Source organism: Larkinella fluvii (assembly GCF_051857545.1).
In the GTDB taxonomy this organism is placed as follows: domain Bacteria; phylum Bacteroidota; class Bacteroidia; order Cytophagales; family Spirosomataceae; genus Larkinella.
The window spans coordinates 288,358-518,396 of sequence record NZ_JBPZHB010000008.1 but is presented as its reverse complement, the minus strand read 5'-3'; the positions used below and the strand labels follow the sequence as shown (position 1 = coordinate 518,396).

Annotated in this window: 207 protein-coding genes and 1 tRNA gene; 117 read left to right on the top strand and 91 right to left on the bottom strand. The window is 53.1% G+C overall.

The window, feature by feature from the left end:
* Positions 1-314: 314 nt before the first annotated feature.
* The 3 genes from ACS5NO_RS23270 to ubiE form a co-directional block, all read right to left on the bottom strand.
* Positions 315-389, bottom strand: a tRNA-Val gene (locus ACS5NO_RS23270).
* Positions 390-563: 174 nt separating this feature from the next.
* The gene (gene porT, locus ACS5NO_RS23265) at positions 564-1,304 is read right to left on the bottom strand and encodes a type IX secretion/gliding motility protein PorT/SprT (protein ID WP_439417350.1); all 741 of its coding nucleotides are present in this window, start codon (positions 1,302-1,304) and stop codon (positions 564-566) included.
* Positions 1,250-1,975, bottom strand: coding sequence for a bifunctional demethylmenaquinone methyltransferase/2-methoxy-6-polyprenyl-1,4-benzoquinol methylase UbiE (ubiE, locus tag ACS5NO_RS23260; RefSeq protein WP_114408177.1), 726 nt, complete (start codon positions 1,973-1,975; stop codon positions 1,250-1,252). Before ubiE ends, porT begins: the two co-directional genes overlap by 55 nt.
* 317 nt (positions 1,976-2,292) lie before the next feature.
* On the opposite strand from ubiE, the gene ACS5NO_RS23255 reads away from it, so the two are divergent.
* From ACS5NO_RS23255 to ACS5NO_RS23240, 4 genes are all read left to right on the top strand, one after another.
* Positions 2,293-3,591, top strand: coding sequence for a Gfo/Idh/MocA family protein (locus tag ACS5NO_RS23255; RefSeq protein ID WP_439417349.1), 1,299 nt, complete (start codon positions 2,293-2,295; stop codon positions 3,589-3,591).
* A gap of 65 nt (positions 3,592-3,656) precedes the next feature.
* A complete protein-coding gene (locus ACS5NO_RS23250; RefSeq protein ID WP_439417348.1) occupies positions 3,657-4,760 on the top strand; it encodes an LBF_2804 family protein in 1,104 nt (367 codons plus the stop codon).
* Between the two features lie 31 nt (positions 4,761-4,791).
* Entirely contained in the window at positions 4,792-5,775 is a 984-nt protein-coding gene (locus ACS5NO_RS23245; protein WP_439417347.1) for a nucleoside hydrolase, read from the top strand.
* Between the two features lie 142 nt (positions 5,776-5,917).
* Positions 5,918-6,244, top strand: coding sequence for a hypothetical protein (locus ACS5NO_RS23240; RefSeq protein WP_150878761.1), 327 nt, complete (start codon positions 5,918-5,920; stop codon positions 6,242-6,244).
* A 79-nt stretch (positions 6,245-6,323) separates the two neighbouring features.
* Here ACS5NO_RS23240 and ACS5NO_RS23235 read toward each other — a convergent pair whose 3' ends face one another.
* From ACS5NO_RS23235 to mutY, 5 genes are all read right to left on the bottom strand, one after another.
* Positions 6,324-7,880 carry a M20/M25/M40 family metallo-hydrolase gene (locus tag ACS5NO_RS23235; RefSeq protein WP_439417346.1) on the bottom strand — a complete coding sequence of 519 codons (1,557 nt, stop codon included), beginning with the start codon at positions 7,878-7,880 and terminating at the stop codon, positions 6,324-6,326.
* A 232-nt stretch (positions 7,881-8,112) separates the two neighbouring features.
* Positions 8,113-9,465, bottom strand: a complete 1,353-nt coding sequence (locus ACS5NO_RS23230; protein ID WP_439417345.1) for a PrsW family glutamic-type intramembrane protease — start codon at positions 9,463-9,465, stop codon at positions 8,113-8,115.
* Positions 9,466-9,492: 27 nt separating this feature from the next.
* Positions 9,493-10,821, bottom strand: a complete 1,329-nt coding sequence (gldE, locus tag ACS5NO_RS23225; protein ID WP_439417344.1) for a gliding motility-associated protein GldE — start codon at positions 10,819-10,821, stop codon at positions 9,493-9,495.
* A gap of 32 nt (positions 10,822-10,853) precedes the next feature.
* Positions 10,854-11,396 (bottom strand): single-stranded DNA-binding protein, encoded by a 543-nt coding sequence (locus tag ACS5NO_RS23220; RefSeq protein ID WP_439417343.1) that lies wholly within the window; start codon positions 11,394-11,396, stop codon positions 10,854-10,856.
* Between the two features lie 51 nt (positions 11,397-11,447).
* Positions 11,448-12,536, bottom strand: a complete 1,089-nt coding sequence (mutY, locus tag ACS5NO_RS23215; protein WP_439417342.1) for an A/G-specific adenine glycosylase — start codon at positions 12,534-12,536, stop codon at positions 11,448-11,450.
* Positions 12,537-12,678: 142 nt separating this feature from the next.
* On the opposite strand from mutY, the gene ACS5NO_RS23210 reads away from it, so the two are divergent.
* Together ACS5NO_RS23210 and ACS5NO_RS23205 are read left to right on the top strand one after the other, a co-directional pair.
* A complete protein-coding gene (locus ACS5NO_RS23210) occupies positions 12,679-12,984 on the top strand; it encodes an HU family DNA-binding protein (RefSeq protein WP_114408168.1) in 306 nt (101 codons plus the stop codon).
* A gap of 80 nt (positions 12,985-13,064) precedes the next feature.
* Positions 13,065-13,907 (top strand): tetratricopeptide repeat protein, encoded by an 843-nt coding sequence (locus tag ACS5NO_RS23205; protein ID WP_439417341.1) that lies wholly within the window; start codon positions 13,065-13,067, stop codon positions 13,905-13,907.
* Between the two features lie 110 nt (positions 13,908-14,017).
* Here the strand turns inward: ACS5NO_RS23205 and ACS5NO_RS23200 are convergent, their stop codons facing one another.
* Positions 14,018-14,146, bottom strand: a complete 129-nt coding sequence (locus tag ACS5NO_RS23200) for a hypothetical protein (protein WP_439417355.1) — start codon at positions 14,144-14,146, stop codon at positions 14,018-14,020.
* A gap of 161 nt (positions 14,147-14,307) precedes the next feature.
* On the opposite strand from ACS5NO_RS23200, the gene ACS5NO_RS23195 reads away from it, so the two are divergent.
* Both ACS5NO_RS23195 and ACS5NO_RS23190 read left to right on the top strand, forming a co-directional pair.
* Positions 14,308-15,870: an Rne/Rng family ribonuclease gene (locus ACS5NO_RS23195; protein ID WP_114408166.1), complete on the top strand. Its 1,563-nt coding sequence runs from the start codon at positions 14,308-14,310 to the stop codon at positions 15,868-15,870.
* Positions 15,871-15,992: 122 nt separating this feature from the next.
* Positions 15,993-16,703: a TVP38/TMEM64 family protein gene (locus ACS5NO_RS23190; RefSeq protein ID WP_439417340.1), complete on the top strand. Its 711-nt coding sequence runs from the start codon at positions 15,993-15,995 to the stop codon at positions 16,701-16,703.
* A gap of 23 nt (positions 16,704-16,726) precedes the next feature.
* On the opposite strand, the gene ACS5NO_RS23185 is transcribed toward ACS5NO_RS23190, so the two are convergent.
* From ACS5NO_RS23185 to ACS5NO_RS23175, 3 genes are all read right to left on the bottom strand, one after another.
* Positions 16,727-17,788, bottom strand: coding sequence for an NAD-dependent epimerase/dehydratase family protein (locus ACS5NO_RS23185; protein ID WP_421827045.1), 1,062 nt, complete (start codon positions 17,786-17,788; stop codon positions 16,727-16,729).
* Between the two features lie 12 nt (positions 17,789-17,800).
* The gene (locus tag ACS5NO_RS23180; RefSeq protein WP_138990998.1) at positions 17,801-19,744 is read right to left on the bottom strand and encodes a KUP/HAK/KT family potassium transporter; all 1,944 of its coding nucleotides are present in this window, start codon (positions 19,742-19,744) and stop codon (positions 17,801-17,803) included.
* Positions 19,745-19,821: 77 nt separating this feature from the next.
* A complete protein-coding gene (locus tag ACS5NO_RS23175) occupies positions 19,822-21,162 on the bottom strand; it encodes an Nramp family divalent metal transporter (protein WP_439417339.1) in 1,341 nt (446 codons plus the stop codon).
* Between the two features lie 214 nt (positions 21,163-21,376).
* Here ACS5NO_RS23175 and ACS5NO_RS23170 point away from each other — a divergent pair, with 214 nt between their 5' ends.
* The 16 genes from ACS5NO_RS23170 (at position 21,377) to ACS5NO_RS23095 (ending at position 39,088) form a co-directional block, all read left to right on the top strand.
* Positions 21,377-22,030, top strand: a complete 654-nt coding sequence (locus tag ACS5NO_RS23170; RefSeq protein ID WP_439417338.1) for a metal-dependent transcriptional regulator — start codon at positions 21,377-21,379, stop codon at positions 22,028-22,030.
* Positions 22,031-22,061: 31 nt separating this feature from the next.
* Positions 22,062-23,138 (top strand): LptF/LptG family permease, encoded by a 1,077-nt coding sequence (locus tag ACS5NO_RS23165; RefSeq protein WP_439417337.1) that lies wholly within the window; start codon positions 22,062-22,064, stop codon positions 23,136-23,138.
* A gap of 3 nt (positions 23,139-23,141) precedes the next feature.
* Positions 23,142-24,050 (top strand): DMT family transporter, encoded by a 909-nt coding sequence (locus tag ACS5NO_RS23160; RefSeq protein WP_439417336.1) that lies wholly within the window; start codon positions 23,142-23,144, stop codon positions 24,048-24,050.
* 51 nt (positions 24,051-24,101) lie between these two features.
* Positions 24,102-25,574 (top strand): DUF6056 family protein, encoded by a 1,473-nt coding sequence (locus ACS5NO_RS23155; RefSeq protein WP_439417335.1) that lies wholly within the window; start codon positions 24,102-24,104, stop codon positions 25,572-25,574.
* 288 nt (positions 25,575-25,862) lie between these two features.
* The gene (locus tag ACS5NO_RS23150; protein WP_439417334.1) at positions 25,863-27,290 is read left to right on the top strand and encodes a DUF6056 family protein; all 1,428 of its coding nucleotides are present in this window, start codon (positions 25,863-25,865) and stop codon (positions 27,288-27,290) included.
* A gap of 173 nt (positions 27,291-27,463) precedes the next feature.
* On the top strand, positions 27,464-28,339 hold the full coding sequence (locus ACS5NO_RS23145) for a glycosyltransferase (protein WP_229312258.1): 876 nt from the start codon (positions 27,464-27,466) through the stop codon (positions 28,337-28,339).
* A gap of 92 nt (positions 28,340-28,431) precedes the next feature.
* Positions 28,432-30,165: a hypothetical protein gene (locus ACS5NO_RS23140; RefSeq protein ID WP_439417333.1), complete on the top strand. Its 1,734-nt coding sequence runs from the start codon at positions 28,432-28,434 to the stop codon at positions 30,163-30,165.
* A 49-nt stretch (positions 30,166-30,214) separates the two neighbouring features.
* A complete protein-coding gene (locus ACS5NO_RS23135; RefSeq protein ID WP_138991007.1) occupies positions 30,215-31,162 on the top strand; it encodes a glycosyltransferase family 2 protein in 948 nt (315 codons plus the stop codon).
* Between the two features lie 119 nt (positions 31,163-31,281).
* Complete coding sequence (locus ACS5NO_RS23130) at positions 31,282-32,781, top strand: MBOAT family O-acyltransferase (protein WP_439417332.1); 1,500 nt, start codon at positions 31,282-31,284, stop codon at positions 32,779-32,781.
* 616 nt (positions 32,782-33,397) lie between these two features.
* On the top strand, positions 33,398-34,798 hold the full coding sequence (locus ACS5NO_RS23125) for a GDSL-type esterase/lipase family protein (protein WP_439417331.1): 1,401 nt from the start codon (positions 33,398-33,400) through the stop codon (positions 34,796-34,798).
* Between the two features lie 307 nt (positions 34,799-35,105).
* The gene (locus tag ACS5NO_RS23120) at positions 35,106-36,014 is read left to right on the top strand and encodes a sugar phosphate isomerase/epimerase family protein (RefSeq protein WP_439417330.1); all 909 of its coding nucleotides are present in this window, start codon (positions 35,106-35,108) and stop codon (positions 36,012-36,014) included.
* Between the two features lie 62 nt (positions 36,015-36,076).
* Positions 36,077-36,661 carry a Crp/Fnr family transcriptional regulator gene (locus ACS5NO_RS23115; RefSeq protein ID WP_439417329.1) on the top strand — a complete coding sequence of 195 codons (585 nt, stop codon included), beginning with the start codon at positions 36,077-36,079 and terminating at the stop codon, positions 36,659-36,661.
* 110 nt (positions 36,662-36,771) lie between these two features.
* Positions 36,772-37,128, top strand: a complete 357-nt coding sequence (locus ACS5NO_RS23110) for a bleomycin resistance protein (RefSeq protein ID WP_439417328.1) — start codon at positions 36,772-36,774, stop codon at positions 37,126-37,128.
* A gap of 34 nt (positions 37,129-37,162) precedes the next feature.
* A complete protein-coding gene (locus tag ACS5NO_RS23105) occupies positions 37,163-37,840 on the top strand; it encodes a hypothetical protein (RefSeq protein WP_439417327.1) in 678 nt (225 codons plus the stop codon).
* A gap of 29 nt (positions 37,841-37,869) precedes the next feature.
* The gene (locus tag ACS5NO_RS23100; protein ID WP_439417326.1) at positions 37,870-38,232 is read left to right on the top strand and encodes a VOC family protein; all 363 of its coding nucleotides are present in this window, start codon (positions 37,870-37,872) and stop codon (positions 38,230-38,232) included.
* 88 nt (positions 38,233-38,320) lie between these two features.
* A complete protein-coding gene (locus ACS5NO_RS23095) occupies positions 38,321-39,088 on the top strand; it encodes a Nif3-like dinuclear metal center hexameric protein (protein WP_439417325.1) in 768 nt (255 codons plus the stop codon).
* A gap of 6 nt (positions 39,089-39,094) precedes the next feature.
* Here the strand turns inward: ACS5NO_RS23095 and ACS5NO_RS23090 are convergent, their stop codons facing one another.
* From ACS5NO_RS23090 to ACS5NO_RS23045, 10 genes are all read right to left on the bottom strand, one after another.
* Positions 39,095-39,697, bottom strand: a complete 603-nt coding sequence (locus ACS5NO_RS23090; RefSeq protein WP_439417324.1) for a DapH/DapD/GlmU-related protein — start codon at positions 39,695-39,697, stop codon at positions 39,095-39,097.
* Positions 39,698-39,740: 43 nt separating this feature from the next.
* On the bottom strand, positions 39,741-40,136 hold the full coding sequence (locus tag ACS5NO_RS23085; RefSeq protein WP_439417323.1) for a (R)-mandelonitrile lyase: 396 nt from the start codon (positions 40,134-40,136) through the stop codon (positions 39,741-39,743).
* A gap of 196 nt (positions 40,137-40,332) precedes the next feature.
* Positions 40,333-42,567 (bottom strand): xanthine dehydrogenase family protein molybdopterin-binding subunit, encoded by a 2,235-nt coding sequence (locus ACS5NO_RS23080; RefSeq protein WP_439417322.1) that lies wholly within the window; start codon positions 42,565-42,567, stop codon positions 40,333-40,335.
* A gap of 2 nt (positions 42,568-42,569) precedes the next feature.
* Positions 42,570-43,604, bottom strand: a complete 1,035-nt coding sequence (locus ACS5NO_RS23075) for an FAD binding domain-containing protein (protein ID WP_439417321.1) — start codon at positions 43,602-43,604, stop codon at positions 42,570-42,572.
* Complete coding sequence (locus tag ACS5NO_RS23070) at positions 43,601-44,236, bottom strand: (2Fe-2S)-binding protein (RefSeq protein WP_439417320.1); 636 nt, start codon at positions 44,234-44,236, stop codon at positions 43,601-43,603. The genes ACS5NO_RS23075 and ACS5NO_RS23070 overlap by 4 nt, the downstream gene beginning before the upstream one ends.
* Before the next feature lie 63 nt (positions 44,237-44,299).
* Positions 44,300-44,731, bottom strand: coding sequence for a cyclophilin-like fold protein (locus ACS5NO_RS23065; RefSeq protein WP_439417319.1), 432 nt, complete (start codon positions 44,729-44,731; stop codon positions 44,300-44,302).
* 55 nt (positions 44,732-44,786) lie between these two features.
* Complete coding sequence (locus ACS5NO_RS23060; protein ID WP_439417318.1) at positions 44,787-45,290, bottom strand: cupin domain-containing protein; 504 nt, start codon at positions 45,288-45,290, stop codon at positions 44,787-44,789.
* A gap of 209 nt (positions 45,291-45,499) precedes the next feature.
* Positions 45,500-46,378, bottom strand: a complete 879-nt coding sequence (locus ACS5NO_RS23055) for a helix-turn-helix domain-containing protein (protein ID WP_439417317.1) — start codon at positions 46,376-46,378, stop codon at positions 45,500-45,502.
* Positions 46,379-46,469: 91 nt separating this feature from the next.
* Entirely contained in the window at positions 46,470-48,464 is a 1,995-nt protein-coding gene (locus ACS5NO_RS23050; RefSeq protein WP_439417354.1) for a glycoside hydrolase family 3 protein, read from the bottom strand.
* Between the two features lie 202 nt (positions 48,465-48,666).
* Positions 48,667-49,575 (bottom strand): LysR family transcriptional regulator, encoded by a 909-nt coding sequence (locus ACS5NO_RS23045; protein WP_439417316.1) that lies wholly within the window; start codon positions 49,573-49,575, stop codon positions 48,667-48,669.
* Between the two features lie 153 nt (positions 49,576-49,728).
* Between ACS5NO_RS23045 and ACS5NO_RS23040 the strand changes: the two genes are divergently transcribed.
* On the top strand, positions 49,729-51,390 hold the full coding sequence (locus ACS5NO_RS23040) for a carboxylesterase/lipase family protein (protein WP_439417315.1): 1,662 nt from the start codon (positions 49,729-49,731) through the stop codon (positions 51,388-51,390).
* 308 nt (positions 51,391-51,698) lie between these two features.
* Here the strand turns inward: ACS5NO_RS23040 and ACS5NO_RS23035 are convergent, their stop codons facing one another.
* Positions 51,699-52,673: an AAA family ATPase gene (locus ACS5NO_RS23035; protein WP_114408135.1), complete on the bottom strand. Its 975-nt coding sequence runs from the start codon at positions 52,671-52,673 to the stop codon at positions 51,699-51,701.
* 120 nt (positions 52,674-52,793) lie between these two features.
* Entirely contained in the window at positions 52,794-53,639 is an 846-nt protein-coding gene (gene prmC, locus ACS5NO_RS23030; protein WP_439417314.1) for a peptide chain release factor N(5)-glutamine methyltransferase, read from the bottom strand.
* A gap of 121 nt (positions 53,640-53,760) precedes the next feature.
* On the opposite strand from prmC, the gene ribD reads away from it, so the two are divergent.
* Positions 53,761-54,897, top strand: coding sequence for a bifunctional diaminohydroxyphosphoribosylaminopyrimidine deaminase/5-amino-6-(5-phosphoribosylamino)uracil reductase RibD (gene ribD, locus ACS5NO_RS23025; RefSeq protein ID WP_439417313.1), 1,137 nt, complete (start codon positions 53,761-53,763; stop codon positions 54,895-54,897).
* Positions 54,898-54,903: 6 nt separating this feature from the next.
* Here the strand turns inward: ribD and ACS5NO_RS23020 are convergent, their stop codons facing one another.
* The 6 genes from ACS5NO_RS23020 to ACS5NO_RS22995 form a co-directional block, all read right to left on the bottom strand.
* Positions 54,904-57,168 carry an NADP-dependent malic enzyme gene (locus tag ACS5NO_RS23020; protein WP_439417312.1) on the bottom strand — a complete coding sequence of 755 codons (2,265 nt, stop codon included), beginning with the start codon at positions 57,166-57,168 and terminating at the stop codon, positions 54,904-54,906.
* Between the two features lie 59 nt (positions 57,169-57,227).
* The gene (locus ACS5NO_RS23015; RefSeq protein WP_439417311.1) at positions 57,228-59,120 is read right to left on the bottom strand and encodes a malate synthase; all 1,893 of its coding nucleotides are present in this window, start codon (positions 59,118-59,120) and stop codon (positions 57,228-57,230) included.
* Positions 59,121-59,290: 170 nt separating this feature from the next.
* A complete protein-coding gene (locus tag ACS5NO_RS23010; RefSeq protein ID WP_439417310.1) occupies positions 59,291-59,881 on the bottom strand; it encodes a LutC/YkgG family protein in 591 nt (196 codons plus the stop codon).
* Positions 59,882-59,914: 33 nt separating this feature from the next.
* Positions 59,915-61,309 (bottom strand): lactate utilization protein B, encoded by a 1,395-nt coding sequence (locus ACS5NO_RS23005; RefSeq protein WP_439417309.1) that lies wholly within the window; start codon positions 61,307-61,309, stop codon positions 59,915-59,917.
* Positions 61,309-62,046 carry a (Fe-S)-binding protein gene (locus ACS5NO_RS23000; RefSeq protein ID WP_439417308.1) on the bottom strand — a complete coding sequence of 246 codons (738 nt, stop codon included), beginning with the start codon at positions 62,044-62,046 and terminating at the stop codon, positions 61,309-61,311. Before ACS5NO_RS23000 ends, ACS5NO_RS23005 begins: the two co-directional genes overlap by 1 nt.
* A gap of 119 nt (positions 62,047-62,165) precedes the next feature.
* Positions 62,166-62,945 carry a metallophosphoesterase family protein gene (locus ACS5NO_RS22995; protein WP_439417307.1) on the bottom strand — a complete coding sequence of 260 codons (780 nt, stop codon included), beginning with the start codon at positions 62,943-62,945 and terminating at the stop codon, positions 62,166-62,168.
* A 189-nt stretch (positions 62,946-63,134) separates the two neighbouring features.
* On the opposite strand from ACS5NO_RS22995, the gene ACS5NO_RS22990 reads away from it, so the two are divergent.
* Positions 63,135-64,907, top strand: a complete 1,773-nt coding sequence (locus ACS5NO_RS22990) for an L-lactate permease (RefSeq protein WP_439417306.1) — start codon at positions 63,135-63,137, stop codon at positions 64,905-64,907.
* Here the strand turns inward: ACS5NO_RS22990 and ACS5NO_RS22985 are convergent.
* From ACS5NO_RS22985 to ACS5NO_RS22965, 5 genes are all read right to left on the bottom strand, one after another.
* The gene (locus tag ACS5NO_RS22985; protein ID WP_439417305.1) at positions 64,881-65,279 is read right to left on the bottom strand and encodes a type II toxin-antitoxin system VapC family toxin; all 399 of its coding nucleotides are present in this window, start codon (positions 65,277-65,279) and stop codon (positions 64,881-64,883) included. The genes ACS5NO_RS22990 and ACS5NO_RS22985 overlap by 27 nt on opposite strands.
* Complete coding sequence (locus tag ACS5NO_RS22980) at positions 65,269-65,490, bottom strand: hypothetical protein (protein ID WP_439417304.1); 222 nt, start codon at positions 65,488-65,490, stop codon at positions 65,269-65,271. The genes ACS5NO_RS22985 and ACS5NO_RS22980 overlap by 11 nt, the downstream gene beginning before the upstream one ends.
* A gap of 105 nt (positions 65,491-65,595) precedes the next feature.
* Positions 65,596-66,744: an N-acetylglucosamine-6-phosphate deacetylase gene (gene nagA, locus ACS5NO_RS22975; protein WP_439417303.1), complete on the bottom strand. Its 1,149-nt coding sequence runs from the start codon at positions 66,742-66,744 to the stop codon at positions 65,596-65,598.
* A gap of 55 nt (positions 66,745-66,799) precedes the next feature.
* On the bottom strand, positions 66,800-67,552 hold the full coding sequence (locus ACS5NO_RS22970; RefSeq protein ID WP_439417302.1) for a shikimate dehydrogenase family protein: 753 nt from the start codon (positions 67,550-67,552) through the stop codon (positions 66,800-66,802).
* Between the two features lie 63 nt (positions 67,553-67,615).
* A complete protein-coding gene (locus tag ACS5NO_RS22965; RefSeq protein ID WP_133299901.1) occupies positions 67,616-68,164 on the bottom strand; it encodes a hypothetical protein in 549 nt (182 codons plus the stop codon).
* A gap of 159 nt (positions 68,165-68,323) precedes the next feature.
* On the opposite strand from ACS5NO_RS22965, the gene ACS5NO_RS22960 reads away from it, so the two are divergent.
* From ACS5NO_RS22960 to ACS5NO_RS22895, 14 genes are all read left to right on the top strand, one after another.
* A complete protein-coding gene (locus ACS5NO_RS22960) occupies positions 68,324-69,538 on the top strand; it encodes a GlmU family protein (RefSeq protein WP_439417301.1) in 1,215 nt (404 codons plus the stop codon).
* 50 nt (positions 69,539-69,588) lie between these two features.
* Positions 69,589-70,734, top strand: coding sequence for a DNA polymerase III subunit (locus ACS5NO_RS22955; RefSeq protein ID WP_439417300.1), 1,146 nt, complete (start codon positions 69,589-69,591; stop codon positions 70,732-70,734).
* Positions 70,731-71,207 carry an ATP-dependent zinc protease family protein gene (locus tag ACS5NO_RS22950; RefSeq protein ID WP_439417299.1) on the top strand — a complete coding sequence of 159 codons (477 nt, stop codon included), beginning with the start codon at positions 70,731-70,733 and terminating at the stop codon, positions 71,205-71,207. The genes ACS5NO_RS22955 and ACS5NO_RS22950 overlap by 4 nt, the downstream gene beginning before the upstream one ends.
* A 68-nt stretch (positions 71,208-71,275) precedes the next feature.
* Complete coding sequence (rimK, locus tag ACS5NO_RS22945; protein WP_439417298.1) at positions 71,276-72,178, top strand: 30S ribosomal protein S6--L-glutamate ligase; 903 nt, start codon at positions 71,276-71,278, stop codon at positions 72,176-72,178.
* A gap of 140 nt (positions 72,179-72,318) precedes the next feature.
* A complete protein-coding gene (gene hemC, locus ACS5NO_RS22940; protein ID WP_439417297.1) occupies positions 72,319-73,242 on the top strand; it encodes a hydroxymethylbilane synthase in 924 nt (307 codons plus the stop codon).
* Positions 73,243-73,275: 33 nt separating this feature from the next.
* Positions 73,276-73,722: a GNAT family N-acetyltransferase gene (locus tag ACS5NO_RS22935; protein WP_439417296.1), complete on the top strand. Its 447-nt coding sequence runs from the start codon at positions 73,276-73,278 to the stop codon at positions 73,720-73,722.
* 50 nt (positions 73,723-73,772) lie between these two features.
* The gene (locus ACS5NO_RS22930; protein ID WP_439417295.1) at positions 73,773-74,486 is read left to right on the top strand and encodes a peptidylprolyl isomerase; all 714 of its coding nucleotides are present in this window, start codon (positions 73,773-73,775) and stop codon (positions 74,484-74,486) included.
* A 9-nt stretch (positions 74,487-74,495) separates the two neighbouring features.
* Positions 74,496-75,395 carry an SDR family oxidoreductase gene (locus ACS5NO_RS22925; protein ID WP_439417294.1) on the top strand — a complete coding sequence of 300 codons (900 nt, stop codon included), beginning with the start codon at positions 74,496-74,498 and terminating at the stop codon, positions 75,393-75,395.
* A 119-nt stretch (positions 75,396-75,514) separates the two neighbouring features.
* A complete protein-coding gene (locus tag ACS5NO_RS22920) occupies positions 75,515-75,949 on the top strand; it encodes a hypothetical protein (protein WP_421826993.1) in 435 nt (144 codons plus the stop codon).
* Between the two features lie 94 nt (positions 75,950-76,043).
* Complete coding sequence (locus tag ACS5NO_RS22915; RefSeq protein ID WP_439417293.1) at positions 76,044-77,297, top strand: glycosyltransferase 87 family protein; 1,254 nt, start codon at positions 76,044-76,046, stop codon at positions 77,295-77,297.
* Between the two features lie 135 nt (positions 77,298-77,432).
* Entirely contained in the window at positions 77,433-80,591 is a 3,159-nt protein-coding gene (locus ACS5NO_RS22910) for a PVC-type heme-binding CxxCH protein (protein ID WP_439417292.1), read from the top strand.
* A 144-nt stretch (positions 80,592-80,735) separates the two neighbouring features.
* Positions 80,736-81,539, top strand: coding sequence for a 3-keto-disaccharide hydrolase (locus tag ACS5NO_RS22905; protein ID WP_439417291.1), 804 nt, complete (start codon positions 80,736-80,738; stop codon positions 81,537-81,539).
* Between the two features lie 28 nt (positions 81,540-81,567).
* Complete coding sequence (locus tag ACS5NO_RS22900; protein WP_439417290.1) at positions 81,568-82,650, top strand: Gfo/Idh/MocA family protein; 1,083 nt, start codon at positions 81,568-81,570, stop codon at positions 82,648-82,650.
* Positions 82,651-82,797: 147 nt separating this feature from the next.
* Positions 82,798-83,790 carry a 3-hydroxyacyl-CoA dehydrogenase family protein gene (locus tag ACS5NO_RS22895; RefSeq protein WP_439417289.1) on the top strand — a complete coding sequence of 331 codons (993 nt, stop codon included), beginning with the start codon at positions 82,798-82,800 and terminating at the stop codon, positions 83,788-83,790.
* 416 nt (positions 83,791-84,206) lie between these two features.
* On the opposite strand, the gene ACS5NO_RS22890 is transcribed toward ACS5NO_RS22895, so the two are convergent.
* From ACS5NO_RS22890 to ACS5NO_RS22880, 3 genes are all read right to left on the bottom strand, one after another.
* Positions 84,207-84,665, bottom strand: a complete 459-nt coding sequence (locus ACS5NO_RS22890) for an HMG-box domain-containing protein (protein ID WP_439417288.1) — start codon at positions 84,663-84,665, stop codon at positions 84,207-84,209.
* A gap of 327 nt (positions 84,666-84,992) precedes the next feature.
* Positions 84,993-85,301, bottom strand: coding sequence for a hypothetical protein (locus tag ACS5NO_RS22885; protein WP_439417287.1), 309 nt, complete (start codon positions 85,299-85,301; stop codon positions 84,993-84,995).
* Positions 85,302-85,312: 11 nt separating this feature from the next.
* Positions 85,313-85,963 (bottom strand): RNA polymerase sigma factor, encoded by a 651-nt coding sequence (locus ACS5NO_RS22880; RefSeq protein WP_439417286.1) that lies wholly within the window; start codon positions 85,961-85,963, stop codon positions 85,313-85,315.
* Between the two features lie 431 nt (positions 85,964-86,394).
* Here ACS5NO_RS22880 and ACS5NO_RS22875 point away from each other — a divergent pair, with 431 nt between their 5' ends.
* The 8 genes from ACS5NO_RS22875 (at position 86,395) to ACS5NO_RS22840 (ending at position 94,905) form a co-directional block, all read left to right on the top strand.
* Complete coding sequence (locus tag ACS5NO_RS22875) at positions 86,395-86,985, top strand: gluconate 2-dehydrogenase subunit 3 family protein (protein ID WP_229312255.1); 591 nt, start codon at positions 86,395-86,397, stop codon at positions 86,983-86,985.
* A gap of 109 nt (positions 86,986-87,094) precedes the next feature.
* Positions 87,095-88,813 (top strand): GMC oxidoreductase, encoded by a 1,719-nt coding sequence (locus ACS5NO_RS22870; protein ID WP_114408106.1) that lies wholly within the window; start codon positions 87,095-87,097, stop codon positions 88,811-88,813.
* Between the two features lie 184 nt (positions 88,814-88,997).
* Complete coding sequence (locus ACS5NO_RS22865) at positions 88,998-90,260, top strand: Ig-like domain-containing protein (RefSeq protein WP_439417285.1); 1,263 nt, start codon at positions 88,998-89,000, stop codon at positions 90,258-90,260.
* A gap of 75 nt (positions 90,261-90,335) precedes the next feature.
* Positions 90,336-90,887, top strand: coding sequence for an RNA polymerase sigma factor (locus tag ACS5NO_RS22860; RefSeq protein WP_439417284.1), 552 nt, complete (start codon positions 90,336-90,338; stop codon positions 90,885-90,887).
* Positions 90,874-92,253, top strand: coding sequence for a hypothetical protein (locus ACS5NO_RS22855; RefSeq protein ID WP_439417283.1), 1,380 nt, complete (start codon positions 90,874-90,876; stop codon positions 92,251-92,253). Before ACS5NO_RS22860 ends, ACS5NO_RS22855 begins: the two co-directional genes overlap by 14 nt.
* Before the next feature lie 124 nt (positions 92,254-92,377).
* Complete coding sequence (locus tag ACS5NO_RS22850; protein WP_439417282.1) at positions 92,378-92,938, top strand: hypothetical protein; 561 nt, start codon at positions 92,378-92,380, stop codon at positions 92,936-92,938.
* Between the two features lie 69 nt (positions 92,939-93,007).
* Positions 93,008-93,283, top strand: coding sequence for a hypothetical protein (locus ACS5NO_RS22845; RefSeq protein ID WP_439417281.1), 276 nt, complete (start codon positions 93,008-93,010; stop codon positions 93,281-93,283).
* Positions 93,284-93,627: 344 nt separating this feature from the next.
* The gene (locus ACS5NO_RS22840; protein WP_439417280.1) at positions 93,628-94,905 is read left to right on the top strand and encodes an alpha/beta hydrolase family protein; all 1,278 of its coding nucleotides are present in this window, start codon (positions 93,628-93,630) and stop codon (positions 94,903-94,905) included.
* A gap of 64 nt (positions 94,906-94,969) precedes the next feature.
* Here the strand turns inward: ACS5NO_RS22840 and ACS5NO_RS22835 are convergent, their stop codons facing one another.
* Positions 94,970-96,061: an alkene reductase gene (locus tag ACS5NO_RS22835; protein WP_439417279.1), complete on the bottom strand. Its 1,092-nt coding sequence runs from the start codon at positions 96,059-96,061 to the stop codon at positions 94,970-94,972.
* Between the two features lie 73 nt (positions 96,062-96,134).
* Complete coding sequence (locus ACS5NO_RS22830) at positions 96,135-96,404, bottom strand: ArsR/SmtB family transcription factor (RefSeq protein ID WP_114408859.1); 270 nt, start codon at positions 96,402-96,404, stop codon at positions 96,135-96,137.
* Positions 96,405-96,603: 199 nt separating this feature from the next.
* Between ACS5NO_RS22830 and ACS5NO_RS22825 the strand changes: the two genes are divergently transcribed.
* The gene (locus ACS5NO_RS22825; RefSeq protein ID WP_439417278.1) at positions 96,604-97,758 is read left to right on the top strand and encodes an ATP-binding protein; all 1,155 of its coding nucleotides are present in this window, start codon (positions 96,604-96,606) and stop codon (positions 97,756-97,758) included.
* Positions 97,759-97,875: 117 nt separating this feature from the next.
* On the opposite strand, the gene ACS5NO_RS22820 is transcribed toward ACS5NO_RS22825, so the two are convergent.
* Positions 97,876-99,057: an LA_2272 family surface repeat-containing protein gene (locus ACS5NO_RS22820; protein WP_439417277.1), complete on the bottom strand. Its 1,182-nt coding sequence runs from the start codon at positions 99,055-99,057 to the stop codon at positions 97,876-97,878.
* 297 nt (positions 99,058-99,354) lie between these two features.
* On the opposite strand from ACS5NO_RS22820, the gene ACS5NO_RS22815 reads away from it, so the two are divergent.
* The 4 genes from ACS5NO_RS22815 to ACS5NO_RS22800 all read left to right on the top strand — a co-directional run bounded on the left by ACS5NO_RS22815 (position 99,355) and on the right by ACS5NO_RS22800 (position 101,829).
* On the top strand, positions 99,355-100,317 hold the full coding sequence (locus ACS5NO_RS22815; protein ID WP_439417276.1) for a helix-turn-helix transcriptional regulator: 963 nt from the start codon (positions 99,355-99,357) through the stop codon (positions 100,315-100,317).
* A 76-nt stretch (positions 100,318-100,393) separates the two neighbouring features.
* A complete protein-coding gene (locus ACS5NO_RS22810; protein WP_439417275.1) occupies positions 100,394-100,852 on the top strand; it encodes a GyrI-like domain-containing protein in 459 nt (152 codons plus the stop codon).
* Between the two features lie 12 nt (positions 100,853-100,864).
* Positions 100,865-101,245 (top strand): VOC family protein, encoded by a 381-nt coding sequence (locus ACS5NO_RS22805; RefSeq protein WP_439417274.1) that lies wholly within the window; start codon positions 100,865-100,867, stop codon positions 101,243-101,245.
* Positions 101,246-101,448: 203 nt separating this feature from the next.
* A complete protein-coding gene (locus tag ACS5NO_RS22800) occupies positions 101,449-101,829 on the top strand; it encodes a hypothetical protein (RefSeq protein WP_439417273.1) in 381 nt (126 codons plus the stop codon).
* Between the two features lie 3 nt (positions 101,830-101,832).
* Here the strand turns inward: ACS5NO_RS22800 and ACS5NO_RS22795 are convergent, their stop codons facing one another.
* Positions 101,833-102,333, bottom strand: coding sequence for an NUDIX domain-containing protein (locus ACS5NO_RS22795; RefSeq protein ID WP_439417272.1), 501 nt, complete (start codon positions 102,331-102,333; stop codon positions 101,833-101,835).
* A 92-nt stretch (positions 102,334-102,425) separates the two neighbouring features.
* On the opposite strand from ACS5NO_RS22795, the gene ruvX reads away from it, so the two are divergent.
* The 5 genes from ruvX to ahcY all read left to right on the top strand — a co-directional run bounded on the left by ruvX (position 102,426) and on the right by ahcY (position 107,013).
* Positions 102,426-102,839 (top strand): Holliday junction resolvase RuvX, encoded by a 414-nt coding sequence (ruvX, locus tag ACS5NO_RS22790; protein WP_439417271.1) that lies wholly within the window; start codon positions 102,426-102,428, stop codon positions 102,837-102,839.
* Positions 102,839-103,411 (top strand): peptide deformylase, encoded by a 573-nt coding sequence (def, locus tag ACS5NO_RS22785; protein ID WP_138991061.1) that lies wholly within the window; start codon positions 102,839-102,841, stop codon positions 103,409-103,411. The genes ruvX and def overlap by 1 nt, the downstream gene beginning before the upstream one ends.
* Positions 103,412-103,416: 5 nt before the next feature.
* Positions 103,417-104,190, top strand: coding sequence for an amidohydrolase (locus ACS5NO_RS22780; protein ID WP_439417270.1), 774 nt, complete (start codon positions 103,417-103,419; stop codon positions 104,188-104,190).
* A 165-nt stretch (positions 104,191-104,355) separates the two neighbouring features.
* A complete protein-coding gene (locus ACS5NO_RS22775) occupies positions 104,356-105,573 on the top strand; it encodes a pyridoxal phosphate-dependent aminotransferase (protein WP_138991063.1) in 1,218 nt (405 codons plus the stop codon).
* 123 nt (positions 105,574-105,696) lie between these two features.
* Complete coding sequence (ahcY, locus tag ACS5NO_RS22770) at positions 105,697-107,013, top strand: adenosylhomocysteinase (RefSeq protein ID WP_439417269.1); 1,317 nt, start codon at positions 105,697-105,699, stop codon at positions 107,011-107,013.
* Between the two features lie 268 nt (positions 107,014-107,281).
* On the opposite strand, the gene ACS5NO_RS22765 is transcribed toward ahcY, so the two are convergent.
* The 7 genes from ACS5NO_RS22765 to ccoS form a co-directional block, all read right to left on the bottom strand.
* Positions 107,282-107,971 (bottom strand): sulfite exporter TauE/SafE family protein, encoded by a 690-nt coding sequence (locus ACS5NO_RS22765; protein WP_439417268.1) that lies wholly within the window; start codon positions 107,969-107,971, stop codon positions 107,282-107,284.
* Position 107,972: 1 nt separating this feature from the next.
* On the bottom strand, positions 107,973-108,398 hold the full coding sequence (locus tag ACS5NO_RS22760; RefSeq protein WP_439417267.1) for a FixH family protein: 426 nt from the start codon (positions 108,396-108,398) through the stop codon (positions 107,973-107,975).
* A 108-nt stretch (positions 108,399-108,506) separates the two neighbouring features.
* Positions 108,507-109,976 (bottom strand): cytochrome c oxidase accessory protein CcoG, encoded by a 1,470-nt coding sequence (ccoG, locus tag ACS5NO_RS22755; RefSeq protein ID WP_439417266.1) that lies wholly within the window; start codon positions 109,974-109,976, stop codon positions 108,507-108,509.
* Between the two features lie 12 nt (positions 109,977-109,988).
* Positions 109,989-110,831 carry a cbb3-type cytochrome c oxidase N-terminal domain-containing protein gene (locus ACS5NO_RS22750; protein ID WP_439417265.1) on the bottom strand — a complete coding sequence of 281 codons (843 nt, stop codon included), beginning with the start codon at positions 110,829-110,831 and terminating at the stop codon, positions 109,989-109,991.
* Between the two features lie 16 nt (positions 110,832-110,847).
* Positions 110,848-111,018, bottom strand: a complete 171-nt coding sequence (locus tag ACS5NO_RS22745; RefSeq protein WP_191908692.1) for a hypothetical protein — start codon at positions 111,016-111,018, stop codon at positions 110,848-110,850.
* A gap of 100 nt (positions 111,019-111,118) precedes the next feature.
* On the bottom strand, positions 111,119-113,317 hold the full coding sequence (gene ccoN, locus ACS5NO_RS22740; RefSeq protein WP_439417264.1) for a cytochrome-c oxidase, cbb3-type subunit I: 2,199 nt from the start codon (positions 113,315-113,317) through the stop codon (positions 111,119-111,121).
* 15 nt (positions 113,318-113,332) lie between these two features.
* On the bottom strand, positions 113,333-113,509 hold the full coding sequence (ccoS, locus tag ACS5NO_RS22735; RefSeq protein WP_150874439.1) for a cbb3-type cytochrome oxidase assembly protein CcoS: 177 nt from the start codon (positions 113,507-113,509) through the stop codon (positions 113,333-113,335).
* A 196-nt stretch (positions 113,510-113,705) separates the two neighbouring features.
* Here ccoS and ACS5NO_RS22730 point away from each other — a divergent pair, with 196 nt between their 5' ends.
* A complete protein-coding gene (locus ACS5NO_RS22730; RefSeq protein ID WP_439417263.1) occupies positions 113,706-114,455 on the top strand; it encodes an acyl-CoA desaturase in 750 nt (249 codons plus the stop codon).
* A 70-nt stretch (positions 114,456-114,525) separates the two neighbouring features.
* On the opposite strand, the gene ACS5NO_RS22725 is transcribed toward ACS5NO_RS22730, so the two are convergent.
* The 3 genes from ACS5NO_RS22725 to ACS5NO_RS22715 all read right to left on the bottom strand — a co-directional run bounded on the left by ACS5NO_RS22725 (position 114,526) and on the right by ACS5NO_RS22715 (position 117,695).
* On the bottom strand, positions 114,526-114,849 hold the full coding sequence (locus ACS5NO_RS22725) for a type II toxin-antitoxin system PemK/MazF family toxin (protein ID WP_439417353.1): 324 nt from the start codon (positions 114,847-114,849) through the stop codon (positions 114,526-114,528).
* On the bottom strand, positions 114,843-115,100 hold the full coding sequence (locus ACS5NO_RS22720; RefSeq protein ID WP_439417262.1) for an AbrB/MazE/SpoVT family DNA-binding domain-containing protein: 258 nt from the start codon (positions 115,098-115,100) through the stop codon (positions 114,843-114,845). The genes ACS5NO_RS22725 and ACS5NO_RS22720 overlap by 7 nt, the downstream gene beginning before the upstream one ends.
* Positions 115,101-115,229: 129 nt before the next feature.
* Complete coding sequence (locus ACS5NO_RS22715; RefSeq protein WP_439417261.1) at positions 115,230-117,695, bottom strand: heavy metal translocating P-type ATPase; 2,466 nt, start codon at positions 117,693-117,695, stop codon at positions 115,230-115,232.
* A gap of 132 nt (positions 117,696-117,827) precedes the next feature.
* On the opposite strand from ACS5NO_RS22715, the gene hemN reads away from it, so the two are divergent.
* Positions 117,828-119,189: an oxygen-independent coproporphyrinogen III oxidase gene (gene hemN / locus ACS5NO_RS22710; protein WP_439417260.1), complete on the top strand. Its 1,362-nt coding sequence runs from the start codon at positions 117,828-117,830 to the stop codon at positions 119,187-119,189.
* Between the two features lie 387 nt (positions 119,190-119,576).
* On the opposite strand, the gene ACS5NO_RS22705 is transcribed toward hemN, so the two are convergent.
* From ACS5NO_RS22705 to ACS5NO_RS22690, 4 genes are all read right to left on the bottom strand, one after another.
* On the bottom strand, positions 119,577-120,107 hold the full coding sequence (locus tag ACS5NO_RS22705; protein WP_439417259.1) for a hypothetical protein: 531 nt from the start codon (positions 120,105-120,107) through the stop codon (positions 119,577-119,579).
* An 18-nt stretch (positions 120,108-120,125) separates the two neighbouring features.
* Entirely contained in the window at positions 120,126-120,818 is a 693-nt protein-coding gene (locus tag ACS5NO_RS22700; protein WP_439417258.1) for a hypothetical protein, read from the bottom strand.
* A gap of 96 nt (positions 120,819-120,914) precedes the next feature.
* Entirely contained in the window at positions 120,915-121,364 is a 450-nt protein-coding gene (locus ACS5NO_RS22695) for a pyridoxamine 5'-phosphate oxidase family protein (protein ID WP_439417257.1), read from the bottom strand.
* 5 nt (positions 121,365-121,369) lie between these two features.
* Entirely contained in the window at positions 121,370-122,494 is a 1,125-nt protein-coding gene (locus ACS5NO_RS22690; protein ID WP_439417256.1) for a L,D-transpeptidase family protein, read from the bottom strand.
* A 211-nt stretch (positions 122,495-122,705) separates the two neighbouring features.
* Between ACS5NO_RS22690 and ACS5NO_RS22685 the strand changes: the two genes are divergently transcribed.
* From ACS5NO_RS22685 to ACS5NO_RS22655, 7 genes are all read left to right on the top strand, one after another.
* Positions 122,706-122,951, top strand: a complete 246-nt coding sequence (locus ACS5NO_RS22685; protein WP_439417255.1) for a hypothetical protein — start codon at positions 122,706-122,708, stop codon at positions 122,949-122,951.
* Between the two features lie 51 nt (positions 122,952-123,002).
* Positions 123,003-123,821 carry a universal stress protein gene (locus tag ACS5NO_RS22680; RefSeq protein WP_439417254.1) on the top strand — a complete coding sequence of 273 codons (819 nt, stop codon included), beginning with the start codon at positions 123,003-123,005 and terminating at the stop codon, positions 123,819-123,821.
* A 99-nt stretch (positions 123,822-123,920) separates the two neighbouring features.
* Positions 123,921-124,796 carry a universal stress protein gene (locus ACS5NO_RS22675; RefSeq protein WP_439417253.1) on the top strand — a complete coding sequence of 292 codons (876 nt, stop codon included), beginning with the start codon at positions 123,921-123,923 and terminating at the stop codon, positions 124,794-124,796.
* A 336-nt stretch (positions 124,797-125,132) separates the two neighbouring features.
* Positions 125,133-125,747, top strand: coding sequence for an RNA polymerase sigma factor (locus ACS5NO_RS22670; protein WP_439417252.1), 615 nt, complete (start codon positions 125,133-125,135; stop codon positions 125,745-125,747).
* A 91-nt stretch (positions 125,748-125,838) separates the two neighbouring features.
* Positions 125,839-126,927: a FecR family protein gene (locus ACS5NO_RS22665; RefSeq protein ID WP_439417251.1), complete on the top strand. Its 1,089-nt coding sequence runs from the start codon at positions 125,839-125,841 to the stop codon at positions 126,925-126,927.
* A gap of 371 nt (positions 126,928-127,298) precedes the next feature.
* Positions 127,299-130,763 carry a SusC/RagA family TonB-linked outer membrane protein gene (locus ACS5NO_RS22660; protein ID WP_439417250.1) on the top strand — a complete coding sequence of 1,155 codons (3,465 nt, stop codon included), beginning with the start codon at positions 127,299-127,301 and terminating at the stop codon, positions 130,761-130,763.
* A gap of 12 nt (positions 130,764-130,775) precedes the next feature.
* The gene (locus ACS5NO_RS22655) at positions 130,776-132,449 is read left to right on the top strand and encodes a SusD/RagB family nutrient-binding outer membrane lipoprotein (RefSeq protein ID WP_439417249.1); all 1,674 of its coding nucleotides are present in this window, start codon (positions 130,776-130,778) and stop codon (positions 132,447-132,449) included.
* A gap of 219 nt (positions 132,450-132,668) precedes the next feature.
* On the opposite strand, the gene ppsA is transcribed toward ACS5NO_RS22655, so the two are convergent.
* A complete protein-coding gene (gene ppsA / locus ACS5NO_RS22650) occupies positions 132,669-135,065 on the bottom strand; it encodes a phosphoenolpyruvate synthase (RefSeq protein WP_439417248.1) in 2,397 nt (798 codons plus the stop codon).
* A gap of 382 nt (positions 135,066-135,447) precedes the next feature.
* Between ppsA and ACS5NO_RS22645 the strand changes: the two genes are divergently transcribed.
* The 4 genes from ACS5NO_RS22645 (at position 135,448) to ACS5NO_RS22630 (ending at position 139,295) form a co-directional block, all read left to right on the top strand.
* Positions 135,448-136,554: a hybrid sensor histidine kinase/response regulator gene (locus ACS5NO_RS22645; protein ID WP_439417247.1), complete on the top strand. Its 1,107-nt coding sequence runs from the start codon at positions 135,448-135,450 to the stop codon at positions 136,552-136,554.
* A gap of 96 nt (positions 136,555-136,650) precedes the next feature.
* A complete protein-coding gene (locus tag ACS5NO_RS22640; protein ID WP_439417246.1) occupies positions 136,651-137,478 on the top strand; it encodes a universal stress protein in 828 nt (275 codons plus the stop codon).
* A 24-nt stretch (positions 137,479-137,502) separates the two neighbouring features.
* Entirely contained in the window at positions 137,503-138,258 is a 756-nt protein-coding gene (locus ACS5NO_RS22635; protein WP_439417245.1) for an SDR family NAD(P)-dependent oxidoreductase, read from the top strand.
* 92 nt (positions 138,259-138,350) lie between these two features.
* Positions 138,351-139,295: a 1-phosphofructokinase family hexose kinase gene (locus tag ACS5NO_RS22630; RefSeq protein ID WP_439417244.1), complete on the top strand. Its 945-nt coding sequence runs from the start codon at positions 138,351-138,353 to the stop codon at positions 139,293-139,295.
* On the opposite strand, the gene ACS5NO_RS22625 is transcribed toward ACS5NO_RS22630, so the two are convergent.
* Entirely contained in the window at positions 139,296-140,111 is an 816-nt protein-coding gene (locus ACS5NO_RS22625; protein WP_439417243.1) for a CPBP family glutamic-type intramembrane protease, read from the bottom strand.
* 204 nt (positions 140,112-140,315) lie between these two features.
* Between ACS5NO_RS22625 and ACS5NO_RS22620 the strand changes: the two genes are divergently transcribed.
* Genes ACS5NO_RS22620 through ACS5NO_RS22610 form a run of 3 tightly spaced genes read left to right on the top strand, consistent with a single transcriptional unit; the run spans position 140,316 to position 143,478 of the window.
* Positions 140,316-142,028 (top strand): Ig-like domain-containing protein, encoded by a 1,713-nt coding sequence (locus ACS5NO_RS22620; RefSeq protein ID WP_439417242.1) that lies wholly within the window; start codon positions 140,316-140,318, stop codon positions 142,026-142,028.
* Positions 142,029-142,043: 15 nt separating this feature from the next.
* Positions 142,044-143,180 carry a DUF6544 family protein gene (locus tag ACS5NO_RS22615; protein ID WP_439417241.1) on the top strand — a complete coding sequence of 379 codons (1,137 nt, stop codon included), beginning with the start codon at positions 142,044-142,046 and terminating at the stop codon, positions 143,178-143,180.
* A gap of 40 nt (positions 143,181-143,220) precedes the next feature.
* Positions 143,221-143,478, top strand: a complete 258-nt coding sequence (locus ACS5NO_RS22610) for a hypothetical protein (RefSeq protein ID WP_439417240.1) — start codon at positions 143,221-143,223, stop codon at positions 143,476-143,478.
* 10 nt (positions 143,479-143,488) lie between these two features.
* On the opposite strand, the gene ACS5NO_RS22605 is transcribed toward ACS5NO_RS22610, so the two are convergent.
* Positions 143,489-143,878 carry a YbbN family protein gene (locus ACS5NO_RS22605; RefSeq protein ID WP_439417239.1) on the bottom strand — a complete coding sequence of 130 codons (390 nt, stop codon included), beginning with the start codon at positions 143,876-143,878 and terminating at the stop codon, positions 143,489-143,491.
* Positions 143,879-144,128: 250 nt separating this feature from the next.
* Between ACS5NO_RS22605 and ACS5NO_RS22600 the strand changes: the two genes are divergently transcribed.
* Together ACS5NO_RS22600 and ACS5NO_RS22595 are read left to right on the top strand one after the other, a co-directional pair.
* Complete coding sequence (locus ACS5NO_RS22600; RefSeq protein WP_439417238.1) at positions 144,129-145,745, top strand: sensor histidine kinase; 1,617 nt, start codon at positions 144,129-144,131, stop codon at positions 145,743-145,745.
* Entirely contained in the window at positions 145,723-146,769 is a 1,047-nt protein-coding gene (locus ACS5NO_RS22595; RefSeq protein WP_439417237.1) for a response regulator, read from the top strand. Before ACS5NO_RS22600 ends, ACS5NO_RS22595 begins: the two co-directional genes overlap by 23 nt.
* Positions 146,770-147,147: 378 nt before the next feature.
* Here ACS5NO_RS22595 and ACS5NO_RS22590 read toward each other — a convergent pair whose 3' ends face one another.
* Positions 147,148-147,792: a DUF3267 domain-containing protein gene (locus ACS5NO_RS22590; protein ID WP_439417236.1), complete on the bottom strand. Its 645-nt coding sequence runs from the start codon at positions 147,790-147,792 to the stop codon at positions 147,148-147,150.
* A 139-nt stretch (positions 147,793-147,931) separates the two neighbouring features.
* Between ACS5NO_RS22590 and ACS5NO_RS22585 the strand changes: the two genes are divergently transcribed.
* The 10 genes from ACS5NO_RS22585 (at position 147,932) to ACS5NO_RS22540 (ending at position 157,251) form a co-directional block, all read left to right on the top strand.
* Positions 147,932-149,614: a M1 family metallopeptidase gene (locus tag ACS5NO_RS22585; RefSeq protein WP_439417235.1), complete on the top strand. Its 1,683-nt coding sequence runs from the start codon at positions 147,932-147,934 to the stop codon at positions 149,612-149,614.
* A gap of 4 nt (positions 149,615-149,618) precedes the next feature.
* On the top strand, positions 149,619-150,383 hold the full coding sequence (locus ACS5NO_RS22580; protein ID WP_439417234.1) for a 5'-nucleotidase C-terminal domain-containing protein: 765 nt from the start codon (positions 149,619-149,621) through the stop codon (positions 150,381-150,383).
* Positions 150,361-151,284, top strand: coding sequence for a bifunctional metallophosphatase/5'-nucleotidase (locus tag ACS5NO_RS22575; RefSeq protein ID WP_439417233.1), 924 nt, complete (start codon positions 150,361-150,363; stop codon positions 151,282-151,284). The genes ACS5NO_RS22580 and ACS5NO_RS22575 overlap by 23 nt, the downstream gene beginning before the upstream one ends.
* Positions 151,285-151,397: 113 nt before the next feature.
* Entirely contained in the window at positions 151,398-152,729 is a 1,332-nt protein-coding gene (locus ACS5NO_RS22570; protein WP_439417232.1) for an NAD(P)/FAD-dependent oxidoreductase, read from the top strand.
* A 110-nt stretch (positions 152,730-152,839) separates the two neighbouring features.
* On the top strand, positions 152,840-153,460 hold the full coding sequence (locus ACS5NO_RS22565; RefSeq protein WP_439417231.1) for a sterol desaturase family protein: 621 nt from the start codon (positions 152,840-152,842) through the stop codon (positions 153,458-153,460).
* Positions 153,461-153,466: 6 nt separating this feature from the next.
* Positions 153,467-153,937 carry an NADH-quinone oxidoreductase subunit A gene (locus tag ACS5NO_RS22560; protein ID WP_439417230.1) on the top strand — a complete coding sequence of 157 codons (471 nt, stop codon included), beginning with the start codon at positions 153,467-153,469 and terminating at the stop codon, positions 153,935-153,937.
* Positions 153,938-154,019: 82 nt separating this feature from the next.
* A complete protein-coding gene (gene nuoB / locus ACS5NO_RS22555) occupies positions 154,020-154,568 on the top strand; it encodes an NADH-quinone oxidoreductase subunit NuoB (RefSeq protein WP_439417229.1) in 549 nt (182 codons plus the stop codon).
* A 79-nt stretch (positions 154,569-154,647) separates the two neighbouring features.
* Positions 154,648-154,992, top strand: coding sequence for a hypothetical protein (locus ACS5NO_RS22550; protein ID WP_439417228.1), 345 nt, complete (start codon positions 154,648-154,650; stop codon positions 154,990-154,992).
* Between the two features lie 8 nt (positions 154,993-155,000).
* Complete coding sequence (locus ACS5NO_RS22545) at positions 155,001-155,498, top strand: NADH-quinone oxidoreductase subunit C (RefSeq protein ID WP_439417227.1); 498 nt, start codon at positions 155,001-155,003, stop codon at positions 155,496-155,498.
* Between the two features lie 79 nt (positions 155,499-155,577).
* Complete coding sequence (locus ACS5NO_RS22540; protein WP_439417226.1) at positions 155,578-157,251, top strand: TlpA family protein disulfide reductase; 1,674 nt, start codon at positions 155,578-155,580, stop codon at positions 157,249-157,251.
* A gap of 92 nt (positions 157,252-157,343) precedes the next feature.
* On the opposite strand, the gene ACS5NO_RS22535 is transcribed toward ACS5NO_RS22540, so the two are convergent.
* Entirely contained in the window at positions 157,344-157,697 is a 354-nt protein-coding gene (locus ACS5NO_RS22535) for a hypothetical protein (RefSeq protein WP_439417225.1), read from the bottom strand.
* Between the two features lie 282 nt (positions 157,698-157,979).
* Between ACS5NO_RS22535 and ACS5NO_RS22530 the strand changes: the two genes are divergently transcribed.
* Together ACS5NO_RS22530 and ACS5NO_RS22525 are read left to right on the top strand one after the other, a co-directional pair.
* Positions 157,980-158,756, top strand: a complete 777-nt coding sequence (locus ACS5NO_RS22530; protein ID WP_439417224.1) for an HNH endonuclease — start codon at positions 157,980-157,982, stop codon at positions 158,754-158,756.
* Complete coding sequence (locus ACS5NO_RS22525) at positions 158,753-159,112, top strand: hypothetical protein (RefSeq protein ID WP_138991107.1); 360 nt, start codon at positions 158,753-158,755, stop codon at positions 159,110-159,112. The genes ACS5NO_RS22530 and ACS5NO_RS22525 overlap by 4 nt, the downstream gene beginning before the upstream one ends.
* Before the next feature lie 230 nt (positions 159,113-159,342).
* On the opposite strand, the gene ACS5NO_RS22520 is transcribed toward ACS5NO_RS22525, so the two are convergent.
* The 3 genes from ACS5NO_RS22520 to ACS5NO_RS22510 form a co-directional block, all read right to left on the bottom strand.
* Positions 159,343-162,180, bottom strand: coding sequence for a putative Ig domain-containing protein (locus ACS5NO_RS22520; protein ID WP_439417223.1), 2,838 nt, complete (start codon positions 162,178-162,180; stop codon positions 159,343-159,345).
* Between the two features lie 451 nt (positions 162,181-162,631).
* Positions 162,632-164,002 carry a DUF3748 domain-containing protein gene (locus tag ACS5NO_RS22515; RefSeq protein ID WP_439417222.1) on the bottom strand — a complete coding sequence of 457 codons (1,371 nt, stop codon included), beginning with the start codon at positions 164,000-164,002 and terminating at the stop codon, positions 162,632-162,634.
* A gap of 134 nt (positions 164,003-164,136) precedes the next feature.
* Entirely contained in the window at positions 164,137-165,003 is an 867-nt protein-coding gene (locus ACS5NO_RS22510; RefSeq protein ID WP_439417221.1) for an AraC family transcriptional regulator, read from the bottom strand.
* 277 nt (positions 165,004-165,280) lie between these two features.
* Here ACS5NO_RS22510 and ACS5NO_RS22505 point away from each other — a divergent pair, with 277 nt between their 5' ends.
* From ACS5NO_RS22505 to ACS5NO_RS22485, 5 genes are all read left to right on the top strand, one after another.
* The gene (locus ACS5NO_RS22505) at positions 165,281-166,879 is read left to right on the top strand and encodes a sodium:solute symporter family protein (RefSeq protein ID WP_439417220.1); all 1,599 of its coding nucleotides are present in this window, start codon (positions 165,281-165,283) and stop codon (positions 166,877-166,879) included.
* A 135-nt stretch (positions 166,880-167,014) separates the two neighbouring features.
* On the top strand, positions 167,015-167,983 hold the full coding sequence (locus ACS5NO_RS22500) for a dihydrodipicolinate synthase family protein (RefSeq protein ID WP_439417219.1): 969 nt from the start codon (positions 167,015-167,017) through the stop codon (positions 167,981-167,983).
* A 534-nt stretch (positions 167,984-168,517) separates the two neighbouring features.
* A complete protein-coding gene (locus ACS5NO_RS22495; protein WP_439417218.1) occupies positions 168,518-170,539 on the top strand; it encodes an SUMF1/EgtB/PvdO family nonheme iron enzyme in 2,022 nt (673 codons plus the stop codon).
* Between the two features lie 447 nt (positions 170,540-170,986).
* Positions 170,987-171,940 (top strand): nitrilase family protein, encoded by a 954-nt coding sequence (locus tag ACS5NO_RS22490; protein ID WP_439417217.1) that lies wholly within the window; start codon positions 170,987-170,989, stop codon positions 171,938-171,940.
* 114 nt (positions 171,941-172,054) lie between these two features.
* On the top strand, positions 172,055-172,672 hold the full coding sequence (locus ACS5NO_RS22485) for a trimeric intracellular cation channel family protein (protein WP_439417216.1): 618 nt from the start codon (positions 172,055-172,057) through the stop codon (positions 172,670-172,672).
* Here ACS5NO_RS22485 and ACS5NO_RS22480 read toward each other — a convergent pair.
* Complete coding sequence (locus tag ACS5NO_RS22480) at positions 172,666-173,130, bottom strand: Lrp/AsnC family transcriptional regulator (RefSeq protein WP_114408801.1); 465 nt, start codon at positions 173,128-173,130, stop codon at positions 172,666-172,668. The two genes, ACS5NO_RS22485 and ACS5NO_RS22480, sit on opposite strands and share 7 nt — an antisense overlap.
* Before the next feature lie 195 nt (positions 173,131-173,325).
* Entirely contained in the window at positions 173,326-174,114 is a 789-nt protein-coding gene (locus tag ACS5NO_RS22475) for an alpha/beta hydrolase (protein ID WP_439417215.1), read from the bottom strand.
* A gap of 241 nt (positions 174,115-174,355) precedes the next feature.
* On the opposite strand from ACS5NO_RS22475, the gene ACS5NO_RS22470 reads away from it, so the two are divergent.
* On the top strand, positions 174,356-174,592 hold the full coding sequence (locus ACS5NO_RS22470; protein ID WP_439417214.1) for a hypothetical protein: 237 nt from the start codon (positions 174,356-174,358) through the stop codon (positions 174,590-174,592).
* 65 nt (positions 174,593-174,657) lie between these two features.
* On the opposite strand, the gene ACS5NO_RS22465 is transcribed toward ACS5NO_RS22470, so the two are convergent.
* Positions 174,658-175,245 (bottom strand): Crp/Fnr family transcriptional regulator, encoded by a 588-nt coding sequence (locus tag ACS5NO_RS22465; RefSeq protein ID WP_439417213.1) that lies wholly within the window; start codon positions 175,243-175,245, stop codon positions 174,658-174,660.
* Between the two features lie 6 nt (positions 175,246-175,251).
* On the bottom strand, positions 175,252-176,916 hold the full coding sequence (locus ACS5NO_RS22460) for an amidohydrolase (RefSeq protein ID WP_439417212.1): 1,665 nt from the start codon (positions 176,914-176,916) through the stop codon (positions 175,252-175,254).
* 578 nt (positions 176,917-177,494) lie between these two features.
* Here ACS5NO_RS22460 and ACS5NO_RS22455 point away from each other — a divergent pair.
* Both ACS5NO_RS22455 and ACS5NO_RS22450 read left to right on the top strand, forming a co-directional pair.
* Entirely contained in the window at positions 177,495-178,715 is a 1,221-nt protein-coding gene (locus ACS5NO_RS22455; protein ID WP_114408808.1) for an NADP-dependent isocitrate dehydrogenase, read from the top strand.
* A 181-nt stretch (positions 178,716-178,896) separates the two neighbouring features.
* Positions 178,897-180,147 carry a DUF2264 domain-containing protein gene (locus ACS5NO_RS22450; RefSeq protein WP_439417211.1) on the top strand — a complete coding sequence of 417 codons (1,251 nt, stop codon included), beginning with the start codon at positions 178,897-178,899 and terminating at the stop codon, positions 180,145-180,147.
* 307 nt (positions 180,148-180,454) lie between these two features.
* Here the strand turns inward: ACS5NO_RS22450 and ACS5NO_RS22445 are convergent, their stop codons facing one another.
* The 3 genes from ACS5NO_RS22445 to ACS5NO_RS22435 form a co-directional block, all read right to left on the bottom strand.
* Positions 180,455-182,344, bottom strand: coding sequence for a YgiQ family radical SAM protein (locus ACS5NO_RS22445; protein ID WP_439417210.1), 1,890 nt, complete (start codon positions 182,342-182,344; stop codon positions 180,455-180,457).
* A gap of 85 nt (positions 182,345-182,429) precedes the next feature.
* Positions 182,430-183,713 (bottom strand): alpha/beta hydrolase family protein, encoded by a 1,284-nt coding sequence (locus tag ACS5NO_RS22440; protein WP_439417209.1) that lies wholly within the window; start codon positions 183,711-183,713, stop codon positions 182,430-182,432.
* 43 nt (positions 183,714-183,756) lie between these two features.
* On the bottom strand, positions 183,757-186,612 hold the full coding sequence (locus tag ACS5NO_RS22435; protein ID WP_439417208.1) for a family 78 glycoside hydrolase catalytic domain: 2,856 nt from the start codon (positions 186,610-186,612) through the stop codon (positions 183,757-183,759).
* Positions 186,613-186,761: 149 nt separating this feature from the next.
* On the opposite strand from ACS5NO_RS22435, the gene ACS5NO_RS22430 reads away from it, so the two are divergent.
* From ACS5NO_RS22430 to ACS5NO_RS22420, 3 genes are read left to right on the top strand one after another with little or no spacing between them, the layout of a single operon-like run.
* Complete coding sequence (locus tag ACS5NO_RS22430) at positions 186,762-187,109, top strand: ArsC family reductase (protein ID WP_439417207.1); 348 nt, start codon at positions 186,762-186,764, stop codon at positions 187,107-187,109.
* A gap of 22 nt (positions 187,110-187,131) precedes the next feature.
* Positions 187,132-187,533, top strand: a complete 402-nt coding sequence (locus tag ACS5NO_RS22425) for a group III truncated hemoglobin (protein ID WP_114408813.1) — start codon at positions 187,132-187,134, stop codon at positions 187,531-187,533.
* Positions 187,534-187,580: 47 nt separating this feature from the next.
* Positions 187,581-188,225 (top strand): DUF2306 domain-containing protein, encoded by a 645-nt coding sequence (locus ACS5NO_RS22420; RefSeq protein WP_439417206.1) that lies wholly within the window; start codon positions 187,581-187,583, stop codon positions 188,223-188,225.
* A gap of 12 nt (positions 188,226-188,237) precedes the next feature.
* On the opposite strand, the gene ACS5NO_RS22415 is transcribed toward ACS5NO_RS22420, so the two are convergent.
* Both ACS5NO_RS22415 and ACS5NO_RS22410 read right to left on the bottom strand, forming a co-directional pair.
* Entirely contained in the window at positions 188,238-188,378 is a 141-nt protein-coding gene (locus ACS5NO_RS22415) for a DUF2256 domain-containing protein (protein ID WP_439417205.1), read from the bottom strand.
* Positions 188,379-189,023: a flavin reductase family protein gene (locus tag ACS5NO_RS22410; protein WP_439417204.1), complete on the bottom strand. Its 645-nt coding sequence runs from the start codon at positions 189,021-189,023 to the stop codon at positions 188,379-188,381.
* 146 nt (positions 189,024-189,169) lie between these two features.
* Between ACS5NO_RS22410 and ACS5NO_RS22405 the strand changes: the two genes are divergently transcribed.
* The 7 genes from ACS5NO_RS22405 to ACS5NO_RS22375 all read left to right on the top strand — a co-directional run bounded on the left by ACS5NO_RS22405 (position 189,170) and on the right by ACS5NO_RS22375 (position 194,994).
* Complete coding sequence (locus tag ACS5NO_RS22405) at positions 189,170-189,754, top strand: hypothetical protein (protein ID WP_439417203.1); 585 nt, start codon at positions 189,170-189,172, stop codon at positions 189,752-189,754.
* Positions 189,751-190,746: an alpha/beta fold hydrolase gene (locus tag ACS5NO_RS22400; protein WP_439417202.1), complete on the top strand. Its 996-nt coding sequence runs from the start codon at positions 189,751-189,753 to the stop codon at positions 190,744-190,746. The genes ACS5NO_RS22405 and ACS5NO_RS22400 overlap by 4 nt, the downstream gene beginning before the upstream one ends.
* Positions 190,747-190,870: 124 nt before the next feature.
* Positions 190,871-191,722 carry an aldo/keto reductase gene (locus ACS5NO_RS22395; RefSeq protein ID WP_439417201.1) on the top strand — a complete coding sequence of 284 codons (852 nt, stop codon included), beginning with the start codon at positions 190,871-190,873 and terminating at the stop codon, positions 191,720-191,722.
* Positions 191,723-191,870: 148 nt separating this feature from the next.
* Entirely contained in the window at positions 191,871-192,860 is a 990-nt protein-coding gene (locus tag ACS5NO_RS22390) for a 2-hydroxyacid dehydrogenase (protein WP_439417200.1), read from the top strand.
* Between the two features lie 125 nt (positions 192,861-192,985).
* Positions 192,986-193,669, top strand: coding sequence for a CDP-diacylglycerol--serine O-phosphatidyltransferase (gene pssA / locus ACS5NO_RS22385; RefSeq protein WP_439417352.1), 684 nt, complete (start codon positions 192,986-192,988; stop codon positions 193,667-193,669).
* A 50-nt stretch (positions 193,670-193,719) separates the two neighbouring features.
* The gene (gene purS / locus ACS5NO_RS22380; RefSeq protein WP_114408823.1) at positions 193,720-193,971 is read left to right on the top strand and encodes a phosphoribosylformylglycinamidine synthase subunit PurS; all 252 of its coding nucleotides are present in this window, start codon (positions 193,720-193,722) and stop codon (positions 193,969-193,971) included.
* Between the two features lie 21 nt (positions 193,972-193,992).
* Complete coding sequence (locus ACS5NO_RS22375) at positions 193,993-194,994, top strand: 3-oxoacyl-ACP synthase III family protein (protein ID WP_439417199.1); 1,002 nt, start codon at positions 193,993-193,995, stop codon at positions 194,992-194,994.
* A gap of 91 nt (positions 194,995-195,085) precedes the next feature.
* Here the strand turns inward: ACS5NO_RS22375 and ACS5NO_RS22370 are convergent, their stop codons facing one another.
* Entirely contained in the window at positions 195,086-195,448 is a 363-nt protein-coding gene (locus ACS5NO_RS22370) for a CoA-binding protein (RefSeq protein WP_439417198.1), read from the bottom strand.
* Between the two features lie 359 nt (positions 195,449-195,807).
* On the opposite strand from ACS5NO_RS22370, the gene ACS5NO_RS22365 reads away from it, so the two are divergent.
* Positions 195,808-196,395 (top strand): HNH endonuclease, encoded by a 588-nt coding sequence (locus tag ACS5NO_RS22365; RefSeq protein WP_439417197.1) that lies wholly within the window; start codon positions 195,808-195,810, stop codon positions 196,393-196,395.
* 30 nt (positions 196,396-196,425) lie between these two features.
* Here the strand turns inward: ACS5NO_RS22365 and ACS5NO_RS22360 are convergent, their stop codons facing one another.
* Together ACS5NO_RS22360 and ACS5NO_RS22355 are read right to left on the bottom strand one after the other, a co-directional pair.
* The gene (locus ACS5NO_RS22360) at positions 196,426-200,181 is read right to left on the bottom strand and encodes a sensor histidine kinase (RefSeq protein WP_439417196.1); all 3,756 of its coding nucleotides are present in this window, start codon (positions 200,179-200,181) and stop codon (positions 196,426-196,428) included.
* A gap of 82 nt (positions 200,182-200,263) precedes the next feature.
* Positions 200,264-200,590 (bottom strand): HesB/IscA family protein, encoded by a 327-nt coding sequence (locus ACS5NO_RS22355; protein ID WP_439417195.1) that lies wholly within the window; start codon positions 200,588-200,590, stop codon positions 200,264-200,266.
* A 174-nt stretch (positions 200,591-200,764) separates the two neighbouring features.
* Between ACS5NO_RS22355 and ACS5NO_RS22350 the strand changes: the two genes are divergently transcribed.
* Positions 200,765-201,289 (top strand): DUF7935 family protein, encoded by a 525-nt coding sequence (locus tag ACS5NO_RS22350; protein ID WP_439417194.1) that lies wholly within the window; start codon positions 200,765-200,767, stop codon positions 201,287-201,289.
* 12 nt (positions 201,290-201,301) lie between these two features.
* On the opposite strand, the gene ACS5NO_RS22345 is transcribed toward ACS5NO_RS22350, so the two are convergent.
* A complete protein-coding gene (locus tag ACS5NO_RS22345) occupies positions 201,302-202,183 on the bottom strand; it encodes a hydroxymethylglutaryl-CoA lyase (protein WP_439417193.1) in 882 nt (293 codons plus the stop codon).
* Positions 202,184-202,362: 179 nt separating this feature from the next.
* Here ACS5NO_RS22345 and ACS5NO_RS22340 point away from each other — a divergent pair, with 179 nt between their 5' ends.
* Positions 202,363-204,786, top strand: coding sequence for an endonuclease MutS2 (locus ACS5NO_RS22340; protein ID WP_439417192.1), 2,424 nt, complete (start codon positions 202,363-202,365; stop codon positions 204,784-204,786).
* Between the two features lie 6 nt (positions 204,787-204,792).
* Here the strand turns inward: ACS5NO_RS22340 and ACS5NO_RS22335 are convergent, their stop codons facing one another.
* On the bottom strand, positions 204,793-205,353 hold the full coding sequence (locus ACS5NO_RS22335; RefSeq protein ID WP_439417191.1) for a Uma2 family endonuclease: 561 nt from the start codon (positions 205,351-205,353) through the stop codon (positions 204,793-204,795).
* A 100-nt stretch (positions 205,354-205,453) separates the two neighbouring features.
* On the opposite strand from ACS5NO_RS22335, the gene ACS5NO_RS22330 reads away from it, so the two are divergent.
* Both ACS5NO_RS22330 and ACS5NO_RS22325 read left to right on the top strand, forming a co-directional pair.
* Entirely contained in the window at positions 205,454-206,362 is a 909-nt protein-coding gene (locus ACS5NO_RS22330; RefSeq protein ID WP_150874367.1) for an LEA/WHy family protein, read from the top strand.
* Positions 206,363-206,449: 87 nt separating this feature from the next.
* On the top strand, positions 206,450-208,984 hold the full coding sequence (locus tag ACS5NO_RS22325; protein ID WP_439417190.1) for a YfhO family protein: 2,535 nt from the start codon (positions 206,450-206,452) through the stop codon (positions 208,982-208,984).
* 437 nt (positions 208,985-209,421) lie between these two features.
* Here the strand turns inward: ACS5NO_RS22325 and ACS5NO_RS22320 are convergent, their stop codons facing one another.
* Complete coding sequence (locus tag ACS5NO_RS22320; protein WP_439417189.1) at positions 209,422-210,162, bottom strand: DUF8737 domain-containing protein; 741 nt, start codon at positions 210,160-210,162, stop codon at positions 209,422-209,424.
* A gap of 110 nt (positions 210,163-210,272) precedes the next feature.
* Entirely contained in the window at positions 210,273-211,148 is an 876-nt protein-coding gene (locus tag ACS5NO_RS22315; RefSeq protein WP_439417188.1) for a LytR/AlgR family response regulator transcription factor, read from the bottom strand.
* 73 nt (positions 211,149-211,221) lie between these two features.
* Between ACS5NO_RS22315 and ACS5NO_RS22310 the strand changes: the two genes are divergently transcribed.
* On the top strand, positions 211,222-211,932 hold the full coding sequence (locus ACS5NO_RS22310) for a sulfite oxidase-like oxidoreductase (protein WP_114408835.1): 711 nt from the start codon (positions 211,222-211,224) through the stop codon (positions 211,930-211,932).
* Positions 211,933-212,026: 94 nt separating this feature from the next.
* Here ACS5NO_RS22310 and ACS5NO_RS22305 read toward each other — a convergent pair whose 3' ends face one another.
* The 4 genes from ACS5NO_RS22305 to ACS5NO_RS22290 all read right to left on the bottom strand — a co-directional run bounded on the left by ACS5NO_RS22305 (position 212,027) and on the right by ACS5NO_RS22290 (position 215,228).
* Positions 212,027-212,587, bottom strand: a complete 561-nt coding sequence (locus ACS5NO_RS22305) for a D-sedoheptulose-7-phosphate isomerase (RefSeq protein ID WP_439417187.1) — start codon at positions 212,585-212,587, stop codon at positions 212,027-212,029.
* Positions 212,588-212,644: 57 nt separating this feature from the next.
* Complete coding sequence (locus ACS5NO_RS22300) at positions 212,645-213,538, bottom strand: ROK family protein (RefSeq protein WP_439417186.1); 894 nt, start codon at positions 213,536-213,538, stop codon at positions 212,645-212,647.
* 95 nt (positions 213,539-213,633) lie between these two features.
* Positions 213,634-214,371 (bottom strand): OBAP family protein, encoded by a 738-nt coding sequence (locus ACS5NO_RS22295; RefSeq protein WP_439417185.1) that lies wholly within the window; start codon positions 214,369-214,371, stop codon positions 213,634-213,636.
* 173 nt (positions 214,372-214,544) lie between these two features.
* The gene (locus ACS5NO_RS22290; RefSeq protein WP_439417184.1) at positions 214,545-215,228 is read right to left on the bottom strand and encodes an MCP four helix bundle domain-containing protein; all 684 of its coding nucleotides are present in this window, start codon (positions 215,226-215,228) and stop codon (positions 214,545-214,547) included.
* A gap of 250 nt (positions 215,229-215,478) precedes the next feature.
* Between ACS5NO_RS22290 and ACS5NO_RS22285 the strand changes: the two genes are divergently transcribed.
* Positions 215,479-218,346, top strand: coding sequence for a PVC-type heme-binding CxxCH protein (locus ACS5NO_RS22285; RefSeq protein WP_439417183.1), 2,868 nt, complete (start codon positions 215,479-215,481; stop codon positions 218,344-218,346).
* A 47-nt stretch (positions 218,347-218,393) separates the two neighbouring features.
* Here the strand turns inward: ACS5NO_RS22285 and ACS5NO_RS22280 are convergent, their stop codons facing one another.
* Positions 218,394-218,822, bottom strand: coding sequence for a hypothetical protein (locus ACS5NO_RS22280; RefSeq protein ID WP_439417182.1), 429 nt, complete (start codon positions 218,820-218,822; stop codon positions 218,394-218,396).
* Between the two features lie 396 nt (positions 218,823-219,218).
* Here ACS5NO_RS22280 and ACS5NO_RS22275 point away from each other — a divergent pair, with 396 nt between their 5' ends.
* Positions 219,219-219,623 carry a VanZ family protein gene (locus ACS5NO_RS22275; RefSeq protein ID WP_439417181.1) on the top strand — a complete coding sequence of 135 codons (405 nt, stop codon included), beginning with the start codon at positions 219,219-219,221 and terminating at the stop codon, positions 219,621-219,623.
* Between the two features lie 61 nt (positions 219,624-219,684).
* Here the strand turns inward: ACS5NO_RS22275 and ACS5NO_RS22270 are convergent, their stop codons facing one another.
* The gene (locus ACS5NO_RS22270) at positions 219,685-221,046 is read right to left on the bottom strand and encodes a GAF domain-containing sensor histidine kinase (protein ID WP_439417180.1); all 1,362 of its coding nucleotides are present in this window, start codon (positions 221,044-221,046) and stop codon (positions 219,685-219,687) included.
* A 163-nt stretch (positions 221,047-221,209) separates the two neighbouring features.
* On the opposite strand from ACS5NO_RS22270, the gene ACS5NO_RS22265 reads away from it, so the two are divergent.
* On the top strand, positions 221,210-221,758 hold the full coding sequence (locus tag ACS5NO_RS22265) for a hypothetical protein (protein WP_439417179.1): 549 nt from the start codon (positions 221,210-221,212) through the stop codon (positions 221,756-221,758).
* An 88-nt stretch (positions 221,759-221,846) separates the two neighbouring features.
* Here the strand turns inward: ACS5NO_RS22265 and ACS5NO_RS22260 are convergent, their stop codons facing one another.
* The 5 genes from ACS5NO_RS22260 to ACS5NO_RS22240 form a co-directional block, all read right to left on the bottom strand.
* Positions 221,847-222,251, bottom strand: coding sequence for a T9SS type A sorting domain-containing protein (locus tag ACS5NO_RS22260; RefSeq protein WP_421826871.1), 405 nt, complete (start codon positions 222,249-222,251; stop codon positions 221,847-221,849).
* Positions 222,252-222,511: 260 nt separating this feature from the next.
* Positions 222,512-223,303, bottom strand: a complete 792-nt coding sequence (locus ACS5NO_RS22255; RefSeq protein ID WP_439417178.1) for a glycoside hydrolase family 16 protein — start codon at positions 223,301-223,303, stop codon at positions 222,512-222,514.
* A gap of 8 nt (positions 223,304-223,311) precedes the next feature.
* Positions 223,312-225,099, bottom strand: a complete 1,788-nt coding sequence (locus tag ACS5NO_RS22250) for a RagB/SusD family nutrient uptake outer membrane protein (protein WP_439417177.1) — start codon at positions 225,097-225,099, stop codon at positions 223,312-223,314.
* An 18-nt stretch (positions 225,100-225,117) separates the two neighbouring features.
* Complete coding sequence (locus ACS5NO_RS22245) at positions 225,118-228,480, bottom strand: SusC/RagA family TonB-linked outer membrane protein (RefSeq protein WP_439417176.1); 3,363 nt, start codon at positions 228,478-228,480, stop codon at positions 225,118-225,120.
* Positions 228,481-228,947: 467 nt separating this feature from the next.
* The gene (locus ACS5NO_RS22240; RefSeq protein ID WP_138991156.1) at positions 228,948-229,385 is read right to left on the bottom strand and encodes a response regulator; all 438 of its coding nucleotides are present in this window, start codon (positions 229,383-229,385) and stop codon (positions 228,948-228,950) included.
* Between the two features lie 216 nt (positions 229,386-229,601).
* Here ACS5NO_RS22240 and ACS5NO_RS22235 point away from each other — a divergent pair, with 216 nt between their 5' ends.
* Positions 229,602-230,024: a response regulator gene (locus ACS5NO_RS22235; RefSeq protein ID WP_439417175.1), complete on the top strand. Its 423-nt coding sequence runs from the start codon at positions 229,602-229,604 to the stop codon at positions 230,022-230,024.
* The last annotated feature ends 15 nt before the right edge of the window (positions 230,025-230,039 follow it).

Below are 230,039 nucleotides of genomic sequence, written 5' to 3'. Positions count from 1 at the left end.
CTACGATAAAATCGGGTAACAGGTATTCGACTAAAGGCAGGAAACTCTCCAAGACGGTCAGGTTTGATGAAAAATACAAACCTAAAAAAATGCAACGCACTCCACAACTTTTGTACTTGATCCACTAAAGGCAGGAAACTCTCCAAGACGGTCAGGTTTGATGAAAAATACAAACCTAAAAAAATGCAACGCACTCCACAACTTTTGTACTTGATCCACAACTTTTGTACTTGATCCGATTAACTTACAAAATTTATACACTACAAATAAAAAACCCCTCAGAAATGATTTCTGAGGGGTTTTTGTAATTTTTGTGGGAGTTGACGGGTTCGAACCGCCGACCCTCTGCTTGTAAGGCAGATGCTCTGAACCAGCTGAGCTAAACTCCCTTTTTTGTGTTTCCCGGCGACTCATTCGCGTCGTTTGGGAGTGCAAATATAGTGGCTTCCGGCGGCATTCTGCAAGCATTCCACTAAAAAAAATCAACTTATTTTACAACCAATTCATCGTCAGGGCTTTTGAATCGACATTCGGGATGTTGATTGACGCGCTCGGCACCCGGTTTATTCGAAGGTGAGATACAGCGTTATCGTGTGGGTGCGCAGTTTCTGAATGCCGATGTTGGCGGCATTGCCCTGCACCGGTTCGAAGAGGTTGACCAACCCGTGTGAAAACCGGATTTCGGGGGCAAACTTGAAAAATTCGAAAAACTGCTCGAAACCAACCCCGTATTCAACCGTCAGATCCCGGTTTTTGGTCAGCAACCGGCTCGAACCGGCCACCTCGCGCCGACGCACGTTGGTTTCGATCCCGAGCGAGCCCCCGCCCACGACATACATCCGCGAGTTCATCCGCCGTTTGGACTTGTACTTCAGCAAAACCGGAAACTCCAGCCAGGTCGATTCGCGCACTTCTTTTTTGCCGGTTCCACCCGGATACTTGTATTCGACCGAGCGGGAATAGAGCGACACCGCGGGCGTCACCCGCACATCGAAATGTTCGCTCAGGATGGTGTTCATGACAAAACCGACCCGAAAACCGACTTTGCTGGGGGAATAAAGTTGGTGGGCCGAATCAGCACTGACGTAGGCGTCGCTGTATTTGATGTTGAAACGGGTGACGGGAGCCGCAAACAGAAAACCGTAGCGGATGGTCTTGTCGTCGTACCCTTCCAGGTGAATCCGGCGGTATTTCATCGATGACTGGGCCTGAAGATTCGGACTCAGCATCGCCAACAGCAAACCGAGGGCTATACTTTTTTTCCGGTGTAAATAGAACAAATGCCAAATGTAAGAGGTATCCATCGTGTTTGCGTAAAGCCTGCCTGTTCAAGAACCCGGATGAAATCGGGGCCGTCCGGAAACGCCTGCATCGACTCGGGCAGGTACGTATAAGCCGAAGCGTCTTTCGACACCAGCCGGCCAATCAACGGCAGGAAACGATTCGTATAAAAACTAAAAAATTGCTTGAACGGAAATTTGCGCGGCTTCGAAAACTCCAGTACCAGGCAGGTGCCGCCCGACCGCGTAACACGGTGCATGTCGGTCAGCCCTTTGAGTAGATTTTCAAAATTGCGTACACCAAACGAAACGATGACGGCGTCGAAAACATTGTCTGCAAACGGTAATCTTTCCGAATCGCCGGAGCGGAGTTCGATTTTATCCTCGTGTCCGAGTTTGCGGATTTTCTCCCGCCCAAACGACAGCATGCCTTCCGAAATATCGACCCCGATGATCTTGTCGGGGTTGAGTTTCAGGGCTTCGATCGCAAAATCACCCGTGCCGGTGGCAATGTCGAGAAGCATTTTGGGTTTCTCGGGTTGCAGAAGCCGGATCGCTTTCTTCCGCCACACAATGTCGATACCGGCACTGAGGAGGTGGTTGAGCAAGTCGTATTTTGGCGAAATCGAGTCGAACATCTCTTCGACCTGCTCACGCTTGCTGGTATTTTTGTCTTTATACGGAACGACGGCCATAAACTAGATAGGCTGGATGGTTAGATGGTTGTAAATGGTTGAATGGCTCAGGATGGTTTTTATGGTTGAATGGTTATAAATGGTTGAATGGATCAGGATGGTTTTTATGGTTAAATAGGGTTGGGTGACTTTAGCCATGCAGTCGAAAATGTCATTCTGAGCCATTCAACCATTTTTAACCATTCAGCCATTTACAACCATTCAACCCCCTAACCATCAAAACCATATTTCACAAAGGTACGTGCCCTTGGTTAGAAAGTTTGTGATTACCTCACAGATTGCGTAGTTTTCGAGGACTATTTCTTCCCTGCATTGTTATGAATCGTTCTGAATTTTTGAAAACATCGGCCCTTGCCGGTGCTGCGGTGGTCACCCGTCCGTTGATCACACTGGCGCAACAATCGACCTACCGCACGGCCCTGGTTGGCGCCGGCTGGTGGGGCAACAACATCCTGCGTTGCGCCATGCAGTCCGGGCAGTCGAAACTGGTGGCGCTGTGTGATGTGGACCAACGGCAATTGACAAAAACCGCCGAAGAATTTTCCAAATTGACCAGCGACAAACCCAAAATCTACCGGGATTTTCGGGAAATGCTGTCCCGCGAAAAACCCGAGATCGTGATTGTGGCCACGCCCGACCATTGGCACCCGCTCATTGCCATCGAAGCCATGAAACAGGGCGCTCACGTGTATGTGGAAAAACCAGTTGGTCACACGATCAACGAAGGCCGGGCTATGGTGAAAACCGCCCGACAAACCGGCAAGGTCTGCCAGGTGGGAACGCACCGGCGGGTTTCTCCGCACAATGTTTCCGGGATGGAATTCCTGAAATCGGGGAAAGCCGGTAAAATTGGCATGGCCCGTGCGTTTGTACATTACGCCGGTGGGGCGGGGCAGAAAGTTGCCGACGAGGAAGCGCCCAAAGAACTGGACTGGAATTTCTGGTGCGGTCCGGCTCCGTTGCGGGCCTACAACCGCACGATGCACCCGCGCGGTTTCCGGAATTACCTGGATTACGCCAACGGGACGCTGGGCGACTGGGGCATTCACTGGATGGACCAGATTTTGTGGTGGACGGAAGAGAAATACCCGAAAAAGGTTTTTTCGACCGGCGGACGGGCTATTAAACAGGATAATACCGACGCTCCCGACCACCAGGTGACCAGTTTTGAGTTCGAAGATTTTACGGCGGTTTGGGAACACCGGACCTTTGCCGGGAACAATGCCGAAAAAACGCACCCGCAACAGGCCGTAGGCGTCTATTTTTACGGAACCGAAGGCACCTTTCACATGGGCTGGATGGACGGCTGGACGTTCTACCCGGCGGATTCAAAAAAAGCGGTGATTCACCAGGATGCGCAACTGAACAAACCGGACGACCAGAACATTGCCCAGCTCTGGGACGATTTTCTGAAAGCCATCAAAACGAAGAGCCTGCCGACCTGCGATATCGAAATTGGCCACCGATCCACCAACATGGCCCTGCTGGGGATGCTGTCGTATAAACTAGGCCGTAGTGTGGAGTGGGATGGGGAAAAAGAAGTGATCAAAGGCGACGCTGAAGCCAATAAACTGCTGAGCCGCGAATACCGGGGTGAGTGGAAATATCCGGTGTAAGTCCGTGGGTATGCAAACAGCTTACCCCTGAATCCGGTTATAGTAGAAGTAAGCTGTTACTATTCATGTCCGACTCAACCGATTCCTCTGGCGATTTCGACCAGGCCACCGCTGGCCGGACAACACTTCGTTATCTGGCCCGTGCCATGCATACCGAACATCCCTCCGATGAGCCTTTTGTGCTCAACAACGCGGAGCGCCATGCCCTCTACCGGATCAAAGGTGCCACGATGCTGGTGTCATCGGCTTTGGTGGTGTTCGGTATCTGGGTCGTTTATTTGCCCCACACGCTCTGGGCGAGTTGGTTTGCAAAAACCCATACCGCCCTGGGCGACTGGCCTCTGATCAGCGTTCTGTTTGCGGTTTTGGTACTTTACCTGGTTCTGCATGCGTTGCTGCTGGTCTACACCGGAGCGGTTCGTCTGATTGAAATGACGTGTCAGTTTCCGCGTTTTCATGATCTGTCATTTACCCGCCACATCAACCAACTGGCCGAGAACAGCCCTCCGCGGGGCCTGTTTCGGCTTCGGATGAGCCCGCGGCCCCTGCTGCCGTGGACGCTGTCCGGGTATTTGATAACGGTTTTGTTACTGGCCTTTGCCTGCAACGGGTTGGTGCAATGGGTTCTCCGGTTAAGCAGTGAACGGGCCATTACGCCCATCATGACCATTTCAACCAGTACTCTGGTTGCTGCGATCGGGATTAGCTGGGCCACCTACCGCATTCTGCAACAGGCTCAGCTCCGGGTGATGGCCCCGTTGACCATCCGGCAGTTTACCAACGAACTCGTCGAGGAGTTTGGCCGTGAACCGGCTTTTCGGCAACTGCTCCCCAGCGTTTTGCAGTTCGCAGCGGTTTCTGCCCGGCCCGAAAATTACGCCCATCTGTTGCTCCGGGAAGCCGTTATGTCCCGGTTCTCCATCGATGCCGATCTGGAAAAGGTGGCTAAAACCGAAGCATTCCCCGAACAACTGGCGACTTGCTCCGATGCCGTTCGGCACGGACTGGAACGGCTTTTTATTTTCACCATTCTCATCGACGGTCATCTGTCATCGCTGGAGCGAAACCGGCTCCGGCAGTTGCAAAAGGCGGGTATTCTGACGACGTCCGAAGCCGAACTGGAGTCCCTTCGTAAAAACTTCGTGCGCGGAGAGGGGTTGTGGGTGTAATTTCGGAAATTGGCCCGTAAACCCTGTTTCCATGAAATCTTTCCTAACCCTTTGCTTCCTGGCTTTTGCCGTCCTTTCTTTCGCCCAAAACCGCCCCAAACCACCCGTTTCCATCATTCTGGATACCGACATCGGCCCCGACTACGACGACGTGGGTGCGATGGCGGTTTTACACGCCTTGGCCGATCGGGGAGAGGCTCGCCCGTTGGCGGTTATTGCGTCCAATAAACATGACCTGGTGGTGCCAGTCATCGACGTTTTGAACACTTACTTCGGTCGGCCAGACCTGCCAACGGGCGTCACCAAAGGGCCGGGCGTGGTGGATGGCGCCTGGCAGAAATGGCCCGAAATGCTCGTGGCGACGTATCCACACAAAATTCGTTCGAGTGACGAAGCGCCCGATGCCGTGGCGACGTATCGACAACTTCTTGCCAAACAACCCAACGGTAGCGTGACCATCGTGACCGTCGGTTTTCTGACCAATATGGCCAATTTGCTGGATTCCAAACCGGATCGGTTTTCGAAACTAGGAGGAAAAGAACTGGTGAAACAGAAAGTAAAGGAACTGGTTTCGATGGCCGGATCGTTTCCGACAGGCCGGGAATTCAACGTGTATAGAGATTCGGTGGCGTCTGAGAAAGCCTTTGCCAACTGGCCCACGCCGGTTATTTTCAGCGGATTTGAGATCGGAAAAGAGATCAAAACCGGTCCGCGTCTGGTAGCCAGTCCGTCTCTAAAAAGTCCGGTGAAGGATGTTTTTGCACTCTGTATGCCGAAAGCCAAGCAGGACAACGACGGGCGTATGAGCTGGGATCAGACGGCGGTTTTGGTAGCCGTTCGGGGTGTCGAACCGTATTATGGACTGAAACGGGGGCGGTTTTTGATCCGTGGCGGCACCAACTCCTGGCAGGACGACCCGAATGGGCCGCATTACTATTTGACCGAAAAAATGCCGGTGACCCGGGTAACCGAAGAAATCGAAACGCTGATGATGCACCAGCCGGGGAAGAAGTGATTCAATAGATGATAGACAATAGACAATAGACAAGAGACAAGAGAGAAAAGGGATGGTAGGGAGTTGGATTTTTTTGCGATTCAGGTCTGGAAAAATAGCATGATGTTTGCTACATTTGATGTACCCAACCGTATGACCAGACATGTTCAGACAACTTTTTACCCACCTTGCTGGCCGGGTTCAGCTTCAAATAACCCGGTTTGGAATCAAAGAATGGATTTTACTAATCTATTTCTTTGTTCAACCCCTCATTTGGCAACAATGTATCGACGGTTTTGACTATGCCTGGCATCTGCTCCAGATCGCCAGTTTGTTTGCCACGGCCGACATCGCCGAACACCTCATTGGGATCTTTCAAAGTCAGGTAGAGAGTCGGCAGTTGCTGACCCGCATCAAAGAGTGGGGGTTGATCATCTCGGCCGCAGCCTTCCTGATTCTGTTGGTAGAAAGCGTCGTAATCGGGTTGTAATGTTGCTCCAACTCCCTAAAGGGCTTTTGTAGACTTGTTGAAAGCCCATTTAGGGAGTTGGGGTAAACGATTTTAAGAATTACCGGCCAGCGTCGCCCAGGGCGGGTTTCTTTAACGGTATTTTCTGGTCGCGCATGGCCGCATTGTACACAAATGATGCGACAATCGTAGAGGCCTGTTTCAGGTCATCGGCGATCAGGTGGTCGTAGGTATCCATGTTCGTGTGGTGCGTGCGGGTGCTGTATTCGATGCCATCCTGGATAAACCCAAAACCGGCTAGTCCCACCCGATCGAACGACACGTGGTCGGTTCCTCCGCTGCTTTTGGGGGCAATGGTCGCGGCTCCCAAATCGTGGAAAGGCTCCAGCCATTTGGCAAAAATCGGACCCGCAGCGGTGTTGTTTTGCAGGTAAATTCCCCGGATCTTACCGGTTCCGTTGTCGACGTTGAAGTAGGCGGCCAGTTGCTCCCCTTCCTTCGTGAGTTTGTTCGTAGCCGGATCGACAAAGTGTTTTGTGACGTAATTTTTGGAACCGTGTAAGCCTTGCTCTTCTCCGCTCCAGAGGGCAATCCGGATCGTGCGACGCGGTTTCAGGCCCAGTGTTTTCAGAATCCGGACGGCTTCCATCATCACCGAACAACCGGCAGCATTGTCGGTCGCGCCCGTGGCGGCATGCCACGAATCGAGGTGGGCGCCGAGCATCACCACTTCGTCTTTCAGCTTGGGGTCCGACCCCGGTATTTCGGCAATGACGTTGTAGCCCTTGGTGTCGGTCGTATAGAATTTGGTTTTGACATCCAGTTCGAGTTTGATCGGCACGCCCGCTTTTGCCATCCGGCTCAGCGACAGGTAATCTTCCACCGAAATGGTCAGGTCGGCCAACTCGTCGTGGGCAATGCCGGTGGCCGCATTGGCAAAATCGCCACTGACAAACAGGGTTCCGTCTTTGCTGAGCTGGCTGGTGTTCAGGATGGCCAGCGCACCGCCCTGTTTCGCCAGTTTGCGCATTTTCTGGTTGAACGCGTTGCGGGTTCGCATGGCCGCAATCAGGCTGCGGTAGGACGAATCGCGGGCGACCGATTCATCTTTTGCCATTTTTTCCAGATCACTTTCGGTAAACCGTTTGGCATCAGCGTTGAAGGAGGGGCTGATGGCGAATGGCTGGTGGAGCAGAATGACTTTATTTTTGAGCTTGTTGCGGTAGCCTTCCAGCGCCGTCGTGTCCGACTCATCGATGTACAGCACTTCGGCCTGCTGCATTTTTTCCGTCCCCCCGCTCCAGGCTCTCGGCACGGCGATGATGGTTTTATAGTAGGGGGCCGTCATGGCGATGTAGCTGCGCTCGATCTCCCAGCCTTTTCCCCACTCGCCCCAGGATTCAAGTTTGGCGTTTTGCAGTCCCCATTCCGCCAGTTTGTTTTTCGACCAGTTTGCGGCTTTCATAAAACCGGGGCCCTGCAAGCGCGGGCCGTTGACATCCGTCAGGTAAAAGGCGGTTTCCATAACCTTGGAGCGCGTCAGCCCCTCTTCCCGAATTTGTTTTACCACCGCTAAATCCGGTTTGTCATCCTGCTGGGCAACGGATGCGAGAGAAAAACTGGTCAGGAAGCTCAACAGTAACAGTCGCCTTTTCATGCGTAAAAACGTTTAGGTTGTGTTACTAAAGTACAAATTTGAAAAACGAATATCTACTTCAACCCGCTGGTTGTTTGTTAATTACAATCGGATCTGTGAATAGGTATAGGTTTGCGGGAATAGAAGCCAACCGGATCAGATAAGCCATTCAATCAATGATTAAATCGGGTGAATGGCTATTTCTTGAAATCAAATTCGCGGTGGCTAATAAAAACCGCGTTCCGTAGAAGTGTCAATACGTGATCAATGCGCTGTTCCCTTCTTTCTGTGCCTTTTTGATCTGCTTCAGTCCTTCCTGAATCAGACTCAGCACAATCACCCAACCCAGTAATCCCAGCAGGATGTGTTTGAACTGAATGCCAAAAATGGACGGCAGCAACGGCAGATCGAAACCGGCGTTCCAGAGCATGTGCATAACGACCACGAGGAGAAATAAGCGGATGAACGACTTTTCCTGCAACAACTCCCACCGGAACTTATCAAAACGTTTGAGCCGCCAGATGGCTGCTGCCGTAGTGGCCGTCCAGATGATGTGGCCGAACGGGGCCAGAATGCCCCGCACCACAATGTTGCCCAGTGCGACATCGACGGAACCATATTCCAGCAACGCCACAAAGGCGTAACCCGCTGATTCAAAAGCGGCAAAACCGGTTCCAACGGCCGCACCAAACAGCAGGCCGTTCAAAATCCAGGGGTATTTCCGTTTATTCCGCATCAGGGCCAGAACCGTCAGCAACTTCCCGGTTTCCTCCACAATCCCGGCACTCGATGCGCCCAGCCAACTGGACAAAAAGCTGACATTGCTGAAAAACAGCAGGGAGATCAGGATGGACAGGATACCGCCCATAAACAGCAGCTTCACCGTCTGGTAGAGCGAAACGTTCTGGGGAGCGTTCATTTCCCAGAAAAAAATCAGGCAAGCAAAAGGAACCGCAAAAGCACCGATGAAGAGCAAGCCGGGAATGACAATGATGTTGCTGAACTGCGCGGCACCGATGTACAATCCCCAGAAAATGAGGAGAGAAGCACTGGCCATTCGGGCAAAAAGCCAGGGCTGCGGCCAGTTTGCCGCGATTTTCGAAAGGGGAGGGGTGGTTTCCCGTGTGCCTACGGTGAAGGCGTTCTCAATGTCGTCGTCCGTCCGCTTTTCGCCGATTCGGGAGAAGATGGCTTTGAGGCTGAAATCCTTGTCGAGCTGGTCGATCCCGGCGAAATTGGAAAACCGCTGGAAAGGTTCGGCAAACTGGTTTTCGGATGTGGTCGACGGCGTTGGTTTCGACAGCCGCCAGAGCGACGTTCCCAGTTGCAGGGCGTCGACTCCCAACGCCAATTCTCCCGCCATAGCCGGGACACCATTGAGTCGAATGTATTGGTTATCAACGGTATGGAATTGGATTAGGACTCCGTCGAAGAAAAGACTCAGGTGTTGTTCGGCGACATACGGATCATCGAGCCGGTAGCTGCTTTGGATTCCGGTGCCCAGCAACAAACGGACGTGGGGCGTCAGGACGATGGTTTTGCCGGCATCGGGTCCGGCGAAACACTGGAAGATGAACAGGTCGGGCGGTAAAGGGGGTTGGTTCATAGCCAGAATGAGCGATTGGCTTGCTGATTAACTGGGTGTTTCCGGTCCGACAATTTCAACGTGTTGGATTCGCTTGTCATCGGCCGAAAGGACTTTAAACGTGAACTCGCCGTAGCTAACCTCCTGTCCCGTCTGGGGAACGCGGGTGAACAATTCGAGCAGCAAACCACCCAGCGACTCGCTTTCGCCTTTGACCTCATCAAAGTAGGTAATATCGACTTGCAAAACCCGGCAAATGTCCGTTAACAGGATTTTTCCTTCCACCCGAATTGTCCGGTCATCGACACGCTGGAACGGAACGGGCTCTTCTTCGTCAAACTCGTCGTTGATGTCGCCAAAAATCTCTTCGATGATGTCTTCCAGCGTAATAAGGCCGCGGGTACCGCCGTATTCATCCACCACAATCGCCATGTGTACCCGGCGTTTCTGAAAATCCTGGAGCAGGTCGTCAATTTTTTTGGTTTCCGGAATAAAGAAAACCGGACGGATCAGCGTCTGCCAGCGGAACGAATCGTCGCTATCCAGGTGCGGTAACAAATCCTTGAGGTAGAGAATGCCCTCGATTTCGTCCAGTGATTCTTTGTAGACCGGCACCCGCGAATAGCCCGACTGGTTGATCTGGGCCATTAATTCCGTAAAGGTCAGGTCTTCGCTGAAAGCCGTAATGTCGACCCGGGCCCGCATGGCCTGCCGGGCCGTCAGGTTACTGAAATTGACAATGCCTTTGATCAGTTCGCGCTCCTCGTGGGTTGATTCACGGCTGGTTAACTCAACGGCCTGGTTGAGTTCCACCATCGAAACCTTGTAGCCTCGTCGCCGGATTCGCTGATCGATCACACTCGTCAAACTGACCAGCAACACTGACAAAGGCCGGAAGAGGGTGGAGGCCAGTGCCACCAGCGGAGCCGTCCGGCGGGCTACCGACAAGCTGTTCTGGCTGGCGTACACCTTCGGAATGATCTCGCCAAACAGCACAATCGTCAGGGTCAACACGGCCGTTAAACTGGCTAGTACCCAGCCGGAGGTCGGGTCGAGCTGGCTGAGTTTCCAGACGAGGTAGGTGACGATCACGACAATCGCCAGATTTAATAAGTTGTTGAAAATGAGGAGAGAAGCCAGGAGCCGCCGGGGCCGGTCGAGCAGATTCATGATCCGGCGTTCGGCTACGTCATCGCTGCTGCGGCAAATGGCGCGGTCGTCGGACGAAAGGGAAAAAAAGGCGGCTTCAGAAGCGGAAACAATGGCCGCCAGGGCCAGTAAGACAATCAGAATGGCGGCATAAGGGCCGTAAAAACTAAGATAGGTGCCCCAGGCATCAGCCGGGAGCACCTTACTCGAGAGGGGATCGCTATCCATGAAATTGCGTATAGGTGATCAAAAACACGGGCTTAGAACGGTAAATCGTCGTCGCCTGCGTTATTCATATCGTCGGGAACCGGTTCCGGTTTTCGGGCTGCCGGAGCGGGCCGAGGGGCCGGTTGCGCAGCCGCCTGGGGCTGCGGGGCTTGCCGGGCGGGTGCTGGTTGGGGAGCGGCCTGTTGCCGGGAAGCCGGAGCCGATTCGGCGTAGGACTCGCCACCGCCTTCCGCGCCATCCTGGCGGGCACTGCCCAGGAATTGGAACGTCGTGGCCCGAACCGTCAGCGAGAAACGTTCCTTGCCTTCGCGGTCGGTATAGGTCTCGGTTTTCAGCCGGCCTTCCACATAAATCTGGTTGCCTTTTCGGACGTATTTTTCAACGGTTTTAGCCTGGTCATTCCAAACTTCGACCCGAAACCATTCAGTTTGGTCGACTTGCTCTCCGGTGCGGGTGGTGTAGCGTTCGTTTGTGGCAACGCTAAATTTGGCAACCACTGACCCTCCATCCAGGTAGCGGACTTCAGGATCGTTACCAACATTGCCAATCAGAATCACTTTGTTCATGCTTGCCATAAAACGGTAAATAAAATGGTGAATGGATGCTAATTTACTAAGTAAAAGTAGCTAAAAACGAAGACTTTTCAAATAATCCACGACTAAAATTGGCTTTGGTAACCGTTCTGTTTCAGACGGTTTACAAAAAGTTAACCCGTCCGGGAGCTCCACTTTTCGACCCTCCGGCACCTCCACCAGCCAGAACCGTGCGCGGATCTTTTGGTGGGTTAAAACGTGCGTTCGTTCGTCGGATAATCCCTTCAGAATGCCTTCCTGCAACACCCAGTTCAGCACGCTTCCTTCCGGTAATTCCCGAAACGCTTCCATCGGCTCTTCGGTTTCAATCAGGCAAAAATCGTACAGATGCTGCCAGATGTCCTTCTGAGTCCGCTCTTTCAACGCAATGCGGTCGCCCTGACGGATCACAATGTAGTTAAAAAACCGTTCGCGGACGGCGGTTTTCTTACTTTTGACCGGTAACATTCGTTGTCGGCCCGTCAGATAGGCGCGACATTGCTGCTGCAAGGGGCACAAAAGGCAGTCCGGCGAAACCGGCGTACACTGAATCGCACCGAATTCCATAATCGCCTGGTTGTAGGTCGCCGGATTGTCAGACTGCTGAATCAGCCGGTTCGCCAGGGCTGAGAAGGTTTTTTTTGCGGTCGTCGTCGTAATGTCTTCTTCGATGCCGAACACCCGGGCCAGCACCCGGTATACGTTTCCGTCGACCACGGCCACTTTTTCATCGAACGCAAATGAGGCAATGGCGGCCGCCGTGTAGGTGCCGATTCCGGGCAGCTTCAGCAGTTCCACATACGATTCTGGAAACTGACCGGCTAATTCGCCGGCGATGTACTTCGCGGTTTTGTGCATATTTCGGGCCCGGGAATAATAGCCCAGTCCCTGCCAGAGCCGCAGCAACTCACGCTCGTCGGCGTCGGCCAGCGACTGAACCGTGGGGTAATCAGCCACGAAGCGTTCGTAGTAGGGCCGGCCCTGAATTACGCGCGTTTGTTGCAGAATAACCTCTGATAACCAGATGAAATAGGGGTTGCGGGTGTGACGCCACGGCAAATCCCGTTTGTGATGCGCATACCACCCTGTCAGGGTAGCGGCAAAATCGATTCTTGTGTCGTCGGAGTCTGAAAACCAATCCAAAACAATTCGTAACTTGGTGTTGTTGAGAAGAAAAAACAAGGTAGAGTGTTTTTTCTCTAACAGGAAAAATCTACCTTTGTGCTCCCAATTTGGAGAGGCTTTTTTTTCAACAACTGATTGAACCTTAAAGTTTAGTACGAACGTGACGAAAGCAGACGTAATCGCAGAAATTGCCGAGAAGACAGGAATCGACAAGGCAGATGTTCAACACACCATTGAAACATTCTTTACCGTGATCAAGAATAATCTGGCGAAGAATGAGAACATCTACGTGAGAGGGTTCGGTAGTTTTATCAACAAAAAGAGAGCCCGTAAAGTGGCCCGGAACATCTCCAAAAACACGGCGATGGTCATTGATGAGCATTTTATCCCGAGCTTCAAACCGGCCAAAGTGTTTGTTGAGCAAGTTAAAACCCAGGTTAAACGGAACGAAAACGTTTCAGTTTAATCATTGTATGACAAAAGAGGTGAGATGTTAGAACGGAGAATTATCTCGTTTCTCTGGTCTACCATCTCATCTCTATTACCATGAACAAATCTATTTTTCTAGTCATCGGTGTTGGTATCCTATTGACGGCGGGCTTATACAGCCTGCCCAATGTAGTGGTTCGTAACGAAGACCGGAAATTGACCAACGAAAAGACGACGGATCCGGAAACGGCCGTGCGGGATACGGCGGTGCTGCGTACGGATCGTTCTGATCTGCACACGGCCAGTCTGGCGCCTGAACAGCAGAAGGAACTGAACCGGTTGAGCCGCCGTTTTGAATCGGCGGAGGACAAACAAAAACCGGTTGTGGGGAACGAACTGATTCAGGCGTATCGGAAAGTGAGTCGGTATGACAGTGCTGCCCGAATTGCCGAACAACTGGTGACGCTGGCTCCAACGGAAGCCAACATGCTCCGAACCGGCGATTTGTATTATGAAGCCTACGGGTTTGCCGTCGACAATCAGAAACTGGCGAACCTGGGGAAAAAGACCCGGGAGTTTTACCAGAAAGCACTCGACAGTAATCCCAATCTGCTGGCTGCCAAGGCAAATATGGCGATGACGTATGTTACGACCGAAACGCCGATGCAGGGGATTATGCTGTTGCGGGATGTGCTGAAGGAAGATCCGACGAATGAACTGGCACTATTTAACATGGGTCTGTTGTCGATGCGCTCCGGTCAGTATAACCGGGCGGTAGAGCGGTTCCAGGCCATTTTGGTCAGTCATCCCGACAATACCAAGGCGCAGTTTTACCTGGCCATCAGCCTCGGTGAAATGGGCCGCAAAGAAGAGGCTCGAAAATTGCTGGCTAAAGTGAAAGAGCGGGAGAAAGACCCGACGATTCAGGCCGCCGTGAAAGAGCTGGAAAAGAATTTGTAAAATTGAATGGATTAGATGGCCAAAAAGGGTTTGAATGGTTAAAAAGTGCTTTTAATGGTTAAGTATTTAGCTATCAGAGCCATCCAGCCATTTAAACCATATAACCATTTTTAACCATCCAGCCATTCAACCATTTTTAACCATAAAAAATAATTACCATTATGCCTTGCGGAAAGAAGAGAAAACGTCACAAGATTGCTACCCACAAGCGGAAGAAGCGCCTGAGAAAGAATCGCCATAAGAAAAAATAGGTAGATCGCTTTCGGGCGATTTTTACCATACGGGCCGGCCAATCGGAGGACTTATTCGCTTGTGCAACAGGACTTTAACCTGGATGCCAACGGACCGATTGCCCGGCCTTTTTATATATTTTCGGGCCTCTTAACCGCATATTCATCTTGTGAGTAACGAATTAGTCATTAGTTCGACTCAGAAAGGTGATCGGATAGCACTTTTGCAAGACAAAAGACTGCTGGAATATCACGTTGAAGAGTCGGACAGCAGCTTTACCGTCGGCGATATTTACTTAGGAACAGTTAAAAAATTAGTGACGGGCCTCAATGCGGCATTTGTCGACATTGGCTATGAAAAAGATGCATTCCTGCATTATTTGGACTTAGGCTCCAACATTAACTCGCTTAACAAATTCACGAAAGACGTTATCGCCAAACGGGCCAATACCGGCCGGCTGAACAATTTCAAGCTGGAACCCGAGATCGACAAGCTCGGGAAAATTGATAAGGTATTGAGTAAGAATGCACCCATTCTGGTGCAGGTTGTCAAAGAACCCATCTCGACCAAAGGGCCGCGTTTATCCTGCGATATCTCCATTGCAGGGCGGTATCTGGTATTGGTGCCCTTTGCCAGTACGGTCAATATGTCCAAAAAAATTACGGATAAAGCCGAACGCACGCGCCTGATGCGCCTGATGTCGTCGATAAAACCGCAAAATTTTGGGGTAATCGTCCGGACAGTAGCACAGGGTAAAGACGTTGAAGAACTGGATCGCGATCTGACCAATTCCCTCGAAAAGTGGGAAAAAGGGATTGCCCTCCTGCGCGACGCCAAACCCCGCGACCGGATTATTGGCGAGATGAACCGGGCTTCGTCCATCCTCCGCGACATGCTGAACGAATCGTTCGACAGCATTACCGTCGATACCAAGGAGATGTACGATGAAATTAAAACGTACATACACACCATTGCCCCCGAAAAAGAGAAAATCGTCAAGTTCTATACGAACAACAAGATGAAGGTTTTCGAACAGTTCGGGCTTGAAAAACAGATCAAGTCGCTGTTCGGGCGATCGGTTAGTCTGCCTGCGGGCGGTTATCTGATCATTGAGCACACGGAAGCGCTGCACGTGATCGACGTGAACAGCGGGAACAAATCGAATTCCGAGGAGGATCAGGAGGCCACGGCGGTCAGTGTGAACAAAGAAGCCGCAAAAGAAATTGCCCGCCAGCTCCGGCTGCGCGACATGGGTGGAATCATCGTCATCGATTTTATCGATATGAAGAAGCCCGACAACAAAAAAATGATTTTCGACGTGATGCGGGAGGAAATGAAAACCGACCGCTCCAAATTCACGATTCTGCCGCTGACGAAGTTCGGTTTGATGCAAATTACGCGGCAGCGTGTTCGCCCGGAAATCAACATCGTTACCAAAGAAGTTTGCCCGACCTGTGGTGGCACCGGCACGATTCAGGCCAGTATCCTGATTACGGACGCCATCGAACAGAACCTGGAATACATTCTGACCCGCCAGAACGAGCGTGGTGTCCAGATCATGATGCATCCTTACCTCTACGCCTATTATACCGCAGGCTGGTATTCCAAACAGATGCAATGGTTCATGAAACACAAAACGTGGGTTAAGTTGATCAAAGACAGTTCGTTTGGGATCAACGAATTCAAGTTCTATAACAAACAGGGCGAAGAGATTGAGGTGACAGCCGCCTGATTTTCGTACCATCTTCTACAAAAAAGCCGCCCGAAAAGCGGCTTTTTTGGTTTATCAGGCTATACGATTCAAACCAACCCCGACTTGTTTTGGTTAGATTGAAACAGGAAAACGTGATTCAAATGTCTATATCCAAGCCCCCGGTTCTGCGGTCGAGCTGGTTAAAGCACCTGCCTCTGGTCGTCACCGGCTTGCTGATTTTGTCATTCGGTTTGGCGTATGGCTTAGCGCCGGAGTTTCGGGCATTTTTGCGGGAAGCAGTCGACGTCTTATCGGGTGATGATGAGACGCGGATTACCCGGTGGGTTGCCCAATTTGGCTGGCGTGGCCCTCTCCTGTTGATCGTAGCCATGATTGCCCAGATTTTCCTCGTGATTATTCCTTCCTGGGGGTTGATGATTGTGTCGGTGTTGGCCTATGGGCCGGTTTGGGGAACGGTTTTGTCGCTGGTTGCAACGGCGGTTGCGGCTTCGATTGGTTATGGAGTCGGAAAGTACGTGGGTGATGCGACCGTACGGAAAATGGTGGGTAGCAAAACCGAAAAGAAAGTAACAGACTGGGTGCAGCACTACGGCTTCTGGGCGGTCGTTTTTGCGCGGGCTTCCCCATTCATTTCGGGCGATGCCATTAGCCTCATCGGCGGAATTTCACGCATCGGCTTTCCGAAGTTTATTAGTGCAACGGTTTTAGGCGCCACTCCGCTGGTGGTTGCCATTGGGTATTTTGGCGAAAATACGCAGCGATTGAAAGCGGGATTTGGCTGGATGACCGCCGTGAGTCTGCTCTTGTTTGCAGGGTATTACCTTTATAGGAAGAGAAAAAAAGAGGGCTGATCCTTTATCAACCCTCTTTCGGTTTATTTCAAAATCGGTTCGAGGGCTTCCCGGTTTTCGTCGAGCCACTTCGTGATGTCGGTGACAATTTCTTTGATGCCCAACTCGGGTTTCCAGCCGGTCAGTTTCGTTACTTTCGTGTTGTCGGTGATGTACAACCGGATGTCGGCAGCCCGGTTTTCGGCTACACTGCTGATGGGGATGGTTTTGCCGGTGACTTCCTGACAGATTTTGGTCAGTTCCTGCAAGGATGCACTGCTTTCGTTGCCCCCTCCGGCGTTCAGAATTTCGCCGTTGACCTGGTCAATGTTGTGTAACTCCCAGTCGATCAACCGGTACAGATCGGCGATGTGGAGCATGTCGCGGGTTTGTTTTCCGGTGCCGCCGTAACCAATATACGCCAGTTTTTGCTCAAAGTAGTGTTTGGCAATCCAGAGAACCATCACGCCCTGGTCGACCTTGCCCATCTGCCACGGACCGGTGATGACCCCGCAGCGGTTGATGACGGTTTTCAGGCCGAAAAACTCCTGATACTCCTGAATAATCAACTCCGAAGCCAGTTTCGTGGTGCCGTAGAGCGAGCGGGCGCCGTCGAGCGGAAAGTTTTCGGCAATGCCTTTGGACGAAACGCCCGGCACCGGTTGTTCGTCGGACAGCACAAACCGGGTGTCGTGTTCATCGAAATTCAGGGTTTCGATGGTTTTGATGGGATAAACCCGGCTGGTGGAAAGAAAAATGACGTTGGCTTTGGATTTCAGCGCAAAGTTGAGGCAGTTCACCGTACCAAACAGGTTGGTGTTGATGAGGTAGTCGGGCGTTCCGGTCAGACCGGCCAGCACCGATGGCTCGGCGGATGCCTCGATCAGCGTGTCGACGGGCGGAATAGGATCGAAATCTTCCTTGTTCCGGATGTCACCATGAACAAATTGAATACCGGCTTTGGTCAACCGGGCTACGTTCAGTTCGGAGCCTTTCCGTTTGAGGTTGTCAAGAACAAAAATTTCGTACTGTGGGTAGTCGGTTTTGAGAGACAAAGCCAGTGAAGAGCCAACAAAACCGGCTCCGCCAGTGATCAGTATTTTCATTTATGGGAGAAATTAGGTATCGATTCGCTTCAATTTAACATTCTCGACCGGACGGATTACCAGCGGCACTTTTTCGATTTTCACGGCACTGCTGTCGAGTCCGAACCAGCGGTCTTCGGGGGTGGTGAAGTTTTTAACGAAGAAATAAACATCCATCACAATCCGTTCGCGCAGCGGCAGGTCGTTTTCAAAGGAAAGAAATTTTTCCAGCACCACAAACCGGAAATCACCGATCACGTTCTGACGGCTGAGGGATTCGTAGCGGCTGGTGATGTCCACTTCCTTGTTTTTCACCATGTCTTCGATAACCCGCCGGAAAAAGAGGTTGATCCGCTGCTCGATTCGGAAACCCAGCCGGAATGTAACCTTGTAAACATCATCGGGGGCGATGGTGTTCACCTTATATTCCATCGTATACGGATCATCGGTGGTATCGACGTGAATAAACCAGTAAATATCAGCCCGTTTGGGACGTTTCTGAAAAATGGAATAAATAACCTTGGACTCGATTTCGGCGGCCCGGGCCGCGTTGCTCATAAAAACCAGGTGCGTCGCGTATTTCGGAATGCTGATATCCCGGCTGAGTTCCTTGAACGGTTGAATATACTGGTCGATTTTAACGTATTCCGTCAGGCGCAGTTTGATCTTGTTGGCATTCAGCCAGATGATCATGATCCCGGCCATGATGCCCGCAATCAACACCGACACCCACCCGCCGTGGGTGAATTTGGCGAGGTTGGCGATCAGGAAACTGGTCTCAACGATCAGGTAAAATACCAGAAAGAGCATAACAAACCACGCGTTGTACTTGTGGGAGTACATGTAATAGCTGAACAGAATGGTCGTCATCAGCATGGTGAGCGTGATGGCCAGACCGTAGGCAGCCTCCATGCGGGACGATTCCTGAAAGTAGAGAACGACGCCGACGCAACCCGCGAAAAGCAGCCAGTTGATGCTGGGAACGTACAATTGTCCTTTTTTATTGGTCGGGTAACGGAGCCGGACCTTCGGCCAGAAATTCAGCCGGATGGCTTCACTGATGAGGGTAAACGCGCCGGTAATCATGGCCTGGCTCGCAATGACGGTGGCCATGGTGGCAATGACAATACCGGCAAAAAGAAACCATTCGGGCATCAAACCGTAAAACGGATTCCGCTCGCCGAGGGGCTGACCGGCCAGACTTTCCACGAAGGCGCCTTGTCCAAAATAGTTGAGCAGGAGACAGGCCTTCACAAAAACCCAACTGATCCGAATGTTTCCCCGACCCGTGTGGCCCATATCGGCGTAAAGCGCTTCAGCCCCGGTTGTCGATAGGAAAACCGCACCCAGTAGCCAGAAAGCACCGGGGTAATCGATCAAAAAGTGATAAACGTAATACGGATTGACCGACTGGAGAATGGATAAATCGTCGGCAATGGCCAGCACACCCAGCGTACCGAGCATCGTAAACCACAGCAACATAATCGGCCCGAAAGCTGTGCCGACAACGCTGGTACCAAAAGTCTGAATCAGAAACAAAAACGCCAGAATTCCGAGAACGATCGGTACGGTCGGAATGTCGGGGTACAGAATGCGAAGCCCTTCGATGGCGGAGGATACCGAGATGGGCGGGGTGATGATGCTATCGGCTAACAGGGCACTGCCACCGATAATCGCCGGGATGGTCAGCCAGCGGGCATGTCGGCGGACGAGCGCATAGAGCGCAAACGTTCCTCCTTCACCCCGGTTATCGGCCCGCAGCACCAAAATAACGTACTTGATGGTGGTCTGTAGGGTAATGGTCCAGAAAATGCAGGAAAGGGCTCCCCTGACAATATCTTCCTGAATGGGTTGATCGGTGCCAACAACAGCACGGAGCACGTAGAGGGGCGAGGTGCCAATATCGCCGTAGATGATACCCAGTGCAACCAGCAGACCCGCTGCCGATACCTTATCCAGGTGCCTTTTATCGTCCATAGAGAATAAACGCCGGGCTAAACGAGTCCGGCTGGTGAAATCCGGGTAAAGATAACGTTAAATCCCGGTTTTCTCCATTAAAGAGTGCCAACCAGCAAGACAACGTTCAAAACAATAATCAGGCCGGCCACTGCCCAGCTCAGAATTGTCAGCCAGCGGGGATTGACGAAAGCCCCCATTTTCAGTTTGTCACTGGTGAACAGAACCAGCGGCACGACGGCAAAACTGAGTTGTACCGAGAGGATTACCTGACTGAAAACCAGCAACTCCGAGGTGCCGCGTTCGCCATACAGGATGGTGACAATCAGGGCCGGCACAATGGCAATCAGGCGGGTAATGAGTCGGCGAAGCCACGGTTTAAGCCGGATGTTCAGAAACCCTTCCATCACAATCTGACCCGCCAGCGTGCCGGTGAGTGTCGAATTTTGCCCCGACGCCAGCAACGCAACGGCGAAGACAACGCTAGCGAGCGTGGCCCCCAAGAGCGGATCGAGCAGGCGGTGGGCGTCGGTAATGTCGGCGACCTGGTGGTTGCCGGAGGTGTGAAAAGCCGCTGCCGACAGAATCAGAATGGCCGCGTTGATGAAAAACGCCAGGAATAGAGACAGCGTAGAGTCGATGGTGGCAAACTTGATGGCATTCCGGCGACCACTGTCGGTGTGGGCAAAATCACGGGTTTGAACGATGCTCGAATGCAGGTATAAGTTGTGGGGCATCACGGTAGCACCCAGAATCCCGATGGCAATGTACAGCATGTCCGGATTGGTGATGACTTCTTTCTGCGGAATCAGCCCTCCCAATACGGCCGCTATTTCGGGTCGGGCCAGCAAAATTTCGTAGGCAAAACACAGCAGAATGACAAAAATCAGGGCCCCCACGATGCTTTCGAGCCAGCGGAACCCTTTGTGTTGCAGATAAAGCAGCAGCAAAACATCCAGCGCCGTAATGCAAACGCCCACCGACAGCGGAATTCCGAACAGCAGGTTCAGGGCAATGGCCGACCCGATCACTTCCGCCAGATCGCAGGCGGCAATGGCTATTTCGCACAAAAACCACAGAACCGCCGACACCGGCCGGCTGTAGTGATCGCGGCAGGCCTGGGCCAGATCGCGGCCCGTTGCAATGCCCAGTTTCAGCGACAGGTGCTGCAGCAGCATCGCAAAGAGGTTGGAAATCAGGATGACAGACAGCAGGGTGTAGCCGAAACGGGACCCACCGGCGATGTCGGTGGCCCAGTTACCGGGGTCCATGTAGCCCACGGCCACCATCAAACCCGGCCCCGAAAAGGCCAGTAATCGTTTGTAAAAAGAACCCGTTTCCGAAACCGGTATGCTGGCGTGAACTTCAGGCAGTGATTTCGATCTATTTTCGGACTTCCATCCCTGGGCCATCTTTGAGGTAGATTCGTTGGTTACCATAGCGTTAGACTGCTATATGCATATTCTTTTATTTAACGCAACAAATATATCAAATGTTTCTAAATAAAAATTTAGGCTCGTCTAAAAATTTTTTGAACGGTAATAAAAATCTAAATTTGTAGCCGGAAAATATCAGGTAGTGACCCCATCGGTCGTTTTCCGGTTTTAGTCGATTCTGGAGAGATTGGGTGGATGGCAAATCCGTCCTGCGCCTATGCATTCATTCACGGAAGAAAATTATTTAAAAACCATTTATTACCTGGCTGCCCGGCAGGAAGGCGAGGTCACGACCAATTCGCTGGCCGAAATGACGGCGACGAAGGCGGCTTCGGTATCGGACATGCTGCGGAAACTGGCCGAGAAGCAACTCATCCATTACCGAAAATACCAGGGCGTGCGGCTCACCGAAGAAGGCGAACGGCTGGCGTTGAAAGTGATCCGGCGGCACCGGATCTGGGAAGTGTTTCTGGCCGAAAAACTCGGCTTTGGTTGGGACGAAGTGCATGAGATGGCCGAAGAACTGGAACACATCCGCTCGGAGGACCTGGTTGAGAAACTGGATGCCTTTCTGGGCTATCCGCAATTCGATCCCCACGGCGACCCGATTCCCAGCCCGGCGGGGCAGATGCCGACCGTGGAATACACCAAATTATCGGAAGTGACCATTGGGGAAGAAGTTCAGGTCATGGGTGTGCTCGAACATTCGCCGGAATTTTTGCAACACCTCGATAAAACCGGGTTGAATCTGGGCTGCCGGGTGCTGGTGCAGGATGTCAACGCGTTTGATAAATCCGTTTCTGTACAGATTAACCACGAAAAAACGTTGTTTGTCAGTAATGAAGTAGCCCGGAATCTATTGGTCAATTAGACGACTGTCTGGCTGACTCTAACCAACATTCATGAAACTCCTCGACTGGTATATTTTAAAACGGTTTTTGCTGACGTACTTCTTTGTCGTAATGGTCATCGTACTGGTGGTCTGTGTGGTCGATTATACCGAGAAAGTTGACGATTTTTACAAACACAAGGCCCCCGGCGACAAAATTCTCTTCGACTACTACCTCAACTTCATTCCGTATTGGGCCAACTACATCAGTCCGCTGATGGTTTTCATTGCCACGGTTTTTATGACCTCCCGGCTGGCGGCCAAATCGGAGATCATCGCCATGCTGAGCAGCGGCATGAGCTTTGTCCGTCTGCTGGTTCCCTACGGCATCGGCGCCCTGATCCTGAGCATAGCGACCTATTTTCTGGTGGGCTGGGTGGTTCCGAAAGCCAACCAGACCCGGATCGCTTTCGAGCTGAAATACACCAAAGACCCCTACACCTATTCGGGCCGGAACATCCACATCAAGGTGGCTCCCAATGTGTATGCCTACCTGGAAAGCTATAATAACCAGAGCAATACGGGCTATAAATTCACGCTGGAACAGGTTCAGGGCAACAAACTTCTGCAAAAAATGGCGGGCGACCGCATCGAATGGAGCCCGGAAAAGAAAAAATGGACGGTTTATGATTACAGCATTCGGAAAATCGACGGCTTGCAGGAAACGCTCACGCACGGCACCAAAGTCGACACGCTGCTGAACCTCTATCCGTCGGATTTTGACAGCGATTTCAGTCTGTACGAAACCTTTACGTTTCCTGAACTTGACAACTACATCAGCCTGCTCAGCAGCCGGGGGGCCGACGGGGTTGAAACCTATTTGCTGGAGAAATATTCCCGGCAAACGCGCCCCTTTGCCATCATTATTCTGGCGGCCATCGGGGTAATTATGTCGGCCCGAAAAAGCCGTCGGGGGGTGGGCTGGCAGGTGGCACTGGGGTTTGTGCTGGCGTTTGTCTACCTGCTGTTTTTTATGCTGGCCAAAGGCATTGCCGAGTCGGGCAATCTCAATCCGATCGTGGCCGTTTGGCTGCCGAACATCATTTTTGCGGCCATCGGGGTGATTTTATACCATACGATTCCGCGCTAACGTATGAATCGCCCCACGACCACCGATTACCTGCACCTGCATTTTTTAGTCCTGATCTGGGGTTTTACGGCCATTCTGGGCGTTCTGATTTCGGTGTCGGCCCTCACCCTCGTGGTGTATCGCACCCTGCTGGCGGCCATCGGACTGGGGGTTTTGCTCTATGTGCAGAAAAAAATGGTGCCGGTTTCCGGGCCCGACCGCCTGAAACTGCTGGCCACGGGGCTGGTGATTGCGCTGCACTGGGCGTTGTTTTTCGAAGCCGCCCGAACGGCCAATGTGTCGGTTTGTCTGGCCGGCATGGCCACCGGTTCCTTGTGGACAAGTTTGCTGGAACCGCTTTTTTTCCGCCGACGCCTGCGGGCCGTGGAAGTAATCCTCGGCGTGGTCGTGATGGCGGGGTTATATCTGATCTTTCGCTTCGAAATTGACCGGGCTGCCGGACTGGTCATGGCGGTTTTTTCGGCCATGCTGGCGTCCATTTTCACCATCATCAACAGCCAGTTTACCCGGCGGTATCCACCGATGGTCATCACCTTTTACGAAATGTCGGGTGCGTTTGGTAGTTCCCTGCTGTTTCTGGGGCTATATTTGGCATCGGGTTCGGAAAAACCGACGGCCCTGTGGCCACAGCCGACCGATTGGCTCTGGATTTCGATTCTTGCGTTTGTCTGCACCGTCTACGCCTATTCGGCTTCGGTCTGGCTCATGCGGAAGTTTTCGGCCTTTGCGGTAAATCTGACCGTTAATCTGGAACCCGTCTACGGAATCATGCTGGCCTGGTTGTTTTTTGGTGACCGGGAGCGGATGACGACAGGTTTTTACGCCGGTACGCTGATTATTCTGCTGGCCGTGCTGGTGTATCCGGCTTTAAACCGGAGAATGGATAAAAACAAAAATTATTCTGTCCAATAACAAAACGTTACATAACACCGGCTTCGGTTTGTATAACTAATTCTGAAACCGATGAGTATAATTATTTCGCCAAGCAAATATATTTTCTTTCTTTTGACAGGATGTCTGCTACTGATCTCCATTCCGTTGATCTGGCTGGCTTTTTACAATCATCCGTCGATCGTCGATGATTATTGTTTTGCGTATACCGTGATGCGATTTGGCATATGGAAATCCCAGATGATGTATTACGATGGCTGGACAGGCCGGTATTTTCACAACTTTGTCGTCCACACGAGTCCCTTGATCTGGCGGTGGTTTGGTGCTTACACGGTTTTCCCCATCCTGTTGCTGCTGGCACTCTGGACCGGTTTTTTCGCGCTGATCCGCCAACTGGGCCGGGCCGTTCTGACCACTTCCGAGCAAATTGCGATCGCGTCGGGCGTCTGTTTTTTATACATTACGCAACTGCGTTCCATCGCCGAATTTTTCTACTGGTATACGGGCTTGGCGGGCTATTCCCTCGCCTGTGTGTTTCTGCTGTTTCTGATCGGCGTTTTCATCGCCCACCACCGGCAGCAAACCGGGTGGAAAAGTCCGCTTCTGTGGCTGGAAGCCCTTTTCATTCTGGTCATTATCGGCTCCAGCGAAACCTGGATGGTGGTGATGCTGTCGTGCCTGGGCTTTCTGGCTTTACTCAGTCTGATCGACCACCGAACGCTGCCGGTTTCCCTGCTGATCCTGCTCGTTTGGGCTGGTCTCTGTAGTTATATGGTGGTGCAGGCGCCGGGCAATGCCATTCGGATGGGAGGCAACAGATCGAGCCAGGATTTGGTTTTTTCGGCACTGGAAGCCGCCAAATTCGGGTGGGTCTATTTCCGGAATCTGCTTTTCCAGTCGGCTATTCTGCCGTTGTCGCTGCTTTTTTTACCCATTGCCTACCGGCTGACCGACAGCCGGAATCCGGCGCGGGTTTATTTTGCCATTAACGGGTGGCTGGCGCTGGGTTTCTACCTGGGTCTGCTGTTTATTTTAACCTTCCTGCATTTCTGGGCCGTGGGTGTTCCGCCGGTGGCTCGTCTGCTGAATGTCGTCAATTTCGTGTGGGTCGTGGGGTGGTTCTATACGCTGACGGTTTTCGTCCGGGTTTTCCGGAGAACCATCGGCCCATGGTCGTTGCTGTTGCGCTATCAGTGGCCAATGGTGCTGGTTGTCACGGTAGTACTTGGATGGCAGGGGTACCGGAATGCCAATGTTCGTCTTATGTACGAAGACCTCCGCTATGGACGGGCTCAGAAATACCATCGGGCGATGATGGCCCGCTATCAGTTGATGGGCACCACCAAAGGAGATACGGTTACGTTGCCGCCTTTACCCGTCCTGCCGGTTTCGTTGGCTCTGGATGACCTGAGTTACCGATCCGCCCATATGTTTAACGATTGCTGGGCCGGCTATTTTTACCGCAAAGGGGCGAAGCTCCACAAACTGCCGGTTTTGGCAGACACTCCCAAAACCATATTTCCCCAGATTGCCCGCAAACCGTAAGACCCCTTCCTGAATCGTTTCAGCAGACCGGTGGAAAGATTGGGTAGGATGGGGTGCGCTCCTTACCTTTTCTTTCTTTACTTTTGTCAATTTCAGCGTATTAAAAAGGAATATGCCCTTTTTAGTACGTTTGCTGTGCCCGGCTGATGCTGGTGCGCGGGCTGTTCGTTGTGCCTACAGCGAATTGTTCGGCAATGGTACTGAGAAGGGGTAAAGCGAACGGTAATCTATTCACTAACAAAGCGTTGCGAGCTATTACACGTGTTTCGTGTGATTAATCTGTCACTAATGAATCCATTCATTACACCCAACAAGTTCGTTTTTTTTCTGATTCTCGGCTGCCTGTCCCTGGTTGCCATTCCACTCATCGCCCTGTCTTTTTACAACCAACCCTCGCTGGTGGACGACTACTGTTTTGCCGATACGGCCCGGCAATTCGGGGTTTGGCAGGCGCAGAAGTTTTACTACGACGGCTGGACGGGGCGGTATTTTCACAACCTGATGGTCCACACCGGGCCGCTGGTTTGGGAGTGGTATGGGGCCTATGCCGTGTTTCCGATTCTGCTCCTGATCCTGCTGTGGCTGGGTTTTTACGCGGTTATTCATGAACTGGCCCGGCCGTTGCTGACGTTGACGGAGCAGATCGTCGCAGCCTCGGCGGGCTGTTTTCTGTTCATTTCCCAGCTCGTGTCGATCCCGGAATTTTTTTACTGGTATCCCGGTCTGGCCTGTTATTCCGTCGCCTGTGTCGGTTTCCTGTTTTTGATAGCGGTTCTGATTGCCCACGACCGGATTCAATTCCGAATGAACGGACGTTTTCTGTTCCTGGAAGCGTTGCTGGTCGCGGTGATCATCGGATCCAGCGAAACCAGCATGATTATGGCCATGGCGTTGCTGGGAACCGTTCTGATGGGCCTTTTGATTTATCGGAAAAAACTTCCGCTTTCCCAGCTCATTTTGTTCGGCATTGCCGCCATTTGCTGTTATTTCCTGATTCAGGCACCCGGCAATGCCGTACGGATGGGCGGCAATGAACGCAGCCAGGATGTGCTGTTTTCCGTTACCGAGACGCTGAAATACTGCGTACAGTATTTTCCGAAACAGTTTACAAAAACGCCATTGCTGCCCCTGTCATTGCTTTTTCTGCCCGTTGCCTACCAGTTGACCGACCCCCGGAATCCCACCCGTCGTTACTTTGAGGTGCATCCGGGTCTGGCCATCCTCCCGTATGTCGGGCTGTTGTTTATCCTGACGTTGCTGCATTTCTGGGCGGTCGGTGTCCAGCCGGTACCCCGTTTGCTCAACGCCGTGAACCTGATTCTGACGCTGGGGTGGTTTTATAACCTGACGATTTGGGTGCGGGTTTTCCGGCAGAATGTCGGCGTTCTGTCGTTTCTGACCAGTTACCGCTGGACGGTCGTGGTGGTGGTGGCCATTTCGCTGCTTTTTTTAACGTACCATAATGTGAATTTTCGACTGACCGTCAGTGATTTGCGTTCCGGCCGGGCCAAACAGTACCACGAGGCTGTGGAGCAGCGGTATGCGATGATGGCGCGCAGCAAGAGCGATACTGTTCAGTTGAGTCCGTTGCCGGTTAGCCCGGTTTCGCTGGTGCTGGGTGATTTCAGTTCCGACCCCTACCATCTGTGGAACCGATGCTGGGCGGGATATTACCACAAAAAAGGGGTGAAGCTGGGGCCTGCAACCATTGAATAAGAGTGTAAAGCCCGGGCTGTCACAAGTCTGGGATATGTTCTATTTTTGTGGCACCGTTCTTTATATAAATCGACCGTACGTTGACCGACATACCCACTGCACCCACCGACAGAGTATATATTGTTATTCCCTTGTTTAATGACTGGGAAGCTTTAAGCCTGCTCCTGGAGAAAATGACGAAAACCGTCGCTCCCGCTCTCCGGAAACGGTTTCATTTCCTGATTGTGGACGATTGTTCCGTTACCAACTACGCATCGTTGCCGACCGATACGGGCTACAGCCTGTCGATCATGCGGCTCTGGCGGAATGTGGGTCACCAGAAAGCGATTGCGCTCGGCCTTTCGTACCTGGCCGATCAGCCGGAAACCCATACCACCATCGTAATGGATTCGGATGGAGAGGATCAACCCGAAGACATCGCCCGGCTGCTGGAGGCTTCGGCCCAAAAGCCCGGACAGATCATTTTCGCCCATCGCACCAAACGCCGGGAAAGCCGTCTGTTCCGAACCTTTTATTTAATTTATAAATCCGTATTCAAACTGCTGACGGGGAAAGCCATTACCTTTGGCAATTTCAGTGTGATTCCGCCCAACCTGCTGCGAAAACTGGCGCACGTTTCCGACATCTGGAACAACTACCCCGGTGGTGTAATTCGCTCGCGATTGCCCTACCAGTCGGTTCCGGCCGAACGGGGGGCGCGGCTGGCCGGCACGTCGAAGATGAATTTTGTGTCGCTGATTCTGCACGGTCTGAGTGCCATTTCGGTGCTGATGGAAGCCACGGCCGTGCGAATCCTGCTCTTCTGTGTCATCACGGCGGCAGTTTCGACGGTGGTCATCACGGTGGTTATCCTGTTGCGGGTGACAGACCAGCTGATCATCTCGCAGGGCGCTATTTACATTGTTTTTTCGTTGTTCATTGTTATTCTACAGGCTTTCCTGATCTCCCTGTTGCTGGTGTTTATCGTGCTGACCTACCGAACGCAGTCGCACTTCATTCCGGCCAAACAATACGGAGATTTTGTAGAGCAGATCGAAAAGGTCTATTGACCTGAAAAACCGCATTTTACAGGCCTGATGCCATTCCGGGGAAGTATAGACGTTGCATGCCAACCGTTGCCGTATCAGGCCGCCCGCTCGCTATGATTCAGATTTCAGAACCGCTTCGGAAAATTTCTCCGTTCCTGGTCGCTTTCCCGATTGCCAGTTTTCTTACGTTGGTGCTCCTTTTTACCGACAACGTTCCCTGGATGGACGACCTCGAATCGTTCGTGGGGTTTCTGGTTAATTATACCGAAGCCGATTCCTTCTCCGAAAAATTCCACTGGTTGCTGGCTCCAAACAACGAACACCGCATTCTGTTTGCCAAACTAACCACGCTGGTCTTCTACAACCTGACCGGCACGCTCAACTTCCGGTGGCTGATTCTGCTGGCTTTCGGCTGTTTGCTGGCCATTCTGTTAGTTTTTTACCGGGTCTTCCGGACGCTGCGGTTGCCCCTGCTGGCGTTTCTGCCGATCGCGCTGGTGTTGCTGCAACCCCAACACCGCCTGACCAGTTTCTGGGCCATCACGGCTTTGCAGCACCTGGCCGTGGGCATGATGATTCTCTGGGCTTTGTACTGGCTCGCTTTTCCCGGCCGGTCCGCCACCGTTTCGATCCGCTTTGCCGGGGCTCTTTTTTTACAGATTCTGGCTTCGTTTTCCATGAGCAACGGCCTGTTCGGCTGGGTGGCCGGAGCGGGTGTTTTGCTGGTACAATGGCGGCTGGAAGGGCGTCACTACCTGGTGCGGCTGGCGGTTTGGATCACGATCGCGGTGGTAGTCATCATCCTGTACTTTCACGATTTTGCCAGTTTGCAGGGTAATGAAAGCAGTCTGTCGTTTTTCCTGCAACATCCCCACCTCGTCTTCTTCGGGTTTTTTACGTTCCTGGGCGGTTTGTTCGACTTTTTCCCGCGAACCGATATTTTGCTCCGCAGCCTGCTGCCCACGCTGGGCGGTATGTTGCTCATTGGCCTCCTTTTCCGGCTGTTCAAAACGACGCTCCTTCCCAGCCTCTGGCAACCCAACCAAAAACCGGCCGATGCCGAGCTCAATCACCGGCGGTATTTTTTCGTGGGCGTATACGGCTTTTTGCTGGTCAATGCGGTGGTGGTTGCGATTCTGAGACCCCGGTTTGGCTACAGTGTCATGCTCGTGAGCAATTACATGCTGTACCCGGCCCTGTTTGTGAGCATCCTCTACCTGAACCGGTTGAGTGAACTTCGGAACCCGGAGCACCGGAAGCGATGGATGGTGGGTGGTCTGGTTCTGGGATGGGTTGTCTGGGGCGTGATGTACTTCAACCATCTGCCGTTTCTGGGTGCCCAGACGCTGATGCGGCAGACGTCGGCCTTCAACCAGAAACACAATGATCTCGGTTTCGGGGCTATGATAGGTTCGCCCTATGCGGCTGCCAGTGAAAAATGGATGCACACCGCCGTTGAAAAAGGATTTTATACCTATCCCGAAAACACGTTCTACGCGCCGTATGAAGCGACGCTGCTGAAACCGGCACCTCCCGCCGACTCCGCCCTGCACCTGCTGGCGGAAGAATCGGCGGGTGAGATTCGGGTGGTTACCCAGAACTGGCCGCTGCCTGCGGGGATCAGCGAGGCCTGTATCGTGGTCAAATCCGATCGCCATACTTATCTTTTTCCGGCCGAAAACCTGTTTTTTCCCCTGCAATATTACCTGCGACGCCGAATGCCCAATGTCAGTGCGCAGGTGTTTAAAACATTTCTGCATCCGGGTTCCTATCAGCTTGGCATTCTGATTGTTTCGGGTGCGGGGGCCGACATCCGTTTTTCGAATCAATTCATAAACGTTCGGTAAGTACTGACAATAATGTAATTTTGTGCGTTCCAATTAACTGCTATACACTTTGTCTGATCCACAGATTTCCATAGTCGCTCCACTCTACAACGAACGGGAATCGTTTCCACACCTCGTTACCCGGCTAAATGCCTTGATGGATCGTTCGCCACTGGCCATCGAAGTCGTCCTGATCGACGACGGCAGCCGCGACAATACGGCCGTGTTGATGCAGCAACTGGCCCTGACCGACGACCGGTATCATTGCGTTTTTCTGGCCCGCAACTACGGCCACCAGATTGCGCTGACGGCCGGAATGGCAGCCGCCAAAGGCTCCGAAGCCCTATTCATCATCGATGGCGACCTCCAGGACCCGCCTGAGTTGCTGGACGAATTCTACGCCAAATTTCAGGAAGGCTACGATGTCGTTTATGCCGTTCGGAAGAAACGGAAAGAGGGCGCTTTCAAGAAAACCGCCTATTTTCTGTTTTACCGGTTTATGAAATCCATTTCCTACGTGGACATTCCGCTCGATAGTGGCGACTTCTCGCTCATTAGCCGCCGGGTTGCCAACGTCCTGAACCAGATGCCCGAAGAAAGCCGCTTCATCCGCGGGATGCGCAGTTGGATCGGCTTCAAACAAATCGGCGTCGAATACGAGCGCGATGCCCGGGTGGCCGGTGATGCAAAGTACACGTTCAAAATGCTCCGGAAACTGGCTTACAACGGTATTTTTAACTTCAGTGAGTTCCCGATCAAGTTCCTGACCAATCTGGGCATGTTTTCCATCGGGATTGCTTTTTTGTATTTTATTCAGACGCTCATTAAGAAATATTTTTTCGGAGGGGTGCCGGAAGGCTTTACGGCATTGCTGTTTACCATCATCCTCTTCGGGGGAATTCAGCTCATTGGGATGGGGCTGATCGGCGAGTACGTGCTGCGGATTTTCTTCCAAAGCAAAGGCCGCCCGCTCTACATCGTCCGGGAAACCATCCGAAAAAAAGAACGCCAGAACTAGTTAAGAATGAAGAGTTAAGAGTGATGAGTTAAGAGTTGTGAGTTAAGAATTAAATGCGCCTGCTTCTTCTTAACCCATCACTCTTAACTCATCACTCTTAACTCTTAACTCAAGTAGGAATGCTATTTAATTCGCTCCAGTTTTTATTGTTTTTCATCGTCGTAACCCTGGCGTATTACAGTCTGCCGTGGCGCGGGCGGTGGGTGTTGCTGTTGTTGGCCAGTTGTTACTTTTACATGGTCTTCAAGCCAGCTTACATCCTGATCCTGTTTCTGACCATCGTAATCGACTATTACGCCGGGATCTGGCTGGAGCGCACTAAACCCGGTTCGGGCCGAAAATGGCTGCTGATCGTCAGCCTGATTTCGAACATCGGCATTCTGGCGTTCTTCAAGTATTTTGGATTTTTCACCGACAGCCTCGTCTGGCTGCTCGACCAGGCAAATCTTGATGGTCCGGCCCAGCTTGTCAACCAGAAAGCCATCGGTCTGCTCAATAAAGTGCTGACGCTGTTTGGCCAGCCCAACACCACCTCGTTCAGCATTGTCGATTCGATACTACCCATTGGTCTGTCGTTTCACACCTTTCAGGCGATGAGCTACACGATTGAGGTCTATCGCGGCAACCAGAAAGCCGAGCATCATTTCGGGATTTACGCGCTCTATGTGATGTTTTATCCGCAACTGGTAGCCGGTCCCATCGAGCGTCCGCAGAACGTTTTGCACCAGTTTCATACCCATTTTCATTTTAGTTTCGAGAATCTGAAAGCCGGGTTGATGCAAATGGCCTTCGGTTTTTTCAAGAAAGTGGTCATTGCCGACCGCATGGCGGAGATTGTCAGCCATGCCTACAACAACCCCACGCAGCAAAACGGCCTCACGCTGCTGGTGGGAACGCTGGCCTTCACGATCCAGATTTACTGCGATTTTTCGGGCTATTCCGACATTGCCATCGGTGCGGCCCGGACGATGGGCTTCACGCTGATGGAGAACTTCAAAACGCCGTATTTCTCGCGTTCCATCACCGAATTCTGGCGACGCTGGCACATTTCGCTTTCCACCTGGTTCCGCGATTACCTCTACATTCCGCTGGGCGGAAACCGGGTTAGTCCGTCACGACGGTATTTGAACGTGTTTATTGTGTTCCTGGTCAGTGGCTTATGGCACGGCGCGAGCTGGAACTACGTTATCTGGGGCGGCTTGCACGGCGCTTACCAACTCATGGCGGGCTGGCGCGACAAGGCATTTCATCAGTTTGGAATCAAACTGCCGGAAGAGAACAAGGCATATCAACTGCTGCAAACCGTGCTAACGTTTGTGCTGGTGATGCTGACGTGGGTGTTTTTCCGGAATCACAAAGCGCCCGTTGGCAACGCCTTTCACATTCTCGGCAAAATTGTCTTTTCGCCCTTCGACGGGCCCCTCCACACGCCCTTCAATTCGGCCGAATTGTGGTTTTGCGTGTTGCTGGTGGCGGTTTTATTCGTAAAAGAGAAGTTGTACCTGACGATTCCAACGCGCAACACCGTCCTGTTTTTCGTGCTGTTTCCGCTGATCTGCTTTCTGTCGTATCTCTTCGGCGTCTTCACCTCGAATCAGTTTATCTATTTTCAGTTTTAAATCGTTTAGCGGTTTAAGATCGGTAATTAGATTGGAAAACAGGGTTTGAAACCCGTATTTAGTAAAGACTAGCTTGGTCGAACCGTTTTTTTGCCCCGTCAGGGGCTCAACAGCGCAGCGTCGGTAGCCCAAGAATGTCGACAAGGTCCCGCGTGCCGTGAGGTACGCAATCATTCACAAGAATCCGACAGTCGCGTACCTCAGGCACGCGGGGAATAATGAATCATCCTTTTCTACCGATGCTGCGCCGTTGAATCCCTACGGGATTGGATGGGTGGTTAGGTTGTCCTTTTTCTACCGACGCTACGCTGTTGAATCCCTGTGGGATTGAATGGGTGTTTGGGTTGTCCTTTTTCTACCGATGCTGCGCTGTTGAATCCCTACGGGATGGAGGGCTTGGCTGGTCGAGAGAATCAATTTAGGCATGGACATTCCATAATCCGCGCCTTATCAAGTAAAAACCGTCCCTTTTTAGCTTCTATACGCAGCGCGAATTCGATCAAAAACCACGCGTGTGATCTCGTTTTTTAAAATGAAGAAAAGAGCTTCTGTAGAAGTCACAATCCGTTTTATTTTACCAATTCTTCTGATTTGGATTGCGGCCAAAACCCAATTAATGGCTCAGGAACCCCGTTTTGAGTCCGAAATTAAAGCCTACGAAGCCAAGGCCATTACGGATCCGCCCGTTCCCGGCTCGACATTCTTTGTTGGCAGTTCGACCTGGCGGCTTTGGGGGCCAGCGCTGGAAGAAGATTTTAGCCAGTTTAGTCCCGTCAACCGGGGTTTCGGCGGAGCCACCATTCCCGATGTGCTGCGCAGTATGGATCGGATTCTTCTGCCATACCGCCCCGCCCGCGTCGTTTTTTCCTGCGGGGGGAATGATCTGGCGGGAGGTGATGCCCCCGAAACCGTCGTCAATAACTTCAAAACTTTTCTGGCCCGTCTCTGGAAATCAAACCCTTTTGTGGAAGTATATTTCGTGTCAAACCGACATTCGCCGGCCCGGCAAAAATTCAGAAAGCAGGGCGACCGGTTTAACCGGGAAATCAAAAAGCTGGCGGGAAAGCTGGACGGTTTGTACTACATCGATATCGTTCCGCTGACGGATGACAAGGACGGAAAAGGCCGCAGTGAGTTGTTTCTGGCCGACGGTCTGCACCTCAACCGGGACGGTCAGCAGCTTTGGATACCGGTTATTACAACCGCGCTGAAAGAACGGGATCGGTCGCGAATGAAGCTAAATCCCGCCGATCTGTTCCCGAAACGGGTTGCCGCCGGGATTTTTCCGAAGTCGGATCCAGTTAACTTTTCGGAACAGAAACTGAACATTGTCTTCATCGGCAACAGCATCACGGCCGGAGCCGGACTGAAAGATCGTCAGACGGAAGCGCCACCGATTTTGGCAACGGCTTACCTGAAAAAACAGGCTGGTGTCCAGGAGGTTGCGTTTTCCAATCAGGGTGTGGGCGGTTTTACCACCGTCGATTTCCTGCCCGCGACCAACAAAGCCTTCGGGAAAGTGGCTCAGGCCGCCGATGTCTTCAAGAACGATCCGACCAGTCAACTTGTTTTTTCCATTATTCTCGGCACGAACGACAGCGCCATGCAAGGCCCCAACGGCGCACCGGTTTCGCCGGAATCCTACCGCGCCAACCTGAAAACCATCGCCGACCGGTTATTGACAGATTATCCCGCTTGCAAGCTGGTTTTTCATCGCCCGATCTGGTACAGTCCCACGACCTACAACCGTTCGAAATATTTACAGGAAGGGTTAGATCGGTTGCAGACGTATTTTCCGGAAATTGACGCCTTGATCACCAGTTACAGTTCGACGCATCCGGGGCAGGTGAAACTCGGCGATACGCAGGGTTTCAACTATTTCAAAACGCATTACCTGACTGATTTTCAACATGAAAATGGTCAGCAAGGGACGTTTTTTCTGCACCCGAATGCAAAAGGAGCCGCTACGCTGGGGATTTTCTGGGGGGAAGCCATTCGCAAAGCCGTGTTGAAATAGCCGGTTAAGAAGTTCTTTGAATGAAGGCCGGAGGCCTGTCCTGTCAATAGGCAATAGCAGACATCAACTAGTGGTAGAGCGCCCTTCCAGGGCTCTCCCCGGTTAACTCAAACAGCTTGTAAGGCTTTTTTTTTAGAATGTAAAATGACAAATACTAAATGTAAAAGTGCTGAATTGGGAGATACTTTTACATTTAGCATTCATCATTTTACATTTATCATTCCTTTTGGTGTTCTCTTTCCACTCAGGAGTTCAACCTGGTGTGTAGTAGGCGCCAATCACTTTTGACAAACGATCCTTTTTTTCCATGAATCCAACCGAAAACCAACCGTCACGAAGAGCCTTTTTAAAGAGCACAGCGGGGGTTCTGGCCGGAATAACCGCAGCGAATACGCTGGCTAAAGCCGGAATGGGGGAAGAAACCAGGGCCGGTTTATCCCTGCCTTTGGGCGTTTGTGCCGGTTATGAAAAGGTCGGGTTATTAAAAACGCTGGGCTTTTCCTTTATCGAGGAAAGCGTCGGCCGGTTTTTGATTCCCGACGCGGGGGATTCGCAGTACGATAAAAACCGGGTGACGCTGAAGACGGAAGGACTGCCCGTTCGATCGTACATTTATTTTTTTCCGGGCACTCTGAAGTCGGTGGGGCCAACCCTCCACCACGAGGCCATTTTACAGCGGGCCGATCTGGCACTGAAGCGGGCCAAGGAATGTGGCTCGAAGAATATCGTGTTTGGCAGTGGCGGTTCGCGGGCCATTCCCGACGGATTTGACCGGGCTACGGCCAAAGCGCAGCACATCGAACTATGCAAAAAAATGGCTCCTCTGGCCGAAAAACACGGCGTTACACTGGCGGTTGAGCCACTGAACCGGGGTGAAACCAATTTTATCAACAGCCTCGCCGAAGGCGTGGAAATCATTCAGGCCGTCAACAACCCGTGGTTTAAGTTGCAGTGTGATATTTACCACATGCTGAAAGAAGACGAAAAACCGGAAGAAATCATCAAATACCGCCAGTACATCACGCATTGCCACATTGCGGAAAAACAGAAGCGAACCGCTCCCGGTGTGATGGGCGATGATTTCAAGCCTTATTTTCGGGCTTTGAAACAAATCAAATACGAGGGTGGGCTGTCGCTGGAATGCAACTGGACCGATTTTGACAACGAAGTCGCCCTCGGTTTGGCGACCGTAAAGAAACAATTGGCTGACGTGTAAAACCGGACGGTTCTAGTGCTCAGCAGCAGCTATAGTTACTTCGTCGTTATAAAAATAAACCAATGACTGAGGCATGGATCACTACCGTCGCGCAAATGCTCACCCCAATCGGCACGTTCAGTGAGGAGCAGGTTCGGCTGGTTGCCCATCGCGTGCGTCGCCGGTCTGTAGAAAAAGCTGCCATTCTACTGGCGGCAGGAGCCATTTGCCAGACGGTTTATTGCAGTCTGGAAGGCGCTTTCTACCAGGTCAGTTACAACGACGAACAGGAGCCGGTCATCATTGATTTACACCTTCCCGGGCAGTGGTTTTTCAATCACCAGAGTTTTGTCACCCAAACGCCATCGGCCTACACCATTCAGGCTTATTCAGACGGCATTGTGCTCGAATTGACGATCCAGGTGATTCACGAACTGATCGCAATATCACCCGTATTTCTGCAACTGGGCAGCCTGCTCAATCAGGCTACAGACCGGATTCGCTTCTTCGATCAAAATCTAACGCCCGCCCAGAAATACCAGTATGTGCTTGATTCCCAACCCCAACTGCTACACCTGTTTCCTCTGAAAATGATCGCGGCTTATTTGAAAATGACGCCCGAGACGCTGAGTCGGGTCAGAGAGCGTCTGGCGCGGGGCATTTCTTGATTCTAATCAAGTGTCAAATCAAACCCGGTTTCTTATGTTTACCAAACAGTACACTGAAGGCAAACGATAGCCGACAGCCCGAACTGACCTCATCGAACCCTAGGAACCCTATGCTGACAGCCATACATCCCAAATTGCCGATGCGAAACAAGCGCGTCACCCAAGACTTTTACCTGAACCAACTGGGCTTTCAGGAAGTCGGGCAAACCGATTTTGCGGACTATCTGATGGTTCAGAAAGACGCGATCGAGATTCATTTTTTTGCGTTCAGCGACCTTGATCCCGCCGAAAACTACGGACAGGTTTACATCCGGACGGATGCCATTGATTCCTTATACCAGTCGCTACTGGATCATAATGTGAGCATCCATCCGGCAGGGCCTTTACAGGAAAAACCGTGGGGGCAAAAGGAATTTTCGGTTTTAGACCCCGACAACAACCTCCTTACATTCGGGCAGCGTGTCTGATGCTAACGTAAACCCAACAAAGTGACCTTCCATCATGAATCATCGTTTCTTTGTCGTATCGGGTTATTGCCTGCTGATCGGCACGCTGCTGTTGGTGGGGACGATGGTGCTGCACCCAACGGGCGGCTCAATTGAGCACATCCGGCGCATTACCCCTCTGCTGATGGGGTCACACGCGCTGGCGATCGGCAGTCTGCCCTTGCTGGGTTTCGGCTGTTACGGACTGGCTATTCGTCTGGCAAGCCCTAGCCGGTTAGCCACATTGGCCCTGATCACGCTCTTTTTCGGGCTGTTGGCCGGTCTGATCGCGGCCACCATCAATGGCCTTACGCTACCCCTTTTTGTGACTAACCAGCCTGATACAATTGCAGAACAATCGCAGGTGAAGCTGATCATACGGTACGGTTTTCTGATCAATAAGCCCATGAGCTACATCCTGATGGCCTGCCTGGCGGTGTCCGTGGGGATATGGTCGGCTCTGCTGTTGCGTCGGAATGATCTGCCCAGGTGGCTGGGCTATGGAGGGGTCGGATTGGTTGGATTGGGCCTGCTGGGGGCCGTGGTTGGCTACGATTTTCACGGGGTAGGCGGTTTTCGCCTGTTCGTGTTCGCGCTTGCGGGCTGGTTGTTGGGGGTTGGGGTGCTGCTGATCCGGACCCGGCCCGCCGATCTGGCCACACCCGCCATCGTTCAATTGGGAGTTGTGGAATAAGGAAACAAACTAAACATGAAACTGCGGTTATGAAATTTACCAGACTCGTGCCGAATGTATTTTACACCGACATCAACGATGCCTTGAAATTATTTGTCAATTGTCTTGAATTCACAATTGAGCACAATGAACTGGGTGCCAAGCAACCCTTTTGCGTCATTGAAAAAGACGGTTTGCGCATCAACCTTTTTCAAAATGCAGAGCTTGCTCAGGAACACAACCCTGAATTCAGACTGGTAACCGATGAGATCGAAGCGGTTTACCAACAGATCGCATCCACCCATCCTGAGTTCCTGCATCCCAATCTCAATAAAATAACCCTACGACCCTGGGGAGCAAAAGAGTTCGCTTTAACCGATACGCAACTCGGTATAGTTATTCAACAATGGTAGGAAGTAACCAGCAGAGATTCTCAATACGACCGGTTTTAGCGGGTACCGAATGCCTGGCTTCTGACACCATGAACACGTAGCTTTGGGGATGGTGATTTTAACGCAATTCTTACAGCTTCTGGCGGAAATTTTCAATTCGTCCCTGTATCCACCCGGGGAGCAAGGCGGTCTATTCTACGGTTCCGGTTTCGATCCGTCAGGCCACCCGGTTCAACGGGTGGGGCTGGCTCTTGAACCCTGGCCGGCACTTCCGGAATGGCTGGTTACCCACCGCATCGATACGCTCTGGCTGCACCGACCCTGGAAGCTCGACCGGGCTTCACTGCCCGCGAACGTGGCGGTTTTGTATCACCATCTCCCGTTCGATGAGCACCTTACGATTGGATATAACCATTGGCTGGCGGAAGCCCTGGGGTTTTCCGGAACGCCGAAACCGCTCCTGGAGGTGATCGGCTACAAAGCGATGCCGGGCTACCCGGAGCGGCCGATTGGGATGGTTGGTTCGGAGTCACAACTGGACTTCCGGGGCTGGTGCCAGCGGATTGCCCACGAGTTTGGCGGATACGAAGATGCCATTCCGGGACGGCAAACCGTGCCGGGCCAAATTGCGGTCGTTGGAGCCATGAATCCGGCCCTAATCCGGGAAGCTTCGGAGCGGGGCGTGGGTTTATACCTGACGGGGCAGTATCGAAAAACCGCCCAAAAAGCCGTCGAAGAAACGGGCATGGGCGTCATTGCCATCGGCCATCGGCGGAGTGAGGAATGGGGGCTTCGGAAGCTCGCTCAAATTTTGGCGGAGATTGATTTGGTTGTGGTAATGCCTGATTTGGAAAGCTCCCCTTCTTCTGACCGATGAATTTCCTCAAAAAACCGTTGAAATAGTCTTCACCATTTTCGCGGGAACACCGGCAACGACCGCATTGGGTGGTACATCCCGGCTGACAACCGCACCAGCCGCCACCACCGCGTTTTCGCCGACCGTAACACCGGGTAAGATGGTGGCCCCGGCACCAATCCAGGCGTTGCGTTTAATTACCACCGGTTTGGGAATCAGCGTTTGACGATCAGCGGGCTCTAAGGGGTGGTTCTCGGAGGTAATATTGACCCGGGGGCCAATCTGTACTTCATCTTCAATCGTGATACCGCCAATATCCAGAAAAGAACAGGCATGGTTGATAAAAACGTTTTTCCCCAGCGAAATAAACCGGCCGAAGTTGGTGTAAAACGGCGGGAAAACCGTCGTCGACGGATCAATCTCGCTACCAATGATTTCACTCAACCGGTTGCGTACCTCGTCGACGTTGGTTGCCGTGGCATTCATTTCGACGCATAACCGGATCGTGCGAGAAACCACTTCGGCAAATTTACCATATTCCGGATCATCCTTTCGTAAAAGCTCCCCCGCTTGTAGCCGCTCAAAAATAGCAGCAGGGGCGACCGTTGGTTTGTTTTCCGTTTCACTCATCGTTCGTTGAACTCTTCCTGGTACTATTTTAAACCAGTTGTTTTTATTTTGAATAATCCCGGTCACTTACCTTTTCCAGCCAGTTTACCACTTCACCGTTTAGCTCTTCATGAATGGCTATGTGGCTCATCGCTTTTGTAGGCGAAGCGCCATGCCAGTGCTTTTCATTTGGGGCAACCCAAATGACATCGCCGGGATGAATCTCTTCAATGGGACCCCCTTCCCGCTGCACCCAACCCATACCGGAGATGACGATGAGCGTTTGACCCGCAGGATGGGTATGCCAGGCGGTTCGGGCACCGGGCTCGAAGGTGACCAGCGCGCCAGCCCCTTTCGTGGCTTCTTTTTTTGCGAATAAAGGGTCTATTCGCACAGCACCTGTAAACCAGGCCTCTGGACCAGCCATTGATGGCTGGGTTCCGTTTCTACTAATTTCCATACCTTCTTTTTAGCTTGTCACTACGTTAGGACTTATGTCTGATAATTCTTTATACTTTCGCTTTTGCCCCGTTCCCCTAAAGGGCGGTCGGCCGCTGCCGGACTTGGACGCAGCTTAACTCGGATGCTATAAGTCCGGCAGCGGCCGACCGTCCTTTAGGGGAACGGGGCAAAGGCGAAAGTCCTATACGTCAATCTTAAACCAGCTTTTGCATCACTTTATCGGGCGTAATCGGTAAGTCACGAACCCGCTGACCGGTGGCGTTGAAAACCGCATTGGCAACGGCCCCGGCAAACCCGATCAGCGCAATTTCGCCCATGCCTTTGGCCCCCATCGGGTTAATGACCGGGTCGGGCTTGTCGATCATGATCGTCTCGATGGCCGGCACGTCGGCGTGAACTGCAACGTGATAGTCCGCAAAGTTGTTGTTGACAAACCGCCCAAACCGGTGGTCAATAACGGCTTCTTCCGTCAGGGCCATGCCGATACCACCCGCCACCCCGCCAATCATCTGGCTGGCCGCGGTTTTGGGACTGACGATACGGCCTGAATCCGCCACACTGACGGCTTTGGTGACCCGTACGACGCCCGTCAGCGGATTGACCCGCACCTGCACAAAATGCACCGAAAACGAGTACATGGAATACTTCTGGTGGTCCGGCCCCGCTTTCGATTCCTTCGTTCTGTCGATCACCGTCAGGTTATTCGCCTGCATCAACTCACTCACGGTCAGTTTCTTACCCGGTTCTTTTTCGACCAAAAGAATGCCATCGGCCAGCGTCAGTTCGTCGGCCTGCCGCCCGGCCAGCGGACCTCCGTCTTTCACGACCATTTCAATCAGTGCCTGTTTGATGGCGGTGCAGGCATCGAAAACCGCCGAACCCACGGCCGAAACAATGGCCGATCCACCCTGGCTGGGGGCTTTCGGCAGGGAGGTGTCGCCGTATTCAACCTTGATCCTTTCAACCGGTACGCCCAGCACGTTGTGGGCGATCATCGTCAGGGCGGTTCCTGTTCCCGGCCCGATGTCGGTCACCGCACTTTGCACCGTCAGCGAGCCGTCGGCCTTCAGCAGAGCGCGGGCCGAGGCTTCCCACCGGAAGGCGTTGAACACGCCCGTGCTCATGCCGTAACCGATGAGCCAGTTGCCTTCGCGCAAACTACCCGGCTGCGGCTTGCGGTTGCTCCAGCCGATGGCTTCGGCCCCTTTCTGGTAGGCTTCCTTCAGGTGCTTGCTCGAATAAGGCCGGTTGTGTTCCGGGTCGGTTTCGGTGTAATTGCGCAGGCGAAATTCGATGGGGTCGAGGTTCAGTTTATGGGCCATTTCGTCCATCGCCGATTCCAGCGCAAAAGCCCCCGTAGCTTCCCCCGGTCCCCGCATCCAGATCGGTACGCTTCGGTCGAGTCGCACAATCCGGTAGCGGGTGTTGACGTTGGGACAAGCGTACATGAATTTGGTCATGTTGACGGTTGCTTCCGTGAAGTCCTCGTAACGGGCGGTTTCTGCCGTAGCCGCATGGGAAATACTGACCAGCTTACCAGTTTGGTCGGCTCCCATCCGGATCGTCTGCACGGTGTAAGGCCGGTGGCCCACCAGCGTAAACATCTGGCTGCGGTTCATCACCAGCTTCAGCGGACGACCGATTTTGCGGGCAATGGCTACAACCGCCGTTTCCTGTGGCCAGGTACGAAGGCCCATACCAAAACCACCCCCCATGAACTCGGTGTGTACGTGGATGTTCTTCGGGGCTAGTTTAAAAGCCTGCGCCATGGCGTTTTGCGTAGCGTTTACGCCCTGCGTTTTTGCATAGATCATCAACGTATCTGCGCCAGTCCAGTGCGCCAGAATACCGTGCAATTCCATCGGATTGTGTACTTCGATGGGAATGGTGTAATGGGCCTCCAGCGTAACCGGGGCCGTCTGATGGGCATCGGCTTTTCCCCGTGAATAATCGCCTGAGCTGCCGGGCGTAACGCCCTCGGCGACGTGTTTCGACAGATCGGTACGAGCCACCTGTTTGGCATACGTCGCTTTGACCAGCGAAGCCGCATAAGTCGCCCGCTCGTAGGTGTCGGCCACCACGATTGCGATGGGTTGTCCGTCGAACAGGATTTTGGGACTGCTCAGGATGCGGTAGGTTTCTTCCGTCTTCGGTTTGGGCGGTGGGCCATCCGCCTGTCCTCCCACGGTTGCGTCCCAGCCTGGAATGGGCGGCCTGTTCAGGTGAGTAAACACGCCCAGCACACCGGGTGCGCCCTGCGCTTTTTTCGTATCCAGGCTGGTGATGGTGCCACGGGCAATCTCACTACCGACAATGACACAGTAGGCCAGGTTGGGCAATTCAAAATCAGCGAAGTATTTGGCCCCACCGGTCACTTTCATCCGCCCGTCGACCCGGTCGATGGGTGGATTTTTCGTTTCTTTCGTCATGATCAGGCGGTTTTTGTGGCGGTTTTCAGGGCGTCGATAATCGAATTGGGGGCCAGCGTCAGCTTGAAATCATTCTCGCCGTAGCCTTTGGCATCTTTCATGGCCAGCGTGGCCGCCTGTTTAAAGTTGGCTTCGGTGGCTTCTTTGCCTTTCAAAAACTGTTCGGCTTCGAAGAGCCGCCACGGTTTGTGGGCTACGCCACCCATCGCCAGCCGAACGTCCTGAATCGTATGCACCGACCCGTCGGACCGTTTCATCTCCAGACCAACCCCCACCGACACCAGCGCGAAAGCATACGAGGCCCGGTCGCGGATTTTCAGATAATGGGAATGATCGGCAAAACGGTTGGTCGGCAGATCGACCGACATGATCAATTCGCCGGGCAACAACGTGTTGTCTTTCTGCGGCAGTTCGCCGGGCAGGCGGTGGAAATCGCTGAACGGAATCCGGCGGTCGCCTTTCGGCCCCGACACGTTCACGGTGGCATCCAGGGCCGCCAGCGCAATGCACATATCGCTGGGATGAACGGCAATACACTTGCTCGACGCGCCAAATATGGCGTGCATCCGGTTAAAACCGCCGATGGCCCCGCAACCCGCTGGCCCATTGAGTTTTCCCTTGTCGGGACCGGCTTGCACCGGTCCGCGCTTATTGCAGGGCATGGACGTATCGTAGAAATAGGAGCAACGTGTTCGCTGCATCAGGTTACCACCCACCGTCGCCATGTTCCGAAGCTGCGCCGAAGCGCCCGCGTTGAGGGCCATCGACAACAGCGGGAAGTGCTTTTTGACGAGTTCGTGGTCGGCCACGGCGGAGTTTTTAGCCGTGGCGCCGATGCGTAAACCGGTCGCCGTTTTTTCAATCGTTGTCAGCGGCAGTTTGTTGATGTCGATGAGCCGTTCGGGAAGGATCACCTCCCGTTTCATCAGGTCGATGAGGTTGGTGCCACCGGCCAGAAAGTAGGTTCCGCTTTCTTTCGTGCTTGCCGAAATGGCGGCTTTGGGGGTTGCTACCCGCGTAAACTGAAACGGATTCATACCTTTTTTCCTCCCTGTTTAACGTCCATGATTGCCTCCACAATGTTGGCGTAGGCCCCGCAGCGGCAGAGGTTGCCGCTCATGTACTCGCGGACCTCCTCCGGCGAACTGGCGTGGCCTTCCCGGATGCAGGCCACCGCCGACATGATCTGGCCGGGTGTACAATAACCGCACTGAAAACCGTCGTGTTTGATAAACGCTTCCTGCATCGGGTGTAGCTGATCATTCGTTGCCAGTCCCTCAATCGTCGTTACGGTGCTGCCTTCGGTGGTCATCGCCAGCGTCAGGCAGGCATTGACCCGCTGCCCGTCCACATGAACCGTACAGGCTCCGCATTGGCCGTGATCGCAGCCCTTCTTGGTGCCGGTCAGGTGGAGTTGTTCGCGCAGCAGATCGAGCAGGGTGACGCGGGGTTCAATCGACACGTTTTGCATTGTTCCATTGATCGTAACCTGGAGTGGCAACGGGTCGAAGGCCGTGGCTATTTTTTGATCCCATCCGGTATCGATGGCCTTCACAGCAGCGGGTGGAGCCAGTGCCAGCGCAGCCAGGGCGGAGGATTGTTTTAAGAAGTTCCGGCGGGATGCGTCAGGAGTTTCCAACGCGTCACCGGGGTGTTCGTTCTGGGCCATACAGCAAAAAATCGTGAAGGGTTGAAAGATTAAAACCGAACCCGGCGGGCAGTATAAACTGCTCTACTCTAACTCAAACGTAACGGTTATGTTTCCGGAACCAACGGCCGCAGCCAGACCCGACGGATGATCGATTTGCCCCAGCTTCGTGTAGCTGTAAACCGTCGAAAACGATTTATAAAACAGCACCAGCGTAGTGGAACCATACAGCATCAAATCACCGGTATGGATCGTTCCGGGATTGGCGGAGTTGGTTGGCAGGTTTTGCGGGAAATTGTACAGTTTCTCATTGCCGTTTAACTCGCTCATTAAAACTGTCAGCGGCAATCGGGCTTTGAATGCCTTTGCCGTTGGATTATTGAGCAGGGTTGCCTGGAATGTAGTGGACCCGACCCTGATCCTCAGCCGGTTGCCGGTCGTATCAGGGCTGTTGTTGCCATTGTTATCGACACCGGTAGCAGGGGAAATGATTTCGCCATCCGTATGGCAAGCCATGCTACCGATTAAAAGAACAAGGAGTGGGAGCAAGCTGATCGGTGATCTTTTCATTTTATTCACCCGGATTGGGGGCATTATATTCTTCGTCTGACACCGGATGCAGCCACTTTACGATGCCTTTCTCGGTGTTGGGTAGTATGTACATTTGGTGTAAACCACTGTCGGGCGTGGCTCCATGCCAATGCATGACATTGGGCGGGCATTGGACGACATCTCCCTTTTTGATCGTTTGACGGGGTTGACCTTTTAACTGATGGTAACCCACACCGGCCGTAATAATCAGGATTTGACCAGCCGGGTGGATGTGCCAGTTACTTCTGGCTCCCGGTTCGAAATAAACATTGCCCACAACGGTTTGATACGTGGAGTCATTTTCGACCAGACCCAAAGCCCAGGCCTTACCGGTAAAGTTTTGCGCAGGGCCTGGTTCGCCTTTGGGAAAAATAGCTTGCTGCTCATCGTCTTTTTCTGAATCCTGATTCTGACAACCCATCAGGAACAGGATCGCAAATACGCTGGCGGTTAGGAGTCCTAATGTTGAGTGATTTGTTTTCATGTTATTGCTTAGGATGCGGATGAGATAAGTGGCTACAGCGTCGACATGCCGATGACAAACCGGTAGCGCACGTCCTGGTTGAGCCTTCGCTCGCAGGCGCATGAAGGTTCTTGGGGTCAATTAGGTTCGCTTCTGACGACATGTAGAAGCAAAGTTACGGGTATGAAAGGGTAGCAAGGTAAAAGTATTCAAACCGATACTTATACATTTCAAACTTCCGTCTTGCGAAAGTTGCGCGGATTAGTGCCTGTAAATTTTTTGAAGAAGTTGTTGAAATAGGAAGGGTATTCGAAGCCCAGGGCATACGCAACATCCGAAATGTTCCAATCGGTATGCAGTAGTAGAGCCCTGGCTTCGCTGATGACCCGTTCCGCAATATGGGTTGTCGTCGATTTGCCGGTTATCTCATTGACGGCCCGGTTTAAGTAGTTGACGTGGACATGGAGGCTTCGGGCGTAGTCCTGCGCGGTGGTCAGTTGCAACGGGCGGTCGATGGTCTCAATCGGAAATTGCCGCTCCAGCAGTTCGAGAAAAACGGACGTAATGCGGGAAGCCGCAGTCGTATGGTGGTCAAAGTTTTGGGACGGTTCCAGTTTGAGGGCTTCATGAATGATCAGGTGGATGTAGTTGCGGATCAGATCGTCCTTGTAGGAATACGTCGTCTGTTGCTCCTCGATCATTTTCTGGAAGATGGTATTCAGGAATTCTCGTTGCGGTGGGCTGATCGTCAAGATGGGTGTGCCGCTGAGCTTGAAGAACGGGGAGTTTTGCAGGCTCTCCGACCGGTCCGATAACTTCAGGAAATCCTCCGAAAAAAGGCAGGTATACCCCACATATGTGGTCGAAATCGTTTCCCAGGAATACGGAATGTGCGGGTTGCCAAAAAACAAAACCGTATCGTTCGCTTCATAGCTCCGGTCCGCATAATGGATGATGCTTTTACCGGTGGTCAGGCAAATTTTGTAGAAATCTTTCCGGCTGTAAATGCGGGTGGCGTTACCGTCACTTTCGATCGGGAAGACATTGAAGCCCTTTAACTTAAGCTCCGTATTGAACTCCGAAACCGAATGTATCCGTTGATTGGCCATACTCAAAGTTAAGAAATTCAAATTAACTTTCGTTTGGATAAGTGCTGCTATTTTTAGGTATGCTTTGGTTTGCCACCGGGCTTTCGCAGGTTTATCGATCAACCGAATCGTAACTCAGACCATCGCCAAACTTGAACAGCGCGTAACCATCAGGCTCCCGCCCGCCCGGCACATCCGACTTGTTTTCCACCACGGCGCGTTGGGACACCGGGATCGTAAACGGCAGTTTGCCCGTCGGCTTATAGGAGCCGCTGACGATATCGAGTAAGGCATTGGAAGTGGTACCAAAAGTGGCGAGGATGGTTTTTGCCTGACCACTGTCAAGTTCATCCAGCACCCAGGGGCTCGAAAAATTGATTGCCAGAATGGTCGGCTTGCTTTTGATTAGGTCATTGACGTGCCCCACATCAATTTTATTCTTCGACAAGCTCAGGTCAATGGGCTTTCCGGCCGAAGCAAATAAACCGCCTGCACTGGGAATCAGCCATACCAACACCACATCCGCTTCTTCTTTGCTCGACACAAACTCCAGGGCGTTCGCAAACCCGGTCGGTTTGTGAACCGTGATGGGACTGGCGCTCCGGCCGTTGTCATAGTAGGTTTCAAAATAAACTTTCGTTTTGGGCCGTAAGGGCAGCACCTTCGCCGAGTTGCGCAACAACACAATGGACTTCCGCTGGGCCAGATCGGCTTTTTGCTGAAATTGAGTATTCCCAACCAGTTGCTGCGCCTTCCTGGCATCCACATACGGGTTTTCGAACAGCCCCAATTTAAACTTTTCGCTCAACAGACGTTCGACCGACTCATTGATGCGCGCTTCCGTGACCAGTCCCTGCTGAACCGTTGCCAGTAAAACGGTCGGATCGGCGGTTCCGGAAAAAAGGTCTACGCCAGCCGCCAGGGCTTTCTGGTAGCGTTGGGGAATGGTGAGGTTTTCGACGCCCCAGGGCATCATTTCAATCGGTCCGGTATCGGAGTTGATGATGCCTTTGAAGCCTAACTGCTTCCGCAGCAGATCCTGAATAATCGCTTGGTTGTAGGAAAACCCAACCTCCTCAAATTCCTTCCCTTTCGGGCTGGAATAGTAGGGCATGATGGCGGAGGTGCCCGCTTCAATGGCCGCTTTGAAGGGCTTCAGATGATATTCGAACATACCGCCGGGATAATGTGCATATTTTCCCCAATCGAAATGGGAATCCAGGCCATTCTCCTGCGGGCCACCGCCGGGAAAATGTTTGGTTGTCATGGCCACGGAGTTGGTACCCAGTTGCGTACCTTGAAAGCCCAGGATGAGCTCACGAATCATACCGGAAGCCAAATCGGCATCCTCCCCGAACGTGCCTTCGATCCGTTGCCAGCGGGGTTCGGTTGCCAGGTCGGCCATGTACATATACCCCTTGCGCAACCCAACCGCCGTCCACTCCTGACGGGCAATGTCCGCAAATTCACGGGTGAGTTTCAAATCGCGCATGGCGGCCAGCCCCAATTCGCCGGGCCATTTGGAAAACGCCGTCGTACCCACACTTAGCCCGACGGCGGCATCGATGGTAATATGGTTTCGGGGATTGGAAGCGACGATGGCCGGTATACCCAATCGGGACGATTCGCAAAGTGCCTGAAGATTATTGGCCCATTCGGCGATGGTCTGGGCGGATGGATTGGCCCGCAGAATAAAGTGGCGCAGGTGAAACTGGGTCACCGCTTTGGTTGTCCCGGCCGCTGACATGATCGGCACCGGAAGCGGTTTGCGGGTGAATATATTGTTGGGCTGTACTAAATCCTCTTCGTTGAAGGCACTGGTAATTTCGCTCGGGCCGCGTCCGGCTGCAGGAGCATTTTGTTGAAAGGCATTATCACCACCCATTCTGGTGGTGCTGATGAGCATAAAACCCACTTTTTCCTCCAGGGTCATTTGACCGATCAGATCTTTCACCCGCGTTTCAACGGGCAATCGCCAGTCTTCGTAGCGATCGAGTGTACCGTTTTTATTGAGATCTTTAAAGGTCAACCCCTTCTGCGTCAAAATCTTTACCGAGCGGGAGGCAAGGGCCGGTTGTTGCGGTTTTTGAGCTGCGACCGCGGCCATGATCAACAACGCTCCGGTTAGAAAAACACTTGTTCTGAACCGGTATTTTGCCAAATGAGTCATCATAGTAAAAAGTTAAGTTGGTTCAGAAAGCTGATGCAGAGCCGATTATACTGAATCCATCGTTCGCTTTAACACCGGGTGGATGCGGCTGCCTGGTCGCAAAGCCAATCATTACTGTCGTGGGCTGTTCCTGCTCGCATCACCGCCGGTTCAATAAACCGCTCAGCGCCTGAACGAGCGGTTTGGCGTGTTCCGCTTTGTGAATGAGCACATGCTGAATGACGACCTGTTTGAACGCGGTGCCATCGGCATTGATGAGGGGCATCGCCAGTAGATCAGGCTCCTGGCGTAAATCCAGCGAAACCGGAATAAAGGCAATCCCCCTTCCCAGCCGAACCATACTTTTCAGAAGGTCGAACGAGGGGACGTACTGCACGATGTTGTTTTGGCGGATAAAGCCCGCTTGCCGACAGGCCTCCTCAAGCTGGCCAAAATAGAGTCCGGCATCCGGGCCGTGGTCGATCCACCGTTCGGTTTGCAACTGCGTAAGCCGGATGGCCGTTTGGGTCGCCAGTGGATGTTTTTTATCCAGCAGAACGGCGTAATCGGCTTCGGCATAAGGCGTAGCCACCAGGCCTTCGCGCTCCAGGGGAAGCACCGTCATGCCCAGATCAACCTGGTCGTTCGCCACCGAATCCTGCACCAGAACCGGGTTGGGTTGCTCCACCAGCCGGATATCGAGGGTGGGAAAATGGGTCGTAAAAAGCTCGAGCATCCCCATGATCCGCTCCGGAAGGATCAATTTGAAGACGCCCAGGGTAATAACCAGTTGGTTGGCGCCGGCCTGTCGCACATTTCGGACGGCGTTTTCACTGAGCTGCAAAATTCGTTTGGCTTCGGCCAGAAAGTAACTTCCGGCTTCCGTTAACGCCACTTTGTGGTGTCGGTTTCGCTGGCTGGTCACGAACAGCTCGACCCCCAACTCGCCTTCCAATAACTTAATCTGCTGGCTCAGGGCCGGTTGCGACACAAAAAGGAGCTTTGCCGCCCGGCCAAAATGCAACGCATCTGCCACCCCCACAAAATATTTTAACTGGCGTAATTCCATATCGTAGACGAATCGACCCTGGACTGACAATCAAGTGTGATAAGAAAAACTTATCACAAGGTAAGAAAGTATGATTAGACATTTCGGAGACTTTTCTGTCTTTTTGTATGATTTTTTAGTGCAGGGCTTTAGAAACACCCCCTTTACAGAAAGATGACCCCAATCGGCAGACGGGATTTTTTAGCCCAACTAGCGCTGGCCACCGCAGCGGTTTCTGTTTCTCACGCTGCTTTTTCTACAGCAAGCCGAGCCGATGAATCCATCGAAACGGAAACTGCCTATGGCCGTATCCGTGGGATTCGGAAAGATGGTGTGAATTTGTTTAAAGGAATTCCGTACGCCGGACGTACTTCCGGTGATCGCCGGTTTCGCCGGGCTGCCCCACTCGAGCCCTGGACCGGGGTTCGGGATGCGTTGCAGGTGGGTCCACCGGCCATTCAAGCACCCCGTCGCAACGAGCCTGCTCCGTCGGAAGACTGTCTTTTTCTGAACGTCTGGACCCCGGCCAATGATAATCGAAAACGTCCGGTCATGTTCTACAGCCACGGGGGCGGTTTTGTGATTGGTTCGGGAGCGTCGGCCAGTCAGGATGGCTCCAATCTGGCCCGGAATTTTGATGTGGTCGTCGTCGAAACCAACCACCGGCTGGGGCTGCTGGGTTTTCTGTACCTGGACGAACTGGGTGGGTCGGAGTATGCCGGGTCGGGCAACATGGGCATGCTCGACATCACGACGGGCCTGAAATGGGTGCATGACAACATTGCCCGGTTTGGGGGTGACCCCGACAACGTCATGATCTGGGGCGAATCGGGCGGGGGCGCCAAGACCTCCTGCTTGTATGCCATGCCCGAAGCGGCTCCGTATTTCAACAAAGCCTCGATCGAAAGCGGTCCGGGGGTGCGGATGACGCCCAAAGAGGTTGCGGCCGAAACGACGGCTATGTTGCTGAAAGAGCTAAATATTGCACCCAAGGACTGGCGGAAACTCCTGGACGTGCCAGCCGCCGATTTGCTGACCATTCAGGGAAAACTGCCGTTTGTGCCGCCTTTTCAGGAAAAAAACCGGAATCAGGGCATGATGCGTCGCAATTACGGGGGCTTTGGCCCGGTGGTCGACGGCGTTGTGTTACCCCATCACCCCTTTGATCCGACTGCCCCGGCCATTTCGCGTAACAAACCGCTGCTGGTGGGCTGGAACGAGGATGAATACACTTTCTTTGCCTGGGAGCGCAAAGACACCGAGTTTGCTAAACTGGATTTCGACAGCCTGCCGAAAAAACTGGAACCGCAGTACGGAATCGATGCCGGGAAAATTGTCGATACCTACCGCAAAGCCAACCCCAATGCTTCGGCTCCGGATCTTTACGTGGCGGTTTCGTCTATTACCATGATGGGACTGGGGTCGGTCGATATTGCCGAGAAAAAAGTGAAGCAGGGCGGGGCACCGGTGTATCTTTATAATTTCGGCTATAAGTCGGAGAAAAAAATCCCCGGCACGGACTACGCGATGGGAACACCCCACGCGATGGATATTTCGTTCAAATTCAACAATGAAATACCGCCCCGCGACGGTTCCGAGCCAAAGGAAAGCTTCTTTGGTGGCAACCGGCCCGAACGGTTTACGGCTTCCCGGCACTTCGCCGAATTGTGGACCACCTTTGCCCGGACCGGCAAACCGGCGGCAAAAGAGGTACCGGCGTGGCCAGCCTATAACCTGAAAAACCGCCCAACCATGCGGATTGATGCCCAATGCGAAGTCATCAACAACCGGTTTAGCGAAGAACTGGCCCTCTGGCGATCCGTCGGGAAGCTCTAGATAAAGGCAGAATTTCGCTCAACTCAACCCGTCACTACCATCTCTATTCAATCGTATCAACTTCTTTTACTACCATCTCTATTTCTGATTTATTCAAAACCGTGTTGGTTCCAACCGACACGGTTGTTCCTGATTGCTCCGAAACACTTACCATTTCAATGAAACGAGAACATAGAACCGTTCCTGGGCTGCTGATTGCGATCTTCATTAGCATTGTCGGGCCTTGAAACAAATCAAATACGAGGGTGGCCTGGCGCTGGAATGCAACTGTGAAGAAACAACTGGCTGAAGTTTAAAACCGGGCTATTCTACCGCCCAATCGCCACTTTCCGTAGGATTGAATCGATAATTTGTAACGTGGTCACGCCATCCGCTTCGGCTTCGTAATTGAGCAGAATCCGGTGGTTGAACACGTCGGGGGCCACTTCTTTGATGTCTTCCGGCAACACGTAATCGCGCTGGTCGAAGTAGGCGAGGGCTTTGGCGGCCCGGTTGAGGTTGATGCTGGCGCGGGGCGACACGCCGTATTGAATGTATCGGGCTTCGTCGCGCAGGTTGTAGTCGAGTGGTCGGCGGGTGGCAAAAACCAGCTCGATGATGTAGCGTTCGAGGGTTTCTGAGATGGTAATTTTGTTGATTTCGTTCTTGATCGCAAAAATGTCTTCCTTGTCCAGAACCGGTTGTACTTCGTAATCGAAATTCAGGTTCGACATCCGGCGCATGACCTCCAGTTCTTCGTCTTTCGACAAATAACCCACAAAAACTTTCATCATAAACCGGTCAATCTGGGCTTCCGGCAGGGGGTAGGTCCCTTCCTGCTCGACCGGATTCTGCGTGGCCAGCACCAGAAAAGGCTTATCGAGAATAAACGTTTCTTCGCCGATGGTCACCTGCTTTTCCTGCATGGCTTCGAGCAGGGCGGATTGCACTTTGGCGGGCGAACGGTTGACTTCATCGGCCAGAATCAGGTTGGCAAAAACCGGTCCCTGCTTCACTTCGAACTCGCCGGATTTCTGATTAAAAATCATCGTCCCGACCAGATCGGCCGGGAGCAGATCGGGCGTAAACTGAATCCGTTGGAAATCGAGCTGCAACGCTTTTGCCAGCGTGTTGATCGTCAGCGTTTTGGCCAAGCCGGGAACGCCTTCCAGTAAAATATGCCCACCGGTAAACAAGCCGATCAGTAGCCGGTTGAGCAGGGCCTGCTGCCCCACAACAACCTTGCTCATTTCGTCGAATACCTGACGGATTTTGGTATGATAGGTGATGTCTGCTGATGTCATTTTTTAAGAAGAAATGATACATGTAAAATGATAAATATCGAATGTAAAAGTTGGGGACGCGCTCTTGAAACACTTTTACATTTAGCGTTCATCATTTTACATGTATCATTTTGAAATCATTCATTTAACCGCCTTAACAAATCGCTCTTTGCCATGAATATCCTTGAAAATCTGCACATTCCGATAGCCGCGTTCTTCGAAAACCTGCTGGGTTTGCGGGCCAAACCGCTCGTTGATTTCGACGTAACAGGCGCCCTCCGTATTCAGGTGTTGCTGCCCAAAATCGGCGACGGCTTTATAAAATAGCAGCGGATCCTGGTCTTCTACAAATAACGCCAAATGAGGCTCATATCGTAAAACATTCGTTTCCATATGTTCCGCTTCCGATAACGTCACGTATGGCGGATTGCTGACCACGCACTCGAAACGGCGGTTTTCTTCGCCAACATTGAGAATATCGCGTTGTTCGAATTCCACGTCCGCCAGGAGTGTTCGGGCGTTTAGCTGCGCCACTTCCAGGGCTTCCGGCGACAAATCCCAGGCCACCACCGATCCCTGTGGCAGAAACCGGGCCAGGGTGACGGCAATACAGCCACTACCGGTACCGATGTCGATGATGTTCAACTGGCCGGTGGTTTCGGCGTAATCCCGGACGATGAGCCGGATCAGTTCTTCGGTTTCGGGGCGGGGAATCAGCACCGCCGGCGACACCTGAAACTCCAGACCGCAAAACTCCGTTGTGCCAATAAGGTGCTGAACGGGTTCGTGGCTGTTGAGCCGCCGGATGAGTTCGGCCCAGTCGGGTTGGGGAGGATTGGTGGGAATGGGCTTACCGGCCACCACGTCGGTTCGGCGAAGCAACAGGTAATGTTCCAGCAACAAAAACACGATGGCGCGGGCTTCTTCCGGGCGATAACCTACCAGTTGCCCCACCAGCGAATCAAATAACGACTTGGCTGTAATCATGCGGACGTAAAATTTGCGTAAATCTAAACCTTCGCGAAACAGATTTCACGGATTTTACTGATTTCTTTACGTTGAAGTATACAACTGATCCTGAAAACCGTTGATCGACGACTCCGTATTCATGTCCCGCGCCCTGGAACTGGCCAAACTGGGCCGGGGGCACGTCAGCCCAAACCCGATGGTGGGCTGCGTCATTGTCCATAACCAGCGCATCATTGGCGAAGGCTGGCACCGGCAGTACGGCGGCCCACACGCCGAAGTGAACGCCGTTCGCGCGGTAACCGACGAATCACTGCTGCCCGAATCGACGGTTTACGTCACGCTGGAACCGTGTTCGCATTTTGGAAAAACGCCCCCCTGCGCCGATTTACTGATTGCCAAACGGGTGAAAAAGGTAATCGTTTGCAACGACGACCCGAATCCACTGGTGGCCGGCAAAGGGTTAGCCAAACTGCGGGCAGCCGGTATTGAAGTAGAAACCGGCTTGCTGGCCGAGCGGGGCCGTGAATTGAACCGGCGGTTTTTTACCTTTATCGAACAACAACGACCGTACCTGATTCTGAAATGGGCCGAAACCGCCGACGGTTTTATGGCTCCCGCCGATTTTCGCCCCATTCCGATCAGCAGCCCGCTGTCGCGGCAGTTGGTCCACAAATGGCGAACGGAGGAAGATGCGATCATGGTGGGGACCAACACCGCCCGGCACGACAATCCGCAGTTGAATGCCCGGCTCTGGAGCGGGCGCAACCCCGTTCGCATTGTGATCGATAAACACTTGCAATTACCCACTTCCCTGCACCTTTTCGACGGTTTGCAGCCGACGCTGGTGTATACGATCGTTGTGAAAAAAAATGCTTCTGAGTTTCCGGCGGATGCCCCTAAAGTCGAGCGCGACCCCGGCCCTGAAGAGGACTTTAAGCATCCGGATGCAGGTGCGTCCAAGTCCCCTTTAGGGGATTTAGGGGTAAAAGCACCGACTTTAGGGGCTTTAACAAAATACATCCATCTAGACCCCGAAGACCCCTTTCTACCCCAACTCATCACCGATTTATACCGGCAAAAAATTCAGTCGGTAATTGTGGAAGGGGGGGCGGCTTTGCTGGAAAGCTTTCTGAAGATGGGGCTTTGGGATGAGGTGCGGGTTTTTAAAAGTCTGAAAGTGATGGGCGAAGGGCTGGCGGTTCCCGTGGTTCGGGGAAGGCTGGTCGCTACCGAGCGGATCGGCGATGATTCGCTGATGACGTACCAACCTTCCTGAACCGAATTACCGATCGACAACCGCGACCGCAACCATGTTGAAAATTTCCCGCACCGTACTGCCGAGTTGCAAAACGTGGATCGGTTTTTTCAGCCCCATCAGCACCGGGCCGATTTTTTCAATCTGCGCAATTTCTTTCAAAAGATTATACGCAATGTTGGACGATGACAGATTGGGGAAAATCAGCGTGTTGGCGCCCGATTTTGCCAGTGGAGAAAATGGATACGTTTCCTTCAACAAGTTCAGATTGAAAGGCAAGTGAGCCTGCATTTCACCGTCGACAATCAAATCCGGGCGTTTGGCGTGAAGAATTTTGACGGCTTTCTGCATTTTCAGAGCGTCTTCGCCACCGGCACTGCCAAACGTCGAATAGGACAGAAACGCGATCCGGGGTTCCACATTCAACCGTTTTACTTCATTGGCCGTAATTTCGGCAATTTCCACCAGCTCTTCGGCGGTCGGGCTGATGTTGACGGTGGTGTCGGCCAGGAAAATCGGGCCGAAGCGACTCATCAAGATATACATCCCCAGAATCTTGTTGATGCCGTCCTGTGGTCCAATGACCTGCAAGGCTGGTCGCAGCGTTTGGGGATAATTGCGTGTCAAGCCCGAAATCAACACATCGGCGGCCCCGACTTCCACCATCACCGCGCCGTAATAATTGCGGTGCAGCATCAATCCCTTCGCATCGACGAAGGTCAGCCCTTTCCGTTTCCGTTTTTCATACAGCACTTCGGCGTAATCCAGCACGGTTTTTTCCTGTTTCCGGGAACGCGGATCGATGATGGTAACCCGCTCGATGGCTAGTTTATTTTCCCGAATGATCCGGTTGATCTTCGTCGCGTTCCCCAGCAAAATCGGCACCGCGATCTTCTGTTCAAGCACTTCCTGAACCGCCCGTAGCACCGTTAGATTTTCGCCGTCGGTGAAAACCACCCGTTTCGGCGACCGTTTCGCCTGGTTTATAATGCCCCGAATCAGCGAATTGTCCAATCCGATGCGGTGCGATAACTGCGAATTGTATTCTTCCCAATCGGTAATCAACTTGCCGGCAACGCCCGATTCCATCGCGGCTTTGGCCACGGCGGGCGCAACGGTGGTCAGAAGTCGGGGGTCCGTCGGTTTGGGCAAAATATATTGCCTTCCGAACGACAGATTCTGTTGGCCGTAGGTCATGTTGACAATTTCAGGAACCGTCTTTTTCGCCAGATCGGCCAGCGCCCGAACAGCCGCCAGTTTCATCGCTTCGTTGATCGCCGTGGCCCGAACATCCAGCGCACCCCGAAAAATATAGGGGAAGCCCAGCACATTATTGACCTGATTGGGATAGTCGGACCGCCCCGTGGCCATGATGATGTCGGGCCGGACAGCAACCGCTTCTTCGTAGGAAATCTCGGGCGTGGGATTCGCCATCGCAAACACGATGCAATCTTTCGCCATGGATTTGACCATGTCCTGACTGACTACCTTCCCGATCGACAATCCCAGAAACACATCCGCGCCCTGCATGGCATCGGCCAGCGTCCAGCCGTCCGGGAGCTGGTCCCGGACGTACTTATATTGATTCGGAACCAGATTGGTCCGGGCGGGGTGCAACAGTCCGTCTTTATCAAAAACCGTAATATGCTCTTTTTTGACTCCCAGCGCGACGTATAAATCCAGACAGGCAATGGCTGCTGCACCCGCACCGTTGACGGCCAGCTTAATGTCACTGATTTCTTTACCAGAAATAGTCAGGGCATTCAGCAAAGCCGCTGCGCTGGTGATGGCGGTTCCGTGCTGGTCGTCGTGCATGACCGGAATCGTCAGTTCTTTCCGGAGCCGCTCTTCAATTTCGAAGCAGGCCGGAGCCGCAATATCTTCCAGATTGACCCCACCAAACGTAGGCTCCAGAATCTTGACGGTCCGCACAAACTCATCGATATTGGTGGTATTCAGTTCAATATCGAAGGCGTCGATGTCGGCATAGATTTTAAACAGGAGGCATTTGCCTTCCATCACCGGTTTGGACGCGCCGGGGCCAATATCGCCCAGACCCAACACCGCCGTGCCGTTGGTAATCACCGCAACTAGATTCCCTTTGGTCGTGTAATCGTAAATTTTCTCGGGGAAACTGGCAATTTCCAGACACGGTTCCGCCACGCCGGGGGAATAGGCCAGCGACAGGTCCCGTTGATTTAGCGTTTCTTTGGTCGGAACAACCTCAATTTTTCCCGGACGTCCTTTGGCGTGATAATGCAACGCATCTTCCCGTAATTTTTGCGAACTCATGGAATCGTAGTTTGCTGATGGCGATTGTTGCGACAGCCCAATGCTGCCAAAAACCGCCCCTAAACATACGGACTCGTTGCTACAAAGTCTAAATTTTCGGTGATTCGTTTCCCGTCCTCTACCAGCGTGTTCATATACAGTAGAATCCGTTTTTTCGCCACGTCCAGATCCAGATTGTTGAGGTTGATGTTCAGCAGGTCGATGAACCAGGGCGGTTTTACTGCGCTCAGCGTGTAGACGTTCGCAATCTCCAGCGCAATGGGCAAGGTCGTCGTTTTCGAGGATTCGTACACATCCTTACTGGCGGCTTTCAACAGCTTTTCGTATTCTTCGGCCACCAGTTTTTGGTACAGTTCCTCCGAAAAAACCGTCCCCGCTTTGGTACCGGTTTCGGGATCATCGTCCGTCAAAACCGCCCCTTTGTGAACCCATTCCCACAAAATACTCAGCCGGATTTCGCCCGTTGCCATGTCTTCCATCAGGTACAAAATATCGTCGTTGCCGAAAAAATCCGCCGGTTTCAGGGCTGCTGCCTGCATCCCCTGCCCGAACGCATTGCCGTATTGCAACGCCACACTCACCAGATTCCGCGCACCCCGAATATCGGTCGGTGCCGGTTCGATCAGAATCAATCCGTCGGCGTCAGCTTGCGTGTAGGTCAGCCGGGGAAATTCGCGCCCCAACTGATTGGCTTCCCCCACTTTCTCCCAAACCGGTCGGACGATGTGTACCATTTTCCAGTGCGCCACCCACTTGCCGCTGGCTCCCTCGCGCTGTTCGCGACCGGCACCCGCCACGGCTTTTTCCATGCTGGCTGCGACTCCGGCTTCGGAACCCACCGGAATGTTGGGTTCCATACCGCCCTGCCACAAGGCAAAATTGCCGTGCAAGTCCGGTGTGTTGACGGCCCGGCGAACCCGGTCTTCGTAATTGCGCATGTACCCATACGTCATCGTAATGGCTTCGATGTTCGGATTGATGAACGTTTTGTCCCACGCCATGGCATCCGAAACGCTGTTGATGTAATCCCAGCGACCGGTATTGTAGCCTACGAAGTGCTTGCCCAAAGCCGCCCGGATTTCCATCAACTGGTGCGTTGCTTCGAGTTGTTCGACCAGCACGTAGACTTTGATCGTTCCGGCCAGCAGGCCAACCTGGTTTTCCAGTGCGTTGAGCAGGTCATTCCAGACGGCGGCTTCCCCGGCGGTCTGGATTTTGGGCAGATACAGCACAATGGACGAACCGGCTTTTTGCAAAGCCTGATAATTATTGACGACGTACAGCGTGGCATCGACAATCGAAGCGGCCAGAGCGACCCCGTCGGCATCGCGGATGTGCCGGTCGTCGAGGTGAAGACCCCGCGCCCGGAAGATTTTGGTGGTGAAATTCAGTTGGGTTTCCCAATCGGTGATCATTTCCCGACCCAGAAATGAGTTCGACCAGCGGTTCATTTCCTGGGCGACCTGTTCGGCGACTTTCAGGAAAACCGGGTCTTTGTGAATGGCGAGTTTGAGGTTGCGCTGGTTGTCGAGCGACATGGTGGTAATTTGTCCCAGCGCATCTTCACCGTCGAACATCCAGCCGTCGGCACCGGAAAGCAACGCGTAGGCCACATTTCGGATGCTGTTCTCGACGGGGGCGTTGGGTTTGGCGGCTGGTCCGGTTCCCTGAATCCACTGGCGTTGCAGATCGGCCGGAATAACCGAACCTTCGAATTGGCCGTCACGGGCGTCCTGCACGGTAATCGCCGTACCGGGAATCAAACTTTCCGGATCGAGGAAGGTGATGCGGGTTTTAGTCTTTTGCCGATCAGCCCGCCGTTTCAGTCGGTCGGCCATGGCGGTTTTGATGCGTTGGTTGAAGGGAGCCAGTGCCGAAAGGGCCGCGAGGGCTTCGTCGGTGTAGACGTCTTTATAGGTTTCCTGTAGGTTGTCGCGAATGATAAGGGTCATGTTCGGGGTTGAGTTACTGATCATTTAAAGCAAATGATGCGAATAGTCCTTTTGCTTTTTGCCCCTAAATCCCCTAAAGGGGACTATTAGCATCCGGATGATTCCGCGTCCAAGTCCCCTTTAGGGGATTTAGGGGCAAAAAGCGAAAGGACTATAAATTATAAAATCTCCTAATTAGTAGTTAAAATAAACACGCTCATCGTAATCGGTCCGTGCGCGCCCATCACCAGCGCCTGTTCGATGTCCGCCGTTTTGGAGGGGCCGCCGATGAACGCACCAAAACCGTAATCGCCCACCCCGATTTGCGCATAGGCTTCGTGCAGGGTCGGAACGATGGTTTCAGACCGGACCACCACCGCCAGATGTTGGCAGATATACGGAATGATGCGTTGCCCCATCCGTTGTTCCGGTAACCAAACCGCCCCGTTTTCGGCAACAGCCAGTTGGGCTTCGATCACGGCCAGTTCGACATCGTTGAAGGTGCGCGGATCGGCGGTTTTGGAGAGAACTTCAAACGGTTCGCCCAGGTCCGGCAGGGTGGTCACCAGCCGCTTCGTAGAATCGAAGTTCTCCAGAAGCCGGGCGTTCACGGTGGCCAGATCGTCAACGACAAAGACGCTGCCGCCGATGCTGGTAAAAACCGCCTGATAGGTTGCAACGACGTCCGGTCGGTTGCCTTTTAAAAACGACAGGTCGGGCAACGGACTGGCGGGAGGCTGGTTTTTCAAAACCGCAGCCAGTATACTTTCTCGGGTGCTCATGCCGGTTTTCAGGTTCAGGATGGAAAGGGGAGTTTAAACTTTTTCGGAACCATTTTCGCCCTGGTTTTTGGCGTACCATTCCCCGAACGACTCCTTCGGGCCGTCTGGCATTTCACGCTGTTTGTACCACGGATTGAACTTGTTATTCACGGCAAACGGGATGTTGTTCAACACCCACCGACCAGCCCTTCCGATGGTTGAATACGAACCGGGTGAGGATAACGTCCAGGCCATCGCTTTCATTCCCAAAACCTTGGTATTGGCCGCGTATCCCTCCTGAACAATCACCTGCCGCCACTGGTACAACTGATCGTGAATATTGATTTTTACCGGGCAGACGTTGGAACATGAACCGCAGAGCGTCGAGGCAAACGGCAGATCCGCGTGCCTTTTCATGTCCAGATTCGGGGCCAGAATCGCGCCAATCGGGCCGGAAATGGTGTTGTGGTAGCTCAAACCACCACTTTTTCGATACACCGGGCAGGTGTTCATGCACGCACCACATTTGATGCATTTCAACGAATCCCGGAAATCCGGACGACCCAACTGACGGCTTCGGCCGAGATCGACCAGAACCAGATGCATCTCCTGACCCGGACGCGGTTTTTTAAAATGGCTGGAATAAATCGTGATGGGCTGGCCGGTAGCGCTTCGCGCCAGGAGCCGTAAAAAAACGCCGAGGTGTTCCTTTTTGGGAATGATCTTTTCAATGCCCATCGACGCAATCTGGATGTCTGACAAATGAGCGCCCATGTCGGCATTCCCTTCATTGGTACAAACGACGTATTCACCGGTTTCGGCCACGGCAAAATTAACGCCGGTCAGGGCGGCCCGTCGCGTGATGAAGGCATCGCGCAGGTGCCAGCGGGCAAACCGGGTTAAGGTGGTCGGGTCCGAAACGCCTTTTTCGGTGCCCAGGTGTTCGTGAAAAATTTCGCCGATTTCCTCTTTTCGTTTGTGAATACAGGGCAGCACGATGTGGCTCGGCGGTTCGTTGTCCAGTTGCTGAATGTACTCGCCCAGATCCGAGTTGATGACGTCGATGCCGCGTTCGATCAGGTATTCGTTCAGGTGGCATTCTTCCGTGAGCATGGATTTGCTCTTGATCATCTGCGTGATTTCCTTCGCTTTCAGGATGGAATACACAATCCGGTTGTGTTCTTCCGCATCAGCCGCCCAGTGAACGGTAACGCCGTTTTTGGTGAGGTTGGCTTCAAACTCCAGCAGGTAATCGTGCAGATTGGACAGCACGTTGCTTTTGATTCGGGAAGCGGTTTCGCGCAATTGCTCCCATTCGGGTATGTTTTTGGCGGCAATGTCCCGTTTTTGCCGAATCCACCAGAGCGCACCGTCGTGCCAGTTCACGTGTTCTTCGTCCTGGTTAAAGGCTTCGGCCAGAGCGGCATGATCTTTCGTTGCTTTTTCCATCACACGGTGGCGTTGAGAATTTCGGCAATGTGTACGGCTTTAATGGCGCTTTTGTTCCGGTGCAGGATGCCTTCCAGGTGCATCAGGCAGGAAAGGTCCACGGAGGTAATGTATTCGGCACCATTTTTCACGTGATCGGTCACCCGGTCTTTGCCCATTTTGACGGAAACGGCCTCTTCGGCCACGCAGAAGGTCCCGCCAAAACCGCAGCATTCGTCCGGGCGATCCAGATCAACCAGTTCCAGGCCGTCCACCATGTTCAGCAACTGCACCGGTTTGGAAAAGGGCGACGCATTGAGTTCGCTCATCTGGGCCAGATAAAGTCCCCGCAACCCGTGGCAACTCTGGTGAATGCCGACTTTGTGGGGAAACCGGGCCGCCAGATTCTCCACTTTCAGCACATCGGTTAGAAACTCGACCAGTTCATAGACTCTTGATCGGGTACGTTCCGCCAGAGCAGGATTCGTTGGCGCATGGAGGTGTTGCTTGACGTGTAACACGCAACTGGCCGAGGGCGCCACGATGTAATCGAAGCCGGAAAAATTTTCCAGAAAAAGGCGGTTGCAGTCCTGCGCGAGGTGTTCGAAGCCGGAATTGGCCATCGGTTGTCCGCAACAGGTTTGCCGGGGCGGATACACCACCTCGACTCCCAGTTTTTGCAGCAGTTGGAGGGTCGCAATCGCGGCCTGGGGGTAAAACTGGTTGACGTAGCAGGGGATAAAAAGTCCGACAGTCATGGGGTAGGGTTTAGGATCGGGTTGCTTAGACTCTCTTCTCCCTAAAGCAGCGAAGCGAATCAATTTACTAAGCAACTGCGAATCAGCTCCCTTTACCCTTTCTGGCGACGGATCATGGATCAGTCGACCGGCAAGGCTCTCTCCAAAAAGTCGGCGTAAAAATCCGGGATTTCACTGCGCCGGATTCCGTCGGCGGTCTGCGCGACCGGGTAGTCCACCTGAATCAACTCATACCTGATCGAGTCGGCATCAAACCGCTTCTGAACGCCGGATGTGGTGATGAGCAGGTACGTCGCCAGCGGTAATGCTTCTTTGGATCGCCCGACCGAGCCGCAATTGATGGCGGTTTTGGCCGGAAAATCGGGTCGGTTTTGAATCGTTCGGACGTACGACTGGTGCGTGTGACCCATGATCAATACGTCGGCGTTTTGTTCGTCCATCATCGTCGCCAGCTCATCGGAATCATGGTCTTCGTAAATGTACTCGTCGATCGACCGGGTGCTGGCGTGGGTCAGGAGGATGGAAAGCGATGCATTCGCAAATGTAAATTCTACCCGGAGCTGGCGCGGCAGGCTGGCCAGAAACGACTTGTTTTCCGGCGTAATGTGCTGGCGGGTGTAGGCTATGGCGGCTATGCGGGCCTGCGTTTCGGAATCGCCGTGTTTCGCCAACGGAATAACCGGTTGGTCGAAGGCAATGCGTTCGTCGTGGTTGCCCATGATCGTCGGGATGCGGTTTCGCCGGATCAGGTCGATGACTTCGTTGGGCCAAGGTGCAAAATCGACCAGATCACCGAGGCAGAAAAGCTGATCGACCCGACGGTTTTCAATATCCTGTAAAACCGCTTCCAGAGCGGGCAAATTGGCGTGAATATCGCTGATGACGGCAATTTTTAACATTCTATAAACCAGAAAGTAACATCAATGCAAGCCACAAAGATAACGGTTGGCGGATTGACAAGACGGTAAAAACGAATCAGAAAAGAGACGCAGATCCCGAACGGGCGAAATCGTATAGTAAAAAGTGGTAAAATTTGCTTTATCTGATTGATCTACCTTTACCCTGAACCCTTAACGCCCGGATAGTTTATGAAATGGACCCAGGTTATTGATCCCCTGCAGAACCTCACGTTGTCCGTCCTCGTCGCGGCCCTCCCCATTCTCTTCATTTTCTGGGCGTTGATCATCCGAAAAATGAAAGGCTATCAGGCCAGTTTACTCGCCACGGTCATTGCCGCCCTGCTGGCCATTCTGGTGTACGGAATGCCGGTTAAACTGGCGGTTTTGTCCTTCGCCCACGGCGCGTTATACGGGTTGTTTCCCATTTGCTGGCTGGTGATCATGGCGGTTTTTCTGTTCAATCTGACGGTCAAAAGCGGGCAGTTCGAGATCATCAAACACTTCATGGCGGCCATCACGTCCGACCGGCGGTTGCAGGCACTGCTCATTGCGTTTTCGTTTGGCTCTTTTCTGGAAGGGACGGCGGGTTTCGGAGCGCCGGTGGCCATCACGGCGGCCATGCTGGTGGGGTTGGGGTTCAATCCGCTGTATGCGTCGGGGATTTGCCTGATTGCCAATACCGCCCCGGTGGCGTTTGGCTCCATCGGGATTCCCATCACCGTAGCCTCGCAGGTTTCCGGGATTCCGGAGTTGCCGATTTCTCAAATGGTGGGCCGCACGCTGCCGATTTTGTCGATTATTTTGCCTTTTTACCTCGTAACGATCATCGCCGGTTTCAAAAAAGCGAAGGAGGTGCTGCCAGCGGTCATGGTCTCCGGGATCTCGTTTGCGTTCCTGCAATGGTTTTCGTCCAATTACCTGGGGCCGTCGCTGCCCGACGTGATCGCGGGACTGGGCTCCATTATCTGCCTCATGGTTTTCCTGCGGTTCTGGAAACCCGAAACCGTCTGGCGGTTTGCCAACGAACCGGCTCCCACGTTCAACACCGACGTTTCGTATAGCAGCGGGCAGATGCTGCGGGCCTGGTCGCCGTTTCTGGTGCTGACCATCATGGTAATTGCCTGGGGTGTGCAACCGATCAAGGACGTACTCAACGCCGTGGGCATGATCCAGTTCGAAGTGCCCGGACTGCACAACGCAATTGTGGGTGAAAATGGAGCGGTTTTGCCAAAAATATTCAAATTCAATTACTTATCGGCGGCCGGAACCGCCATTCTCATCGCTAATCTGGTGGTGATTCCCTTGATTGGGTTAACCTACCGGGAGGCTGCCCGCATTTTCATCAGCACACTCAACCAGTTAAAATTTCCCGTGCTGACCATTGCTGCGGTTTTGGGTTTTGCCTACATCGTCAACGATTCGGGCATCACGCTCACGCTGGCGGCCGTGCTGGCCAATACCGGATTTTTGTTCCCCTTTTTCGCGCCAATCCTGGGCTGGCTGGGGGTGTTCATTACCGGCTCCGATACGTCAGCCAATGCATTGTTTAGCAAACTCCAATACGCGACGGCTCAGTCGATTGGCGTCGATCCGGTGGTAACGGTGGCCGCCAACGTGTCGGGGGGCGTGGTGGGGAAAATGATTTCTCCGCAGTCCATTGCGGTGGCCGCTGCGGCCGGCAGTTTGGTCGGGAAAGAATCGGAGTTGTTTCGCTTTACGGTCAAGCACAGTTTTATCATGCTGACGGTCATCTGTTTCATTACGCTGGCTCAGGCTTACGTCTTCCAGTGGGTCATTCCGACGTATGAAATGCTCAGCAACCAGAAAACCGTCGTGAGTCCGGACGCATCGCGGGGCTATCTGTATCTGGTGATTCTGGCACTGGTGCTGGTCGCTCTGGCCGCAACGATCCGGGTGATTGCGAAGAAGAAAACGCTACGATTTCATCAATCTGAGACCTAATGAAGATAAATGATCGAAGTCATGATCGGTAGTATGTAGTTGCATATCAAAATATAAAGCGGTAGCAGCAACCCATAAATCATTCTTGCCCATATTTCGGGCCGACATGCCGGGTGGAAGGGGATTCGATCTCAATTTTCCCTGACTATATGAATCGATTTGGGCATACAGTGTGATCAATGATCTGGAGACTTCGATCAAGGGGTAATAGTCCAAAACGAATTGTAAAAAGGTTACTTTTTGATAACCCCAATCGGCTTTTAGCGCAAAAGCTTCGAGTTCACCGGCAACAACCATAGGAATGACGGCCCGGTCCGGAAGTTTTTCTTTTCGTCGAATGTGTTCGATGATCAGGTTTGTATCAAAGACCATTGGCTGATGACTTGCGTTCTTCTTCTAAAATTTCGTCCATTCGCCGGTTTTCTTCATCCGTAAAACCCAGGTCTGGAATTTCTAACGGCTCTTTATGAGAGACTTCGTCCAGAAACCGTTGAACGCCCCAGCGGATAATATCCTCAGGTTTATATGAATTGGCCCCGCGACGCATTGGTGGAATGGGCTCAAGCGTTTTTTTAGTTTCCATTTTTTGTCCGCTTTTGTTCTCTCAAATTACACCAAAAACCTTTAATGAACCGTCTAAGTTCGTACCCTTTATTGTTTTGCAGCCACCCGGCAAGGTCTGAATGCGTTAGCGGTTCTGAAACCGCCCATCCACCAGTACGTCAGCAAACCGAAAGTCTTCCGTCAAAACCGCCAGATTGGCAACAAAACCGGTCTGAATCTTGCCCAGTGAATCCCCCAATCCAATGATTTCGGCTGGAACGGTGGCCGCCATCCGGAACACCTCGGCGGGTTCCAGACCCACGTGCTGAATGCAATTCTGGACGGCTTTGAGCAGGGTAATCGACGAACCGGCCAGTTTGCCTTCCGGATTGGTATAGCGTCCGTTTTCGTAGTGAAGGATAAAATCTTCGAAGGCGTAGGTGGGCTGGGTCGGGTTGGCAAAGGTTGCATCCGAAATCAGAAAGAGACGCTCGCCGAGCAGCCGTTTCGCAATCCGGATCGTGGCCCAGTCGCAGTGAAAACCGTCGGCAATGATGCTGGCCCGAACGCCCGGATGGTCGAAAACCGCCCCGACAACGCCCGGTTCGCGGCTTTCAAACGGGCGCATGGCGTTGTACAGGTGCGTCGAAAGGGTGATTCCGTGGTTGAATGCCCCGGTAGCTTCCGTGTAGGTGGCGTTGCTATGACCCAGCGACAGCAGGGTAGAAGCCTGACTGGCTTGTTCAATCAGCCTGGAAAGCTGCTCCGGACTGAAAATTTCGGGGGCAATGGTCAGCAACCGGATGACATCACGGCCCTTCTCAAACAACTCGACCAACTCGGCATCAGTAGGCTGGCGAACGTAATTCGCACTGTGCGCCCCCCGCTTCACGGCGTTGATATACGGCCCTTCTACGTGCAGCCCCAACACGCCATTCGGATTCGTTTGCCGCACCTGCCGCACGGCTTCAACGGCCTTCAAAATGGTTTCCAGCGAGGTTGAATACAAGGTCGGCACCACGGAGGTCGTCCCCGTTTTTAGGTGTGTTTCGTAAATGTGCACGACGGTTTCGGCGGTGGGCGATGCGTTCAGGAAAAAGTCGGAACCACCGTACAGTTGCAGATCGACAAAACCGGGAACCAGCCATTGTCCCTGAAGGTCGATGGCGTCCGGGTCGTCCGCTGTTCCGGCGAAGACCTCCTGGATCAATCCGTTCGAAATCCGCACCGAGGCATTCGGCAAAAGGGTCGTTCCGGTAAAAACCGTCGCGTTGGTCAGTGTTAGTTCGTGCATGGTTGCGAGGCCCTGACAGCGCCCGAAGACCCTGTCAGCGGCCTTTCGAGATTGGCTATATATTCCAGATTTCCCAGGCTTTTTCTGCCTGCAGGTGGAGCATCGGCAGTCCGTTATACGTCGCGGCTCCCTGTTCGCGTCCTTGCTGTAAAAACCGGGTTTCCGCCGGATTATAGACCAGATCATACAGCAAATGCCGACTCGTCAGCAGACCGTAAGGAATGGCCGGACTGGCTTCGACGTTGGGGTACGTACCGACGGGTGAGGTATTGATAATCAGGCGGTATTCGTCCAGAATCGTCGGGCTGATATTTTCGTAGGCCAGGGCTTCGGCGGTTTGCTGGCGGGAAACCAGCCGGTATCGGATCTGCAAATCAGTCAGGGCGGTGGTGACCGCTTTGGCCGCTCCGCCATTGCCCAACACCATCGCCTGGAGTGTTTCCGGCGCTAGGTCGAGCGACTTCAGCCAGACTTCCAGCGACGACCGAAACCCGTAGTAATCCGTGTTGTAGCCGATTTTTCGACCATCGGGCAAAATCCGGATGGTGTTGACGGCCCCAATCCGCCCGGCTGAAGCCGGATCGAGTTCATCCAGAAACGGTAGAACGGCCTGTTTGTGCGGAATGGTAACGTTCAGGCCAACCAGATCGGGAATTGAAGCGATCAGGTTTGGAAAAGTCGTCGGGTCGGGCAACTCGAACAGGTCGTAGCGACTGTCTGGAATGCCTTCTTTTTCAAACTTTTCAGTAAAATATTTCTGGGAAAACGAGTGGGTCAGCGGATACCCAATCAGTCCGTAACGGCGCATAGCAAAGGATAAATCGGTTGCCCAAAGCTACGACCAAAACCGGTAAACCCGACAAAAAAACGGCTAAATTGCCCCGTTGACCACCACCGAAAAAATGGCATCCCGAATCCGGATGGTGTCGGGCCGCGACCGGCCGGGCGAATCACTGTCGGGGTCGATCACAAACGTTGCGTTCAGATGGCCTTCGAGCTGGCGGCTGGTGGGGTTGTAGGCGTCGATGATGACCTCATTGGTCTCAGTATTCGATGCGTACAGGTTGTAGCGGTCGCCGGTCGTGTTGTCGCCAATGCGGGTGTATACCCAGGCCGAAAGCGGGGTGCCGTTGAGATCATCCCAGCGGATGGGCCGCAGCCGATAGGTGCCGGGCTTTGTGGGTAACTGATTAATACTGAGCCAGTCGACTTCGCCAGCGGTGCGGAACGTGCCGCATTCTTCCACCATGACATTGATGCTGTCGCGGTTCGCAAAGGTCGCCGTTGAAGCGGCCGACCATTCCTGCGAATTCTTCAATGCCATGAAATTGCCACAATTCGGGATCTGAGGAACCCCTATTTTTTTGTTGTCGCAATTCAGCATGGAACCAATCAAAGCCAGTAAAAGGATATTCTTCATGTGGATATAGGCGGGAAAAGGCAATACTATGTACAGTGACCATTTAGACGGGGTAATGGTTTAAAAGGCACATCAAAAAAATTAATTTATTTGATAAAATTCAGGCAGTCACTTTCCCGATTAAACTCGGATATTTGCAACCTGACTGTCGAGTAGTGTATGCACAACCTGATTCTCTTTGACGATCCAACGATTCGCACGGCTCTTCTGCCCTTGACCTTTACCCGGCCCGTGAGCGAAATCCGGATCGGCATCTGCACCATCACTGAAAAATGGGCCATCCGGCTCCAGACAACGCCTTCATTTTTGACGGATTTGTATCTGCAAATAAAGTATCCCTGTCGCACAATTCACGATAATTTTTTCGTAAACGGCGCTGTTTGCCCTACCAACGCCCTGATTAATGCGTTGAACGGGTTAAAACCGGAGTCGGGACTGGTAACGGCAGAGGGGTTGCTGCTGGCACTTCGCACCGAAAAACCGCTGGAAACCGCTCCCTCGGCCGACGATGCCGGTACCTGGGACGTATTCGGAGAGCCGCTGACGATTCTGAAAGACCTGCCGTCGATCTTTGTTCACAACGGCGATCAGATCCGAACCGACTTTGAACTGCTGACGGCGGGCCGGACTTCGCAGCCGATAACCGACCCGCACACCCGTTGTTACGCCCCCGAAAACATTTTTGTGGAAGAGGGCGCGGTGATTCGGGCGGCTATTCTGAATGCCGAAAACGGGCCGATTTACATCGGCAAAAACGCACTGATTCAGGAGAGTACGGTGATGCTGGGTCCGTTTGCACTCTGCGATAACGCCATGGTGAACTGGGGTGGCAAAATGCGCAGCAATACTACCATTGGGCCGTATAGCAAAGTGGGCGGAGAAGTCGGAAACTCGGTTTTTCTGGGCTACAGCAACAAGGGCCACGACGGTTTTCTGGGCAATTCGGTCATCGGCGCGTGGTGCAATCTGGGAGCCAATACCAACAACTCCAACCTGAAAAACGATTATACCAATGTGAACCTGTACAGCTATGCCACCAACCGGCTCGAAAACACCGGCCGGCTGTTCTGCGGGTTGATGATGGGCGATTATACGAAGGTGGGCATCAGCACGATGTTCAACACCGGCACCGTCGTGGGCGTGAATGCCAACGTATTCGGAGCCGGTTTTCAACCCAAACACATTCCCTCGTTTTCGTGGGGCGGTGGGGCTGAGGGGTTTACGGAATACCGGCTCGACAAAGCCTTGCAGGTGGCCCGCGAAACCATCGGACGCCGGGGGCTGGACTTTGACGAGGTCGAAGAAACTATTTTGCGGGAAGTGCATCGGCAGACGGCCAACCGGCGTCAGGAAGAAGCGGGAGAGGGGATTTGAACAGAAAGACGATAGGTTAAACGGCAGGATTTTCCGGCTTTTTTGATACCATGCAATTCAGCGAAATCATTGGACACGACGACACGAAGCGGGCGTTGACGCGGGCGGTTCAGACCAACCACCTGGCCCATGCCCAGCTTTTCGACGGGCCACCGGGCAGTGCGAACCTCGCGCTGGCGCTGGCTTTTGCGACGTTCATCAACTGCGAAAACCGGCAGGAACTTCCGGATGGCCTGGCCGACTCCTGCGGGCGGTGTCCGTCCTGTACGAAAATGAGTAAACTCGTTCATCCGGACCTTTCCATCATTTTTCCGGTAGCGGGCAGCAAGGTCACCAGCGAAACGTTCATGGCCGACTGGCGCAAGTTTGTTGCCCAACATCCCTACCGCGTGCTGGATGAGTGGCTGGCAGCGATCAGCATCAAACAGGGTAATATTCCGGTCGAGGAAGCGCGCGAGCTGATGGGCAAACTGTCGCTGAAAGCGTACGAAGGCGAGTATAAAATCGTGCTGATCTGGTGTGCCGAAAATCTGCATACCGCAACGGCCAACGCCCTGTTGAAATTATTGGAAGAACCACCCGCCCGAACGCTTTTTCTGCTGGTCACCAACCAGTCCGATAAACTCCTGATTACGATTCTGTCGCGGACGCAACGCGTGGCCGTGCAGGCGTTTTCGGACGATGAAGTGGCCACGCACCTGCGCCAGCACCTGAATCTGCCCGAAAAACGCGCCCGGGAAATGGCCTATCTGGCCGACGGAAATCTGTCGGAAGCCATTCGGTTGTCGGAAGAAGAACCGGAGCAGAAAGACGGTGAACCGGGGTCGGACCGGCACGCGTGGTTTGCCGAGTGGATGCGGTTCTGTTATCGCCAGGACCTGATCGCGCTGGTCAAACAGGCGGATGGATTCGATGCGCTCGGGAAAGAAAAGCAACGCGGTTTGCTCGACTACAGCCTGAACCTCTGCCGCGACCTGTTTTTGTGGAAACACGGCGTCAACGAACTGTTGCGACTCCCCGCCGAAGAACGTACGTTTGTGGAGAACTTTGGCAAAGTACTCGAACCGGAACACCTCGAACACATGGTCGGCAACCTGAACGAAGCGGTATTTCACATTGAACGGAATGTCCGCGCCAAAATGGTAATGATGGATTTGTCGCTCACGTTCAGCAGCCTGATTCGCAACGGAAAATGAAAAAACCGACGCAGAAGGCTTCGGCCGAGCGCCCCAAACAGGTCATCGGTTTTGCCGACCGGGTGGATTTTCCGGATCTGGACTGGACCGACATCGAAGCCAAAATCGACACCGGGGCCTATACTTCCGCCCTGCATTGTACCGACGTAAAACTGGTGTCTAACGGCGACCAGTCCCGGTTGCATTTCACGCTGGCGGGCGCACGGGGCCGGAAAAAAAAGCAGTTTGTAACCGACTTTTTTCAATACAAAACCGTTAAAAACTCATTCGGACAATCCGAAAAGCGGTTCGTCATCCAAACCCGCGTTCTGGTGATGGGGCGGCTCATCCGGGCCGAATTTTCGCTGGCCAACCGCGGCACGATGCGCTTCCCGGTCTTGCTGGGCCGCAAACTATTGCGTAACAAATTTGTTGTTGACGTATCACTGCAAAACGTTTCGTATCAACTCAAACAACAGACGCCGAAATCCTGATTTCTATCGCGAAAACCGGGTCTGTGCTTCCCTGACTCTACACCAACCGACTTTCCTTCTTTACGGATATGCGTATTGCCATCCTGTCTACCAATCCCGACCTGTATTCCACCCGGCGATTGGTCAAAGCTGCCGAGCAGCACGGACACGAACCCGTTGTGATCGACCACCTGCGGTGCCAGGTGATGATCGAAGGCGGAAAACCCGAAGTTCTTTACAAAGGCCAGCCGCTGGAGCAAATTGACGCCATTGTGCCGCGGATCGGGGCTTCCGTTACCGACTACGGCTGTGCGGTGGTTCGCCAGTTCGAGATGATGAAAGTGTTCACAACGGCCCGATCCCAGGCCATTACCCGCTCCCGGAATAAGCTGCGGAGCTTGCAGGTGTTGTCGAAAGCGGGCGTAGGGTTGCCCAAAACCGTGTTTGCCAAACACCCCAAAGACGTCGATCAACTGATTGCGCTGGTGGGTGGTCCGCCGGTGGTGATCAAACTGCTCGAAGGCACGCAGGGGCTGGGCGTGGTGCTGGCCGAAACCGCCAAAACCGCCAAGTCAACGATCGAAGCGTTTTACGGTCTGAAAGCGAATGTGTTGATTCAGGAATACATCGCCGAAGCCAGAGGGGCCGACATCCGGGCGTTCGTCGTGGGCGGGCGCGTGGTGGGGGCCATGAAACGTCAGGGCAAGGAAGGCGAATTTCGGTCCAACCTGCACCGGGGCGGTTCCGGTCAGGCGGTTTTGCTGACGCCCGACGAGGAATGGACGGCGGTCAATGCCGCCAAAGCCCTGGGCTTGCGGGTCGCCGGGGTCGATATGCTGCAATCCCAACGGGGACCGCTGGTGCTGGAAGTCAACTCGTCGCCGGGGCTGGAGGGCATCGAAAAAACAACCGGGATCGACATTGCCGGTCAGATTGTGGACTTCATCGAGGAGAAAATTCCGACGGATGAAAACGATACGGTGGGGGTGTGAAGAAGATGAATGATAAATGTAAAATATCGAATGCTAGATGTAAAAGTTGAAACCAGCGGGCGAATCACTTTTACATTCAGCATTCGATATTTTACATTTATCATTCCTTTAACTACCGTCTCTTTGGTACATTTGCCGGCATGAAAATAAAAATTGGAACGCGCAGCAGTCGGCTGGCACTTTGGCAGGCCTATTACATTCAGGATCTGCTGAAAGCGGCTGAGGTCGAGTCGGAACTGGTGCTGATCGAAACCAAAGGCGACCAGATTCTGGATCGGTCCCTATCGAAAATTGGCAGCAAGGGCGTTTTTACGCAGGAACTGGAAGACCAGCTCCGGGCCGGCACCATCGACATTGCCGTTCACAGTGCCAAAGACCTGCAATCGTCGCTGCCAAACGATCTGGCGATTATTGCCTTCACGGAGCGCGAACGGGTCAACGACGTGCTGGTGAGCCACGACAAAAGCCTGTCGCTGACCGGTGGCCGGGAGTTTGTCGTCGGCACCTCCTCGACGCGCCGGGTGGCCATGCTGAAGCACTTTTGCCCGCACATTACCACCGTCGACATGCGCGGCAACCTGCAAACCCGCCTGCGAAAACTGGAAGAGGGGCACTGCGACGCGTTGCTGCTGGCCTACGCGGGCGTTCACCGGATGGAATACGACGATATGATTGCCGAATACCTGCCGACGCAGGATTTTACGCCCGCCGTTGGGCAGGGCAGCGTGGCCATCGAAGCGGCTGCCAGCCTGCCGATCGACAAACTCAACACGGTTCGTCAACTCACCAACCACGCGCCCACCGAAGCCTGTCTGAAAGCCGAGCGGGCCTTTTTACGGAGGCTCGAAGGCGGTTGCAGCATCCCGGTTTTTGGGCTGGCCACCTTGCAGGATGAGGAACTGACGCTGACCGGTGGCGTCGTGAGTCTGGACGGACAAGAGCTGTTGCGGGAACAATTCAGCGGGCCGTTGGCGGATGCCGAACAGATTGGGCACGATCTGGCGGAAAGTTTATTAGCGAAAGGGGGGGACGAAATTTTGCGGGCAGTTCGCCAAAACTTGTAACTTGTCGGCTCAAGCCATCTGCCACCGTTTCCCATGATTAAAATTGCCCAAACCGAAGCCGATCTTCGCCGTTGTCTGCCCGCTCTGGTAACCCTGCGGCCGCATTTGACCGAAGAACAGGCACTCCGACAGATATTTTTGTTGCAGGAAGAGGACCGCTACGTGGTCGCTTTCGTCGATCATTCGGATCAGAATCCGTCCGAAACCGAAGCCCCGGCGGCCATTGGCTACCGTTACATGAACCTGCTTTTCAGCGGTAAAACCCTGTACATCGATGACTTGTCGACCCTGCCCGACCAGCGCGGGAAAGGCTACGCCAGCCAGTTGCTCGACTTCGTGATCGACGAAGCCCGCAAAGCCGGTTGTGTGGCCGTCACGCTCGATTCGGGCCACAAGCCCGAACGGTACGATGCCCACCGGCTGTATCTGAACAAGCGGTTTAACATTGTCAGTCACCACTTTGCGTTGAAATTATCGTGAAGACGAAAGAGGAGAGAAGAAAGAATAAAGAGAAATCTAACTCATTTGCGATGCGGATCATTGTTCTGTTTATATGCCTGTTCGTAACCGGGTCGGTTCTGGGCAAGAAACCTTCCAAACGCAAGGATTATCTGGTGACGATCCAGACCGATTTTGGCGTCATGCGGTTGATTCTTTACGACCAGACGCCGAAACACAAGGCGAATTTTATCAAGCTCACCCAGGAAAAGTTCTACAACGGGTTGCTGTTTCACCGGATCATCCAGAATTTTATGATTCAGGGGGGCGACCCTAACTCCCGGACGGCCCAAGCCGACCAGATGCTGGGCAATGGTGACGTGGGCTATACCGTACCGGCCGAATTTGTGCCGGAATTGTTTCACAAAAAAGGAGCACTGGCGGCAGCCCGCGATAACAATCCCGAAAAAGCATCGAGCGGATGCCAGTTTTACGTGGTGCAGGGCCGGGTTTGGGATGATGAAAACTTTCAGAAACAAACCGAGCGAATCACCCAGTTGAAAGGACGACAGCCAACCGACGCGCAGAAACAGGTTTACCAAACTCTGGGCGGGACCCCGCACTTGGACGGGAATTACACGGTTTTTGGCGAGGTTATTGACGGATTAGCCGTGGTAGACAGCGTGGCCAAACAACCCGCCAATCCACTCAATCGCCCCCTGAAAGACCTTCGCATGACGGTTTCGGGCGAGTGGATGAAGAAGAAAAAAATTACGAAACAGTTTGGGTATACCTATCGGAAGTAATTGAATGTTATGAAAAAACGAATTCTTATTACCGGTTCCAATGGCCTTCTGGGGCAGAAGTTAGTCGATTTATTGACCCAGAAACCGGAGGTGGAACTCATTGCTACGGCGCGTGGGGCCAACCGGCTGCCGGAGTCAGATCGGTATTCCTACCAACCGATGGACATTACCGACCGCCAACAGGTGCTGGCGGTAATCAGCGAAACCAAACCGGATGTGGTGATCCATACGGCGGCCATGACCAACGTGGATCAGTGTGAGTCGGAGAAAGACGCCTGCTGGGCGCAGAACGTGAAAGCCGTCGAGTATCTGGTGGAAGCCTGCCGTAGCAACGATAGCTTCCTCTTGCACGTTTCGACGGATTTTATCTTCGACGGAGCCGCTGGTCCGTATACCGAAGAAGCCGAAGCCAACCCGATCAGTTTCTACGGCTGGAGCAAATATGCCGCCGAAAAAGCCGTTATTCATTCAGGTATTCGCTGGGCCATCGCCCGAACGGTTCTGGTCTACGGCATTGCCCACGACATGAGCCGGAGTAACATTATTCTGTGGGTGAAAAAATCGCTGGAAGATGGTAAGACGATCAAAGTGGTGACCGATCAGTGGCGCACGCCAACGCTGGCCGAAGATTTGGCCCTCGGCTGCTGGCTCATTGCCGATCAGAAAGCAGAAGGTATTTATAATATTTCCGGGAAAGACTTTTTGAATCCCTACGAAATGGCCATCAAAACCGCCGATTATTTTAACCTCGATAAGTCGCTCATCACCCAGGCCGATTCGTCGACGTTTTCGCAACCCGCCAAACGCCCCCCGCGCACCGGTTTTGTGCTGGACAAACCGCGTCGGGTGTTGGGATACGAACCCAAAAGTTTTGAAGAAGGCATTGCGGTTCTGGCCGCGCAGATTTAAAATCGGTTTACGGTATTCAGTTTACGGTATACGGTGGCTGACGCGTGCTTGCCTGGATGCGTCAGCCACCGTATACCGTAAACCGAATACTGTAAACCCTAAACCCCTTCCTGAGTCGTATGAAATGGATCCTGTTTTTTGTTCTTGCCGTCGTTTCCCTGAACGGTCTGGCGCAATTACCGGCTGCGGGCAAACGCATCGACGGCCCCGTTACCACGAAGCGCGGCATCGTCCTGAAAGCGGGGGATTCGGTGCGGTTTGGGAAGGGCGGATTGCCTTCGGGGGCTTATCAGCATGCCTATCTTTCGTTTGACAAATTTGGACAAAAAGCGGCCGCGCTGGAAGAAGGGTATGCCTTTAAATACGCGACCATCCGAGAGTTTCGGGAGGTTGGAACGGGCGCTGATAAACGGTTGGTGGTGCTGGTCCGGCCGAAAGGAGGGATTAGCGTCAACTTCAGAGCCATCGACATCGAGCCGGCGATGGAGGCTAAAGAAGTCATTTCGATCAACGGCACGGCGATCAGCAAACTGGTTACCAAAAAGCAAATATGAGCCAAATCTTTGCACCGCCGGGTGAAAAACCGTTCACGATTGTTTGAGCAATTCTTATCCGGTATATTGCGTCCGGTGCTAACGGATTGTTCATGTGAAAGAAAAATTCTTCAAGTGGGTCGCCGGGGCGATGGGAATGCTGCTGCTCAGCTACGGCTTTTTGCTGTGGCACCGAAAAGCAACGGCTCCGCCAGCCGACATGAAATTGTATTATTCGGTTTCTACACAACTGTCTGAAGGGAAAATACCGTACCGTGATTTTACCGTCGAATACCCGCCATTGGCCCTGTTGCCGTTGGTGGTTCCGCACCTGCTTACGGCTGGCATGACGCTCGATTACCGGGCGTATTCCTTGCTATATTTACTGGAAACCTTTTTATTGCTGCTGCTGATTGCCTTCACGGTACAACGAGTGGCCCGGTTTTGGCCGGAATCGTTATCCCCCTGGCGGCTCCTGGCGGTTTATTTGCTGCTGATCATCCTCAGCAAAGATTTTGTATTCTGGCGGTATGATCTCTTTCCGGCCTGGCTGACCTTACTGGCGCTGCTCGCGGTTTTGAAGAAGCAACCCCTGCTGGCCGGGTTGTGGATTGGTCTGGCCATCATGGCTAAATTATATCCGGTTATACTGGTGCCGGTTCTGCTGGTGTATTACCTGGCCGGGCAGCAATACCGGGCGTCGGTGCGGCTGGTGGCCGGAACAGCCCTTGCCGTTTCGCTGGTACTGCTGCCGGTTGTGTTTCTGTCGGGTAGTCAGGTGTTTTCCTTTCTGACGTACCACCAGTTGCGGGGACTGCAAATCGAAAGTGTGGCCGGCGGCTTGGTCTTGCTGGGAAATGTGGCGGATTTATCGCGGGTCAGCACCGCCTTTAACTACGGGGCCTTTCACCTGGAAGCCAGTGGGGTCGGGTCGGTTTTGAAAGCCTTACCGGGAATCTTTCTGGCTAGTTTTAGCGGGCTCCTTGCGCTTGGCTGGTTCCGGTTCCGGCGCGAATACGGGCAGACCGGAACGATTTCGGCGGACAGTCTGCTTCGGTTTGTGCTGGGCGCTTTGCTGGTTTTTATCAGTACCAACAAGGTGTTTTCGCCCCAATACCTGATCTGGTTACTTCCGTTTGTGCTCTTTCTACCCGTTAAACCGATTGCATGGATGGGCTTTATTTTCTTACTGACCACGTTGGTCTACCCGGTTTTTTACTCCCAATTGATTGAGCCTACCGTTTTTGGCGTTTTGCTGCTGACGGCACGGAATGGGGCTTTCCTCTTTTTCTTCGTCCACGTTGTGCGAAAAAACCGTCCCTCTTCATCCTTCCAGAATCTCTCCCCAACGCCCTACCCGAATCGGTAGCCTGCCACCGGGAGGAGCCGATTCTACATTTTTGCTGATTAATAATACTTTATTTCGGGATTGGGTGGGCTTGCTTGCGTCTACGCAGGAAATGCAATAAGATTGCCGTGTGTAAAAGTCTTCTTTGCTATACCTATGTCTCTTATTACCAGTACGTACCGGTGGGGCCGTCGAATGAGCCAGACCGGTGGGGTGTTTCTGGCGGGCCTGTTCCTGATCGGATCAACGGGTCGAAAACCCAGCGAAATGCCGGGCTTTCAGGTGCCGGACGGTTTTACCATCGAACGGGCCGTGGCGCCGGATTTGCTTTCCTATCCCATGTTCGCCAGCTTCGATGGCGCTGGCCGCCTTTTTGTGTTTGAGTCAACCGGCCCCAATGCCATGGGAACCGAAAAAATGCTGGCCGAACCGTCGTATCACATTCGCCTGTTGGAAGATGCCGACGAGGACGGCCAGTTTGAAAAAAGCCGGATTTTTGCCAAAAATATCCCGTTTCCCAAAGGTGGGGTATTTTACCAGGGTAGCCTGTATGTGGCCGAATCGCCCAATCTGGTGAAGTATACGGATACGAACAATGATGGCGTTTCGGACCAGAAAGACGTGATCCTGACGGGCTGGACCCTGCACGCCAACGGAGCCACGCTGGGTGGTCCTTTTTTCGGCCCGGATGGCTGGCTTTACCTGACCGACGCCCGCCGGGGCTTTTCGATTACCACCAAAGAAGGCAAGGTTCTGAAAGGAAAAAGTGCCCGGATCTGGCGCTGCCGCCCCGACGGAACCGGCCTGGAGTCGCTGGCGGGGGGCGGTTTTGATAATTCGATTGAAATTGCCTTTCTGCCGTCGGGCGAAACCATCGGAACGATGACCTATTTTGTCGATCCGCAGGATGGGCAGCGCGACGCCCTCATGCACTGGGTGGAAGGCGGCACGTACCCCAAACCGAACCCCGTCATCGCCGAAGATGGCCTGAAACTGACCGGCGATCTGATGCCGACGATGACCAAAATGCCCCGCGTGGCCCCCTCCGGCATCATGCGCTACCGGGGTGCCGGGTTTGGGACGGCTTATCAGAACAATTTATTCAATGCCGAATTCAACACCGGACGAATCATGCGGCATAGCCTTTCGCCCGATGGAGCCACGTTCAAAACGGTGGATGACGTCTTTTTGAAGTCGTTCAGCGCCGATTCGCACCCGACGGATGTGCTTCAGGATGCCGACGGCAGTATGCTGATGGTGGTTACGGGCGGCTGGTTCATCGAAGGTTGCCCGCTGTCACGCGTTGCTAAACCGGACGTTCAGGGTGGTATTTACCGCATCCGCAAAACCGGTACGCCCAAGCCAAGTGATGCGTGGGGCAAAAAACTCGCGCTGGCCAAACAGACGCCCCAAACCCTACTGAACTACCTCACGGATACCCGGCTGGCCGTCCGCGACAACGCGATGGAGCAACTGATCCAACGCGGAAATGCGGCTGTCAACCCCCTTCTCACGGTTTTTCCTGCCTTAAAAGACGAGGAGTTGCGGGCATCGGCGGTGTTTGCCTTGTCCCGAATCAATACACCTGCGGCCTGGAATGGCGTTCATAAAGCACTGACGGATCGGAGTCGTGTCGTTCGCACGGCAGCCGTTCGGGCGCTGGGATTGCACAAAGACCGGATGGCCGTGGACAAACTCATCGCCTTGATGCAGAAGGATGCGCTGCCGGTTCGTCGCCAGGCGGCCACGGCCCTGGGGCAGATCGGCGATCAAAAAGCCGTTCCGGCCTTGCTGAACGCTGCCGCGAGCAATACCGACCGGTTTGTCGGACACGCCATCGTCCATTCACTCATTACACTGCGGAATACGGAACTACTGGTCAGGGCGCTGGAAAGCCCCTCTTCGAAGATCCGAATTGCGGCCCTGATTGCGTTGGATCAGATGGACGGTGCCCCGCTTCAAAAAATGCATCTGGCCGCAGCCCTGGCCGCCCGGGAGACGGATTTCCAGAAAACCGGTATCTGGGTGGCGTCTCATCACCCCGAATGGTCGGACATCGTCATCGGTTTTCTGGAAAAAAAGTTGAAGGACGGGACGCTCTCGGATACCGACGCCGGTTCGGTTCGGGAGTTGATGCTGACCTTTAGCAAGGAACCCACTTTGCAGAACTTCCTAGCCGCCCAACTGGCAAGTTCGGCCACGACCTCCGCCCGAAAAGGGTTGCTGCTGGAGGTCATGGCGAAATGTACGTTGAAGAAACTGCCGGACGCGTGGGTGGAAGAACTGGGAAATCAACTTCGGAGCAACGATGAGCGGGTGCTTTCTCAGGTGTTGGGATTGATAGAGTCCCGGCGGATCAAGGTGCTTAATCCGCACCTGGACCGGATCGTTCAGGCCGAAAAGACGCCCGTTGGCTTCCGACTGAAAGCCCTGAGCGCGCGGATCATGTCGTCGCCGGGCCTGACCGATCCGGAGTTTCAGCTCTTGCTGACGTACCTCGGCCCATCGTTCGATTCGCCGGTGCGCCAGCAGGCGGTGCGGCTCCTGAACCATGCCGAACTGACCAATGACCAGCTTCTGGTGATCGCCCGCACCCAAATCGGGAAGGCGGATGCCTTCCTGTTGCCGCCCCTGCTGAGCGCCTTCGAAGGAAACCGGGATGAGCGGGTCGGCCAGGAACTTATTACCGCCCTGCAAGCGGTTTCGGAACGGCTGGATAATGTACCGGAGCAGGATTTTCAAAACCTGTTGAAACCGTTTCCCGCTTCGGTGCAAACCCAAGCAGCCCCGCTGCTCGTCAAGCTAAAATCGCTTCATGCGGAGCGGTTGGCGCACCTGCAAAACCTGGAAGCCCGGTTGACAGGGGGCGATGTGGGCGAAGGCCGGAAACTGTTTTACGGCAAGGCATCTTGTTCTACCTGCCATGCCGTCGGAGCCGAAGGCGGGCGTTTTGGCCCCGACCTGACCAACATCGGTGAAATCCGTTCCCAGCACGACATTCTGGAAGCCATCGTGTACCCGAGTGCCAGTTTTGCCCGGGAGTATGAAACGTTCCGGGTGGTCACGAAAAATACGTCGTATACGGGTATTCTCAAGGAACAGCTTCCGGAGTCGGTCGTGATTGAACTGGGGCCTGCCCCCGGTGTACGGATTGCCCGTTCGGAGATCACCGCCATCGAACCGCAGACGTTGTCGATGATGCCGCCGGGCCTGGATCAGCAACTGAATCCGACCGAAATGGCCCATCTGATCGCTTTTCTCAACGCGCTGCCCTACCGGCTGGACCGGATGATTCAGGCCAGTCAGAAAAAATAAAACCGGAATCTGTTCCTGATGAAAGTGAGAATGACGCTTTCTGCCCCTAAATCCCCTGAAGGGGACTTGTAGCATCCTGAAGGTTTCGCGTCCAAGTCCCCTTCAGGGGATTTAGGGGCAGAAAGCATAAAAAACACCTTGAAAATGAGGAGCTTAAATTTTTTAGTTCTGGCGGTGATCATCGCCCTGTTGGTTGCCACGGGCGACGCAACGGCACAACTGGCGCGGTCGAAAACCGTCAAACTATTCAACGGAAAAAACCTGAAGGGGTGGTACGTCTTTATTGAAAAACGGGGACGGGAGAATGATGTTAAAAAGGTCTTTACGGTACACGACGGACTGATTCACGTCTCGGGCGAAGAATATGGCAGCATCATTACCAACAAGGCGTACGAGAATTATACGCTGACGGTGGAATTCAAATGGGGAGACAGAACTTATGCACCCCGGGAAGACCGCGCGCGGGACAATGGCATCCTGTTGCATTCCACCGGGCCGGATGGCGGGTACCGCGGGATCTGGATGCGTTCCATCGAATGCCAGCTCATCGAGGGCGGATCGGGTGATTTTCTGGTGGTGGGCGATGGCAGTGAGAACTACGCCCTGACGGCCACCATAGCGCCCAAACAGGAAGGCCGGGGAAATGTATACTCCCCATCGGGTACGCCCCTGACCATCCACAGTGGCCGGATCGACTGGTTCGACCGGGACCCGGCCTGGAAGGATGTCAAGGGGTTTCGGGGTGCCAAAGATATTGAAAAACCGCTGGGCGCGTGGAATACGATGGTTTGCGTGGCCGAGGGCGACACGGTTTCGATTTATTTGAACGGGACGCTGGTCAACCAGGCTACCCAGGTGAAACCCGCGAAAGGTCGCATCCAGATTCAATCCGAGGGTGCCGAGCTATTCGTTAGAAAAGTAGAACTTGTTCCTTTACGAAGGAAATAACGCCGAAAACCGATTAACCGAAACCGTCATGTCTGATCAGTCAACCCCTTTGCGTGTCCTGGTGGTGGGATGCGGAAACATGGGGTCATCCCACGCCCAAGCCTATCACCTGCTGGATGGCTTCGAAATCTGTGGCATTGTCTCCACCGGAAAAAGCAAGGAAATCCTGAATGAAAAACTGGGGGGTGGTTTTGCCCTTTTCAGTGATTTTGAAGAAGCCCTGAAGCAGACCAAACCGGATGCGGTGTGTATCTCGACGTACCCGGACACGCACGAGGCATTTGCCGTCAAGTCGTTTGAAGCCGGGTGCCATGTTTTTATCGAAAAACCGGTGGCCGACTCGGTGGCCGGGGCTGAGCGGGTGGTGGAAGCCGCCGTGAAAGCGGGTAAGAAACTGGTGGTTGGCTACATTTTACGCCATCATCCGTCGTGGGAGAAATTTGTCGGCCTGTCGCATGAACTGGGAAAACCGCTGGTGATGCGGATGAACCTGAACCAGCAAAGCGAAACCAGTATGTGGACCCTGCACCGCAACCTGATGAAAAGCCTGAGCCCGATCGTCGACTGCGGGGTGCATTATATCGATGTGATGTGCCAGATGACGCGTTCCAAACCGGTACAGGTCTACGCCATCGGTGCCCGGCTGACGGACGAAATACCGGCGGGTAACTACAATTACGGCCAACTCCAGATCCGGTTTGCAGACGGGTCGGTGGGCTGGTACGAAGCGGGTTGGGGGCCGATGGTCAGCGAAACGGCGTTTTTCGTCAAAGATGTTTTCGGGCCGAAGGGCAGTGTTTCCATCGTGGCCAAAGAAGCCGGGGGCGCAGGCAAATCGTCGTCCATCGAAGCCCATACCAAAACGGAATCCATCCGGTTTCACCATGCAGACCTGGACGCCAGCGAGCGGTTTGCGAAACCGGATGAGTGGATTAATCTGGAGGACGAACCTGATCATCAGGAGCTTTGTAACCGGGAGCAGCGGTATTTTCTGAAAGCCATTCGGGAAAATATCGACCTGACCGATCACATGCAGGATGCCGTCAACAGCCTTCGGATTGCCTTTGCCTGCGATGAATCCGTACGAACCGGTCAGGTTGTCATCTTGTAAAACTCCGGTTTCCTGGTGCGGTGGTTGAAATTTGGTACCAGCATTAAGGAGGGAAAGATTAGTCTGTTGTCTGAAACCGGAATAACTTTAGGCCGTTTGTGCCGCGCTTTTACGTCGGCATCCGGTTGAACCACTAGATTTTAGCTAATGACCCCAATTCCGCAAGAAATCCCGGTCGGCATCGTTGGCCTTGGGCTGATGGGATGCAGCATTACCACCTGTTTACTGATTGCGGGTCATCCCGTCGTTGCAGTTGCGCCGATTCCCGTTGACATGGACACCGCCCTGCCCCGGATTAAAGAGCACCTCGAACGGTCGTATCAGAAAGGACTGATTACGAATCAACCGGAATCGTATCTGGAAAACCTGATTCTGACGGAGGACTACGAAGAACTCCGGCCCGCCCGGCTGGTTATTGAATGTACCATCGAAGACCGGGGAATCAAAGAATCGGTATACCAGAAAGTAGAACGGGTGATTGCTTCCGATGCGCTGCTGGCGAGCAACACCTCGGCCATTCCGATCAGTGTGCTTCAGAAACTGACCCAACACCCGGAGCGGTTTTTCGGGTTGCATTGGGCCGAACCGGCGCACACGACCCGGTTTCTGGAAATCATTTGCGGAGACGACAGTGCGGTTTCCCAGGGCGAATACCTCTATGAACTGGCCCACTTCTGGGGCAAGGAACCCATCCTGGTTCGAAAGGATATTGCCGGTTTTATCACCAATCGCCTGATGTATGCCATGTACCGGGAAGCCATCAGCCTGGTCGAAAACGGCTACGCGACGGTGGAGGATGTCGACCGTTCCTGCCGCAACAATGCGGGCTATTTCATGACGCTGGTGGGGGTTTTCCGCTGGATGGATTTGACGGGCGTTCCGGCCTATCATACCGTCATGAAAGACCTGTTGCCCACGCTCAACAACAGTACGGAAGTGCCGAAACTGATCGACGACATCGTAAAAAGCGGAGGGCGGGGAGTCGCCAATGCACACGGTTTTTATGACTATACGCCGGAAGAAGCCCGGCTTTGGGAGGAAACGTTTACGGAATTTAGTTACAAAATCCGTGAAATCGCCTTGCAGTATCCGGCTGATTATGTGAAGAAAAAATTGAAAGAAAAGGAGGATTCGGTGTAGAAACGATTTCAGGATTGCAAAAAACGAATATCGAATAAAAAATGATGAATGTTAAATGTAAAAGGGGCTTCCAATCCAGTACTTCTACATTTAACATTCATCATTTTTCATTTGATATCAGTCCTGTACGAAGGATTTAAAACGATTGGCAGACCGCTTTTTCTTCTTTTTTTTGGTTACGATTTTTGCAAACCCTTGTCGATGCTAACGCCAATGAGGGGGCCGCGTAGCGGACGGATGTTTGTAGCCACAGCATCATAAAAAGCCATTCTAAAGATCGTTCTGCGCCAACAGCCAAAGAGGTTGGGGGGAAATGCATCCTTCGTACAGGACTGATTTGATATTCATCCTTCTCTGTTCCTGGAAGAGAGATGAAATCCTGAACGGGTTCTTCATTTCCCCTGTATCTCTAAAAATTAGCTCTTCGTCGCCGTAGGCTCCGCCGGATGGCCGGGGTCCGTTTCCTGCGGTTGTGGCCCCCAAGGTTGTCGGCCGCGTCCGAATCCGCGCGGGCCACAGCCGCCTTTCCATTGTTCCTTCATTTGCTGCTTGAACTGCTGACGTTCTTCGGGCGTCATGTTCTGCCAGCGGTTCGACATTTTCTCGCGCCAGTAAGCGTGTCTCGGGTGGCCGTAGGGACCTCCGCCCCAGCCGCCACCGCCCCACCGTCGGCCACCCCAACCCCCGCGAAAACCGACCAGAATCCGGCTCAACAGGAGCAGGCCCAGCGCCTGAACGAAGGTGATCGTCGGGCCGGCAAACAGCACCGGCACCAGCCAGTTCCAGAGACTTGATACGGCCCAGCCGGCCGCCGTTACAAAAATGACAGCGAATAACAGGCCGCCGACTACGCGTTTAATCCAAAATAGTTTCATGGTTTCTTAATTTAATACGGGTTGATGGTTTGCCCATTGTTACAACATGCGTCATCCCTACGGGACTTGTTTCATTCCAATTCGGTGGTTTTGCCCCATTGCTACAATATGAATCATCCCTACGGGATTTTTTGCATTCCAATTCGGTAGGTTTTGGTTCTATTGTTACAACATGCGTTATCCCTACGGGATTTTGGGATTTGATAATCCCGTAGGGATAACGCATGTTGTAACCCCCGATTTTAATCGGGGTAAAGGGAACGAGGTGGGTCTAAAATCCCGTAGGGATGACCGATATAATGCCTTATTTCCTAAAATTTAAATAGGTTATTGTTCGCGTGGTTTCACCGTGTTCGACCCCTTTACATGTGGCTGGCAAACGGCGGCATGGTGGCGGTCAAAACCGGAATGTCCACGCCAGTGTCCGCCGTGCCCACCGCCGAAGCCAAAACCGCCCACCAGCAGTCTCGTTAGAAACAGCAGGCCCAGCGCCTGTATGAACCGGATTTTCGGCCCGTTAAAAACCGAGGGCACCAGCCAGTTCCAAAGCCGCATGACGACCAGCGTGACCAGCATGAAGAGGGCAATTCCGAGGGCTAAAAAGCCGATTCCTTTTAAAATTAACAGAGGTTCCATTGTCGTTGTGTTTAGTTCATGATCCATTCTTCGTATAAGCCCCGCAGGCGTTCCCGCAGATACAGAATCGCGTAGCGTTTGCGCGACAGCAGTGTGTTGATCGGAATTCCGGTTTCGTCGGCCATGTCCCGAAAGCTCTGTCCGTCGATCTCGTGCCGGATAAATACCTCCCGTTGTTCGGCGGGGAGCTCCGAAACCGCTTCCATGACGGCTTCCATCATCGCTTCCCGCATCAGCATTTCGTCGGCGGTCAAGTCGTTGGCGGGCAGCAAACTGGCCATCAGCAGCGGTTCTCCGTCGTCGTCGGCGTAGCCCCTGGATTGATCTTCCAGGGAAACCGTCCGCTTTTTCCGGTACCAGTCGATGATTTTCCGCCGGGCCACCGCAAACAACCACCCGGCCAGATGCTCGATGGGCTGCGTCAGCGGTTCCGTGGGCGACGGCAGTTGCGTTCGCCGGTCGATTTCGGCCCAGTCCATCAATACATCCTGCAACAGATCTTCGGCATCCTCGCGCGTCGGGAGCCGTCGACGGATAAAATCCAGCAGGCGGGGTCGTTCGCGCTGAACCGCCCCGGCCGCCCCGTCGGGTGGCCGGGAATCGGGACCGGAATGATCCGATCCTTTCGGGTTGATGGGGACTGACAGCGCAACGTTTCTCATACATCAGGGAAGTCGGATGAAAACAGCGGATATTGTATCACCGGTGCCTGAAGTCCCTAAAAATGGATAAGTGGCGCAATTGACCCGACGAAAGGTCGTTTAAGGCTTGGGAGTAAAGAAGTTAGACGAGAGCCAAGAGCCTGAACGGGCTGTTTTTGGAGCCTTTCTTCGCCTGTTTCAGCGCTTTTATCGCGAACGAAAAAAAGAAAAATGCCCCGTCCATTTCATTTCTACCGGTTTTTTGGCAGATTCATGACCCGAATTCCGGATGACGTATCGGGGCATAACCGGTAAGAATATACGCTCTGTTGGCCTTCCTTTTTCGGATGAAACCTGCCGAACGCCATACAAATAGCCGATCGATTGTCTATATTTGTCATGGATTATTCCGTTAGTTTTTTGAATCTCACTAATCTTTTACTCAATACAGTATGAACAGAAGAGATGCCTTGATGCGGGTTGCGGCCTTGATGGGAACCACCCTGACGCTGCCTGCACTCGCGGATACGCTCGAAGCCTCGGCCACCAGACGGGCCCTGAGCGGAAAGCCTCTGTTGTTTACGGCCGACCAGGACACGATGGTCGCTGAAATGACCGAAGTCATTATCCCCACGACCAGCACCCCCGGTGCGAAAGCCGCCAAAGTCAATGAGATCATTGACATTATCTTGAAAGACTGTTATCCGCAAAAAGATCAGAAGCAGTTTTTAGACGGACTGGCCCATACGAATGAACTGAGTCAGGCTGCCTACAGCAAGAATTTCGTAGCGCTCGATGCCACGCAACGGACGGAGATCATGACGAAACTGCAGGCCGAAGCCGCCGAACAACGCAAGGCCATGGCTTCCATGCCCGCCGAAAAACGGTATACGCCCTTCTTCAATACCCTGAAATCCTTAACGTTGAACGGGTATTTTACCTCGGAAATCGGCGCCACGCAGGCCCTCGCCTACATTGCCGTTCCGGGCCGGTTCCAGGGGTGTGTTGATCTGAAACCCGGTCAGAAAGCCTGGGCTACCTAGTGTCGATGAACAAGGACGGATGAAAGGGTTTCCGGTTCGTTCGTTGTTTGGAGCTGCCTGAGCGGTCCCGAAAATTGTTCATTATCCATTTTATTCGTCATTAAAAAACATGAACCTTAACATAGATAGTATCAAAGCCACTACCTACGACGCCATTGTGGTCGGGTCGGGGATCAGCGGGGGATGGGCAGCGAAAGAGCTGACGGAGAAGGGTTTGAAAGTGCTGATGCTCGAACGGGGCGAAGATATCAAACACATCGAAGGGTATAAAACCGCCATGACCGACCCCTGGCAGTTTCCGCACCGGGGGCGGGTGACGTCGGAGATTGCCGAGGAACAGGCCGTTCAGGCCCGGACGGGCTACACGGTTTCGGAAGGAACCGCCTACCTGTTTGTCAACGATAAAGAAAATCCGTATCTGGAAGACAAGCGGTTCGACTGGATGCGCGGCTACCACACGGGCGGCCGTTCGCTGATGTGGGGCCGTCAAAGCTACCGCCTGGGCGACCTCGATTTTGAAGCCAACATCAAGGAAGGCGTTGGTGCCGACTGGCCGATTCGCTACAAAGACATTTCGCCCTGGTACGATTACGTCGAAAAATTCATTGGCGTCAGTGGTTCACGCGATGGTTTGCCGCAGTTGCCTGACGGACAGTTTCAGCCGCCGATGGATATGTATTGCCTCGAAAAACACGTCAAAGGCGAGGTAGAGAAAAAGTTCAAGGAGCGGACGATCACCATCGGTCGCGTGGCACACATCACCAAGCCTACGGCACAACAAAGTGCCCTGGGCCGGGCGCAGTGTCAATACCGGAACCTGTGTAGCCGGGGGTGTCCGTTCGGTGCCTATTTCAGCACGCAGTCGGCCACATTGCCAGCCGCCATGAAAACCAAAAACCTGACGCTCCGGCCGCATTCTATCGTGACGTCGGTGATTTACGACGAAGCGAAGAAAAAAGCAACGGGCGTTCGGGTGGTTGATCAGTTGACAAAAGAAGAACTGACCTTCAATGCGAAAATTATTTTCCTCTGTGCCTCGTCCATGGCGTCGACGCAAATCCTGATGGCTTCGGTTTCCAACCGTTTTCCGAACGGTTTGGGCAACGAAAGCGGGGTGCTGGGTCACTACGTAATGGACCACCATTTCCGGGTGGGTGCCAGTGGCGTCTACGAAGGGTTTGGCGATAAATACTACTACGGTCGTCGGGCAAACGGGATTTATGTGCCCCGTTTCCGGAACCTTCCCGGCCAGGCAAAACGCGATTACCTGCGCGGATTTGGCTACCAGGGCGGTGCTTCCCGAATGAACTGGGGCCGGGGTACGGCTTCCGAAGGTTTCGGAGCGGCCTTCAAAGACGAAATGACCAAACCGGGACCGTGGGCGATGAACCTCGGCGGCTTTGGCGAATGTCTGCCGTATTTCGAAAACAAAGTCGTGATCGACAAGTCGAAAACCGATAAGTATGGTCTGCCGGTACTGCGCTTCGATGCCGAGTTCAAGGAAAACGAAATGAAGATGCGCAAGGACATGGGCAACGATGCGGCTGAAATGCTCGAAACGGCGGGTCTGAAAAACGTGACCATCAACGACAACGGTTCGTGGCCGGGTCTGGGCATTCACGAAATGGGAACCGCCCGGATGGGGAATGATCCGAAGCAGTCGGTGCTGAACAAATTCAATCAGGTGCATTCCGTGAAAAACGTCTTCTGTACGGATGGCGCGTTCATGGTTTCGGCTTCGTGTGTCAACCCGTCGCTCACCTACATGGCCATGACCGCCCGCGCGGCCAACTACGCCGTGCAGGAGTTGAAGCGACAAAACCTTTAATGAGTTAAGAGTTAAGAGTTAAGAGTTAAGAGTTAAAAATTAAGAGTAGAAACACATCGCGGCCTGTTTGGCCGATGGGGTTTACTTTAACTCTTAATTTTTAACTCTTAACTCTTCACTAATTTTTGCAACCCTTTCGGTATCAGCCTTGTCATATCGTTCAGAGCGTTGTCTCGGCGGTGATATGTTTACATTCAGATTCTACAGTACAGTATTGGCGGTGTTGGTGCTGAGCACAGTGTCCTGCGATCGGATCGCGCAGGACGCTGCACCCGGCCCCGATGGCGTGGATACGGAAGAAATAGAGTATTATACCCTGCCCGACCAGCAGGTGGCGATTGATCTTACGTCCATTTCCGGCCTCAATTCGGTCACAACGCTGTACATTACCCAAACTCCGCGACTCGGTAATGCCCGATTCAGCGGCAGCGGTTTGCTGGTTTATACGCCTTATTCCACTTTTGTGGTGGGTGAAGACCAGTTTGCGGTCAGCACGGGCAAAGAAACCCGGCTTGCCCGGTCTTTCCGAATCAGCATGGCGGCCGACAGCAGCCGGATTCCGTGTAATGCCGGTCCGATTCCGGATTGGTACCGGACGGCCGAAAGCCAGGCCATTACGGTAGATGTTTTGAAAAATGACCGGTTTTGTGATGCCACGGTCGATCTGGCCAGTCTGGCCGTGCAGCAGCAACCGGAGCATGGAAAAGTAACCGTCGAAAACGGGGCAATAAGGTATACACCCACGGCCGGTTTCAACGGATTTGATTTTTTCTTTTACAAAGTGAAGGCGGTTTTTCCGCAAAAAAACCGCACGTTTTTATGTCCGGTTCGGATTAGCGTCGGCGATCCGTATAAAGACTGTAAAATTCTGCTGAAAGACGAGCAGGTCTACTGGAAACAGTGGTTTATTACCGATTCACTGCGCATTCCGGTTCTGGCCAACGATCAGCTTTGCAAATCCCGGTATGATCTGCCGGTTACGATCGTCAAGGCACCCGGCAAGGGTACGGCGCGGGTGTTGAAGAATAATACGGTTTTGTATTTTCCGACAAACGGCTATACGGGAGAGGATGAATTGACGTACCGGCGTTGCGATGCCGGCGACTGTCAGGAAGCCACGGCCCGCATTTCGGTCACCGGCCCGGATGTCGACTGTGCGTTGACGGCCCGCAACGACAACGGTCAGATCTCGGCCGCTATTTTGCCCGCTGATCCCAAAAAACGGGTTGTTTACATTTATGCGCTGGGAAATGACCGCGTTTGTTCACCCTTGCGAAGCATGACCATTACGGATAATCCATCGGGTGCCGCTTTAGAAGTCCTGCCAAACGGGGCTATTGTGTACCGGCCCTCCCTGGATTTTAGAGGAAGTTTTCAGTTTACTTATGAATTAACAGACGTGAAAAACAACAAGGCGTCGGCGACGGTAAATCTTGCCATTCAATAAATTAGGAATGGTAAATTGGGTCGGTTTAAGGAAAAGTTGTAATTCGTACATACACCGTCGTCCTGAAGAAACTCTTTGTCTGAAATAGAATTGTTGCGGGCATGCCAGCGTCACGATGCGCGGGCTCAAACGGCTTTGTACGAACGTCACAAAGGCCGGATGATGGGCCTTTGCCGTCGCTATGCCCGTTCGCGCCCGGAAGCGGAGGACATGTTTCAGGAAGGGTTTATCCGCATCTTCCAGCAAATTCATACCATCGAACAACCCGAGCGGTTGCTGAACTGGATGAAACGGGTGATGGTCAACACGGCCATTAACTGGTATCACAAGCACCACCACGAGCAATCCGAAACCGACTACGAAGAAGCCTGGGAAACCAGCAACACCGAACACAACGACATCCTGGCCCGTATCTCGACGGAGGAATTGCTCACGCTGGTGCAGGACCTGGCCGACGGCTACCGCATGGTGTTCAACCTGTACGTTGTCGATGGCTACAGCCACCAGGAAATTGCCCGAATGCTGGGAATTTCGGAAGGAACCTCGAAGTCGCAACTGGCGCGGGCCAAAGACGTTTTAAAACAAAAATTGAAGAAAATAGGGATTGTCAGCTATGGCAGCTACTGAAGATGAGTGGGAACGGATTTTCCGGCAGCGACTCGAAAACGACGAGTCTGAACCGGCCGAAGACGCTCTGGAACGTATTTTAAGGGGATCAAAACCGCCATCGGCCGAAAAACCGGTGCGTCATGTGGGTCGGCGAATCGGTTTGAGCCTGGCCTTCCTGGGTATTCTGGTCCTGCTAACCGTTGGCATCCGGGAGTATTCAGCCTCGTCGGCAGGCACCGTTGCGCAATCACCGGCGGTGGTGAAGGCTGACCCGAAACCGGAAACGGAGCCGACCGGGACGGTTGCTGAAAGCCGTCCAACGGCCGGGGAAGTCAGTCGTGTATCCCGAAACGGAAGACCAATCAAACCGGTAGAATCCCTGTTCGCCAGAGACGGAGGGCGGATTGGTGAATCATCGGTTTTTGCCCGGGCGACTGAAAAATTTCGGCCAGAACCGGTTGGCTCAGGTTCGGAGCCATTGCGAAGGAATGAACAGAATACGCGCGGAAAATTAGTCAGTCAACTGAGCAGTATACCGAAAGAAGCACCAAACGAAGCCTATGATGTAAACTCTACGATCCCATCGTCCAATCCCCAAACGAGCACGGAGACGGAAAACGCATCGGCTCTGCGCTACGCATTTGTAGCCGGAAAAGCGACCCGGCTTGTGTTTCCCGTTGCCACCTTACCCGCTGTTCATGCACCGGCCAGACAGCAGGCGCCCGGCATCGAACCGGGTAATCTGGCCGCCCGTCCTTCCTTTTTTGCCAGTGTCATGCCCCTATACACGTTCCGGGAAGTGACGCCGGTGCGGCAGGATGAGGTCGTAATGGAAAAAATTCGCCCGTCCACGTCCTTGTCCACCCGAACGGGTTTGCGGGTGCAGGCCGGAGCCGAATGGCCGCTGAGCCGGAGGCTCAGTTTACGGGTTGGGGCGGTTTATCAGAAATTGCAGCAGGAAATGACCTACTCCGCCCGAGCCCTTCGCTCGGATTCGACCAAAGTGGAGTGGGTCGATCAGCAAACCATCAAACTAACGCCTTTGTATAAATCGGTGGAACATCGGGTGAAAACTACCTGGCAGTATGTTGCGCTGAGCGCGGAAGGTCGGTGGCAATTGAATCCGGGTCAGATGACGGGGCTGCGGCATTCGATGGCGATCGGAGGGAGTCTGGGTTATCTGGTCAGTGGCCGCTCCAGCCAACGCTGGCAGCCCTTTTTGCAGGCTTCCTACGGGATTGAGCGCCGATTGACGGAGAAATTGCGGTTGCAGGTTGAACCCGGAATCGTCTATAACCTCAACGCCATCAGCGATAATTCGCGCTGTTTTAGCGTCCGTCCCTACAGCTATGGTCTGGTAGTCGGACTACACTGGCAGCCTTAAATATGAACGGCCTGTCGTCCCGTTGGCTCAGGAATTTGAAATTTTTCCGAACAACTTTAGTATGATCAGAGTTTGTTTTATAATTGATTTGGTTCAAACAACCATCATAAAACAAAACTCAACGATGAAAAAGCTAGTGATGATGGGGGCTATGTTCGTGGCGGTTGCCCTCAACGCCAAAGCGCAGAACACGACCGGGTCGACTGGTACCGGAACGATGACCGGTACAACTGTAAATCCGCAAACGCAGACGACCAATCCGCAAACCCAGGGGATGAATGGCCAGTCGACGGGTACGACAGGAAATACGAATACGACGACGTATCCGCAGGGCCAGACGACTTTAGGGTCGCAATCGCCTACCGGTTCAACGGCCAATCCGCAAATGCAAACGCAGCCTCCAACGACCGGAACCACTACATTTCCGCAAACGCAACAAGGCCAGCAGGGACAAATGAACCAACAGGGTCAGATGAACCGCGAGCGTCGTACCACCGATCCAACGTCTACCCAGACCGATCCGGTTCAGGGTTCAACGACGACCAATCCTTCGACTACGACCAGCCCGACGAACTCAGAATTGAATACCAAGGGGACGACCAACAATTCGAACGACCGCAAAAACCGGAGAAATAGAAACCGGAATGATTCGACGATGAAGCGTGATACGCTACAAAATAAATAGTAGAGAATCAGTTAGGTAATCCAAGAAAAGCAGTCATCACTCGGTGTCTGCTTTTTTTCCTTCACAAGTATGAAAAAGCTACTGATTGCCAGCCTGATCGGGGTTTCCGTTTTTGGAATCTCCGCCCAAACTACGGGAATGGTCCGTCTTTGGGATCCTGTTGCCGGGCAAAATGCCACACAGGATACGATCAAAAAAGACACGAACCGGCTTCGGCAGGGCGACCGGATGCGCCGGGGACAAATTGAGGACCGGCGACCGACGGGCGATCCGAATCCGAAGCAACTCCGGACCGACTCGCTTCGGCGGGGTGGAGCCATGAAAGTGGATACTGTCCGGTATTAAAATGAAAAACCTCCCGAGCCGGGAGGTTTTTTCGTTCAGGAGGATGGGTTAGTGATGCGTCAGCGTTGTAGGCAAATTCTACGCGCACGTTTGGTAAATGGAATGGTAGCGGTTTATCAAGCCAGGGTACGGATTTTAATGAGGTTCGTTGGTACTTTGTTGTTTTAACATTTCGGCGCAACAAAGGTAGCTCGCTAAGGTTCGATCGGCTAGCCGGAGTCGGCAACGGGTGGGTTGGGGTAAATAACGGGCGGGAAAAAGCGGGCAGTTGGTCATGATCAGCGGAGTAAAACAGAGACTGGAAAGCCTTTAGGAAGTGACCGGTTTCAACGGTATTGAACGCCATGCAGACTTCGTTTGTCAGATTCCTCCTGCTTTCAGGACTTCTATGCCATCAGGTCACCCTGTATGCGCAGTCGCCTGAACCCAACTACGACGAAACCAAAATACCGGCTTATACCTTGCCCGATCCCCTCGTCACGCAGGTTGGGAAGCGCATCACGACCGTTCGCCAGTGGGAAAATCAACGACCAGTCTTGTTGAAACAATTTGCCACGCAGGTATACGGTGTTACGCCCGAACGTCGGCTGGCAACCCGATATGAAATAAAATCAGTGGATTCCTCCGCGCTCGGCGGGACGGCCATTCGCAAACAGATTTCCATCATCTGGACGGAATACCCCAATCTGCCGTCGCTGGATATCCTGATTTATGTTCCTAAAGGTGTGAAACGCCCGCCGGTTTTTGTCGGATTCAATTATATGGGAAATCACAGCATCAGCACCGAACCCGGTATTGCCCTCTCCACGCGCTGGTTGCCCAATCGGCCCGACGGAAAAGTCGTCAACAACCGGGCGACGGAAGCCGCGCGGGGTGTTCAGCGATCCCGCTGGCCCCTGGAACTCATCATTTCAAAGGGGTATAGCGTGGCGACGGCCTATTACGGCGATCTGGAACCGGATCATCCGGAGGGCTGGAGAACCGGTATTCGTTCCGTATTGGGACCGCCGACGGAGCAGAAAAGCGATGGCTGGCAGGCGATTGGGGTCTGGGCGTGGGGCATGAGCCGGATGCTCGATTACCTGGAAACCGACGGCTTGGTGGATGCCAGACGGGCGATTGCGCTGGGGCATTCGCGCCAGGGAAAAGCCGCTTTGTGGGCGGGTGCGCAGGATACGCGGTTTGCGGCCGTCATTGCCAACGAATCCGGCGAAGGCGGAGCGGCTTTATCGAAGCGCGTTTTTGGCGAAACGATTCTGCGGCTTAACACGAGTTTTCCGCACTGGTTTTGTCCGCAATACCGAACCTACAACAACCGGCCTGAAGCCCTGCCGTTCGATCAGCACCAGCTCCTGGCCTTGATCGCGCCCCGTCCGCTTTACGTTGCCAGCGCGCAGGGCGACCAGTGGGCCGATCCGAAAGGCGAATTCATGAGCGCCCGCCAAACCGATCCGGTTTACAAACTATATGGTAAAAAAGGCATTGGTACCGACGATTGGCCGCCCGTTCATACACCCGTCGGGGAGACGGTTCGCTACCACATCCGCACGGGAGAGCATGACGTCAAGCGCTATGACTGGGAGCAATTTCTGAACTTCGCCGATCAGCAGGTGAAAAAATAGAAAAGAGAGGATAGACAAGAGAAGTGAGACTCTTTACTCTCTTGTCTATCCTCTCTTGTCTATATCACACCTGCGCTTCAACCAGCGCGGGGTAGTCGATAAACCCTTTTTCGCCACCGGCATAAAACGTTGCGGGGTCGGCCTGGGCCAGTTCGGCGCCGGTGCTCAGCCGTTCGACCAGATCCGGGTTCGCAATGAACGGATACCCAAACGCAACCAGGTCGCCCAGGCCGTTTTGCAAGTCTTCTTCGGCGCGTTCAGCGGTATATTTGCTGTTCAGAATCAGCGTATTGCTGAATTTTTCCCGAATGGTTTTGAGCAGCGGTACGGTGGTTTCGGCTCCTTCCGGGGCTGCGGTATTGATGACGTGGAGGTAAACGATACCCAGGTCGTTCAGTTTTTCGGCCAGGTAGGTGTACGTTTCGTCGATTTCCGGGTAGTTCGGCATGTCGTTGAACACTCCGTAGGGCGAAAACCGGATGCCAACGCGATCCTTTCCAATGGCCTGCGCCGATTGTTCGGCAATTTCCAGGGCAAAACGGGCGCGGTTTTCGACGCTGCCGCCGTATTCGTCGGTGCGCTGGTTGCTGTTCGGATTTAAAAACTGTTCGATCAGATAGCCATTGGCACCGTGTAACTCGATACCGTCGAAACCGGCTTCCACGGCGTTTTTAGCCGCCTGAACAAATTCCTGAATCGTTTGCTTCACCTCGTCGGTGGTCAGCTCGCGGGGCTGGGCGTTGGTCTGCATCCCTTCCTGATCGGTCCACATCGGGCCGTCGGCTGCAATTGCCGACGGGGCAATCACCTCGGCGCCGGCTGGTAAATTGAGGGGGTGGCCAATGCGGCCCGTGTGCATCAGTTGCACGAAAATATGGCCGCCTTTTTCGTGAACAGCCTGCGTCGTCAGTTTCCAGCCCACTACTTGTTCGGCACTGAAAATACCCGGAATCCGGGCATAACCCAGACCGTTGGGGGAAGGCGAAACGCCTTCGGAAATGATTAAACCCGCCGAAGCCCGTTGGCCGTAATAATTGGCAATCAGTTCGTTGGGGATGTTGTTATAAGCCCGGCTGCGGGTCATCGGAGCCATGGCGATTCGGTTGGTGAGGGTCAGTGTGCCGAGTTGAACGGGGGAAAAAAGTAACTTACGCATTGCGATGGATGTCTTGGTTTGGGGGAATAACGCATCCATACATTTAAAAGTTTGAATGTATTAAGGAAAATTTTTAAGTCAGCTTCGTCAGGAAGCCCGACAAGTCCTTCAATCCCTCTTTATTTAAACTCAGGTTCTGGTTGCGGCCTTCTTTGTGGGAGTTGACGAGTCCGCTGTCGATCAGGGTCTTGACGTGGTGTGAAACGCAGGGTTGCGACAGTCCGGTCATTTCCTGAATATCCGAATTGTTCAAACTTCCTTTTTCGGAAAGGGCCAGCAAAATTTGCAACCGGTATTTATCGGCAATGGCACCAGACGCTTTTTCAATAAACTTGTTATCCATTGGCTGAGCCGGATGTTGGATCCGGTTTAAACAGAATACGGTCGTTGAGAATACTACAAAGTGCTGAACGTCACCGTTCACGGCGTTGTAAAATTGATGAAGTTTCTTTAAATATTCTACTCTATCCCCACAAAGTTGTACTTCATGGCATTTTTCTGACAATTTAGGAATTAAATTCCTAAATTGTCAGAAAAATGCCATGATAGATCGTCAGCTTACGCATCGGGCTTCCGAGATGCTTCGGAAATATCCAATTATCACCATTACCGGGCCGCGCCAATCGGGGAAAACCACACTGGCAAAGTTTCTAAAACCCGATTACCGGTATGTGAGTCTGGAACGTTTGGCCGAACGGGAATTTGCCCGGCAAGACCCGAAAGGGTTTCTGGAGACCTATCAGAACGGGGTGATTCTGGATGAAGTACAATATGTGCCGGACCTGTTTTCTTATCTGCAGGTGGCAACCGACGAGCGGCAACGCACCGGCGAATACATCCTGACCGGATCACAAAATTTCCTGTTGATGGAGTCGATCACCCAATCGCTGGCGGGGCGGGTGGCAGTATTCAACCTGCTGCCTTTGTCGTGGCAGGAACTTCGAAGTACGACATATCAGCCCGCGTCGTGGGAGACCTATATCGTTAGTGGGTCCTATCCGCGAAAACTCGTACACGATATCGACGCCGACGGTTTCTACGATAGTTACCTGCAAACGTACGTAGAGCGTGACGTGCGCCAAGTCAAAAATATTCTGAATTTAAATCTATTTCAGAAATTCATTCAGTTGTTGGCAGGACGCATCGGGCAGTTGTTCAACCAGCAGAGTTTGGCGGTGGAGTTGGGTATTGATAACAAAACCGTCAACGCGTGGCTGACGGTGCTTGAAACCTCCTTCATTGCGTATCGCTTGCCTCCTTATTATCAAAATTTTAGCAAGCGCATTGTGAAAACACCGAAGGTTTATTTCTACGATACGGGATTGGCTGCTTATTTGTTGGGCATCCGGTCAGTCAATGATCTGGGGGTTCATTTTGCCCGCGGTGCCCTTTTTGAAAATTTAATCATCAACGAACTGACCAAAAACTGGCTGAACCAGGGTCAGCGACCGCCGTTTTATTTCTGGTCGGATCAATCGAATCACGAAATTGATCTGCTCATTGACCGGAGCAAGAGCCTGACGGCGGTTGAAATTAAATCAGGGCGAACCATTCAGCCGGACTTCTTTAAAGGCTTGGACTACTTCCAGAAACTGGCTCCTCAAACTACTTCGACACTGGTATACGGAGGGAATGACGCCCAGCAGCGGACTGACGCCCGGGTGCTGACCATCAATGAATTGGATGCGTTGAATTAAGGGACAGATGAACCCCGCTGTGTCGACCAGCCTGCACTAAAATCGGTTGGAAGCAACCTGGCTTCCAACCGATTCGATTGATCCCTACTGGTGGGTGGTTTGCTACAACAGTGTGCGCTAAAATTGAATCCCGACATTGAGCCCCGGCCACATCCGAACCCGGACTTCTTCGTCCGACCACCGGCGGCTGAACGTCTTGTCATATACTTCCCATTTGACCCATTCCGTTCCGGTTCCTTCGCGGGTTTCAAATTTTGTTACCTGCACATTGAAGGTAGGCGTTACGGTGACGGCAATGCGGTTATGAATCGGCAAAATGAAACTTACCCGGGCCTGATTCAGCAAATTGAGATCTTCCCAGTGGTTGCCTTCTTCCTGAATCTGATAAGTCAGGGCTTCGATGCTGATCTGGTTGCGTTTGCCGATAAAGTGATTCGATCCAATCCCGTAGCCGTATCCCCAACGGAGGGTGTTCCAGCGGACGTTGTCGTTTTCGGGCCAGGCCGCTCCGAGGGCGAAGATGTTGTAAAACTTGCGGTTTCCGCCCATTTTGAAGCCGATGTTGGCGTGCAGGGCGTCGCCCGCCCAGATTTCGAAGCGGTGGTAGCCGTTTTTGGAAAGATTCAGTAAACCGATCTGCGCGCCGTCGACGTTTTCGGCCACGTTGATCAGCCCGATCTGGGTGCCTTTCACGCGTTTCGCCACGTTGGCAATGCCCGCGATCTGCAAGCCTTCGACTGATTCAGCCAGATTGGCAATCCCGGCAATCTGCGCGCCTTTCACAGCTCCCTTCGTCACGTTCGCAATGCCGCCCACTTGCGCGCCGGTCAGTTGCGACCCGGAGAGGTTGGCAATCCCGGCAAACTGCGCACCCTTCACGCTTTTTCCGACAACGTTGACAATTCCGCCGAATTGAGCCCCATAGAGCGGGCCGCCCACGGCGTTGACGATCCCCCCAAATTGTGCGCCATCGACTTCATGGCGAACCCCGTTCAGAATGCCCGAAAACTGCGCGCCTTTGACATAATCTTTCTCCAGGCTGAACAAACCGCTGAACTCGATGCCGTCCAGGGCCGCGGCATAACCGCCGAGCAAATTCAACGAAAACCGGTTGCTGAACAGGGCGTTATCGAGTCCGTTGGTGCTCAGGGGCGGCACAAAACCGATCTGGGCGGGGCGGATGGGATACCGGTTTTGTCGGGCTTCTTTCAATTCCGTTCGGAGAGAATCCGTATCCTGCGAATAGGCCGGTGCGGCAAAACAAAACAGGGAAGTGGCTAGTACGAGTAATTTTTTCATGGCAATTGTTCCTTTTTATGGGTGTTTACTGTTGTTGGACTTTCTCTTTTGCCCCTAATCCCCTGAAGGGGACTTTTGCATCCGGAAAATTCTGCGTCCAAGTCCCCTTCAGGGGATTAGGGGCAAAAGAGATATGGTACAGATCTACAGACCCTGTTATCCCGAATCTGCTCCTATGACCGTCATCCCGCGTTCTACCCCCATGCGGCTTTCAAAAAAATGTTTACCGGAAACAAACCGATCAGGTTGCCCCTGACACCGCAGGCTGGTTACCTTTGCAGAAAACCGCACCCCGAAATGAACCGCATCGACCGCCTGACCGCCATTCTGATCCACCTCCAGACCAAACGCGTTGTCAAAGCGCAGGAACTGGCCAAACGCTTCGGCACCAGCTTGCGGACAATTTACCGGGACATTCGTTCGCTGGAGGAAGCGGGCGTGCCGATTGGTGCCGAAGCCGGAATTGGCTATTTTCTGGAAGATTATCACCTGCCGCCGGTGATGCTCACCCGCGAAGAAGCCAGCGCCCTGCTGTTTGGGGCCAAAGTGATTGAAAAATTTGCGGACGAATCGATTCGGACGGAATTTGAATCGGCTTTGTACAAGATCAAATCGGTGCTGAAACGCAAAGACCAGGAACACCTGGAAGACCTGGAACCGCGTGTTCAGGTGGCCAAACGCCCCACGACGCCCCCGTTTTCGGATGCCCTGCTGGTCGATATTCAGCGCGCCATCGGGCAGCAACAGGTTTTACAACTGGATTATCGGTCGGCCTACAAGGACGAAACGACCGACCGGGAGGTGGAACCCGTGGGCTTGTATCATTACGGAGCGGGCTGGCATCTCATTGCGTTTTGCCGCCTTCGGCAGGACTACCGCGATTTTCGGGTCGACCGAATCCGGCAACTGAACCATACTGGCCATACCTATTCGAGTCAAAACCGCCTTTCGCTGACGGCGTACCTCGAAAAAATCCAGCAAACGCAGCATCTGGAGGAGGTGGTGGTGCGGTTTGACAAACAAGTGGTGCGGCATATTCAGGAAATGAAGTACCACTACGGCTACGTCTCGGAAGAGGAAGACGCCGGGCGATGGGTTCGGATGAAGTTCATGACCCAGTGTGTGCGGGAAGTGGGTCGCTGGCTGCTGATGTTCGGGCAGTGGGTGGTGGTAGAATCGCCCGATGCGCTGCACGAAACCATGAAAGAACTGGCGCAGGAAGTGCAGGCGCATTACTTGTCGGAACGCGTCAATTCCTGAAAATACCGCAAGCCTGCTGACATACGGCTGTCACAACCGGGCGTTTACTTTGTTGCATCCTCTATCAAACACCATTATGATGCAACTCAAAGCAGCGAAACCGCTCACCACCCTGGCTTTTTCAACCCGGACCACGCTGGCGGGTTTGACCCCCTTCGTCCGCACCGTGGCCCGGCAACTGTACCGCGAAGCCGTCCGGCTCGATCTCGAAATCACCGGGCCGATTTGCTGGCAATACACCGGCGTCGACGGCAAACCGGACACGGTTTTCGGCCTGGACATTGTGCTGCCCGTTCAGTCGGCGCAGGGAGAACCGGCTGAGGGGCTGGCGTTTAAAAGTCTGGATTCCTTCAATAGCGGTTTTGCCGAACACCTTGGCAGTTGGGACAATCTGGCTGCCACCTACGGACCATTAGCCGGCGGTTTGTTGCAGAACGGACACCGGCTGAGTGCCGTCAATCGGGAAGTGTATGTCCACATGGATTTCGAAAATCCGGCCAATAATGTAACGCAAATCTATCTGGGAATTCATTAAAACCGCATCGTTATGAAACTGAACGCAGGCATTATTACCGACAAACTGGCCGAAACGAAGGCGTTTTACCAAACCGTTCTGAACTTCGGTATCACGTTTGAGAATGATTTTTATCTGTTGCTGCACACGCCCAATCAGCAGGCTGAACTGAGTTTTCTGCAACCGAATCATCCGTCGCAACGACCGGTTTTCCAGAAACCGTTTACCGGTGAAGGCGTCTACCTGACGATTGAAGTGGACGATGTCGATGCCGAATACGAACACATCCAATCGTTGAATGTACCGATCGAAATTGAACTCCGCGACGAACCCTGGGGTGACCGTCACTTCGCCATCGTCGACCCGAACGGAATCGGGATTGACATCGTGAAATATGCGGCTCCAGAACCCTGACAGCGCCGGGATGTCGGTGGATGCGTAGACCCTGTCAGCGGTTCCGCCCAAATCTATTTTTCAACAAATCGACGCTGCGCTGTTGTGCCCCAAACGGGGCAAGACCGGGTCGATTCGTAGTAATGTTGTTTCTTTGCATTTGCGGTTTCCAACTCACGGATGCTTTTCAGGGTCTCACAAAAGAACAAACCCTTGATGTGCTGATGAAAAAATATACCGGTTATCGGTTCCTGCTGCTATTTGTCTTCCTTGCGGCCTGTGATAAAGAGCCTGAACCAGAAAGATACGCCAATGGGCAGCTTGTAGTATGTGGCGTCAGGAACCCGATCAGCAATTTGAAATGGCTGAATGACCAGTTTAAATTATTTCAGGGAGGCCCATTGATCAACGGAATTGTGTTGTATCGTTACAAAGGCAAAGAAGTCATTGAAGTGCAGAATGGCTACGCCAGCTCTACAAATCAGCATCAATATTATTGTGATGGGGAGAAGCTTAACCTCGATCACCCTGAAACCTTTGCGCAGTTTAAAAAAGATCGGGAAGAGATTACCGTGTTGTATGGGACGAATCTCTGGGGTAAATAGACCTTAATCTGTGGATTGAGCCTCTTTATTTCGTTTCGCCAACCAGTCTTTCACCGCCGGGCCGGTTCCGAACGGCCACGGTTTTAGTTCCGAAATGGGTACCAGTTTGTAAGCCTGAAGTTCTTCTTCGTCAATTTTAATGTCGCCCCACGCCCGGACGTGGTAGGTAATGATGACCTCATTGCGCTGGTAAAACGTATAGACGCCCAGCCGCTCCACAAGGTCGGCATCCAGCCCAATTTCCTCTTTAATTTCCCGCAAAACCGCCTGATCCGGTTCTTCGCCCGGTTCCAGAAAACCGGTTACCAAACCAAACCATTCGGCCGGCCAGCCCCGGTTTTGAATCAGGATGACGGTATCGTTGTCGTATTCGACAATCGCACCTACGACCGGCAGCGGATTGTTCCAGAAAATGTAACCACAGGCGGCTGAACACACGAGCCGTTCACGACCTCCGGCAAAACCGGGCGTAAGCGAACTACCGCATTGGGGACAAAAATTCATCTTTGGCATCGGTTCAATGAAGGATTTGCGGTCAATATAAACACCCCCGTTCGGATTTCCGTATATTTGCAATTCATTTAACAAAAGTTACTTTGCCCCGATTACTGGCTATTGATTACGGAACAAAGCGAACCGGTTTGTCGGTTACTGACCCGTTGCAGATCATCGCGACGGCCCTGGAAACCGTTCCGACGCATCAGTTGCTGGACTACCTGAAACGGTATGTGAGCACCGAACCGGTCGAAGCGTTTGTGGTGGGAATGCCCACGCGCCTGGACGGATCGGATACGGACAATACGCCCCGGGTGAAAGGCTTCGTTGGCCGACTCAAAGCCGCTTTTCCGGACATTCCGGTGCATTGGCACGACGAGCGGTTTACGTCGGCGATGGCTTTGCAATCCATGATTGCCAGTGGTGTCAGCAAGAAAGATCGGCGCGTCAAAGGCAACATCGACAAAGTAAGTGCAGTAATTATTTTACAATCCTTCATGGAATCCAAAAGGTGATGATTTACCCAATAATAGCGTACGGTGATTCCGTTTTGCGGAAACGGGCGCAGAACATCGAGAAAGGGAGTACCGATGTCAAAAAATTCAGTGAAGATCTGTTCGAGACGATGTATAACGCATCCGGCATCGGGCTGGCGGCTCCGCAGGTCGGCAAAAGCATCCGCATGTTTGTGGTCGATGGAACGGCCCTGAACGAAGACGAACCGGAGGAAGACAAGGACCCCAGCCTGATGGGTTTCAAAAAGGTGTTTATCAATCCGCAGATTCTGGAAGAAGACGGCGACGAATGGGGTTTTGAGGAAGGCTGTCTGAGCATTCCGCAAATCCGGGGGGAAGTTTTTCGGCCCGAATTCGTCAAAATCCAGTATTTCGATACCGACTGGAACGAGCACATCGAAGAATATGACGGCATGGCCGCCCGCATCATCCAGCACGAATACGACCACCTGGAAGGCAAACTGTTTACCGATTACCTGCCGCCGTTGAAACGCCAATTGATGAAGAAAAAACTGGCCGACATCACGCGCGGCAACGTGAAAGCGGATTATAAAATGAAGTTTCCGAAATAACTGGAATGCTCCACCTGACCCTGCTGCAAACCAGCCTCCACTGGGAAAATCCGACGGCGAATCGGGCGATGCTCGAAGAGAAAATCTTCGCGCTGCCCGAAAAAACCGATCTCATTGTGTTGCCGGAAATGTTTACGACCGGTTTTTCGATGAACGCCAAAGCACTGGCCGAACCGATGAACCTGACGACATTCCGCTGGCTCAAACAGATGGCGGCCCAGACCGACGCCGTGGTGACGGGAAGCTACATTGTGCAGGAACAGGGTCTGTTCTACAACCGCCTGATCTGGATGGAACCCGACGGTTCGTTCGATGTCTATGACAAACGGCATTTGTTTCGGATGGCGGGGGAGGAGCTTACCTATGCCGGTGGCACGAAGCGGCTGGTGAAATCCTGGCGCGGCTGGAACATTTGCCCGCTGATTTGCTACGACCTCCGGTTTCCGGTCTGGAGCCGAAATGCCGGGCTGGAATACGATCTTTTGATCTATGTTGCCAACTGGCCTGCCGCCCGCAGCACCGCCTGGAACGCCCTGCTGCAAGCCCGCGCCATCGAAAATCTGGCCTATGTCGCTGGCGTCAACCGGGTGGGTGAAGACGGAAACGGACATGCCTACGCGGGTGATTCGAGTCTGATCGACCCGAAAGGCGAGGTACTTTTCCGGCAAAACCAGACCGAAACAGTGTTCCAGACCACCCTTTCTCTGGACGAATTAAGCGCCTATCGCGAGCGGTTTCCGGCCAATCGCGACGCAGATGATTTTCGGATAATTGGATAAAAACCGGAAATGCAGGGACTCCATTTTTCGGTCCGATAACGATAAAAATTCAAATTTTACGCACTTATCGTTAGATAGTTAGTAATTTTGTGCCCGGGATACGCAGTCCGGGACGCAAAGTCAGGTTGAATAGGCCCGTTTATTGAATCAATCACCTCATATCTCATGTCTGCATCGGTAGAAACTGTCAGTTTATTGGCAGACCGCATCATCGCGCTGGAGGAATCGTCAACATTGGCGATGACCAAAAAAGCCCGCGAACTGGCCGCTCAGGGCCACAAAGTAATCAGTCTCAGCGTTGGCGAGCCTGATTTCAAGACGCCGAAACACATTTGCGAAGCCGCCAAGCAAGCCATCGACGAAGGCTACCACGGTTATTCGCCCGTAGCGGGTTATGCCGATCTGCGGAAAGCCATTGCAGATAAGTTTAAACGGGAAAACAACATTGACTGGAAACCGGAAAATATCGTGGTTTCGACGGGTGCCAAACACTCGCTGGCGAACGTGATTCAGGTGCTGGTGAACCCCGGCGACGAGGTGATCATTCTGGCTCCCTACTGGGTAAGCTATTCCGAAATGGTGAAACTCGCTGAAGGAAAGTCGATTATCCTCGAAGGGGCTTTTGACAACGACTTCAAAGTAACGGCGGATCAACTCGAAGCGGCCATTACGGATCGCACCAAAATCGTGATGTACGCATCGCCCAACAACCCGACCGGTTCGGTGTATAGCGAAGACGAACTGCGCGCCATTGCTGAGGTGGTGGCCCGGCACGAAAACGTGATTGTGCTGGCCGACGAAATCTACGAACACATTAATTTTACGGATAAAGGCCATTTCAGCATCGGTTCTATTCCCGAAATCAAAGACCGCGTAGTTACCGTCAACGGCGTCGCGAAAGGTTTTGCGATGACAGGCTGGCGGATTGGTTACATAGGTGCCGCTAAATGGATTGCCGACGGGGTGGAGAAATTGCAGGGACAGGTCACCTCAGGAACCGGTTCGATCTCGCAGCGGGCTACACTGGCCGCCCTGAACGGACCGATGGAACCGACGCGTGAAATGTCGAAAGCCTACGAACGTCGCCGGGATCTGGTGGTAAAACTGCTGAAAGAAATTCCCGGTTTTAAAGTGAACGTGCCGGAGGGCGCTTTCTACGCGTTCCCCGACATCAGCTATTATTACGGCAAATCGGACGGAACAACGACCATCAACGACTCGGACGATTTTGCCGCCTGGTTGCTCAATACGGCTTATGTGGCAACCGTGGCCGGCTCAGGTTTTGGTGCTCCCTACGGTCTGCGGATTTCAACGGCCGCTTCCGACGAAGCCCTGACCGAAGCTGTACAGCGCATTAAAGATGCAGTTGCCACGTTAAAATAAATAGAAACGATAGAAGTGAGACAAGAGAATAAAGACAGACTTCACCGATTGACACTTTGTCTCTATTCTCTTGTCTTACTTCTTTTTTCTTAAAAATCATCAAGCATTAATTACTCCCTTTTTATGTCTACAGAAACATCCACGTACGTTCCGTACAAAGTTAAAGACATCGCGCTGGCCGAATGGGGCCGCAAGGAAATCCGGTTGGCCGAAGCCGAAATGCCGGGTTTGATGTCCCTCCGCAAAGAGTTCGGACCGTCGAAACCCCTCGCTGGTGCCTACATTGCCGGTTGTCTGCACATGACGATCCAGACCGCCGTTCTGATCGAAACACTGGTTGAACTGGGTGCCGAAGTGACCTGGTCATCGTGTAATATCTTCTCGACGCAGGACCATGCCGCAGCCGCCATTGCGGCCGCTGGTATTTCGGTGTATGCGTGGAAGGGTATGAACGAAGAAGAATTTAACTGGTGTATCGAGCAGACGTTGTTCTTTGGCGAAGAACGGAAACCGCTGAACATGATTCTGGACGATGGTGGTGACCTGACCAACATGGTTTTCGACCTCTATCCGGAACTGATTACCAACATCAAAGGCTTGTCGGAAGAAACGACGACAGGTGTTCACCGGTTGTATGAGCGCATGAAAAACGGGACGCTGCATTTGCCCGCCATCAACGTCAACGACTCGGTTACCAAATCGAAATTCGATAACAAATACGGCTGCCGCGAGTCGCTGGTCGATGCCATTCGTCGGGGAACCGATTTGATGCTGGCCGGTAAAGTAGCGGTTGTCGCCGGGTATGGTGACGTAGGGAAAGGTTCTGCCGAATCACTCCGTGGCGCCGGTTGCCGCGTGCTGGTGACAGAGATCGACCCGATTTGCGCGCTGCAAGCCGCGATGGACGGTTACGAAGTGGTCACGATGGACGAGGCTGCGACCCGCGCCAATATTTTCGTAACCGCAACGGGCAACATTAACATCGTCAAAGATCGTCACTTCAAGACGATGCGCGACAAGGCGGTGGTTTGTAACATTGGTCACTTCGACAACGAAATCGACATGGCGTGGCTGAATGCAAACTACGGTCATTCGAAGAGCCAGATCAAACCGCAGGTCGATTTGTATGAAATCGACGGCAAAGAAATCATCGTGCTGGCCGAAGGCCGTCTGGTGAACCTGGGTGTTGCGATGGGTCACCCGTCGTTCGTGATGTCCTGCTCGTTCTCGAACCAGACGCTGGCGCAGTTGGAACTGTGGGCCAATTCGGACAAATACGAAAACAAGGTCTACATTCTGCCGAAACACCTCGATGAGAAAGTAGCGGCTTTGCACCTCGATCACGTGGGCGCAAAACTGGAAAAACTGGATCAGGAACAGGCGGAATACATCGGCGTCACCACCGAAGGCCCCTACAAATCGGATCTGTACCGGTATTAATAAGTTAAGAGTGAAGAGTTAAGAATTAAAAGTGAATAGGCAATAGCAGCCATCAGTAGTGGTAGCTCCGGAGGAGCGGTCTAAAAGCATCTTCAGGCCACTCCTCCAGAGCTACCACTACTGATGGCTGCGATTGTCTATTAACAGGACAGACCTCCGGCCTTCATTCAAACCGTTAAAACAAGATTTCGCAGTTGAACGCGTCAGCCTACTTTTAATTTTTAACTCTTAACTCTTAACTCTTAACTCTTCACTTTTAATTCTTAACTCACTTCCCGTGGCACAATGGAACTTCGTGGCCCGTCTGGTCGATGACGGTGGAAGGATAGAAGCCCCGGATCAATAAGAGAAAGGCCAGGGCAATCGTGATGACTGGCATCAAGACAGTAAACCGGCGTCGCAGGTTTGCCGGGAAAAACGTCGGGACAAACCGGACCAGCAACAAAGCCGGAACCGTTCCCAGGCCGAACACCGCCATGTATAATGCGCCGGTTGCCGCGCTCCCGGTGGTGATGGCTCCGGTCAGGGCCACGTATAAAAAACCGCAGGGCAATAAACCGTTCAGGAAACCGAGTCCGACAAATGCCTGTAGTGTAGGGCTTTGCAAAAAACGGGACATCGGTTTGGTCACCCAGCCTCGTCCCCCATTCAGAGACAAACCGGCCCGTTTTCCGTGCTGGAACAGAACCCAGAGCAGCAGGAACAGACCGCCAGCGATTGACACCGATCGCTGCAAACCGGCCAGCAACAACCCCTGGCCGATGGTGCCGACCAGCAACCCCAGCCCGGAATACGCCGTAATTCTTCCCACATGATACAGTCCCATCGCGAGCACCCGTTGTGAACGGGGTAATCGTCCGACGGGCAAGGCCATCGCTAGTGGTCCGCACATGCCGACGCAGTGCAGGCTTCCGACTAAACCCGTGGTCAGGGCTGCGATGATCCAGACATTCTGCACGTTACGGAATGGTTACGGTTTGTTCGCTATAATATTCCTGCCCGTTTTCCAGCCAGTTTAGTTGCACTCGCCAGAAACCGGAGGCCAGTTTGGCGGTCGAAACCGTCGTTTGGCCGGGCTGCAAGGCAACACTCCGATCCTGTCGGCGATCCGAAGGGCGGTAGAAGGTCAGTTTGCCGCCGGTTGAACCCGCTTCGGATCGCGTCAGTTCGATTACCTGCCGGATGGCATCGAAGCGAATCGTCGGCGATTCCGCCAGTTTGGCGGTTCGGGCTACCCGGTCAATCTGTTGTTGAAAGGCGATTTCGGTCTGGTAATAATCATCGCGCACCAGATCGACCCGTTGGCGGCACATGAGATACACCAGGGTGCCGATAAATCCGGCAAACAGGATGTAAACGAGTACGATGGCTTTTCCCCAGTTCATGGATTTATGGAGTGATTGAGTGAATTAGTGATTGAGTGAAAAGCAAAACCGGTCCAGCGTGAATAAGGAATCTACTTCGCTCAATCACCAATTCGCTCAACCACCCAATTATTTTACAGGTCCCAAAAACGTCGTTTCGATCTGGTCGACGACTTCGTTACCGGCCAGCACGTCGATGTGAAGTGGCGTACTGTTTTGCCGGATGGTTTTTTCCGGTAAATCGATGAAGAACATCCCTTTGGTCTGTTCCCCGGCCGGCACCGACGACAGCGGCTGTACGAAACGCAGTTTGGCGTCCGTTCGGCTCAGGCGGAATTGAACCGGCAACGTCCGGTAGGTCTTGTTGATCACTTCCACCAGATACAGATTCGATACCTTGCCACCCGTTTCGCGCTGGTACAACTGCCCTGGTGCCCGCAAAACCGTCACGTCCATCACCGGTCGGCTGACGAGCAGAAAACCGATGATTCCCAACAAAACGAGTAATACGCCACTGTAGGCCAGAATCCGGGCCGTAATCCGGAACGGTTTTCCCTGCTCGATATTGGCCTGCGAATCCATACGGATCAGCCCCTGGGGCAGTTCGATTTTGTCCATGACACTATCACAGACGTCGATGCAGAGCGTGCAATTGATGCATTCCAGTTGCGTCCCGTTCCGAATGTCGATACCCATCGGACAAACCTGCACACAAAGTTTGCAGTCGATGCAATCGCCCTTCGGGGCTTTAGTTAAGAGTGAAGAGTTATGAGTTATGAATTTAGGGTCGCTCCCCTCTTCTTCCTTCATTCTTAATTCATCACTCTTAACTCTTTTCCCACGCGGTTCTCCCCGGATGTAGTCATACGCGACGATCAGGGAGTTTTTGTCCAGCAAAACGCCTTGCAGCCGTCCGTACGGGCAGATCGTCGTGCAGACGATCTCGCGCAGCCAGGCAAAAACGAGGTAAAATACACCCGTAAAGACGACGATGGCCGCCAGACCGGCGAGGTGTTGCGCCGGGTCATCGGTGATCAGGGTCAGCCACTGGTCGCGACCAATGAGGTAGGCCAGAAAGGTGTTGCTGATGGCGAACGAAATCAGAAAGAAAACGCCGTGTTTCAGTCCTTTTTTGACTACTTTTTCGGTCGTCCAGGGGCTGGCATCCAGCCGTTTCCGGGCGTTAAAATCACCCTCGATCCAGCCTTCGATTTTCCGGAAAACCATCTCCATAAAAATCGTCTGCGGACACGCCCAGCCGCACCATACCCGGCCATAGACGACGGTGAACAGGGCCACAAACACAATGAAGGCAATCAACCCAAAGGCAACCAGGTAAAAATCCTGCGGCCAGAACGGCACCCCGAAAAAGATAAACCTGCGTTCGAGCACGTTGAACAGGAACAGTGGATGTCCGTCAATCCACACAAACGGCCCGGCAAACAACACGATCAGCAGCACCACTGCCACCACCGTCCGCCAGCGGGTAAACCGGCCGGTGGTTTCACGCGGATACAACCACCGCCGACCGCCAGAGGCATCGGCTGTGGGCAGCGTATCGCGGAAGTCGGAGGGGGGAAGTGCTACGTTGGATTTCATCGGTGTGTTGAGTTAGCGGGTTGCAACGGGTTCGCCGGTGGCTATTTTTTCGCCCTGCGGTTCTTTCGCTCCGGCGGGGTTCGTGCCTTGCAGCGACAGGATATAACTGGCGACTTGCTGCACCTGGAGCGGATTCAGTTGTTTTTTCCAGGACATCATCCCTTTTTCGGGAACGCCTTCGGTAATGATGTGAAAAACCGCCTTGACGTCACCGCCGTGCAGCCAGTAGGCATCGGTCAGGTTGGGGCCCACCTTGCCTTCGGCATTGGCGCCGTGGCAGGCTACGCAGTTTTGGGTGAACAGGGCTTTCCCGGCGTCAATTCCCTTCGCATCTTTCAAGACCGTAACGGTATTTTCGTTGATGGAACCGGCCACTTTTTTGATGTAATCCTCCCGCTGTTTATCGGCAATGGCCATTTCCTGGGAGTATTCCTGCACCATGATGTCGCCTGGGTTGAAGACGTGGTAAACGAGCAGGTAGACGACCCCAATCGCAATGGTTCCGTAAAACAACCCCATAAACCAGGGGGGCGTCGGGTTGTCGAGTTCGGCAATTCCGTCGTAGGCGTGTTCCATGGTCAGGTTTTTTTCCTGATTCAGTTCGTGCAGCCCCGCCATCCGTTGCCACCAGGAGCGCGTATCGACCGGTTTGGCAACGGTTTGGGCGTCGGGTTCTATTATTTTTTTGAGGAGGAACACCAGGTTCAGAGCTACAGCTCCAACGGCTACCATGCCCACCAGCAGAAAAAGAGCGACGGTAACCAGCAACAGATCCTGACCGGATGAAATGTCCCAGATGGATTTTGCTGGTTCCTGGCCCAGCAGCCCACCATTGAGTAAAATGAATGAATTCATGGAAAGAGGAAGGTGGTTAATCGGTTGACGATTCATCGAGGGGCATCTGGCTCATCTGGCGGATGTACGTTTTATCCACCAAAACCAGGTATAAACCGACGAGAATGAAAAAAGCGAGGAAGGTGATAAACGAGCCGACCATATAGACGTCCGCGCCGGGAATTTTGGAGATGAATTGCTTGAACATGATCTTAGAAGTGAAGAGTTATGAGTTAAGAATTAAGAATTAAGAGTGAAGAGTTCATATGCGTCAGCCAACTCATAATTCTTAACTCTTCACTCTTAATTCATTTGCTTGCGTTTTCCATTTTCCTGATGTCCGTGCCGAGCCGTTGGAGGTAGGCAATCAGGGCGATGATCTCGCGGTCGGCGTCGACTTTGATGCCATCTTTCGCCAGGCGGTCACTGACTTGCTGCGCCTGTTTTTGCAAATCTTCATTGGCGTAGCTGATCGTTGCGTCGTCGTAGGGAACACCCACTTGTTCCAGCGTTCTCAGCTTATCCGACGTATTCGAAATGTCGAGTTTCTGGTCCAGCAGCCACGGATAGGCGGGCATGATCGACCCCGGCGACATCGACGTTGGGTCGCGCATGTGGTGGTAGTGCCAGGAATCGGGGTATTTGCCGCCTTCGCGGTGCAGATCCGGCCCGGTGCGTTTGCTGCCCCACAGGAACGGGTGGTCATACACGAATTCGCCCGCTTTGGAATACTCCCCGTAGCGTTCGGTTTCGCTGCGGAAAGGCCGAACCATCTGGCTGTGGCAGTTGACGCAGCCCTCACGGATGTAGAGGTCGCGGCCCTGGACTTCGAGGGCGCTGTAGGGTTGCACGGCCGAAATCGTCGGCACATTGGACTCTACCATGAACGTCGGAATCAATTCTACCATCGAACCGATCAGAATCACCACCAGGGAGCCAATCAGCAGCGGTATGGGCTTGCGCTCCAGCCAGCGGTGCCAGTAGGTATCGCTTCCCGTCGGCACATAGGCTTGCTCCAGGGCAGGCGCTTCGGCGGCTTCGTTGACCACCAGTTGTCCGGCGGCCATCGTTTTGAACAGGTTATAAGCCATCAGAATCGCACCCAGCAGGTAGAACGTACCCCCCACCGCCCGCATCTGGTGCATGGGCAGCAGTTGGATGGTCGTTTCCAGAAAGTTCGGGTAGCGCAGGGTGCCTTCGGGGGTAAACTCCTTCCACATCATGCCCTGGGTGAAGCCCGAAATGTACATCGGAATGGCGTAGAACAGGATTCCCAGCGTACCGATCCAGAAATGGATGCTCAGCAGTTTTTTGGAATACAGGGGCGTTTTATACATGCGCGGAATCAGCCAGTACAGGATCGCGAAGGTCAGAAAACCGTTCCAGCCTAAAGCCCCGACGTGTACGTGGGCTACGATCCAGTCGGTAAAGTGCGCAATGGCGTTGACGTTCTTGAGCGAGAGCATGGGTCCTTCGAAGGTGGCCATCCCGTAGGCGGTAATGCCGACGACCATGAATTTCAGGATGGTATCTTCCCGAACCTTGTCCCAGGCTCCGCGCAGGGTCAGCAGCCCGTTGATCATCCCACCCCAGGACGGGGCAATGAGCATGATGGAGAAAACCACCCCCAGCGATTGCGCCCAGTCGGGCAGCGATGAATAGAGCAAGTGGTGAGGACCGGCCCAGATGTAGATGAAAATCAGTGCCCAGAAGTGCAGAATCGACAGCTTGTAGGAGTATACCGGGCGGTTTGCCATTTTGGGCAGGAAGTAATACATCAGCCCCAGAAACGGCGTGGTCAGGAAAAATGCCACGGCATTGTGACCATACCACCACTGCACGAGCGCATCCTGTACCCCGGCGTAGACGTAATAACTTTTGAACAGACTGACCGGCATCTGGTACGAGTTGACGATGTGCAGCACGGCAACCGTTACGAACGTGGCGATGTAAAACCAGATGGCGACATACAGGTGGCGCTCCCGGCGTTTGATGATCGTGCCGAACATATTGATCCCGAAAACCACCCAGATCAGCGTAATGGCAATGTCGATCGGCCATTCGAGTTCGGCGTATTCGTGCGACGTGGTCAGACCCAGCGGCAACGTAATGGCTGCGGCTACGATGATGGCCTGCCAGCCCCAGAAGTGGATTTTACTGAGCAAATCGCTGAACATCCGGGCTTTGCAAAGCCGTTGCAGCGAGTAATACACCCCCATAAAGATGGCATTGCCGACGAAGGCAAAAATGACCGCGTTGGTGTGCAGCGGCCGAATCCGTCCGAAGGTCGTATACTGGTTGCCGAGGTTGGCCGCCGGAGCAAACAACTGGCTGGCAATCAGCACCCCGACCAGCATGCCGACGACGCCCCAGATGATGGTGGCAACGGCGAAATCCCGGACAATGCGGTTGTCATACTCGAAGCGCTCCACGGCGGGAGCGGCTCCGTTCCCCGGTCGGGGGTGTTCAGGCGAAATCGTAACAGGCGGTTTTTGCGAGACATTCATAGTGGTAACGAGCTGTTATGCGGGGGTATCTATGGAGGAGGTAGTAGTTGGTTCGTTGTCGTCGAGCAGCATCCGCATCGAAGGAGTGTACAAGTCATCCTGCTGGCCGGTTTTCATCGACCATAGGAAAGCCCCGAAAAATCCCAGTGCCAGCAGCAGACTAATGCCAATCATGAAGAAGATAATGTTCATATTCGTGAGCGTTTGCCGGGTCAAAAGTGCGGCTTATCCGCTGGGCAACGTATGAGGTTCGTCAGGCAGGGGGGTGATAGAATTCAGGTAAACCGGGCGGGCTGACAAAACTCATCCGGTCGGCTGACCAGTGTTAGACTGGCGATAAAACACGGGGACTACTTTTGGGGCTATTACACCAGATTCTTCTTTCTTAATGATCATTCTCGTCTTTTTTCTCGCGCATTGGTACCTGTCGGTCCTGATGCAGACCCTTTTTCTCCACCGCTATGCCGCCCACCAGATGTTTACCATGAGTAAGGGCTGGGAGAAGGTTTTTTACGTTGTGACGTTCATTAGCCAGGGATCGTCGTTTTTGAGTCCACGCGCGTACGGTATTATGCACCGGCTTCACCACGCTTACGCCGATACCGAGGAAGACCCGCATTCACCGAAATATTCCAAGAGCATGATGGATATGATGTGGAAGACCCGGCAGTTTTACAACGACATCCTGAATAACCGCGACACCGTTCCGGCGAAGTTCAAAAAGGGCGTGCCCAACTGGCCGTGGATGGAATGGTTCGGGGATCGCTGGCCGGTTCGGGTGGCCTGGGGAACGTTCTACGTGCTGTTCTACATCCAGTTTGCCACCTCACCCTGGCTTTTTCTGCTGCTGCCATTCCATTTTTTCATGGGCCCGGTGCATGGTGCCATCATCAACTGGTGCGCGCACCGCTACGGCTACATCAACTTCAAAGTGGACGATACGGCCAAAAACCTGTTGCCGTTCGACTTTCTGATGATGGGCGAATCGTACCACAACAACCACCACCGCTACGGCGGTCGGGCCAACTTCGGCGGTTTCCGCTGGCACGAATTCGACCCGGCTTATCCGCTGATTTTATTGATGAATAAACTGGGCATTGTGAAGCTCCGGCGCGGGCGCGACGAAGCGTATATGTAAGGTGATTCAATGCGAGACGGCGTTGTTTTTCAATGGGTTATCCTGTTGAAAAACAACGCCGTTTTTCTTTTTAATACGTAAAGATGGCAACCAGCGTCTGGCACACCTGATGGCATACCGCGTCGTCTAAGCGCCCGATGTGTTTTACCAATCGGACTTTGTCAACCGAGCGGATCTGATCCAGAGCGATCTGACCATCCTGACCGGAAAAATGGCAATTGACTCGGGTGGGATAACGCTTTTGCGTGCTGGTTAAAGGCGCAACCATCACGGTATTGAGCCGTTGGTTAATCGCATCCGGGGATACAATCAAACAAGGACGTGTTTTGGCAATCTCGCTGCCCTGGGTGGGATCTAATGAAACCAGCCAAACGTCGAACCGCTTGATTACCATGTCCACTCGGTTTGGTCAAACTGGTTTGGTGTGCCATCAAACAGATCACTTTCGGGCTGATCACCGGCTTTTATGGCTTCATCAAAAGCCTGTTCCCAACCGTCCCGGGGATGTTTTTTGACCGCGCGTAAAATAAGCGCCCCCTCAACGATTTCGATGTCAACCGCTCCTTCAATGCCTGCCTGTTGCAGAACCGTTCGCGGCAGGAGAATACCTTGTGAGTTGCCAATTTTACGAATGATCTGTAGCATACATTTAGAGCTGATTTGTTATAACAAAGGTATAACAAATCAGCTCTAAACTACCTTTTTTAAACACTGATTTTTTGCCGGTTAGTTGAAAATCTACTAACCGATCAGACGTCATTCATCATTGTCATCTTACTTCCCAATCGCTTTCCACCGCATCCCTAGGGTCCCAATCAACAACATCGTCGCGGAACTGACGGGCATCAGGATGGCGGCCACAACCGGCGACAGATTCCCCGTTAACGCGTAGGAAAGGCCAATGAAGTTATACAGCAGCGAAACCGCAAAACTAAACCGGATCAGGCGCATACCGAAGCGGCTGTACGCCAGCAGTTCGGGCAGTTTTCGTAATGAGGATGCTTCCAGAATGGCGTCGCTGGCGGGCGTAAACTGAACGGTGTCTTCCGTGACGGCCATGCCGACATCGGCCTGTTTCAGCGCTCCGGCATCGTTCAGGCCGTCACCCACCATCAGCACGCGGTGGCCCTGGTTTTGCAGGTGCCGCACGATGTCGAGCTTTTGCTGCGGCTGACAGTTGAACGTCATGTGATCCGGGGTAAACCAGCGTGCCAGTTCGGGCCGGGCCGTGTCGGTATCGCCCGAAAGCAGATACAGTTGGTGCGTAGATTTCAGCAAATCGAGCATCGCATCGAGACCGGGGCGGTACTGGTTCGGAAACCGGAAACAACCCCGGTATTGCTGCTCGATGGACATATGGACACGCGCTCCGGCTGAATCGGTTGCGGTTTCTTTTGAGGATATTGACGACATTGACTGCGGATTTACAAACGAAGCAGAGCCGATTTTGACTTCCCAGCCATCCACGAATCCGTGTAACCCGCGACCCGGTATTTCCATAAAATCCTCCACCACCAGCGGTTGAACGCCGGCCAGATGAGCGGCCAGTTTCCGGCTGAGCGGGTGGGCCGACTGCCGCACCAGTGAGATCACCAGCGCCTGTTCAAAGTTCGTCAAAGCTACCGAAAACTCCTCCACAACGCTCCCGTGTTTGTCTTCACGCATTCGTTCCATCACTCTTTCACTCACGGTCTCCGTCAGCGTACCGGTTTTGTCAAAGACGATGGTGTCACAATCCGCCATGTGCTCGATGACGTCTGCGTTTTTGAGGTACAATTTCTGCTGACTCAGCTTCCGGAGACCATTTCCCAGCGCGAACGGATACGACAGGGACAGCGCACACGGACAGGCAATGATCAAAACCGCCGTAAAAGCATTGATGGCCCGCGCGGGGTCGTGCGTATACCAGTATAAGCCCACGATTGTGGCTAACGCAATGACGGTCAGGGTAAAATACTTCCCGACAGCATCGGCAAAGGTGCGCATTCGGGAGGTGTCGCCCTTGCGGAACGCGTCGTTGTTCCAGAGTTGGGTCAGGTAACTTTGCGACACCTCCCGCACCACTTCCAGTTCAATGGCTTCGCCAATCTGCTTGCCACCGGCATACAGCAACGCCCCCGGTTTCTGGGCTTCCGGCTGCGATTCACCCGTCACGAAACTGTAATCGACCCGGGCTTCCCCTTTGTAGAGCAGCCCGTCGGCGGGAATCAGTTCGTGGTTACGAACCCGAATTCGATCACCCTTGCGGAGTTCGGCTACGGGAATGGCGGTTTCGCCATCCGGTTTTAAAACCGTTACGGCCAGCGGAAAATACGATTTGTAATCCCGTTCGAACGACAGAAATTCGTGGGTGCGCTGCTGGAACCATTTGCCGCACAACAGAAAGAAAATCAGGCCCGTCAGCGAATCGAAATAACCGGCACCGTTGAGAAACAGAACTTCGTAGGTTCCCCGGAAAAACGCGACCAGAATCCCGAGCAGAATGGGAAAGTCGATGTTGATGATGCCTTTTTTCAGACTCATCCAGACCGATTCGAAATAGCCCGATGCCGAGTAAAAGACGACCGGAATCGCCAGCGCAATGTTGAGCAGGCCGAAGAGGTGTTTGAACGATGGATCGTCGAGACCGAGGTATTCGGGAAAGCTGAACAGCATGATGTTGCCCGAACAGAAACCCGCCAGTGCCAGCCGGTAGAGCAAGGGGCGGTACGACGGTTTTTGCTGTTCTTTGACGACATCGTTGAGACTAATCAGCGGCTCGTAGCCAATCGACGCGAGCAGTTCGACCACCTGCCGGAGCGTGAGCTGATCGGGCTGGTAGGTCAGGTGAACCTGCTTTTTGAGAAAATCCACCCGCGACTGCTGAATGCCCGGATGGATGCGGTAGAGGTGTTCGAGCAACCATAGACAGGAACTGCAATGGATGGTTGGAACGTAAAAGGTAACCCGGGCGATCGACGCACTGGAAAATTCCAGCAGTTGGGCAACGATGGCGGGATGGTCCAGAAATTCGAGCCGGTTTTTTGGGGCATTTTCCGTTTTAAGGGGGTTGCCGGGCCGAACGCCGGTGCCTTCCTGTTCAATCGAATAGTATTGACATAACTGGTTTTGATTCAGAATGCTGTAGACCGTTTGGCAGCCTTCGCAGCAGAACGGTTTTTCATCGTATTCAAGGTTGTGCTCTGCACAGTCGTTGCCGCAGTGGTAACAGGTAGTCGCTGAAATCGTTGCTGTACGCATACCATATTTTTCTTGGCAAATTGGGTCGGAACAGGTCGTTAAACCCTGACGAGCGTCAGCAAACCGAGTGATACCGGTCAGGGTACGGCGTGCGAATCTCCGCCAATTTTGGTGCGCAAATCTCCAATCCGTATGCAGTCTCTCATTCAGAAATACGACGTTCCCGGCCCGCGCTACACCAGCTACCCGACTGTGCCGTTTTGGGACGAAACCACGTTCAGCGAAACCGCCTGGGTGCAAAATCTCAAGCGGGCGGTTTCGATCAGCAACAGCACGACCGGTTTGAGCCTGTATATTCACCTGCCATATTGCGAAAGCCTGTGTACGTTTTGCGGTTGTAACAAGCGCATCACCCGCAACCACGGTGTCGAAGTTCCGTACATTGATGCGGTTTTGACGGAATGGAATCTCTACTGTGATTTGCTGCCCGAACAACCGCGCCTTGCCGAACTACACCTGGGGGGAGGAACGCCCAGTTTTTTTGCGCCCAAACAGCTTGAACGGCTGCTGACGGGTATTTTCAAACGCGCCACGCCCACCAAATCTCCGGATTACGGCTGGGAAGGCCATCCGAACAATACCACCCGCCAGCACTTGCGGGTACTCCATCAGTTTGGTTTCCGGCGGGTCAGCTTTGGCGTTCAGGACTACGACCCGGTGGTGCAAAAGGCCATTCACCGGCTTCAGCCATTCGAAAACGTGCAGCAGGTGACGACCTGGGCCAGACAGATGGGCTACCAATCGATTAGCCACGACATCGTGTTTGGACTGCCGTTTCAGACACCGGATTCCATTACCGATACGTTCTACAAAACCCTGATGCTGCGGCCTGACCGCATTGCGTTTTATTCCTACGCGCACGTTCCCTGGATCAAAGGCAACGGGCAACGCGGTTTTCGGGACGAAGACCTGCCGTCGGGCGAGCAGAAACGGATTCTTTACGAAACCGGGCGGGCGTTGCTGGAACAGGCGGGGTACGTCGAAATCGGCATCGACCATTTTGCCCTCCCGCACGATGCCATGTTCAAGTCTCTGCAAACCGGGACGCTGCACCGGAATTTCATGGGCTACACCACCACCCAAACCCGCGTTCTGATCGGTCTCGGAACCTCGTCCATCGGCGATGTATGGTCGGCGTTTGCCCAGAATGAAAAAGACCTCGATGCGTACCTGAACCGGGTTCGGGCGGGTGAACTTCCGCTGCTGCGCGGCCATGTGCTTAGCCAGCAGGATCAATTTCTGCGTCGGCAGATTCTGAACATCATGTGTCAGGGCGAAACCCGCTGGACCTGGGATGGCTGGACGGAGGACGAGTGGGCGGTTTTGTGCGACCGGCTGGAGTCGTTCCGGTTCGATGGGTTGATCGATTTCAATGCGGAAGGCTTGCGGGTACTGCCCGATGGACGGCCTTTCCTGCGGAATATCTGCATGGCGTTCGATGCGCGGCTCAACCAGGCCCAGCCCCAGACGCGGTTGTTTTCGCAGACGGTTTAGAGCTATCGTTGCCCCGAAGCGTCGGCCCGGCCCCAGAAGGGGCTTAGCTCTGTCATTTTTAAGCCCCTAATTGATTTAAGCATACTAAGCGCCAAATTAACTATTTTGGTTTATCAGCCCACTGCTTTAAAAGTTGTTTGAATGAAGGCCGGAGGCCTGTCCTGTCACTAGTCCACAGCCGATAGCAACGAGTGGTAGACCGCCCTTCCAGGGCTCTCCCCGATTAACTCAAACAGCTAAAGCAGTGGGCTGATAAACATTCAGTTCGCTGGTCATTAAATTTAAATTAATTAGGGGGGTGGGGCAGAACAAAGCAGGACAATTTATCATTCTTAGGAGCTTGAAAAGGATTGAGGATCTGACCTCAGTGCTTTGTTTACGAAGTTCTCAGGAGGCCGCATGCCGGGTTGAAAGGGATTTTCGGGTCGGTTTTCTCCCCGGTTTTTCGTTTCTGGTCTCCCACAAATACGTATCGTCATGGTTTTTTTGCAGCCGGTAAAAGGCAATGGCCATCAGAACCGTAGCCGGAAAAGCCGCATACAATCCCAGTGGGGCAATGGCCAGTCCGAAAACCAGACCATCCCAGCAACCCAGTTTAAAAAGCTCTCCTTTCAGAAGCATCGACACGGCAATTAGGGCCTGACCGGCGGCAATCACCAGGATCATGGGTCTGATGATCGTTACAAACGGTCCCATGATAAACCATCGATACAGCGGAATGGCGGTGTCGGCGTAATCCTGATACACCGAAGGGGAAATCAAGGCCATCGACGCATTGAACCAGGCGGCCCAGCCAAACAGGAGCAGAAAAAACAGCCGGGTGGTCCGGGGCCATTCTTTGCTTCCCCAGATGGCGACGAGGAACAAGAGGTTGGCGACGGTGTAGGCCGTCCAGAAAAAGGTTAGGGAGAAAAACATGGCGGTTTTGGAGATCGGTTACAAAGCGTGAGGATAACGGAATCGGCCCCCGCCGATGGACAGGGTTACATACAGGCCGTTGAGGGCATAGGTCGGCTTGAACTGGTGTTGAACGCCTTCCGGAATCTGCACCCAGTGGGCAGATTTCGAACTGACCAGATACCCAACGCGCAACCCCAGCCAGAGACCCCGGACTTCATCCGGATTGTCGGACGGATTGCGGGCGATCAAGCGGTTGAAATGAACCGCCAGATCGGTGGAATGGCTGGGTAGCATCCACACCACTGGCTCAGAACCCGACTGGTTGACGCTGATGACGGATGACGAAACCCCCTGACTAAAAGACGAATAGAGCAGACACCGCCGGTTGTCGAACAGCACGTAGCCCAGCTTGAGCTGCCCCAGACCGGCCACGCGTTCGACGCGGGTTTGTTGAACGGAAACGCTGCGGGCTGTCAGGGCCGACGCGCTGAAACCGGCCATCCACCGGTTTCGGCGCAACCACCCTTCTCCTCCGCTGTAGATGAAATGGTTGTGGAGCGTGGGAAACCAGTCGGGAGCGAAGGCTTGGGCGACAACACCAGATTGCGGGGCATTGAGGTAGCCCATCTGAAAAAAGCCGATGCTTCCCCGGACAGTCTGGGCCGATGCCTCCGTGCAGCCGACCAGCAACAGGCCGAGCATGATCCCTACTGCAATAATCCGTCTCATCGTCTTGATAGGTAAAGGAGTGTGTAAACCGGTATAAAACTCCTTCGGAATCGGGAAAAAGAGAATGACGGATGAGAGATAACCGGCTGATCGTCGTCAGGTTAGCGCGTGGGTATAACACCGGCCGGTTTTGCTCTGAATCTGAATCCGGTACACCACCGGGTAGACGACCTTGTGGTCGACGGGTTCTTTTTCGCCGGGATAGCCCATTTTTTCACCCGCAAAAACCGGAATTTTTCGGTGTTCGAGTAGATATAGGGCATAATCCCGGTCATCACCCTGCAATTCTTCGAACAATCCTTCGATGACCACGCTGTGCCAAAGGCCGGGACTGATCATTTCGTCGATTTCGAAAGCGACGTGCGGATTCTTGCGCAGCAACTGAGTTTTGGTGCCTTCGCGGGTGAGGCCCAGAATGGCGTGTCCATCGTAGAAATACATGACGGGTTCGATCAGAATTCGGTCGTCGGCGGCACAGCCGATGCGACCAATATACTGATTGACCAGCATGGAGTCCATTACTTCGTTGGTAAGTTCGGTTAACATCGGATTTAGCGTTTTACGGTTTGCCAGCCGTACACATCCGGGTAAAAAACCAGCGTGCCGGCCGAGTTTACATCGACGGTTTGGTACTGAATAAGGACCGGAACCGGGCCGGGTAAGGGAACGGTTCGGGAGGGAAGATTGACCTGACGGCTTTCCAGAAAAGCCGGTTTGAAATACGGAGACCCCAGCAGCAGATTCGCTAGTTCGACCGGTTTGGCCACCCGGATGCAACCGTGGCTCAAAAACCGTCGGTTGCTACTAAACAACTCCCGGTGGTTGGTGTCGTGCAGGTAAATATCGTACGGACTGTTCACGTCGAACTTCATTACGCCCAGCGCATTATCGCAACCGGTAGACTGGCGCAGCCGATAGGGGAAATTTTTGGTCGAAAGTGCCGTCCAGTTCACGGATTCGGGCGCAACGACTCGGCCCTGTGCATCGAGTACCTGTAGTTTCATTGCATCCAGAAACCCCGCCGGATTGCGTTTGATTTTCGGCAGAAATTCCTTGACGGCAATCGACCGGGGCACATTCCAGTACGGGTACGTAATGATCCGGGTCAGTTGTGCGCCAAAAAGGGGCGTCGGTGTGCGGGGATTGCCGACAATCACCCGCGACTGGAGCACTTCGTTCCCCTGGCGATTCAAAACCCGGAGCGTGGCGGAAGGAATGTTGACCACCACCACGAGGTCGGAAGCCACCCGATTCAGCCAGCGGTAATTGTTCAGGGCGGTTTTGATCTCGTGCCAGCGCGGAATCGAATCGCCACCGAAAAACATCAGGGAGTCCAACCCCGCCCGCAGTCGGCGGTAAGGCTCAAAAACCGGCTCCAGTGAGTGCCATTGGGCCACCCAGTCCGGCGTTTTCTGTCGAATTCGCTCAACCACCTGATTGACGCGGGCCGAATCGATCTGTTCCGGCAGGTTCCAGTAACTCAGCCGATTGGGACGGTTTCCGTAGGCCAGTTCATACGCCAGCCGACTCAGGGTGGCGCTATCCAGCCGAACCCCGGTGGTGTCCAGCCCCGACCGATACAGCAGATTTTGCCATTCGGGAAGGGTTTGGCCCACCACGGTCGGAAACCGGGCGGTCAGGAGAATCAGGATAACCCAAAGCGTTTTTAGATTCATCGGTTGCGGTATCAAGAGACGGGATCGCTGCGGTAACCGGTACCAAAGGAAGGGGGTCGCAGCCTGGGAAGTCCTAATAATTATAGGCAGGCGAGGTGATTTATGTCAGCTTTTGGGCGGATGAATATCAGGGCGTTACCGGAGCGGGGCCTTTAGCTTTGCGACAGATTGAACGAGAGTCCTTATCCAGCCCTAAACCACCCAGACCGCCATGACTTTTGAACCCGCCCAACATCAACTGGCCTTTGTGCTGCCCGTCTCCTTCCGGAAAGCGGAGGTGATTTTTCAGAAACGATTTGATCACAGCGAAGAAGTTCATCTGGTGGTTCAGCCGAATCAACGGCCCCGGCAGGTGGTTTCAACGCAGCAACTGAGCAGCGGACTCTGGCACGTCATTCTGGACTGGTGGGATGGAAAAAGGCATTACTGGGCCGAAAAAGATATTGTTATCCACTAAACGGGACAAAGACCGTTGTCGCATGTCCCCACTTTAACCCTACATTTACCGATGAAAACCATTGTTCTAGCGACTGATTTTTCCAAAAGTGCCAAGCCCGCGTCGGACTTTGCCCTCCAGCTCGCCACGCTTCTCAAGGCCCGGCTGGTTCTGCTGAACGTCTACCACCATCCGCTCCGTATCCCGGCTTTGCAGGCCGTGTTTACGCCCATGGAGGAAAAAAATAAAGTGAGCGCCCGGCGGAAACTCTACCGGTTGCGGGACAAACTGCAAACCGCTGCGGGCGGACGGCTGACGATCTCGGTCATGGCCCGGGAGGGCTCGACGCTGGAAACCATCAACGCGGTGGTGAAAGAAGAAAAAGCGGATTTGCTGGTGATGGGAACCGCCGGAGCCAACTCGCCCGGTGCGCGGTATTTCGGGAGCCAGGCCACGGAAATGATTCTGCACACGCTGGTGCCTTTGCTGCTGGTGCCGCCAGCGGCCCATTTTGTGCCGTTTAAAAACATTGTCGTGGCGATTGATTTCGGAAAACCGGTCGATGCCCTGGCGCTGGATGGTGTTCTCCGGTTTGCCACCCGGTTCGACGCGTTTCTGAACATCCTCGGCGTCAGCGACAAACCCGCCGATCCCGCCATTCAGCAGGCTGCGGAAGCCGTTCGGGATCTGCTCCGGCATCGTCCGCACACGGTAACGGTTGTTGGCGGAGACGACCTGACGCGGACCATTCTGGAATTTACGCAGGAGAACCGCGCGGATCTGGTCATGATGTTGCCCAAATCCCACAACCGGTTTCTGTTTTCCATTCTGGAAAGCAACACCCAGCAGATGGCGCGGCAATCCGACGTGCCGGTTTTGGCGATTGTATAAAATTGGTAGTTTTAAGGCCCTGCTGCGCCAAAAACTCACCAAGGCGGTTTTTAGCGGCATTGAAATTGCAGGAGAAAAGAAAACCCTTATTCCCTGGTTATGAAAAAGATACTGTTGCTAACCGACTTCTCGGAAGCATCGAAAAAGGCGATTCATTTTGCCCAGGCCCTGTTTGACGACACAGCCGCCGAATTCTGTCTGCTGCACGCGTATCCGCTCGAATCCGATACCATGTACGGAACAACATTTCTGATGGAAGAGGCTGAACGAAACGCCTACCGCAGCCTGCAGGAAATGCTGTCGGAACTGATGGCCAACTACCACCCGCCGTTTCATTCCTACCAGATTCGAACCGCCCCCGGAAGTCCCATCGGGGCGGTGGAAGCGGCTCTGGAGCAGGATTCGTTCGACTATGTGGTGGTGGGGGCCAGTGGCTCCGGATTCATGGCGGTTTTGGGAAGCGTGGCCACCGGGCTGGTTCGGCACGCCAAAACCAATGTGCTGGTGGTGCCCCACACGACCGCCATCCGACCCGTTCGGGAGGTGGTGCTGGCCACCGACTCCAGCACCCTGCAGCATGTACCCTGTTTAGAACCGCTCAACGAACTGGTAACGCGGAAAAGCGCACGTTTGACGGCCTTGTCCATCGTGAACAGCCAGACGCCGAAGCTGGCCGGCGAAGCGTTTGATGACTACAACCAGCGACTCGCGCAGGTATTCGATTCGGTGGAAACCGGGCCGTATTTTATTTTGGACGATGAGGTGGAACACGGGATCAACACCTACCTGACCACCCATTCCGTCGATTTGCTGGTGACCGTTCCGCACCGGAAAACGCTGATGGACGCGGTCTGGAACCGCAGCCTGACGCGTCGGCTGGCGTTCCGCCCGCCCGTTCCGCTGCTGGCCCTGTATGACCCGGAACCGGTTAGCCGGGGAGAGTCGGCGGAGAAACCCTTCTTTGACGAAGCGTAAGAAAGTAAGCTAGGATGGATTGATGGAAAAGCAGGGGTCGATGACTCCTGCTTTTTTGGTGAAGAAAAGAGACGTAAATGTAAATTTTTAAAGGATGAACACTGAATGTAAGCGTGGGTTTTGGATTGACTTGATCGTTTTTTGTCAGGCTGCTAACCAGGGAATAAAAAATGGGCATCTATTCCGATCGCAGGGGTTCACTTTTTCTTAATACAAAGATGTTGATGCAGCGTCATTTCTTTAGTACTTTTCCTAATATTGAAACGATAAACAGCCACACGCTTTCCCGGGGAACCACTCCCTTCTGACCCGTTACCATCAGTTAAGCCCGAAACCATGTCCAATCTGCCTGAAACCAACAGATCGAGAGATTCCCAGCTCTGGAAAGATCTTGTGCTTGGCAACGAGCAGGCGTTGGGATCTCTCATGCGGATTCACTATCGGTCTTTGCTGAATTACGGGCAAAAATTTAACCGGGACGAGGAATTCCTCAAGGATTGCATCCAGGAATTGTTCATCGAAATCTGGAACCGGAGACAAACGCTGTCGAGCCCCGACAACGTCAAAGCCTATCTTTTTTCTTCACTCCGGCGTAAAATATACCGGGAGGTTCACAAGCTCCCGCTTTTCTACCACCCTGAAAGCGCGGATGCCGAAGACAGCGGGTTACACGTTGAATTTTCTCCGGAATGGTGGCTCATTGAAGAAGAAAGTCTGGCCGAACGTACCCGGAAAATGGGGCACTTGCTCAACCTCCTCCCCAAGCGTCAACGCGAGGTGATCTATTTAAAATACTATCAGGAACTCAGCCGGGATGAAATCTCGCAGGTCATGACCATTTCTCCCCAAACGGTATCGAACCTGATTCAATTGGCTTTCATGAATCTGCGGGATCGTATCAAGACGGTTGCGATCAGTCTCTTCATCATATTGACCCTGTTTTTGGTCTAGAAAAAGCCTTCTCCATAATTTTTCAAAAAATAATGCAAAAATCTGGTATGTGAGCTGTATTCCCTGCATCTCATCATTGAAGCCTATTTCTATGACCGATTACCGCAAGTTTATCGTCGAAGATTTTCTGACCGACCCTCTGTTCAGGGCATGGGTCCTGAACGGTGACGCCCAGGCGACCAATTTCTGGCAACACTGGCTGGTTGGCAATCCGGACCGGTCGGAAATGGTGCAGGCGGCCCGGGCGCTTTTGCTGGCGATGGATGAAAAACGACAAACGATTTCCGACGATGAACTCGACACGATCGTGGAAGGCACGCTTGGAAAGCTCAGCAGTAACCTGGAAACGGGCCCGCCAACCGTCAGGCGGATGTATCTGGTGTGGGCGAGGGTGGCGGCCGCCGTTCTGGTGGTAGCCGGACTTGGCTGGCTGGTGTATAAGTTTCCCTTGGGTGCTTCTTTTGAGGCAATCTCCACAACGTCATCACCGTCGGAAATCCGTGTGGAACGGACCAATGACACCGACCGGCCGATGACGGTGCTGTTGGGTGACAAGAGTACCGTGATCTTGCAGCCGGGCAGCCGGCTCTCGTTCAGTTCGGCTTTGGAAAAAGAGCCCAGACGCGTCGTATATCTCGACGGTGAGGCCTTCTTTGATGTCGTGAAAGATCCGGCTCACCCTTTTTTCGTTTATTCAAACCAGCTAATTACCAGGGTTTTGGGTACTTCTTTTCGCGTAGTGGCCTATGAGCGGGAAAAACAGGCTTCGGTAAGCGTGCTCACGGGCAAGGTTACCGTATTTGCGAAAAAAGACCTGGAAAAAATGGACCGGATAGCGATCCGCCCGGGGGCGGGAGGACTGGTTCTATCGCCCAATGAGCAGGTTACGTTTAGTCAGAATAAAGCCAGGTTTACGAAATCAAGGATTCAAGGGCTGGCTAACCTGTATCACCCGCCCCGGTTTTCGTTCGACGAAACACCCGTTGCAGACGTTTTTAGCGCCCTTGAAAAAGCGTATGGGATCGATATAGAATACGAGCCTGAAAAGTTGGACGGCTATCGGCTGACAGCCACATTTTCGGAGATGAGCCTGCATGACGAGTTGCATCTCATCTGCCGCATCATCAAAGGTACCTATCATATTGAAGAAGGCAGGGTGATCATTGAAACCGATCGATAACTGCCTCAGAAGCCTTATTAATTCACAAAACCCTGCCTTAACCCTATGAATAAAACCTGATCTGCAAAAAACAAATGATGTAGCAACCATCATTCGCTCCTAAACCTCTTTAACCTCTCCCGTTGACAAGCCTTGATCCGGGTAAACAGCGGCTTTTTGCCCCATTAGCAAGTGTCGTAAAAACAGTTAAAAATATGAACCAAACCCAGCGTTCCAAAACCCTATGGCGCACTACTATGAAACTATCGGTACTTCAGCTCTGTATCGCCCTTGTCTTTTCCAGCCTTTCTTTTGCCGGCGCCGACGCGCGTGGACAAGAAATCCTTGAGAAAAGAATAAGTCTTCAAATGGAGGGTATAACCCTGAAAAAGGTGCTTTTAGCGCTTGAAACCCGGTCAGACGCCCGTTTTGTGTACAACCCCGGCGAAATTCAGTCGTCTCTGGAAGTGAACATCTCGGCCCGTCACGAGCGGTTGAGTGATGTGCTGACCAAACTGCTTAGCCCCTTGCAGACCGGGTATGAGGTGAAAGGAAAACAAATCCTGCTTTTCAAAAAGATCAGCAACGCGCCCCATGAATCAGGGGCAATGACCATTCCGGTGTCCGAAGCGCGTACAGCACCGACAAAAACGGTGACAGGCGTTGTTACTTCCAGTGGAGACAAGGCGGGAATACCGGGCGTGAACGTCATTCTGAAAGGGTCACAGTCCGGAACAACCACCGATGCTACGGGTAGGTTTTCCCTGGACGTCACCGGCGAGGCCGCCGTGTTGATCTTTTCCTATATTGGGTACCAGACACAGGAGGTTGCGGTCAGTAACCGCAGCGTGATTGACGTGGTGATGGTCGAAAGTGTCAACACCCTGCAGGAAGCTGTTGTGACGGCCCTCGGTATCAAGCGTGATAAAAGGTCGCTCGGATACTCCGTGGGCACAATTGAAGGAACTTCCATTACACAAACCCCTCAAAATAACGTATTGAACGCCATGGCCGGCAAGATCGCCGGTGTCCAGATTTCGCAGATGGGCGGGGGCGTTGGGTCTTCGGTGAGCATGATCATCCGCGGTGCCAACTCGCTGAATGGCGACAACCAGCCGCTGTTTGTCATCGACGGGGTACCGGTCGCCAACAAGCTTTCCAACGGTTTTGCAGGCGCTGACATGGGTAACCCCATTTCTGACATCAACCCGAACGACATTGCCAATGTATCCATCCTGAAAGGACCCAGTGCCGCAGCCCTGTATGGTTCACGAGCCGGCAACGGAGTGGTTCTGATCACGACAAAATCCGGCACGGGTGGTAAAAAGGGGATTGGTGTGTCTCTGAACACCTCAGTGGTGGCGGATGTGCCTTTGCAGTATGTGGCGGTTCAAAACAAATTCGGATCGGGCAAGACGGGCGCGCACATTCTGGAAGAGCCGGAAAATGAAAGCTGGGGGGCGGCACTTGACAAAGGGGAACAGTGGGCGTTGTGGAACAGCAACGGACAAAAAGTACCCCTGGTTTCTTATCCCAACCGTTTCAGGGATTTTTTCCAAACCGGAATCACCAACACGAACAACGTTTCGGTCAATGGCAACTACGACAAAGGAAACTTCAGGCTGTCGCTCGGGAATATGAAGAATACCGGCATCATCCCGAACACGGATCTGTCCCGCCTGACGATCGCCCTGAATACCACCTATAACCTGACCGACAAGCTGCGGGCTTCGGTGAATGTGAACCTCACCGAGTCGGGTTCCGACAACCGGCCGATCATCGATCAAAGCCGCAATGACGTCGTACGGAGCGTCTACGAGACCGGCTCCCAGGTAAACATCAATGACCTGCGCGACTACTGGCTTCCCGGCCAGGAAGGCATTGCGCAGCGGAAGTACAAAGACAAACAAAATAACCCTTTCTACCTGGTGTACGAAAATCCCACCGGCTTTAAACGTGACCGGGTTGTGAGCAAGATCCAACTCGACTACGACATCACGAAGGAGTTCTCGATCATCGGGCGGTACTCGCGTGACTCGTATACCGAGATTCTGGAAGCGAAAAAGGCCTACAACAACTTCGAGGCTGTAAATGGAGCCTACCAGGTTTCAAACAACTACAACAAGGAAACCAACCTGGACCTGATCCTGAGCTACAAGAAAAACATTGGCGAAGCCTGGAGCCTGAACGCACTGGCCGGATTGAACCGGCTGGAGCAATATGGACGGAGCCTGGCAACCTCGGCAACCGCTCTGGTGGTGCCTGGGGTTTACAACATCTCCAATGGCGCGCCGGGAGCGGTTTCCTACAACAGCCTGCTGAACCGGAAGCAACTTTACGGCGTGTATGGATCAGCCTCCATTGGGTTCAAAGATATGGTCTACCTCGATCTGACCGCGCGCAACGACTGGACCAGTACCCTGCCGAAAGGGAACAATTCCTATTTTTATCCATCCGCTTCGCTGAGCGTGATCGCTTCGGAAATGTTCACCATGCCGCGTTGGGTAAGTTTTGCCAAAGTACGGGCGGGCTACGCGCAGGTGGGTAACGATGTAGCCCCTTACGCTTACAGCCGTATCTACCAGACCGCCCTCGACTGGGGCGCTGCCAAGAGTATGTACATGGGTGGAACGCTCACCAATCCGGATCTGAAACCTGAGATAGCCACTTCCGGCGAAATCGGTGTAGACCTGAAGTTCCTGAACAACCGCCTGGGACTGGATGCAACCTTCTATCAGCGAGGCAATAAAAACCAGGTACTGTCGATCGTGACACCGATTGAATCCGGTGCGAACACCAAGCAGATCAATGCCGGACTGGTGGAAAGCAAAGGCTTCGAACTGGCCCTGTACACGACGCCGATCAAAACCGAGAACTTTACCTGGGACATGAATTTTACATTGACCCGGAACCGCACCTACATCACCAGACTGGCGGACGGGATCAAGTACTTCTCGTTTGTGTCCTACTCGGGTGCCGAAGTGCGGACCTATGAAGGAGGCCAGGTGGGTGATATCTATGCCGCACCGATCCTGCGGGTGAAAGATACCAATTCCCCTTACTACGGCTACCCGATCGTAACCAATGGCGGACTTTACCAGACGGACAACGATGTGAACAACCTGAAAAAGATCGGAAACTTCAACCACAAGTTCCTGATGGGCGTTCAACCCTCGATCACGTACAAAAATATAACGTTGTTCGCGAATGTCGACTGGCGCCTGGGCGGGTCATTCTACTCCAATACGATGATGTTCCTGGGCAACAATGGACAGTTGGAAGAAACCCTGACGGGTGAAAGCTACGATCCGAACCGCAGCCTGGCCGAGCAGATCAAGGAAAATCCGGATCAATACCTGGGGAGCTGGGTGGGTGGCCGCAATGCCGAATACCACGGGTTTGCCTGGCCGGAAGGCAGTGTGGAAGCAAGCCGAAGGGTGCAGGATGCCAGCCTTAATCCCGGCGTACTGGCCACCAAAGATGCCAACGGCAATACGGTTTATACCGAAAACCTGGGAGGCCCGGGTAGTAAATGGCTCGATCCTTTCAGTGCCTACCGCTACGCCAACCGTCCGTTTGCCGAAAAGAACATGTACAGTGCCACCTACGTGAAAGTGCGGGAAGTTTCCATCACCTACCGCCTTCCCAAAAGCTTTGTAAACCGGATGCATTTGCAGAATGCATCGGTCGGGTTCGTCGCCAACAACATCTTCATGTGGACGGCAGCGGGCATTAAGGGACTTGATCCCGAACGGGCTTTCAGACCCAACGGTGTGGGCTGGACCCAGGGGGTGGAGTACTACAACGTATTGCCTTTCACGGGTTCGTTCGGGGCTAAATTGAACGTGGACTTTTAATTGGAAGTGAACATGAAAACGATAAAAGCATTGAGAATTCCCCTGCTGGCGATGATGGGTTTATGGCTATCCGCCTGTGAGGACCTTACCGAGGTGAACAAAAATCCCAACAGTCCTGAAAATGTGTCGTCGAACTACGTCCTCACCTATTCACTGGTCAATAGCGGAAAGCTCGTCTTTGGTCTGGGCAAGAACAGTTCCAAAATCGCAGCTACCATGCAGTACATGCAGGCGGGAACAAACGAAGGGGCTGCCGAAACGAACCAGTATGCGTGGGGTCAGGAAAGCTGGGGCAGCTACTACGATATCCTGCGGAACGTGCAGATCATTTATGACAATGGCGTGCGGGATGACAACAAACTGTTCCAGGGCATCGGGCTGACCATGAAAGCCATGCTCTTCGGGTTGCTGACCGACCTCTATGGCGACATCCCGTACAGCGAGGCACTGAAGGCCAGCACCGGAGCATTTTTTCCAAAATATGACAAACAAGCCGATGTCTACAAGGGCATTTTGACCGACCTGAAACAAGCGAACGAGCTGCTTCAAAACCTGACGCCCAAGGATGTGGTGAGCGCAACTTCCGATGTGATGTATAAGGGAGATGCCGCGAAGTGGAGAAAGTTTGCCAATTCGTTGCGTCTGCGTTACGCCCTTCGCCTGGCGGATAAAAAGGCGGAAATGGCGGCATTGGGTATCAATCTTGAAACCGAGTTTAAGGAGGCTGCCGCCGGAGCATTCACCAGTAAGTCCGATGATGCAACCCTTGCTTTTCTGGGTACCAACTCCGACAACACCCAACCCGGTGGCCCGCTGGCATCTGCTACCTTCAACTGGCTGACAAAACCGGCAAAACCACTCGTCGACAAGTTGCTTCAACTGAAAGATCCGAGGTTGCAGCGCTGGGCCAATCCGGTGCGGAGAAAATGGGATGCCAACGTGACCCAGGTAACCACCAGGACGGTCACGAACCTCTTCGGCGAAACGTATTCCGTCGTCTATGTGCCGAGCGTGGCCTCCAGTGCAGATACCAACCTGTACGTGGGTTTGCCCGTCGGTCTTCCCATTACGCAGGGGATTGTCTACAACAAAGGAAATGACGTGTCGGTGTATCCCAACGAACAGAATCCCTACATTTCGTTCATCCATGACCGATACCGTAAAAATACCGACCCTTACGTGGCGATGAATTTTATGAATTACCCCGAGGTTGAGTTTATCCTGGCGGAGGCTGCCTTACTGGGCACATTCGGCGCTACAGATGCGGAAGGTCACTATAAAAAAGCCGTCCAGGCGTCGATGGACAAAGAAGGGGCGCTGGCGGCCACCTCATTCAACTTTGAAACATATTATGCGCAACCCGGAGTAAGCTACGCCAGCGCCGGCAACAAGCAGGAACGGATTCTGGAGCAAAAATGGATCTCGTCCTGGTTCAGCGTCCAATCCTGGTTCGACTGGCGACGAACGGGCTATCCCGCACTAAAGACGGGGCCGGTGGCACAGTTCGGCCCGGCACTGCCGATCCGTTACATGTACCCTACGCCCAACCTGGATCCCAAATACATCGCAAATTATACGGAAGCCGTAAGCCGGTTGGGCAGTACCAACTTTATTCCTGCCGGCCAAAGTAAGGATCACCATTATGCCAAGATGTGGCTCATACAAGGTACAAACAAACCGTATTAAACAGATGAGCCCGGTCTGGACGCAGACCGGGCTCATCTGTTTAATACGTAGCCTGACCTGGTTCGCCAGGAGAGCGCATGCCATGCAACCTCAAATTGCAGGCAAAAGTGTAATTGATCGATTCAAAACCTTCTCTAAAAGAAGCCCGCCAGCTTCCACTTTTATATTCAACGTTCATCATTTGAAATTTTACATCCGCCTTTTTAAAGCCTCTTCCCTTCACAACGCATCGAGTGCCAGCACGATTTCGGCTTCATGAATCGTCGTGAGTCCGCGCAGAAAAGCGTCGGGCGTGAGCGAAATGCTGTCGATGCCTTCTTCGGTCAGAAAACGGGCGAAAGCCGGGTTGTCGCTGGGGCCTTGTCCGCAGATGCCCACGGGACGGGCGGCATGGTGAGCCTTCCGGATGAGCATGGCAATCAGTGTCCGCACCGTCGGGTTGTTTTCGTCAAAAAGCCCCTGCACCGTCGACGAATCGCGGTCGACACCCAGCGCCAGTTGGGTCAGGTCGTTGGAACCGATCGAAAAACCGTCGAAGAGTTCGGCGAATGCTTCGGCCTGGATGATGTTGCTGGGGATTTCAGCCATCACATACACCTCCAGCCCGTTTTCGTGCCGGGCCAAACCGTATTCATCCATCACCTGAAGCACCCGCTTGCCTTCTTCCACCGTCCGGCAGAACGGAATCATCAGTTTGACATTGGTGAACCCCATCTGGTTGCGCACCCGGCGCATGGCGTCACATTCGAGCCGGAACCCGTCGCGGTACCGTGGATCGTAGTAGCGACTCGCCCCGCGCCAGCCCAGCATCGGATTTTCTTCTTTGGGCTCGAAATCACGACCACCCAGCAGGTTGGCATACTCGTTGGTTTTAAAATCGCTCATGCGAACAATCACTGGCCGGGGGTAAAAACTGGCGGCTACCAGCGCCACGGCCTGGGCCAGTTTGTCCACAAAAAATTCTTTCTTATCGGTATAGTGGTGGGTGAGCTGCGTAATTTCCTGCTTCACGGTTTCATCCGTCAGTTGGTCGAAACGGGCCAGCGCCATCGGGTGAATGCCAATCGCGTTGGTGATGATGAATTCCAGCCGCATGAGCCCCACGCCCTGGCTGGGCAGTTGCGACAGCCGCAGCGCCTGCGAAGGGTCGCCCAAAATCAGGTTACATTGGGTGCGGGGTTTGGGCAGTTCCGTCAGATCGATGGTTTCCTGCGTAAAGGGCAGCGCGCCTTCATACACAAAACCGTCCTGGGCGTCGACGCAGGAAACCGTGATGGTAGCCCCGTCTGCAATGACCTGCGTGCCGTTGTTGGTGCCGACCACCGCCAGCGCGCCCACTTCGCGGGCCACAATGGCCGCGTGGCTCGTCCGGCCACCCCGGTTGGTGATGATGGCCGATACTTTTTTGAGAATCGGGTCCCAGTCGGGCGTGGTGATGTCGGTGACCAGAATGTCCGACGCGCCGATGGTGGTTGGCACGTCTTTGGGCGACGCCACCACCCGGGCGGTTCCCGTAACGATCCGGTGGCCGATGCCTTTGCCCTGCGTCAGGGTTTTGCCCGGAGCCTGCAGGCGGTATTCGGTGAGTTGCAGCGTCGATGATCCGAAGGCGGTAATGGGTCGGGCCTGCACAATGTAGAGTTGCTGGTCGATGCCGTCTTTGGCCCACTCGATGTCCATCGGTTTGCGGTAATGTTCTTCAATAATCAGCGACCAACTGGCGAGCTGGTTTACCTCGGTATCCGTCAGGACGAAGGCAGCCCGGCGTTCCGGGGGCGTATCGGTATTGATCGTCGGCTGACTGGCTTCGGGCGTATCGGCATACACCATCGTGACCGATTTTTCGCCCACTTTCCGGCTGACGATGGCGTTCGGGCGGTTGGCAATCGACGGTTTGAAGACGTAAAATTCATCGGGATTGACATTGCCCAGTACCACGTTTTCGCCCAATCCCCAGCTCCCTGTGATCAGCATCAGGTTTTCGTGGCTGGTGTCGGGGTCTACTGTAAAACAGACGCCGGCCGACGCCTGATCGGAGCGCACCATTTTCTGAACGCCCACGGAAAGCGCCACTTTCAGGTGATCGAAACCGTTGTCATGCCGGTATTTGATGGCCCGGTCCGTAAACAGGGACGCGTAGCAGGCCTGGCAGGCGTGCAGCAACTGCTCTTCGGTCTGGATGTTGAGGAACGATTCGTGCTGACCGGCAAAACTGGCCGTAACCAGATCTTCGGCGGTGGCGCTGCTGCGAACGGCCACCTGTATCGGGTTCGGGAAATGGTGCTTCAGGTCGATGAAGGCTTTTTTGATGGCTTCGGCAAGAACCGGCGGGAAATCGGCTCTCCGGATCAGGCACCGGATCTGGTGGCCGATGTCGTGGAGGTTGGAAAAAGTCCGGGTGTCCAGTTCATTGACCAGCTCCTGAACGGGCGTTCGCAGCTCATTGTGATCCAGGAATTCGTAGTAGGCATCGGTCGTCAGCGCAAAGCCGTCGGGAATCCGTACGCCATAAAACCGCAGTCCGTTAAACATTTCGCCGAGCGAGGCATTTTTACCGCCCACTTTGGCAATCATTCCGTTGTTGATCTGGCTGAAAGGAAGTACCCACGTGTTCATGTCCGTTCAAGGGTTTAAGATGCGGATGCAAACTAGCGGACGAACCTCTTTGCCGCTATGACGTTACTCAGGCGGTTTACTGATGCTCATTACCGGCTTGTTGCAGGACGCTGAATACGGAATGGGGAGCCAGAATAGTCTGGTTTTTCCTCGGAGAAAAGAGGGGCTGGTTTATGATTTACGAAAGCTATGTTACTGATTTTTGTCATACCGTTACATAGATCAGGTCATGTAAACGGGACCTCATGCGACGTAGTTTTGTTTCATAAATCCACCTGTATTCTTTATTAAGTTTCTGATTTTCAACTTTATTTAGCTTTCCAAATCGAACCGTTTATTCTCTGTCGTCCGTACAGGATGGTTCTCTATTTTACCCTATTCTATGTCGACACAAATATTGATTATTGAGGACGAGGAACAAATTCGTGAAAACGTGGCCGAGTGGCTGCGGCTGAATGGGTTTGAGGTAGAAACCGCTCCGGACGGAAAACAGGGCGTTACCCAGGCCATTCTGGAACGACCGGATCTGATCCTCTGCGATGTTCTGATGCCGCACATGGATGGGTATCAGGTGCTGGAAACCATCCGTAGCAATCGTTCCCTGACCACGGTTCCCTTCATGTTTTTGACGGCCAAGACCGATCTGAAAGATGTGCGCCGGGGAATGTCGCTGGGCGCCGATGATTACCTGACCAAACCGTTTACGGGCGAAAGCCTGCTCCTGGCTGTCGAAAACCGCCTGCAACGGGAGGCCCTGCGAAAAGCCAGCCTGCAGGCCCAACTGGCCGAACAGCACCTCAAGATGGCCCGGGCCGCCGGGCACGAATACAACACTACCCTCAACGGGATTATTGGCATGTCGACCCTGCTATCGAATCATCTGGACGAGTTTGATGATGTCGATACGGTGTCGATGCTGGAAACGATCCGGGTGTGCGGACTGCGGCTGAAACGGTCGCTGGATAATGTTCAACGAATCGGCATTCTTCAACACATCGACCCTTCACACAGCGCCTATGCTTATTTTACGAGTGGCACGGCCACCCTTCAGTCCGACCGGGTGAAAGAGCAAATCCGGCTGGTGGAAAACCGGCAGGAGCAAAAAATCCAGTGGCGCGTCGATGTGGAGGAAGCATTCCTCCAGATTTCGGAAGACAATCTGGCCATTATCCTGGACGAATTGATTGACAACGCCATCAAGTTTTCGGATCAGACCGGGATTGTTGTCACAGGATATTTGGAAGGGGACGAATACCGGCTTACGGTGGGCAACAAGGGACGGACGTTTAAACCGGAGCACGTCGCCCAAATTGCACCCTATACGCAGTTTGACCGGCAGGAGTTTGAGCAGCAGGGCTTTGGGCTGGGGCTGGCGATTGTGAAAAGACTGGTTGAACTGAACCACGGTTCGCTGTCGATCGGCTGTTACCCCGATGGCTGGACGAAAGCGATGGTATGGCTGCCTGGCCAATCCGTCAACCCGGACTGAACCAGTGACTTTTCTCAACAAACCGGGTGCGTTCTGTCATGGGAAGAGAGTCTGTTTTCAACGTGCTTTGGACTATCAAACTAACGGATGTTCACGATGAAAACAATACTGGTTCCCACGGATTTAAGCCCCATGACCACCTATGCACTGGACGTAGCCGTGGGGCTGGCCCGAACCTACCGGGCCGAAATTATCCTCCTGCATACGGTTCTCTATCAACTGATTCCGCAGCCTGCCATGGACTACACCCCGGAACTGTCGCTGATGGTTACGGAGAACTACGGCGAAGCCCGGAAAGAAGCCGAAGAAGCGCTGGAGAAGCTGGCGGCCAATCCGAAATACGCGGACGTTACCATCAAAACAAAACTGGGCAGCAGCCTCGACGGATTGATTCGGAATATTACTGAACAACCAGCCGATCTGATCGTTTTAGCTTCCAAAGGGGCTACCGGTTTGACGGAGTGGCTGGAGGGCTCGAACGCCGAGTTAATTGTCCGGCACGCCAACTGCCCGGTGTTGGTAGTCAAACACCCCATCGAACACTTTCAGCCTCAGAACATTGTCTGTGCCATCGATATGGATGACAAGCTGAAAGAACGCCATCCGTATCCGTTTCAGCTAACGGATCAGGGCCTTCGGCAGTTTGTCTATGTGCTGACGCCCACCGACGGCCGGCAACCCGAGGGCATCCGGGAATGGATGGACGAATACGCATTGAGCAAAGGCATCGATCATTATAAATTTCAGATATGGCCGTACCGGTCCATTCCGGAGGGCATTCTGGATTATGCCACGGACGTAAAAGCCGATCTGATCGTGCTCTACACCCACGGCTATACCGGCATTCGCCACTGGATTCAGGGCAGCGTGGCCGAAGATGTGCTGAATCATGCCGACATACCGGTTTTGATCATGCGCGCTTAAGCATACTTTTTAATTAAATTTAGCATGGAAAAGGACTTACAAGGTAAAGTGGCGCTGGTAACCGGGGCGGCTTCGGGCATTGGCCAGGCAATTGCAGTTTTGTATAGCCAGCACGGTGCCAGTGTGATGGTGTCGGATGTTAACGAAACACAGGGCCAGCAAGTCGTTGACCAGATTACCGCCGACGGGGGCGTTGCCCGGTTTTTCAAGGCCGATGTCGGCGATCCGGCGCAGTGTGAAGCACTCGTCTCGGAAACCGTCTCTGCGTTTGGCGGGCTGGATATGGCCTGCAACAATGCGGGCATCGGCGGAGAACTGAACCTGACGGCGGATTACTCGCTGGAAGGCTGGCAGAAAATCATCAACGTCAACCTCAACAGCGTTTTCTACTGTTTGAAATACGAACTGGAAGCGATGCTGAAACAGAACAAAACCGGGTCCATCGTCAACATGGCCTCCATTCTGGGTCAGGTCGGAACGGCACAGTCGCCGGGCTACGTAGCCGCCAAACATGGGGTCGTGGGGCTGACCCAAACGGCCGCCATCGAGTATGCCGCCCGCGGAATCCGGATCAACTCCGTTGGCCCGGCCTACATCGATACGCCTTTGCTGGGCGTGTTGCCGCAGGAAGTCAAAACGATGCTGGTCGACCTGCACCCCATCGGTCGGCTGGGCCGGTCGGAGGAAGTGGCTGAACTGGTGATCTGGCTGTCGTCCGACAAAGCCTCGTTCGTAACGGGATCGTATTATCCGGTCGACGGCGGTTATCTGGCGCGGTAATTCACCGATAAATTGTACCTTACGCAACCCGTTTCGGGGATCGCCGGATAGTCCGGTAATCCCCGGTACAGGTTGCTTTTTCATTTAAAAGGATGATTCTCACACTGACGCTGAATCCCGCGGTGGATGCCAGCACCACCATCGACCGCCTGGTACCCGAACACAAACTGCGCTGTGAAACCGCCCGCTACGATCCCGGTGGGGGCGGCATCAACGTTTCCAAAGCCCTGCTTCGGCTGGGCGCAAAATCCCGGGCGGTTTTTCCGGCGGGTGGTGCCACCGGTCAATGGCTGGAACAACTGGTGGCCGAACAGGGGATCGATTACCGGGCGATTCCGATGGCGGGCTGGACCCGCCAGAGCTTTGTCGTTCTGGAGACGTCGACCGGACAACAGTTCCGCTTCGGATTGCCGGGACCCACCTGGTCGGCCGCCGAGGGCGAACAGATGCTGAACGAGCTGCGTAACATTGCCGAACCGATCGACTATCTGGTGGTCAGTGGCAGTTTGCCGCCGGGTTTGCCACCAGACTACTATGCTGCCATTGCCCAACTGGCGAAGGAACGCCACATCCGGCTGGTTCTCGACACGTCCGGCGAACCCTTAAAACGGGCAATTCAGGAAGGGACTTTTTTGCTGAAACCCAATTTGGGCGAACTGGCCTCCCTCGTCGGCGTTGAGAAACTGGAACTGGAGGAAGTGGAAGAAGCCGCCCGGTCGGTGATTCAACAGGGTGGGTGCGAGCTCATGGCCGTTTCACTGGGACCGGCGGGGGCTTTGCTGGTGACGAAAGAAAACCACCGGGAACACCGGCGCGGGAGCTTTCGGGTTCCGGCCCCAACGGTTAAAAAACAAACCACCGTCGGCGCAGGGGATAGCATGGTTGGCGGAATGGTTTTTGCGTTGTCGCAAGGCCACTCCTACGAAGAAATGCTGCGGCTTGGTGTGGCCTGCGGAACGGCGGCTACGATGAATCCCGGCACCGAACTGTTTCACAAAGACGATGTAGAACGGCTGCTGAAATGGATCAGTCGCTAACTACTGTTCAAGGGTTTTTACGCGGGGCTGACGGGATAAGTTGGTGGGTTTCAATACCAGCAGGATCCCAGCGCCCCAGAGCGTTACGGCCATTCCGACGTACGTCATCACGTCGGGACGCCCTAAATCGGCCATGAAAGCGATGTCCATGGTGGCATGAAATAAGGCACAGGCCAATAGGCTTCCCCGACTGCTGTTGAAGAGCCAGGTGAAAAGTAGGGAGCCTGTCAACAGACTGATCAGCCAGCCGACAATGCCGGCGCCATCCATCGAATGATAGCCGGAGCGGACGTAAAAAAACAGCGGCCAGTGCCACAGCGCCCATCCTGCCGTGATGAGAAGCGATGACGTTAGGGCAGAAAACCGTTGTTGCAGGCGCGGCAGGGCATAGCCGCGCCACCCGGTTTCTTCACCAAAACCCACCACGAAGAGGTTTAAGGCCACAAACGGAATGGGTGACATGGTGGCCAGCTCGTGCGAATGCCAGAGCCCCCGCCAGTCGACGGTTTGAATTGCTCCCTGGGTGCTGATGCCCACGGCAGCGAAAAGAATCAAAAACGGTAGCAGGGCGCTGAGTAAGCCATAAAAAACCGGTTCGCGCGGAACAAGCAGGCTCGTGAAAAGGGCGCGGAGACCCCGGCTGGAATTTTCCGTTTTGGTCCAGATCACGGCGGAAAGCAAGGGACCCAGCAACCCCAGGTAATGAAGGAACGCGGATGTTTTCCAGGCTTTCGAAAAAAATGGCAGCCAGTAGGGTGACCAGCACAGCCACGAGATCGCGCAGGTGGTGAGAAAATAAGCCAGTAGTCGTTTCATGGAATCAATCAGATCAGGAGGTATTCCGGGATTCAGAAAGTCCAAAACTAGGGCAAACGGTTTTAACAGGGATTGACTGCTGACAGGATCAGGAGTAACTGTCATCATCCTGCGGTATGAGCTAAGTCATCGGAAGACAGGTAGTTATGGCGTTATTTTGTGGGAACGTACTTCGGTTATACGCAAGCCTGTTTCGCCCTAACCATGAACCTTTCCCTCCGCTTATTCATTCTCATCTGCCTGATTGGGCAGGTGGTTCTTTTTTCCTGCAAAGAACACGTCGATCCGGCCCCGGTTTTCTCGGTGCGGGTGGTGGCTCCGGGTACTACTGTGACCGTGGGACAGCCCCTTTCCCTGACGGGCATCCTCAGCGACGCGGCTGGCAACCTGCTGACGGGCCGCGTCATCACCTGGACCATCGACAACCCGGCGCTGGCGACCGTCGATCAAACCGGGCTGGTCAAAACGATTGCCCCCGGAACCGTCCGGATTACGGCCACCAGCGAAGGGAAAAGCAACTTTCTGGTGCTCACCATCAGTAAAATCCCGGTCGCTTCCGTCAGTCTGCCACCGGATTCGCTCGTCTTGAACGTGGGTTCGGAAACGCAACTGAAACCCTCGGTAAAAGACGCCAACGGCGTGGTCGTAACGGATCGGGTTGTGACCTGGACCAGTTCGGATTCGACCAACGTGCGGGTTTCATCAACCGGACTATTGACTGCCCTCGCTGGCGTTTCGGCCTACGTAACCATCACGGCTTCCTGCGAAGGAAAAACCGCCACCGTCGTTGTCATCGTCAACACCCCCGAAGCGATCGTCAGCACCCTGCCCGCCAAACCGCTGGTGTTGCCGCAGGCCACCACCGCGACGATCCTGCTGGAATTGCGATCCGTCTACGGATTCAGTGGCCCCACCACCCTGGTTTTTAAGAATGTGCCAACCGGCATTGTCGTCGAACCGTTTGCCAATCCGGTGGTGGTTCCGAAAGACGGCGTGGCGAAAGTCATGGTGTCGGTTAGCGCGTCTACCGCCAGCCTGGGCGAAACGTCCTTTACCATCACGACCCAAACCGGCAGCCAGGAACGCGCTTTTACGCAGAACCTGAACATTGTAACCTACAAACACCGCGTCCGGCTGGTTTACCTGGTTCCTGCCGACCGGGTGGTGAACCCAACGGCGGTGAAAGGCATGGAACGCGCTATCCGGCACCTGCAAATCTGGTATCAGCAGCAACTGAGCGGTTTTCAGACGTTTAGCATCAGCTACCCGGTGGTCGAAGTAATCAAAACCGCCCATCCGGCGAGCTGGTATGCCACCACCCCCATCGGCGACAGCCAGCAGTGGTGGTTCTGGTACAATGCTGCCAACGAGGGCATGGCGTTAACCGGCGGGCGTTACGACGACCCGGAAACGGTTTGGGTCTATTACATCGACGCCGATCCGGCGGAGGGGCAGGGAGGAGGTGCCGCGGCCGGGAGTGTCGTGGTGCTGTCGGGATACGACGTTCGGGGCGTTTCGGGCGGGCGGGGCTATTACGAAAACGAAAGCATTGGCCGGTATGTCGGTGGGCTGGGGCATGAGATTGGTCATGCGTTTGGGCTGCTACACCCCGCAGGCTGTGAAACACCGGGTGTTCCGTGTGATCATACGGCCCTGATGTGGACCGGGTACATCACTTACCCCGATACGCATTTGACTTTCTGGGACGTCCGAAACGTTTCCCGAAGCCCCTATTTCTACCTTTTGACCCGCACCGTATCGCCCGAAAACTTCGACTGTACGGATTTGAACGCATCCAGCCCCAAAGGCCGTCTGGCTGCGAAAGGCGCACCGAATCGTTCCGTTTCTCCGGTTTCTAAGGCAGGCTCTTTCACCCCCTGTCTGCCAGCCCCTGTCAACTACCTGATCAAAAACTAACCGGTTTCCAATCCCATGAGTCCACTATTCAGGTTCGTTTTTGCGGGTATTCTGGGCCTTCATGGTCTGATTCACGGGATTGGATTCGTAAAAGAGTGGCACCTGATAACCGTCAACGCCTTTCGTGCGACAACCGTCCTGCCGTTGTCTGAAAAAGCCGCCAAAGTGGCGGGTGCGCTCTGGCTTTTAACGGGTTTGGTGTTGCTGACGGCAGCCGTCAGTTTGTTAACCAGCCAGAGCCGTTGGTGGCTGGTTGCGTTGCTGGGGATTGGGCTGTCTCAACTTCTCATTGTTCTCTACTGGCCGGATGCCAAAGCCGGAACCGGGCTCAATGTGCTTATTCTGGCCGTTAGTCTGGTGGCCTATGCGGATTGGGATTTCAATGCGAATGGAATGGCGGAGGTCCGGGGTTTGATTGCCGAATCCGGATCTGCGAAGACGCCGGTGATCACTGCCGAATCATTGACTCCGCTACCACCTGTTGTTCAGAAGTGGTTAAAACGGGCTGGTGTCGTTGGAAAAAAACGGATTCAAACCGTTCACCTGAAGCAGATCGGCCGGATGCGGACCAAGCCGGGTGGGAGCTGGATGCCCGTCGAAGCCGAGCAGGTTTTTACGGTTTCTCAACCCGGTTTTATCTGGCTGGCCCGCATTGAGGCTGCACCTTTGTTCTTTCTGGTGGGCCGGGATCAGTACCGGCACGGGCGGGGAAACATGCGGATCAAGGCACTGGCTTTGGTTCCGGTTGCGGATGCGAAGGGAGCGGAAATCGATCAGGGAACGATGCTGCGGTATCTGGCCGAAACGGTCTGGTTCCCAACGGCTGCCTTGAGCGACTATATCCAGTGGGAGGGACTGAGCGATACATCGGCCCGGGCGACGATGCACCAGGGCGGAGTGACCGCATCCGGAGTTTTCACCTTCAACCTGGCGGGCGATGCCATCCAGTTCGAAGCCCGGCGCTTTGGGGAATTTGATGGAGCTTACCGGCTCGAAACCTGGTCGATTGCCCTGCGGGATCATCAGGAACGGGCGGGCGGGATCCGGATTCCTGTGCAGTCGGACGTAACCTGGAAACTCAAAACCGGTGATTTTACCTGGTATACCCTGACGCTTACGGAAATCGACTACACCCCTCTGTCGGGCGACTGAAAACTACGCATTCCCTCTACCAGACCAACGTGTTACGACCATGAAGACAATTAAAATAGTGCTGCGGTATGCCGGTTTTCTGACGCTGGCTGCTTTTCCTTATTCCTGCACGGATGGTCTTGATGATCACCGGATTGTGGTCTATTCTGCCCCAACGTTTGAACGCTACGACGGCGTTGGCGGATGGGATTACGTCTGCGGCTGTTCGGGGGCCGCCTTCCATTGTTCTACGCGGGGAGCCTATTGTGAAGAAGTCAGTGGGCAGTGCATTCCGCACTGTGGACCCATGCCAAAATGAGTGGTTGCCGTTAGGCTTTGAAGACCTGGGCGCTTGCCGCAACCAGGCGCTCCGACAGCAACGAAGACAGGTCTTCCTGCGGCATTCCCACCTGCCGCCAGAGTTCGATGCCCCGCTGCACCAGCACGAATGAGGGCGTCTGGGTAATATCGAAGCTTCGGAAAACATCCTGGTGGGCGAGTTCATCTATTTTCAAAACCTGCACCTGGCTGGACAATTGGTGTTGCAGCGAATCGGCCAGGGTTCGTAGCCATGCCTGCTGTATGCGGTCGGTCCGCTCCGAGGGCATGAAGAGGAGTAAAACCGCCAGGCGGGCGGGCGTCTGCACCGGGTATGGATCTTTAAAGTTCATTTGCTTGCTTGGCCACATTCGTTCGTCAACCGGGGTCGTTGCCCTCATGGATACAAATGTGGTAATTTGGTTGACCAAAAAGACTGATGTTGGTTAGGATCAGTCATGATTCTTGGCGGAGGAAGCCCAACTGAATTGCTCCTGTCAAATTGATGATCATTCTTTGAAAAAGTCAACGTATATAGACGATTGTAAGCAGAATGGAGTAACTTGGAAGGTCTATTTAGTAACTTTGTACGTGTATTCGTTTAGCCCGGCTGGTGCCGATGGAGATTTTACCGCAGTATAGCCGCATCCTATGTTAGTCAACCTATACTCTGAGGCCTTAATCAATCTACTTTTTGAAAAAAGCGACGACTTTTTCGGCATCTACGACCTGAGCGAAGAACACTTTGTCCATGTCAACCCGGCGGGTGTTCAGATGCTGGGCTTTGCTTCGGAAAAGGACTTGCTGGCCGATCCGGTTCGTTCCCGTTCTATCCGGACGCAGCCTTTGCCGAACGAAGACCGCAATCGTTTGATCGAGCAGATCCTGCGGGATGGACACTATGAAGAACGAACACCGATCGAGCGGCAAAATGGGCAGATGTTCTGGGGGCATCTCCTCATCAGCACCTTTACGGTTTATGACCGGCCCTACGCGCTCGTTCAGCTCATCGACCAGGAGCCGTTGCACCAGGCCGAGCGTGAGCTGGAAAACAGCGTCCGGCGGTATCAGGGTATCTTTTCCAATGCCACCATTGGCATCATCGTTTGCAACCAGCAGGGCCGGGTCGTGTCGGCCAATCAACTCGCTGAACAGTTGTTTGGATATGCCTCGGGTGAATTAATGGAACTGACCATCGAGCAGTTAGTGCCCCGGAATGTCAGCAGTTATCACGAAAAACTCCGGCAATCCTTCAATGAAAACCCGCAGGTGCGGGCGATGGGCCACAACCGCGATCTGCACGCCCAGCGAAAAGACGGTTCGGTGTTTCCGGTTGAAATTAGCCTCAGTTACTTCCGGCTGGAAGACGAATTGCACGCCGTCGCCTATATTATTGACATTACGTTTAAGAAAGAAGCCGAGCGGCAATTGCTGGCCCACCGCGACCACATCGAGCAACTCAATGCCGATCTGGAACACAAAGTGGCCGACCGAACCCAGGCACTCATGACTACCCTGGAACAGTTGGAGCACTCAAAGGATGAACTGGCGAAGGCGCTGGTGGTGGAACGGGAACTGGGCGAATTGAAATCGCGCTTCGTGTCGATGGCTTCCCACGAGTTTCGGACTCCACTGACGGTGGTGCTAACCTCGGCGGCCTTGATCGAACGCTACGCCAGCAGTGAACACCAAAGCAACCGGCAGAAACACCTCGACCGCATCCGGGCGTCGGTCAATCACCTGAACGACATCCTCGAAGAGTTTTTGTCCGTTGACAAACTGGAGGAAGGAAAGGTCGTTGCTCACCCCGTCGAAGTGACGGTTTCTCAACTGGTCGGCGAAACCGTGGCCGATATGCAAAGTCTGCTGAAACCCGGACAAACGATCCAAACCGAGCTGTCGTGCCCGAACACGGTTTGGATCGATCCGTCTCTGCTGCGTAAAATTATGGTGAATCTCCTTTCCAACGCCGTTAAGTATTCCGGGCCGGGATCGACGGTAACCCTACAGGTTGCCTGTGCAAACGGGCAGATGAGGCTGGTCGTGGAAGATCAGGGCGTGGGGATATCCAAAGAAGACCAGGAACACCTCTTTGAACGGTTTTTCCGGGCTCAAAATGTAACCGATATATCGGGCACCGGGCTGGGACTGCACATCGTGGGGCGTTACGTGGAGTTGATGGGTGGTCAGGTATCCTTAAAAAGTGAGTTGAATCAGGGCACGTCCGTAACGTTATTTATTCCGTATGAAAACCATTCTCTTGATTGAAGACAACGACGCCATTCGCGAAAATACTGCCGAGATTCTGGAACTGGCCGGATATGCCGTTCAGACGGCAGAAAACGGGAAGGTGGGGGTAGAAAAAGCCCTGACCGACAAGCCGGACCTGGTCATCTGCGACATCATGATGCCCGTATTGGATGGATATGGCGTTTTGCATATTTTCAACAAAAACCCCCAGTTGGCCGGTGTTCCGTTTATCTTTCTGACCGCCAAAACCGAACGAACGGAGTTCCGCAAAGGCATGGAGTTGGGCGCTGATGATTACCTGACCAAGCCCTTCGATGAGTCGGAACTGCTCAGTGCCATCGAAGGACGGTTAAACCGCTTCCGCAACGTCGGGCCTACCTACAACCTGCAACAGGACGGTCTCGACCAGTTTCTGAACGATGCCCGGCACACGGGAAATCTGGAGAGCCTGTCGGTGGATCGAAAAGCCCATCCGATGCGCAAAAAGCAGTTTGTCTATACGGAAGGCGATACGCCAACGCGCCTGTATTTTCTGAAATCCGGCAAGGTCAAAACCGTTCGCACCAACACCGACGGGAAAGAATTTATCACCGGACTCTACCATTCGGGCGACTTTTTCGGGTATCTCGCCCTGCTCGAAAACCGTGATTACGGCGACTCCGCCGTAACGCTGGAGGATTCGGAATTGATTTACATTCCGAAAGAAGATTTTCAGCAATTGCTCCTGGCGAATTCCACGGTGAGCGGGCAGTTCATTAAAATGCTGGCAGGACACGTTGGCGAGCGCGAGGAGCAGTTGCTCCACATGGCCTACAACTCCATCCGGCGCCGGGTGGCGGATGCGCTCCTGAACCTTTACCGGCAAGATCCGGAAGGTGTTATTCAGCTTTCGCGGGACAACCTGGCGGCCATTGTCGGCACCGCCACCGAAACCCTGATTCGCACCCTGAGCGAATTCCGGCAGGACGGTTTGCTCGAAATCGCTTCAACGGGCACCATCCGGGTGCTTCAGCCTGAAAAACTGCGTCAGGCCAACTGGTGAAACAAACCACCCTCTACCGCCCGGATGAAGAGCCGGAAATCCGATCGTTTACCCAAATCCTTTCGGGCGAGTCGGTTTTGCCGGGGTTGGAAGTGAAGCTTTCGACCTTGTTGTAGTGCCTACGGACTTATTGGTTTAAACAAAATAAACGCCGGCTTCATATTTGGCTTATCAGCCCACTGCTTTAGCTGTGGGTATAGCGGTTCCACCTACTACAGAACCGTTTCAACGGTTTTATCGGCCAGAAAACCGTTGAAATGGTTCTGGAATGATTTGGTTTTGTTTCAATTTCCCACAGCTAAAGCAGTGGGCTGATAAACATTCACTTCGGCGTTTATTTTGTTTAAATCAATTAGTCCGTGTTTACTGTAACACGGACTAAAGTTCGTGGGTACGTTCGTAAAAATACGATCTTCGCTCGTCCAGGTCATCGTAGGTAAACATTGTTCGGTGGCGGTTTTTAATGGAATACCGCACCAGCACGTAGTCGCCGATGCAGGCCAAAGTGTGCATCAGGAGGACGATTCCCCAGATCACACCCCATGACGGCCAGGCGATCCAGGCCAGCACCAAAGCCGTGGTAATGACCAGAAACGGCATGACGGCCACCAGCGCATTTTCCCGGAGTGTCATCACAAACCGCTGCGCGTAGGCATACACAATCAGACTTTTGAGGGAATACCCGAAACCCACCTCGGGCGCGCCCAGCACCTTGAAAACCAGGGCGTGAATGCCTTCGTGAATGGGGAGCAGCAGCAGCAGTCCGGCGAAGGCTGCGGGAATGTGCCACCACGAAACCGAAACGGCGGTTTTCGCCAGCAGAAAGCCGAAAATGCCGCCAAAGCCCGCCATACTCAGAAAGAAAAGGGCGGACTTGACGGTTAGCCGGGCCGGTTTTTTTTCCGCAGACGGGTTCAGGCCCAGTTCGCGCAGCAGAAACACTTTCATGTCGTCGACGGAGAACGATTCAACGAGGTGAAACCGACTGGCGTCCTGAAAGTCGGCAATGCGGGGTTTGGTCATAACGCTGGAAATACGGAGGGCTTTTTGCTTTCTTAAAGATAAGAAGGAACGGGTCGGAATTCATAGCGAACCTTCGGGCGCAATACTGGTTGGCGGGCAATAATTTGTTATCATTGTATACAATTTGCAGCTTCTTTACATGAAACAATGGGTAGTGGGCCTGCTGGCCTTTTGGTACGTATTTCCTCTTTTTGCTCAACAACCGAAGCAACCTTCTGAACCCGAACGGCTTACGCCCGATACCTTTACCCGGCAGGATTCGCTTCGGGGCTCGCTCCGTCCGGAACGCACGTGTTACAATGTCCTTTTTTATGACCTCAATTTATCGGTCGATCCGGCTACGAAAAGCATTGCGGGGAGCAATACCATCCGGTATCGGGTACGGACGCCGTTCAAACGGATGCAGATTGACTTGTTCGAAAACCTGACCATCGATGCGATTACCCAGGGCGGTCAATCCCTGCGGTATACCCGCGAAGGCAACGCCATTTTTGTGACCATGAAGGCGGCACAGGAAAAGGATAACGTCGAAGAAATAAAAATAGCCTACCACGGAAAGCCCCGCGAAGCCGTGAATCCGCCCTGGGATGGCGGTTTTTCCTGGAGCAAAGACAGCACCGGTAACGATTGGGTGGGCGTTTCCTGCGAGGGGCTAGGCGCTAGTTCGTGGTGGCCCTGCAAAGATCACCTGTCCGACGAACCCGAGTCGATGCAGATGACTTTCCGCGTACCCCGGGGCCTGAAAGCCGTCTCGAACGGCAGGCTTCAGGAAGAGCGGGAGGTGGGCGACAACCAGACGGAGTTCGTATGGGCGGTTTCCTATTCCATCAACACCTACAACGTCACCTTCAATCTGGGCGATTACGTCACAATTCAGGAGCAATACCGGAGCCGGGATTATCAGTATCTCGACTTGAACTACCACGTTCTGCGCTATAACGAAGAAAAAGCCAAAAAACACTTCGAGCAGGTGATCGGGATGCTCGATTGTTATGAATGGTATTTCGGGCATTATCCCTACTGGCGCGATGGTTATTCGGTGGTCGAAACTCCGTATCTGGGCATGGAACACCAGAGTGCCATTGGCTACGGAAACAACTACCAGAACAACCCATTCGGTTTTGATTTCATCCTGATTCACGAAAGTGCGCACGAGTATTTTGGCAACAGCCTGAGTGTTTCCGATCCTGCCGAAATGTGGATCCACGAATCTTTTGCTACGTACATGGAATCGATTTATGTGGAAAACACCCACGGCCCCCCGCAGGCAATCAAGTATTTGATGACACAGAAACCGCTGATCAAAAACAAATTCCCGCTGATGGGGCCGAGGGGCGTCAACTTCCAGCACAAGGATACGGATATTTATTACAAGGGAGCGTGGTTGCTGCACTCCCTGCGGTGCGTGGTGAATGACGACAACGTCTGGTTTATGGCGCTGCGGAAAGTGGCGCTGGAGCGGAAACACTCGCTGGTGACCACCAAACAGATCATCGATATTTTGTGCCGGGAAACCGAAATCGACCTGCGCCCCATCTTCGATCAGTTTCTGAACTATGCCGCTCCGCCCGTTCTGGAATACAAAGTGACGGAAAAGGGTGATTTCATCGAAGTGCAGCACCGCTGGATTGCCGATGCGCCCGGCTTCAACATGCCGTTGAAATACCGGTTTGCCTACGGCCCCTGGCACACCCTGTTTACCACGCGGGAATGGCAGACGATGCTCATCCGCCGGTCGCAGGGGTGGTTGAATTTTGCGTATGAATTGCAATATTTCGGCGCCCGGCCCCTGGTCGAAACCGCTCAGAAAACTCAGGAATAATTTTATGACGCGCTTCTCAAAACTCCGTATTCTGCCGCTGCTGGTTGTGCTGACCACGGCTTGCCAGACGGGCTACCACCTGACCGATCAGGGTTATAAACGCGTCGTGATCGACTCGCTGGCGGCTCCGGCTGATAGCGGCATGGCCCGTTTTCTGCAACCCTACAAGCAGCAGATGGATCAGACCATGAACGAAGTGCTGGTGCAGTCGGCGGTGCCCCTGAACCGCTCCAAACCCGAATGCGCCCTCAACAACATGCTCACTGATGCCATGTTACAGTATGCACAGCAGAAGCTGGGGCAACCCGCCGATTGCTCGCACCTCAATTACGGCGGGATTCGGACGGGATTGCCCAAAGGCCCGATCCGGATCGGCAGCATTTACGAGGTGATGCCGTTCGACAACCAGTTGGTGATGCTGACGCTGAAAGGCTCCATGCTGCGGGAGTTTTTCGAGTTTTTTGTGGGCAGCGAAATTGATGAAAAATCGCTGGTGGTGGGTGGCGTTCGGGTGGTGATCAAGAATAACATCCTGACCGACATTGCCTTTACGAACGGCAGGAAGTTCGATCCCAACCAGAACTATACGGTTTTGATGAGCGATTACGTGGCCGATCGGGGCGGAGGAACGGCGTTTCTGAAGGATGCCGTGGCCCGGAAGAATTTCAACGTTCCCATCCGGGACGTTTTCATTGATTATTTTCGACAGCTTGGCAAACCCGGTCAACCCATAAACCCGACAACCGATGGACGCATTTCAATCCAATAGACGCCAGTTTCTGAAGCTGTTCGGTGCGGCTGCCGTGGTGGGTGGTTTTGCCCCGGAAGCCCTGGCCAAACCGAAGCTCACCCAACTGACGATTCTGCATACCAACGACGTACACAGCCGACTGGAACCGTTTCCGATGGATGGGGGCCGCAATGCCGGGCGGGGCGGTATTGTCCGCCGGGCTGCGCTGATCAACCAGATTCGGAGCGAACAGCCCAATGTGCTGCTGTTCGACGCGGGGGATCTGTTTCAGGGAACGCCCTATTTCAATCTGTACAAGGGCGAACCCGAAGTGCAGGCCATGAACCAGATGCGCTACGACGCCAGCACCATCGGCAACCACGACTTCGACGGCGGGATGGACAACATGGTGACGCAGTTCGGAAAAGCGAAATTTCCATTCCTGATTGCCAATTATGACTTTAAAAACACGGCGATGGACGGCCGCACGGAACCGTACCGGATTTTCAAAAAAGACGGTTTGCGGATTGGTGTCTTTGGCGTGGGCATCAAACCGGAAGGGTTGATTCCGAAGGAGTTATTCCGGGAAACCCGGTATCTGGACCCCATCGAAACCGGCAACGACATGGCCGCGAAGCTGCGGAATGACCTGAACTGCGATTACGTCATCTGTCTGTCGCACCTGGGCTACCAATACAACGACAAAGCCGTGTCGGACCGGGTTTTTGCCTCCAAAAGCAAGAATATCGATTTGATCATCGGCGGTCATACGCACACGTTTCTGGAAGCACCCGTCAACGTACTGAGCCAGGACGGACTCCCGGTTTTGATCAATCAGGTGGGGTTTGCCGGGATTTATCTGGGCCGGATCGACCTGACGTTTGAGCGCGGAAAAGCAAAGCCGGTTATGGAAAGCAAAGCGGTAGAGGTGAAATCGTAGGGCCAGAACCGTTCAGAAGCGGATTCGGCGAAAATCGACCGATTCGCTTAAGCGGTTGAAACCTTACGGAAACGATTGCAGTTATCCTTTCAACAGGTCTAATTCCACGACGTATGAACCCAAATATTCCACGTACCGACCGCAAACGCGTAGTGATTGTGGGAGCGGGGTTCGGCGGCTTGCAACTGGCGCGCAAACTTTCCAGCCGCAAAGAATTTCAGGTCGTTCTGATCAACAAACATAATTTCCACGAATTTCAGCCGCTTTATTACCAGGTGGCGACCTCGGGGCTCGAAGCCAGTTCCATCCTGTTTCCCTTGCGGGCGGTTTTTCAAAATTGTAAGAACGTTCACATCCGCGTTACCACCGTGACGGCGGTTCATCCCGACACCAAAACCGTCGATACCGACTTAGGCCCCATCGACTACGACTATCTGGTGGTGGCCACCGGAGCCGATACCAATTTTTTCGGAATGAAGAACATCATCGAGCGCGCTTTGCCGATGAAGTCGGTCTCTGAGGCTATTGCGCTCCGGAACCGGGTGCTGCAAAATTTTGAAGATGCCCTTTCAGTCGATACCTTAGATGAAAAAGAAGGTTTTTTGAATGTGGTCGTAGTGGGAGGAGGACCTACGGGTGTCGAGTTATGCGGAACCTTTGCGGAGATGCGGAAAACCGTTCTGCCGAGCGACTACCCGGAACTGGATTTCAGGATGATGCAGATATACCTGATCGAGTCCGGGGCGGAATTGCTGGGGCCGATGTCGGTGGAGTCGCAGGTGAAATCGCAGCAATACCTCGAAAAGTTGGGTGTCGTCGTTAAACTCAATACCCGCGTTCAGGATTTCGACGGTCGGCTGGTTCACATGGCCGATGGGTCCACGATTCGGACGAACAACCTGGTTTGGGCGGCTGGCGTAAAAGCCAATCCGCTGAACGGACTGCCAGCCGAAGCCATGGGCCGCGGAGGGCGTTTGCTCGTGAACCGGTTCAGTCAGGTGCAGGGATTTATGGATATTTTTGCGCTGGGCGACATTGCGTTGATGACGGAAGAAAAATACCCGAATGGCCATCCGCAAATTGCCCAACCGGCGATTCAGCAGGGCAAACACCTTGCAAAAAATCTGGTGCGGATGGGTAAGGATCAACCGATGGAACCGTTTACCTATAAGGATTTGGGAACGATGGCGACGATTGGTCGCGGAAAAGCGGTCGTTGATCTGCCTTTTTGGAGCTTTCAGGGCGTTTTTGCGTGGATGGTCTGGCTTTTTGTGCACCTTATGGCCATTGTTGGCGTTAAGAACCGGTTGCTCATTCTGGTCAACTGGGCGTGGAATTACCTCAGCGACGACCAATCGCTGCGGCTGATTATCAAACCCAAACTCCCGAAAGGCAACATGGAAGCCATCCAGAAGAAAGTAGAAGACCAGTTAATCACAAAATAATAAATGGTCAAACAAGTTGACCATCTGTTGAAAAGTAGTTTAAATTTGCAGTTTACACACCCGCGCCCCGGCGTTCCCCACGTTTTGGCGGCATTTAATTCTATCACAGTATGGAACAAACGATAACCAAAACCAGACCTAAAAATAGTGGCACCAAGCCGTTGTTTGAGAATCCGATTCTCGAACGGTTGTCACGTACCCACATTGCGGTTCCGATCACCATTTACCTGGTAACGTCCACACTCTTCGGCTGGTACGCTTTTGCGTATACGGAAATGTCGGCTCTCTGGATTACTTTTCTCTTTTTTGCGGGCATTACCGTCTTTACGTTGGTCGAATACGCCGTTCACCGGGGCGTATTTCATATGGAAACCGACACGCCGACGAAGGCTAAAATTCAGTATACCTTCCACGGTATTCACCACGAGTATCCGAAAGATAAAACCCGGCTGGCGATGCCCCCGGCTGCGGCTGTCTTCGTAGCGTCTGCGTTGTTTGGCGTTCTTTTTCTGTTGCTGGGCGAAGCTTCCTACGCCTTTTTTCCCGGTTTTCTGGTCGGCTATTCGGGCTATCTGTTCGTGCATTTCATTGTTCATGCCTACGCTCCGCCCAAGAATTTCTTCAAGTGGCTGTGGATCAATCATTCGGTTCACCACTACAAAAGCCACGAAAAGAATTACGGCGTATCGTCGCCCCTCTGGGACCATGTCTTTGGAACGTACATGAAATAACATCGCATGCTCTCCGACTTCGGAATCATTCTATTGTTCATCATTACCGGCCTGGCGTTCGTTGGGCTGGTTTTGTTTGTTGGGAGTCTGTTGCGCCCCAACCGCCCCAACATCGAGAAGCAAACCACCTACGAGTCCGGCGAAGAACCGGTTGGCAACGCCAATGTGCAGTTCAACGTGCGGTTTTATGTGGTCGCCCTTATTTTTGTTTTGTTCGACGTCGAACTGGTCTTCCTGTTTCCCTGGGCTACGGTTTTTGGTCAAAAGGCCTTGATCGAAGAAACGAACGGTTTGTGGGGCTGGATTTCGCTGGCGGAAATGTTCATCTTTGTGGCCCTTCTGGCCTTGGGGCTGGCGTATGTCTGGGCCAAGGGCTTTCTGGATTGGGTGAAACCGGAGCCGAAAGTGCCGGAAATGAAAACCGCCGTACCGGTTTCGATGTACGAAAAAGTGAATCAGAAATATAAAAATAGTTAATCGGTTTACGGTTTTCAGTTTACGGTCAGTCATCAAGCACTTAACCGTAAACTGAAAACCGTAAACCGACTCCAGTTAAAAAATGAGCGGTTTACTCGATCAACGATTCAAATCCGGCGAAGGTGGCGTGTTGCTGACCACGGCTGAAGACCTCCTGAACTGGGCGCGGCTTTCGTCGCTGTGGCCGATGGGCTTCGGGCTGGCCTGCTGTGCCATCGAAATGATGCAAACCTTCGCATCAGGCTACGACCTGGAGCGGTTCGGGATTTTTCCCCGGCCTTCACCCCGGCAGTCGGACGTCATGATCGTGTCCGGAACCGTGACGTTCAAGATGGCCGACCGCATCCGGCGGCTCTACGAACAGATGCCTGAACCGCGTTATGTGATTTCGATGGGGTCGTGTTCCAACTGCGGAGGGCCCTACTGGCAGCACGGCTACCACGTCGTGAAGGGCGTCGACCGGATCATTCCCGTCGATGTGTATGTGCCGGGCTGTCCACCGCGCCCCGAAGCCCTGATTGGCGGTTTTCTGAAACTCCAGGAGAAAATCCGCAACAGCAGCCTGCGGGACGAACCGGCACCGACGGCCCTGTTGGCGATGGAAGCCGACGGAAGGGAAGCCGTGCAGTAACTTTTGTTGAAAAGAGTCGAATGTACTCCAACCAATTAAAGGATAAAAGGGTCATATCGTTTAACAAATGCTAACACGTATGAAAACGATCCTGATCTCCCTAATGATGTTGGGCTTCGCAGCCTGCACCGAAGACGATTCCACCTCCGGTCCGGAACTCCGGTCGGAAGTCATGTTATATCCCAACGGACTGGCGTATGACGGTTGTCAGGCGCATGTGGCCCTGAATTGGAACGATCCGCAGAAGATTATCCGGTATGCGCCCGATGCCGAATCCGTCGCCCTGGTGGAGAACTTTGTGGGCAAGGAACAACAGAAACAGGGCACCATCGTCTATAAATTTACGGACCGGAAGAAAACCGTCGAGTGCGGCTGGGGTTCAAAATTCGAGGCCGATGAGATAACGATCGTCTCAATTCGCTAACTTGCGGAATGAATTTTTCCGAACTATCCGAGGTGTTGGTGGCTCAATTTGGCACCGACGGAATTCTGCAAACCAACACCGCCAATCCACAGCCTTTCCTCGTGGTGGAGTCAACGCAGATCGCTGAAATTTGCCGGTTTTTGCGCGACGATGACCGGCTTTTTTTTGACTTTCTGGCCTGCATGACCGGGATCGATAACGGTCTGCAGGTCAATACGATGGAAGTTGTCTACAACCTCACCTCCATCCCCTACGAACATAATTTGACGCTGAAAGTCGTGTTGCCGCGCACTGCCGAAGGCGAACCGCTGCCGGTGGTTCCGACGGTCAGCAGCGTCTGGCGAACGGCCGACTGGCACGAGCGTGAAATCTATGATCTGGTCGGAATTCATTTCGACGGCCACCCCGATTTGCGCCGGATTCTGCTCCCCACCGACTGGCAGGGCCATCCGTTGCGGAAAGATTACCGGGAGATGGAAACCTACCACGGAATCAAAGTGAAATAGCCCGGCAAGCCCGGAACGTTTGGTAGTGTGCAATTGGCAGTTTAACTTGTATCTTTTCTGGATTTGAGCCATTGCTTCCATGCCAACGCGACGTTATAGACTATTCCCGGCGTTCTGCCTTCTTTTGACCTTCTTTTTCGGCCAATTCCCGACCGTTTACGCCCAATTCAAATCCGACTCCGTAACGGTGAAGGGCCGGATCAAAAACCTGACAATTCAACTGTACCGCCAAAGTCCCAATGTGACGGTTTCGCGGAACAACATCCTACAGGCTAACCGCGAAATGGCGCGCCCCGCCCCGCTTGCGCCCGACGGCTCGTTTCAGGTGACGCTGCCGCTGGTGTATCCGTACGAAGAACTGTATTTCAATTTTGGCCAGATTTCAACCGCCTTTCTGGGTTCGGCCGGCACCATCGAAATTGCGCTCGATGCCGACTCCCTGTTTTTGTCCGAAGCACCATTCCGGTTTAGCGGTACCAACGCCCAGGTGAACAACCAACTGACCCGGTATAAGGCGTTCGAGTTTAAAAACAAACCCAAAGTCGATAACCGCCAGTTGGCGAAGCGGGTCGATGGGCGGTCGGCGGACGACAGCCGGAAGATTCTGACGAATGAATTCATTACCACCTACGAAAAATACCGCCAAACCAACGAAGTGTTGCCACTGCTGGATCAGTACATCCGGTCGGGCATCAAATACGAAGTGTCGACCTACCTCTATGACCGGGCGCTGGCCGAGCAGGACACGCGTCTGGAAACGGGTTTGCCCTCCGGCGTCAGTTTACGACCCGCCGACGATCTGTTTCTGACAGTTCAGCGGACGACGGCGATGGAACGGTTTGCAGCATACGCCAATTCGCGGATTGCCGACCAGGCCGGTCGTGGCGTTCCGGTGGGCACATTTGCCACGCTCGTGGACCGATACATCCGGGACCTGTCGGCCACGGAGCGGACGCGGGTAGACGAACTAAAAGCCGGAAAAACCGCCGTGAGCCGGGATATGCCGATGTTGCAGCGGATATTGCAACGCCACCAGGACACGCTGGCGAAACTGCTGGTGTATGAAACGGAGATGTCGCAGTACCGGAAAATTGTGGACACCACTGGAATGGATTATCTGAAAGCCAATTTTCTGGAGTCCATTCTGCCCGCTATCGAGTTGAAAAATCAGCAGCTTTTATACCAGCACATCATGCCCCAGGTGACCGATCCGCGCTACCGGCTTTCGCTGGAAGAGTTATACCGGCTGGAGGTCAAAGACAGCGCGACGGTGCGGGAAGTCGCGGAAAAGTTTACCAATCAGGTCGATGAACCGGTCGAGGTGTTGTCGGGGGTGACCCTGATGCGGTCCAGCCGCTACGGGAAAGACCTGCTCGAACAATTCCAGAAACAGGCGCTGGGGCGGTTGGTTTACGTGCTGGCGTGGTCGACCGAGGTAGAACCGTCGCGGCAGGAAGCCCTCGCGGCCCGGGCCATTCAGGATCAGCTTGGCAGTCGTGATGTGTTGTTTGCCTATGTGTGCAGCAGTGAAAATTCGATGGAACTCTGGCGGGAGTGGGTGGCTAAAAACAAGCCCAAAGGCCTGCACGTTTTTGTGGACGAAGACCAGCTTGGCAACCTGATCGGAACACTCCGGGCCGAATACATTCCGGCGGCCGGGTTGCTGGGCCGCGACGGAAAAGTTCTCAAACGCGATGCCCCGCTGCCATCTAAACCGGACGAGGTGTTGAAACTCATCCGGGAAAAATTGTAAAACCGCATCAAGCGTACTCACTTCAACGACGCCGAAATTCTCCTTCGTCCGGTCGATCAGCGCTTCCTCACTCAACTTCATTTCTGGTCGTTTCAGGGTGCCGTCCGCAGTTTGGTCAGCTTAACGGGAACACCGGCCAGCCGGACGTTCGGCGGGGGCGCAAACTCGTCGGCGTTGAAAACGACTTTCGTACCGGTTTTCTGCACCGAGGTCGGCAGGTTGCAGGCGAAATAGCGCGTATTGTCGCTGGTCTGAATATAAATCCACGTACTGGTTTGGGAGTTCTCCGCTTCGTTGACCACCGTCCCCGGCACTTCGCGCAGTTCGGCGGCTTTTTTCCATTCGGCATAAGCCGTGCAATCGGCACTGACGGCCACTTCCTGGTCCCAGGGATTGGGCTGGCAGGCCACCATCAGCAGGCCAACAATCAAAGATAGCGTCTTCATGGATGTACTGGTTTTGGTAGTAAGACGCTTTTGGTGGGGAAAAGGTTGGGAGAGGGCGAGGAATTCTTTTGTTGAAGGCAGTAGTCAATTTTCAATCACCGAACTCGCAGTAAGGATAATGTTGGTACGTTTGTCTCTTCTATCTATAAAAGAATGTAAATTGTTTTTATTGTCTAACGAAGAAGTTGAGAAAGTGACTAAAAATTAATTTTTATCCTATATTTGAGCCTCTCATTATGAGGAAAAGATTGCTTTTTACCCTATAAAATAACCAGGGATTATATGAGAGAAGATCAGCGTTTGTGGACTCGAAATGAGTTACTTTTGGTTATTAACCTTTATTCAAAACTGACGTTTGGATTATTGCATCAAAAAAATATAGATGTCATTAAACTAGCTTCTCGTTTAGGAAGAACTCCCGGTTCAGTTGCTTATAAATTAGTTAATATCGCAAGCCTTGATCCAAAAATAACCTCTCAAGGTAAAAAAGGGGCCTCAAATTCCAGTAAGCTAGATCAACTTGTATGGGCTGAATTTAGTAATAATTGGGATACTCTTTTTGCAGAAAGCGAAAGCCTTTTAGGAAATACAATTGATTTTGGGGATGTAGCTGTAAAGTTGGAGACTGTTACTGATGATTTTGTAATACCTGAAGGAAGAACCAGAATGCAAACTATTGCTGTGAGGGCGAATCAAAGTTTATTTCGCCAATTGGTAATGTCGGCTTATGAGAATAGATGTTGCATAACCGGTATTAGCGAGAAAAATTTGTTGATTGCTAGTCACATAAAGCCTTGGAGTATGGATGATAAAAACCGCCTTAATCCACGTAATGGTTTAGCTTTAAATGCTTTACATGATAAGGCATTCGATTGTGGATTATTGTCAATTACTCCAGAATATAAAATTCAAATATCTTCAAGGATTTTTAGTGGAAATTCTGGATGGCAGAGTGAATATTTTGAGAGATACCACAATCAATTTATAAAATTGCCTAATAAGTTTGAACCAGCCGAAGAGTTTCTTTCTTATCACTACCAAAATATATTCATGCAATGAATAAAATTGAAATGGAATATATGTATCGAGATGCGGGTAATAATAAGTTACGTCATCGAGTTGTTTTTGAGAATAAGAATAATTTAACCATTCGCCAAATCAGGGATTTAATGCAAGTCGTGTTTATTGATAAGCTTTGGTTTGATCCTGATCGTTGTGGTGTTAAGAGGTTGAATTTTAAAAGATTTGATTCTGAATTAGATCATCTTTGGCATGAAATCGAATGGATAGGTATTACCACAAAGCGTAAGACGAGTGATGTAGATATCGCTGATTTTTTATTTAATTCTTTGAAAGGAAATCAGTTCTACAAACTTGAGAAAGACGAGTTGGAAGAATATGCTTTTGAACCATAGTATCTCCGCTGTTGGGGGGTATGTACGTCAGCCATTTTACCCGTTCCTTTCGCCGGTGTTTCGGACGGATGGAGCGTCAGTGCATCAACCTCCCGGACGGGTTTTTTGTTAAGCCTCCCAAACCCGGTTGCTGTTCAGGATTTGAAATCCTCAACAGCGGTTTCGCCACCGAGAGTCTTCGATAGATCGGTCAGCCCCTTCGATGCCGCGGTTTGGGCGTGGGTGCTTCGTTAGTTTCTCAACACTTTCAACGTTATGGAGCGCGAACCGCTGCTTGCCCGCAGGAAGAGTATACCGGAAGCATTTTTGCCGACTGGTACGGCCTGCCGCTCGACGACTCCCGCTTTTTCAATCAATTGTTCCGTCACCAGCCGACCGGTCACGTCGGTCAACGCCAGCCGCACCGGCTCTCCTTCTGCCCCCCGAATCTCCACCTCTACGGCATCGCGGCTCAACGGGTTGCCCAAAACCGCAACCTGGAACTCCCGGTGGCTTTCGGCCGACAACCGGCTTGCCGACGGACACGTTAACGGCTTGCCCGAATCCTTCAACACATAGGTGCTGCCCGATACGCGTGCACTGATCAACCGGGTCGTATTGTCTTTCAACCCGGCAGGTACTTCAAAACTGTAGGCATGAGCGCCGTTGCCCTTGCCCGCATTCAGCAAATCCACCCGGTAGATATTGGCGACCACACTCCCATACACTTCCAGGGTGTTGGTGTTATAAAACTCCACCGTTACCGGCGTGTTGGGTTTGTTGCGGTCCCAGACCCAGCCCCGGATCGTTCCGCATTCGACCTTGTCCAGATACCCTTCGAAACTGCCCGTCACCGGAGTGGTGGCGGCCGGATTGACCGTCAGGTTGAAACTCACCGAGTTGGTGGCACCTTTATCATCGGTGGCCGAGTAGGTCAGCACAAACAAACCGCTCTGCGTGGGTGTCCCGCTGATTTGCCGGGTTATGCTGCTGAAGCTCAGGCCCGGTGGTAAGCTCACCAGTCCGTGGCTCAGTGTGCTGTTTTCGGGATCGGTAAAAGCCGGGAGCGTGGTGGTGAAAGCCACATTTTGCTGCGCTACCAGGGGCGAAACCGCCGGCGGCACCGGTTGTTTGTTCGGTGGGGAAGACGCCCCTCCTTCACAAACCAGGGACTTGGGAGAATCTTTCAGAATAAAGTTGCTGCCTGCCACCCGCGCCGAGAGATAATGTACCTGCCCGTCTTTAAGTCCGGCCGGGATGTTCCAGCGGAAGGCGTGAATGCCATTGCCTTTGCCGGCATCTTTCAGATCCTGCCGAAACTCGTTGGCCGGAATGGTGACGACGACGTTGGGGCCGTCGAGGATATCGACGGACTGAACCGTATTGGGTTTGTTCCGGTCCCAGGCCCAGCCCCGGAAGGTGTTGCAATCGGCCCCGTAAATATACCCGTCGAAGCTGCCTGCCACCAGGGGCGGGATGACGGTGATCGTAGCCGAACCGGGTGCGGTAGGACAAAGTCCACCCGTACAAGTTGCCGAATAGACCAGCGTACCGGTCGCCGACGTGGGCACCGGGATGCTTACGCCAGTTCCGGAAGAACCGCCCGGACCTGCCCAGGCGACACTGCCGCCCTCACAGCCCGATACGGTCAGCAAAACGGAGGGTGTATGTTGGAAAAGGGGCTGGTTGACAGCGTTTGAAGTAATGGTCAGGGAAGACGGCACGACCTCGCACTCCTTCAGTTTGACCACCCAATAATCAGAATCGCCCCGGCTATTGTCGGACTTATCCCCACCAGCATTCGAGTCTGATCGTCCCGCCAGCAAAAAACCGCCGTCCAGGGTCGTGGTCATCGCTGACAGGTAATCTGCTCCCGTTCCTCCGAGGGTTTTATCCCACAGCATGTTGCCTTCCTCATCGAGTTTGATCACCCAGTAATCCACATCCCCTTTGTTTTCTTCGGACTTGTCGCCATTCTGTCCGGAGTAGGAATAGCCCCCCACCAGAAAACCGTTATCCACCGTGAGCAACGCACTGAACAAACCATCGTAACCATCTCCTCCGAGGGTTTTATCCCATTCAACCGCCCGGTCAGCATTCAGTTTGACCACCCAGTAATCCTGATCACCCCGGCTATCTTCGGTTTTATCGCCACTCGTGTTTGAACCGGAAGCCCCGGCCAGGAGAAGCCCTCCGTCGGAGGTTGCCAGCACCGCACTCAGGTAGTCGGTCTCACTGCCTCCAATGGCTTTATCCCACAGGATGTTGCCTTCCTCATCGAGCTTGATCACCCAGTAATCGCCCCCGCCTTTGTTCCCTTCGGTTTTATCACCATCGTCCCCGGAAAACGAATAACCGGCCACCAGAAAGCCGTCATCGGACGTGGTGGCCAAAGCCGTTAAATAGTCGATCTCTCCACCTCCGAGGGTTTTATCCCAGAGCATGTTGCCTTCGGCGTCAATCCGAACCATCCAGTAATCCTGATTTCCCCGGCTGTCTTCGGTTTTATCGCCATTCTGGCCGGAGGACGAAGAGCCGCCCAGCAGAAAACCGTCATCGGTCGTCAGGACAGCGGCATTCAGATCATCGTAGTCATCTCCCCCGTAGGTTTTATCCCAGAGTTTATTCCCCCCGGCGTCAATCCGAACCACCCAATAGTCCAGATCACCCCGGCTGTCCTCCGTTTTATCGTCACTCGGTCCGGAGCGCGAAGAACCGCAAAGCAGAAAACCGCCATCGGTCGTCGGGACGATCGCATTGAGGTCATCCCATTCGCTTCCCCCGAAGGTTTTATCCCAGAGCTTATTGCCCTGGGCATCCATCCGAATCACCCAGTAGTCCAGACCGCCCCGGCTATTCTCCGATTTGTCGCCACTGGCATTGGAAGAAGAACTACCACCCAATAGAAACCCTCCGTCGGCTGTATGGACTACCTCGGGAGTCCCGTCAGAACTGCTCCCGCCGAAGGTTTTATCCCAGCGTAGGGGAGGCTGGGCCTGCACAGCGGCAGCTACAGCAACCAGTTGACAAATGAATATGGCGCGAATCATATACCTGCGGACCATCGAAATGTGTACATGAATACTCATCGGGAGGAAGGAGTTTGGTGGACAGTAGATCAGTAAATGAACAATCAAAATCGTAGGAATCGGACTCGGGCAATTTCCGTAGGACACAAGCAATCTCCGCCCTGCGGAATGGCAGGAACCAACTACGGATTTCAATCAACACACGTTTCGTCGATAAATGGAACGGACTGGAGCACGAAGGCCGGAGAACCTGCTTCATGACAGGTTTTGCTCACTTTGCTTTCGGACCTGACCGGGAGGGTTAACAGAATCAGCTAACGATGCCCGCATACGATTGAAAAAACGCGTGCGATTGCGTAGCCTGATTTAGCACTGATTTGACAGTAAATGTAGAATTTTTTTTTAATCAGAAATTGAACTGGTAACAAAAAAGTAAGTGCCCGAAAACCGTCCGTCTTCACACGCGTTATCTTTCGGTTTAAGAAACTACGGTGTTTTTTGAATACCCAGGCTATTTCAACAAAAATACCTGCAAAAACCGCCCTTTCTCCGTTGTAACATACCGGTTATAGGCAATCTGATCGCCTTTATTCGACCAGACGATGCCGTTCCAAGGTTTGGCGTCATCCGACGAGCGGGGCGTCAATCGCCTGAAGTCGCCGGTTTGCAGATCCGTGATGAACACGCTGTTGTCGGCGGCATAGGCCAGCCAGCGGCCGTCGGGGCTGAAATTGAAGGTGGTTTGGATGGAAAAAGGCTGGCGGGTCAGTTGCCGAATCGCTCCGCCGTTGGGCGACACCCCAAAAATCTGAATCGTTCCGCTGGGGTCTTTCGCCAGAAAACCGATCACCGAACCGTCGGGCGGGGTCCGGAGCCAGTGGCGGGGACCTTCCGCGCCGTGTTCCGTGAATGTAATCCGGCGTTGCTGAACGCCCTTCGGTGGATTCGGTCGGCTGGTTTCAGTGCCTTCCAACGGCTGACCCTCAGCGGCTTGCGTCAGGTCGTCGGGCAGGTCGGCCACAAAAATTTCCGTGACGGTTTTTCCTTCCTTGTTCCGCACATTGCCCTGAAACGCAATCGCCCGCTTCTGCCGGGTTCCGTCCGTTTTCAGATAGCCGTTGCTGCCAATCCAGCCTTCGTCAAAGGCCTTGTCGATCTCGTCGCTGCCCGGTTTGGGGTTTTCGGTGGCCTTCGTTACCACCACTGAAAACAGTTCGCCCGGATTGTTTTCCAGCGAACCGTCGTCGGTCACGCTCACTTTTCCGAACGGAGCCATCACGCCCACCACGCGCAAATCCTTCACCGCCGGATTGGTTTTACTCAGCACATTCATGGGGTGATCGTTGTAGGTAAAGCTGATCCACTGCCCGTCGGCACTCCAGTAGTGTGCGTGCGTGCCGCCCCGCAAGGCCCCCGGCGTAAAGGGCGGTTTGATGTTGCGGGCGTCCAGAAAAATCGGTTTGCCGGGCTGGTCGATGTCGATGGCCACGCCCGTCCGGCGGTCGAAATCGTACGGTTTCTGCTGGTTGGCATTCCGGACGCCGTGGATAAACAGCACCCGGTTTTGCGTTGGCGAAAAGGTGGCTGCCCCCACGCCGGGACCAAATTCGGTTTGATTTGTTGTCTGGTAAAGCAGCCGGATTTCGCCGGTTTTGACGTTCACCATTTCAATGGCTGCCGTGCCGCCAATACCGCCGTCCTGGTTCCGGGTGTCATACACCAGCCACTCGTCGGCGGGCGAAAAAGCCTGGTTGTTGTGAATCGTGTGTCCTTTGGTGTCGAAAGTGAGTTGGTGTTCCGTAAAAGTCATGGTGGTGTGTGGTTTGGGAGCGCAAGCCTGCAGGCCTGCGCCAAAAAGAAGCCAGCCGATTTGGGATTTCATACGTTTTGGGTATGCGGTTTTCGGTTTACGGTTTTTGGTATACGGTTTTCAATTTACGGTTGGAAATAGGGAGAGATAGGGAGTTGGCCTCCATCCACTTAACCGTAAACCGAAAACTGAAAACCGTTTACCGTTCACTGCAAATAATTTCGTTTGTATTCGAGGGGCGTGATGCCTTTGACGCGCTTGAAATGCCGGTAAAAATTCGACAGGTTGTTAAAACCGCTTTCAAAACAGATGGCTTCCGCACTCAGTTTGTTTTCTACCAGCGCCCGGCACGCGTGACTGACCCGAATCTCGGTCAGAAATTCGTGGTAGGTCTTGTGCGTCATCAGTTTAAAATACCGGCAGAATGACGTCACACTCAGGCTGGCTACCGACGCGATTTCTTCAAGGCCAATGTCTTTGGCGTAATTCGACAAGGTATAACTGTAGACCTTATTGAGCCGAACAGTTTCCAGTTCGTTCGACTGGTAGAACGCCCGTTCCGACGTAATGGTCTCCAGATCAGCGGAATGTGACAGCTCGTCCAGAATCGACAGCAGCACAATCAGCCGTTGCAGGGGCTGGGCTTCCACGGCGCTGTGCAGCAAAGCCGCCACTTTTTCGCTGGTTCCGCCCTTGATCAGCAAACCCCGCAGCGCCTTTTCGTAGAGCCGCCGGATGGGCTGAGTTTCGGTCAGATTCAGAAAGTCACGACCCAGGCAATCGGGCCGGAACTGCATCACAATCGCTTCGACCGGCAGATCCGGGTCTTCCCGAAAATACGCTTCGTTACACCGCCAGGTATGCGGCAGGTTTTCGCCCACCAGCAGCATTTCTCCCGCCGAAAAATTGCTGACGTTATCCCCAATAAACCGGACGCCCTCGCCCCGAATCACGTAGTGCAATTCCAGTTCGGGATGGTAATGCCAGATGTTGCCGAAACTGGCTTTGACCTCGTGCCGGATGCTGAACGAATCCTGGGCATTCAGGGGTACTTTGTGAAATTGCGGTTTCATTCAGGAATTACTCGAATATGATAAATTCGTACATTAATTGGAAAAATCCCCATATCGGTTTTATTACTTTATCCTGTATTTTTGCCAGTAAAATTAAATAAAATACCAGCGCAGTCATAAAAGTGCCTCCGCAAGCTAATCAAGAAGCACTTATTTTCGGTAAAGAATAAAAAATAATTCTTATAATTTATCTAAATTACCCCCAACCCCCTAAAGGGGACTTTGGACATCCCGAAAAGCCCCCTTTAGGGGGTTGGGGGTACCTAATCGAAACCCAATGAAAACCCTTCCCGTTGTCGATTTGCTGGTCATTGTAGCGTATCTGGTCGGGATGATTGCCGTTGGGGTTTATTTTTCCCGCAACAACAAAAGTGCCGATCAGTTTACGAAAGCTTCGGGCAAGATTCCGGGCTGGGCTATCGGCATGTCGATTTACGCGACCTTTCTGAGTAGCAATACCTTTCTGGGTGTACCGGGAAAGGCGTTCGGCAGCAACTGGAATTCGTTCGTTTTTAGTCTGGCCATGCCACTGTCGGCCTGGGTAGCGGCCCGGTACTTTATTCCGTTTTACCGCAATACCGGCGAGGTGTCGGCCTATACCCACCTCGAACATCGGTTTGGGGCCTGGGCGCGGACCTACGCCGTTGTCTGTTTTCTGCTGACCCAACTCGCCCGCATGGGGTCCATTTTCTTCGGCATTGCCCTCAGTTTGCAGGCGTTGACGGGGTATCCGATGGCAACGATTATGATCGTGGTCGGCATCTGCATCATTCTTTACACGGTGATGGGCGGCATGGAAGCGGTGATCTGGACGGAAGTGGTGCAGGGCGTCATCAAAACCGCCGGAGCATTGATCATTCTGTATCTGGTGGTCGACGGCATGCCGGGCGGGGTCGACAGGATTATTGAAATCGGGAAGGTCGACGATAAATTTAGTCTGGGCAGTTTTGCGCCAAACTTCTCGCAGTCAACATTCTGGGTGATTTTTCTGTACGGTTTTTTTATGAACCTGAACAACTTCGGGATGGATCAGAACTACGTTCAGCGGTATCATACCACGACGTCCATTAAGGAAGCCGCGCGGTCTATCTGGCTGTGCGTCTACCTGTATGTGCCGGTTTCGCTGATGTTTTTTGTGCTTGGATCGTGTCTCTACGCCTATTATCAAACCAACCCCGAACTGCTCGACGCCATCCGGATGCAGGTTGCGGGCGAACGCTTGCCCAACGGCAGCCCCGAATCCATCCGGCAACTGGCAGCTACCCTGAGTCCGGCGGAATATGGCGATAAAGTGATGCCGCATTTCATGGTGAACAAGGTGCCGGCCGGGCTGGTCGGCCTGATCGTCGCGGCCATTCTGTCGGCGGCCATGAGCACCATCAGTTCGAGCATGAACGCGTCGGCCACGGTTTTTTCGGTCGATATTTACCAGCGGTATTTGAACCCAAAGATGACGGACGGGCAATCACTGCGGCTGTTATACGTTGCCACTACGGTTTTCGGGGTGCTGGGCATGATAGCCGGCATTGCCATGATTGGCGTCAAAAGCGTGCTGGACATTTGGTGGCAACTGTCCGGTATTTTTGCCGGTGGCATGTTGGGTCTGTTTTTACTGGGCATGATTTCCCGGCAAACCCAGAATGCCGAAGCCCTGACGGCCACCCTGGTCGGCGTGCTGGTGATTGTCTGGATGACATTTTCGCCCCAGATTCCCGACGAATATGCGGCTCTCCGCAGCACTTTCCACCTGAACATGGTCATGGTAATTGGAACGCTGACGATCTTTCTGGTCGGCTTGCTGCTCACCCGAATCCGGGGCAAAAAGCTGGAACCCGTTCCTGAATTAAAGCCCAACAATAGCGTCATTACTGAGTAGCTATTCCCCTTGACGAACCTGATTGAAGAATCTGACTGTTTTTAAACCCTGACCCTTAATAAGCCCGTCCTCCACCGCCCTTTTCGAAGGGCGGTGGGCAGGGTACTGATATTTTTTACCTTCTTTCCTCTAACCATGCTATCCACTCCTTCAGTCGGGTCGTTACCCCGTGGGTTCATCCCCGTCATGCTTACCCCTTTTCAGGAAACCGGTGCCGTCGATACGGCGACGCTGGCCCAGTTGACCGAATTTTATATCGAAGCGGGTGCTGCGGGCCTGTTTGCCAACTGCTTATCCAGCGAGATGTATGAACTGACGGAAGATGAACGGCTGGCCGTTACCAAACTGGTCGTGGACCAAACCGCCGGGCGTGTTCCGGTGGTCGCCACGGGCACGTTCGGTGGCCCCATCGCTCAGCAAGCCGACTTCGTCAAACGGATTTACGATACCGGTGTTCAGGCCGTGATCGTCATCACCAGCCTGATTGCCGATGCCGACGAATCGGATGCGGTTTTTCTGGAACGGATGCACGAACTAATTGCCCTGACCGAAAACATTCCACTGGGTTTTTACGAATGCCCGGTTCCTTACAAGCGCTTGATCAGCAGCGAAATCCTGAAAGAGTTGATGCCCACCGGACGGCTTATTTACCATAAAGATACCTGCCTGGATGATGCCGAAGTCGCCCGGCGGATTGCCGTTGGTGCCGGGTATCAGTTCGGTTTATACGATGCCTACATGGTCAATGCGGTTTCGTCGTTGCGGGCCGGAGCGGCTGGCTTGTCGTGCATTCAGGGCAATGAATTTCCGGAACTGGTGGTCTGGTTGGCCAACAACTACAATAACTCGGCGCGTCAGGACGATGTCAACCGGGTACAGCAGTTTTTCGTAGATTGTATGGACCTGGTTCATACGGCCTATCCGACCATTGCCAAATATACCCTGCAAAAACGCGGATTGCCCATTTCGCTGTACACCCGCCGGCACGTCGACCCTCTGACACCAACCTTGCAGCGCGACATGGATGCCCTGGTCGAAACCGCCAATCAGCTCCAACTGGAATTGGGAATCGAACCGGTTTTCGTGGGGAAATTGATCGGATAGGAACGCGGATTGAACGGATCAAAACGGATTTTTACAGATTTTAATCCGTTTTAATCCGTTTTGATCCGTTTAATCCGTTGCATCCGTGTTCCTATCGAGCTAGTCATTCCTATCTAATGAAGCTTGAAAAAACTGAGCCAGTCCTGCCCCGTTAGGGGATCAACAGCGCAGCGTCGGTAGCCGAAAACAATCAATAGCCCTAGGCGTGCCGTGAGGTACGCGACTACTTGTTTCGTACCTATCGGCACGATGGAACCGGGAAATTACTATGTGTTTTCTACCGACGCTACGCTGTTAAAGCCCCTAACGGGGCAGGAGCGGCTCGGTTTCTCGGGTATACTGACGCTACGCTGTTGAGCCCCTAACAGGGCAGGACTGGCTCGGTTTCTCAGAGGTCTACCGACGCTGCGCTGTTAAAGCCCCTAACGGGGCGAGAACGTGCCTGACCTTTCTATCTTTACAACCCGGATGTCGTGCCTGACGGCACTTTCCACGCGTTGAATGAAGCCTTATTTCCCAAATTCTAAAGTTCGTATGAAACCAAGCCGTCTCATTCTCCTCTGCCTTCTGTTTTCAAAAACCGCCTTCGCCCAGGAGACCAATACCGTCGGCATGAAGCTGGTGACTATTCCCGCCGGGCGGTATTATAGGGGGGCGGAGGGCGAAGGCGAAAATGCCGACGAAGCCCCGGTACACCGCGTGACGATCAGCAAACCGTTCCGGATGGCGGCCACCGAGGTGACCAATGCGCAATACGAAGCGTTCGACCCTGAACATAAAAAGCTGCGCGGCAAAGCCGGTTTTTCCAAGGAAGATGACGAAGCGGTGGTATTTGTGAACTACGCCGAAGCGGTGGCTTTCTGCGACTGGCTGAGCAAAAAAGAAGGCAAACCGTATCGACTACCCACCGAAGCCGAGTGGGAATACGCCTGTCATGCCGGAACCGTTACCGACTTTTCGACGGGCCGGTTTTTACCCAGTAGCTACCAGAAAAGCCAGAAAACCGACCGGACGCCGGTGGTAGTATCATTGAAAGTGGGGCAAAATCCCGCGAATCCGTGGGGCTTGCAGGATCTGCACGGCAACGTCGAAGAGTGGTGCTCGGACTGGTATGGCCCCTACGAAGCCGCCGAACAGCGCGACCCTGTGGGCCGGGCTGCCGGTTTGTTCCGGGTGACGCGCGGAGGCAGCCATGGCACCCCGATGAACTATTTGCGGGCGACTAACCGCCTGGGCATGATTCCTGACGACAAACACTGGCTGGTGGGCTTTCGGGTGGTGCAGGCCGAAAAACCGGTTAGCCAGCCGCTTCCGGTCCTGCCGGCCAAAGCCAACGCGCAGAACGTTGCCCAAAAACCGTTTTCGTGGAAAACCGTGTCGCCTTCGCAGCCGGTTTTTCTGGAACCGATTCGTTACGCCAACAAACCGGCTTGTGATGCCGGGGTGACGTATTATTCACACAACCACCAACCCGCCCTGAGCTGGTGTCCGAACGGCGATCTGCTGGCGATCTGGTTCTCGACCGAGCGGGAATCCGGGCGTGAAATGACGGTGGTGGCCAGTCGGTTGCGCGCCGGTCAGACGCGCTGGGATGCGCCTTCCGAATTTTTCAAAGTGCCGGATCGAAACATGACCGGCAGCTCGCTTTTCCACGACGGCAAAGGAACGATTTACCACATGAACGGCGTCGAAGCCAGCGGAGACTGGCAGAATTTGGCGATGGTGTTGCGCATCAGCCGCGACAACGGCGCGACCTGGTCGGCCCCGCAACTGGTGGCCCCGGAACACGAAAAACGGCATCAGGTGATTGCCGGGCTGTTTCAGACGAAAGAAGGCTGGCTGGTGCAGGCCTGTGATGCTGATCCCAGTTCGTCGGGCGGAACGGCGGTGCACGTCAGCAAGGATGGCGGCAAAACCTGGGTAGCACCGTATACCGATCCGCAAAAACCGGATTATAAAACCGGGGCTTCCGGCGGACTGATTGCCGGGATTCACGCGGGGGTGACGCAGTTGAAAGACGGCAGTTTGATGGCGTTTGGCCGCAACGATAACGTTTCCGGTGCCGATGGGATTGCGAAAATGCCGATGAGCTTTTCGAAGGACATGGGCAAAACCTGGACGTATTCGCCCTCGGAATTTCCGCCGATTGCGGGTGGGCAACGGCTGATTTTCTACCGGCTGAACGAAGGCCCGCTGATGCTGATTGCGTTTACGCACCACCCCGAAGAACCCGACGAAACAAAGAAAGGCATGGTGTTTACCGACGCCAGCGGAAAACAGTTTAAAGGCTACGGCATGTACGCGGCCCTTTCCTTCGACGAAGGCAAAACCTGGCCGGTAAAGAAGTTGTTAACCGACGGGAAATACCGCTACCTCAACGGCGGAGCCTGGACGGGTGCGTTTGAAATGAACGCAACAAATGCCGAACCGCGCGGGTATCTGGCCCTGACCCAAACGCCTGACAATCTGATTCATCTCATCAGCAGCAGCATTCACTACCGGTTTAACCTGGCGTGGTTGCAGCAGAAGATGGTGCAGGAAGCGGCCAAGCCCTAGAAGTTTGTCGTTGGGTTGAACAAAGCCGCCCACGGTTAATTAAGATTCAAGGAAAAATCGTTCTCTGAAATAGACTACAACATGGGTCATCCCTCCGGGATTTCATGCATTCGATCTTCCGTGATTCGGTGGGCTAAACCCCACCGCTACAGCATGGGTCATCCCTCCGGGATTTTTAAATCCAAAAATCCCGGAGGGATTGAACAGCGTAGCGTCGGTAGTCAACATGGTTTTTCACGATTCCGCGTACCGTCAGGCACGCAACTATTTTTAGCAAGACGGTGGTCGCGTACCTCACGGCACGCTGGGTATGCGGTCCTTCTTGCTACCGACGCTACGCTGTGGAGCCCCTAACGGGGCAACAAACCGAACGGGTATTTCTTGAATTCTGATAAATGGGGGTGTTATTCATTAGCCGAAACTGGATTCTCGTTTTACTTTTGCGGGATGGAACCGCTTCGCATTGCCACCGCCCAGTTTGAACACCGCAACGGTGATAAGGACTATAACCTTTCGATTATCCGCCAGTTAGCCGCGCAGGCAGCCCAACAGGGTGCCGACGTCATCGCTTTTCACGAGTGTTCGATTACCGGTTATACCCACGCCCGGCACCTGTCGCGGGAGCAAATGCTGGAACTGGCCGAGCCCGTACCCGACGGCGACAGCGTTCGGGCGCTGACCGAAATTGCCCGCGAACACCAGATTGTGGTTCTGGCCGGTTTGTTCGAAAAAGACGACCAAAACCGCCTGTATAAACCGTACGTGTGCGTCGATGAAAACGGGCTGGTGGCCAAATACCGCAAACTCCATCCCTTTATCAATCCGCATGTGTTGCCGGGTGATCAATACGTCGTGTTTGAGATCAAGGGCTGGAAATGTGGCATTTTGATCTGTTACGACAACAACATCATCGAGAACGTCCGGGCCACCACGTTGCTGGGCGCCGACATCATTTTCATGCCGCACGTCACGATGGGCACGCCCTCGACCCGCCCCGGTGCCGGTTTTGTCGATCCGGTGCTCTGGGAAAACCGGGAGCAGGATCCAACCTCGCTGCGGCTCGAATTTGACGGCATGAAAGGCCGCGCCTGGTTGATGAAGTGGCTCCCGGCCCGGGCCTACGACAACGGCATTTACGTGGTTTTTTCCAACCCAATTGGCATGGACGACGATCAGCTCAAGAACGGCTGCTCAATGATTATCGACCCGTTTGGCGATGTGCTGGCCGAATGCCGGACGCTCGGCAATGACCTGGCGATGGCGGTTTGCACCCCGGAAAAGCTGACGCGGGCGGGCGGTTATCGCTACAAACTGGCCCGTCGACCCGAACTCTACCGGGACATTATCGGGCAGGAACACCAGTCGGAACAAAAAGTCGTCTGGCTCAATACCCCATCGTAAAACCCATCCGGCGGTTTTTTAAACCGGAGAAAGAATCGTTGAGATCCACGTTCAATCGACGCTGAAACCGGATAATTTTCGCAGGATATGCCAGAAAAGTGTTTCCTTTGAAACATGACAACCGGGTATTTCATCGACCTCGTCGGGACGAGTGTTTTCGCCATTTCGGGCGCCCTGTCGGCCTTGAGCAAAAAAATGTACCATGATTTATTCGGTATCTTTTTTATTGGCTTCCTGACGGCTACCGGTGGCGGTACCCTGCGTGATGTGGTGATGGGAGCTTACCCCATCGCCTGGATCAGGGACCCGAATTACCTGATCGTGATCATGGGCAGCGTCGGCGTTGCGGTTTTAGGCCGTCGGTGGTGGCTCGGGAAACTTCGCAACGCATTGCTGTTCTTCGATACGCTGGGCATCGGTATTTACACCATATTCGGCATGCAAAAAGCCCTGAGTCTGGATGTCAACCACTGGGCCGCCATTCTGTTGGGTATGATTTCGGCACTTTTCGGGGGCGTTTTGCGGGATACGCTGGTGAATGATTTGCCCCTGATTTTCGACCGGCAGATTTACGCCACCGCCTGCCTGGCCGGAGCCATCATTTACCTGATCGGCCATACGCTGGAACTCGACCCAACCATTAATTTCCTGCTTTCCGCCGGATCCATTACCCTGATTCGTCTGCTGGCCATCCGGAAAGGCTGGTCATTGCCCCGCATCGACAATCAGTGAATCGGATAGCCCAGATTGCGTTTGATTTCTTTCAGCACAAACGTACTGTTCAGGGTGCCAATATTCTCAATTTCAGACAGTTTGTATTTTACGAAGTTGTGGTATTCGTCTAAACTGCCGACGTGGATTTTCAACAGGAAGTCGACCTGTCCGGCCATGTGGTAACACTCCTGGACTTCAACCAGCTTCTTGATTTCTTCTTCAAACTTGTTGATGAAAGCCTTGTCGTGATACCGCATCGATACCTGGCAAAACGTAGTAATTGGCTGGCCCAGCAGGTTTTTATCCAAAACCGCCACATACTGTTTGATAAAACCGAGACCTTCCAGCCGTTTGATCCGTTCGTAAACCGGTGAGAGGGTCAAGCCCAGTTGGGAGGCTAGTTCTTTGGTGGTTAGTTTCGCGTCTTCCTGCAAAAGCCGCAGCAGTTTTTTGTCAATTTCATCCAGTTGTTCCATGCCGAAAATTTTTCTTTTTTCAATTCCTAAACGGGTTCCATTCAGCAATACTATCTTATCATCTATCGTATCGCAATAGAATTAACTGATTTATTTGACAAATTCCTAAAAAAAGTCTGTCGAACTATCGTTCAACAACAATGTAGACTGCTTCGGTACTTGATGAGAATAGGCAGCGGGCATCAGACAATCTGATCAGACGTGTTTGGTGAGCCAGTCCAGGATATAATCGGCGTCTTCCTTCCAGGTCGGTTGACCCAGCACGTAGTGGTTACGCCCCGGAAATTCCTTATAATCCAGTACTGAACCGTTAGGCTTATACGCTTTGAAATTCCGGTAGTTCAAATGGGCCGGGATGATGTTGTCGATTTCGCCGGAGGTGAGCAGGAGGGGAACGTGCGGTTTGGCAAAATCCACTTTGGCGGCACTGGTCAGCCCCCCGCGGGCAACGGTTTTCGATTCCGGAATCGTGTTTTCGTCGTATGCCTTTTGTTGCTCGGCCAGCGGCATGTTATTCACGAAAGCGTATTGCCAGTCTTTGAAAGACATCAGGTAGGTTTTCTTGAGCGAGGTAAACAACCCGAGGGCTTTCCAGCCGGCTTTCAGAAACGAAAATTCGTAGGGAAAAACGCCTTGTGGCGGCACGGAGTGGATGGCGACGGCGGCTGCCGCCAGATCGCGGCTCACCAGAATCTGCGTGATCAAACCGCCCAGCGAGTGTCCGATGATGATCGGTTTTTCGGGCAGGCTTTTGGCAATAGCCGCGTAGTGGTCAACGAGTTCGCCGAGGGTCAGGGCGGCCAGGTCGGTGTCGTTTGGCTGGCGGTTTCTCAACTCGGCTGCCGTGCCGTTTTTATAGGGCCAGGCCGGGGCGAGGGTTTGATAGCCTTTGCTTTCGAAATAGGCTTTCCATTCATCCCAGCCACTGTTGGTGACGAAGGCTCCGGTAACAAACAGGATGGTTTTGGTTTTACTGGCTTTCATGATCGTATCGTTTAGAAGGTATGTTTTCGTTTGTCGTTCAGCGATTTGAACAGGACAAAATTCGGCAGGATGGCGACCAATATTTTTAACCCAGGTTAAGAAAGCGAAAGCGGGCGAAAAAACTTTTCGGAGCAATCACCCAAAATTTTTACCGGAACACGTGACTTCTTCCAACTTCCTTCGTCCAACCTTATAGAAAGCCGAGAGACGGACATTCACACCACCAACCCTGCGTATTGCCATGAGAAAACCAACCCTTGCTTTGGCCGCCCTGGCCCTCTTTTTCGTTCTGGCTTCCATCGCCGGTAGTGGTGTGTTGAGTATGCTTAGCGGCCTGATTGCGGCAGGGCTGGGTATAACGGCCGGTATTGTGCAATCGGCGGAATGGGTCGACGAACACGATTACTTTATTCCAGACCCGGATGCGTCCCATGTGTCTCGCATAAAAACCCGGGCCTTGATTTCCAATACACACTGAATCGATTCCTGTTCAGTGATTGATACGCACTTTATTTAAAAGTTGATTGGGGAATTACCTCGTTGTCAACGCCCGACCATTCTTTTGCGGATGCGGCTCAGCGACGGTCCCTGAATCCCGAGGTACGAAGAAATGTGGTAGAGTGGAATGGCGTTGTAAAGATCGGGATGCTGTTCAATCAGTTCCAGATACCGTTGTTCTGGTGTTTTAAACAGGAAATCCTCGGCACGGTCCATCGCCATGTTAAACGCCCGCTCGGCCACCAGCCTTCCGAAATGCTCCCACGGTTGGGATTGCGCGTAGAGCTGGTTGATGTGGTTGATATGAATGTACAGAATGGTGGAATCGACCATCGATTCCGTGTAATAATTGCAGGGTGTCTGGTTGACAAAACTCTTGTAGGAAACGACGATCTGGTTCTGCGTGAAGAAGAAAACATTCTTTTCTTCGGCGGTTTCCTCATTCACATAATACGTCCTGAAAACTCCGTCCAGAATAAAACCGAGGTGTTTGCAGACGTTTTTGTACTCATTGTAAAACTCGCCTTTCCGGTAATGTTTCTTTTGCCAATAGGGAATGGACAAGGCAAAAGCTTCCTCATCCATTCCCGCAAACTGGTTCAGGGCATATCCCAGTAAATCGATTTCCGTCATGGCCGGTTACTTTCCTTTCGATTCTTTTTCCTTCATCAATTCCGCTCTCTGGTCGTCGCGCAGGGTGGGGTACTTGATGCCCAACTGCTCCAGGTAGGTTTTGTATTTGGTCGGATCGTAGTAATATTTCTTCAATTCCGGCTTGAATTTCGTCATGATCTCCTTATTCAGATACACGGCCGGGTATTCTTTGGGCGAGATTAGTGGTGTGTATTTGATCTCTTTCGTCTGTTCTTTGGTGTAATACTCCCACGCATTTTTGATAATTTCGGGTTTCAGCAACATATCCAGCAGCGTCATGGCTTCCGCTTTGGCACCGGCTACGACGCCCTTGTGGGCAATCGGCGTTGCCATCGAAATGGCGTTCGACCAGTGGTGGCCCGGCAAGCCCGGAATGTTGGACGGATACCGCAGTACGACCGTCGGCAACGACCACGAAATGTCGGCGATGTCGTCGGAGCCGCCACCCATGGATGTCATCACCTGACCACCCATCATGGCGGTTGGTGCCGAGGGCGATTTCATGCTGTCGAGTTTCATCGCCAGTCCTTCCACTTTCGGGGCCTGCAATTCCTTCTGCGACGCTTTGGCCAGCATCTGGTCTTCTTCCGACCAAACCGGCAGCCCTACTTTCCGGATGTTGGCGTCCATGGCTTCGGCAATCGGTTTGTTGAAGTGCCCCGGCCAGGCCGATCCCAGAATTTCGTAGGTAAACTTGGTGTCCGTCATCAAGGCTGCACCTTCCGCAATTTTAACGCCGGTTTCGTAAAGTTTCTTGATTTTGGGGTACGACCGCTCGCGGAAATAATACCAGACGGCGGCTTTCGAGGGCACCACGTTGGGCTGGTCACCGCCGTCGGAAATGACGTAATGCGACCGTTGGGTCAGTTCGAGGTGTTCGCGCCGGAAGTTCCAGCCGATGTTCATCAGTTCAACGGCATCCAGCGCACTTTTGCCCCGCCAGGGCGCACCGGCTGCGTGGGCCGCCTGTCCTTCAAACGTAAATTTTACGGATACCAGACCGTTGTTTCCCGCATCGCCGTGCGAAACGCCGAGGTTGTTGCCGACGTGCGTAAAAATACAGGCATCCACATCCTTGAAATAACCGTCGCGGACGTAGAAAGCTTTAGCACCCACCAACTCCTCGGCCACCCCCGGCCACAGCATCAGCGTCCCCGGTATTTTCTCGCGTTCCATCAGTTGCTTCACCGCCAGGGCCGCAACGATGTTCAGAGCCTGACCAGAGTTGTGGCCTTCGCCGTGGCCCGGTGCGCCTTCGACCAGCGGATCGTGGTAGGCCACCCCCGGTTTCTGGCTGGCTTTCGGAATGCAGTCGACGTCGGAACCGATGGCGATCACGGGTTTGCCGCTTCCCCAGGTTGCAATCCAGGCCGTTGGCATGTTGGCAATGCCTTTCTGTACCTTAAATCCTTCTTTTTCGAGCAAGGTCGTCAGGTATTTGAAGGTTTCTTCTTCCTGAAAACCCAGTTCCGAAAAGCTGAACAGCATGTCGTTGATCTGCTGCGCCTGGTCTTTCCGCTTGTCGATGTCGGCGACGGCTTCCTGTTTCAGACGCTCGAGTTTGTCGGGAGCCTTGGCTTTTTTCGATTGTGCTAAAAGTAACGTTGGCGTCACCAGAAGCAAAAAAATGATTTTTGTAAAGTTTTTCATGGAATAGCCAAATTTTATTTGAAGATTAGACGGCAAAGCGTTTAAATATACGGCATAAACCGGTATTCACATTTTTTTATTGACTAGAATTAGCACCAATCCGGTTTTCTAAGCCTTTATTGATCTTATACAAAATAAACGAGCAAACCAAAAAAACAGCAACTGTCTCTATTTCAGGTAAGTAAGGTCAAATTTTACTTGGTTAATTAGTTAGGATAGATGGCGCAACCGGAACCCTACAGAAAAATCAAAAATAATCCCGTAGGGATAATCCATTTTGTAGCAACCATGTTCATAGGAAAACTAAAACAATCCCGTAGGGATGACCTATCGTGTAGGTACGAAATGCACCATCCCTACGGGACTCATCTCCCTATAAGCAGATACGGTCCCTACAAAATGGAACATCCCTACGGGAAGGATGACGCAAACGAGGCTCCACAAGTGGGCTATCAAAACAACTTGCATTGCACCAACTTAACCTACCCCGGTTTGTAACTTTCATTTCCCGGTATTGGCAGAATTGTTACCTTTGCGGCTGATTTCCTGTATCGTTTCACTTGATTGATAGAAAACAAATGGAGAAAATTAAAGTGGCAAATCCGGTTGTCGAACTGGATGGTGACGAAATGACCCGAATTATCTGGAAGTTTATCAAAGACAAACTCATCCTACCCTACATCGATGTTGACATTAAATACTACGATCTGGGCGTAGAATACCGCGATGAGACCAACGACCAGGTAACGATCGATGCCGCCAATGCCATCAAAGAATACGGTGTCGGTATCAAATGCGCCACCATCACGCCCGACGAAGACCGTGTCAAAGAATTCAATCTGAAACAAATGTGGAAATCGCCGAACGGCACCATCCGGAACATTCTGGACGGTACGGTTTTCCGCGAACCTATCGTGATCAAAAACGTGCCGCGTCTGGTCACCAACTGGACGGCCCCGATCATTGTTGGTCGTCATGCCTTCGGTGACCAATACCGGGCGACGGATTTTCTGGTGCCGGGCAAAGGCAAGCTGACGATGAAGTTCGAAGGCGAAGACGGCACCGTGCAGGAATACGAAGTGTACCAGTTCCAGGGGCCGGGTGTGGCCATGGGCATGTACAACGTGGACGAATCCATCCGTGGTTTTGCCCATGCGTGTTTCAACATGGCGTTGCAGAAAAACTGGCCGCTGTACCTGTCGACCAAAAACACGATCCTGAAAAAATACGACGGTCGTTTCAAGGATATTTTCCAGGAAATTTACGAAGCCGAATTCAAGGCGAAAGGCGTTCATTACGAACACCGCCTGATCGACGACATGGTGGCATCGGCCCTGAAATGGGAAGGTAACTTTGTCTGGGCGTGTAAAAACTACGACGGTGATGTTCAGTCGGATACCGTAGCCCAGGGTTTCGGTTCACTCGGTTTGATGACGTCCGTACTGGTGACGCCCGACGGCAAAACGATGGAAGCGGAAGCGGCCCACGGGACGGTTACGCGCCACTATCGTGAACACCAGAAAGGCAACCCGACTTCGACCAACCCGATTGCCTCGATTTTTGCCTGGACGCGTGGTCTGGCTTTCCGGGGTAAACTGGACGGCAACCAGGCGCTGATCGACTTCAGCCTGGCGCTGGAAGAAGTGTGCGTTGAAACCGTTGAAAGCGGGAAAATGACGAAGGATCTGGCCTTGTCGGCGTTCCCGAGCGGCACCAAACTCGTCGCTGGTGAACACTACCTCAATACCGAAGATTTCCTGGAAGCACTGGATCAGAATCTGAAAGTGAAACTGGGTTAATCGGTAGGGTACCAACAAAATAGAAATAAAAAAATAGACCTGTCAGGTTTCAAAAACCTGACAGGTCTATTTTTTTATTTCTATTTTGTTTATTTCGCTTTGTGCTTACAACGCCCGGATTTGTAACTTTCCAGCCTACTGGCCTGCACAATCCCGGTATTCTTCCTTTAGCACCCTCCCTATGAAAAGAAACACCGCTACCTGTTTCGTCCTACTGCTGCTGGCGACGCTGGCCAATCCCGGTTTTGCGCAGAAAAAAATCGCTGTCAAAAAAGCTCCGTTGATCACCGACCGGCAGCTTTGGCTGGCCGAAATGGACAAAATGGTTCGCCCGGTTTTGCGGAGTCTGGCGCACGACAGCCTCCGCATCGTGATGCCCCAGATCACCTCCCAACGGGTCGACAACAAGGCGCAGCGGATTCAGGTGCAGTATCTGGAAGTGCTGGGACGGGTGTTGAGCGGCATAGCGCCCTGGCTGCAAGGGGAAGGCGGAACACCGGAAGAGGTGGCCCTGCGCAACCAATACCGACAGTGGACATTGCAAGGGCTGTCAAATGCGCTGGATTCGACGAAGAACGATTACCTGCGGTTCGATGTGGCCGCCCAGCAACTGGTCGATGCTTCCTTTCTGGCTTTTGCGTTTGTACGGGCACCCTGGCTTTGGGAAAACCTGGATGCGACTACCCGAAACCGACTGGTCAACGGATTTAAAACGACCCGCCGGTACCGCCCCGGTTTCTCGAACTGGCTGCTGTTTTCGGCGATGACCGAAGCCTTTTTTTGTAAATACGGCTACGAATGGGACCCCATGCGGGTGGATTATGCCCTGCAACAACTGGAGCAGTGGTATGTAGGGGATGGGATGTATTCCGACGGCACGCACTTTGCGTTCGACTACTACAACAGCTACGTCATGCAGCCCTATCTGGCCACCATTACCGGGATCATCAACGGAAAAAATGGGTCTTACAAAGATATGACGCTGAAAATAAAGAAGCGCAATGAACGCTATGCCGTCATTCAGGAGCGATTGATCAATACGGATGGCACCTTTCCCGCGACGGGTCGTTCGATCATTTACCGGGGCGCGGCTTTTCATCACCTGGCAGACATGGCCTGGCGCAAAGCCCTGCCGGAACAACTGAAACCGGCGCAGGTTCGCGGTGCCCTGACGGCGGTTCTGAAAAAAACGCTGGAGAGTCCTTCGACTTATCACAATGGCTGGCTGACCCTCGGTTTGTACGGTTCACAGCCGGACATCGCCGACGTGTACAACAACCAGGGCAGTCCCTACCTTTGCACCGCTCTTTTCCTGCCCCTTGGCTTGCCCGATTCAGACCCTTTTTGGGCCGATGCACCAGTTCAATGGAGTTCACAGAAAATCTGGAGTGGCGAAGATTTCCCCAATGATCATAGCGTCGATTTGAGGTAACTCATTTAAGACAAGATCTTTAGCAGAAAAGTCAATGGACAGGCTAACCCCGGAGGGATTTTCTGTCAATAGAGACCGTCTTATTCTTCGTCATTTCAGCCCCAGGCGGGGCGTTCTAATGGCTATTTCGGTGTTTGAGGCCGCCCCTGTCGGGGCTTATACACTGACTGGGCCTGCGTAGCTATTGACAGAAAACCCCTTCGGGGTAAAATGGTGATTGAATTCATAAAACTGCTGCAAAAATGGCCTTTAGGCTAGGTCGGTTTTTCGGGGTTACCTGACGAATAGGCTGTAGCAGGCAACCGCTTTACTTCCGTTTCCGGCCGTTGTAATTCCCGGTATACTTGTTGGTGCTTTCTTTTTTGGCACTTCCCAAAAGCCGTTCGAGCAAATCCGGGCGGTTGAGCTTGGTCAGCCGGTCGCGAATCCAGTTTTTGTATTCCGGTTTGTACCAGAAGAAATAATTATTCTGGTTCTTTTTTTCCTCCCGGGTTTTGGCGGTTTTCACCGGTTTCAGTGTGTACGGATGAACGCCGGAGTAATAGATCACCTCGGCTACCGTCATCGGTGTGGGCGTAAAGTCCTGCACCTGTTCGAGTTGGAAACCGAGGTCCTTGGTTTCGGCGGCCAGATTGGCCATGTCCTGTTCTTCACAGCCGGGGTGCGACGAAATGAAGTACGGAATCAGCGGCTGCTTGAGGTTAAACTTTTCCTGAATCTTGTCGTATTTCTCCTTGAAGAGCTTGAAGTACTTGAACGACGGTTTTCGCATCACCCGCAGCGTATCGTCCGACGTATGCTCGGGCGCGACCTTCAACCGGCCCGATACGTGGCGCGTAACCAGTTGCTCCATGTATTCGTCGTGGTTGCCGTCGGCGTTGTTTTTATTGAAATCATCGACCAGCAAATCGTAGCGTACGCCCGAACCCACAAATGCCTTTTTGATGGCGGGGTGGGCGTCCACTTTGCGATACAACTCCGTCATCGGTTTGTGCGATGTATCGAGATTCGAGCAAATCACCGGGTGAATGCAACTCGGGCTTTGGCACCGGGCGCAGATCGACTCGTCTTTGCCCTTCATCTTGTACATATTGGCCGATGGCCCGCCCAAATCCGAGATGTAGCCTTTGAATTCGGGATGCTTCGTAATTTCTTCGACTTCTTTCAGTACCGACTTTTCGCTCCGCGAGGCTACAAACTTGCCCTGGTGCGCCGAAATGGTGCAGAAACTACAGCCGCCAAAACAACCCCGGTGCATGTTGACCGAGAACTTGATCATCTCGTAGGACGGAATCGGCCCCCGTTTTTTGTATTTCGGGTGCGGCAGGCGGGTGTAGGGTAAATCGAACGACTGGTCGATTTCGGCTTCCTCCATCGTCTTGAACGGCGGGTTGATCACCAGAATCTGGTCGCCGACTTTCTGGAGAATCCGGTTGGCCTGCCACTTGTTCGACTCCACCTCCACAATTTTGAAGTTGGCCGCATACTTGATTTTATCTTCCAGACAGACCTCGTGGCTCGCCAGTTCAACCGAACTCCACGCATTGTAATCGCGTAATTCGGTGCTGGCATCGTGCAGAAAAGCCACCTGATTGATGTTCCGCATCGACGAAAACGGCACACCCTGCCGCGCCAGTTTCAGGATTTCGCGCAGGGGTTGCTCGCCCATACCGTATACCAACATATCAGCCCCGGCATCTACCAGAATCGATGGCATCAGTTTGTCCTGCCAGTAGTCGTAATGGGTTACCCGACGCAAAGAGGCCTCGATGCCGCCGAGCAAAACCGGCACATCGGGGTAGATTTCTTTCAGAATTTTGGTATACACAATGGTGGCATAGTCGGGCCGGAAACCCGCTTCACCGCCGGGCGTATAGGAGTCGTTGGAGCGCAGGCGTTTGTTGGCCGTATAGTGGTTGACCATCGAATCCATACAACCCGCCGTCACGCCAAAGAAGTATTTGGGCTTGCCAAACTTCCGGAAATCGCGCAGGTCGTCTTTCCAGTTGGGCTGGGCAATAATGGCGACCCGAAAGCCTTCACTTTCCATGATACGGCCAATCACGGCGGTTCCAAAAGCCGGATGGTCTACGTAAGCATCCCCTGAAACAAGCACAATATCAACTTCATCCCAGCCTCTTTTTTCGACTTCTTTCATCGTCAGAGGCAACCAGTCTGTCAGGGGTCTTTCAATCATGAGCACGTGAATTAGCTATCTCAGAACCATCGAAATTACGAAATAATTCATTCAAAGCCCTAATCTATCGTGGATTGCAACTGCTCTACGGCTTGGCGTGCCGCATTTCCAGCCCCACCGACGTCCGGGGTTTGAAACCTGTCCACGGTTCGGTCGTGGCGGTTTCCGGCAGATCCAGGTACTTCGCGTAGTCGAGTTTCTTGAGGTGAATGCCCAGAAAGGCGGTGACAAAATGCTGGTTGATGTTGTTGATCCGGCGTTCGTTCCAGGCCGGTTCCGAAAAATGCTGGTAATCGTCGAGCGGCTGGCCGGGTTTCAGCGTGGCGGCCGGGGGTGGGTTAGGAGCCACGTTGTGCCGGGCGTTGACGTAGGTCAGCAAATACCGGTCGGCGTTGACGGCGCCGTCGTAAATGGCTTTGATGCCTTTTTCGTACCCCGAAACGTCGTCTTTGCTGCCAGCCACAAACAGCGTCGGCCCGGTCAGACCCGCCAGCCCTTCGGCATCCCAAACGCCCCGCTCCATGCCCCAGGGCGCAAACGCCACCGTAGCTTTGATGCGCGGGTCAATCGAGGCTTTGTAGCCGGGATCGCTCAGGGTGCGGGTTTGCAGGGCCGTGCTGCCCCCCGCCAACTGACCGAAGAACTTAACCGCCTGCGCGCTATACCCGGCGCCCATCACATTGAGCGCGCCGTAGCCCCCCATCGAATAGCCGATTAGGGCGGTATTGTCGGTGTCGACTAAACCGCTCAGAAAACTTTTGGCGGTTTTAGCACCCAGCCGCGCCATTTCGTTCAGCACAAACAGGTCGTCGAGCGAGCGGTTGAGCAGGGTACTCTGAAAACCGGCCAGATCCTGATAGGTCGATTCGGTGTGGCCAATGGCGACCACGACGTAGCCTTTTGACGCCAGATTTTCCGTCAGATACGTCAGCAACAGCCGCGAACCCGGATACCCGTGCGACACAATAACCAGCGGATAGGCACCCCCGGCCGGATCGGGATCGGCTTCACGCAAGGACCGGCCGCCAAACGTAAACGGCACCAGCGGCCGTTTGGGATCGTTGGCGCGGCCCAGCGCGTCTTCGTAGGTGACGAGTTGCGATTTTCCCGCCGGTATTTTGGCGGGATACCAGACTTCCACCGTCAAGGGCCGGTCATACAGCGGACTTTTGCCTTCTTTGGTATGCAGCACATCGACCTGCGCCGTGTGAATGAGTTTCAAGGTTCGAACACCAACGGCATGGGGGCCGCGCGGGGCCAGCTCGGGGGCGTCGGGCAGAAGGTCACCGGGCAGAAAAGCATCGGTGGCTGGCTGAGCGTGGGTCAGAAGGCCGACGCCCAGAAACAGAATGAGGAGCAGGTTTTTCAAGGTGGGAGTTGGTTTATAGAGATTGGGTTGTTTGTTGGAGTACTTAATTTTGGGACTTGAAATGATACGGGCCGGAGCCGATTTCAAGTTGTAAATACCCGTCTTTAAATTCCTTCACGGTGATCGCCGGATTCGTTTTCAGCGATTTCGACGATTCTAAAACCGTGGCGGGATTGGTAGTCGGGATAAAAACCGTTGCCGTGGTGTTCACGGGAATCGTCATTTGCAGGGTAAGGGTTGAGCCGGTTTTTCTCCAGGCACTTTCGATGAGGCCGCTGATGGAATGGTACGTCGCTTTCACGGAACGGATGCCCTCGCTGGCAATTTCCGGCCGAATCATAATCGTTTTATACCCGGCTTCGCCCACTTTGATACCGGCCGCATGGCCAAATAACCATTCGTTGACGGAGCCAAAAGCATAGTGATTAAATGAATTCATTCCGGAATTATTTTCAAATCCTTTGCCTTTGATGTAGCTGTTCCAGCGTTCCCAGATCGTATTGGCCCCGTTGACCACTTCAAAACCCCAGGACGGATATTCGGTACTCAATAGCAATCGGTAAGCTTCCTGTGAGTTTCCCGTACTGGAAAGTGCGGGCAGCAAAGGTTTTAACCCTAAAAAACCGGTTGCGAGTTTATTGTCATTTGCTTTGATCAGTTCCATCAGCCAGTCCCCGGCTTTCTGATCGTGTTCCGGCTTCAGCATGTGCATATAAATTGCGTTGGCATACGCCGTTTGCGTATGACCGTCAAAACCCATCGTACCATCTACGTAGCCTTCACCATCGCCATACGCGGCACTGTTCGTTTTAAACTTGCCGGTTGAATCCGTATAATGTTTCAAAAAAGTTTGTTTGATTTTCGTAAAAATACCTTCAAAATGAGCGGCTTCGTCGGATTTGCCAATCGCTTTGGCCATTTCGGCCATCAACGAAGCCACATAGCCATAATACAGCGAGGCCAGCAAATCAGGCGGTGTTTTTTTGCCGACGGAAAGCCAGTCACCGTATCCGCCTTTAGGGGCAATGTCTTCAAAACTACGCTCTTTATAAACGTATTCGCCGTTGCTCTTTGCTTCCATAAACTGGAGGTAAGCGACCATATTGGGCCAGAACTTGCGGATCACGCGGGTATCGCCGTAGGTCTTATAAATGATATAGGGGCAAACAATACCTGCTTCGGACCAGCCGGGCGAATACGTATCGGTTTTCCGAACACTGGGCGCGGGGGCATACAAGGGATACGCCTGATCGGCCCGCTGGGCGTCGTTTAAATCCACCAGCCACTTGGTGAAAAAAGCCGCAATGTCGTTGTTGAAGGTGGCAGATTTGATGTAGGCCTGCGCATCGCCCGTCCAGGCCAGTCGTTCATCGCGCTGCGGGCAATCCGTCGGAATATCAAAATAATTCGATCGCTGCGTCCAGACAATGTTTTGGTAGAGCTTGTTGATCAATGGGCTATCCGTTTCAAACGAACCGGCCTGCGGAGTGGCCGAACTCAGCACGATTCCTGTGATGGCATCCAGGCCGGGAGCGGTTTTAAAACCGGTCGCTTCAACGTATTGAAAACCGTGGTAGGTGAATTTGGGCGTCCACGTTTCACCGTCTTTTCGGCCCTTTAAAATGTACGTATCGGTTGCGCGTGCTTTCCGTAAATTTTCCGTCATGATTTCCCCATTCGGAAATAACATTTCGCCAAATTTTAAGCGAATCGTATCGCCTTTGTTTCCTTTGACGTGCAGCCGCACCACGCCGGCAAAATTTTGCCCCAGGTCAAAAAGGTAGCGTCCCCCTGATTTTGGAGTGACGGTTTTTGATTTTAATTCCTGAAAAACCTGAATTGGATTGCCGGGATAGGTCTCTATCTTCCGCTCCGGTTTGTCTGGATAAACGGTGCTGTTCTTCCAATTCGCATCGGCAAAACCGCTTTGGCTCCAGTTCTCAAATTCCAGATTGGCGTTGTAGGTTTCTCCATTTAAAATGTCTGCTTCCAGGATCGGGCCGTGGTTCGTTTTCCAGGTTTGATCCGTTGCAATCGTTTCTTTTTGTCCATTGGCATATTCCACTTCGAGCTGCGCTTTCAGCAGGGGCACATCGCCGTAGAAATTTTTCACGACAGGGTTGCCAATCAGCAGCGCGTAGCCCAGATATCCGGCATACCAACCCTCCGAAACGATGGCGCCGAGTGCATTTTTGCCCGCTTTTAAATTGGCTGTGACGTCATACGTCTGGTAATAAACCCGCTTGTTGTAATCCGTCCAGCCCGGTATAAAGTAATCGTTCCCAATCCGTTTTCCGTTGATCTGGAATTCGTATAAACCCAATGAGGTGACGTATAAGCGGGCCCGTTTAACAGGCGCTTTCAGGGTCGTTTCTTTCCGGAAAAACGGGGCTGGTGGTAAATGATACACCTTCCCTTTGCCCAGAGCCGTCAGATCATTCCCGATCCATTTTGCTTTCCAGTCGGATGGATCGAGCAAACCCATTTCCCAGCGGGCGGGGGCACTCCACGGACCCGGCTGGCCGTTTTTGTCCCAACTCCGAACTTTCCAGTAACAAACCGTCCGGGCGGAGAGCGGTTTTCCGGCATACTCGATCTGGTTGGTGGCGCGGCCCGGTTGTTTGGCGGAGTTCCAGAGGTCGGCTTTGTCGGCGGCTAAGAACGCCGGCGACGAAGCCACCATAATCTGATAGGCGGTTTGGAGTTGTCCCCGGGTTGCCGACGTCAGTTCCCAGCTTAAACGGGGAGTCGTTGCATCCACAACCGGATTCAGTTTGTATTCCGTCCGAAGATGAACGGGCTTTACATCGGTTGGAACCCCAAAGGATATCTGGCAAAAGAAGATACTAAAAAAAAATATCACCGCCGAATGGTGATAAGAAACCGGAATACATTTCATGGCAAAGGGTTCGTTTCTGTGCGGGAAAGTCCCGTCGCGGTGGTTCGATGAGCTTTTACTGAAAGGGGAACGCCCCGCCAAACTACTCTCCAAAACCGCTGATTACAACCCGCAAATTCGCTACTTTTGCGGCTCAATATACGCCATTCATGTACACCCTCTACGCCATTCCGAATTGCGATACCGTGAAAAAAGCCCGTGTCTGGCTGGCTGAACACGGCATTGCGTACCAGTTTCACGACTACAAAAAACAGGGCATCGACCGGAAAACGATTGAACACTGGCTGACGCAGAAGCCGTGGGAAGAACTGGTGAACCGCGCCGGAACGACCTGGAAAAAACTGCCCGAGGCCGAAAAACCGACCCGGATGGAAAACGCCATTGCGCTGATGATCGACAAGCCGTCGGTGATTCGCCGGCCGCTGATCGAAGCAGAAAATCAGATTATTGCACTCGGGTTTAAACCGGAAGTCTACGAAAATGTGTTCTCAACGTAGTAACGTATAAAACCGGGAGTTGATGAGCAAACGCACGCTGGATTCGCCGGAAGCCATCCGGTTTTTGGTGGATTCATTTTATGAGAAAGTACAGGCTGACGACTTCATCGGCCCCATTTTTACCGATGTCGCCCACGTCGACTGGGCGAAGCATTTACCCAAAATGTACGCGTTCTGGGAAAACATCATTCTGGGCAATGACGCCTACCATGGTCATCCGTTTCGGCCCCATCTGCTCATCAATCAGCAACATACGCTGACGCTCGACCATTTTGAGCGGTGGCTGAAGCTATTTTCAGAAACGCTTACGGAACATTTTGAGGGGACCAATGCCGAGCTAACCCGCCAGCGCGCTACGCAGATTGCCTTGGTCTGGAACCATAAATTCGAGTACATCAACAACGATTCGCACATGGGCGGCTGATCAAGATTTGCAATCTGAACCTGCCACCCGTAATTTTCGAAAACACAATGCTCCTGAAAAGGCTCTTCAGCAAGGTCGCCACCGGGTTTGGGTATTTCCTGATTTTCGGCGTGGCACTCTATGCCCTGGCCTATTTTCTGCCGGGCTACCAACCCGGTTTTCTCACCAACAAGCCGTTGGGCAACCTGTTCTGGCGAACGGTCTTCTTCACCCACGTTGGTCTGGGTGCTGTTGCGCTGAGTCTGGGGCCATTTCAATTCTCCCGCCAACTCCGCCAGCGCCGGGTCGGGTTACACCGGCGACTGGGAAAACTCTACGTGTTCAGCATACTGGTTGCGAGCGTGGCCGCATTCTGCGCAGCCTGGTTTGCCAGTACGGGCTGGGTGGCGGCTGTGGGTTTTGCCGGGTTGGCCATCGCCTGGTTTTATACGACTTTCCGGGCCTACCGGGCGATTCGCCAGGGCCAGATTCGCAGCCACCAGGATTGGATGTTCCGCAGTTACGCGGCCACCCTGTCAGCGGTGACACTGCGGATCATCTTGCCCGTTGAACTAGCAGTTTTTCACTTGCCGTTTTCGGTGGCATTCCCGGTCGTAGCCTGGTTATGCTGGGTGCCGAATCTGGTTTTTGTGGAGTGGTGGATAACGCGAAGAAATCGAGCCAATACCGCCGATGTGGTCTGGAACGGCTGAATGGGTAACGTCTTACAAACCGGTATTTTTGTTTCGCCGGCATCGTTCACTGCAATATTTCACCTCGCTCCAGACGGTTTCCCATTTTTTTCGCCAGCTAAACGGTTTTCCACAAATCGGACAGATTTTTGTGGGTAAATCCTGCTTTTTCATCTAGTCATTTTCTCCGGCGAAATTGGGCAGCGACTGCGGGCGGGCATACGGAAACTGGGCGATTTTTTCCAGTTTATAATAGCTGTTCAAGCCTGAAATGCCCACATCGTCAACGTGGCTCAGGTCAATATGTCCCTGCTCATCGACGGCTTCGTCCGGCACGATCAACTGTTCGATTTCGCCGATGATCAGCATCGTGTTGTTGGCTTCAATCGGAATGCCCTGCAAAAACTTCAGGCCCAGTTTCAACTTGCTTTCTTTTACAAAAGGCGCTTTAAAACCGGAAAGGTATTCTTCCGTAAAGCGGCATTTGTCAAACTCCGACTCGTCTCGTTTGAATTTTGCGGAGGTGTAATGGGCCTGTTCCGCAAACGATTCATGAACGTGGTTGATGGTGTAAAAACCGGTTTCCAGAATGTTTTCGTAGGTATGTTGCCCCGCTTCCCGATCGGGACGCAGGATGAACCCCAGCAGGGCGGGATTGCTCCCCAAATGAATCACCGAACTAAAAATGGCCAGATTGGATTGCCCCTCGTTCGAAACCGATCCGATGAGGTTGGCCGGTTTGATGCCGGTGACGGAGTTGATGATATTCAGACGTTTGATTCGTTCGGTGGTTTCAAGGTCTGCTTTGGTCAGGTGCATAATCGGTCTGGTTTTTAAAATAGCCCGTCAAAGGTAGGGCTCGTTTGGCGTTTTCTGTCGCCTTCTGATCGTTTTTTTGCATCTTCTGACACCTTTCATCTGCAACCAATCTGCGACCTTTACAGCCTGATAAACAACACCATACCATGAACATGAAACGTTACATCAGTATCGGGCTCCTGCTTCTGGCGGTTTTCGTCGCCATGCCCAGCCCGGAAGCCCGCGCCCAGCAACTGCGGGTGGCTTATTTCGGCGAAACTGTCACCCACTACGGGCTGAAAGTAGCCTACGAATACCCGCTCATTTCCCGCATCAAAACCCGCAATTCGGCGCGGAAAGAATTTCTGTTGACACCCGGACTGGCGGTTTACAATCACCCCGACAACCACGTGGGCCTCATCCTTTCGCCCGAACTGGCTTACCAGCGGACGGGTCGGCGGGGCGGTACCTTTGAAGTCGGGCTTTCCAACTCGTATTTCCGGTATTTTCTGGCGGGGAAAACCTTCGAGGTCGATGAAAACGGCGACTTTCGGCGGGTTAAAATGGCCGGTCGCGGAGCCTATCTGCCGACGGTTTCGGTCGGTTTCGGGCGCGATCTGTCGATCCGGAAAAACCGCTCACTCGCCTGGTATGCCAAGCTGAACCTGATGCAGCAACGGCCCTACAACGCGTCAAGCCTGATGCGCTTTGGAATCGAATGTGGTATTCGTAAACCCTTGAAAAACAAATGAAAACGCTCTATACATACCTGTTTCTCTTGATGGCGGTTTCGCTCGTTGCCTGCGAAAAAGACGACACAACGACGACCGACCGAACGCTCTATTTACGGCACAAAGGCGCGGATATGCCCATCTGGGTGCGCGGAAATCTGGCATCAAACAAACTGGTTCTGTTTCTGCACGGCGGTCCCGGCGACTGCGCCATGTGTTACCGGCATTACCTCAAAGGGCTGGAAAACGACGTGGCCGTGGCGTATTGGGACCAGCGGATTGCCGGGTCGGCGTCGGGAAAAGTGGATGTGAAAACGTTGACGTACGAGCAGTTCGGCGAAGATGCCTACTACGTTGTGAAGCTTTTGAAAGAGCAGTATCCCAACACCCAAATTTACCTCGTGGCGCATAGTTTCGGCGTGGAACTGGCGTGGCAATTTCTAACGACCAATGACAACCAGAAGCTGGTCAGCGGGTTGATCGCCGTCAATGGCACGTTTTCGACCTACCGCTGGCTGGTGCAGATGCGGGAGTGGGTGCTGAGGGAAGCGCGGCTGCAAAAAAATACCGCCATCGAGCAGTACGTTCAGGCCCGGCCCGTAACCGCCGAAAATCTGGGAACCTACGAGTGGCCCGAACTCTATAAACGAATGCTCGACCTGGACGGTAATCCGGTTTCGATTTACGACGATAAGAAGTTTGTTATCAATTATTTATTTGCCTCACCCAACACCGCTCTGGCCCAGTTTTCGCACCCGAAAGCGTATACAGAATACGGTGAAAGCACCATTCGGGGGTATGACCGGAGCGCGTTTCTGAAAAATATCCAGATTCCGGTGGCCTTGTTCTGGGGCAAAAAAGATGGTGTGGTTCCCATCGAAATTGGCTACGAAACCCGGGATTTGCTGACGAAAACCGCGCCGACGTTTGTCACCTTCGACCAATCCTACCACGAACCGTTTATATCGGAAACCGACCGGTTTGTGGGCGAAGTGTTGAAATTTGTCAGGTAAAAAGTCGCCCGGACGCCCGGTTTTGTCGTTTGGTTGGAGAGGTCACAGACTAATTTTTGCTCCGAATTGGAACGCGAACCGGATTGATCTTGTGTTGTGGTGGAATGAATCAACAAACCATACCATGAGCAACACAACAGAACAAGTGGCATTAACTTTCAAACTGGGCGGTGACCTGGAAATTAACCGGTTGGGTTACGGCGGCATGCAACTGACGGGTTTTGGGGTGTGGGGTGATGCGCCGAACCGGGAAACGGCAAAGGCGGTTTTGCAAAAAGCCGTGGAGTCGGGCGTGAATTTTATCGATACGGCGGATTCCTACGGCCCGCATACCAATGAAAAACTGATTGCCGATGCCCTGCATCCATATCGACAAGGACTGATTATTGCCACCAAAGGCGGTTTTGACCGAACCGGCCCCAATCAGTGGGTGACCAACGGCGACCCGGATCACATCCGGCAGGCGATTGACGGCAGCCTGCAGCGGCTGAAACTGGAGCGCATCGACCTTTGGCAACTTCACCGGTTTGACCCCGACATCCCGGTTGAAGAAACCCTCGGGCCGGTCGTGGAAGCCGTTCAGGCGGGGAAAATTCGCCATGTCGGTTTGTCGGAAGTGGGCATCAGGGATATTGAACGGGCCGAAAAAGTGTTGCCGATCGTATCGGTACAAAACCTGTATAACCTCGGAAACCGGAAGTGGGAAGCGGTTCTGGATTACACCATTCAACGCGGCATGGCGTTTATTCCCTGGTATCCGCTGGCGTCCGGGCCGAAGAAACTGGCCGCCAAAATTCGGGAAATCGCGGAGAAACACGAGGCCACAACGGCGCAAATCGCCCTGGCGTGGTTACTGAAACGCTCGTCCAACATCCTTCTGATTCCCGGAACCAGCTCACTCGATCACCTGAACGAGAATCTGGCCGCCGATCAGATTGTGTTATCGGACGACGATTTTGCGGCTTTGTCGGAATGAATCGCGGCCTGTCGGGTAAGTTTTTAGGGTTTGATCGCTAGGGGAGCCACTATCCGGGGATTTTGGCAATTAGGGTCATTCGTCGAAGTGAGGAAAGTCATGGGGTAACCGGTCTGATCACCGTACTTTTGCATAAAATCCACGAGTTATGAAAATTGCCTTTTTCAGTACAGCCGCTTACGAACGGGACTGGTTTATCCGGTACCAGGCGCACCACACCATCACGTTTATCGACGAGATTCTGACCGAACAAACCAGTCACCTGGCCAGCGGTTACGAAGCGGTTTGCGCGTTTGTGGAAGATGATTTGAGCAAACCGGTTCTGGAATCGCTCCGGTCGCTGGGCATTCAGTTGGTCGCCATGCGATGCGTGGGGCTGGACAATGTCGATCTGGAAGCCGCTGACGAACTCGGCATAACGGTTTTACACGTGCCGGGCTATTCGCCCTATTCCGTTGCCGAACACGCCGTTGCGCTGCTGATGGGCCTGGTTCGGCACATTCCGCAGGCGCACGAACGGGTTCAGCAGGGTAATTTTTCGATCAATGGGCTAACGGGTCAGGATTTGCACGGAAAAACCGTCGGGGTAATCGGTACAGGGCACATTGGTCAGGCTTTTTGCCAGATCATGCTGGGATTTGGCTGTCGGGTGCTCGCGTTCGATATCAAACCGAATCAGCCGCTGCTCAACGCAGGCGTCCGCTACGTTGCCCTGCCAACGCTCCTGGCCGAATCCGATGTGATCTCGCTGCATTGCCCGCTGAACGCCCAAACCCACCAGCTTCTGAACGCACTGGCCCTGTCGCAACTGAAACCAACGGCCATTGTGGTCAACTCGAGTCGGGGCGGGTTGGTCGATACCGCAGCGATTCTGGATGCGCTGGATGCCAACGCGTTGGCCGGGTATGCGGCTGATGTGTATGCGAATGAGAAGAAGTGGTTTCACCGGGATTTTTCCGGCCAGCCCATCACCGACGACCTGCTCAACCGCTTGCGGACGCACCCGCGGGTGTTGCTGACGGCCCACCAGGGATTTCTCACCGAGGAAGCACTGCAGCAGATTGCCCACCGGCTGATCCTCCAGATTTCGTTCTACCAGAATAGCCGGCAGGAAGGCATCAGCAAAATGTCGATGTGACCGGTTTCTGAAAACCGCACACACCGATTCGTTTTTCTTTCGGCCAAAATTTGAGTTGACAACTCTCTCGTGTAGCTTTACACCATCGTTTTCGGACGAGCGTGTTTCACTTAGCCATCACATCCATTACGAAATTGCTCCGCCACCTGCCCAATGCCATGACCTGCGGCAACCTGCTGTGCGGTTGCATCGGTTTGGTAATGACCCTGCGCGGCCATTCCGACACGGCGGCCTGGCTTATTCTGCTGGCTGGTGTGCTCGATTTTGGCGACGGTTTTGTGGCCCGGCTGGTTCATGCGTCGGGGCCGTTTGGGAAAGAACTGGATTCGCTGGCCGACGTCGTGACCTTCGGCGTTTTGCCGGCCACGCTGGTTTATCATGCCCTGTGGTCGCTGGGACTGGGAAACTGGTCGTATCTGGCCTTCACCATCGCGGTTTTAGCCGCCTTGCGACTCGCCAATTTCAACATTGACACCCGCCAGTCCGACCAGTTTATTGGTCTGCCGGTTCCGGCCAACACCATCTTCATTGCGGCTTTTCCGCTCATGGCCCACTACCAGCCGCAGTTTGCTTTTCTGTGGCAAAACCCCATCACGCTGTTTTTGCTAATTGTTTTCTCGTTCATGATGGTAGCCGAACTGCCCTTGCTGGCGTTCAAATTCAAATCCTTCGGCTGGCGTGAAAACCGCATAAAATTCAGTTTTCTGATCGGATCAGCGTTTCTGTTGTTATTTTTGCACTTCGCAGCCGTACCGCTGGTGATTGCTTTATACATTTTGATCTCATACTTTGCTAAAAACAAGCCGTGACGGATTGAATTTTAACCCCTAAATTCCCGCACTGCTGATCTGCTTCAAACATGAAATACGTTGCTGAAATTGACATAATGCCCCAGAAGGAAATTCTGGATCCACAGGGCAAAGCCGTAAAACTGGGACTGCACAACCTCCACATCGATTCGGTGGGAGACGTCCGGATTGGCAAACACATCCGTCTGGAAGTCGAAGCGGAGTCGGAGGAAAAAGCGAAGGAAACCGTCGATACGGCCTGCCGCCAACTGCTCGCCAACCTGATTATGGAAGAATACACGTTTTCGATTCAGGGCGTGTAGTCAGCCTCTCTTACCCTTCTCATGACTTATTCCACCATCACCGGTCTGGGGTTTTACGTCCCCGAAAACGTCGTCACGAACCAGGATCTGACGCAGTACATGGATACGTCGGACGAATGGATTCGGGAGCGCACCGGGATTGAGCAACGGCGGTATTTTACCTACGGAAAAGACACCAACGCCAGCATGGCCGCGGCTGCGTCCCGTATGGCCATCGACCGGGCGGGCCTGCAAACGGCTGACATTGAGTTGATTGTTTTTGCGACGATTACGCCCGATTATTTCTTCCCCGGTTCGGGTTTCCTGATGCAGCGTGAATTGGGGTTGGAGGGCATCGGCGTCATCGACATCCGCAACCAGTGTTCGGGTTTTGTGTATGCCCTGTCCATTGCCGACCAGTTTATCAAAACCGGTATGTATAAAAACGTGCTGGTGGTGGGTTCCGAAATTCAATCGACCTGGATCAACAAAAGCAACCAGGGCCGGGGTGTAGCCGTCATTTTTGGGGATGGTGCCGGAGCTGCCGTTTTGCAGGCCACCGACGATCCGGAACACCGGGTTCTGTCGACCCACCTGCACGCGGATGGGCGTTATGCCGAAGACCTCTACGTTCGCGATCCGGGCAGCAGCCGTCCGTCGCGCTCGGCCACCAAAGAGATGGTCGACGAAGGCGGTTTTGATGTCGTCATGAATGGCAACGCGGTTTTCAAACACGCCACGGTGCGGTTTGCGGAAGTGATCAATGAAGCGCTGAAAGCGAACGGCTACGGCCCCGAAGACATTGCGTTGCTGGTGCCCCACCAGGCCAATATCCGCATTTCGGACTACGTTCGCCAGCAACTGAAGCTGCCCGCCGAAAAAGTGTACAACAACATTCAGCGGTATGGCAACACCACGGCCGCATCCATCCCCATTGCCCTGACCGAAGCCTGGGAACAGGGCCGCATTCAACCCGGCGACGTGCTTTGTCTGGCGGCTTTCGGCAGCGGTTTCACCTGGGCCTCCGCGCTGATAAAGTGGTGATTTTTTTTAGAATAAAGAGGTGAGACAAGAGAATAAAGACAAATAAACCGTACTGTCTTTTCTCTCTTGTCTCACCTCTTTATTCTAAAAATCAATACTGCCCCGTGGCCAGCATCACCAGCGTACAGGCTTCGATGGGTTCGATGCCCTGCTGTTGCAGGTCTTTCTCAAAAGTCGGGTTCTCAGTTCCCGGATTAAAAATCACCCGCCGGGGTTTCAACTTTTTAATGTATTCGTAGAAGCCCGTCTGGTTTTTGGGCGAAACATAGAGGGTAACTGTATCGATATCGTTCAGTTCCGGTTGCCCGGTCCGGATGGGATTGCCCCGAACCGTTCCCGAACGCAGACCGAGTAATTCGATGGCATGGCCCTGCTGTACCAGGCGATTGGCAGCCTTGTTGGCATAGCGCTCCGGGTTTTCGGAAGCCCCAATAACTAATGTTTTGCTTTTCATTACTACATTTTTTTATTCGACTCTTCCCGGAAAACTATCGGGATGGCAGTTTAGTTTCTATTTCAAATCCTAATCTGGCTCTGTTGCGTATATACCATTCCGGCCACTTCATCTCTATTGTTACTTTTCTGATCGATTTGCAATACCAAAAATTGCGCCTATATTTGTTTAACAAAAACTGAAAAATGTTAAACAAAATAAAACTTGTGGGAACGATTAAGTTTGACTAAATTGTTCTCAACTTGTCTATTTCGATGAATTATTGACACTTTTAACCATATTCGTTTCCGGCTTCCCGTCTATTTTGTTAATTGTTCATTCAACAAACATACCCGATGACTAACCGAATTAGCCTAAACATGCCTGAGAAAAGGACCAGCAATTACTGGAATGAGAAATGGGTGGCGATCAACTTTGAGGGAGTTGAAAACCCGCCCCGCTATGAAGTTTCGAATTACGGCCGACTAAAGAGTTTTCAAAACGACCCGAAGGATGGTACGCTCATCAATGGATCGATCATTCAGGGCTATCGTTCGCTCAACATCCGTACTGGCGGCAAAACGATCAACCGGTATTTTCACAAGCTGATCGCCGAACTGTTTCTGAACCGCGAAAGCCCGGAGCAGAAGTATGTCATTCACCTCGATCACGACAAGAAAAACAATCATTTTCAGAACCTGAAGTGGGTAACGAAAGAGGAAATGATTGAACACAACCGCACCAGCCCGAACATCCTGAACCGCGAAATTCCGCGCCGGACCCGGAATTACAAACTGACCGAGTCGAAGGTGAAGATGATCAAAAAATTATTAAAGAATGAGAAGAACCGCCTGAAAATGATCGCCAAGCAGTTTGGCATCACGCACACCCAACTGAACCGGATCCGTTCGGGTGAGAACTGGAAGCACGTTACGATTGACGATGACGTTCCGAGTGAGAGAAACTAAAGGCGGTTTTTTGCTTTGCCTTCAGCGTTGCTAATTGAGTCCGATGCTTTCACCTTTCAGTCCACTACCCGTACCGATGGGCGGAATGTGGGGTAAACTGATAAAAAAGGTGGTTCCTTCCCCGGTTGCGGTTTCAAACCAGATGCTGCCGCCGGCGTGTTCGATTCCGCGTTTGGCAATGGCCAGCCCCAGGCCGGAGCCGCCCTCTTTTGTGCTGAAGTTAGGCAGGAAAATTTTACTGCGAATGGCTTCGGGAACCCCTGCCCCGTTGTCACTGATTTCAATATTGATGTGATCGTCGGTAACCGTTAGCCGTAGTTTGATAACCGGCTTCCGGTCGGCCGAAACGGATTGCACACTGTTGATAATCAAATTGGTAAGGATGCGGCCAATCAGTTGCCGATCGCCCATGACCATCACCGGATACGGGGAAATGTCCCGAATCAGTGTGATTTTACCATCGTCGGCATACAGGTCGGCGGCTTTATTGATCACCGAGGTGATTTCAAACAACTCATTTTTGGGCAATGGCATTTTGGCAAAGTCGGAGAACGACGTGGCGATGTCACTCAGATTGTCGATCTGATCAAGCAGCGTCTCCAGTGTCCGTTGCAACACCCGCCGGGCCGTCGGACTGTCGGATTGCAGCGTGCGTTGCAGGTGCTGGAGCGTCAGCTTCATCGGCGTCAGCGGATTCTTGATTTCGTGGGCAACCTGCTTGGCCATTTCCCGCCAGGCCGACTGTTTCTCACTTTGCGATAGTGCCTGCTTTTTCTCTTCCAGTTTCACCAGCATCCGGTTGTACTCGCCAATCAGCAACCCGATTTCATCGTCCGATTTCCAGTCCAGCGGCTCGTTAAACCGGTCGAGGTTGGTTTTGCGGATTTTCTGCGTGATGATTTTGAGCGGTTTGGTCAAAACGTTGGAAGCCCAGTAAGAAACGAGCAGGAAGATCATGAACAGACCCGTAAACACGCTCAGTGCCGTGGAAACGACATCGATCATCTGGTGTTCGAGTTCGGGTTCGGAATTGAAATGCGATACGCCCAACATGCCCAGCAACTCCCCGTCGTAGGATTTGATGCTGGCATACGCCGTGCGGTATTGCTTTGTCCCCAGCGACTCGGTCAGCAAAATCTGGTTTTCTTTCCCTTCAGCCAGGTGAATATACGCTTCGGGATTGATCCGTTTCGACAAATGACCGCTTTCGTAGACCAGCGGCTGCGTCGAACAGAAGAGGGTTCCACTTTTGTCGAAAATGCTGATGTCGATATCGTCATCCTGCGTGATTTTCTTCAGTTCCTCCTCAAGATACGCCTTGCTGGTCGTTCCCTGCAAAAAACTGGTCCAGTCGCCCCGGAAATTAGAGCTGATGTTCTTGGCATTGGTCAGGTACGTGGTCTGCTGGTAGGCATCATAATTGGAACTGATTACGCCAAACGTAATGGCGACAACAAGCACCAGCGGCAAAAAGAAGGCTGCGTTGAGGTAGAGTTGCGTTTTAGTCGAGTAATTGATGTAAAACCGGGAGAAGCCAAACCGGATGGAATAGATCAGGATCAGAATCAGGATATACAGGATCAGAACCAGATAGAGAAAGGAGAAATTGGAAAAGAGGTTGCGAATGGGGTAGTCTCGGGATGAGATGACGACAATTCGGCCACTTTCATCCCGCAAACCAACGTGTTTGTAGTTTTCGTGTGATACGCCCTGGTCGAACAAAACAGGGTCACTCAGGAGGGATGCCGGCAACTTCCGGTCGTAGTTATATTCCCCGGAATTGTACAGCATTCGTTTCCCGGGGCCGTAAATGGCATAATTGTAAATTTGGGTTTCGGGAGCCTGAATGAATTTTTTGTCAGTTAGCAGGCTGGGATCCAGTCGTCCGGACTGATTTCGGGTTAATTTCAGATCGAGCACGACATGCCCCACCCGGTTTTCACCCAGTTTGAAGTCGAAAAACTGGACGTATTGTTTGACAAAGTTATTGCCGGCATCGTTGATGAAATAAATACCGGGGTATTGGGTTCGGTATTGATCCTGCCGGAAACGCTCGGCATAATTCCGGTAATTGGTTTCTGCCTGCGGATTACCCGGGATTGGATTGCCCGAGTTGAAAATCAGAACATCGATCGAATACCGTTCAAAATACCTATCCAGGTGAACATTTTTGACCCGCTGCTGAATGCGTTCGCGCAGCAGCAGGGTGTCATTGGCCATGACCCGCCGAATTTCGGCATCCTGCGTAATGGCAGTTCGTGACTTGTTGAGCAGAAATTCGCCAAACGCATCATTTTCGACCAGCAACTGTTCGCCAAATTTCCGTTTGTTGACGAGATCTTTTTTAAGGCCTTGGTTGTAAACGACATACGTTGCTACGGTCGCACAGACAAAAGCCGTAAAAAACAGGTAGAGGGTAGTTTTATACCGGAATGAATACAGCGCGCGCGGAAAACGGCTCACATACAGCACCATAAAATAAACCCCCTGAATCGCTAAAATCCATGGCATTGGTGTGGAGTCTTGCCAGAAAAGCAAGACCGACAGAATGGTGCCTATCAGGAACCAGAGCAGGCCCCGCCACAGGGTTAAATTCAGGCGGATGAACAGACTGGAAAAAACATACTGAAGCAGAAAAAAAACCGTCGATATGCCGATGAAAACCAGCAGGCAGGCCATTTTTAAGCTGGAAAACGAAAGACTGAGCGTAATATCGAGCGTGAAACCGGACTTCTCGTAAATGGTATTCAGTTCGCGGAAACATCCGTAAAAGACACTATAACTGAGAACAACCGTGATGGTCGAAACGAGGGCTTTCAACCCATCCGACTGGCGCAGAAGCCAATAGTAAGAGCGGGTTCGGTAAAATGTGCTGGCCAGATACAGGGCCAGAATGACCATCACGATGCAGTTCAGCAATTGATCGCCCAGGGAAGGGGCTACCACCGACGAACCGAAATAGCCGGGATTGAACAGATCGGTTTCAAAGAACAAAAAAGGAACGCCAAAATACAGCATCACCGCCCGAAGAACGATCAGATACAGGGCCAGTATCACAAAACCCGCCCCATAATGCCGGCTTCGACGTAAATTCAGGGTTCGGCGAACGAGGTAAATGCCCATGAAAAAGACCGACAACAGGGCCAGAATAACCGTGTTGACGGGTGAAGTCTGATTTTGATAGCCCTCCATTCGCGGAGGAATGACCGAAAACAGAAACACCGGCGTCTGGTCATACATGCTTTCGTAAATGCTGCTCTTTTCAACCGAGATTTCCTGCGGTGTCAGCGAAAACAGATCCGGATTGTAACCCGAGCGCAGGTAACCATTTTCAGTCTGGTAATGCCGGTAGACATTGACAAGCGAAAACACCTCCAGCGAATCCGTACCCTGCTTGACAAACTGCCGGCTGACCAGGTATTTGCCCTGCGGAAATGACATCAGCCGGGGGTATAGAATGCTCTTCAGTTGTTGATAATCAGGGATGAAACGGTAGTCGGACCAGTAGAGAAGCTGCCTGTTGCGGAAGATGTAATACGGATATTTCGTTTCCCGGCTCAGGCCGGCAAAGGTGGGTGGCGCTTTCTCCCGAAGCAGTTCGCTGACGGCCTGGAGCTCTTCCGAACTGGTGCTCAGTTCATTTTTGATCCGTTCCTGGGTCGTCTGCAAATACTGTTCGTGGGCCGCACTGATTGCGCCCCTTTCCAGCACGGAATAGAAGAAAACTGACAGCCCAAGTGCCAGAATCGATAGAATCAGGAAGATATGCTTGTTGAGTATACTCACAACAAAAATGGATGAAAAGGCTTTCCCTGCCTGATATAACCCCAAAATCATGCCAAAATTTCTGACATGTTCCCGACATCGATTACTGTGGATCGGCTACCGCCTGCTCTGGTTTCTGAATGGTAAAACCGCGTTCGTCTTCCGTGTTCTCGTACCCGACTTCAACTCCGAGCACATAAAGCAGGTGTTTTTTGTCAATAATCACCCGAATGGTATCAATGTCGAATACTTCATCCGCCTGACCGGGCTGGTCGAAACCCAGCACCCACGATGACCCACAGCCTCCGCCCCGAATGCCAACCCGCAAACCATAGGTATCCGGGATTTTGTTGGCCCGGAACGTCTCCTGAATCTGATCAATGGCTTGTGGCGTCAAACGAACCGGATTTTTAATACTTTCAATAAACATACTAAGTAGAAATTCCGTTTGCTGACTGAAATTTACAAACTTTACCCCACAATATAGCCACCCATTGCCAGTTTTCAGTGTGTGGCTTAGGCTACCGGCCTGGCACCGCTCCCTGCGGAACAGGCTCCGGTGGTGAATAACGGAAAGTCGATTAACGACGCTTGAAAATTACGTATGGATTTTATCCCTGATTTAGTAAAATTACTGGTTCCGGCCGGTCTGGTTTTGTACGGAATGTATGTAACCGTCAAACTGATGCTCGAACGCGAAGCCGAAAAGCAACGCGTTGAGCAGAAAAACCGGTATGCCAGCGAGGTTACGCCCCTGCGGTTGCAGGCTTACGAACGGATGGCCCTGTTTCTGGAACGCATCACGCCCGCCAACCTGCTGCTGCGACTGAGCGGAGAGGCCCCGGTGGTGCTGGATCTGCAACAACTGCTGCTGCGCGAAATCCGGGAAGAATACAATCACAACGTCTCCCAGCAAATCTACATGAGCCAAGCCGTTTGGGAAGAGGTGCAGAACGCCATGAATGAGGTGATTATGCTCATCAACGAAGCCGCAGGGCAAGTTTCGCCCGAATCGCCCGCCCTGGATCTGTCCAAAAAGATTTTCGACAACATGATTCAGAAAGACGTTCAGCCCACGGCGGCCGGTCTCAAAGCCGTCAAGGACGAGGTGCAGGCGGTTTTTCTTTAACGTATTTACGGACTAAACGGGGCCGCCCGGCGGTTCGTGCGTATTGAGAATTTCGGAGGATAAAACCAATGCTTCGGCCAGGCGGTTTTGATTAATTCCGGTAGCAATACCTTCTTTATCAAGTAAATAAATAATATGTTCCGTTGGCAGGTTACCGGTCAGGTCATCCGCAGCCATCGGGCAGCCGCCCAGTCCGTGCAAGGCCCCGTCAATGCGCCGAACCCCCGCCCGCAAAGCTGCCTTCACTTTTTCGGTAACCTGCTCCGGCCGGGCGTGCAGGTGGGCGCCGAACTCAATGGCCGGAAACGTGGCCAGCAAATACCGGAACAAGGTCTCGATGCTTTCGGGTGTCGACGAACCGACGGTATCGGACGGCGCAATGATTTCGATGCCGGTCTGAATCAGCCGTTCTGTAAATTGTCCAATTAGCTCGGGATTGTACGGGTCGCCATACGGATTGCCAAAACCCATCGACAGATAAACGACCAACTGCTTTTGGTGGGCAACGCACAGGTGCTGAATGGCTTCTACCTCCGCAAACGCCTGTTCGATGGTTTTGTTGGTGTTGCGGAGTTGAAACGTTTCGGAGACCGACAGCGGAAAACCGAGGTACTGAATTTCGGGAAACGAAACCGCTTGCTCCGCCCCGCGTACGTTGGCGATGATGGCGAGTAACTTCGTTTTGGTTTCACTCAGGTCCAGACCAGCCAGCACCTCCGCCGTGTCGCGTAGCTGCGGAATGGCTTTGGGGGACACAAAACTGCCAAAATCGAGCGTGTCGAATCCCACCCGCAGCAGCGCGTTCAAATACCGGATTTTGTCGGTTGTCGGGATAAAACCGGGAAGGCCCTGCATCGCGTCGCGGGGACATTCGATCAATTTAAACGAATTCATGGTTGTCAAGATGCGGTAATTGAACGAAAGGTAGCCGGTTCTGAACCGGTAATTGCCGTTCAATGTGTAGTTTTGCGGTTTTTACGAAAAAAAGAATCGAACTGCTTTTCCGTCGCCGGTGTTATTTCACGTACCCCGACGCTCCGGCCGCAGGTACGTAACAACCAGAAGAACAACAAATGCTCTATCCCGATTCATTTGAACAAAAATTAGGTTTCGATAAAATCCGCGACTTGCTGCGGCAGGCTTGTATCAGCCCGCTGGGGCAGTCGTATGTTGATAAAATCCGGTTTTCCGACAATTTCCAACTAATCGACAAGATGCTCCGGCAGGTGGCCGAGTTCAAGACCATCGTGCAGTATGAGCCGGAATTTCCGTCGTCCAACTACCTCGACATTCGCCCGCAACTCGCCAAAGTCCGGATCGAGGGCATGATGCTCACCGAAGAGGAGTTTTTTGACCTGAAACTGACGCTTCGGACCATCCAGCTTTGTCTGCGGTTTCTGGCCGGAAAAGAAAAAGAAGTCTACCCGTATCTGAACGAACTCGCCGACGCCATCACGGTGGACAAAAAGCTGACCGAAGCCATCGAACGCGTCATCGACGACCGGGGCCACGTCCGTGATAATGCCTCACCGGAACTCGCTACCATTCGCCGTCGGATCATCAGCGAACAGGCAGGCTTGCGCAAAAAGCTGGATGGAATTATGCGAAACGCCCGCCAGCAGGGCTGGATGCCGGATGATATTTCGATGACGATCCGAAACGGCCGCGTCGTGATTCCGATTTCGGCCGAACACAAACGGCGGTTGAAGGGCTTCATCCATGATGAGTCGGCCACCGGGCAGACGGTTTTTATTGAACCGGCGGAAGTCTTCGATGCCAACAACGAAATCCGCGAAATGGAGTACGAAGAACGGCGTGAAGTGGCCCGCATCCTGCGCGAGCTGACCGCCCTGCTTCGTCCATACCTGCCTGAATTACAACGCGCTACTACCTTTCTGGGATTGATCGACTTCATCCGGGCGAAAGCCAAATTTGCCCTGCAAATCGACGCTGGTATGCCGAAACTGGTCAACCAGCCGCTGGTCGACTGGCTTCAGGCGCGGCACCCGCTGCTGCATCTGTCGTTTCAGAAGCAGGGTAAAAAAGTGGTTCCGTTGAACCTACTGCTCGATTCGGGCCAGCGGATTCTGATTATTTCGGGACCCAACGCGGGGGGGAAGTCGGTGGCACTCAAAACGATTGGCTTGCTGCAATACATGATTCAGAGCGGTTTGCTCATTCCTGTGATCGAAGGCTCCACGGCGGGTATTTTCCAAAACCTGTTCATCGACATTGGCGACGAGCAATCGCTGGAAAATGACCTCAGTACCTACAGCTCGCACCTGACCAGCATGAAGGCGTTTGTGACCTTTGCGAACCGCAAAACGCTGTTTCTGATTGATGAGTTTGGAACCGGCACCGAACCCGGGCTAGGCGGGGCCATTGCCGAAGCCATTCTGGAAGAACTCACCAAGTCCGGCGCGTATGGCGTTGTGAACACGCACTACACCAACCTCAAACTCTTTGCCGACAAAACGACGGGGCTGGTCAACGGCGCGATGCGGTTTGACGGCGAACACCTTGAACCGCTCTATGAACTCGAAATAGGTCGGCCCGGCAGTTCGTTTGCGTTCGAAATTGCCTCGAAAATCGGATTGCCCAAACCGCTGATCGACCGGGCCAAGGAAAAGCTGGGTTCGCAGCAGGTGAACCTCGAAAAACTGTTGAAAGAACTGGACATCGAGAAGCGGGTGTTTGCCGAAAAAAACATGGAAGTCGGGATCAATCAGCGCAAACTGGCCCAGCAACTGGCCGAAACCAACGCGCTGAAAACCCGGCTCGACAACGACCAGAAACGGCTGCTGAACGAAGCCAAGCAAAAAGCCAAAGCGCTGGTGGCCGAGGCCAATCAGCGGATTGAAAATACCATTCGGGAAATCAAGGAAAACAAGGCCGAGCGGGATATGACGCGGCTGGTTCGGCAGGAACTGGAGCAATTTGACAAAAAAGAACTGAAGCCGGAAACGCTGGTGGAGGACGTTCGTAAGAAACCGGAAAAGGTCGAACCGGAGGAGTTTTTGCCCGAATCGGGGGCCATCGCCGTGGGCAGTTTCGTGCAGATCAAAGGGCAATCGACGATTGGCGAGGTGCTGGCGTTGCGCGGAAAAGACGTCGAAATCCGGATCGGCGACCTAAAATCAACCATCAAACTCAACCGGCTGGAGAAAGTCAGTCGCAAAGTTTATCGTGAAGCCGTTGGTGAAACCGCCCGACCCAAAATGCAGGGGATCGACCTGAACGAGAAGATGATGAACTTCAGTTTCAACCTTGACATCCGGGGGCAGCGGGGCGAGGAAGCGATGGTGGAACTGGATAATTTTATCAACAACGGCCTGATGCTGGGCTACGCCGAACTCCGGATCGTACACGGTAAAGGCGACGGTATTTTGCGGACGCTGGTGCGGAATCACCTGCGAACCTTCCCGCAGGTGACGTCCATGCAGGACGAACATGTCGACCGGGGCGGGGCTGGGGTGACGGTAGTGAAGATGAAATGATACAATTCAGATACCTTCGTAGATCTCTGCCAGTGTCATCGTAACCCCCAATTTCTCCAACTCGATTTTGGCGTCCAGACCGTCATAAATCGTGTATTTCCAGAAATCGGCGGAGCGTTCATACAGTTCAACGCCGTAGTGCTTTTGAGACACCAGCAAATAATACTGGAGTGACGGTATTTTGAAATACTCAAGTCGTTTATCGTGGATGTCGTACCGTTGCGAAGACTCGGAAAACACTTCGATCAACAAGCTGGGAGACTGCACAACCGTCTCTGAATCATCGGCCAGATCGGCGGGTTCGCAGGTGTAAATTACATCCGGATAAACGTATTTTTCGCCGGTTTTTAGTTTTAGCTTGATACTATTGATAAATACTGCGCAGCCGTTTTTTCGGGCGACAGGATACAGAAGACTCGAAAACGATAGCACAATTGTATTCTGCCGTTTGGTCGTTTCTGTCAGTTTGAATATCTCGCCATCCATGTATTCATAGCGAGCATCGACTTCTTTTTCAAACTCCTCGTATTCTTTGAATGTATACCGTCTTTGTTGTAAAACCGTCATCAAGGCTGTTTTCTAAATTTCTGCTTCCCTAAAAATAGTGAATACTTGGTAAACAGTCTCATAGTAAGACGGTTTAGTACCCGACAAGTAACTCAACACGATGAAAAAAGGAGGATTGATTGCGCTGGGCCTGCTGCTGATCGGCTTCATCGGCGCTTATATCTGGTACCAGCGTCAGCAGAAACGAGCCGCCGATGAACCCCACGGAACCGTGTTGACCCCCCGGCTGGAACTGGCCTCTTTTCTGATTACCGACATTGACGACGACCAGCTTACGATGAACATGAAGCTCCTGATCGACAATCCGTTGCCGGTCGGTTTCAAGGCAAAGCGCGTCGATTATGAAGTGTATATCGACACAGCCTTGGTCATGAAAGACAGCTACCGCAAAACCGTTGAACTGGAGGCTGGCGACAGTACCCTGGTTACGCTGCCGGTCAAGCTGCTTTACAAGCGGTTTATGAACGTTCTGAAGCAATTGGACCAGCAAAACGCCGATAGTACGGTTTACACCATTCGGTCAACCTTCGATCTGGACGTGCCGGTTTTGGGACAGCGGACGTTTTCGGTCAAAACCGAGAAAAAGCTACCGACGCTTTACCTTCCAACCATCAAGGTAACGGCTATCGATTTCGGTAAAATTAGCCTGAAGCAGACGGATCTGGCTGCAAAGGTGGCGATTGGAAACCGGAACAAATTCCCTCTGAATTTTAAAGATACCCACTACATTGTCAGCATCGACGGCGATGTGGTTGCGGAAGGAAGCCAGCCGGAACCCATCCTCATCAAAGAGCAGGCCGTTACGCCCGTGGTGTTTCCGGTGACACTCAAACCCGGAAAGTTCGACAACGTCGCCCTGAAAGCGTTGTTCGACAAGAAGAATACGAATTATCTGATTGAATTCCGGAGCAAGATGATCAGCCCGGATGGCAACAGTGCGTTGGACGACAGCCGAATCGTAAACCGCATCAAAGGCACCCTGGCGGACCTCAAAGAACTGAAAAAGTGACGGACGGAGTTTCCGCCGTGTTGGAAAAAAGCGTTTCTTTACTCGTTATTTCATCGCTGCGCTGCGCTTCGTATTCCTAACGATTGTATGAATTTTAAACGCTTTCTTCCTCATTTAGTTGCCGTCATTGGGTTTGCAGTTCTGGCTGTGCTGTATTGCTCGCCCGTTTTGAAGGGCAAACGATTGAATCAACACGATATCATTCAGTCCGTTGCGGCTGGTCGCGAAGTGGTCGAGTACCACAAACAAACCGGCGAATGGGCGTGGTGGACCAACAGCATGTTCGGCGGAATGCCCGCCTACATGATTTCCGGGGACTATCCCACCAGCCTTACCCACAAACTCGGTCAATACATCAATTTGCTGCTTCCCGACCCGGCCAACTACATCTGGCTGATGATGGTGGGCGGTTTTGTGCTCATGCTTGCGTTGGGCGTCAACGTCTGGCTGTCGGCCCTGGGAGCCATTGCGTATAGTTTTGCCTCCTACACCTTATTGAGTCTGGAAGCAGGTCACGTTTCAAAAATTCTGGCTCTGGCCTACGCGCCGGGTATTCTGGGGGGCGTTATCCTGGCCTTGCGGGGTCGATACCTCGCCGGAGCCGCGCTGGCGGCTTTGTTTCTGGGTCTTGAACTCTACGCCAACCACGTACAGATCACGTATTATCTCGCCTTTGGCATCATCATCTATGTCCTGATCGAGAGCGTGGTCGCCATCCGGGAAGGGCGTGTCCGCCAACTCCTGCTGGCGTTGTCGGCACTGGGTGTTGCGGCTGTTCTCGCCGTTGGGACGCATACCACCCGGCTCTGGAATGCCGCTGATTACGTGACCGTTACGACGCGTGGAAAATCCGAACTGACCATAACACCCAAAGCAGAACCCGGTGCGCCAGCCGCTGCGGCTACGACCCCCGAAGACGGTTTGGGGAAAGACTACGCGTTTCAGTACAGCTACGGCATTGGCGAAACCTTTACGCTGCTCATTCCCAATTACGCCGGTGGCCCTTCCGTCAGTTCGCTCACGACGGACTCGGAGACCTACAAAAAAATGACCGGCATCGGTGTCGATCCGGGCAATGCTCAACAGTTTGTGCAGCAATTGCCGATGTATCACGGAAATCTGTATAGCCAGAGCGGTCCGGCCTATGCGGGAGCCATTGTCATTTTCCTGTTCGTACTCGGTTTGCTGATCGTTCCCGGTCGGCTGAAATGGTGGGCGCTCGGCATCGCTTTTCTGTACATTGCCTGGGCCTGGGGCAAAAACTTTCCGGCGTTCAATTACGCCTTTTTCGACTATTTCCCGGCTTTCAACAAGTTTCGGGCGGTCACGATGACGCTCACGCTGGCGCAGTTGCCGCTGGTGCTGCTCGGCATTCTGGCCCTGAAAGAGATTGTCGATAAAAAATATTCACCGGCTCAACTCAACCGCCCGTTGCTGATCAGTTTGGGCGCAACCGCCGGTTTCTCGCTGCTGATGGCCCTGGCACCCACGGTTTTTCAAAGCTTCCGGGGCAGCAACGACGAGATGATGCTGAACAATCTGGAGCAGGGTCTGCAAAGTAAACCGCTGGCCGAACAGGTGATTTCCGCGATGGTCGACGACCGCATCGGCATGTTGCGTTCCGACGCTTTCCGGTCGGCCATTTTGATTTTGCTGGTCGGTGGGCTAATCTGGCTATTCGTTCGCGATCGCATCAAACCCCTCGTTTTCTACCCGGTTTTGCTGGCACTGATGATTTTTGACCTCTTCAACGTCGACAAGCGATATTTCAACAACGATGATTTTGTGAGCAAACAGGCGATTCAGGAGACGATTACGCCAACGGCTGCCGACGAGCAGATTCTGGCCGACAAAGCCCTCGATTTCCGGGTGCTCGACCTGACCGCCAGCTTCATGAGCGACGCCAAAGCGTCGTATTTCCACAAGTCGCTGGGAGGCTATCACGCGGCCAAACTGCGCCGGTACCAAGAGTTGGCGGAGTTTCAGCTTTACCGGAATTTGCGGGAACCCCAGACGGCACCCAATGCGATGAACGTCATCAATATGCTGAATACGAAGTATTTCATTACGCAGCTTCAATCTGCTAACCCACAGCAGGCACCGGGGCCACCGGTGGCGCAACGGAATCCGGGGGCACTGGGCAATGCGTGGTTCGTGGAGACTTACCGGCTGGTTCCGAATGCCAACGAGGAAATGCAAGCCCTCGACAGCCTGAATACCGCCAAAGCCGCCGTGGTCGATCAGCGGTTTGCCGAACAGTTGACCGGCTTGAAAATCCAGCCCGATTCGGCGGCCAATTCGATTCGCCTGACCAGTTACAAACCGAATGAACTGATCTACGAAAGCAACGCGACCAGCGAGCAGTTGGCGGTTTTCTCCGAAATCTATTACAACGTTCGCGGTGAATGGCAGGCCACCATCGACGGCAAGGAAGTGCCGCACCTGCGGGCGAATTATGTGTTGCGGGCCATGCGCGTTCCGGCCGGAAAACACACGATCGTTTTCAAATTCGATCCGGTTTCGATCCGCGTCGGTAAAGTGGTCGATCTGGTGTGTTCGTTATTGATCATCGCGTTTATCGGAACGGCGGTTTTTATCGAAAACCGGAAAAAACCGGTGTGAAAATCGGAGAAAAGCCGGTTTAAAACACCCGTCAATGCCGTTTAAACCGGTCAGAAATGAAATAGTTGTTTATTGTCTGAAACGGCCAAAAATGACTGCCGTTAGGCACGACCATTTTGTAGAAAATAGTCGTTTGTTGTCTGAACCGATCAGAAATGCCGTTAGGCATGAACATTTTGTAGCAGAAGCCTGGAAGAAAAACGTGCAAGTTCGGTAGGAACGGCCCATTTCATGCACTAGTCAAATGAATCGTTCCTACGGAACTTACTACCTGGTAACGTAGTGCAATTTCTACAAAATGGTCATGCCTAACGGCATTGGCGGATCAAACCACCTTTTCTACAAAAAGGCCATGTCTAACGGCATTGATGGGCGGTTCAGACAACAAACGACTATTTTCTACAAAATGGTCCTGCCTAACGGCATTTTTGGCCGGTTTAAAAGGCAATGTTAGCTGGGGCGTTTTTCATTTTGCGGGTCAATTGCCGGATCGAAACCAGATGACCGAGCAAAACCATTGGAACCACCAGACCGGGCAAACCCACGAACGGAAATTTCAATACGCCAACGTTGGGTTGGTCGAAAGCCAATTGCTGAACGGGAGTGGGCGCGGATACGATGGCATGACCGACAATATTGACCAAGAGGGCCAAAGCCAGGAGGTTCCAAATCAGGAGCTTCCGGTGGTCGGCTGGTCGGTTTTTCGAAGCCCAATAACCCGCCAGCGGAGCTGTGATGCCCGCCAGAATATCGAAATTCCGTCCCTCGAACGTCATGACTTCCGGAATTTGCTGGTAAACGAATAAACCGTACAACGCCAGCTCCACCGGAATCCGAATCGTGTTCAGAAACGTCAGTGTTGGAATTGGCAACTGATCCAGAAAAATGCGTCCGGGTTTCGTAAAAAACAATCCCAGAATGACCAGCAGCGGTGGGGCAATCGCCAGCAGAAAACGGGGCGGAACGGCGTCGATGTTCAGGAAAAACCGCCGTTGGGCCAGGACCAGCAAAACCATCAGCCAGAGGATCATACCCATAAAGATAAAACCAGCCCTGGTCGGGATGGCTTTGCGAAGAGCGGTATAGAAAACCGCTAAGGTGAGGATCAGAATTCCGCCGAAACCGAGGCTCAGCCAGAGGGGCGGGTTTTCGGAAAGGTGTGAAAGATTGCGTACCATTGTTGTTGACCGCTTTTTGTTGGATGCTGCAAAACAAGGCCGCCAAAACGGTTTTTGGAACGGTTTTCGGACCCGATTCAACGAATGGTACGGAAACCGGGGATGAAGGGTCAACCAGCGGCCACCTGTTGCAGCCACTTTTTAAACTCAGCGTTCCGGTAGCGGCTGACCGTTACGGTTTCTTCGGGTTGGTTCCGGTGCAAAGCCGGGGTCAGCGTCACCCGGAGCTTGCGGTTGCTATCGTCCTGCACCGTTCGAATGGCCGCCAGCGAAACGATAAACTGGCGGTTCAACTGGAAAAAATAGCCTTCAGGAAGTAAACTTTCCAGCCGGGAAAAGGAGTTGTAATTCGTGGTCAGTTGCTGTCCATCGGTTTTGACCAGCAGAACCACGCCCTGTGTCGAGAAGAAATAGGCGATTTCGTCGGGGCGCAACCGGAACTGGCGGGAACCGGCGTCGATCAAAAGGGCTGGATCCAAAACCGGTTGACCAAGCGGCTGCAAGTGGTTTAATTTGCGGTTGATGGCTTCCGTCGCCGACTGTTTTTCGAGCCGAAAGGCCTGGAGCAGATACAGCACGACGTAGCCGCCGTTGACCAACGTGGCGATGGTGATGCAGACAAAAATACCGGACGCAAGTTGAATCGAATTGGGCCAGAAACCGGAATACAGCCGGATGGCACAGGGGAAAACAACCGAAAACGTCAGCAACGTAGCCAAACCGCCCACTACAAATTGCCGCCCGATGCGTCGCGTAGGGTTGTAGGAAAACGACAAACGGCGGTCGAAATGCCGGAAAATGAGTACATTGACCGACCAGCACGAGAGCATAACCGTGGCAACCGTCAGAAAGTTAGCCGTCGGAAAACGATATGCCGACTGCCACGGAAAATGCCGGTAAAAAACGACGTGCGACGCGATCGTTGCCAGAAGCGGAACCAGAATTAGCAGCAAAAAACCGTGTTGTCGGCGGCTTAACGGCTCCATGATGGTTTCAGTTGCCTTTTTTGTCTATAAACCAGAACGGCTTACGGGCCGTTATTCATCAAACTAAAAACGCATGGAGCCGAACGAAACCGCCCCAAATGCTGATAAACTCGACCGCATCATCGACGCCCGCATGAAGCTGAAACGCCGGTTTGAGGAAGCCATTCAGAATACACCGTCGATGACCGACGAAAAACCCCTGGGGTCTGGTCCGCCGAACCGCCACGGGATGCCGAAGATACCAAAAAGCCAGACGGTTACGAAAAAATGGCCGGTTCTTGACCTGGGCTACCAACCAAACATTCCGCTGGACAAGTGGCAATTGGCCATCGACGGCGAAGTCGAACAGCCGATCCGGCTGAAATGGGCGGATTTCATGGCGCTACCCCAAACGGAGGATGTGAGTGATTTTCACTGTGTAACGACCTGGTCGAAGCTGGATGTGCCGTGGGTGGGCGTCCGGTTTGCGGATCTGGCCGCGCTGGTGATGCCGAAAGAAACCGCCACGCACGTCATGTGCTACGGTTTTGATGGCTATTCGACCAACATCGCGCTGGAAGAAGCCCTCAAATCCGACGTCCTGCTGGTTCACACCGTTGAGGGGGAGCCGCTTCCCCTTGAACACGGCGGGCCGGTTCGCATGATTACGCCCCAGCTTTACGCCTGGAAAGGCTCCAAATGGATCAAACGCATCGAGTTTCTGGCCGGAAACCGCCTGGGTTTCTGGGAAGAACGCGGTTATTCTAATACGGCTTACCCGTGGCGGAATGACAGATACAGTTAAGAGTTATGAGTTAAGAATGAAAACGGGGCCGTTCACGCGGTTGGTTGACGCAATGCAATCTGTATGTCTTCATTCTTAACTCATAACTCTTAACTCAAATGGAGTTCTCCATGAAAGCGTAGCACAGCATGTGGCAGATCGTCATGTGGGCGTCTTCCACGCGACCGTAATGAACCGAATCAATGGCGATCACTTCGTGGGCGAGGTCGGCGAGGATGCCGCGTTTGCCGCCGACGAGGGCCACCGTCGTGAGTTCGTGCTCATTGGCCCACTGCACGGCTTTCACCAGGTTGGGCGAACTGCCGCTGACACTCATCGTCAGCACCAGATCGCCGGGCCGGGCGTAGTTTTGCAACTGCCCCACAAACACATCGTCGTAGGAATAATCGTTGCCGAGGGCCGTGATCCAGGCGGTATTGTCGTTCAGCGACAGGCAGCGAAACCGCTTGCCGAGCCGGTCGGAAGCGCCTTTTCCCAGATCCGTAATGAAATGGGAGGCATTGGCCGCGCTACCGCCGTTGCCAAAAACGAAAAACTGGCGGTCTTCTTCCCAGCAGGTTTTCAGCAGTTTGACGATTCGTTCCACTCGCCCGACCGGGATGGAGTCGATAGCCGCCTGGTGGTGAACAAGATACTGTTCAAAATACGTTTGCATACCAAGTATAAGATTGAAGTAGTAGAGGGTTGTTGAACCGAACGTCCGGTTATTCATTTATAAACTCAACGCGCCAATCGGCACGGTATTTTCGCCCAGTTCTGCCAGCCGAACCGCGGGGCCGGGTTGAAAAGCGCCCATCAGGTAGGCCGGCAATCGTTGCTCGACCGCCGACCGCAGGGGTTCGCCGGTCAGCGACAGGCCACCACCCAGCACAATAACGTCCGGATGCAACAGATGTACGACGTGTGAGAGCCCGAACGCCAGATCGTCGGCCAGCCGCCCGAAGATTCGCTGGGCCGTCGGATCGCCCCGGTCGAACGCTTCCCGTAAAAACCGGGCTTCACCGGTTTGGGCCGCGCCAACCACTTTCTTCAGAATTGAGTCCGGGGGCAGGTTGGTCAGTGCTTCGCGGATTTCGCGGTCGACGGCCCAGCCGGAACAGACCGACTCCAGGGTGGTGCCGGTTTTATCGAGCCGAAGGTGACCGATTTCGGTTTCGCCCGGTGGCATTCCGTGGTAAATTTGCCCGTCGATCACCAGGCCACCCCCAACGCCACTGCCGAGTGTTACGTAGAAAACCTGCCGGAAGGTGCGCCCGGCGCCGTGCAGGGCCTCACCAAGGGCCGCCACATTGGCGTCGTTTTCCACCCGAATCCGCTGGGCCGCTGTCCGCTGCCGCAGCCACTCGCCCAGGCCAAAACCGGCCCAGCCTTCGATCTGGTGAGAAGTCGCGATCCGGCCGGTTTGGGTATCGACCGGTCCGCCGAACCCAACGCCAATGGTTTGAATGGGTTCGGGAAGTTGCCGGAGGGTGTCGTCGATGTGGGCTAAAATACCGGCGGCCCCGCGGGACTTATCGACCGCAAACCGGAAATGGTGCCGAAGGGTGGTTGCTTCACCCGCTACGAGTTGCAGTTTGGTACCGCCAATTTCAATGCCAAGATTCATTCTGTTGGGCGGAACTCAATCTGCCATGCGTAGGAATAGATGGTCAGGCGATGCGTCAGAAACGCAGTCCCCCGGCAAAGTAAAGAAGAAAAAAATTACCGGAGGGTATCTTTTTGAAGATGGGGATAATTTCGTCGGGTGAGTGCCGGAAGCTGGATGGCGGGGCCGTTTTGCCAGGCGTCGGCCCCCGAAACGGGCGGGCGTCCCAGGATGTCAGACCGCAATTGCCGCTTTTCGGCCGTCGAGACGTTCAATCGTTTGTCGCGGGTTTGCAACAGGCCGGGGTCGATCTGGCCGTCTCTCGTAAAGTCCATCACCAGCGCCGGGCCGCCGAAGGGGAGCGTCGAGTCCTGCTCGGTGTGCCAGAGTTGCCAGGTTTTGCCATACCGCGTAACCAGCGTACTCATCAGATCATGTTCGGCCTTTGGGCTTAAACCGGGGGCCGCCAGCATCCCGCTTTTCACGTCGTAGCGGTAGCTGTGCCAGAGTTTTTTTTCATCGTTCGGCAGGGTTTTAAACAGGCGCTCCGAAATGATGTATTCCACCCCCATCAATTTGGCATTCGTTCCGCTGCCGTTAAAAATGGCGCATTGCGTCAGGTCTTCACTGAGCGTACTGCAATAGTGATGGACCTCGAACTGGCTCGCCCGCTGACCATTATAAAATTGAAATTTGTTGAGATAAAGCGCCAGTTGTTGAGCCGGAGTCGGCGGTTTTTGGGCGGGTTTAGTCTTTTCGGAAGAAGGGGTTGACGATGCACCGGATGACGTATGATCTCCTCCACAAGCCAGTAGCAGTACGGCTCCCAGTACATAAAAACCCAATTTGATCATTGTGACAGAAAAAAATGCGTTCCTCTACAATGATCACAACTTTCGTTCGCAGGATTTGTTTAAGGTAATTTTGCCGGGAAAGTTACTTTTTTTGGGAAAGATACGCGACCAACAAGGGCCTGTTTATTTTGTTATTAAGAACATTGTTGTTTGTGTATAAAAACGATTAGGCGCTAATTTAAATGAAAAGGTTGCCGGTCCTGCTGGATGATTTTGGAGTTATGAATCAGACCCAGTATCAGCAAACCGATCACAATAGCGACGGCAATCTGGAGGGATGAGATGAGGTTGAATTGTGAGGATTCTGTTTTTGAATCCTTAACAAGGCTCTGACCTTCAGTATATTGAATTTGTGCTAGCTCATTTAAACACGCAATGGCCCGTTGAAACGTTTGGGAGCCTTTGCCGTTGAACAATTCACTACCCGCTTCTTTATTTCCGGATTCACTCAGGTGAAGAATACGGTTTTCGAGTATCGCATAGTCACTAACCCGGTTTTTAAAATTATACAGACTTTTAGCTTCTTCCGTAATTAGAAAGGTCTTTTCATAATTTCGGATGAGTGAATCGATCGACTGGTTTTGTGTTTTAAGTTGGGCTTTGATTTCGGCGGGGGTGGAGGGAGTGGATGCCATGAGATGCTTCTCCACCAAAAGCCGTTTGATGTACAGATTTTCGATTAAATGAACCATATCGACTGCCGGAACAAGCCGATCCTGGTAGATGGAAGAGAAGGATTTATCGATGTCGTTGATGTTGCTGCGGGAAAGAACTGTGCTCAGGATAATCAATACCATGATTCCGCTCAGAAGGAGCGCTGCCTTCATTTTTTGCTGAATAACAAATGACCATTTCATATCCTATATAGATTAAATTTTGAGGGAAATACCGTGCCCATGTTCTCTACCAATGAACGAAAATAAGATTATTTCTATATATTTTTTCATTCTTGTTGTTGGGCTTCGTGGATTCTGTTTTGCTGCAGAAGAAGTCAACAGGCTGATTCTATTTCAACGGGCCTAAATTTGGTTTGGACAGAACGTCGGAGACATTGGATTTTCTCCTAATTTTATCGTACAGATTCCTAGACCCTTATGATTTGTTCCTATGTACAAAATCCTGTTGTTTATCCCTTTCGTTTTTGCCATTCTTGCCATAACCCAAACGGATCCTGCGGCACGAATTTCTCCCACCCAATCCATTCAGGACACCACGAAGATTGACCGCGATTATGCGCTGGAAGCGAATATGACCGGTTTTTTCAGTAAGAACGGCGCGCGAAATCCCACCTTACGGGCCAATAAAGGCGACCGGGTTCGCATTACGATCACCAACGGGGAGACCATGACGCACGACATTGCGCTGGAAAAACTCAAATTGAAAAGCAAGACGATCCTCGAAAAAGGATCCAGCACCAGCATCGTATTTACGGCTGGTCAGAATGATACGTATTATTGTTCCGTTCCGGGCCACCGGGCCGCCGGGATGGTGGGGGCCATCGAGGTGGTGGAGGGCGTGATTTCGGATGCCACCATTGCCGGACAGGTGCCAATGAAAGACGGCCAGCCGCTCAACCTGAACTTCGAAACCGGAACGCTGAAAGACTGGACGGCCACCGGCGACGCCTTTGCCAACCCGCTCGTGAACGCCGATCCGTCGCCGGTGCATGAAAAGGAAATGAACATCGGTTTTGAAGGGAAATATTTCCTGAGCAGCGGGGGAACGGCGAACTACAAACAAACCGGGACGCTGACTTCCGTACCGTTTAAAGTAACCCAGCCGTTTGCGGCTTTCCGGGTGTCGGGCGGGGCGTTGCAGGATACGCGCGTCGAACTCGTTCAGGCCGGAACCAACAAGATTATTTACCACATTACCGGACAGGGTCGGGCCACACTCCAACCCGCCGTTGTGGATCTGCAACCGTATCTGAACCAGGATATTTTCATTCGGATCATCGACAACGAAACCGGTATTTCCCAGATTCCGTATATTCCGAATGACAAGTGGGCACACATCAATTTTGATTCGTTTCTGTTTTATCCCACCCGCCCCAACTTCCCGAATGAGCTGGACCAGAAGGACATCATCATTCTCCCGCCCCTCGATCCTGTCCTTCACGCCGGCCTTTCCGGTACGGAAGCCGCCAAGGTGATGACCTTGCCGAAAGGATTCAAGATTACGCTGGCAGCCTCCGAACCCGACATCATCAAACCGATCTGTTTCACCATCGACTGGCGGGGTCGGCTTTGGGTGGTCGAATCACACACGTATCCGGTTCCGGCACCCGAAGGCCAGGGCCGGGACCGCATTCTGATTTTTGAAGATACCAACGGCGACGGAACGCTGGATAAGAAAAAAGTTTTTGCCGAGGGGCTGAACCTCGTCAGCGGGATAGAGGTGGGCATGGGGGGCGTATGGCTGGGTGCGGCTCCCTACCTGCTGTTCATTCCGGCGGATTTCAAAACCGATAAACCAACCGGCCCGGCCCAGAAACTGCTCGATGGCTGGGGCACGCAGGATACCCACGAAACCCTCAACAGCCTGCGCTGGGGACCCGATGGCTGGCTGTATGGCAACCACGGCGTCTTTACGCATTCGAACGTCGGGAAACCGGGCGCACCAGACTTGGAGCGGACCAAACTGAACGCCGGGGTGTGGCGGTATCATCCGACCAACCACCAGTTTGAACTGTTTGCCGAAGGCACCAGCAACCCCTGGGGCATCGACTTCAACGACTACGGACATGCCTTCATCACGGCCTGCGTCATTCCGCACATGTATCACATGATTCAGGGCGGGCGGTATTTCCGGCAGGCCGGCAAACATTTCAACCCCTATACCTACGACGACATCAAAACCCACGCCGATCACGTCCACTGGCTGGGCAAACGGGGTCCTCATGCCGGCAATTTCCGGTCGGCAGCAGCGGGCGGGGGGCACGCCCACGCCGGGGCCATGATCTACCTCGGCCATAGCTGGCCGCAGGAATACCGCAACGATATTTTTATGAACAACATCAACGGAGCCCGGCTAAACCAGGATCATCCGACCCGGTCGGGATCGGGCTATTCGGTGAAACACAAACCGGATTTTCTGGCCATGAACGATTCGTGGTCGCAGTGGCTCAATATGAAATACGACCCCAGCGGATCGGTTTTTGCCATCGACTGGTACGATAAAAACCAGTGCCACAGTTCAAACCCGGATGTGCACAACAAAACGATGGGCCGGATTTTCAAGATTACCCACGAAAATGACAAGTGGGTGCAGGTCGATCTGTCGAAAGCGTCGGATCTGGAGCTGGTGAATCAGCAGCTCAATCCGAATGAGTGGTATGTCCGACAGGCCCGTACGATTTTGCAGGAGCGTGGCCCCAACAAGAAGGTTCACAAAGCGCTGAAGGAAATACTGGCTAAAAATCCCGATGCAACCCGGAAACTCCGGGCGCTGTGGGCGTTGCACGTCACGAAAGGGCTGACCGAAAAAGAGCTGGCAGACCTGCTTGCCAACGAGAGCGAATACGTCCGAAGCTGGGCGATTCAACTGCTGGCGGAAGACAAAACCGTTGCGCCGGAAACCCTGAAACGCTTTGCGGCATTGGCCCAGAATGACAATTCGGCCCTGGTGCGGCTTTACCTGACCTCGGCGATGCTCCGGCTGGAACCGGCTCAGCGGTGGGACGTGCTGGAAGCGCTGGTTCAGAAAACCGAGGATAAAGACGATCCTAACCTGCCGCTGATGGTGTGGTATGCCGCCGAACCGCTGGCCGTTGTGGATGCCAAACGGCTGTTGCAGATGGCCGAGAAAGCCAAACTTCCGAAAATCATGCCGTATGCGGTTCAACGCATTGGGGCCATTGGTTCGAATGACTCGAAAAAAGTGCTGAAAGAACTGAACGAGCGGTTGGGGAAAATGGGGCATTCGCACGAGAATCACGAAATTCAGCAGGTGCTGGCGAAGGCACTGGAGGAGTAGAGCATATATAGTTGGACGGAGGTTGGAAGACTCCGTCCAACCATTTTTTAAGCAATGTTGCAAAAAACCCCTATTCCCTTACTTAAAATAAATCGCACCAATTTTTTTATTATCCCTTTGATTATTACACCGCCCGGTATAATTGAAGCAATTGCATCTAGAATAGCATCGATAATCTCACTTGCCGTAGATCCTTCATTCAAAAAGCTGCATATAAATTCTTTCACCTTCTTGAGAATGTTGCGTCCTGCTTTTGGTAAAGAAAAAGATAATGCTCTCTCGGAAGCAAAGTTTGCAATCTTGTCATCCTTGTAGTATAGCTGTGATGTCGCGTTAGATGCTGACAAATACATTTGCCCCAAGTCATCTTCGACTTCTTTTTCACTAGCGATGTCTTCATTCTCGATGTCATCCAAAAGCTCTTTTTTTAATTGATCTACGTCAATTAATTTTAAATTTTCATCCTGTAAAAACATGATACAAAAGGTTTATAATGCTTACTCTTTTAACAGGTTTTCAGCATGATCCTGGATTGTTATTCTTTAAAACATCTAATTTTATAGGTCAAAATTAGATGTTTATGCAGTACTGATATACCGTATAATTACCCGTTTTCAACCGTATTTTTCTCGTTAATTAGGTGGTTATTCAGATATCTTATTCTGCCGATAAACAGATGCCGCTATACCATTTAAGCAAGCCATACCCTGAATGAGAGCTGTTCCCACGTGCAGGTGCTAGAAAGGGATAGAGATGAAGGTGGAGGGCTAGTACTTTTCCATTCTTTTATTTGACTGGACCAATTCGCGATGCACCGGGAATGGAAAAGTAAAATATACCGCCTACATTCAGCGTAAATTTCATTTGAACGTATGCGGGTTGTCTTTCTATTGGTTGCGCTTGGCATTGCCCTGGTTTTTTATTTGAGTTGGGTACCGAATCCGGATATGGCGTTGGTTTGGTTTGTTCCGGACTGGATCGCGAACTGGACCGACGCCCGGGCCAATGGCGATTTACGCACGGCGGTTCCCTTCGTCTTTTTAGGGCTGATCACGGGTGTCTGGCTCTTTCGTCTACGGAAGTCTTCGGTTTGGTGGTTGGCAACCCTGGTGGGCCTCACCGGTATTGCTGCCATTGCGGAAGCGGGACAGATCGCGATGCCATACCGGCACTTTAGCTGGGCCGATATTGGTTGGGGTGGTGTTGGGTCATTCCTTGGTCTGCTGGTGGCCTATGGGGGGATGCAAACTTTGAAATGGCTGAAAGTGAGTTCATAATGTGGACGTATGAAGCCTGGTGACGATTCGGCCGGTTGCAGAATGCCCCTTGGTGGGAAACTCAAACGGGCAGAAAAACGCTGAAGGTGGCTCCCTGACCCACCTGGCTGGTGGCCACAATGGCCCCGCCGTGATTCTTGATCACCTTATCACAAATGGCCAGGCCGATTCCGGTACCGGCATAGTCTTTCCGGCCATGAAGGCGTTGAAAAACCTGGAAAATCCGTTCCGCATACCGGACATCGAATCCAATGCCGTTGTCGATGACATCGATACAATGGTAAGCGATCGCTTTTCCGCGCGTCTGAACGCCATCCGGTAGATTTTCCCCGGCAATCCAGCGGGCTTTGATCTGGATTTGCGGTGGAGCTGACGGCTTGTGGAATTTGAGCGCATTGCTGAGCAGGTTCTGGAAGAGCTGCCGGAGTTGACGGGAATCGCCAAGCACCACCGGTAGCGGATCAAGGTCGATTTTTGCATCCAATTCCGAGATAACACCATCCAGGTCCGTCACCACCAGATTCACCAGCGCCGTGAGCGAAACGGGAATGTCGACCTCCCGCTGGGTCGACAAACGGGAGAGGTTGAGCAGATCCGTGATCAACGTAGACATCCGTTCGCCCGCCATCTTCATGCGGTTCAGTAAGTCCAGACCGGCAGGTTCCAGCACCGAACCGTACTGATCCGATAGCATACTGCTGAAGGACTGAATTTTTCGCAGCGGTTCTTTCAGATCGTGGGAAGCCACATACGCAAACTCCTGCAGGCTATTGTTCGATTGGAGCAACCGCTCGTTGGATTTCAGCAGTTCTTTGTTCGAAGCCGCCAGTTCCTTGTTGACCTCTTCCAGTTCCCGGGTGCGTTCGTAGACCTGTTCCTCCAGGTTGCTGACCAGCAATTGAAAACGCTCCTCGTTTTTCCGCAGTTCATGGTTCGCTTTTCTCAACTCCAGCAGGTTCACCACCTGTTTCGCCAGAATCTTCAATGCACCCAGTTGGTGTTCATCCAGCACTTTCGGTTCGTGATCGATGACGCACAGCGAACCGAGGGCAAAACCGTTTGATTCCACAAGGGGGACTCCCGCGTAAAAAATGACGTGCGGTTCGCCGGTGACCAGAGGATTTTCCGCGAAACGTTCGTCTTTTCTGGAATCGGTTACGATGAAGGTTTCCAGGGGGTTTTGCAGGGCGTGGGTACAAAACGCCAGTTCGCGCGGAGTTTCCCGTACATCGAGTCCGTGGTTGGATTTAAACCACTGCCTTTTGTCATCGATCAGGCTAATCAGGGAAATGGGCGTTTGACAGATTTGGGAAGCCAGGTCGGTAATGGCATCGTAATCACTATCGGGCAGTGAATCAAGGATATGATACGCTTTTAACGCATTTATTCGGTTGATTTCTTCAGGCGAAAAAGTCGGTTGCATCAGTAATTAACAGTCTGGTAGCGGTTGGGCAGGACGAATACGGTTTTCGGATGAATGAATTGATCAATGAAGGAGTTTAGGATGTATCTTTTGCACCTAACCAGCCTGACCCCCGGTTTGTTTTAAACAGGAAGATCGTCGGAATGCTTCACCTGCCAACACTATGTATGTTCTTCTTCGTATTGCCTTGCTGTTCAGTTTACTACGTGTTGGATTTCCGGCCTTGGCTCAGTATACTTCGTGGAAGCCAACATTTAATCCAATGGATGTGCGACAAGCACTGTTCTATATACAAAAGCCCCATTTGATGAATTTGTCGAATTATCTGGGCCATACCGTTCGCGATAAAATGGATGATTGCAAAGCTGAATCAGCACTCTTTCATTTCCGGGTCAATAGCCAGGGAAAAATAGACAGCATCTGGGTGGAGGGAAATCTGCGGGCAGCGTATGAAACGATCATTGTTACTAACATAAAAAGTACCGAAGGCAAATGGCAATTGCCTGAAAATACGAAGCCCGGAGATCATTGTTGGTTTATTTATCCTCATTTTGTTTTCGGATACACCTATTCCTGTCCTCCGGAGTCGGTGGAGTTGTATAAAATTCAGCAAGCCCATTATGAAGTATATAACCGGCTGAAACTTCAAACGGAAACCCGGTATGGAATTTTACTTTCTCCCCGTGAGCTCCCTACGATGCCTCGTAGATAAGTGAAAGTGAAAAAGAGGTCAAGTGTGTTATAAAAAAGCCGACCCAATCGGAGCCGGCTTTTCACGTCTATGGAGGTAGGGTTCATTTTTAGTTGATAGCGACGAGCCGGGGAGCCGCCTGGGTTTGCGGAGTTGTGGCCAGCGTTAATTCCTGCGTGGTGGTTTCGACCCCGTTGCTGATGGCGACCTGATACACGCCGTCGGGCAACGCACTGACATCCAGACGCACCCGGGCTGCTTCCTGGCGTTTGCCGAATTGTTGCACGAAGAACTCCTTGCCCGCGCTGTTGGTCAATCGAACAAAGACCGTTCCGCCGGTTTCTTTTTGCAGGGCAATCTGGATTTTTCCTTCCGTCGTTTTGTACATGCTGCTTTTGAAAGCGGCTGCGGTTTTGGGCTTTCCCGCGGGTTTGTTGGTGTCGGCCACAGAAGCCGAGACGGTTACAGCGGTCAGGGTAAAGGCAACGAGCAGGGATTTGATGAGCGTTTTCATGGCGTATGATGTTTGATTTTTGTTTCTGTTTGAATGAATCAAAGGTCGGCATCAACGGCAGAAAAGGCTGTCACAAATGAGTCGATAACTGCTACTTTTGGGAAAGGGGAGGTGATGAATTTGTTTAGGATTCAAAATAGAAAGGAAATGATAAATGTAAAATGATGAATGCTAAATGTAAAAATGCTGGATTGAGAATTGCTTTTACATTTGGCATTCATCATTTTACATTTATTATTCCGTTCCTCGAAATAACCCGGTTATTTTTTCTGGTAAACCCGTACGTAATCGTAGGCCACATCGTCGGGGAGCGTGGCCAGCGCGGGGTCACCACCCCAGCCGGTGAGTTCCAAGCTCAGGAGCAGGTATTCGTCCGTTTGGGAAACGGCGGTGGCGGTGCGCCAGGTTTCCTGATTATCCACGTAAAAAACGTATTCTTTCTCCGTCCAGAGGAGACCGAAGGTATGGAAGCCGGTCTCGATCGCGGGCACGGTTATTTTTTTGCCCGCCGTTTTGTGATCGCTGCCGTAACCGTCCCAGTGCAGGTTGTGGTGGATCGTTGCAGGTTCTTTGCGGTGGTATTCAAAAATATCGATTTCGACGCCGGAGTTCACCGGATCGCCGATGACTTTACCCATCGTCGGGGTTTGCAGCCAGAAAGCCACGTGCGGCCCCGGCTCGTGGTTCATCCGGGCGCGGCATTCAAAATAACCGTACTTCGTTTTGTAGAATTTCTCCGTACCCAACTGGCCGATTCTGTACTCATTCCCAACTTTCTGCAACTCGATTAGCAGGTTGCCCTTGCCATCGAGCCGAACGGTTTCTTTCGCCACCCGCCCCAGGTTGCGCACCGCGCCCAACTGACGGTATTCCCATTTGGTGAGGTCCAGCGATGTGCCATCGAATTCGTCCCGCCAAACCGCCTGGTAGCCGTCGTTCAGAAACGTTTTGGCCAGCGGGCTGTCTTCAATGGCCGTACCGGAAACCAGTGGTCTTGTGCCAGGATTCGCACAAGACCACCCGAGGAAAGCGAAAAGGATGATTTTTTTCACGGTATCGTTTACCAGCCGGGATTTTGGATCAGTTTGGGATTCATTTCAATTTCCGTTTGCGGAATCGGCCAGACGGTGATGTTGTCTTTCCAGGTATACGGAATGGTGATGCTGCCCCAGATCTGATTCACCCCGCTGCCCGGCGTAAACACCTTGTCTTTCAGCGATCCCCAACGGAGTTCGTCGAAGTAGTTGACGCCTTCGTTGACAAACTCAACCCGGCGTTCGTTGCGGATCCGTTCGCGCAGATCGGCTTGTCCGGCTACCGTCGTGGCCGCCGAGGAATTCAGCAAACCAACCCCGGCGCGGGCGCGTACTTCGTTTACCAGCGCCACGGCTTCCGCCGGTTTGTTCTGCTCGTTGAGGGCTTCGGCCCACATCAGCAGCACATCGGCGTAGCGAATGAGCGGAAAGTCGATCGGGCCAAACTGGCGGTTCAGCAACTCGGTCGAGCCTTCGTAGACAAACTTGCGGTGCAGGTAAAAGAACTGGCTCCGCGAATCGGTGAATAAGTCGAGCACCGGGGGCGTTTCACTCCGCGACGGCCAGCGGTTGGTATACACCTGATCGGCTCCGTTCTGCGGGCGGCCCAGATACGTCGCGTAAGGCACAATCACGTTGCTGAGCAGGCGGGGGTCGCGGTTCTGATAGGCTTTCGCGATCCGCTCCTCGTTGCCGTTTGGCAGATACAGGGCCATGTTAAGCCCTTTGTTGGTGCCGGTGGTGATTTCGGCTGCGGTCAGGCCATTCCGGTAAAAGAACACTTCGCGTTTATCGGCGGGCATGCTGCTGAAACCCGGAATGATGGCGTCCCAGTTGAATTTGGAACCATCCTTGTTTTCATACAGGTCCACCACCGAAGTCGAAACGTAGTAGTTGTTCCAGCACGACCCGAACGACGAACGCGTTCCGCAGTACCACTGGGTGGTGGAACCGTAGGTGTCGACGCCCGTATTCTGGATCGAGAAAATCATTTCGTCGGACTGCTCGTTGACTTCCTTGAACAGTTTGCTGTAGTCGGCAAAGAGTTTGTACCCAGCGTCTTTCACTTTGGCAAAATCAGCCGCGGCTTCGGCGTATTTTTTCTGGTAGAGGTACGCTTTTCCCCGCAGCGCATAGGCCGCGCCCTTCGTCACGTGTCCGTAATTAGCCGCCTTGGCCGCGTATTTGGCTGGCAGGTTCGGTTCGTTGATGGCATCGGTCAAGTCCTGAATCACCACTTCCCACACCTTTGCCTCCGTTTCGCGGGGGCGGTTCATTTCGGGAACGGTAACGGGTTCGAGGTACACCGGAACGCCCTTATAGAGCTGGTTCAGGCGGAGGTAGAAATAAGCCCGCAGGAATTTACACTCCGCAATCAGCCGCGCCTTCTTGTCGGCCGCCGAGGGCGACTTGGCCGCAATGTTGGTAATGGCGTCGTTGGCCCGGTGGACACCTTCGTAGAGTTCTTTCCAAGTGTTCAAAAACCGCCCGCTCGACGTGGTCGAGGTGGCATTGATCATGTCGTTACCCCCGCGGCTCGAGGAGGTAAATCCCATGCCGTCCATCTGGTATAGCTCCCGGTCGGACGCTCCCCCGGTCTGAATACCCAGCCGCAGGGCATTATACACCCCGGTGACGCCGAGGTCGGTCAGGTTATCGCTCACCCACATGTTGGCCGAGCTGATCGAGCCGTAGGGAGTCGTGTCCAGCAGGTCGTTTTCGCAACTGCCGAGGCTGAGCACCACCATCAGGCCCAGGCCTGCTTTGTTGATACCCGTTTTGCCAATAGTTTTTATCAATCGAAGGAAGTTCATAGTCTTGGAGGGTGTCGATTAAAACGTTACGTTCAGGCCCACGGCATACTGTTTCATAGTCGGGTAGGAGACGTTGGCTCCCACTTCCGGATCAAGACCCGGATACTTGGTGATCATGAAGACATTCTCGCCCGACAAAAACACCCGGGCGCGGCTCATCCCGATTTTAGCACCCCAGACCGTCGGAATCGTGTAGCCGATCTGCAGGTTTTTCAGCTTGATGTAAGAGGCATCATACAACCAGTAGCTGCTGGGAATATTCGTCTGACTATCCGAGTTGTATTTCAAACGCGGAAATTTGCCACCAATGTTGTTGGCCGGGTCGCTCGGGTTGGCGTCGTTGTAGTAATAGTGGTCGTCGGCGATCCGGGTGCCGATCGAATTGGTCAGCGTGGTGCGCGTTCCGTTGACCCCCGTCTGGTTATACAGGTATTTCATGCCCGCACTTCCGGCCCAAAGCATCGAAAAATCGAACCCACGCCAGGACGCACTGAGCGAAAGACCCATGATGAATTTCGGGGTGCTGCTTACACCCGAAAACCGCTTGTCGAAATTGTTTCCGTAGGTGCCGTCGCCGTTGACATCGGCATAAATCAGGTCTCCGTAGTACAATTGCCCTTTCCCGATCGTGCCGACCGGCTGGAACTTATACCCCTTGGCCATCATCGCCTGCACCCACGCCAGGTCTTCCGGTGTCCGGATCATGCCGTCGGTCGGGCCGCCGTTGATATTGACCGTTCCGTCGGAATTGGAATGGCTGCCGTTACCTTTGTACACGTCCAGGAGGTAATATTCGTTGATCGGGTGGCCTTCCAGAATGCGGGTATCACCCCCGCTCGATACCTGGCCGATGTTGGAGCTATAGACTTTGTTACCGGCAGCATCAGTCGTGTAGCCTTCGGCCAGGGCGCCCCGGTAATTCGTCACCCGGTTGATGTTATACGCCACGTTGCCGCTCACCGAAAAATCGACTTCCCCAATTTTGTCGCGCCAGCCCAGCGTCAACTCCAGCCCTTTGTTGAGCACACCCGCCGTGTTCTGGGTGGGAGCCCCTTTCGTTCCGGCGGTGAGGAAGATGGGCGGGGTCGTCAAAATGCCGTCGGTCAGTTTGTGGTACCAGTCCAGTTCGAAATTCATCCGGCCCTTGAACAAGGCACCTTCCAGACCGATGTCGGTAACGCTCGTCGATTCCCAGAGCAGCAGCGGATTGGCGTATTTGGCCTGCACCAGCCCGGTGGTGGCAACGCCGTTGAACGAGTAGGGAACTTTGCCGTAAACCGCCTGGTAGTCGTAATCACCCGATGCCCCGGCGGCATAGATGACGTTGTTATTTGCGCCGTTGTTCCCGAGTTTACCCCAGGATGCCCGCAGTTTCAGGCCCTGAATTTTTTCGTTCAGCCCGCGCAGGAACGGTTCTTCCGAGAGCCGCCAGCCGGCTGAAAACGAGGGAAATACGCCCCAGCGGCTTTCCGGTGCAAAACGCGACGAACCGTCGTACCGCAAGTTGGCTTCAAACAGGTATTTTGACTGGTACGCGTAGTTGACCCGTCCGAAGTACGAACGCATGGCGCGGTTATACTCCTGTCCACCCGCCGTGTTCGAGGTTTCACCGGCCGAGCCCAGCGTAGTCGTAGAGTAGTCGATCAAACCGCGTTTCGAGGCATTGAAATCATAATACCGGAAATTGAACTGGTTGTAACCCACTAAAGCACCAAAATCATGGTCGCTCCCGAACGTCGTGCTGTAGCGCAGCACGTTGTCCAGCGTCAGCAGGTAATCCCGGTTGAACGAATAACCGGTTGTCAACTGGTCGGCGGGGGTCAACTGTACTTTCAGCGTATTGGTCGAAAAATCCCAGCGTTCGGCCGGTCCGGCCAGCGCGTAGGAATTGCCTTCGTTGAATCGCGTCTGGTAGTTGACTTTCGGCTCCAGCGTAAGGCCTTTGGCCAGGGTTATGATGCCATAGAGGGTGGTATTGAACCGGGTGGTGCGGTCGAGCCCGCCGGTGCCGTCCAGGTAGGAGAAGATGTTGTTAACCGTGGTCGGTTCTTCCACGGCCACCGGAAAACCGTATTTGCCGTTGTAGTAGGGATAAATACCGGGATTGGTTTGCCACAAATACTGAAAGGCCAGATCGGTATTGGCTTTTCCGGCCGATTGCGTCGAGGCAAATGTTTGCGCCCCCAGGGTGAGGAATTTCGCTACTTTCGACTCGATGTTGGCCCGAAGCTGGAAGCGTTTGATGCCCGTATTCTGCATCACGCCCCGGTTGTCGAGGTAGCCGAGCGACATGTTGTACAATGATTTGTCGCCACCGCCACTAACGGCAATGTTGTGGTTCTGAACAACTTCATTCCGAAACACCCAACTGGCCCAGTCGGTGTTGGGATAGGCCACATAGTTGGGAACGCCCCCCGCGCTGATGCCGTTGGGGTCCAGGTTGGCTTTTTCCCAGGTCTGGATCGTGTTGGCCGAATAGACTTCTGCCACGCCCACGTTCCGGTTGCTTTCGTTAAATAACCGCATGTAGCGAACGTAGTCCGAAATAAATTCGGGGACATTGCTCGGGCGGGCCGACGAAAGGATACCGGTATACGTAACGGTCGTTTTCTTGGCCGATCCTTTTTTCGTCGTGATCAAAATAACGCCGTTGGCGGCCAGTGACCCGTAGATGGAAGCAGAAGCCGCATCTTTCAGGATCGACATGGATTCGATGTCGTTCGGGTTAACGGCGTCCATCGAGCCCTGCACTCCGTCGATGATGACGAGCGCGTCGCTGTTGTTGAGCGTACCGGTTCCCCGAATCCGGATGGTGGCGCCGTCGGCACCCGGTTTTCCAGAAGACTGCCGCACAAAGACCCCCGGCGCCAGACCCGCCAGCGATGACGAAACGTTGGTAACCGGCCGGCTTTCGATGCTTTTGGCCGACACCGTGGCCACCGAACCCGTCAGGTTGACTTTTTTCTGGGTGCCGTATCCCACCACCACGACTTCGCTGAGGGCCTGCATGTCGGGGGCCATGGTCACGTTAACGGTTGTTTGCGCGCCCACCACGATTTCCTGTAGGGTATAACCGATAAACGAGAAGACGAGCGTGGCCCCCTGATCAACGGCAATCCGGTATTTTCCGTCAGCATCGGTCGTGGTGCCGCGCGTGGTGCCTTTCACCTGGATGCTAACGCCGGGGAGTCCTTTGCCGGTTTCGTCGGTTACAGCGCCGGTGATGGTTTCCTCCGCGGCTGACGACCGATGGATCGACGGGCCATTTCCCGCGGGGGCGGCCCCAACCGACCCGGTTGCCAGGCAAAGACCGAGAAGGGGGCATAGCCAACCGATCGGTCGGCTATACTGCAAAATCAGAGAACGTATAGATCGCTTCATACTGGATGGATTGATTGGTTAAAGGTATTAGGTCAATTAGATCACTGGTTCACTACAAATCGGCAGGGCGCCGTACCAAGGGGCAATAGGGGGGAAGTCGGCTGGAATTCTCATCGAAGCGTGCAGGCTCCGACGGAGAAACGGACGGCGGTTCATACGGACAGGGTTGAAGGGTGCGTAGTCGGTGCGTCTTCCGAAAATACATTCAGATTCCGCATCCTAGTAGCAAAATACGATCATTGTAAAGCATTTTTTTGACAAAAAATTTGCAGAATTTGTCGTTTAATTTGCAACTTTCTATTTCAACCGTTCCTGATTGGCAAATTGCTCTGTAAAAAAATACCGGTCTGGCCGCGCCATTCACAGGCGGACCGGACCGGTATTTGGCCATCGATGGGCGATGGTGCGGTTTATCTGCCCGAAAAACCGCTAATACACGTGATCACTGAATTCGTATTCAACCCGGTTCAAAGGTCCCGGGAGGCAAACCGGTTGGGGTGCAGACAGTTTGACCAGTAGTCGATAATAGCTTGCAGTTGCGTTGTGATGTCGGCCATATTGCTCTTTTTCTCGAAGAAACCCTGAATAGTCAGGTCGTAAGCCTCTTCGACGAGATGCTTGTAAACCGGGTGAGTAAAAAAGATAAAGGGAATGGCCCGCTTGCGCAAGCCATTGTCCTGCTCGATCTGCCGCCGAAGTTCCAGGCCCGTCATGGTATGCATAGTCACTTCCGAGATGATCAGAAAAGGGCGTTGGTCTGTGGTACGCAGAAAATCAATGGCGTCTTGCCCCCGGGTAAAAACCACAACCGGATTATGGGGGGCGGTCTGCTGAAGGATTGGCACTAAAATTTCGTGATCATCTTCGTCATCATCGATTAATACAATTGGCCCCTTTGTTTCCATGCTTTCCTTTTCGTAGGTTTTTATCAGAACATAACTGAAGGGCTGCCCAAGTGTTTAATAAAACCCGCAGTTCGAGTATACGGCCTTTTCGGAACGATTATTGAGGGAACAATCCATTGGAATTCTGGTTGTATCCTGAACGGTTTCTTACCCTGGCAGGGAATTTTTGCCCGCCGGAAAGAGTTATGTAGCTGCTCAAGACTTAACCGATAGACATTGAAATATCCTGTTTGTGAAACCCCCTGTGTTTTTGTGGTCGATGATGATGAAGACGATCAGTTTTTAATTCAGCACGTTTTTGGCCACCACAGCCCCGAGTGTCGGATTAACATCATCGCAAATGGGGTTGAACTTCTGGATGCCCTGGCAACGGTCGAGGTGTTGCCCGCTTTGGTATTATTAGATCTGAATATGCCCATTATGGGTGGCCTGGAAGCCTTGGCGCTGATTCGAAAGGAGCCAAAGTATGACAGCCTGCCGGTTGTCATCCTGACGACCTCCAACCAGACCGTCGACCAGCAGCGGGCTTTGGAATTGGGTGCAAACGGGTTTGTGACCAAACCGTTATTGCTGAAAGAGTACAACCAACTTATCCTGACGCTGCGAAAACAATGGCTGATTGGTCGCTGCATCGGCTGATGGTTCGTTTCGCTG

Excerpts from the sequence above, each read along its gene's own strand:
- ACS5NO_RS22670 (WP_439417252.1), top strand. The coding sequence starts at position 125,133 with ATGTCCAATCTGCCTGAAACCAACAGATCGAGAGATTCCCAGCTCTGG.
- ACS5NO_RS22350 (WP_439417194.1), top strand. The coding sequence starts at position 200,765 with ATGGATTTTATCCCTGATTTAGTAAAATTACTGGTTCCGGCCGGTCTG.
- ACS5NO_RS22425 (WP_114408813.1), top strand. The coding sequence starts at position 187,132 with ATGAGCAAACGCACGCTGGATTCGCCGGAAGCCATCCGGTTTTTGGTG.
- ACS5NO_RS22820 (WP_439417277.1), bottom strand. The coding sequence starts at position 99,057 with ATGAAAAAATTACTCGTACTAGCCACTTCCCTGTTTTGTTTTGCCGCA.
- ACS5NO_RS23145 (WP_229312258.1), top strand. The coding sequence starts at position 27,464 with ATGACGAAAACCGTCGCTCCCGCTCTCCGGAAACGGTTTCATTTCCTG.
- ACS5NO_RS22850 (WP_439417282.1), top strand. The coding sequence starts at position 92,378 with ATGAAAAAGCTAGTGATGATGGGGGCTATGTTCGTGGCGGTTGCCCTC.
- ACS5NO_RS22520 (WP_439417223.1), bottom strand. The coding sequence starts at position 162,180 with ATGAGTATTCATGTACACATTTCGATGGTCCGCAGGTATATGATTCGC.
- ACS5NO_RS23045 (WP_439417316.1), bottom strand. The coding sequence starts at position 49,575 with ATGGAATTACGCCAGTTAAAATATTTTGTGGGGGTGGCAGATGCGTTG.
- ACS5NO_RS22515 (WP_439417222.1), bottom strand. The coding sequence starts at position 164,002 with ATGAAATCCCAAATCGGCTGGCTTCTTTTTGGCGCAGGCCTGCAGGCT.
- ACS5NO_RS23115 (WP_439417329.1), top strand. The coding sequence starts at position 36,077 with ATGACTGAGGCATGGATCACTACCGTCGCGCAAATGCTCACCCCAATC.
- ACS5NO_RS23240 (WP_150878761.1), top strand. The coding sequence starts at position 5,918 with ATGTTCAGACAACTTTTTACCCACCTTGCTGGCCGGGTTCAGCTTCAA.
- ACS5NO_RS22430 (WP_439417207.1), top strand. The coding sequence starts at position 186,762 with ATGTACACCCTCTACGCCATTCCGAATTGCGATACCGTGAAAAAAGCC.
- ACS5NO_RS22275 (WP_439417181.1), top strand. The coding sequence starts at position 219,219 with ATGCGGGTTGTCTTTCTATTGGTTGCGCTTGGCATTGCCCTGGTTTTT.
- gldE (WP_439417344.1), bottom strand. The coding sequence starts at position 10,821 with ATGGATAGCGATCCCCTCTCGAGTAAGGTGCTCCCGGCTGATGCCTGG.
- ACS5NO_RS22435 (WP_439417208.1), bottom strand. The coding sequence starts at position 186,612 with ATGAAATGTATTCCGGTTTCTTATCACCATTCGGCGGTGATATTTTTT.
- ACS5NO_RS22985 (WP_439417305.1), bottom strand. The coding sequence starts at position 65,279 with ATGGTCTTTGATACAAACCTGATCATCGAACACATTCGACGAAAAGAA.
- nuoB (WP_439417229.1), top strand. The coding sequence starts at position 154,020 with ATGAGCGGTTTACTCGATCAACGATTCAAATCCGGCGAAGGTGGCGTG.
- ACS5NO_RS22920 (WP_421826993.1), top strand. The coding sequence starts at position 75,515 with ATGAAATGGATCCTGTTTTTTGTTCTTGCCGTCGTTTCCCTGAACGGT.
- ACS5NO_RS23130 (WP_439417332.1), top strand. The coding sequence starts at position 31,282 with ATGCTATTTAATTCGCTCCAGTTTTTATTGTTTTTCATCGTCGTAACC.
- ACS5NO_RS22675 (WP_439417253.1), top strand. The coding sequence starts at position 123,921 with ATGAAAAAGATACTGTTGCTAACCGACTTCTCGGAAGCATCGAAAAAG.
- ACS5NO_RS23140 (WP_439417333.1), top strand. The coding sequence starts at position 28,432 with ATGATTCAGATTTCAGAACCGCTTCGGAAAATTTCTCCGTTCCTGGTC.
- ACS5NO_RS23170 (WP_439417338.1), top strand. The coding sequence starts at position 21,377 with ATGCATTCATTCACGGAAGAAAATTATTTAAAAACCATTTATTACCTG.
- ACS5NO_RS22295 (WP_439417185.1), bottom strand. The coding sequence starts at position 214,371 with ATGATCAAATTGGGTTTTTATGTACTGGGAGCCGTACTGCTACTGGCT.
- ACS5NO_RS23050 (WP_439417354.1), bottom strand. The coding sequence starts at position 48,464 with ATGGCCGCGGTCGCAGCTCAAAAACCGCAACAACCGGCCCTTGCCTCC.
- ACS5NO_RS22550 (WP_439417228.1), top strand. The coding sequence starts at position 154,648 with ATGAAAACGATCCTGATCTCCCTAATGATGTTGGGCTTCGCAGCCTGC.
- ACS5NO_RS22665 (WP_439417251.1), top strand. The coding sequence starts at position 125,839 with ATGACCGATTACCGCAAGTTTATCGTCGAAGATTTTCTGACCGACCCT.
- ACS5NO_RS22720 (WP_439417262.1), bottom strand. The coding sequence starts at position 115,100 with ATGCTACAGATCATTCGTAAAATTGGCAACTCACAAGGTATTCTCCTG.
- ACS5NO_RS22965 (WP_133299901.1), bottom strand. The coding sequence starts at position 68,164 with ATGAAGAATATCCTTTTACTGGCTTTGATTGGTTCCATGCTGAATTGC.
- ACS5NO_RS22615 (WP_439417241.1), top strand. The coding sequence starts at position 142,044 with ATGAGTCCACTATTCAGGTTCGTTTTTGCGGGTATTCTGGGCCTTCAT.
- ACS5NO_RS22580 (WP_439417234.1), top strand. The coding sequence starts at position 149,619 with ATGACGCGCTTCTCAAAACTCCGTATTCTGCCGCTGCTGGTTGTGCTG.
- ACS5NO_RS22995 (WP_439417307.1), bottom strand. The coding sequence starts at position 62,945 with ATGTTAAAAATTGCCGTCATCAGCGATATTCACGCCAATTTGCCCGCT.
- ACS5NO_RS23085 (WP_439417323.1), bottom strand. The coding sequence starts at position 40,136 with ATGGAAATTAGTAGAAACGGAACCCAGCCATCAATGGCTGGTCCAGAG.
- def (WP_138991061.1), top strand. The coding sequence starts at position 102,839 with ATGATTTACCCAATAATAGCGTACGGTGATTCCGTTTTGCGGAAACGG.
- ACS5NO_RS22885 (WP_439417287.1), bottom strand. The coding sequence starts at position 85,301 with ATGGAACCTCTGTTAATTTTAAAAGGAATCGGCTTTTTAGCCCTCGGA.
- ACS5NO_RS22830 (WP_114408859.1), bottom strand. The coding sequence starts at position 96,404 with ATGGATAACAAGTTTATTGAAAAAGCGTCTGGTGCCATTGCCGATAAA.
- ACS5NO_RS22280 (WP_439417182.1), bottom strand. The coding sequence starts at position 218,822 with ATGTTTTTACAGGATGAAAATTTAAAATTAATTGACGTAGATCAATTA.
- ACS5NO_RS22715 (WP_439417261.1), bottom strand. The coding sequence starts at position 117,695 with ATGCGTACAGCAACGATTTCAGCGACTACCTGTTACCACTGCGGCAAC.
- ACS5NO_RS23095 (WP_439417325.1), top strand. The coding sequence starts at position 38,321 with ATGGTGATTTTAACGCAATTCTTACAGCTTCTGGCGGAAATTTTCAAT.
- ACS5NO_RS23080 (WP_439417322.1), bottom strand. The coding sequence starts at position 42,567 with ATGACGAAAGAAACGAAAAATCCACCCATCGACCGGGTCGACGGGCGG.
- ACS5NO_RS22410 (WP_439417204.1), bottom strand. The coding sequence starts at position 189,023 with ATGCACCTGACCAAAGCAGACCTTGAAACCACCGAACGAATCAAACGT.
- hemN (WP_439417260.1), top strand. The coding sequence starts at position 117,828 with ATGCAGTCTCTCATTCAGAAATACGACGTTCCCGGCCCGCGCTACACC.
- ACS5NO_RS22855 (WP_439417283.1), top strand. The coding sequence starts at position 90,874 with ATGGCAGCTACTGAAGATGAGTGGGAACGGATTTTCCGGCAGCGACTC.
- ACS5NO_RS23065 (WP_439417319.1), bottom strand. The coding sequence starts at position 44,731 with ATGGCTTGCCATACGGATGGCGAAATCATTTCCCCTGCTACCGGTGTC.
- ACS5NO_RS22970 (WP_439417302.1), bottom strand. The coding sequence starts at position 67,552 with ATGCGCCGTTACGGACTGATTGGGTATCCGCTGACCCACTCGTTTTCC.
- ACS5NO_RS22705 (WP_439417259.1), bottom strand. The coding sequence starts at position 120,107 with ATGTTTTTCTCCCTAACCTTTTTCTGGACGGCCTACACCGTCGCCAAC.
- ACS5NO_RS22530 (WP_439417224.1), top strand. The coding sequence starts at position 157,980 with ATGAGAGAAGATCAGCGTTTGTGGACTCGAAATGAGTTACTTTTGGTT.
- ACS5NO_RS22320 (WP_439417189.1), bottom strand. The coding sequence starts at position 210,162 with ATGGTACGCAATCTTTCACACCTTTCCGAAAACCCGCCCCTCTGGCTG.
- ACS5NO_RS23075 (WP_439417321.1), bottom strand. The coding sequence starts at position 43,604 with ATGAATCCGTTTCAGTTTACGCGGGTAGCAACCCCCAAAGCCGCCATT.
- ACS5NO_RS22905 (WP_439417291.1), top strand. The coding sequence starts at position 80,736 with ATGAGGAGCTTAAATTTTTTAGTTCTGGCGGTGATCATCGCCCTGTTG.
- ACS5NO_RS22910 (WP_439417292.1), top strand. The coding sequence starts at position 77,433 with ATGTCTCTTATTACCAGTACGTACCGGTGGGGCCGTCGAATGAGCCAG.
- ACS5NO_RS22930 (WP_439417295.1), top strand. The coding sequence starts at position 73,773 with ATGCGGATCATTGTTCTGTTTATATGCCTGTTCGTAACCGGGTCGGTT.
- ACS5NO_RS22745 (WP_191908692.1), bottom strand. The coding sequence starts at position 111,018 with ATGTTCAAGCAATTCATCTCCAAAATTCCCGGCGCGGACGTCTATATG.
- ACS5NO_RS23155 (WP_439417335.1), top strand. The coding sequence starts at position 24,102 with ATGAGTATAATTATTTCGCCAAGCAAATATATTTTCTTTCTTTTGACA.
- ACS5NO_RS23200 (WP_439417355.1), bottom strand. The coding sequence starts at position 14,146 with ATGGCGATTCTTTCTCAGGCGCTTCTTCCGCTTGTGGGTAGCAATCTT.
- ACS5NO_RS22730 (WP_439417263.1), top strand. The coding sequence starts at position 113,706 with ATGATCATTCTCGTCTTTTTTCTCGCGCATTGGTACCTGTCGGTCCTG.
- ACS5NO_RS23070 (WP_439417320.1), bottom strand. The coding sequence starts at position 44,236 with ATGGCCCAGAACGAACACCCCGGTGACGCGTTGGAAACTCCTGACGCA.
- ACS5NO_RS22260 (WP_421826871.1), bottom strand. The coding sequence starts at position 222,251 with ATGAAAACGCTCATCAAATCCCTGCTCGTTGCCTTTACCCTGACCGCT.
- ACS5NO_RS23205 (WP_439417341.1), top strand. The coding sequence starts at position 13,065 with ATGAACAAATCTATTTTTCTAGTCATCGGTGTTGGTATCCTATTGACG.
- ACS5NO_RS23175 (WP_439417339.1), bottom strand. The coding sequence starts at position 21,162 with ATGGTAACCAACGAATCTACCTCAAAGATGGCCCAGGGATGGAAGTCC.
- ACS5NO_RS22640 (WP_439417246.1), top strand. The coding sequence starts at position 136,651 with ATGAAAACAATACTGGTTCCCACGGATTTAAGCCCCATGACCACCTAT.
- ACS5NO_RS22500 (WP_439417219.1), top strand. The coding sequence starts at position 167,015 with ATGCTATCCACTCCTTCAGTCGGGTCGTTACCCCGTGGGTTCATCCCC.
- ACS5NO_RS22810 (WP_439417275.1), top strand. The coding sequence starts at position 100,394 with ATGATGCAACTCAAAGCAGCGAAACCGCTCACCACCCTGGCTTTTTCA.
- ACS5NO_RS23160 (WP_439417336.1), top strand. The coding sequence starts at position 23,142 with ATGAATCGCCCCACGACCACCGATTACCTGCACCTGCATTTTTTAGTC.
- ACS5NO_RS22485 (WP_439417216.1), top strand. The coding sequence starts at position 172,055 with ATGACAACCGGGTATTTCATCGACCTCGTCGGGACGAGTGTTTTCGCC.
- ACS5NO_RS22620 (WP_439417242.1), top strand. The coding sequence starts at position 140,316 with ATGAACCTTTCCCTCCGCTTATTCATTCTCATCTGCCTGATTGGGCAG.
- ACS5NO_RS22725 (WP_439417353.1), bottom strand. The coding sequence starts at position 114,849 with ATGGTAATCAAGCGGTTCGACGTTTGGCTGGTTTCATTAGATCCCACC.
- ACS5NO_RS22865 (WP_439417285.1), top strand. The coding sequence starts at position 88,998 with ATGTTTACATTCAGATTCTACAGTACAGTATTGGCGGTGTTGGTGCTG.
- ACS5NO_RS22570 (WP_439417232.1), top strand. The coding sequence starts at position 151,398 with ATGAACCCAAATATTCCACGTACCGACCGCAAACGCGTAGTGATTGTG.
- ACS5NO_RS22655 (WP_439417249.1), top strand. The coding sequence starts at position 130,776 with ATGAAAACGATAAAAGCATTGAGAATTCCCCTGCTGGCGATGATGGGT.
- ACS5NO_RS22265 (WP_439417179.1), top strand. The coding sequence starts at position 221,210 with ATGTATGTTCTTCTTCGTATTGCCTTGCTGTTCAGTTTACTACGTGTT.
- ACS5NO_RS23005 (WP_439417309.1), bottom strand. The coding sequence starts at position 61,309 with ATGGAAAAAGCAACGAAAGATCATGCCGCTCTGGCCGAAGCCTTTAAC.
- ACS5NO_RS22825 (WP_439417278.1), top strand. The coding sequence starts at position 96,604 with ATGATAGATCGTCAGCTTACGCATCGGGCTTCCGAGATGCTTCGGAAA.
- ccoN (WP_439417264.1), bottom strand. The coding sequence starts at position 113,317 with ATGAATGTCTCGCAAAAACCGCCTGTTACGATTTCGCCTGAACACCCC.
- nagA (WP_439417303.1), bottom strand. The coding sequence starts at position 66,744 with ATGCACGAACTAACACTGACCAACGCGACGGTTTTTACCGGAACGACC.
- ACS5NO_RS22890 (WP_439417288.1), bottom strand. The coding sequence starts at position 84,665 with ATGAAACTATTTTGGATTAAACGCGTAGTCGGCGGCCTGTTATTCGCT.
- ahcY (WP_439417269.1), top strand. The coding sequence starts at position 105,697 with ATGTCTACAGAAACATCCACGTACGTTCCGTACAAAGTTAAAGACATC.
- ACS5NO_RS22925 (WP_439417294.1), top strand. The coding sequence starts at position 74,496 with ATGAAAAAACGAATTCTTATTACCGGTTCCAATGGCCTTCTGGGGCAG.
- ccoG (WP_439417266.1), bottom strand. The coding sequence starts at position 109,976 with ATGAAATCCAACGTAGCACTTCCCCCCTCCGACTTCCGCGATACGCTG.
- ACS5NO_RS22495 (WP_439417218.1), top strand. The coding sequence starts at position 168,518 with ATGAAACCAAGCCGTCTCATTCTCCTCTGCCTTCTGTTTTCAAAAACC.
- ACS5NO_RS22480 (WP_114408801.1), bottom strand. The coding sequence starts at position 173,130 with ATGGAACAACTGGATGAAATTGACAAAAAACTGCTGCGGCTTTTGCAG.
- ppsA (WP_439417248.1), bottom strand. The coding sequence starts at position 135,065 with ATGAACACGTGGGTACTTCCTTTCAGCCAGATCAACAACGGAATGATT.
- ACS5NO_RS22680 (WP_439417254.1), top strand. The coding sequence starts at position 123,003 with ATGAAAACCATTGTTCTAGCGACTGATTTTTCCAAAAGTGCCAAGCCC.
- ACS5NO_RS22305 (WP_439417187.1), bottom strand. The coding sequence starts at position 212,587 with ATGCAAACGTATTTTGAACAGTATCTTGTTCACCACCAGGCGGCTATC.
- ACS5NO_RS22630 (WP_439417244.1), top strand. The coding sequence starts at position 138,351 with ATGATTCTCACACTGACGCTGAATCCCGCGGTGGATGCCAGCACCACC.
- ACS5NO_RS23190 (WP_439417340.1), top strand. The coding sequence starts at position 15,993 with ATGTCTATATCCAAGCCCCCGGTTCTGCGGTCGAGCTGGTTAAAGCAC.
- ACS5NO_RS22330 (WP_150874367.1), top strand. The coding sequence starts at position 205,454 with ATGAAAAAAGGAGGATTGATTGCGCTGGGCCTGCTGCTGATCGGCTTC.
- ACS5NO_RS22870 (WP_114408106.1), top strand. The coding sequence starts at position 87,095 with ATGAACCTTAACATAGATAGTATCAAAGCCACTACCTACGACGCCATT.
- ACS5NO_RS22815 (WP_439417276.1), top strand. The coding sequence starts at position 99,355 with ATGAACCGCATCGACCGCCTGACCGCCATTCTGATCCACCTCCAGACC.
- ACS5NO_RS23150 (WP_439417334.1), top strand. The coding sequence starts at position 25,863 with ATGAATCCATTCATTACACCCAACAAGTTCGTTTTTTTTCTGATTCTC.
- ACS5NO_RS22395 (WP_439417201.1), top strand. The coding sequence starts at position 190,871 with ATGAGCAACACAACAGAACAAGTGGCATTAACTTTCAAACTGGGCGGT.
- ACS5NO_RS22585 (WP_439417235.1), top strand. The coding sequence starts at position 147,932 with ATGAAACAATGGGTAGTGGGCCTGCTGGCCTTTTGGTACGTATTTCCT.
- ACS5NO_RS22490 (WP_439417217.1), top strand. The coding sequence starts at position 170,987 with ATGGAACCGCTTCGCATTGCCACCGCCCAGTTTGAACACCGCAACGGT.
- ACS5NO_RS22900 (WP_439417290.1), top strand. The coding sequence starts at position 81,568 with ATGTCTGATCAGTCAACCCCTTTGCGTGTCCTGGTGGTGGGATGCGGA.
- ACS5NO_RS22370 (WP_439417198.1), bottom strand. The coding sequence starts at position 195,448 with ATGAAAAGCAAAACATTAGTTATTGGGGCTTCCGAAAACCCGGAGCGC.
- purS (WP_114408823.1), top strand. The coding sequence starts at position 193,720 with ATGAAATACGTTGCTGAAATTGACATAATGCCCCAGAAGGAAATTCTG.
- ACS5NO_RS22800 (WP_439417273.1), top strand. The coding sequence starts at position 101,449 with ATGAAAAAATATACCGGTTATCGGTTCCTGCTGCTATTTGTCTTCCTT.
- ACS5NO_RS22470 (WP_439417214.1), top strand. The coding sequence starts at position 174,356 with ATGAGAAAACCAACCCTTGCTTTGGCCGCCCTGGCCCTCTTTTTCGTT.
- ACS5NO_RS23245 (WP_439417347.1), top strand. The coding sequence starts at position 4,792 with ATGAAATCTTTCCTAACCCTTTGCTTCCTGGCTTTTGCCGTCCTTTCT.
- ACS5NO_RS23255 (WP_439417349.1), top strand. The coding sequence starts at position 2,293 with ATGAATCGTTCTGAATTTTTGAAAACATCGGCCCTTGCCGGTGCTGCG.
- ACS5NO_RS22780 (WP_439417270.1), top strand. The coding sequence starts at position 103,417 with ATGCTCCACCTGACCCTGCTGCAAACCAGCCTCCACTGGGAAAATCCG.
- ACS5NO_RS23055 (WP_439417317.1), bottom strand. The coding sequence starts at position 46,378 with ATGGCCAATCAACGGATACATTCGGTTTCGGAGTTCAATACGGAGCTT.
- ubiE (WP_114408177.1), bottom strand. The coding sequence starts at position 1,975 with ATGGCCGTCGTTCCGTATAAAGACAAAAATACCAGCAAGCGTGAGCAG.
- ACS5NO_RS23220 (WP_439417343.1), bottom strand. The coding sequence starts at position 11,396 with ATGGCAAGCATGAACAAAGTGATTCTGATTGGCAATGTTGGTAACGAT.
- ACS5NO_RS22335 (WP_439417191.1), bottom strand. The coding sequence starts at position 205,353 with ATGACGGTTTTACAACAAAGACGGTATACATTCAAAGAATACGAGGAG.
- ACS5NO_RS22625 (WP_439417243.1), bottom strand. The coding sequence starts at position 140,111 with ATGAAACGACTACTGGCTTATTTTCTCACCACCTGCGCGATCTCGTGG.
- ACS5NO_RS22250 (WP_439417177.1), bottom strand. The coding sequence starts at position 225,099 with ATGAACTTCCTTCGATTGATAAAAACTATTGGCAAAACGGGTATCAAC.
- ACS5NO_RS22840 (WP_439417280.1), top strand. The coding sequence starts at position 93,628 with ATGCAGACTTCGTTTGTCAGATTCCTCCTGCTTTCAGGACTTCTATGC.
- ACS5NO_RS22475 (WP_439417215.1), bottom strand. The coding sequence starts at position 174,114 with ATGAAAGCCAGTAAAACCAAAACCATCCTGTTTGTTACCGGAGCCTTC.
- ACS5NO_RS23180 (WP_138990998.1), bottom strand. The coding sequence starts at position 19,744 with ATGGACGATAAAAGGCACCTGGATAAGGTATCGGCAGCGGGTCTGCTG.
- ACS5NO_RS22365 (WP_439417197.1), top strand. The coding sequence starts at position 195,808 with ATGCCTGAGAAAAGGACCAGCAATTACTGGAATGAGAAATGGGTGGCG.
- ACS5NO_RS22690 (WP_439417256.1), bottom strand. The coding sequence starts at position 122,494 with ATGAATCTAAAAACGCTTTGGGTTATCCTGATTCTCCTGACCGCCCGG.
- ACS5NO_RS23165 (WP_439417337.1), top strand. The coding sequence starts at position 22,062 with ATGAAACTCCTCGACTGGTATATTTTAAAACGGTTTTTGCTGACGTAC.
- ACS5NO_RS22750 (WP_439417265.1), bottom strand. The coding sequence starts at position 110,831 with ATGAATTCATTCATTTTACTCAATGGTGGGCTGCTGGGCCAGGAACCA.
- ACS5NO_RS22760 (WP_439417267.1), bottom strand. The coding sequence starts at position 108,398 with ATGAACTGGGGAAAAGCCATCGTACTCGTTTACATCCTGTTTGCCGGA.
- ACS5NO_RS22775 (WP_138991063.1), top strand. The coding sequence starts at position 104,356 with ATGTCTGCATCGGTAGAAACTGTCAGTTTATTGGCAGACCGCATCATC.
- ACS5NO_RS22950 (WP_439417299.1), top strand. The coding sequence starts at position 70,731 with ATGAAAAAACCGACGCAGAAGGCTTCGGCCGAGCGCCCCAAACAGGTC.
- ACS5NO_RS23040 (WP_439417315.1), top strand. The coding sequence starts at position 49,729 with ATGACCCCAATCGGCAGACGGGATTTTTTAGCCCAACTAGCGCTGGCC.
- ACS5NO_RS22605 (WP_439417239.1), bottom strand. The coding sequence starts at position 143,878 with ATGAGGGCAACGACCCCGGTTGACGAACGAATGTGGCCAAGCAAGCAA.
- ACS5NO_RS22635 (WP_439417245.1), top strand. The coding sequence starts at position 137,503 with ATGGAAAAGGACTTACAAGGTAAAGTGGCGCTGGTAACCGGGGCGGCT.
- ACS5NO_RS23235 (WP_439417346.1), bottom strand. The coding sequence starts at position 7,880 with ATGAAAAGGCGACTGTTACTGTTGAGCTTCCTGACCAGTTTTTCTCTC.
- ACS5NO_RS22310 (WP_114408835.1), top strand. The coding sequence starts at position 211,222 with ATGGAGCCGAACGAAACCGCCCCAAATGCTGATAAACTCGACCGCATC.
- ACS5NO_RS22695 (WP_439417257.1), bottom strand. The coding sequence starts at position 121,364 with ATGTTAACCGAACTTACCAACGAAGTAATGGACTCCATGCTGGTCAAT.
- ACS5NO_RS22875 (WP_229312255.1), top strand. The coding sequence starts at position 86,395 with ATGAACAGAAGAGATGCCTTGATGCGGGTTGCGGCCTTGATGGGAACC.
- ACS5NO_RS22245 (WP_439417176.1), bottom strand. The coding sequence starts at position 228,480 with ATGAAGCGATCTATACGTTCTCTGATTTTGCAGTATAGCCGACCGATC.
- ribD (WP_439417313.1), top strand. The coding sequence starts at position 53,761 with ATGTCCCGCGCCCTGGAACTGGCCAAACTGGGCCGGGGGCACGTCAGC.
- ACS5NO_RS22445 (WP_439417210.1), bottom strand. The coding sequence starts at position 182,344 with ATGATTGAAAGACCCCTGACAGACTGGTTGCCTCTGACGATGAAAGAA.
- ACS5NO_RS22595 (WP_439417237.1), top strand. The coding sequence starts at position 145,723 with ATGAAAACCATTCTCTTGATTGAAGACAACGACGCCATTCGCGAAAAT.
- ACS5NO_RS23000 (WP_439417308.1), bottom strand. The coding sequence starts at position 62,046 with ATGACTGTCGGACTTTTTATCCCCTGCTACGTCAACCAGTTTTACCCC.
- ACS5NO_RS22565 (WP_439417231.1), top strand. The coding sequence starts at position 152,840 with ATGGAACAAACGATAACCAAAACCAGACCTAAAAATAGTGGCACCAAG.
- ACS5NO_RS22390 (WP_439417200.1), top strand. The coding sequence starts at position 191,871 with ATGAAAATTGCCTTTTTCAGTACAGCCGCTTACGAACGGGACTGGTTT.
- ACS5NO_RS22355 (WP_439417195.1), bottom strand. The coding sequence starts at position 200,590 with ATGTTTATTGAAAGTATTAAAAATCCGGTTCGTTTGACGCCACAAGCC.
- rimK (WP_439417298.1), top strand. The coding sequence starts at position 71,276 with ATGCGTATTGCCATCCTGTCTACCAATCCCGACCTGTATTCCACCCGG.
- ACS5NO_RS23010 (WP_439417310.1), bottom strand. The coding sequence starts at position 59,881 with ATGAGCACCCGAGAAAGTATACTGGCTGCGGTTTTGAAAAACCAGCCT.
- ACS5NO_RS23230 (WP_439417345.1), bottom strand. The coding sequence starts at position 9,465 with ATGAACCAACCCCCTTTACCGCCCGACCTGTTCATCTTCCAGTGTTTC.
- ACS5NO_RS23110 (WP_439417328.1), top strand. The coding sequence starts at position 36,772 with ATGCTGACAGCCATACATCCCAAATTGCCGATGCGAAACAAGCGCGTC.
- ACS5NO_RS22505 (WP_439417220.1), top strand. The coding sequence starts at position 165,281 with ATGAAAACCCTTCCCGTTGTCGATTTGCTGGTCATTGTAGCGTATCTG.
- ACS5NO_RS22960 (WP_439417301.1), top strand. The coding sequence starts at position 68,324 with ATGCACAACCTGATTCTCTTTGACGATCCAACGATTCGCACGGCTCTT.
- ACS5NO_RS22835 (WP_439417279.1), bottom strand. The coding sequence starts at position 96,061 with ATGCGTAAGTTACTTTTTTCCCCCGTTCAACTCGGCACACTGACCCTC.
- hemC (WP_439417297.1), top strand. The coding sequence starts at position 72,319 with ATGAAAATAAAAATTGGAACGCGCAGCAGTCGGCTGGCACTTTGGCAG.
- ACS5NO_RS22325 (WP_439417190.1), top strand. The coding sequence starts at position 206,450 with ATGAATTTTAAACGCTTTCTTCCTCATTTAGTTGCCGTCATTGGGTTT.
- ACS5NO_RS22290 (WP_439417184.1), bottom strand. The coding sequence starts at position 215,228 with ATGAAATGGTCATTTGTTATTCAGCAAAAAATGAAGGCAGCGCTCCTT.
- ccoS (WP_150874439.1), bottom strand. The coding sequence starts at position 113,509 with ATGAACATTATCTTCTTCATGATTGGCATTAGTCTGCTGCTGGCACTG.
- ACS5NO_RS23100 (WP_439417326.1), top strand. The coding sequence starts at position 37,870 with ATGAAATTTACCAGACTCGTGCCGAATGTATTTTACACCGACATCAAC.
- ACS5NO_RS22465 (WP_439417213.1), bottom strand. The coding sequence starts at position 175,245 with ATGACGGAAATCGATTTACTGGGATATGCCCTGAACCAGTTTGCGGGA.
- ACS5NO_RS22375 (WP_439417199.1), top strand. The coding sequence starts at position 193,993 with ATGACTTATTCCACCATCACCGGTCTGGGGTTTTACGTCCCCGAAAAC.
- ACS5NO_RS23015 (WP_439417311.1), bottom strand. The coding sequence starts at position 59,120 with ATGACCCTTATCATTCGCGACAACCTACAGGAAACCTATAAAGACGTC.
- ACS5NO_RS22600 (WP_439417238.1), top strand. The coding sequence starts at position 144,129 with ATGTTAGTCAACCTATACTCTGAGGCCTTAATCAATCTACTTTTTGAA.
- ACS5NO_RS22535 (WP_439417225.1), bottom strand. The coding sequence starts at position 157,697 with ATGAAGACGCTATCTTTGATTGTTGGCCTGCTGATGGTGGCCTGCCAG.
- ACS5NO_RS22420 (WP_439417206.1), top strand. The coding sequence starts at position 187,581 with ATGCTCCTGAAAAGGCTCTTCAGCAAGGTCGCCACCGGGTTTGGGTAT.
- ACS5NO_RS22700 (WP_439417258.1), bottom strand. The coding sequence starts at position 120,818 with ATGAGACGGATTATTGCAGTAGGGATCATGCTCGGCCTGTTGCTGGTC.
- ACS5NO_RS22460 (WP_439417212.1), bottom strand. The coding sequence starts at position 176,916 with ATGAAAAACTTTACAAAAATCATTTTTTTGCTTCTGGTGACGCCAACG.
- ACS5NO_RS22980 (WP_439417304.1), bottom strand. The coding sequence starts at position 65,490 with ATGGAAACTAAAAAAACGCTTGAGCCCATTCCACCAATGCGTCGCGGG.
- ACS5NO_RS22990 (WP_439417306.1), top strand. The coding sequence starts at position 63,135 with ATGAAATGGACCCAGGTTATTGATCCCCTGCAGAACCTCACGTTGTCC.
- ACS5NO_RS22415 (WP_439417205.1), bottom strand. The coding sequence starts at position 188,378 with ATGAAAAAGCAGGATTTACCCACAAAAATCTGTCCGATTTGTGGAAAA.
- ACS5NO_RS23250 (WP_439417348.1), top strand. The coding sequence starts at position 3,657 with ATGTCCGACTCAACCGATTCCTCTGGCGATTTCGACCAGGCCACCGCT.
- ACS5NO_RS22645 (WP_439417247.1), top strand. The coding sequence starts at position 135,448 with ATGTCGACACAAATATTGATTATTGAGGACGAGGAACAAATTCGTGAA.
- ACS5NO_RS22525 (WP_138991107.1), top strand. The coding sequence starts at position 158,753 with ATGAATAAAATTGAAATGGAATATATGTATCGAGATGCGGGTAATAAT.
- ACS5NO_RS22955 (WP_439417300.1), top strand. The coding sequence starts at position 69,589 with ATGCAATTCAGCGAAATCATTGGACACGACGACACGAAGCGGGCGTTG.
- ACS5NO_RS23090 (WP_439417324.1), bottom strand. The coding sequence starts at position 39,697 with ATGAGTGAAACGGAAAACAAACCAACGGTCGCCCCTGCTGCTATTTTT.
- ACS5NO_RS22795 (WP_439417272.1), bottom strand. The coding sequence starts at position 102,333 with ATGAATTTTTGTCCCCAATGCGGTAGTTCGCTTACGCCCGGTTTTGCC.
- ACS5NO_RS22340 (WP_439417192.1), top strand. The coding sequence starts at position 202,363 with ATGCTCTATCCCGATTCATTTGAACAAAAATTAGGTTTCGATAAAATC.
- ACS5NO_RS22685 (WP_439417255.1), top strand. The coding sequence starts at position 122,706 with ATGACTTTTGAACCCGCCCAACATCAACTGGCCTTTGTGCTGCCCGTC.
- ACS5NO_RS23120 (WP_439417330.1), top strand. The coding sequence starts at position 35,106 with ATGAATCCAACCGAAAACCAACCGTCACGAAGAGCCTTTTTAAAGAGC.
- ACS5NO_RS23185 (WP_421827045.1), bottom strand. The coding sequence starts at position 17,788 with ATGAAAATACTGATCACTGGCGGAGCCGGTTTTGTTGGCTCTTCACTG.
- ACS5NO_RS22560 (WP_439417230.1), top strand. The coding sequence starts at position 153,467 with ATGCTCTCCGACTTCGGAATCATTCTATTGTTCATCATTACCGGCCTG.
- ACS5NO_RS22935 (WP_439417296.1), top strand. The coding sequence starts at position 73,276 with ATGATTAAAATTGCCCAAACCGAAGCCGATCTTCGCCGTTGTCTGCCC.
- ACS5NO_RS22510 (WP_439417221.1), bottom strand. The coding sequence starts at position 165,003 with ATGAAACCGCAATTTCACAAAGTACCCCTGAATGCCCAGGATTCGTTC.
- ACS5NO_RS23060 (WP_439417318.1), bottom strand. The coding sequence starts at position 45,290 with ATGAAAACAAATCACTCAACATTAGGACTCCTAACCGCCAGCGTATTT.
- ACS5NO_RS23125 (WP_439417331.1), top strand. The coding sequence starts at position 33,398 with ATGGCTCAGGAACCCCGTTTTGAGTCCGAAATTAAAGCCTACGAAGCC.
- ACS5NO_RS22845 (WP_439417281.1), top strand. The coding sequence starts at position 93,008 with ATGAAAAAGCTACTGATTGCCAGCCTGATCGGGGTTTCCGTTTTTGGA.
- ACS5NO_RS22285 (WP_439417183.1), top strand. The coding sequence starts at position 215,479 with ATGTACAAAATCCTGTTGTTTATCCCTTTCGTTTTTGCCATTCTTGCC.
- ACS5NO_RS22545 (WP_439417227.1), top strand. The coding sequence starts at position 155,001 with ATGAATTTTTCCGAACTATCCGAGGTGTTGGTGGCTCAATTTGGCACC.
- ACS5NO_RS22610 (WP_439417240.1), top strand. The coding sequence starts at position 143,221 with ATGAAGACAATTAAAATAGTGCTGCGGTATGCCGGTTTTCTGACGCTG.
- ACS5NO_RS22590 (WP_439417236.1), bottom strand. The coding sequence starts at position 147,792 with ATGACCAAACCCCGCATTGCCGACTTTCAGGACGCCAGTCGGTTTCAC.
- ACS5NO_RS23020 (WP_439417312.1), bottom strand. The coding sequence starts at position 57,168 with ATGAGTTCGCAAAAATTACGGGAAGATGCGTTGCATTATCACGCCAAA.
- prmC (WP_439417314.1), bottom strand. The coding sequence starts at position 53,639 with ATGATTACAGCCAAGTCGTTATTTGATTCGCTGGTGGGGCAACTGGTA.
- ACS5NO_RS23105 (WP_439417327.1), top strand. The coding sequence starts at position 37,163 with ATGAATCATCGTTTCTTTGTCGTATCGGGTTATTGCCTGCTGATCGGC.
- ACS5NO_RS22540 (WP_439417226.1), top strand. The coding sequence starts at position 155,578 with ATGCCAACGCGACGTTATAGACTATTCCCGGCGTTCTGCCTTCTTTTG.
- ACS5NO_RS23035 (WP_114408135.1), bottom strand. The coding sequence starts at position 52,673 with ATGACATCAGCAGACATCACCTATCATACCAAAATCCGTCAGGTATTC.
- ACS5NO_RS22880 (WP_439417286.1), bottom strand. The coding sequence starts at position 85,963 with ATGAGAAACGTTGCGCTGTCAGTCCCCATCAACCCGAAAGGATCGGAT.
- ACS5NO_RS22240 (WP_138991156.1), bottom strand. The coding sequence starts at position 229,385 with ATGGAAACAAAGGGGCCAATTGTATTAATCGATGATGACGAAGATGAT.
- ACS5NO_RS22300 (WP_439417186.1), bottom strand. The coding sequence starts at position 213,538 with ATGAATCTTGGCATTGAAATTGGCGGTACCAAACTGCAACTCGTAGCG.
- ACS5NO_RS22895 (WP_439417289.1), top strand. The coding sequence starts at position 82,798 with ATGACCCCAATTCCGCAAGAAATCCCGGTCGGCATCGTTGGCCTTGGG.
- ACS5NO_RS22450 (WP_439417211.1), top strand. The coding sequence starts at position 178,897 with ATGAAAAGAAACACCGCTACCTGTTTCGTCCTACTGCTGCTGGCGACG.
- ACS5NO_RS22315 (WP_439417188.1), bottom strand. The coding sequence starts at position 211,148 with ATGGAGCCGTTAAGCCGCCGACAACACGGTTTTTTGCTGCTAATTCTG.
- ACS5NO_RS22405 (WP_439417203.1), top strand. The coding sequence starts at position 189,170 with ATGAACATGAAACGTTACATCAGTATCGGGCTCCTGCTTCTGGCGGTT.
- ACS5NO_RS22345 (WP_439417193.1), bottom strand. The coding sequence starts at position 202,183 with ATGAATTCGTTTAAATTGATCGAATGTCCCCGCGACGCGATGCAGGGC.
- porT (WP_439417350.1), bottom strand. The coding sequence starts at position 1,304 with ATGGATACCTCTTACATTTGGCATTTGTTCTATTTACACCGGAAAAAA.
- ACS5NO_RS22805 (WP_439417274.1), top strand. The coding sequence starts at position 100,865 with ATGAAACTGAACGCAGGCATTATTACCGACAAACTGGCCGAAACGAAG.
- ACS5NO_RS22270 (WP_439417180.1), bottom strand. The coding sequence starts at position 221,046 with ATGCAACCGACTTTTTCGCCTGAAGAAATCAACCGAATAAATGCGTTA.
- ACS5NO_RS22400 (WP_439417202.1), top strand. The coding sequence starts at position 189,751 with ATGAAAACGCTCTATACATACCTGTTTCTCTTGATGGCGGTTTCGCTC.
- ACS5NO_RS22575 (WP_439417233.1), top strand. The coding sequence starts at position 150,361 with ATGGACGCATTTCAATCCAATAGACGCCAGTTTCTGAAGCTGTTCGGT.
- ACS5NO_RS22455 (WP_114408808.1), top strand. The coding sequence starts at position 177,495 with ATGGAGAAAATTAAAGTGGCAAATCCGGTTGTCGAACTGGATGGTGAC.